Source organism: Glaciecola sp. XM2 (assembly GCF_018595715.1).
GTDB lineage: Bacteria > Pseudomonadota > Gammaproteobacteria > Enterobacterales > Alteromonadaceae > Glaciecola.
The window spans coordinates 57,672-288,357 of the sequence record NZ_JAHEOJ010000025.1; the positions used below are offsets into that span (position 1 = coordinate 57,672).

Annotated in this window: 217 protein-coding genes and 2 pseudogenes (2 of these 219 only partly in view); 76 read left to right on the forward strand and 143 right to left on the reverse strand. The window is 44.9% G+C overall.

Annotated elements, in window-relative coordinates; genetic code table 11:
* Positions 1 to 1,116: the 3' portion of a M14 family metallopeptidase gene (locus tag KJ365_RS12260; protein ID WP_214451962.1), read on the forward strand. It extends 39 nt beyond the left edge of the window; only the last 1,116 of its 1,155 coding nucleotides appear in the window; its start codon lies off the left edge, out of view; it ends in the stop codon at positions 1,114 to 1,116.
* A gap of 52 nt (positions 1,117 to 1,168) precedes the next feature.
* Here the strand turns inward: KJ365_RS12260 and rpsQ are convergent, their stop codons facing one another.
* The 11 genes from rpsQ to rpsJ are packed head-to-tail and all read right to left on the reverse strand — an operon-like array spanning position 1,169 to position 6,101.
* Positions 1,169 to 1,429, reverse strand: coding sequence for a 30S ribosomal protein S17 (gene rpsQ / locus KJ365_RS12265; RefSeq protein WP_214451963.1), 261 nt, complete (start codon positions 1,427 to 1,429; stop codon positions 1,169 to 1,171).
* Positions 1,429 to 1,620: a 50S ribosomal protein L29 gene (gene rpmC / locus KJ365_RS12270; protein WP_214451964.1), complete on the reverse strand. Its 192-nt coding sequence runs from the start codon at positions 1,618 to 1,620 to the stop codon at positions 1,429 to 1,431. The genes rpsQ and rpmC overlap by 1 nt, the downstream gene beginning before the upstream one ends.
* On the reverse strand, positions 1,620 to 2,033 hold the full coding sequence (rplP, locus tag KJ365_RS12275; protein WP_214451965.1) for a 50S ribosomal protein L16: 414 nt from the start codon (positions 2,031 to 2,033) through the stop codon (positions 1,620 to 1,622). Before rplP ends, rpmC begins: the two co-directional genes overlap by 1 nt.
* A gap of 2 nt (positions 2,034 to 2,035) precedes the next feature.
* Positions 2,036 to 2,737, reverse strand: coding sequence for a 30S ribosomal protein S3 (gene rpsC / locus KJ365_RS12280; protein ID WP_214451966.1), 702 nt, complete (start codon positions 2,735 to 2,737; stop codon positions 2,036 to 2,038).
* 9 nt (positions 2,738 to 2,746) lie between these two features.
* Positions 2,747 to 3,079, reverse strand: a complete 333-nt coding sequence (gene rplV / locus KJ365_RS12285; protein ID WP_214451967.1) for a 50S ribosomal protein L22 — start codon at positions 3,077 to 3,079, stop codon at positions 2,747 to 2,749.
* Positions 3,080 to 3,089: 10 nt separating this feature from the next.
* Positions 3,090 to 3,365, reverse strand: a complete 276-nt coding sequence (rpsS, locus tag KJ365_RS12290) for a 30S ribosomal protein S19 (RefSeq protein ID WP_014107406.1) — start codon at positions 3,363 to 3,365, stop codon at positions 3,090 to 3,092.
* 15 nt (positions 3,366 to 3,380) lie between these two features.
* Positions 3,381 to 4,205, reverse strand: a complete 825-nt coding sequence (gene rplB / locus KJ365_RS12295; RefSeq protein ID WP_214451968.1) for a 50S ribosomal protein L2 — start codon at positions 4,203 to 4,205, stop codon at positions 3,381 to 3,383.
* Positions 4,206 to 4,216: 11 nt separating this feature from the next.
* Positions 4,217 to 4,516, reverse strand: a complete 300-nt coding sequence (gene rplW / locus KJ365_RS12300; protein WP_214451969.1) for a 50S ribosomal protein L23 — start codon at positions 4,514 to 4,516, stop codon at positions 4,217 to 4,219.
* Positions 4,513 to 5,118 (reverse strand): 50S ribosomal protein L4, encoded by a 606-nt coding sequence (gene rplD, locus KJ365_RS12305; protein ID WP_214451970.1) that lies wholly within the window; start codon positions 5,116 to 5,118, stop codon positions 4,513 to 4,515. The genes rplW and rplD overlap by 4 nt, the downstream gene beginning before the upstream one ends.
* Positions 5,119 to 5,132: 14 nt before the next feature.
* Positions 5,133 to 5,771: a 50S ribosomal protein L3 gene (gene rplC, locus KJ365_RS12310; protein ID WP_214451971.1), complete on the reverse strand. Its 639-nt coding sequence runs from the start codon at positions 5,769 to 5,771 to the stop codon at positions 5,133 to 5,135.
* 18 nt (positions 5,772 to 5,789) lie between these two features.
* Positions 5,790 to 6,101, reverse strand: coding sequence for a 30S ribosomal protein S10 (gene rpsJ, locus KJ365_RS12315; protein WP_010179497.1), 312 nt, complete (start codon positions 6,099 to 6,101; stop codon positions 5,790 to 5,792).
* 499 nt (positions 6,102 to 6,600) lie between these two features.
* On the opposite strand from rpsJ, the gene KJ365_RS12320 reads away from it, so the two are divergent.
* Positions 6,601 to 7,830, forward strand: coding sequence for a DEAD/DEAH box helicase (locus KJ365_RS12320; RefSeq protein ID WP_214451972.1), 1,230 nt, complete (start codon positions 6,601 to 6,603; stop codon positions 7,828 to 7,830).
* 251 nt (positions 7,831 to 8,081) lie between these two features.
* Positions 8,082 to 10,301: a GspE/PulE family protein gene (locus KJ365_RS12325; protein WP_214451973.1), complete on the forward strand. Its 2,220-nt coding sequence runs from the start codon at positions 8,082 to 8,084 to the stop codon at positions 10,299 to 10,301.
* A 9-nt stretch (positions 10,302 to 10,310) separates the two neighbouring features.
* Here the strand turns inward: KJ365_RS12325 and KJ365_RS12330 are convergent, their stop codons facing one another.
* Together KJ365_RS12330 and KJ365_RS12335 are read right to left on the reverse strand one after the other, a co-directional pair.
* Positions 10,311 to 12,041: a helix-turn-helix domain-containing protein gene (locus tag KJ365_RS12330; protein ID WP_214451974.1), complete on the reverse strand. Its 1,731-nt coding sequence runs from the start codon at positions 12,039 to 12,041 to the stop codon at positions 10,311 to 10,313.
* Between the two features lie 132 nt (positions 12,042 to 12,173).
* Complete coding sequence (locus tag KJ365_RS12335) at positions 12,174 to 12,773, reverse strand: HAD family hydrolase (protein WP_214451975.1); 600 nt, start codon at positions 12,771 to 12,773, stop codon at positions 12,174 to 12,176.
* A gap of 198 nt (positions 12,774 to 12,971) precedes the next feature.
* On the opposite strand from KJ365_RS12335, the gene KJ365_RS12340 reads away from it, so the two are divergent.
* Together KJ365_RS12340 and KJ365_RS12345 are read left to right on the forward strand one after the other, a co-directional pair.
* Entirely contained in the window at positions 12,972 to 13,256 is a 285-nt protein-coding gene (locus tag KJ365_RS12340) for a YebG family protein (protein ID WP_214451976.1), read from the forward strand.
* A 71-nt stretch (positions 13,257 to 13,327) separates the two neighbouring features.
* Positions 13,328 to 14,095 carry an MBL fold metallo-hydrolase gene (locus KJ365_RS12345; RefSeq protein WP_214451977.1) on the forward strand — a complete coding sequence of 256 codons (768 nt, stop codon included), beginning with the start codon at positions 13,328 to 13,330 and terminating at the stop codon, positions 14,093 to 14,095.
* Between the two features lie 13 nt (positions 14,096 to 14,108).
* Here the strand turns inward: KJ365_RS12345 and tldD are convergent, their stop codons facing one another.
* The 24 genes from tldD to KJ365_RS12465 all read right to left on the reverse strand — a co-directional run bounded on the left by tldD (position 14,109) and on the right by KJ365_RS12465 (position 38,490).
* Positions 14,109 to 15,554, reverse strand: coding sequence for a metalloprotease TldD (tldD, locus tag KJ365_RS12350; RefSeq protein WP_214451978.1), 1,446 nt, complete (start codon positions 15,552 to 15,554; stop codon positions 14,109 to 14,111).
* On the reverse strand, positions 15,547 to 16,371 hold the full coding sequence (locus KJ365_RS12355; RefSeq protein ID WP_214451979.1) for a carbon-nitrogen hydrolase family protein: 825 nt from the start codon (positions 16,369 to 16,371) through the stop codon (positions 15,547 to 15,549). Before KJ365_RS12355 ends, tldD begins: the two co-directional genes overlap by 8 nt.
* Positions 16,364 to 20,215, reverse strand: coding sequence for a YhdP family protein (locus tag KJ365_RS12360; RefSeq protein ID WP_214451980.1), 3,852 nt, complete (start codon positions 20,213 to 20,215; stop codon positions 16,364 to 16,366). The genes KJ365_RS12355 and KJ365_RS12360 overlap by 8 nt, the downstream gene beginning before the upstream one ends.
* Positions 20,212 to 21,678 (reverse strand): ribonuclease G, encoded by a 1,467-nt coding sequence (gene rng / locus KJ365_RS12365; RefSeq protein WP_214452205.1) that lies wholly within the window; start codon positions 21,676 to 21,678, stop codon positions 20,212 to 20,214. Before rng ends, KJ365_RS12360 begins: the two co-directional genes overlap by 4 nt.
* 5 nt (positions 21,679 to 21,683) lie before the next feature.
* A complete protein-coding gene (locus KJ365_RS12370; protein WP_214451981.1) occupies positions 21,684 to 22,241 on the reverse strand; it encodes a Maf family protein in 558 nt (185 codons plus the stop codon).
* Between the two features lie 5 nt (positions 22,242 to 22,246).
* Complete coding sequence (gene mreD / locus KJ365_RS12375) at positions 22,247 to 22,723, reverse strand: rod shape-determining protein MreD (RefSeq protein ID WP_214451982.1); 477 nt, start codon at positions 22,721 to 22,723, stop codon at positions 22,247 to 22,249.
* Entirely contained in the window at positions 22,713 to 23,600 is an 888-nt protein-coding gene (gene mreC / locus KJ365_RS12380; RefSeq protein WP_214451983.1) for a rod shape-determining protein MreC, read from the reverse strand. The genes mreD and mreC overlap by 11 nt, the downstream gene beginning before the upstream one ends.
* Before the next feature lie 27 nt (positions 23,601 to 23,627).
* Positions 23,628 to 24,671, reverse strand: coding sequence for a rod shape-determining protein (locus KJ365_RS12385; RefSeq protein ID WP_214451984.1), 1,044 nt, complete (start codon positions 24,669 to 24,671; stop codon positions 23,628 to 23,630).
* A 245-nt stretch (positions 24,672 to 24,916) separates the two neighbouring features.
* Positions 24,917 to 25,372: a PilX N-terminal domain-containing pilus assembly protein gene (locus KJ365_RS12390; protein ID WP_214451985.1), complete on the reverse strand. Its 456-nt coding sequence runs from the start codon at positions 25,370 to 25,372 to the stop codon at positions 24,917 to 24,919.
* On the reverse strand, positions 25,362 to 26,246 hold the full coding sequence (locus KJ365_RS12395) for a PulJ/GspJ family protein (protein WP_214451986.1): 885 nt from the start codon (positions 26,244 to 26,246) through the stop codon (positions 25,362 to 25,364). The genes KJ365_RS12390 and KJ365_RS12395 overlap by 11 nt, the downstream gene beginning before the upstream one ends.
* Complete coding sequence (locus KJ365_RS12400; protein ID WP_250884208.1) at positions 26,246 to 26,839, reverse strand: type II secretion system protein; 594 nt, start codon at positions 26,837 to 26,839, stop codon at positions 26,246 to 26,248. The genes KJ365_RS12395 and KJ365_RS12400 overlap by 1 nt, the downstream gene beginning before the upstream one ends.
* The gene (locus KJ365_RS12405) at positions 26,829 to 27,386 is read right to left on the reverse strand and encodes a prepilin-type N-terminal cleavage/methylation domain-containing protein (RefSeq protein ID WP_214451988.1); all 558 of its coding nucleotides are present in this window, start codon (positions 27,384 to 27,386) and stop codon (positions 26,829 to 26,831) included. Before KJ365_RS12405 ends, KJ365_RS12400 begins: the two co-directional genes overlap by 11 nt.
* A 49-nt stretch (positions 27,387 to 27,435) precedes the next feature.
* Complete coding sequence (locus KJ365_RS16950) at positions 27,436 to 27,957, reverse strand: prepilin-type N-terminal cleavage/methylation domain-containing protein (RefSeq protein WP_284731284.1); 522 nt, start codon at positions 27,955 to 27,957, stop codon at positions 27,436 to 27,438.
* Positions 27,958 to 27,992: 35 nt separating this feature from the next.
* Entirely contained in the window at positions 27,993 to 28,601 is a 609-nt protein-coding gene (locus KJ365_RS12415; protein ID WP_214451990.1) for a prepilin-type N-terminal cleavage/methylation domain-containing protein, read from the reverse strand.
* A 10-nt stretch (positions 28,602 to 28,611) separates the two neighbouring features.
* The gene (locus KJ365_RS12420) at positions 28,612 to 29,064 is read right to left on the reverse strand and encodes a hypothetical protein (protein WP_214451991.1); all 453 of its coding nucleotides are present in this window, start codon (positions 29,062 to 29,064) and stop codon (positions 28,612 to 28,614) included.
* A complete protein-coding gene (locus tag KJ365_RS12425; protein WP_214451992.1) occupies positions 29,065 to 30,297 on the reverse strand; it encodes a type II secretion system F family protein in 1,233 nt (410 codons plus the stop codon). It lies immediately after the preceding gene.
* Positions 30,297 to 32,132, reverse strand: a complete 1,836-nt coding sequence (locus tag KJ365_RS12430; protein WP_214451993.1) for a GspE/PulE family protein — start codon at positions 32,130 to 32,132, stop codon at positions 30,297 to 30,299. Before KJ365_RS12430 ends, KJ365_RS12425 begins: the two co-directional genes overlap by 1 nt.
* Positions 32,132 to 33,292, reverse strand: coding sequence for a tetratricopeptide repeat protein (locus KJ365_RS12435; protein WP_214451994.1), 1,161 nt, complete (start codon positions 33,290 to 33,292; stop codon positions 32,132 to 32,134). The genes KJ365_RS12430 and KJ365_RS12435 overlap by 1 nt, the downstream gene beginning before the upstream one ends.
* Positions 33,289 to 34,248 carry an ExeA family protein gene (locus KJ365_RS12440; protein WP_214451995.1) on the reverse strand — a complete coding sequence of 320 codons (960 nt, stop codon included), beginning with the start codon at positions 34,246 to 34,248 and terminating at the stop codon, positions 33,289 to 33,291. Before KJ365_RS12440 ends, KJ365_RS12435 begins: the two co-directional genes overlap by 4 nt.
* A gap of 4 nt (positions 34,249 to 34,252) precedes the next feature.
* A complete protein-coding gene (mshL, locus tag KJ365_RS12445; protein ID WP_214451996.1) occupies positions 34,253 to 35,929 on the reverse strand; it encodes a pilus (MSHA type) biogenesis protein MshL in 1,677 nt (558 codons plus the stop codon).
* Positions 35,926 to 36,255: a hypothetical protein gene (locus KJ365_RS12450; protein ID WP_214451997.1), complete on the reverse strand. Its 330-nt coding sequence runs from the start codon at positions 36,253 to 36,255 to the stop codon at positions 35,926 to 35,928. Before KJ365_RS12450 ends, mshL begins: the two co-directional genes overlap by 4 nt.
* Before the next feature lies 1 nt (position 36,256).
* Positions 36,257 to 36,934: a type II secretion system protein M gene (locus tag KJ365_RS12455; RefSeq protein ID WP_214451998.1), complete on the reverse strand. Its 678-nt coding sequence runs from the start codon at positions 36,932 to 36,934 to the stop codon at positions 36,257 to 36,259.
* Positions 36,921 to 37,547, reverse strand: coding sequence for a PilN domain-containing protein (locus KJ365_RS12460; RefSeq protein ID WP_214451999.1), 627 nt, complete (start codon positions 37,545 to 37,547; stop codon positions 36,921 to 36,923). The genes KJ365_RS12455 and KJ365_RS12460 overlap by 14 nt, the downstream gene beginning before the upstream one ends.
* Positions 37,531 to 38,490 carry a type IV pilus biogenesis protein PilM gene (locus tag KJ365_RS12465; protein ID WP_214452000.1) on the reverse strand — a complete coding sequence of 320 codons (960 nt, stop codon included), beginning with the start codon at positions 38,488 to 38,490 and terminating at the stop codon, positions 37,531 to 37,533. Before KJ365_RS12465 ends, KJ365_RS12460 begins: the two co-directional genes overlap by 17 nt.
* A 243-nt stretch (positions 38,491 to 38,733) precedes the next feature.
* On the opposite strand from KJ365_RS12465, the gene KJ365_RS12470 reads away from it, so the two are divergent.
* Positions 38,734 to 39,270: a nicotinate-nicotinamide nucleotide adenylyltransferase gene (locus KJ365_RS12470; protein ID WP_214452001.1), complete on the forward strand. Its 537-nt coding sequence runs from the start codon at positions 38,734 to 38,736 to the stop codon at positions 39,268 to 39,270.
* An 80-nt stretch (positions 39,271 to 39,350) separates the two neighbouring features.
* Here KJ365_RS12470 and KJ365_RS12475 read toward each other — a convergent pair.
* Positions 39,351 to 39,689 (reverse strand): annotated as a pseudogene (locus KJ365_RS12475) (integrase core domain-containing protein); the annotation flags it as partial.
* Between the two features lie 21 nt (positions 39,690 to 39,710).
* Between KJ365_RS12475 and KJ365_RS12480 the strand changes: the two are divergent.
* Positions 39,711 to 39,968 (forward strand): hypothetical protein, encoded by a 258-nt coding sequence (locus KJ365_RS12480; RefSeq protein ID WP_214452002.1) that lies wholly within the window; start codon positions 39,711 to 39,713, stop codon positions 39,966 to 39,968.
* A gap of 285 nt (positions 39,969 to 40,253) precedes the next feature.
* Here the strand turns inward: KJ365_RS12480 and KJ365_RS16955 are convergent, their stop codons facing one another.
* The 10 genes and pseudogenes from KJ365_RS16955 to KJ365_RS12515 all read right to left on the reverse strand — a co-directional run bounded on the left by KJ365_RS16955 (position 40,254) and on the right by KJ365_RS12515 (position 50,095).
* Positions 40,254 to 40,385, reverse strand: a complete 132-nt coding sequence (locus KJ365_RS16955) for a hypothetical protein (protein ID WP_284731285.1) — start codon at positions 40,383 to 40,385, stop codon at positions 40,254 to 40,256.
* Positions 40,386 to 40,433: 48 nt separating this feature from the next.
* Complete coding sequence (locus KJ365_RS12485) at positions 40,434 to 40,979, reverse strand: hypothetical protein (protein ID WP_214452003.1); 546 nt, start codon at positions 40,977 to 40,979, stop codon at positions 40,434 to 40,436.
* Positions 40,980 to 41,014: 35 nt separating this feature from the next.
* Positions 41,015 to 41,908: an RHS repeat domain-containing protein gene (locus KJ365_RS12490; RefSeq protein ID WP_250884209.1), complete on the reverse strand. Its 894-nt coding sequence runs from the start codon at positions 41,906 to 41,908 to the stop codon at positions 41,015 to 41,017.
* A 27-nt stretch (positions 41,909 to 41,935) separates the two neighbouring features.
* Positions 41,936 to 46,201 carry an RHS repeat domain-containing protein gene (locus tag KJ365_RS12495; RefSeq protein WP_214452004.1) on the reverse strand — a complete coding sequence of 1,422 codons (4,266 nt, stop codon included), beginning with the start codon at positions 46,199 to 46,201 and terminating at the stop codon, positions 41,936 to 41,938.
* A 746-nt stretch (positions 46,202 to 46,947) separates the two neighbouring features.
* Positions 46,948 to 47,043 (reverse strand): hypothetical protein, encoded by a 96-nt coding sequence (locus tag KJ365_RS12500; protein WP_214452005.1) that lies wholly within the window; start codon positions 47,041 to 47,043, stop codon positions 46,948 to 46,950.
* Positions 47,043 to 47,363 (reverse strand): IS66 family transposase, encoded by a 321-nt coding sequence (locus tag KJ365_RS12505; RefSeq protein WP_214452006.1) that lies wholly within the window; start codon positions 47,361 to 47,363, stop codon positions 47,043 to 47,045. The genes KJ365_RS12500 and KJ365_RS12505 overlap by 1 nt, the downstream gene beginning before the upstream one ends.
* 47 nt (positions 47,364 to 47,410) lie before the next feature.
* Positions 47,411 to 47,545: a hypothetical protein gene (locus KJ365_RS16960; RefSeq protein ID WP_284731286.1), complete on the reverse strand. Its 135-nt coding sequence runs from the start codon at positions 47,543 to 47,545 to the stop codon at positions 47,411 to 47,413.
* A pseudogene (locus KJ365_RS17100) lies at positions 47,546 to 47,695 on the reverse strand (hypothetical protein); the annotation flags it as partial.
* Between the two features lie 272 nt (positions 47,696 to 47,967).
* Positions 47,968 to 48,489 carry a single-stranded DNA-binding protein gene (gene ssb, locus KJ365_RS12510; protein ID WP_214452007.1) on the reverse strand — a complete coding sequence of 174 codons (522 nt, stop codon included), beginning with the start codon at positions 48,487 to 48,489 and terminating at the stop codon, positions 47,968 to 47,970.
* A gap of 214 nt (positions 48,490 to 48,703) precedes the next feature.
* Positions 48,704 to 50,095: an MFS transporter gene (locus tag KJ365_RS12515; protein ID WP_214452008.1), complete on the reverse strand. Its 1,392-nt coding sequence runs from the start codon at positions 50,093 to 50,095 to the stop codon at positions 48,704 to 48,706.
* A gap of 220 nt (positions 50,096 to 50,315) precedes the next feature.
* On the opposite strand from KJ365_RS12515, the gene uvrA reads away from it, so the two are divergent.
* Entirely contained in the window at positions 50,316 to 53,156 is a 2,841-nt protein-coding gene (gene uvrA, locus KJ365_RS12520) for an excinuclease ABC subunit UvrA (protein WP_214452009.1), read from the forward strand.
* Positions 53,157 to 53,164: 8 nt separating this feature from the next.
* Complete coding sequence (locus KJ365_RS12525) at positions 53,165 to 53,560, forward strand: acyl-CoA thioesterase (protein ID WP_214452010.1); 396 nt, start codon at positions 53,165 to 53,167, stop codon at positions 53,558 to 53,560.
* A gap of 70 nt (positions 53,561 to 53,630) precedes the next feature.
* Here the strand turns inward: KJ365_RS12525 and KJ365_RS12530 are convergent, their stop codons facing one another.
* From KJ365_RS12530 to KJ365_RS12545, 4 genes are all read right to left on the reverse strand, one after another.
* Positions 53,631 to 55,262, reverse strand: a complete 1,632-nt coding sequence (locus KJ365_RS12530) for a methyl-accepting chemotaxis protein (protein ID WP_214452011.1) — start codon at positions 55,260 to 55,262, stop codon at positions 53,631 to 53,633.
* Positions 55,263 to 55,313: 51 nt separating this feature from the next.
* Entirely contained in the window at positions 55,314 to 55,766 is a 453-nt protein-coding gene (locus KJ365_RS12535; RefSeq protein WP_250884228.1) for a DUF3299 domain-containing protein, read from the reverse strand.
* A 146-nt stretch (positions 55,767 to 55,912) separates the two neighbouring features.
* A complete protein-coding gene (gene ppa / locus KJ365_RS12540) occupies positions 55,913 to 56,449 on the reverse strand; it encodes an inorganic diphosphatase (RefSeq protein ID WP_214452013.1) in 537 nt (178 codons plus the stop codon).
* A 277-nt stretch (positions 56,450 to 56,726) separates the two neighbouring features.
* Positions 56,727 to 57,707 (reverse strand): class 1 fructose-bisphosphatase, encoded by a 981-nt coding sequence (locus KJ365_RS12545; protein ID WP_214452014.1) that lies wholly within the window; start codon positions 57,705 to 57,707, stop codon positions 56,727 to 56,729.
* Between the two features lie 273 nt (positions 57,708 to 57,980).
* On the opposite strand from KJ365_RS12545, the gene mpl reads away from it, so the two are divergent.
* Positions 57,981 to 59,348 (forward strand): UDP-N-acetylmuramate:L-alanyl-gamma-D-glutamyl-meso-diaminopimelate ligase, encoded by a 1,368-nt coding sequence (mpl, locus tag KJ365_RS12550; RefSeq protein WP_214452015.1) that lies wholly within the window; start codon positions 57,981 to 57,983, stop codon positions 59,346 to 59,348.
* On the forward strand, positions 59,341 to 59,964 hold the full coding sequence (locus tag KJ365_RS12555) for a flavin prenyltransferase UbiX (protein WP_214452016.1): 624 nt from the start codon (positions 59,341 to 59,343) through the stop codon (positions 59,962 to 59,964). The genes mpl and KJ365_RS12555 overlap by 8 nt, the downstream gene beginning before the upstream one ends.
* A gap of 204 nt (positions 59,965 to 60,168) precedes the next feature.
* Here KJ365_RS12555 and KJ365_RS12560 read toward each other — a convergent pair whose 3' ends face one another.
* From KJ365_RS12560 to KJ365_RS12570, 3 genes are all read right to left on the reverse strand, one after another.
* Positions 60,169 to 62,202 carry a S9 family peptidase gene (locus KJ365_RS12560; RefSeq protein ID WP_250884210.1) on the reverse strand — a complete coding sequence of 678 codons (2,034 nt, stop codon included), beginning with the start codon at positions 62,200 to 62,202 and terminating at the stop codon, positions 60,169 to 60,171.
* A 380-nt stretch (positions 62,203 to 62,582) separates the two neighbouring features.
* A complete protein-coding gene (locus KJ365_RS12565; RefSeq protein WP_214452017.1) occupies positions 62,583 to 64,070 on the reverse strand; it encodes a hypothetical protein in 1,488 nt (495 codons plus the stop codon).
* Between the two features lie 568 nt (positions 64,071 to 64,638).
* Positions 64,639 to 65,193, reverse strand: a complete 555-nt coding sequence (locus tag KJ365_RS12570; protein WP_214452018.1) for a metal-independent carbonic anhydrase family protein — start codon at positions 65,191 to 65,193, stop codon at positions 64,639 to 64,641.
* Positions 65,194 to 65,468: 275 nt separating this feature from the next.
* Between KJ365_RS12570 and KJ365_RS12575 the strand changes: the two genes are divergently transcribed.
* The 3 genes from KJ365_RS12575 (at position 65,469) to KJ365_RS12585 (ending at position 67,627) form a co-directional block, all read left to right on the forward strand.
* Positions 65,469 to 65,951 (forward strand): methyltransferase family protein, encoded by a 483-nt coding sequence (locus KJ365_RS12575; RefSeq protein WP_214452019.1) that lies wholly within the window; start codon positions 65,469 to 65,471, stop codon positions 65,949 to 65,951.
* 230 nt (positions 65,952 to 66,181) lie between these two features.
* Positions 66,182 to 66,961 (forward strand): S1/P1 nuclease, encoded by a 780-nt coding sequence (locus KJ365_RS12580; RefSeq protein WP_214452020.1) that lies wholly within the window; start codon positions 66,182 to 66,184, stop codon positions 66,959 to 66,961.
* A gap of 129 nt (positions 66,962 to 67,090) precedes the next feature.
* The gene (locus KJ365_RS12585; protein ID WP_214452021.1) at positions 67,091 to 67,627 is read left to right on the forward strand and encodes a serine incorporator domain-containing protein; all 537 of its coding nucleotides are present in this window, start codon (positions 67,091 to 67,093) and stop codon (positions 67,625 to 67,627) included.
* Positions 67,628 to 68,042: 415 nt separating this feature from the next.
* On the opposite strand, the gene KJ365_RS12590 is transcribed toward KJ365_RS12585, so the two are convergent.
* A complete protein-coding gene (locus KJ365_RS12590; RefSeq protein WP_214452208.1) occupies positions 68,043 to 68,543 on the reverse strand; it encodes a lactoylglutathione lyase family protein in 501 nt (166 codons plus the stop codon).
* Between the two features lie 102 nt (positions 68,544 to 68,645).
* Here KJ365_RS12590 and KJ365_RS12595 point away from each other — a divergent pair, with 102 nt between their 5' ends.
* Positions 68,646 to 69,521, forward strand: a complete 876-nt coding sequence (locus KJ365_RS12595) for a LysR family transcriptional regulator (RefSeq protein ID WP_214452022.1) — start codon at positions 68,646 to 68,648, stop codon at positions 69,519 to 69,521.
* A gap of 300 nt (positions 69,522 to 69,821) precedes the next feature.
* Here KJ365_RS12595 and KJ365_RS12600 read toward each other — a convergent pair whose 3' ends face one another.
* The 5 genes from KJ365_RS12600 to rraA all read right to left on the reverse strand — a co-directional run bounded on the left by KJ365_RS12600 (position 69,822) and on the right by rraA (position 73,412).
* Positions 69,822 to 71,171 carry an ATP-binding protein gene (locus KJ365_RS12600; protein ID WP_214452023.1) on the reverse strand — a complete coding sequence of 450 codons (1,350 nt, stop codon included), beginning with the start codon at positions 71,169 to 71,171 and terminating at the stop codon, positions 69,822 to 69,824.
* A complete protein-coding gene (locus tag KJ365_RS12605; RefSeq protein ID WP_214452024.1) occupies positions 71,168 to 71,833 on the reverse strand; it encodes a response regulator transcription factor in 666 nt (221 codons plus the stop codon). Before KJ365_RS12605 ends, KJ365_RS12600 begins: the two co-directional genes overlap by 4 nt.
* Positions 71,834 to 71,837: 4 nt before the next feature.
* On the reverse strand, positions 71,838 to 72,110 hold the full coding sequence (locus tag KJ365_RS17050) for a PepSY domain-containing protein (protein ID WP_214452025.1): 273 nt from the start codon (positions 72,108 to 72,110) through the stop codon (positions 71,838 to 71,840).
* Between the two features lie 106 nt (positions 72,111 to 72,216).
* Positions 72,217 to 72,780: a glycine zipper 2TM domain-containing protein gene (locus KJ365_RS12615; RefSeq protein ID WP_250884211.1), complete on the reverse strand. Its 564-nt coding sequence runs from the start codon at positions 72,778 to 72,780 to the stop codon at positions 72,217 to 72,219.
* Between the two features lie 143 nt (positions 72,781 to 72,923).
* Entirely contained in the window at positions 72,924 to 73,412 is a 489-nt protein-coding gene (gene rraA / locus KJ365_RS12620; RefSeq protein ID WP_214452026.1) for a ribonuclease E activity regulator RraA, read from the reverse strand.
* Between the two features lie 216 nt (positions 73,413 to 73,628).
* On the opposite strand from rraA, the gene KJ365_RS12625 reads away from it, so the two are divergent.
* The 9 genes from KJ365_RS12625 (at position 73,629) to yghU (ending at position 81,010) form a co-directional block, all read left to right on the forward strand.
* Complete coding sequence (locus KJ365_RS12625; protein WP_502793490.1) at positions 73,629 to 74,153, forward strand: phosphatase PAP2 family protein; 525 nt, start codon at positions 73,629 to 73,631, stop codon at positions 74,151 to 74,153.
* 8 nt (positions 74,154 to 74,161) lie between these two features.
* Positions 74,162 to 75,256 carry an MJ1255/VC2487 family glycosyltransferase gene (locus KJ365_RS12630; protein ID WP_214452027.1) on the forward strand — a complete coding sequence of 365 codons (1,095 nt, stop codon included), beginning with the start codon at positions 74,162 to 74,164 and terminating at the stop codon, positions 75,254 to 75,256.
* Between the two features lie 124 nt (positions 75,257 to 75,380).
* A complete protein-coding gene (gene lptM / locus KJ365_RS12635; protein ID WP_214452028.1) occupies positions 75,381 to 75,536 on the forward strand; it encodes an LPS translocon maturation chaperone LptM in 156 nt (51 codons plus the stop codon).
* A gap of 2 nt (positions 75,537 to 75,538) precedes the next feature.
* Positions 75,539 to 76,786: a diaminopimelate decarboxylase gene (lysA, locus tag KJ365_RS12640; protein WP_214452029.1), complete on the forward strand. Its 1,248-nt coding sequence runs from the start codon at positions 75,539 to 75,541 to the stop codon at positions 76,784 to 76,786.
* Positions 76,787 to 76,789: 3 nt separating this feature from the next.
* Positions 76,790 to 77,656: a diaminopimelate epimerase gene (gene dapF / locus KJ365_RS12645; protein WP_214452030.1), complete on the forward strand. Its 867-nt coding sequence runs from the start codon at positions 76,790 to 76,792 to the stop codon at positions 77,654 to 77,656.
* Positions 77,653 to 78,378: a DUF484 family protein gene (locus KJ365_RS12650; RefSeq protein WP_214452031.1), complete on the forward strand. Its 726-nt coding sequence runs from the start codon at positions 77,653 to 77,655 to the stop codon at positions 78,376 to 78,378. The genes dapF and KJ365_RS12650 overlap by 4 nt, the downstream gene beginning before the upstream one ends.
* 8 nt (positions 78,379 to 78,386) lie before the next feature.
* Entirely contained in the window at positions 78,387 to 79,334 is a 948-nt protein-coding gene (locus tag KJ365_RS12655) for a tyrosine recombinase XerC (protein WP_214452032.1), read from the forward strand.
* Entirely contained in the window at positions 79,331 to 80,056 is a 726-nt protein-coding gene (locus KJ365_RS12660; RefSeq protein WP_214452033.1) for an HAD-IA family hydrolase, read from the forward strand. The genes KJ365_RS12655 and KJ365_RS12660 overlap by 4 nt, the downstream gene beginning before the upstream one ends.
* A gap of 105 nt (positions 80,057 to 80,161) precedes the next feature.
* Complete coding sequence (gene yghU, locus KJ365_RS12665; protein ID WP_214452034.1) at positions 80,162 to 81,010, forward strand: glutathione-dependent disulfide-bond oxidoreductase; 849 nt, start codon at positions 80,162 to 80,164, stop codon at positions 81,008 to 81,010.
* An 86-nt stretch (positions 81,011 to 81,096) separates the two neighbouring features.
* Here yghU and cysE read toward each other — a convergent pair whose 3' ends face one another.
* Together cysE and KJ365_RS12675 are read right to left on the reverse strand one after the other, a co-directional pair.
* Positions 81,097 to 81,906, reverse strand: a complete 810-nt coding sequence (cysE, locus tag KJ365_RS12670) for a serine O-acetyltransferase (protein ID WP_214452035.1) — start codon at positions 81,904 to 81,906, stop codon at positions 81,097 to 81,099.
* 80 nt (positions 81,907 to 81,986) lie between these two features.
* Positions 81,987 to 82,316 carry a hypothetical protein gene (locus KJ365_RS12675; RefSeq protein ID WP_214452036.1) on the reverse strand — a complete coding sequence of 110 codons (330 nt, stop codon included), beginning with the start codon at positions 82,314 to 82,316 and terminating at the stop codon, positions 81,987 to 81,989.
* A gap of 175 nt (positions 82,317 to 82,491) precedes the next feature.
* On the opposite strand from KJ365_RS12675, the gene uvrD reads away from it, so the two are divergent.
* The 3 genes from uvrD (at position 82,492) to KJ365_RS12690 (ending at position 89,097) form a co-directional block, all read left to right on the forward strand.
* Positions 82,492 to 84,663, forward strand: coding sequence for a DNA helicase II (uvrD, locus tag KJ365_RS12680; protein ID WP_214452037.1), 2,172 nt, complete (start codon positions 82,492 to 82,494; stop codon positions 84,661 to 84,663).
* A 176-nt stretch (positions 84,664 to 84,839) separates the two neighbouring features.
* Positions 84,840 to 85,922: an efflux RND transporter periplasmic adaptor subunit gene (locus tag KJ365_RS12685; protein WP_214452038.1), complete on the forward strand. Its 1,083-nt coding sequence runs from the start codon at positions 84,840 to 84,842 to the stop codon at positions 85,920 to 85,922.
* Between the two features lie 97 nt (positions 85,923 to 86,019).
* Positions 86,020 to 89,097 (forward strand): efflux RND transporter permease subunit, encoded by a 3,078-nt coding sequence (locus tag KJ365_RS12690; protein ID WP_502793491.1) that lies wholly within the window; start codon positions 86,020 to 86,022, stop codon positions 89,095 to 89,097.
* A 1-nt stretch (position 89,098) separates the two neighbouring features.
* Here the strand turns inward: KJ365_RS12690 and rarD are convergent, their stop codons facing one another.
* Positions 89,099 to 90,013 carry an EamA family transporter RarD gene (gene rarD / locus KJ365_RS12695; protein WP_214452039.1) on the reverse strand — a complete coding sequence of 305 codons (915 nt, stop codon included), beginning with the start codon at positions 90,011 to 90,013 and terminating at the stop codon, positions 89,099 to 89,101.
* Between the two features lie 279 nt (positions 90,014 to 90,292).
* On the opposite strand from rarD, the gene KJ365_RS12700 reads away from it, so the two are divergent.
* Positions 90,293 to 91,054, forward strand: a complete 762-nt coding sequence (locus tag KJ365_RS12700; protein WP_214452040.1) for an exodeoxyribonuclease III — start codon at positions 90,293 to 90,295, stop codon at positions 91,052 to 91,054.
* A 346-nt stretch (positions 91,055 to 91,400) separates the two neighbouring features.
* On the opposite strand, the gene bktB is transcribed toward KJ365_RS12700, so the two are convergent.
* Positions 91,401 to 92,585, reverse strand: coding sequence for a beta-ketothiolase BktB (bktB, locus tag KJ365_RS12705; protein ID WP_214452041.1), 1,185 nt, complete (start codon positions 92,583 to 92,585; stop codon positions 91,401 to 91,403).
* Positions 92,586 to 92,912: 327 nt separating this feature from the next.
* Between bktB and KJ365_RS12710 the strand changes: the two genes are divergently transcribed.
* A complete protein-coding gene (locus KJ365_RS12710) occupies positions 92,913 to 93,782 on the forward strand; it encodes a substrate-binding periplasmic protein (RefSeq protein ID WP_214452042.1) in 870 nt (289 codons plus the stop codon).
* A gap of 86 nt (positions 93,783 to 93,868) precedes the next feature.
* Entirely contained in the window at positions 93,869 to 95,695 is a 1,827-nt protein-coding gene (gene recQ / locus KJ365_RS12715) for a DNA helicase RecQ (protein WP_214452043.1), read from the forward strand.
* Between the two features lie 32 nt (positions 95,696 to 95,727).
* Here the strand turns inward: recQ and KJ365_RS12720 are convergent, their stop codons facing one another.
* Both KJ365_RS12720 and KJ365_RS12725 read right to left on the reverse strand, forming a co-directional pair.
* Positions 95,728 to 96,396, reverse strand: coding sequence for a glutathione S-transferase family protein (locus KJ365_RS12720; RefSeq protein WP_214452044.1), 669 nt, complete (start codon positions 96,394 to 96,396; stop codon positions 95,728 to 95,730).
* A gap of 107 nt (positions 96,397 to 96,503) precedes the next feature.
* On the reverse strand, positions 96,504 to 96,881 hold the full coding sequence (locus KJ365_RS12725) for a c-type cytochrome (protein ID WP_214452045.1): 378 nt from the start codon (positions 96,879 to 96,881) through the stop codon (positions 96,504 to 96,506).
* Between the two features lie 143 nt (positions 96,882 to 97,024).
* Between KJ365_RS12725 and KJ365_RS12730 the strand changes: the two genes are divergently transcribed.
* From KJ365_RS12730 to ribA, 3 genes are all read left to right on the forward strand, one after another.
* A complete protein-coding gene (locus KJ365_RS12730) occupies positions 97,025 to 98,494 on the forward strand; it encodes a protein adenylyltransferase SelO (RefSeq protein WP_214452046.1) in 1,470 nt (489 codons plus the stop codon).
* A 107-nt stretch (positions 98,495 to 98,601) separates the two neighbouring features.
* On the forward strand, positions 98,602 to 101,466 hold the full coding sequence (locus KJ365_RS12735) for an EAL domain-containing protein (protein WP_214452047.1): 2,865 nt from the start codon (positions 98,602 to 98,604) through the stop codon (positions 101,464 to 101,466).
* Between the two features lie 81 nt (positions 101,467 to 101,547).
* Positions 101,548 to 102,165 carry a GTP cyclohydrolase II gene (ribA, locus tag KJ365_RS12740; RefSeq protein ID WP_214452048.1) on the forward strand — a complete coding sequence of 206 codons (618 nt, stop codon included), beginning with the start codon at positions 101,548 to 101,550 and terminating at the stop codon, positions 102,163 to 102,165.
* Positions 102,166 to 102,172: 7 nt separating this feature from the next.
* On the opposite strand, the gene tmpT is transcribed toward ribA, so the two are convergent.
* Entirely contained in the window at positions 102,173 to 102,823 is a 651-nt protein-coding gene (gene tmpT, locus KJ365_RS12745; protein ID WP_214452049.1) for a thiopurine S-methyltransferase, read from the reverse strand.
* Between the two features lie 438 nt (positions 102,824 to 103,261).
* Between tmpT and KJ365_RS12750 the strand changes: the two genes are divergently transcribed.
* Both KJ365_RS12750 and KJ365_RS12755 read left to right on the forward strand, forming a co-directional pair.
* The gene (locus KJ365_RS12750) at positions 103,262 to 104,947 is read left to right on the forward strand and encodes a BamA/TamA family outer membrane protein (protein ID WP_214452050.1); all 1,686 of its coding nucleotides are present in this window, start codon (positions 103,262 to 103,264) and stop codon (positions 104,945 to 104,947) included.
* A gap of 176 nt (positions 104,948 to 105,123) precedes the next feature.
* The gene (locus tag KJ365_RS12755) at positions 105,124 to 106,227 is read left to right on the forward strand and encodes a glutathione S-transferase family protein (RefSeq protein ID WP_214452051.1); all 1,104 of its coding nucleotides are present in this window, start codon (positions 105,124 to 105,126) and stop codon (positions 106,225 to 106,227) included.
* Positions 106,228 to 106,265: 38 nt separating this feature from the next.
* On the opposite strand, the gene KJ365_RS12760 is transcribed toward KJ365_RS12755, so the two are convergent.
* The 13 genes from KJ365_RS12760 to KJ365_RS12820 form a co-directional block, all read right to left on the reverse strand.
* On the reverse strand, positions 106,266 to 107,234 hold the full coding sequence (locus tag KJ365_RS12760; protein ID WP_214452052.1) for a carbon-nitrogen hydrolase family protein: 969 nt from the start codon (positions 107,232 to 107,234) through the stop codon (positions 106,266 to 106,268).
* 29 nt (positions 107,235 to 107,263) lie between these two features.
* Positions 107,264 to 108,127, reverse strand: a complete 864-nt coding sequence (locus tag KJ365_RS12765) for an ATP-grasp domain-containing protein (RefSeq protein WP_214452053.1) — start codon at positions 108,125 to 108,127, stop codon at positions 107,264 to 107,266.
* A 127-nt stretch (positions 108,128 to 108,254) separates the two neighbouring features.
* Positions 108,255 to 110,069: a ferrous iron transporter B gene (gene feoB / locus KJ365_RS12770; protein ID WP_214452054.1), complete on the reverse strand. Its 1,815-nt coding sequence runs from the start codon at positions 110,067 to 110,069 to the stop codon at positions 108,255 to 108,257.
* 58 nt (positions 110,070 to 110,127) lie between these two features.
* Positions 110,128 to 110,361 carry a FeoA family protein gene (locus tag KJ365_RS12775; RefSeq protein WP_214452055.1) on the reverse strand — a complete coding sequence of 78 codons (234 nt, stop codon included), beginning with the start codon at positions 110,359 to 110,361 and terminating at the stop codon, positions 110,128 to 110,130.
* A gap of 223 nt (positions 110,362 to 110,584) precedes the next feature.
* Positions 110,585 to 111,541 (reverse strand): vWA domain-containing protein, encoded by a 957-nt coding sequence (locus KJ365_RS12780; RefSeq protein ID WP_214452056.1) that lies wholly within the window; start codon positions 111,539 to 111,541, stop codon positions 110,585 to 110,587.
* Complete coding sequence (locus tag KJ365_RS12785; RefSeq protein WP_250884212.1) at positions 111,538 to 112,611, reverse strand: VWA domain-containing protein; 1,074 nt, start codon at positions 112,609 to 112,611, stop codon at positions 111,538 to 111,540. Before KJ365_RS12785 ends, KJ365_RS12780 begins: the two co-directional genes overlap by 4 nt.
* A gap of 30 nt (positions 112,612 to 112,641) precedes the next feature.
* Complete coding sequence (locus KJ365_RS12790; protein ID WP_214452057.1) at positions 112,642 to 113,523, reverse strand: MotA/TolQ/ExbB proton channel family protein; 882 nt, start codon at positions 113,521 to 113,523, stop codon at positions 112,642 to 112,644.
* 1 nt (position 113,524) lies between these two features.
* Positions 113,525 to 113,686, reverse strand: a complete 162-nt coding sequence (locus KJ365_RS12795; protein WP_214452058.1) for a hypothetical protein — start codon at positions 113,684 to 113,686, stop codon at positions 113,525 to 113,527.
* Positions 113,679 to 115,655: an SUMF1/EgtB/PvdO family nonheme iron enzyme gene (locus KJ365_RS12800; RefSeq protein WP_214452059.1), complete on the reverse strand. Its 1,977-nt coding sequence runs from the start codon at positions 115,653 to 115,655 to the stop codon at positions 113,679 to 113,681. Before KJ365_RS12800 ends, KJ365_RS12795 begins: the two co-directional genes overlap by 8 nt.
* A 59-nt stretch (positions 115,656 to 115,714) precedes the next feature.
* Entirely contained in the window at positions 115,715 to 117,157 is a 1,443-nt protein-coding gene (locus tag KJ365_RS12805) for a hypothetical protein (protein WP_214452060.1), read from the reverse strand.
* Positions 117,158 to 117,214: 57 nt separating this feature from the next.
* On the reverse strand, positions 117,215 to 118,513 hold the full coding sequence (locus tag KJ365_RS12810) for a hypothetical protein (RefSeq protein ID WP_250884213.1): 1,299 nt from the start codon (positions 118,511 to 118,513) through the stop codon (positions 117,215 to 117,217).
* 66 nt (positions 118,514 to 118,579) lie between these two features.
* Positions 118,580 to 119,182, reverse strand: coding sequence for a hypothetical protein (locus KJ365_RS12815; protein ID WP_214452061.1), 603 nt, complete (start codon positions 119,180 to 119,182; stop codon positions 118,580 to 118,582).
* A 117-nt stretch (positions 119,183 to 119,299) separates the two neighbouring features.
* Entirely contained in the window at positions 119,300 to 120,064 is a 765-nt protein-coding gene (locus KJ365_RS12820; RefSeq protein WP_214452062.1) for a PRC-barrel domain-containing protein, read from the reverse strand.
* A 195-nt stretch (positions 120,065 to 120,259) separates the two neighbouring features.
* Between KJ365_RS12820 and KJ365_RS12825 the strand changes: the two genes are divergently transcribed.
* Entirely contained in the window at positions 120,260 to 120,637 is a 378-nt protein-coding gene (locus KJ365_RS12825; RefSeq protein WP_214452063.1) for a hypothetical protein, read from the forward strand.
* 1 nt (position 120,638) lies between these two features.
* Positions 120,639 to 121,244: a 1-acyl-sn-glycerol-3-phosphate acyltransferase gene (locus KJ365_RS12830; protein ID WP_214452064.1), complete on the forward strand. Its 606-nt coding sequence runs from the start codon at positions 120,639 to 120,641 to the stop codon at positions 121,242 to 121,244.
* On the opposite strand, the gene KJ365_RS12835 is transcribed toward KJ365_RS12830, so the two are convergent.
* Positions 121,241 to 121,687 carry a tellurite resistance TerB family protein gene (locus KJ365_RS12835; protein WP_214452065.1) on the reverse strand — a complete coding sequence of 149 codons (447 nt, stop codon included), beginning with the start codon at positions 121,685 to 121,687 and terminating at the stop codon, positions 121,241 to 121,243. The two genes, KJ365_RS12830 and KJ365_RS12835, sit on opposite strands and share 4 nt — an antisense overlap.
* A gap of 142 nt (positions 121,688 to 121,829) precedes the next feature.
* On the opposite strand from KJ365_RS12835, the gene KJ365_RS12840 reads away from it, so the two are divergent.
* Positions 121,830 to 122,264: a hypothetical protein gene (locus tag KJ365_RS12840; RefSeq protein WP_214452066.1), complete on the forward strand. Its 435-nt coding sequence runs from the start codon at positions 121,830 to 121,832 to the stop codon at positions 122,262 to 122,264.
* 27 nt (positions 122,265 to 122,291) lie between these two features.
* On the opposite strand, the gene KJ365_RS12845 is transcribed toward KJ365_RS12840, so the two are convergent.
* The 4 genes from KJ365_RS12845 to KJ365_RS12860 are packed head-to-tail and all read right to left on the reverse strand — an operon-like array spanning position 122,292 to position 126,156.
* Positions 122,292 to 122,582 (reverse strand): PAAR domain-containing protein, encoded by a 291-nt coding sequence (locus tag KJ365_RS12845; protein WP_214452067.1) that lies wholly within the window; start codon positions 122,580 to 122,582, stop codon positions 122,292 to 122,294.
* 14 nt (positions 122,583 to 122,596) lie between these two features.
* Positions 122,597 to 124,171 (reverse strand): phage baseplate assembly protein V, encoded by a 1,575-nt coding sequence (locus KJ365_RS12850; protein WP_214452068.1) that lies wholly within the window; start codon positions 124,169 to 124,171, stop codon positions 122,597 to 122,599.
* A gap of 48 nt (positions 124,172 to 124,219) precedes the next feature.
* On the reverse strand, positions 124,220 to 124,663 hold the full coding sequence (locus KJ365_RS12855; RefSeq protein WP_214452069.1) for a phage tail protein: 444 nt from the start codon (positions 124,661 to 124,663) through the stop codon (positions 124,220 to 124,222).
* A gap of 32 nt (positions 124,664 to 124,695) precedes the next feature.
* Positions 124,696 to 126,156: a phage tail sheath family protein gene (locus KJ365_RS12860; RefSeq protein ID WP_214452070.1), complete on the reverse strand. Its 1,461-nt coding sequence runs from the start codon at positions 126,154 to 126,156 to the stop codon at positions 124,696 to 124,698.
* A gap of 340 nt (positions 126,157 to 126,496) precedes the next feature.
* Here KJ365_RS12860 and KJ365_RS12865 point away from each other — a divergent pair, with 340 nt between their 5' ends.
* On the forward strand, positions 126,497 to 128,209 hold the full coding sequence (locus KJ365_RS12865) for an esterase/lipase family protein (protein ID WP_214452071.1): 1,713 nt from the start codon (positions 126,497 to 126,499) through the stop codon (positions 128,207 to 128,209).
* Here KJ365_RS12865 and olsF read toward each other — a convergent pair.
* Entirely contained in the window at positions 128,203 to 129,903 is a 1,701-nt protein-coding gene (gene olsF / locus KJ365_RS12870; protein ID WP_214452072.1) for a bifunctional ornithine lipid synthase OlsF, read from the reverse strand. The genes KJ365_RS12865 and olsF overlap by 7 nt on opposite strands.
* Positions 129,904 to 130,054: 151 nt before the next feature.
* Here olsF and KJ365_RS12875 point away from each other — a divergent pair, with 151 nt between their 5' ends.
* The gene (locus tag KJ365_RS12875; protein ID WP_214452073.1) at positions 130,055 to 130,798 is read left to right on the forward strand and encodes a class I SAM-dependent methyltransferase; all 744 of its coding nucleotides are present in this window, start codon (positions 130,055 to 130,057) and stop codon (positions 130,796 to 130,798) included.
* A 12-nt stretch (positions 130,799 to 130,810) separates the two neighbouring features.
* On the opposite strand, the gene KJ365_RS12880 is transcribed toward KJ365_RS12875, so the two are convergent.
* The 8 genes from KJ365_RS12880 to KJ365_RS12915 all read right to left on the reverse strand — a co-directional run bounded on the left by KJ365_RS12880 (position 130,811) and on the right by KJ365_RS12915 (position 142,627).
* Complete coding sequence (locus KJ365_RS12880; RefSeq protein ID WP_214452074.1) at positions 130,811 to 131,428, reverse strand: isochorismatase family protein; 618 nt, start codon at positions 131,426 to 131,428, stop codon at positions 130,811 to 130,813.
* Positions 131,429 to 133,279, reverse strand: a complete 1,851-nt coding sequence (locus tag KJ365_RS12885) for a hydantoinase B/oxoprolinase family protein (RefSeq protein ID WP_214452075.1) — start codon at positions 133,277 to 133,279, stop codon at positions 131,429 to 131,431.
* Positions 133,280 to 133,297: 18 nt separating this feature from the next.
* Entirely contained in the window at positions 133,298 to 135,364 is a 2,067-nt protein-coding gene (locus KJ365_RS12890) for a hydantoinase/oxoprolinase family protein (RefSeq protein WP_214452076.1), read from the reverse strand.
* Between the two features lie 81 nt (positions 135,365 to 135,445).
* A complete protein-coding gene (locus KJ365_RS12895) occupies positions 135,446 to 136,339 on the reverse strand; it encodes a hydroxymethylglutaryl-CoA lyase (protein WP_214452077.1) in 894 nt (297 codons plus the stop codon).
* Entirely contained in the window at positions 136,332 to 137,546 is a 1,215-nt protein-coding gene (locus tag KJ365_RS12900; RefSeq protein ID WP_214452078.1) for a CaiB/BaiF CoA transferase family protein, read from the reverse strand. The genes KJ365_RS12895 and KJ365_RS12900 overlap by 8 nt, the downstream gene beginning before the upstream one ends.
* Before the next feature lie 75 nt (positions 137,547 to 137,621).
* Complete coding sequence (locus KJ365_RS12905) at positions 137,622 to 140,207, reverse strand: TonB-dependent receptor (protein ID WP_214452079.1); 2,586 nt, start codon at positions 140,205 to 140,207, stop codon at positions 137,622 to 137,624.
* A complete protein-coding gene (locus tag KJ365_RS12910) occupies positions 140,200 to 142,068 on the reverse strand; it encodes a sigma 54-interacting transcriptional regulator (protein ID WP_214452080.1) in 1,869 nt (622 codons plus the stop codon). The genes KJ365_RS12905 and KJ365_RS12910 overlap by 8 nt, the downstream gene beginning before the upstream one ends.
* A 172-nt stretch (positions 142,069 to 142,240) precedes the next feature.
* Positions 142,241 to 142,627 carry a VOC family protein gene (locus KJ365_RS12915; protein WP_214452081.1) on the reverse strand — a complete coding sequence of 129 codons (387 nt, stop codon included), beginning with the start codon at positions 142,625 to 142,627 and terminating at the stop codon, positions 142,241 to 142,243.
* Between the two features lie 869 nt (positions 142,628 to 143,496).
* On the opposite strand from KJ365_RS12915, the gene KJ365_RS12920 reads away from it, so the two are divergent.
* The 3 genes from KJ365_RS12920 to KJ365_RS12930 are packed head-to-tail and all read left to right on the forward strand — an operon-like array spanning position 143,497 to position 146,468.
* Positions 143,497 to 144,783: an amidohydrolase family protein gene (locus KJ365_RS12920; RefSeq protein WP_214452082.1), complete on the forward strand. Its 1,287-nt coding sequence runs from the start codon at positions 143,497 to 143,499 to the stop codon at positions 144,781 to 144,783.
* Between the two features lie 2 nt (positions 144,784 to 144,785).
* On the forward strand, positions 144,786 to 145,991 hold the full coding sequence (locus tag KJ365_RS12925) for an amidohydrolase family protein (protein ID WP_214452083.1): 1,206 nt from the start codon (positions 144,786 to 144,788) through the stop codon (positions 145,989 to 145,991).
* A gap of 9 nt (positions 145,992 to 146,000) precedes the next feature.
* Positions 146,001 to 146,468, forward strand: coding sequence for a nuclear transport factor 2 family protein (locus tag KJ365_RS12930; RefSeq protein ID WP_214452084.1), 468 nt, complete (start codon positions 146,001 to 146,003; stop codon positions 146,466 to 146,468).
* 609 nt (positions 146,469 to 147,077) lie between these two features.
* On the opposite strand, the gene KJ365_RS17055 is transcribed toward KJ365_RS12930, so the two are convergent.
* Complete coding sequence (locus tag KJ365_RS17055) at positions 147,078 to 147,548, reverse strand: DUF4124 domain-containing protein (RefSeq protein WP_214452214.1); 471 nt, start codon at positions 147,546 to 147,548, stop codon at positions 147,078 to 147,080.
* Positions 147,549 to 147,689: 141 nt separating this feature from the next.
* On the opposite strand from KJ365_RS17055, the gene KJ365_RS12940 reads away from it, so the two are divergent.
* The 3 genes from KJ365_RS12940 to KJ365_RS12950 are packed head-to-tail and all read left to right on the forward strand — an operon-like array spanning position 147,690 to position 150,875.
* Positions 147,690 to 148,433 (forward strand): glycosyltransferase family 2 protein, encoded by a 744-nt coding sequence (locus tag KJ365_RS12940; protein WP_214452085.1) that lies wholly within the window; start codon positions 147,690 to 147,692, stop codon positions 148,431 to 148,433.
* Positions 148,426 to 149,142 (forward strand): TVP38/TMEM64 family protein, encoded by a 717-nt coding sequence (locus tag KJ365_RS12945; protein WP_250884214.1) that lies wholly within the window; start codon positions 148,426 to 148,428, stop codon positions 149,140 to 149,142. The genes KJ365_RS12940 and KJ365_RS12945 overlap by 8 nt, the downstream gene beginning before the upstream one ends.
* Positions 149,142 to 150,875, forward strand: a complete 1,734-nt coding sequence (locus tag KJ365_RS12950) for an ArnT family glycosyltransferase (protein ID WP_214452086.1) — start codon at positions 149,142 to 149,144, stop codon at positions 150,873 to 150,875. Before KJ365_RS12945 ends, KJ365_RS12950 begins: the two co-directional genes overlap by 1 nt.
* A 99-nt stretch (positions 150,876 to 150,974) precedes the next feature.
* Here the strand turns inward: KJ365_RS12950 and KJ365_RS12955 are convergent, their stop codons facing one another.
* The 4 genes from KJ365_RS12955 to KJ365_RS12970 all read right to left on the reverse strand — a co-directional run bounded on the left by KJ365_RS12955 (position 150,975) and on the right by KJ365_RS12970 (position 154,088).
* Positions 150,975 to 151,532, reverse strand: coding sequence for a CBS domain-containing protein (locus KJ365_RS12955; RefSeq protein ID WP_214452087.1), 558 nt, complete (start codon positions 151,530 to 151,532; stop codon positions 150,975 to 150,977).
* Between the two features lie 43 nt (positions 151,533 to 151,575).
* Positions 151,576 to 151,851, reverse strand: a complete 276-nt coding sequence (locus tag KJ365_RS12960; RefSeq protein ID WP_214452088.1) for a hypothetical protein — start codon at positions 151,849 to 151,851, stop codon at positions 151,576 to 151,578.
* A 550-nt stretch (positions 151,852 to 152,401) separates the two neighbouring features.
* The gene (locus tag KJ365_RS12965) at positions 152,402 to 153,592 is read right to left on the reverse strand and encodes a BaiN/RdsA family NAD(P)/FAD-dependent oxidoreductase (RefSeq protein WP_214452089.1); all 1,191 of its coding nucleotides are present in this window, start codon (positions 153,590 to 153,592) and stop codon (positions 152,402 to 152,404) included.
* 19 nt (positions 153,593 to 153,611) lie between these two features.
* Positions 153,612 to 154,088, reverse strand: a complete 477-nt coding sequence (locus KJ365_RS12970; protein WP_214452090.1) for a methyltransferase family protein — start codon at positions 154,086 to 154,088, stop codon at positions 153,612 to 153,614.
* A gap of 51 nt (positions 154,089 to 154,139) precedes the next feature.
* On the opposite strand from KJ365_RS12970, the gene KJ365_RS12975 reads away from it, so the two are divergent.
* Positions 154,140 to 155,270: a M14 family metallopeptidase gene (locus KJ365_RS12975; protein ID WP_214452091.1), complete on the forward strand. Its 1,131-nt coding sequence runs from the start codon at positions 154,140 to 154,142 to the stop codon at positions 155,268 to 155,270.
* A 56-nt stretch (positions 155,271 to 155,326) separates the two neighbouring features.
* On the opposite strand, the gene nei is transcribed toward KJ365_RS12975, so the two are convergent.
* The 5 genes from nei to KJ365_RS13000 form a co-directional block, all read right to left on the reverse strand.
* Positions 155,327 to 156,157 (reverse strand): endonuclease VIII, encoded by an 831-nt coding sequence (nei, locus tag KJ365_RS12980; RefSeq protein WP_214452092.1) that lies wholly within the window; start codon positions 156,155 to 156,157, stop codon positions 155,327 to 155,329.
* Between the two features lie 81 nt (positions 156,158 to 156,238).
* Positions 156,239 to 156,712 carry a peroxiredoxin gene (locus KJ365_RS12985; protein WP_214452093.1) on the reverse strand — a complete coding sequence of 158 codons (474 nt, stop codon included), beginning with the start codon at positions 156,710 to 156,712 and terminating at the stop codon, positions 156,239 to 156,241.
* A 95-nt stretch (positions 156,713 to 156,807) separates the two neighbouring features.
* A complete protein-coding gene (locus KJ365_RS12990; protein ID WP_214452094.1) occupies positions 156,808 to 157,629 on the reverse strand; it encodes a class I SAM-dependent methyltransferase in 822 nt (273 codons plus the stop codon).
* Complete coding sequence (locus KJ365_RS12995) at positions 157,626 to 158,612, reverse strand: 2-hydroxyacid dehydrogenase (RefSeq protein WP_214452216.1); 987 nt, start codon at positions 158,610 to 158,612, stop codon at positions 157,626 to 157,628. The genes KJ365_RS12990 and KJ365_RS12995 overlap by 4 nt, the downstream gene beginning before the upstream one ends.
* Positions 158,613 to 158,643: 31 nt before the next feature.
* Positions 158,644 to 159,015 carry a VOC family protein gene (locus KJ365_RS13000; protein WP_214452095.1) on the reverse strand — a complete coding sequence of 124 codons (372 nt, stop codon included), beginning with the start codon at positions 159,013 to 159,015 and terminating at the stop codon, positions 158,644 to 158,646.
* A 394-nt stretch (positions 159,016 to 159,409) separates the two neighbouring features.
* On the opposite strand from KJ365_RS13000, the gene KJ365_RS13005 reads away from it, so the two are divergent.
* The 3 genes from KJ365_RS13005 to KJ365_RS13015 are packed head-to-tail and all read left to right on the forward strand — an operon-like array spanning position 159,410 to position 163,283.
* Complete coding sequence (locus tag KJ365_RS13005; protein WP_214452096.1) at positions 159,410 to 161,095, forward strand: methyl-accepting chemotaxis protein; 1,686 nt, start codon at positions 159,410 to 159,412, stop codon at positions 161,093 to 161,095.
* 20 nt (positions 161,096 to 161,115) lie between these two features.
* Positions 161,116 to 162,021, forward strand: a complete 906-nt coding sequence (locus KJ365_RS13010) for a type IV pili methyl-accepting chemotaxis transducer N-terminal domain-containing protein (protein WP_214452097.1) — start codon at positions 161,116 to 161,118, stop codon at positions 162,019 to 162,021.
* Positions 162,022 to 162,041: 20 nt separating this feature from the next.
* Positions 162,042 to 163,283, forward strand: a complete 1,242-nt coding sequence (locus KJ365_RS13015; RefSeq protein ID WP_214452098.1) for an alginate export family protein — start codon at positions 162,042 to 162,044, stop codon at positions 163,281 to 163,283.
* A 54-nt stretch (positions 163,284 to 163,337) separates the two neighbouring features.
* On the opposite strand, the gene recG is transcribed toward KJ365_RS13015, so the two are convergent.
* The gene (gene recG / locus KJ365_RS13020; protein ID WP_214452099.1) at positions 163,338 to 165,413 is read right to left on the reverse strand and encodes an ATP-dependent DNA helicase RecG; all 2,076 of its coding nucleotides are present in this window, start codon (positions 165,411 to 165,413) and stop codon (positions 163,338 to 163,340) included.
* A 264-nt stretch (positions 165,414 to 165,677) separates the two neighbouring features.
* Between recG and KJ365_RS13025 the strand changes: the two genes are divergently transcribed.
* On the forward strand, positions 165,678 to 165,977 hold the full coding sequence (locus KJ365_RS13025) for a hypothetical protein (protein WP_214452100.1): 300 nt from the start codon (positions 165,678 to 165,680) through the stop codon (positions 165,975 to 165,977).
* A 118-nt stretch (positions 165,978 to 166,095) separates the two neighbouring features.
* Here the strand turns inward: KJ365_RS13025 and KJ365_RS13030 are convergent, their stop codons facing one another.
* The 6 genes from KJ365_RS13030 to gmk all read right to left on the reverse strand — a co-directional run bounded on the left by KJ365_RS13030 (position 166,096) and on the right by gmk (position 171,275).
* Complete coding sequence (locus KJ365_RS13030) at positions 166,096 to 166,734, reverse strand: peroxiredoxin-like family protein (RefSeq protein ID WP_214452101.1); 639 nt, start codon at positions 166,732 to 166,734, stop codon at positions 166,096 to 166,098.
* A 77-nt stretch (positions 166,735 to 166,811) separates the two neighbouring features.
* Complete coding sequence (trmH, locus tag KJ365_RS13035; protein ID WP_214452102.1) at positions 166,812 to 167,498, reverse strand: tRNA (guanosine(18)-2'-O)-methyltransferase TrmH; 687 nt, start codon at positions 167,496 to 167,498, stop codon at positions 166,812 to 166,814.
* A 36-nt stretch (positions 167,499 to 167,534) separates the two neighbouring features.
* Positions 167,535 to 167,921: a deaminase RidA gene (gene ridA / locus KJ365_RS13040; RefSeq protein ID WP_214452103.1), complete on the reverse strand. Its 387-nt coding sequence runs from the start codon at positions 167,919 to 167,921 to the stop codon at positions 167,535 to 167,537.
* Positions 167,922 to 167,943: 22 nt separating this feature from the next.
* Positions 167,944 to 170,055 carry a bifunctional GTP diphosphokinase/guanosine-3',5'-bis pyrophosphate 3'-pyrophosphohydrolase gene (gene spoT, locus KJ365_RS13045; RefSeq protein WP_214452104.1) on the reverse strand — a complete coding sequence of 704 codons (2,112 nt, stop codon included), beginning with the start codon at positions 170,053 to 170,055 and terminating at the stop codon, positions 167,944 to 167,946.
* 164 nt (positions 170,056 to 170,219) lie between these two features.
* On the reverse strand, positions 170,220 to 170,492 hold the full coding sequence (rpoZ, locus tag KJ365_RS13050; protein WP_214452105.1) for a DNA-directed RNA polymerase subunit omega: 273 nt from the start codon (positions 170,490 to 170,492) through the stop codon (positions 170,220 to 170,222).
* A gap of 144 nt (positions 170,493 to 170,636) precedes the next feature.
* Complete coding sequence (gmk, locus tag KJ365_RS13055) at positions 170,637 to 171,275, reverse strand: guanylate kinase (protein WP_214452106.1); 639 nt, start codon at positions 171,273 to 171,275, stop codon at positions 170,637 to 170,639.
* 236 nt (positions 171,276 to 171,511) lie between these two features.
* Between gmk and KJ365_RS13060 the strand changes: the two genes are divergently transcribed.
* The 5 genes from KJ365_RS13060 (at position 171,512) to KJ365_RS13080 (ending at position 176,236) form a co-directional block, all read left to right on the forward strand.
* Positions 171,512 to 172,183, forward strand: a complete 672-nt coding sequence (locus KJ365_RS13060) for an alpha/beta hydrolase (RefSeq protein WP_214452107.1) — start codon at positions 171,512 to 171,514, stop codon at positions 172,181 to 172,183.
* A 92-nt stretch (positions 172,184 to 172,275) separates the two neighbouring features.
* On the forward strand, positions 172,276 to 173,208 hold the full coding sequence (gene hemC / locus KJ365_RS13065) for a hydroxymethylbilane synthase (RefSeq protein WP_214452108.1): 933 nt from the start codon (positions 172,276 to 172,278) through the stop codon (positions 173,206 to 173,208).
* A 10-nt stretch (positions 173,209 to 173,218) separates the two neighbouring features.
* Positions 173,219 to 173,926: a uroporphyrinogen-III synthase gene (locus KJ365_RS13070; RefSeq protein WP_214452109.1), complete on the forward strand. Its 708-nt coding sequence runs from the start codon at positions 173,219 to 173,221 to the stop codon at positions 173,924 to 173,926.
* A gap of 13 nt (positions 173,927 to 173,939) precedes the next feature.
* A complete protein-coding gene (locus KJ365_RS13075; protein WP_214452110.1) occupies positions 173,940 to 175,079 on the forward strand; it encodes a uroporphyrinogen-III C-methyltransferase in 1,140 nt (379 codons plus the stop codon).
* Positions 175,076 to 176,236, forward strand: coding sequence for a heme biosynthesis HemY N-terminal domain-containing protein (locus KJ365_RS13080; RefSeq protein ID WP_214452111.1), 1,161 nt, complete (start codon positions 175,076 to 175,078; stop codon positions 176,234 to 176,236). Before KJ365_RS13075 ends, KJ365_RS13080 begins: the two co-directional genes overlap by 4 nt.
* Here KJ365_RS13080 and KJ365_RS13085 read toward each other — a convergent pair.
* Entirely contained in the window at positions 176,233 to 176,787 is a 555-nt protein-coding gene (locus KJ365_RS13085) for a helix-turn-helix domain-containing protein (RefSeq protein WP_214452112.1), read from the reverse strand. The genes KJ365_RS13080 and KJ365_RS13085 overlap by 4 nt on opposite strands.
* Before the next feature lie 168 nt (positions 176,788 to 176,955).
* Between KJ365_RS13085 and KJ365_RS13090 the strand changes: the two genes are divergently transcribed.
* The 3 genes from KJ365_RS13090 to KJ365_RS13100 are packed head-to-tail and all read left to right on the forward strand — an operon-like array spanning position 176,956 to position 180,017.
* Positions 176,956 to 178,158: an anhydro-N-acetylmuramic acid kinase gene (locus tag KJ365_RS13090; protein WP_214452113.1), complete on the forward strand. Its 1,203-nt coding sequence runs from the start codon at positions 176,956 to 176,958 to the stop codon at positions 178,156 to 178,158.
* Positions 178,159 to 178,168: 10 nt separating this feature from the next.
* Positions 178,169 to 179,191 (forward strand): beta-N-acetylhexosaminidase, encoded by a 1,023-nt coding sequence (gene nagZ, locus KJ365_RS13095; RefSeq protein ID WP_214452114.1) that lies wholly within the window; start codon positions 178,169 to 178,171, stop codon positions 179,189 to 179,191.
* 10 nt (positions 179,192 to 179,201) lie between these two features.
* Positions 179,202 to 180,017, forward strand: coding sequence for a cache domain-containing protein (locus KJ365_RS13100; RefSeq protein WP_214452115.1), 816 nt, complete (start codon positions 179,202 to 179,204; stop codon positions 180,015 to 180,017).
* A gap of 71 nt (positions 180,018 to 180,088) precedes the next feature.
* Here the strand turns inward: KJ365_RS13100 and KJ365_RS13105 are convergent, their stop codons facing one another.
* From KJ365_RS13105 to arfB, 11 genes are all read right to left on the reverse strand, one after another.
* On the reverse strand, positions 180,089 to 180,490 hold the full coding sequence (locus KJ365_RS13105; RefSeq protein WP_214452116.1) for a hypothetical protein: 402 nt from the start codon (positions 180,488 to 180,490) through the stop codon (positions 180,089 to 180,091).
* Positions 180,490 to 182,103 carry a S41 family peptidase gene (locus KJ365_RS13110; RefSeq protein WP_250884217.1) on the reverse strand — a complete coding sequence of 538 codons (1,614 nt, stop codon included), beginning with the start codon at positions 182,101 to 182,103 and terminating at the stop codon, positions 180,490 to 180,492. Before KJ365_RS13110 ends, KJ365_RS13105 begins: the two co-directional genes overlap by 1 nt.
* 644 nt (positions 182,104 to 182,747) lie before the next feature.
* Positions 182,748 to 183,920, reverse strand: coding sequence for a 2-methylaconitate cis-trans isomerase PrpF (gene prpF / locus KJ365_RS13115; protein ID WP_214452117.1), 1,173 nt, complete (start codon positions 183,918 to 183,920; stop codon positions 182,748 to 182,750).
* Positions 183,921 to 184,002: 82 nt separating this feature from the next.
* The gene (acnD, locus tag KJ365_RS13120) at positions 184,003 to 186,588 is read right to left on the reverse strand and encodes a Fe/S-dependent 2-methylisocitrate dehydratase AcnD (protein ID WP_214452118.1); all 2,586 of its coding nucleotides are present in this window, start codon (positions 186,586 to 186,588) and stop codon (positions 184,003 to 184,005) included.
* 107 nt (positions 186,589 to 186,695) lie between these two features.
* Positions 186,696 to 187,820 carry a bifunctional 2-methylcitrate synthase/citrate synthase gene (prpC, locus tag KJ365_RS13125; protein WP_214452119.1) on the reverse strand — a complete coding sequence of 375 codons (1,125 nt, stop codon included), beginning with the start codon at positions 187,818 to 187,820 and terminating at the stop codon, positions 186,696 to 186,698.
* Between the two features lie 54 nt (positions 187,821 to 187,874).
* Positions 187,875 to 188,747, reverse strand: a complete 873-nt coding sequence (gene prpB, locus KJ365_RS13130; RefSeq protein ID WP_214452120.1) for a methylisocitrate lyase — start codon at positions 188,745 to 188,747, stop codon at positions 187,875 to 187,877.
* A complete protein-coding gene (locus KJ365_RS13135; protein WP_214452121.1) occupies positions 188,744 to 189,409 on the reverse strand; it encodes a GntR family transcriptional regulator in 666 nt (221 codons plus the stop codon). Before KJ365_RS13135 ends, prpB begins: the two co-directional genes overlap by 4 nt.
* A gap of 776 nt (positions 189,410 to 190,185) precedes the next feature.
* Positions 190,186 to 190,515, reverse strand: coding sequence for a hypothetical protein (locus KJ365_RS13140; RefSeq protein WP_214452122.1), 330 nt, complete (start codon positions 190,513 to 190,515; stop codon positions 190,186 to 190,188).
* 168 nt (positions 190,516 to 190,683) lie between these two features.
* Positions 190,684 to 191,235 (reverse strand): peptide deformylase, encoded by a 552-nt coding sequence (locus KJ365_RS13145; RefSeq protein WP_214452123.1) that lies wholly within the window; start codon positions 191,233 to 191,235, stop codon positions 190,684 to 190,686.
* Positions 191,225 to 191,575 (reverse strand): Fis family transcriptional regulator, encoded by a 351-nt coding sequence (locus tag KJ365_RS13150; RefSeq protein ID WP_214452124.1) that lies wholly within the window; start codon positions 191,573 to 191,575, stop codon positions 191,225 to 191,227. The genes KJ365_RS13145 and KJ365_RS13150 overlap by 11 nt, the downstream gene beginning before the upstream one ends.
* 66 nt (positions 191,576 to 191,641) lie before the next feature.
* Complete coding sequence (arfB, locus tag KJ365_RS13155) at positions 191,642 to 192,055, reverse strand: alternative ribosome rescue aminoacyl-tRNA hydrolase ArfB (RefSeq protein WP_214452125.1); 414 nt, start codon at positions 192,053 to 192,055, stop codon at positions 191,642 to 191,644.
* Between the two features lie 220 nt (positions 192,056 to 192,275).
* Between arfB and KJ365_RS13160 the strand changes: the two genes are divergently transcribed.
* The 3 genes from KJ365_RS13160 to fghA all read left to right on the forward strand — a co-directional run bounded on the left by KJ365_RS13160 (position 192,276) and on the right by fghA (position 195,098).
* Positions 192,276 to 192,959 carry a DUF4097 family beta strand repeat-containing protein gene (locus KJ365_RS13160; protein ID WP_214452126.1) on the forward strand — a complete coding sequence of 228 codons (684 nt, stop codon included), beginning with the start codon at positions 192,276 to 192,278 and terminating at the stop codon, positions 192,957 to 192,959.
* A 154-nt stretch (positions 192,960 to 193,113) separates the two neighbouring features.
* Entirely contained in the window at positions 193,114 to 194,244 is a 1,131-nt protein-coding gene (locus tag KJ365_RS13165) for an S-(hydroxymethyl)glutathione dehydrogenase/class III alcohol dehydrogenase (RefSeq protein ID WP_214452127.1), read from the forward strand.
* A 17-nt stretch (positions 194,245 to 194,261) separates the two neighbouring features.
* On the forward strand, positions 194,262 to 195,098 hold the full coding sequence (gene fghA / locus KJ365_RS13170) for an S-formylglutathione hydrolase (protein WP_502793492.1): 837 nt from the start codon (positions 194,262 to 194,264) through the stop codon (positions 195,096 to 195,098).
* A 160-nt stretch (positions 195,099 to 195,258) separates the two neighbouring features.
* Here the strand turns inward: fghA and KJ365_RS13175 are convergent, their stop codons facing one another.
* The 3 genes from KJ365_RS13175 to KJ365_RS13185 form a co-directional block, all read right to left on the reverse strand.
* The gene (locus KJ365_RS13175; protein ID WP_214452129.1) at positions 195,259 to 195,732 is read right to left on the reverse strand and encodes a DUF2721 domain-containing protein; all 474 of its coding nucleotides are present in this window, start codon (positions 195,730 to 195,732) and stop codon (positions 195,259 to 195,261) included.
* 176 nt (positions 195,733 to 195,908) lie between these two features.
* On the reverse strand, positions 195,909 to 196,115 hold the full coding sequence (cspE, locus tag KJ365_RS13180) for a transcription antiterminator/RNA stability regulator CspE (protein WP_214452130.1): 207 nt from the start codon (positions 196,113 to 196,115) through the stop codon (positions 195,909 to 195,911).
* Positions 196,116 to 196,484: 369 nt separating this feature from the next.
* The gene (locus tag KJ365_RS13185; protein WP_214452131.1) at positions 196,485 to 196,694 is read right to left on the reverse strand and encodes a penicillin-binding protein; all 210 of its coding nucleotides are present in this window, start codon (positions 196,692 to 196,694) and stop codon (positions 196,485 to 196,487) included.
* A 110-nt stretch (positions 196,695 to 196,804) separates the two neighbouring features.
* Here KJ365_RS13185 and KJ365_RS13190 point away from each other — a divergent pair, with 110 nt between their 5' ends.
* The 3 genes from KJ365_RS13190 (at position 196,805) to KJ365_RS13200 (ending at position 198,847) form a co-directional block, all read left to right on the forward strand.
* Positions 196,805 to 197,965 carry an iron-containing alcohol dehydrogenase gene (locus tag KJ365_RS13190; RefSeq protein WP_214452132.1) on the forward strand — a complete coding sequence of 387 codons (1,161 nt, stop codon included), beginning with the start codon at positions 196,805 to 196,807 and terminating at the stop codon, positions 197,963 to 197,965.
* A 35-nt stretch (positions 197,966 to 198,000) separates the two neighbouring features.
* On the forward strand, positions 198,001 to 198,438 hold the full coding sequence (locus tag KJ365_RS13195; RefSeq protein ID WP_214452133.1) for an acyl-CoA thioesterase: 438 nt from the start codon (positions 198,001 to 198,003) through the stop codon (positions 198,436 to 198,438).
* A gap of 109 nt (positions 198,439 to 198,547) precedes the next feature.
* The gene (locus KJ365_RS13200) at positions 198,548 to 198,847 is read left to right on the forward strand and encodes a hypothetical protein (RefSeq protein ID WP_214452134.1); all 300 of its coding nucleotides are present in this window, start codon (positions 198,548 to 198,550) and stop codon (positions 198,845 to 198,847) included.
* Positions 198,848 to 199,133: 286 nt separating this feature from the next.
* On the opposite strand, the gene KJ365_RS13205 is transcribed toward KJ365_RS13200, so the two are convergent.
* Both KJ365_RS13205 and KJ365_RS13210 read right to left on the reverse strand, forming a co-directional pair.
* Positions 199,134 to 199,568: a CBS domain-containing protein gene (locus tag KJ365_RS13205; RefSeq protein ID WP_214452135.1), complete on the reverse strand. Its 435-nt coding sequence runs from the start codon at positions 199,566 to 199,568 to the stop codon at positions 199,134 to 199,136.
* Between the two features lie 76 nt (positions 199,569 to 199,644).
* Positions 199,645 to 200,415: an AsmA family protein gene (locus KJ365_RS13210; protein ID WP_214452136.1), complete on the reverse strand. Its 771-nt coding sequence runs from the start codon at positions 200,413 to 200,415 to the stop codon at positions 199,645 to 199,647.
* A 220-nt stretch (positions 200,416 to 200,635) separates the two neighbouring features.
* Between KJ365_RS13210 and KJ365_RS13215 the strand changes: the two genes are divergently transcribed.
* Positions 200,636 to 201,916, forward strand: a complete 1,281-nt coding sequence (locus KJ365_RS13215; protein WP_214452137.1) for an O-acetylhomoserine aminocarboxypropyltransferase/cysteine synthase family protein — start codon at positions 200,636 to 200,638, stop codon at positions 201,914 to 201,916.
* 65 nt (positions 201,917 to 201,981) lie between these two features.
* Here the strand turns inward: KJ365_RS13215 and KJ365_RS13220 are convergent, their stop codons facing one another.
* Together KJ365_RS13220 and KJ365_RS13225 are read right to left on the reverse strand one after the other, a co-directional pair.
* A complete protein-coding gene (locus KJ365_RS13220) occupies positions 201,982 to 202,671 on the reverse strand; it encodes a crotonase/enoyl-CoA hydratase family protein (RefSeq protein ID WP_214452138.1) in 690 nt (229 codons plus the stop codon).
* 99 nt (positions 202,672 to 202,770) lie between these two features.
* On the reverse strand, positions 202,771 to 203,712 hold the full coding sequence (locus KJ365_RS13225) for an alpha/beta fold hydrolase (protein WP_250884218.1): 942 nt from the start codon (positions 203,710 to 203,712) through the stop codon (positions 202,771 to 202,773).
* 170 nt (positions 203,713 to 203,882) lie between these two features.
* Here KJ365_RS13225 and htpX point away from each other — a divergent pair, with 170 nt between their 5' ends.
* Entirely contained in the window at positions 203,883 to 204,755 is an 873-nt protein-coding gene (htpX, locus tag KJ365_RS13230; RefSeq protein ID WP_214452140.1) for a protease HtpX, read from the forward strand.
* A 52-nt stretch (positions 204,756 to 204,807) separates the two neighbouring features.
* Here the strand turns inward: htpX and KJ365_RS13235 are convergent, their stop codons facing one another.
* Positions 204,808 to 208,032 (reverse strand): S41 family peptidase, encoded by a 3,225-nt coding sequence (locus KJ365_RS13235; RefSeq protein WP_214452141.1) that lies wholly within the window; start codon positions 208,030 to 208,032, stop codon positions 204,808 to 204,810.
* 90 nt (positions 208,033 to 208,122) lie between these two features.
* Entirely contained in the window at positions 208,123 to 208,962 is an 840-nt protein-coding gene (locus KJ365_RS13240; protein WP_214452142.1) for an AraC family transcriptional regulator, read from the reverse strand.
* 156 nt (positions 208,963 to 209,118) lie between these two features.
* Here KJ365_RS13240 and KJ365_RS13245 point away from each other — a divergent pair, with 156 nt between their 5' ends.
* Together KJ365_RS13245 and KJ365_RS13250 are read left to right on the forward strand one after the other, a co-directional pair.
* Entirely contained in the window at positions 209,119 to 209,598 is a 480-nt protein-coding gene (locus KJ365_RS13245) for a YHS domain-containing (seleno)protein (RefSeq protein ID WP_214452143.1), read from the forward strand.
* Between the two features lie 198 nt (positions 209,599 to 209,796).
* Positions 209,797 to 210,915, forward strand: coding sequence for a hypothetical protein (locus KJ365_RS13250; protein WP_214452144.1), 1,119 nt, complete (start codon positions 209,797 to 209,799; stop codon positions 210,913 to 210,915).
* 31 nt (positions 210,916 to 210,946) lie between these two features.
* On the opposite strand, the gene KJ365_RS13255 is transcribed toward KJ365_RS13250, so the two are convergent.
* Positions 210,947 to 212,095, reverse strand: a complete 1,149-nt coding sequence (locus KJ365_RS13255; protein ID WP_250884219.1) for a cupin domain-containing protein — start codon at positions 212,093 to 212,095, stop codon at positions 210,947 to 210,949.
* A gap of 190 nt (positions 212,096 to 212,285) precedes the next feature.
* Between KJ365_RS13255 and KJ365_RS13260 the strand changes: the two genes are divergently transcribed.
* The gene (locus tag KJ365_RS13260; RefSeq protein WP_214452145.1) at positions 212,286 to 212,849 is read left to right on the forward strand and encodes a lipid-binding SYLF domain-containing protein; all 564 of its coding nucleotides are present in this window, start codon (positions 212,286 to 212,288) and stop codon (positions 212,847 to 212,849) included.
* Positions 212,850 to 212,974: 125 nt separating this feature from the next.
* Here the strand turns inward: KJ365_RS13260 and KJ365_RS13265 are convergent, their stop codons facing one another.
* The 4 genes from KJ365_RS13265 to KJ365_RS13280 form a co-directional block, all read right to left on the reverse strand.
* Entirely contained in the window at positions 212,975 to 215,023 is a 2,049-nt protein-coding gene (locus KJ365_RS13265; protein ID WP_214452146.1) for a S9 family peptidase, read from the reverse strand.
* Positions 215,024 to 215,149: 126 nt separating this feature from the next.
* Positions 215,150 to 217,321 carry a prolyl oligopeptidase family serine peptidase gene (locus KJ365_RS13270; protein WP_214452147.1) on the reverse strand — a complete coding sequence of 724 codons (2,172 nt, stop codon included), beginning with the start codon at positions 217,319 to 217,321 and terminating at the stop codon, positions 215,150 to 215,152.
* A gap of 318 nt (positions 217,322 to 217,639) precedes the next feature.
* Complete coding sequence (locus KJ365_RS13275) at positions 217,640 to 218,053, reverse strand: hypothetical protein (RefSeq protein WP_214452148.1); 414 nt, start codon at positions 218,051 to 218,053, stop codon at positions 217,640 to 217,642.
* Positions 218,054 to 218,191: 138 nt separating this feature from the next.
* Positions 218,192 to 218,866, reverse strand: coding sequence for a hypothetical protein (locus KJ365_RS13280; RefSeq protein ID WP_214452149.1), 675 nt, complete (start codon positions 218,864 to 218,866; stop codon positions 218,192 to 218,194).
* An 88-nt stretch (positions 218,867 to 218,954) separates the two neighbouring features.
* On the opposite strand from KJ365_RS13280, the gene KJ365_RS13285 reads away from it, so the two are divergent.
* The gene (locus KJ365_RS13285) at positions 218,955 to 219,341 is read left to right on the forward strand and encodes a YkgJ family cysteine cluster protein (protein ID WP_214452150.1); all 387 of its coding nucleotides are present in this window, start codon (positions 218,955 to 218,957) and stop codon (positions 219,339 to 219,341) included.
* A 103-nt stretch (positions 219,342 to 219,444) separates the two neighbouring features.
* Positions 219,445 to 220,188, forward strand: a complete 744-nt coding sequence (locus KJ365_RS13290; RefSeq protein WP_214452151.1) for a proteasome-type protease — start codon at positions 219,445 to 219,447, stop codon at positions 220,186 to 220,188.
* 9 nt (positions 220,189 to 220,197) lie between these two features.
* Here KJ365_RS13290 and KJ365_RS13295 read toward each other — a convergent pair whose 3' ends face one another.
* The 4 genes from KJ365_RS13295 to KJ365_RS13310 form a co-directional block, all read right to left on the reverse strand.
* Complete coding sequence (locus KJ365_RS13295; protein ID WP_214452152.1) at positions 220,198 to 221,289, reverse strand: zinc-binding metallopeptidase family protein; 1,092 nt, start codon at positions 221,287 to 221,289, stop codon at positions 220,198 to 220,200.
* 58 nt (positions 221,290 to 221,347) lie between these two features.
* Positions 221,348 to 222,274 carry an alpha-E domain-containing protein gene (locus tag KJ365_RS13300; protein ID WP_250884220.1) on the reverse strand — a complete coding sequence of 309 codons (927 nt, stop codon included), beginning with the start codon at positions 222,272 to 222,274 and terminating at the stop codon, positions 221,348 to 221,350.
* Entirely contained in the window at positions 222,271 to 223,728 is a 1,458-nt protein-coding gene (locus KJ365_RS13305; protein ID WP_214452153.1) for a circularly permuted type 2 ATP-grasp protein, read from the reverse strand. Before KJ365_RS13305 ends, KJ365_RS13300 begins: the two co-directional genes overlap by 4 nt.
* Positions 223,729 to 223,967: 239 nt before the next feature.
* Positions 223,968 to 226,439 carry a DUF305 domain-containing protein gene (locus tag KJ365_RS13310; RefSeq protein ID WP_214452154.1) on the reverse strand — a complete coding sequence of 824 codons (2,472 nt, stop codon included), beginning with the start codon at positions 226,437 to 226,439 and terminating at the stop codon, positions 223,968 to 223,970.
* 309 nt (positions 226,440 to 226,748) lie between these two features.
* Here KJ365_RS13310 and KJ365_RS13315 point away from each other — a divergent pair, with 309 nt between their 5' ends.
* A complete protein-coding gene (locus KJ365_RS13315; RefSeq protein WP_214452155.1) occupies positions 226,749 to 226,901 on the forward strand; it encodes a hypothetical protein in 153 nt (50 codons plus the stop codon).
* Positions 226,902 to 227,011: 110 nt separating this feature from the next.
* Positions 227,012 to 227,848, forward strand: coding sequence for a LysR family transcriptional regulator (locus tag KJ365_RS13320; protein ID WP_214452156.1), 837 nt, complete (start codon positions 227,012 to 227,014; stop codon positions 227,846 to 227,848).
* A 33-nt stretch (positions 227,849 to 227,881) separates the two neighbouring features.
* Here the strand turns inward: KJ365_RS13320 and KJ365_RS13325 are convergent, their stop codons facing one another.
* Complete coding sequence (locus tag KJ365_RS13325; protein WP_214452157.1) at positions 227,882 to 228,109, reverse strand: hypothetical protein; 228 nt, start codon at positions 228,107 to 228,109, stop codon at positions 227,882 to 227,884.
* A gap of 270 nt (positions 228,110 to 228,379) precedes the next feature.
* Here KJ365_RS13325 and KJ365_RS13330 point away from each other — a divergent pair, with 270 nt between their 5' ends.
* Together KJ365_RS13330 and KJ365_RS13335 are read left to right on the forward strand one after the other, a co-directional pair.
* Complete coding sequence (locus KJ365_RS13330) at positions 228,380 to 229,354, forward strand: LysR family transcriptional regulator (RefSeq protein ID WP_214452158.1); 975 nt, start codon at positions 228,380 to 228,382, stop codon at positions 229,352 to 229,354.
* A 608-nt stretch (positions 229,355 to 229,962) separates the two neighbouring features.
* Positions 229,963 to 230,686 carry the 5' portion of a hypothetical protein gene (locus tag KJ365_RS13335; protein WP_214452159.1) on the forward strand. It continues 455 nt past the right edge of the window, so only the first 724 of its 1,179 coding nucleotides appear in the window; the start codon lies at positions 229,963 to 229,965; its stop codon lies off the right edge, out of view.

Consider the following 230,686-nt stretch of genomic DNA (forward strand, 5'->3'; position numbering starts at 1 on the left):
AGCCTGAACACTGCCATTGCATGTGATTTCAAAGATATATCCTTTGACGCAAACTACGATCAAGGAGGGTTAGCACGTTGCGAACAGCTCTCGGAAACTGAGTTTATATTACATATCGAGCCTGAAGATACCCCGATTAATCCAAGCCCTTGGTATAACTTCACGATATCTAGCAAAGTGGCAACCACAGTCTCTATCGCCATTTCTGCTGGCGATGCTCGCCCACGCTACTTGCCAAAACGTAGCCTCGACGGCTCAACGTTTGAAGCTATTCCATTTACCCTTAAAGATGGCGATATGCATATCGCAGTAGAAGTAAATCAACAGCCGGTGATGATATCGGCTCAGCAAGTGATAGATAATGAGGACTATGTTCAATGGCAGCAGACACTCACTGAAAAGACATCTTTGTTGCAAAGGGAGATAGGCAAGTCTACCGAAGGGCGCAGCATCTATGCACTTGTTCATAGTAAGCCAGAAAATAAAGAGTGGTTATTATTGATTGGCCGTCAACATCCACCTGAAATAAGCGGGGCACAGGCCTATCTAGCGTTTGCACAAGCAATGTTCATCGAACATGCCAACGAGTCGTTTTTGAACCGATTTAACGTGCTGCTAGTGCCAAATATGAATCCTGATGGCGTTGCTCATGGACATTGGCGACACAATGTAAAAGGCACAGATCTAAACCGTGACTGGGGGAAATTTACCCAAGCAGAAACCCAAGCGGTTTACGGGTTTATTAATGAAATCATTCAAGCTGAGCAGCGAATTGTATTTGCTTTAGATTTTCACTCCACACAGCAGGATATATTTTACACCATGCCAAGTGACTACGGGCTTGCGCCAGCGTTATTCTCAGAAGAATATTTGGCAGATTTAAAGCCGCATTTGGTGTCTTCATTTACCTTGCGAGAGCGTCCTGGCAGCAGCCCAGGCCGAGGCGTATTAAAGCAATATTTAGCGGACGAATTCAAAATTCATTCGATTACCTATGAAATGGGTGATAACACACCTCTAGAAATGGTTAATCATGTCGCTACACAAGCAGCAAAAGTGCTACAAAATAAAATGTTGGCAACGCCGCCTGAAGCCTTCATCTTTAAACCAGAATAAATAAAAAAGGCGCTGATCTTTCGACCAGCGCCTTTCAATTTTATCCGCTCGATTAAACGACTCGAGCTTTCTCCACTACGTCAACTAACTTCCAAGTTTTGTTCTTGGAAAGAGGACGACATTCAGTGATGGTCACGATATCGCCTTCATTACACACGTTAGCTTCGTCGTGAGCGTGCATCTTAGTTGAACGCTTAATAAACTTCCCGTAAATAGGGTGCTTAACAAAACGCTCTACTACAACAGTAATGGTTTTATCCATTTTGTTGCTGCTTACACGGCCTTGTACTGTACGGATTTTCTGTTCAGTCATTACGAATCAGCCTTTTGAGTTAAAATGGTTTTAACACGTGCGATGCTGCGACGTACCGTTTTAAGTTGGTCAGTTTTTTCAAGCTGGCCTGTAGAATGTTGCATGCGAAGGTTAAACTGTTCACGAAGAAGGTTTAACAACTCAGCATTTAGCTCTTCTACACTCTTTTCTTTAAGTTCAGTCGCGTTCATTACATCACCGTCCGAGTTACAAATGTTGTCTTAAACGGCAATTTAGCTGCAGCCAATTCAAAGGCTTCGCGTGCAATTGACTCAGGAACACCTTCCATTTCGTACAACACACGACCTGGCTGAATTTGGCAAACCCAATATTCAACGTTACCTTTACCTTTACCTTGACGAACCTCTAGAGGCTTCTGGGTAATCGGCTTGTCTGGGAAAACTCGAATCCAAATTTTACCCTGACGCTTAACATGACGAGTCATGGCTCGACGTGCCGCTTCGATTTGGCGAGCAGTCATACGACCACGGCCAATTGCTTTTAGGCCGAAGGTGCCGAAGCTTACTTTGCTACCCGCAACAGCAAGACCACGGTTACGACCTTTATGCATTTTACGAAATTTCGTACGCTTTGGTTGTAACATGATTAGCCCTCTCGCTTAGCGTTGCGCCCTTTCTTCTTAGGTGCAGGAGCTGGTTGCTCTTGAGTAAGTGGTAAACCACCTAATACTTCACCTTTGAAGATCCAGACTTTAACGCCAATGATCCCGTAAGTGGTTAGTGCTTCAGAGGTCGCGTAATCGATGTCGGCGCGGAATGTATGCAAAGGTACACGACCCTCACGATACCATTCGCTACGTGCGATTTCAGCGCCACCAAGACGGCCACTTACTTCAACTTTGATTCCTAATGCACCAAGACGCATAGCGTTTTGTACCGCACGCTTCATGGCGCGACGGAACATAACACGACGCTCTAACTGGCTAGAGATTGAATCTCCAACAAGCTGTGCATCAAGTTCAGGCTTACGTACTTCCGCAATGTTCACTTGAGCTGGCACACCGGCAAGCTTAGTGACATGGTTGCGAAGTTTCTCTACGTCTTCACCTTTCTTACCAATAACCACACCAGGGCGAGCAGTGTGAATAGTCACACGTATACTCTTAGCTGGGCGCTCGATCACAATCTTAGAAAGTGATGCGTTCTTAAGTTCTTTAGTCAAATATTGACGAACTTTGTGGTCGCTATATAAAAAGTCGGCATACTCTGCAGTATTTGCGTACCAGGTCGATGTCCATGGTTTGCTGATACCCAGGCGTATACCGGTAGGATGAACTTTCTGTCCCATTATCTACTCCTAGTTATCCGCTACAATCACGGTAATGTGACTGCTACGCTTAAAAATACGATCAGCACGGCCTTTGGCACGCGGCTTAATACGCTTCATAGTTGGGCCTTCATCAACGAAGATTTTTGCCACTGATAATTCATCAATGTCTGCACCTTCATTATTTTCGGCATTCGCAATGGCTGACTCAAGCACTTTCTTGATCAAGCCTGCGCTTTTCTTAGGGCTGTATGACAAGAGCTCTAAAGCTTTCTCTACATGCATCCCACGAATTTGATCTGCAACTAAGCGTGCTTTTTGAGCCGACGTACGAGCAAAACGGTGTTTAGCTAATGCTTCCATTTCTATCTCCTTAACGTTTGGCTTTCTTATCCGCGACATGGCCACGGTAAGTACGCGTAGGCGCAAATTCGCCCAACTTATGGCCTACCATCTCGTCACTGACAAATACAGGAACGTGTTGGCGACCGTTATGGACCGCAATGGTCAACCCAATCATATCTGGGATGATCATGGAGCGACGAGACCAAGTCTTAATTGGTTTCTTTTCGCCCTTTTCCACTGCAGCCTCAACCTTCTTCAGCAAGTGCAGGTCAATAAAAGGACCTTTCTTGAGAGAACGTGGCATGGTGAATCCTCGCTTTTACTTGTTTCGACGACGTACGATAAGTTTATCAGTACGCTTGTTGCTTCGGGTTTTCTTACCTTTAGTAGGAACACCCCAAGGTGATACTGGGTGGCGACCACCAGAAGTACGACCTTCACCACCACCGTGCGGGTGATCAACCGGGTTCATGGCAACACCACGAACTGTTGGTCTAACACCACGCCAGCGTGTAGCGCCAGCCTTACCTAGTGAACGAAGCATATGTTCAGCATTACCTACTTCACCGATAGTTGCACGGCAGTCAGATAATACTCTACGTACTTCACCCGAGCGCAAACGTAAAGTCACATAAGTTCCTTCACGCGCAAGAATTTGTGCGTAGTTACCAGCAGAGCGTGCAATTTGTGCACCCTTGCCAGGCTTCATTTCAATCGCGTGTACTGTTGAACCAACAGGCATGTTACGCATAGGCATAGCATTACCTGGTTTAATTGGTGCATCAGAACCAGATTGGATTGCATCGCCCGCTTGTGCACCCTTAGGAGCCAAGATGTAGCGACGCTCACCGTCTGCATAAAGCACAAGTGCAATGTTTGCAGAACGGTTTGGATCATATTCTAAACGCTCAATTTTGGCTGGAATGCCGTCTTTGTTGCGTTTAAAGTCAATAACACGGTAGTGTTGCTTGTGACCACCACCGATATGACGAACTGTGATACGACCGTTGTTGTTACGACCACCGCTTTTGCTATTTTTCTCTAGCAATGGAGCGTGTGGTGCACCTTTATGTAGGTCAGGGTTGATTACCTGAACAACATGACGACGACCAGCAGAAGTAGGTTTAGCTTTCAATAATGGCATGTCTAATCCTCTTACTCACCGGCACCGACGAAGTCGATGTCTTGGCCTTCTTTAAGTGAAACGTAAGCTTTTTTCCAATCGCTACGCTTGCCAAAATTCTGGCCATAACGCTTAGTTTTACCTTTGCAGTTCACGGTACGAACACTGTCAACTTCCACTTCAAACAACAATTCAACTGCTGCTTTCACTTCGGCTTTGTTCGCATCTTTGACGACTTTAAATACAAATGTATTTGCGCCTTCTGCTGCTAAGGTTGCTTTCTCAGATACGTGAGGTGCGACTAGCACTTTTAATAAACGTTCTTGGTTCATGCTAATGCCTCCTCAAGTGCTTTGACTGCGTCAGCGGTCATTAATACTTTTTCAAAAGCAATCAAGCTAACCGGGTCAATTCCTTGAACATCGCGAACGTCTACTTTGTAAAGATTGCGAGAAGCTAAGAACAAGTTCTCATCCACTTCAGCCGTTACAATTAACACGTCTTTAAGTTCTAATTCATTTAACTTAACGAGTAGATCTTTTGTTTTTGGCGCATCAACACCAAACTTCTCTACCACGATTAAACGGTCTTGACGTACCAATTCAGAAAGGATGCTTTTGATCGCACCACGGTACATCTTTTTATTTACTTTTTGATCGAAGTCTCTAGGCTTTGCAGCGAATGCGCGACCACCACCAACCCAAATTGGGCTTCGGATAGTGCCGGCGCGAGCGCGGCCTGTGCCTTTTTGACGCCATGGCTTCTTACCACCACCGCGAACTTCTGAACGAGTTTTCTGCGCTTTAGTACCTTGACGAGCACCTGCACCAAAAGCCACTACGACTTGGTGTACAAGAGCTTCGTTAAACTCACGTCCAAAAGTGGCGTCTGATACTTCAAGAGCGCCTTTGGCGTCTTTCAATGTTAATTCCATCAGTTCACTCCCAGTTACGCTTTAACAGCTGGTCTGACGATAACGTCACTACCAGGTGCGCCAGGTACGGCACCTTTGATTAATAAAAGGTTGTTTTCAGCATCTACGCGTACAACTTCTAAAGAAAGAGTGGTCGCGCGCTTGTTACCAAGTTGGCCCGCCATTTTCTTACCTTTAAATACTTTACCAGGTGATTGGTTTTGACCAATTGAACCCGGTGCACGGTGAGATAATGAGTTACCGTGAGTCATACGTTGGTGGCTGAAGTTCCAGCGCTTAATACCGCCCTGGAAACCTTTACCTTTAGATGTGCCTGCTACGTCCACTTTTTTGGTATCGTTGAAGATTTCAACAGTGATTTCACTGCCCACTTCCATTTCGCTACCTTCACCGTCTTCTAAACGGAACTCCCACAAACCACGTCCAGCTTCTACGCCAGCTTTAGCAAAGTGACCAGCGGCCGCTTTGTTAACGCGATTTGCTTTTTTGGTGCCAGCGGTAACTTGAAGTGCGCGGTAACCGTCCACTTCTTGAGTACGTAACTGAGTCACACGGTTAGGGGTCGCTTCAATAACAGTCACAGGGATAGATACGCCATCTTCAGTGAAGATGCGAGTCATGCCCACTTTACGACCGATAAGACCAATCGACATTGTTATTACCCTCTCTTGTTAGCCTAGGCTGATTTGAACATCAACGCCGGCGGCCAAGTCCAATCTCATCAAAGCATCAACTGTTTTATCAGTTGGTTCAATGATGTCTACTAAACGCTTATGTGTGCGGATTTCGTATTGATCACGCGCGTCTTTGTTTACGTGCGGAGAAATCAACACAGTGTAACGCTCTTTGCGGGTAGGAAGTGGAATTGGACCACTTACCTGTGCACCAGTGCGCTTAGCTGTTTCAACGATTTCCGCTGTAGACTGATCGATCAACTTGTGATCAAACGCTTTTAAACGAATACGAATTCTTTGATTTGGCATCGATTAAGCTCCAATCGAAAGAACAAAAAAATTCATCTTTTCACGCCTATTTCTTTCTTTATGAAAGAGGGCTGAAAAGATGTGCGTAAACCGGTGATCCCCAATCGGGATCCTGTTCATATGTGATGTGCACCTGCTTTGTAAGTAGCTGCGTAGTGTTTTCTAAAGGAGTGACAAAGCACTGATTGACCTAGATAAACACCCACCACGTCATGTCATTTTGCATAAGTTGCTCTAGACAGTGGGCGCGAATTATACAGTTATGCCAAGCTTGTGCAAGTGTTTTTGTGACTTCAAACCAATAAAATCGCTATATGGCGCACTTCAATTGCAGTAAATGAGGTTACAACTAACAATGGGCTTATCTCAAAGTGATAAAATGGTGTATATTCGTCTTCCCAAATTTTCGGCAATGCAATCTTAGCGCATTGCTTACTTTTTGCTTTGTACTAGCAGATTATACACTAGTAGATATCACCTTTGACTCACAGGAACGCACATGAAATTTTCAGCCCTCGACCTCGCAAAACCACTTGAGCAGGCAATTTTCGCTTGTGGATATGAGGATATGACGCCAGTGCAGAGCCAGAGTATCGTCCATGCACGAAGAGGGAAAGACTTACTCGTGAATGCACAAACGGGCACAGGTAAGACGGCCGCGTTTGCTATTCCGGTGCTCCAGCAGATGCTCGATACACCAAAGGGTACACAGGCGAAAGCGCCTCGCGCACTTATATTAACGCCTACGCGAGAACTTGCCGAACAGCTTGCGCAAACCATCAGTAAGTATGCCCAATTTACGACTTTGACTGTTACCGCTTTCTATGGCGGCGTAAAACTTACCGGGCAAGCGAGCAAACTAAACCAAGGTGTAGATATTCTTATATCAACCCCTGGTCGCCTATTAGAACACATCGCGTTGAACCATTTGACGTTAGCGCAAGTTGAGTTTGTGGTACTAGACGAAGCCGACCGTATGCTAGACATGGGTTTTATAAGCGATGTTTTAAATATCGTAGAACGCACCAGCGAGAAGCGCCAAACGCTGCTGTACTCCGCAACTAGCTCCCCTGCTGTCAACGAGCTGTGTCATAAAATACTCAATAATCATAAAGAGATACGCGTATCAAAAGTTAACGCGGCGGCAGATACCGTTAAGCATGTGATTTATCCGGTAGAAGAAAGTCGAAAGATTGCGCTATTCAATGCGCTTTTTAAAGAGCATAACTGGTTTCAAGTACTTGTCTTTACGAGTACAAAAGAACAGGCCGACCGATTAATGCAGGGGCTGAAAGCCAGTAAAGTGCCCGCGGCCGTATGTCATGGTGATAAGCGCCAAGGCGCAAGACGCAGAGCCATCGCCGATTTTAAATCGGCCAAGCTTCAGGTATTGATTGCAACCGAGGTTGCTGCCAGAGGTCTTGATGTGCAGGGACTTGATTATGTCATCAACTACAATATGCCATATTTAGCAGAAGACTATGTGCACCGTATCGGCCGCGCCGGACGAGCGGGTAATGCAGGACACGCCATTTCATTTGTTAGCAGAGAAGAAGAACGCAGCGTTGAGAGAATAGAATCGCTTATTGGTGAAAAAATCGAGCGCATTGTCAAACCTGGGTTTGAAGTAAGTGATAGAAAGAGTTTACTAAGAAGTGTTAGCAAACATCGTAAACCACACAAATCCAATAAGGCTAGTAAGACGGTTATTAGTAAGAAGAAACGTTAATCGCGCTCCTGTGGAATATATGTGAAGGTTGTCGAGCTCAAACATGCGTTTATTCACAACCGGATTTTGCATACTGAAAATACGTTACAACATTGTCGCTCAAGTCATTAAAGCATCTAAATTTTTAGCGATTTTCGCTCATGCTAAATATTCTTAATCTTTAGTAGTCATGAAACTTTAAATTAAACCGATAACCCATATTAGAGATCGTCCCTTTTGTTGATAAAAGATAGCAGGAAACCGTAGCCGTTATGTTCGATAGCTTACCAAGTTCACCCTTGTTGCAGTCATTACAAGCGCAATTAAAAGAATATCCGAATTTAATGGCGGCCTATGAAAAATTAGAGCCGCTGATATTGCAGGCCTTCGATGCGGCCAGGATGTCTTTGTTTCAAAAACGCGCGCAACAACAAGACTTGGTAGCCCGATTTAAGACCGGTCAAGAAACCAAAGAAATCAAGGTGCCGATTAGCCCTGCATCCATCGCTGGCTATGTAGCGATGTCTCAACAACCTTTAATTATCAATGACCCATACGACGATGAGCAGCTTTCGAGTATTCATCAACGCCTTAGATTTGATAAAAAGTTTGACCGCGCAAGCCAATTTAAAACTGAATGCATTCTGTGTATACCTGTAATGAATGCAGGCGTAATGATGGGCGTCATGCAGATCATCAACAAAAACGGCGCTGGCTTTGATCAAAAAGATTTAGAAACCGGCATGCAAATCGCCGAAATGCTTGGCGATAAGTTCAGATATGAATTAGGTGGCACCAAAAATCCTTTCGACTATCTAGTGCTGCGCGGTTTGACCACCGAAAATGTGATAGAAGACGTCGCTAAGCTAAATAACACTCGCGCGATTGTTAGCAAACTCACTACCGAATTCAGAATACCCGAAAATGAAATTGGGAATGCCTTGTCTGTGCATTACCAAGTGCCATTTATCGACTATTTGCCAGATACGTATCATATGTACCAGAGCAATAGCCGATTGAACTTGTCTTATCTAAAACGCAACTTCGTGGCGGTCATTGCCGATGCGCATGAAAATGCGACCGTGTTGATGGCCGAACCGAACAATGCCGCATTATTAATGGAGATTGAGAGTGCGCTTGGTATAGACAGTTATGAAATTGCAGTTGGATTACCCACACACATCTTAAAATATCTAGGTGAGACATCTGCCGGCTCTGGCCCTGGCGATATGGATGAAATCCTCGACGAAATCGGCACTTCTGGTGAAGAATTAGAGGACCAAAGCGACGAAATGGCCGAAGATGCACCGGCCGTTGTAAGGCTGGTAAGTCGTATTTTGCACGACGCAAAGCGCCTCAACGCCTCTGATATCCACATTGACCCTGAGAAAGGCGCTCCCACTCGCGTAAGAATGCGTGTCGACGGTGTGGTTAGAGACATCAACCAAGTACCAGCGTCTCACCATAACGCAGTAATCGCGCGTATTAAGATCATGTCAAGCCTTAACATCGCCGAAAAGCGCATTCCACAAGATGGCAAATTAGCATTTAAAATGTCAGGCCAACCCGTAGAGGTTCGTGTTGCAACCATCCCAACGGTTGCTGGTGAGGGCGTAGTTATGCGTATCTTGGCCACTGGCGGGGCAATGCCGATTGAAAAAATGAATTTATCGCCACGCAATATGAACATGATTGAAGCGATGATCAAAAAGCCCCATGGGATCATGCTAGTAGTAGGACCGACAGGTTCGGGTAAAACTACTACGCTACATGCTATCCTTGGCTACTTAAACACCCCTGATAAAAAGATTTGGACCGCGGAAGACCCGGTGGAAATTACCCAGCCTGGTCTACAACAGGTGCAAGTTAGCCCAAAAATTGGTTTTACATTTGCCAACGCTCTTCGCGCCTTTTTACGTGCTGACCCCGACATCATTCTTATCGGTGAGATGCGTGATAAAGAAACTGCCCACGCGGGTATTGAGGCATCTCTTACAGGTCACTTGGTGCTATCTACACTTCACACCAACTCGGCGCCTGAGACCATTACGCGCTTACTCGATTTAGGGCTTGACCCTGTCAACTTCTCAGACGCGTGTGTTGGTATCCTCGCGCAACGCTTGATTAGGACGCTTTGCGGAAGCTGTAGAGAACCTTACCAAGCTAACGAAGACGATATTGCTTTTCTTAAACGCCAATACGGCGCAGAGTATTTTGATGAACTTGAGTTAGGCGAGAACATTACCCTGCACCGTGCTAAAGGTTGCGATAATTGCGGTGATACAGGCTACAAAGGCCGTACCGGCGTGCACGAGTTATTAAGTATGACCAATGAACTGCGAGCGCTCGTGTACAAGGAAGCAGCGGTGAGTAAAATGAAAGCGCAGGCGATGAACGACGGCATGCGCACACTGACTCAAGACGCAATTCTTAAAGTAGTCAAAGGTGATACTGACATCCCTCAAGTACAAATTCTTGGTGGCTCTGACTAGATAATGACACTATGCACTCGCTTTTGTGAGCATAGATGGTGAGTAACCAAACTCATGCTTAAAACATTGTCCAAAATATGAAGTAGAACCAAACCCCACGTCAAAACACACGTGGGTGATGGTTTGACCGTTTAGTAAAGCCGTTTTGGCCTTATCTAAACGAAAGCGCCTTAGGTATTCTCTAAATCCACTGTCATAAATGTCTCTTAATCTGCGTTGCAAGGTCTTTTCACTCATATTCAGCAGTGAGGCAGCCTTAGTACGATTAAAACTTTCATCTTGGTAATGCTGTGTAATGACCGATTCAAACTTGTCTTTAAACGCACCCGTGCCAGCCCCATCAGTTTGTAGCGCATTTAACCAATACGATTTGTGGCTTTCACCTACTAGAGATGTAGAGCCTGTATGTAAATGTTCGCAAGCATCTGCCTGACGAAGACTTAGTACATTTTCAATGACAACTTTTACTTCATGCACATCTAGGGGTTTATCGATAATGGCACTGACGCCACTAGCATAAGCTTTGATGCGGGTGCGGGTATCGGCAGCGGTTGCAAGCATTAACACAGGTATACTCTGAAATGCTTTGGTCACGCGCAGGAACTTGCATAGCTGGATGGTCAATGCAACTTGCCAACTAAAATCAGCAATGATTACATCTGGTCGATAGCTCGATATGGCAAGCAGGGCGCTATCTAATGACGAGTGCACATCTAACACATATTGGTGAGCAAAATGCTGGCTCAGTTGTGCAATGATATGCGGTTGATCAGCAATGATCATGACTTTTTGGCGACGCGTCTTGTCCCGCATGTCGACCACTGAATGCCTTGGACGTGCGCGTATTGAAAAGTGCGGCTGTATTTTGGAGCACGGCAACGTTAAGCGGATATGTGTGCCCCAACCAATCGCAGTTTTAATCTCAAGATCGCCACCGTGAAGTCTTGCTAACATGTTTACCGATGCCAGGCTTAAGTGTGTCTCTGCATCCGACAATCGCCTTTGCCGATGAACCCGCTGAGCCTCTTCTGCAGCGATGGCTTGTTGCGTTACATCGGCACTGATACCCATCCCGTTGTCGCACACTTCAAATATGGCTTGGTTTGTTTGTACGTAGCAATTGATACTAATTTGCGTGGTTGCTGGGTTATGCATGATGGCATTGATTAAAAGCTCTCTTAGCATTTTATCAGCCATCCCACTTGGAATATTTAGCTGAGCGTTATCTAAAGTGCCTGCAGTCAAATCCATGTCCCTCTGCAGGGCGGCATTTTTTAGTGCTGGCAGAATGTCGTTGACGACATAATGACTGGTAGCCTTTATACTAGCGTAGGTCACTTCCGATTCACCTGAATGAAAAGGGTTGTTGCTGTACTGCGCCCCGCTTAATTCTGATGCTAGCGAGCGTAACTGGTGCAAGTTATCTCGTAACGGGGTTTGCAAGACCGACGCATATTCTTTTCGATCAGCCAGTACGTGCTGTTTGCTAATAAGTTCTTTAACAACTCGTTGAAGGGTGCGCTGGCTTCTTTCAAGCACTCGCTTGTGATAGAGGCTCTCTTGACGTGTGACAAAGGTTTTATTTTGACCTCTTGGTTTGGCAACATCGCGCCCTTTTGCTATTTTTTTATACACGATATTCCCCATCGCAAAAGACATTACGAATAGGAATAAATCGAGCAAGGATATTATATCTGCCGAGAACCAAGCGCTCGACATAACCACATAAACTGCATCCACTGCTAACTTCCTTTTACTACTTATCTATATATTTATTTCCGTATGTTTCGACCTTTAAAAGATAAATATTGAGCATGTAAGTCACAAATCGGTTAAAAAAGAAGCTTCTTAAAAACAACTTAAACAATAATCTTACAACTCTAAATTAAGGGGTGATTCAGACTTGCTAATATAGCGCAAACCATCTTCATAACGGATATTTGTTGCGCAATAAGTATACAACCACGCCTGCATGCCAGCGTTGTGCGCAGCCTCAATGTCATACTTATAGTCACCAATATAGGCAATTTCTGAAAGCTCAAATTGCCGCTCGTTGCGCCACATCGATGCGATATGCAAAAGCGCCTCTGGATCGGGTTTTGGGGCAGCATCTTCGCGAGTCAAGACGGTATCAATTGGAATATCGTTTTGATGCAATTTAATCTGCGTGGCTTGCTGGCAGTTACGGGTGACTATCGCTAAAGGCAACTGCGCTGCCAAGGCACGTTCAACAAAATGCCCCGCTCCGCGAATAAGCCTAGAAGTTTGTGCATCCTCTAACTCATAGCGCAAAACCGTCGCTGCCGCCTCATTGCGTTTTTCTGCGCAAGAAATATTTTGAATATGAGTGAGAATATCATCCTCAGGCGCACAACCTACTGCCGCTTTTATTTCTGCAAAATTAAGGTTTGCATGTACGAGCGTGTCATCTAAATCAAAGATGATCCCCTTAACTTTTGTAAAACAAAACATATGGTTACTTCCTCGTTGTGTGCACAGCCCGTCTTAAAAAAACGGGAGTTTGGTTAATTTAGACCAAAAATACGTTAACAATGGTCGAGCACATGTTAGCTGTATTTTATATAAAACTGTTTATTTATACAGTTGATATACGTATAGTATGGGCATCATCATAGTAAAATCCCTTAGCCAACATAAGAGGAGATTCGTATGGCTGTTATCACTCAGTACGTGGTGCAACATAAAGGAGTCGACAAATTGGTAACAAAAGACAAAAAAGAAGCCGACCAATACGACAAGATGCTAGGCATCGCAGACAATTTATCCGTGTATATTCAAGGAAAAGGCATTGAATTAGACGAAGAACTAGCTGAAGAATTGTCGATACTCATAGCAAAAAACAAAGATGCCGTGAGCAAACTATTAAAAGGCGCTGAAGCTGATACCTTACTTGACGCTGAGAAAGCTGACGTCGTTGCAATGAAAAAAGCATAGCATCTTAAGAAGATGCTTTTTTGATTGACAAGTGGTACGATGAGTTATTATTTTGATTCACAAAATCACTTATGCAACTGCACCGGCTGAAAGGCTATATTCAAAATATATACTTAATCGAGTATGAGCACGGTTGTATGCTGCTAGATGGTGGTTGCCGCGCCGATTTTGATATTGTATCTGATTACTTTCGCACAACCCTTAAACGTCCCCTAACAGATTTAAAAGTGGTCATGGTTACACATATGCACCCTGACCACGCCGGATGTGCCCATTATTTAAGAGAAAAGACTGGCTGTCTTGTGGTATCAGGTGTGTTTGAACACCATTGGTATGAGGGGCTTTCTGGGCGCTTCTCACATCTTACTGACATTTTGCTCACACACTGGGTTGCAGGGCGGCTAGGGCGAAAACGTCGTTTAATCTGGTATCCAAGAAAGCTTCGTGCCGATGTCCAGCTACAAGATGGTCAGCCGGTTCCAGGCTTTGAGCAATGGAGCATTGTCGCTACGCCTGGTCACACCCACATGGACATATCGATTTATAGCGAAAAGCATGAATTGATATATGTGGCAGATCTCATTGTAAGCAACAAAAAGCAGCTCACACCACCATATCCTGTGCACTTTCCTAACATATATCGTGAGTCAGTTGCTAAATTAAAAGCGTTTGAAGGGTTTAAAATACTCATGGCACATGTCGAGCCACAAACGATTTCCACTCAAGTGTTAGACGATATAATGGTACAAACCCCCAAAGTTGGTCAAAGCAACAAACAAGCGATTTTTAACATTGCGAAAAAGCACTTAGGTTTTGGCTTCGACTCTCAGAAGTCGTGACATTATTACCGTCCTATGCGGTACCGCCGACGGTAATTTCATCAATTTTTAAACTAGGCTGCCCTACTCCAACTGGAACTGACTGACCGTCTTTACCGCATACTCCAACGCCATCATCTAGCGCTAGGTCATTTCCAATCATCGATATCTTTTGCATCGATTCAGGTCCATTTCCTATTAAAGTGGCCCCTTTTATCGGATGGGTAATTTTTCCATTTTCTATCAAGTATGCTTCTGATGTAGAAAACACAAACTTACCAGAGGTAATATCCACTTGCCCACCACCGAAGTTAGGTGCGTAAATACCCTTAGTAACGCTGCTGATGATTTCTTCTTGACTGTATTGGCCTGCGAGCATGTAAGTATTGGTCATTCTTGGCATAGGCAGGTGCGCATAGGATTCACGTCTGCCGTTGCCCGTTGCCGGTACGCCCATCAAAGACGCATTCATTTTATCTTGCATGTATCCGGTTAAAACACCATCTTCAATAAGCGTATTGTATTGAGTTGGCGTGCCTTCATCGTCGATGGAAAGTGAGCCACGGCGGTCAGCTAACGTCCCGTCATCAACCACGGTGACACCTTTTGAAGCAACTTGCTCTCCAATTCTTCCGCTGAAAGTTGACGCGCCTTTTCGATTGAAATCGCCCTCTAGGCCATGACCTACTGCCTCATGTAACAACACACCAGGCCAACCGCTACCAAGCACCACAGGCATTGCGCCAGCCGGAGCTGGTATAGCCTCTAGATTAACTCGTGCCATATGCAATGCATCTTCAGCTAATTGCTCAAAACGTAACAGGCCGCTGGCAACGGTTTGTTGAAAGAAATCGTAGGTTCTGCGGCCACCGCAACCAGAGGCGCCGCGCTCACGTTTACCGTCTTTTTCAAGCAACACACTGCAGTTTAAGCGAATAAGTGGGCGGATATCCGTTGCAAATGTACCATCGGTTGCTGCTACTAATATTTCTTCATACACACCGGTTAAACTCACAACCACTTGGCTGACGTTTGGTTCTTGTTTGCGCACATAGGCATCGACTTGGCGTAAGATGGCGATTTTATCATCATCAGACATTGACAACAGTGGGTTGCTGTCTGTGTAAAGCGACTTGTGCGAGTGCATATCAAGTGCAGGTATTTTTTGACTACCGCCAGCAGGCGCAATATTCCTTGCCGCCATGCATGCGCTAGTCAATGCATCTAAGGTGATTTCATCTGAATACGCAAAACTGGTCTTTTCTTGGGCAATTGCCCTTACACCAACACCGCGCTCAATGTTGTAACTACCGTCTTTTATAATCCCATCTTCCAATACCCAGCTCTCATGCTGACTAGACTGAAAATACATATCTGCGAAGGTATTTTGACGCTGCATCATCTGCTCTAAAAGCAGGTTTACCTTGTTTTGATCAAGGCCTGAAGTATGCAATAAACGTTCAACCACTGGGTTATTCAAATTCGTATCTCTCTTGTGTGTGTGTAAATACAGGCATATTTTGGCGTATCTTGGTGAGTCGCTCTAGATCGAAGGTGGCGCTGGCAAAGCCCTCTTCTTTTTCGACCACAGACAGTAGCTCTCCCCATGGAGAATAAATACATGAATGGCCAAATGTTTCGCGACCATCAGCGTGCACTCCCACCTGATTCGCCGCAATCACATAGCACTGTAACTCAATACTGCGTGAACGCAACAGCGCGTGCCAATGCGCCTTTCCGGTCACTTTCGTAAAGGCGCTTGGTACGACTAATATATTCATCGGCATCATCGCGGTAAACATGCTGGGGAATCGAAGATCGTAACAGACTGACTGCCCTACGTCACCCCAAGGGCTCGCAAAGCGGCTAATATAACTGCCTGGATAAGTGTACTTAGACTCTTGATACGCTTTAGTTTTGTCGTTTACCTCTACATCGAAAAGGTGAATTTTGTGATAGCGGCTAACGCACTTTCCATCGGGTGCATACACTAGGCTTGCTGCATAGTATCGATGAGACTCAGGACTGACTAAAGGCATCGTCCCAGCGACCAGGTACAGGTTAAAACGCTGGGCTAGTTCACTAAAGGTTCGCTGAATGGGACCATCGCCATAAGGCTCTGCACTAGCAAGTTGCAACGCGCCATTACATCCGAATAAAGGTGCGCATTCTGGAAGTACCGCCAATGCTGGTGCGTCTGTGCGTTGTCGAAAGCGTTTCAATTGGCTTTCGATGTGCCTCATATTGCTTGCCAAATCAGCACTCGTATTCATTTGAAGCGCAATTAAATCAGCCATCTTCACGCTCTATTGGCAATAAATCTTCTTCTGTAGGAGGTAAGAAAAGCGGTCTTTGTTCATCTTGCATTGCATCTCGACGAGTCGGCAGAGCCACATCGGTGCTTTGTCGCCCTGTTTCAATTAGAACAGGATCATCAAGGGTTCCAGAAACCGAATAATTCACATTGGAGATCACTTTGGCTGACGTCAATACCTGATCAATGGCAAGCGCAGCGAGGGCTGAAGGCGGACTTACCGTGAAGAAGTACACCAACACCGGTAGGTTCCCAGTCACATTAGGCGTAAAGCTAATATTGTAGTTAAGCTCTTGAGAGACTAAGTCTGTGTAGCCATAAATCTCGATTTCGCCAGCAGCACCGTCAATACTGGTATCTCGAGTATCGGCTTTGCCATCGGTGATTTGTACACTGCCGCCCATCTCGTCATAGAAGAAGCCTTTGGCGAAGACGTCCCTAAAATCTAATGACAATTTGCGCACTAATGAGTTAAGGCTCAATAACGTAAAAATCCTTGAGCCTTTGTCGCTGACTTCAGCCAGATAACCGTCACTTAACTCCCAGTTTATTTGACCATCGAGCTGCTCTAACGAAAACTCCATCGGCGATTGCTGCCATGTTAAGGCAAAATCGAGCTCTGCTTGTGAATCTTTGATGCCTGATTCGAAACCAAGGTTACTTAAGAGTCGACCAAAGTCATTACTTTCAACATCACCCGCAATGAAAGTAAAGTGGTCTTGATGTCGCTTGTACCATTGACCTGAAGCATTAATATCACCATTTTCGGCTTCGATCTGTAGACGCTTTATTTCTAGGCCATCATCATTAGGCTCAGCTTCTAGAACGACTCGGCCTAATTTTACATCAGAGACCTCACAGACTTCGCACACTAAATTGATAAGAGGCAGGGTTGTTGGGTCAAAGTCTTCGGATTGCGCGTTAACCGATGCGGTAAGATCGACGTCATTCAATTTAAGATAATCAGCATTGATGCGAACTCCTTTTGAGAGCCAAGACTCACTGATGTCCGCATTACCTCTCAGTTGATCTGCGTCTACCTCAAGCTGCCAATCCCTATCTAATCGTTTTGCCGTGACATTTACATCTGTGATACGCGTACCTAATACTAGCAACTGATCAGTTTGGGCAAAAATTCGTTCTGGCGCAGGTAAAATCGGCTTGGTATTCGAACTTATCCCTCCGACAATGCCTTTAACGCTATTGATCCAAGGTTCAAGTTCTACGGAAGGCAAGTTTGCGCTAACACTAAAGCCAACACCCATGCCAACAAAATCAGTTTGACCCAAAGCCAGATGCGCACGGCTAAACTGCCTCTCTTTGTGGGGCAGCACTCCCTCAAAGGTGACATCCTTTCCTAAAGTAATTTCAATGTTCGAGGCCATATTATTGCCACTTGCAAATAGCTCAAAGGGCAACGCTTGCTGGGCGGGTTTATAAAATGGCGCCGGCAGAGAAGCGTCCAATTCGTATAAGTTACTTGAGAGGTTTGCGGTATAGGAATACTCTTGTGCATTTAAACTCACGCCCACGTTAAGCAGCCATTGTGCGCTGCCTGACAAGGTATCGGTAAAATTAACGGCATATCGCTCAACAAGAGGATCAATATCCCACTCACCTTGAATATCAATGTCTAAATCGTAGGAGTTTGGAAGTTGTTGCCCGATAAGATTAATAGTTACCGGTTGGTCAACTAAAGCAGCATCAAGACCGGTAATGCTCAAATTTTCATTGTCAAATGCGACGATGCCATTCGCACTTGTAAAGTCTAGACCTAGTGCGGTGATCCTAACATCACTGTCGCGCAATTTTGCCTCGCCTATCGCTCGAATACCGGCAACGTTAGACAGCGGAATATAAAGCCCTAATTCTGTGCTAACCGGCCCAGAGACAATGACGTCGTTGCTCAACACGCGACCGAGGCTGTTTTGCAGTGTGCTTTGTGTAAACAAGCGAGCGACTGCTTCGCCCTCGCTTTGACCATCAGCCAAGATAGTGAGCATGGCATTATTGGTCAGCTCGGGAATTTGTGCGCGTAAATTACTTAACGAAACATCTTGCAACTGTCCGCTATTAGCGGTCATTTTTAACCCTTTGTTTTCGAATAACAATTGAATGTCTAGCTCGCTAAGGCTTGGCCAGCGGTCGGAAAACATAAAGTCGGCATCACGAATATCTACAGACGCCTGAAATACACCCGAATTATCATCAAATGGAAAATCTTGGGCACGGCCATGCCACAACACGTGCGCGCCGTTTACTCGGCCTGCACCGGTAAAAGCGCGGCTTAGATACTGCTTAGCATTTTGCCCCATATATGCATTTGGTAATAATGACGGGACCTTGCTCAGTGCAAGTTGCTCAATGCCCACAATAATCGATAAATTGTCATCGTATGTGTTATAGCTGACCCGTGGGAATAAGGTGACATCGTCAATTTCTAAGATGCCATCTTTACTGATAAAGGATGCACCGTTGGCTTGCGATGTAATAAACACGGGAATGTCGAGCCGATCTAGAGTCAAGTTACGGTCAAACAGTGCTGCGGTCTCGACAGCCGCATCTTCACTGTAAAGTCTTATCTTGCCCGCGTTGTGTGACCAAAACACATCAACCCATAATTTATCTAACCCGGGAGACGTTTGATACGCATCCCACGACAATTCATTTTTTTGTGTCAATATATGCAACCCTGATGCATCTGCTTTGACATGCAATTGCTCAATCGTCGCGTTAAAGTTAGCGTCATCAAAAAGAGTAGCGAGCTGGTGATTGAAAATACTGACAAAGGGTGTTGCTTCTCCAAGCATCACAGTATTGGTGTTGGTGAAATACAGCCCGGCTTGCGCGGAGTATGTGCCGCTCCATTGACTGATAGACTCGCTTGTACCGCTGTCTAGGGTCACATCAGCAATTGAGAATAACCATTCTTCATTGTTTGGTAGCGCCTTAAATTGTGCTGATACTCGTGTATTCAAAACGCTGTCGTCTGCTGTTTCCCAATCAAACTCACTGTTTTCAATAACGCCCCTGACACTGCTAAATCGACCTTCCTGAATGTCTGCCCAAACGGTGAAATTACCTTTGCTTCGTAACAGCGTGCTTTCTATGGATGCAAATTCATTTACCCATGGGGAAACATCAAGATCAGCACCTTTTGCATAGAGCACACCATCATAACTATCCACATCACCGGTAAGATCTAGCACAAAGATAGCCGTATTCGATGCAAAGCCCTGCAATGCTAGCTCACCTAAGCCTTGGTGGCGGTTATCGCGGTTTAGCCAAGACAATTGTCTCACGCGAATCATCTTTTGATTGGCTTCAGTGATCAGGGTAATGTCACTATTACGTATCGAGAAATTAGTTAGCTGTTCAAGAAAGACTGACTCTAGCGCGGTTAAAATAGGAAAATTGGAGCCTGGAGATGCTTCGATTTGCGTGAGATCTAAGGTCACATTTAAATCAGACAAAGTAACGTTTTTTGATTGAAGCTTGGCGCTGAACAAGCTCGACCAAAACTCTATCGATAAATACACATCTTCGACTTCGAATGAAACAGGAGACTGCTCAGTTTGGCGCACTTTCACATCGCTGAAACGCAGGCTTGGACCGCTTGCAGACCATGTCGCCGCAACACTACCAATGCTAATATCGATGTTATATTCGTTTTGTACAAACCCTTCTATTAAGTGCTTGCGCTCATCTAGCATGGGCAAGGAATAACGTAACAGACTGATTAATAGAGCAAACACTACTAACACTACGGCCACTAAGGTCCATAGTTTTCTGAGAACTATCGTAGTAATTGCAGTGGCTGTGCTCACATCATTACCACATCAAACTTGTCTTGATGATATAAATGCTCCGTATGTACTTTAATCTGCTTACCAACAAACGCTTCTAACTCCGCAAGTACATGAGACTCTTCGCCAAGTAATGCTTCTGTCACTGGCACTGATGCATACACGACAAACTTGTCGGCGTTATACGCACGATTTACTCTGACGACCTCACGGGTAATTTCAAAGCAAATGGTCTCAATCGTCTTAATTGACCCGCGGCCTTGGCAGGCTGGGCATTCACCGCAAAGTTGATGCTCTAAGGACTCGCGAGTGCGCTTTCGCGTCATCTCAACTAAACCTAATTGCGTAAATCCGTAAATGCTCGATTTGGCGCGGTCTTTACTCATCGCCTGCTCTAATGAATGTAAGACCCTGCGTTGATGGTCCGGTTCCATCATATCGATAAAATCGATTAAAATCATGCCACCTAAATTACGAAGTCTGAGCTGGCGCGCAATGGCTAACGTCGCTTCATTATTGGTATTAAAGATGGTTTCTTCGAGATTTCGGTGGCCAACAAACGCACCGGTATTGATATCAATGGTGGTCATTGCTTCTGTTTGATCAATAATAATGTAACCACCCGATTTTAAATCTACTCGTCTTCCTAATGCCCGCTGCAGTTCATTTTCAACGTCGTATAAATCAAAAATAGGTAAATCGCCCTGATAGTATTCAAGCTTGCTGCTAAGTTCTGGCACATACTCTTTAGTAAAGGCTTTAAGTTCTTTAAAAGTCAATTTTGAATCAATGCGAATGCGCTCAATTTCGGTACCTACGAAGTCTCTTAAGACTCGTCGTGCAACAGGTAAATCTTCGTACAACATATTGATTTTATTGGCAGCCTCTCGCGATTTAATTTTGCGCCAAAGGCGTCTTAAAAATTCCGCGTCTTGGCGCAATTCATTGCCATTGACGCCCTCTGCAGCGGTACGCAAAATAAAACCACCGTGTTCATCACATAAGTCTGCTACGAGTTCTTTTAGGCGCTCTCGTTCACTCTCATCTTCAATTTTTTGTGAGACTCCCACGTGAGTTACGCTCGGCATAAACACCAAATAACGGGAAGGTAAAGTAATATCAGTGGTCAACCGAGCCCCTTTAGTACCGATAGGGTCTTTTACTACCTGCACCACAATGTGTTGGCCTTCGCGCACCAGTTCGCGAATATCTTTGCGCTCAAGCTGACTTGGCGAGACTTCATCTTTGAGTTCATCATTGACCGCAATATCTGAGGCATGTAAGAAGGCCGCTTTTTCAAGACCAATATCCACAAAAGCCGCCTGCATTCCTGGCAATACTCTGATCACTTTGGCTTTATAGATGTTCCCCACAATTCCCTTCTTGGTATGGCGCTCAATATGAATCTCTTGGAGTATACCGTTTTCAATCAGGGCTACGCGTGACTCCGAGGGCGTCACGTTGATTAACAACTCAGCTCTAATTTCCATTAAATTACCTTCTCCAACATCATTTTGGTTTCATACAATGGCAAACCTACTACAGACGAATAGCTGCCGTGTATGGATTTGATAAATTGACCACCAATCCCTTGAATTGCATAACCCCCCGCTTTATCAGCTGGTTCATTCGTATGCCAGTACTCAATCGCTTGCTCTGCGGTAAGGTGTGCAAAATGCACTTGCGTCGACACCACGATACTTTGCGTTTGCTTGGCAGTGAGCACTGCGACCCCAGTTAATACCTCATGACTGCTATCAGACAACAATGCCATCATGCGCAAAAAGTCCTCTTTGTCGCGCGGCTTGCCTAGCACCTCATTGTTTTTATTAATGACTGTATCAGAGCCTATAACACAAGCATCAGGCCTGTCAGCGAGCACCGCTTTGGCTTTGCCCATGGCCAAACGCAACACCATGTCGTGTGATGACTCATTAGGTTGAGCCGTTTCGTCGATATCTGCGGGCTGAATATCAAAGTGGGTGACTATTTTATTGAGTAAATCAGCACGGCGAGCAGAAGCTGATGCCAAAACAATCTCTTGCATGGGATTTATGATACTCCCAATTTACGCCTAAATTTGCGCAATAACCAAAATAACCAAGGCCACAAAAATATGGAGGTGACGCTTGGCCATAAAAAGGTAAGACGAAAATCAATACTGGTCAGCCAAAACTGCAGCCAATAAATCAATAGATGATAAATCATCGACAGCACGCCTATGGTGACCGCCAGCTGAAGAATACTCTGATTGCGCATACGCTGATAGTTTGCCGCGACCAAGAAGATAGGCACCGCCAATGCGAAACTATGCACACCTAGCGCTGTACCGTAGAGTAAATCAAGCACCACCCCAGTCAAGCCAGCAATACCAATACTCACTCGGTTTGGCAGGGCCATAGCCCAATAGCATAAAATCATTAGTAGCCAATCGGGGCGATATACATCCGCTTCAGCAGGCATGGGGATAATCTGTAAGATAAGACCAATCAAAATGGTGATGAAAATGAAGGTGCGATTACTCCGCATCTTGTTCACCTGAGGCTGTCTCGTCTTGCGTCATACTCAAGGTTTGCTCTGATGATTCTTCCACCGGCCAAAGCAATAATAGGTATTTTAAACGGTCAAGCTTTGCTGCGGGGCGCACTTTAACTTGGGCGAAAGGCTGACTCTCATCACGTAAAATACTGCTGATAACACCAATCGGATAACCTTCAACAAACACGTTCCCAAGTCCAGAAGATATTAATAAATCACCCTCTTCCATATCGGTGCTATGGGGTACATGTTCTAGCGAAAGCTCATTTACGTCGCCAATGCCATTCACAATGAGCGTGACGTTGTTACGATTGATGCGTGCCGGTATAGCATGAGTCACATCCGACAACAGTAACACGCGACTATTGGTCGTACCGACCTCTATCACCTGCCCGACTATCCCGCTTTCATCAAGCACCGACTGACCAGGAAAAACATTATCAATAGCGCCTTTGTTGATTACAATTTGATGGCTGTAGGGGTTGTTATCTACGGCCATCAGTTCAGCAATCATTTTCTGCATTTGTGGCCGCACGGGGGCATCAAGAAGACTGCGTAAATTTTGATTTTCTTGCTGAATGACTTGAAAACGCTGCAACTGCTCGTTCATCATCGTCATTTGAGAAATCAGCAGTTCATTTTCTTCTAACAAATGTTTGCGTGAGGTAAATCTTGAGGCGCTCCAACTTAATGCAGCGCCTGGCATATCCGCAATATATTGTAATGGACTAACTAAAGACGTTAGATAGGCTCGAAAAGTACTGACGCTTTCTACCTTGGTATCAATAAACATTGCCACAACAGAAAGACTCAGCACAAAGGCTAAGCGAGTAAGTAAGGATGGGCCTCTTGCAAATACTTCATTCATGAAAAAGGACGCGTGCCTTAGTATTCTCTACTCATAACTAAACAGATCGCCGCCATGAATGTCAATCATATCAAATGCCTTACCGCCTCCGCGCGCAACGCATGTGAGCGGGTCATCGGCAATCACAACCGGAATACCTGTTTCTTCCATTAGCAGCCTGTCTAAGTCTTTAAGCAATGCGCCACCGCCGGTTAACACCATGCCACGCTCTGAAATATCAGATGCTAGCTCGGGTGGAGATTGCTCTAATGCCACCATAACAGCACTCACAATACCTGATAATGGCTCTTGTAAAGCCTCTAAAATTTCATTGCTGTTTAGATTGAATCCGCGAGGTACACCTTCTGCTAAATTACGTCCGCGCACTTCTATTTCTTTGACTTCTTCACCCGGGTACGCGGCGCCAATCTCGTGCTTAATGCGCTCTGCTGTTGCTTCTCCGATTAACGAGCCAAAGTTACGGCGAATATAGTTAATAATGGCTTCATCAAACTTATCTCCGCCAATGCGAACCGATGAAGAATACACAACGCCATTTAGCGAGATGATGGCGACTTCGGTGGTACCACCACCAATATCAACCACCATTGAGCCGGTCGCCTCTGATACCGGTAACCCAGAACCTATTGCCGCAGCCATTGGCTCATCGATGAGATATACCTCTCGCGCGCCAGCACCTAGTGCTGATTCTCTAATGGCACGTCGCTCAACTTGGGTCGAACCACAAGGTACGCAAACGAGTACTCGTGGGCTCGGTCTTAGGAAATTATTATCATGTACTTGCTTGATAAAGTGCTGAAGCATTTTTTCAGTAACGTAGAAATCTGCAATCACGCCGTCTTTCATCGGTCGGATTGCTTTAATATTACCCGGCGTACGACCAAGCATTTGCTTAGCCTCATGGCCTACCGCCGCAACACTTTTAGGGCCGCCAGCGCGCTCTTGTCGAATCGCAACAACAGATGGTTCGTTGAGTACAATACCTTGATCTTTCACATAAATCAGCGTGTTTGCTGTGCCGAGGTCAATAGAAAGGTCGTTAGAAAACATACCTCGAAGCTTTTTGAACATGGAATGCCTTTGTAATTGTTGAATCTTAGGTTGGTCAAAATTTTGCGAAAATTCTTGCAAAATCAAGTGCTGACATAATTGTGTAACTTTAGCAACGCACCGCCTTTTGAGCAAGCTACAACAGGGGTTTTATTCGCTAAAGCACGGTCTTTTTAGGTAATCATGGCGACTATGACTATCAGATCATGCAAATTGTTCATATCCAAATATTTTTGATGCTATACAAGGTTTGACAAATACACCTTTTAAGGCACGTTTTCCTGCATCGCATCAACAAACAAAGTGCGACTTACCACGCCATCTCCTGTGTCACAAAACCCGGTGCTCGCATAACGATAAAAACGGTGATTACTGCCGTTAAAGTTTATCTCTTGTGACGTGCACTGCGCATCAAAACGACAATTTCTAAAGCCATCAATCCCAGAGAAACTTGGCGTACTGCTGGTATTTGTATTGCACACTTGCGCTGTAGATCCGGCTGGGAAGCTTTGTGCAATCAAGTTTTCTAGCCCTGCTTGCGCAGCATACTGCGCGCGTAACCCATATACTTCGTGCACCACACTTTTGGAGCTACCCGATACAATCGTAATCATCGTACCCGCAAGTAGCGTGAGAACCACTAATACAAACAGCGCCATGACCAGCATACTGCCGCGTTGGGCGCGTCTATAAATCGTGTTGTTGATAAGACTACGGTACATTTGGCGTGTGCACCTCTTTTAAAAAGCTGATTTGTTCATCATCACGCGTGAATAAAAAACGAGCTTGTGTGTAAGCGTTTCGTCTCAGTGAGGCATCAAATAAACGAAATGGGTCTTGTGCACCAGGACTTGTTGTCGGGTTCGCCGACAGCACGTTATTTACATTTTCGGCCATCAAAACGCCGCCGCTAGTGTAGAGCGTTTGAGTTTGGTTAATGCTTGCTTCATGGCGAAAAACTGCATTGTTTCGCACGCAATAACTGACTGCGGTATCGGCAATATAAAGACGTTTAGCGGGTGAGTTGGTAAAAAACCCATCGGCTAAATTAAGCTGGATTACTTGGTCACTATCATTGTTCGTTGAGCAGTTTCCATCATCATCGCTACAGCTCAGTATGGCGCGTTGGCGAATGTCATCGGGATTCGCGGCATCTACCACACCATAAACATGATCCGCTTTAAGCGGGTATACAATGCCTACGTCATTTGCATCGGGCACATATTGCTGACCATCAATACTGACTAACTCAATCACATTCGCCTCGACTGGCGTGTCATTAAGTAGCGGAATATCTAAGTAATAAGTGCTCCATGCAAGAGGCACAAACTCCAAACAATGTGTACTCGCATTGCCGGTGATGCGCACGGAGTTAGGCACAGAATCGTTGAGCTCACGGGTAAAACGTTCAACAAAAAAACTGCCATCACGTAATAAGGCTTCTCGCTGCGTCATGTCTAAATAAGATGACGTTGCGCTTCTGACGAAGCCAGAAATGCCAATGCTGACGATGCCTAAAATAATGATCACCAAGACCAACTCAACTAAAGTGAAGCCGCGCTGATTTTTGTGACCTGTGATACACCGCTGGTTCATTAGTAGTTATTCCTAAACATCGAAAACACAATGTTTTCGTCACCAGGAGTTTGCACGGTAATTTTTACTAGCTTTCGATTGCCCACCAAAGTGCCAGTATCGAGATTACTGTCTTGGTCGAGGTCGTCGTCGTTTACCCCATCTTGATTATCGTCATACATCACCTCAACAGAAGCGCTAAATCCCTCATAGACATCAACGCCCGCGAAGGTCGTATTAATGCCAAGAGAGTTAGCGATGTCTGAGCCAGACAAAGTAAGACCGTGAAAATCGTCCACATCATCAAAAAAGCTGCGGGTTTCTCCTGCATCTGGACCAAAATTAGCACTCGCAGTGCACGCCAAAGGGCCACCGCATATGCCACCTGCATTGACGACAGGTGTATTTTCGTCAAAGGCTTTTGCGCGTATTTCGTTGGTTAATGATTGAGCAAGGGTCACCGCCCTGACTTGCCATATCGGGTCAATACCTTTGCGTACTTGTGGTAAAAACACATTGGCTAATGACACTAGGGCAACGGCGAACACTAAAATACCCACAATCAGCTCGACTAATGTAAACCCTTGTTGCATGGGCCATCGCTTAGCAGTCATGCACATATCCTTGCGCGCTGATGCACAGGCGCGCGGTAGACTCACCTACAAAAGCAATTTCACAACCACTGGCGCAAGAACCAACGCTTGTTTGCGCTCGTCCCATATTGTCAAAAGCAACAAAAGTAGTAGCCACACCAGAATCTAAAGCGGTTAAGCTGATCCCATCAGACGATAATTCATCTGCATCAGTGCGAAGGTATCTGGGTAAGGTAAAATCAATACTGCTAGAACAACTAAGCGCAGCGTTTGCAGCCTGATAGTTGTTGGTACTTGGCCCAAATGCAGGAGCACTTGAACTATCAATATTCAGCCGGTAACAAAAACCCGAACGAGTGTCGTACATGGATTGAATCTGGAGGGTACGCAAAGCGGTTTGCAGTCTCTGTTGGAGCGCAAATTCGGCATACGTGCCTGTTGAGGCGAAGCGAGGAGCGGCAACTAAAGCCACAATACCTAAAACCAGCACAACAACAATCAGCTCCACGAGGGTAAACCCGCGAAGCTGCTTAAATGTTGTTACGTACCGATTACGAGCAAAGTGCATAACTCACTCATTCAACAAAGGGTAGATAAATGCCCCGTGGGGCATTTAATTAACAACCTGTGCTTACGATAGTAATCGTTGGCAAAGTATCTTCAGCTGCAGGGCTTACGTACTGCACGTAGCAGTTGTCAGCAGCCGTTTCACCTTCAAATGCGATCTGGAAAGTGTCGTCTGAGCCAGTGCCTGGAATTAACGTTAAATCGTTATCATCTAAATCCACAAATGTATCGAGGCCAACAACTGCAGGTGCTCCGCCAGCAGCCGCGCTTGATTCAAGCGTGGTAAAACTGTCTGCATCTGGATAACCAAATTTAGTATTGATGTCGGTACCGTTAATCGAAACACTTGCACCCGTCGCACCAGCATCTAAATCTTGTACGCCAGAGATGGCAGATTTCGCAAAAACTAGTTGTGAAGCGCCTTGCAAAGCTCCTTTCACACCATTTAATGCACCCACGCGAGCATCAGACTGAATGTCGATGAAGCGAGGCGCTGCGGTTACCGCTAATATGCCTAAAATAACGATAACGATGATTAACTCAATCAAAGTAAAGCCGCGTTGTGTTTTCATAATCATATCCTCATATGCACGCTGTATGTGGTGCGTTAGTTATTGCTAAATATTTGAAGTTGCCCAAGACGTGGATCGTAAACAAAACCATTGCCCGTAGTCGTATTTGTCGGCTGTGCGACATTATTCTTAACCGTTTGTAGTAAATAATATTGACAAACGTCGTTTCCAGCTCCACCTGCACCGCTGTTTACGTTAGTAAAATAGGTGAACTCATCAGCCACTGTTGGATCCCAAACGGTAGTAATAGAAGGTGCGCTTTGCATGATGCGAGTAAAAACGGCTTGGCAGTCTGCGTTGTTCATCACATCGTCCTCTGAGCTTGCATCGTTGCTTAGCTGTCCGGTTGGGTACCCTGTGTCGCTATCGACGCCTATGTCCACACCGTCAAGCGTGACAAATGTTTGATTGGCAGCCAGATTATCTTGTGGGCGCCCGTCTAACTCCCACTGGGCTCTTACTAAGCCCACACCAGTTGCAAATCCACCTGCAACACCCTCAACGGTCGCATCTTCAGCATCTTCGGTCACGTTTAAAAAACGCGGAATAGCTGTCGCTGCTAGTAGGCCCAAAATGACCACAACGATAACCAGTTCAATCAGCGTGAAACCGTGCTGCTTTGATGTAACATTAGAATTAATCATAGTATTTGCCTTAGTATAAAATTGTGGCGTTGTCTGATTGGTAAAAAATGGTGCGTTCTGCCAACGTAAACTCACAGCCATTGCCTTTTCCGTCTCTTTCATTGCCTATCACTTTTTTGGCTTGTACAAATGTATTTACCGCCGCTTTTTGTACAAACCAGCTTAAAACGATTTCACATGCCTTATCGTCGTTTCCAACAACAGGAATGCCTGTTTTATTCATTTGTATCACCATCGCCTGCTCTGCATGCTCTGGTTGATACACTATCGACGATGGACGCCCTTCCTGCTGCCACTGCCAATACATTTGTTGTATGCCATGCTCCATTTGAGCTGCTAGGCTCGCCAAACTTACTTGCTGCCATTTCGCGTCGTCTTTAAACAAATATTTCACCGCCACTGAATACACGACCGCGACGACTAATAAACACAATAAAATGTGCATCAGCTTGGGGGAGTACATTTAACTCACTGCGCCCATCATGTCCCACATTGGCGTAAAGATACCCAATGCCAGTATCAGCACCATCACCGCAACAATTGAAATCAATATAGGCTCAATCTTTGAGGTTAAACTTTTAATGTCGTACTCTACTTCGCGCTCATAAAAATCGGCTACTTCAGAGAGTAATTCGTCTACCCGACCGGTCTCTTCACCCACGTGAATCATTTGCATCACCAACGGCGTGAAAAGCCCGCTTGCTGCTGCCACTCGGCTTAAACTCTCGCCCTTTTCGATGCGTCTGCGCATATTGATAATTGCTTCATGCATGTATGCGTTACTAACTGCATCTGCCACCAGCGTAAGGGCATTAGTCAAAGGGATCCCCGAATTTAGCATTAGAGCGAAACTGCGGGAGAATCGTCCTAGCAAAGAGCGCTCAACAATGTCTCCAATAATTGGGAGTTTTAGTTTCCAATGATCCCATTTAATCCGACCAGTTTGGGTATTTTTGTAATGTTTAATTATGAAAACACATACCAATATAGTGCCCAGCAATACGTACCACTGATGAATGAAGAAACCCGACATTCCAAGCAAAATGCGCGTCATTAATGGCAACTCGGTATCAAATTTTTCAAACATGCCAGCAAAAACCGGAATCACGAATATATTCATCACCACTAAAGCCGCGACTAAGGCAAATACCACAAACGTGGGATAGCGCGTTGCGGTCTTGATTTGTTTTTTCGTTTCTTGCTCGCGCTCTAAGTATTGTGAGAGTTGTAAAAACGCACTGTCTAGCTGGCCGGTGTTTTCACCAACATGCACAATACTCACGAACAATTGTGAAAATATCTTTGGATGTTGTGACATTGCCGATGATAAGTTGCGGCCTTTCTCAAGGTTATCCATCACGTCTAGCAGTGCCGCCCGCAGGCGCAAAGACCGCGTATTTGCTAAACCGCTAATCGCCCGAATAATTGGAATGCCCGCTTTGGTTAACGAGTACATTTGACGACAAAAAATCACCAAGTCATCAAGCGCCACTTTTGGCGTTAAAAAGTGTATCTGCACCTCTTTTGAGGTGCTTGCACTTGCTTTAGCTGTCGTTGCTGATTTTGCCTGAATGTCTATTGGCGTGATGCTTTTAGCGAGCAAAAGCTTAGCAACGCTTTGCTCATCGCTTGATTCAAGACTGCCAGACGTCACTTCACCTTGAGCTGTGCGCCCTGTATAGGTAAAGCTTGCCATTAGTCGACATCCTCGAGACTAAACCCATCAGTTTTCGGGCCTTGCTTTGCTTGCGCCTTAGCAATGTCTATCTGCTCAAGAGGCTGCTCATTCCCGCCCGACCCATCATTGTTGACGATTTCAACCAATTTCATGACTTCATCTAAACTAGTGATACCTTGTTTGGCATAATCTAAAGCCGCCAAAGCCAGTGCGCGATACCCCTCACTTAAATTGGCTTGATAACTGAACTCAGCCGTATCGGCATTTTTCAGCGCCTTCATCATCGGTTCATTCATTTCTAGTAGCTCAAATACACCCACTCGACCTTTATAACCAACGTAATTACAAGACTGGCATCCACCTGCGTGTTTAAAGGTATGTGTAGTCAAAGCTTCATCTATTTGCGACAGCCAAACTTTTGCTTCGTCATCAGGCTGGGCATCGACTGCACAGCGTTCACAGAGCTTTCTCACCAAGCGCTGCGCGACAATGCCTTTTAATGAACTTGCCACGAGGTAGCCTGGTGCACCCATATCAATTAATCGGATGGCGCTGCTAATGGCGTCGTTGGTATGTAAGGTAGATAGCACCAAGTGTCCAGTTAATGCTCCGCGCAAACCAATTTCGACGGTCTCTTGATCGCGCATTTCCCCCACCATCAGGATATCCGGGTCTTGACGAAGGGTGGTACGCAGAACATTTGCGAACGTAAGGTCTATTTTGGGGTTGACCTGTACTTGATTGATTCTCGGTAGTCGGTATTCCACTGGGTCTTCAACCGTAATGATTTTGCTCTCAGGTTGATTTAACTCGTTCAACGAACCATACAAGGTAGTGGTTTTACCCGACCCCGTGGGACCTGTTACCAAAATCATGCCATGGGGACGACTCAACAAGCGTCTAAAACGCGTGATCATCCCTGCAGGCATGCCCGTTTGCTCGAGTGATAGCACACCTTCTGATTGATCTAGCAAACGCATAACCACCGACTCGCCATACTGAATAGGCATGGTAGAAACACGCACATCAATTTCACGATTCTTTACTTTAAATTGCGTTCGGCCGTCTTGAGGTAGACGCTTTTCGGAAATATCTAGGCCAGACATCAGTTTTAGACGCAAAATCAGCGCCGCGGCAATATTGCTCTGCGGGATGATGTTTTCTTGCAAAACCCCATCAACACGTTGGCGAATGCGAAGTTGGTTTTCGCCAGGCTCAATGTGAATATCTGACGCCTTAGCCATTACTGCATCTTCAAAAATCGACTGAAGCAGCTTGGCGACCAAGTTGTCTTGCTCATCGTCCATGGTGCCGCCGAGGTTAAACTCGACTTCATCGTCATATTCATCTGCTAATTCAGTGGCGAAGGATGCAATTTCTTCGGTTTTTCGATAAAAATTTTCATACGCAGCAAAGAGCTGAGATTCACTTACCACACCTACTTCAATGGGTTTAGGGAGCTTAGCACTTAATTCATCTACTGCATTCAGGTCGGCAGGGTCGGTCATCGCCACCAGCAGTGTGTCGCCCTTATCGTCTATTACTAATGCACGATATCGACGGGCTTGAATTTCAGGAAGCAATCGCACCGCATTTTGGTTGACCCGATAGTCTGATAAGTCTATCAAGACTACTTTCAAATGCTCAGAGAGCAACTGCAACAGCTGCATTTCTGTTACCAGCTTCATTGCAATCAAGGTCGCACCGAGTTTTCGACCGGTTTTGCGTTGCTCCTGCAAGGCCTCTTGCAGTTGCCCATCATCAATGAGTTTGTTCTGAACCAATAAGTCACCGAGTCGTAACTTAGCGCGCGGTGCATTGGTCTTCGATGCTGCTGGCGTTTCTGTGTTCATTAACTTTGCCTCGCCAATATAGTAATGCGCTCTTTTAAAAAGCCACTGACTTGCGCCGGCAACTGATTAAGTTCCTGAGCTTGTTGATATGATTCAATTGCCTCAGAGACTCGCGATAATTTGTCTTGGCTAACGCCAAGCCCGAGCCACCACTTTGCATTTTGAGGCTCTTTAGCTAACAGTAGACGATAATCATCACTTGCCAATTCATACTGCTTTAAGCGCTCCGCTAGTGAAGCTCTAAAGCTCAGTAGCTCTACTTCGGCGAGCTTCGGAAACGGGTGTGCGGCAAGGGTGTCGTATGCCCCTTGTATATTGCCGGTTTTGTAGGCAATACGTGATAGCATGATGCGCATTGCATTATCTGCAGGCAAACGACTAAGCGCGTTTTCTAAGATGGCTTGAGCTTCTCTGAAACGTTGCTGTGAAAACAATAACGAAGCGAGTTGTTTTGGCGCTCGGGTATCCTCAGGATAATCCGTCACAATGGCCTGCAATGCCTCAACTGCGGCGACTTTATCGTCATCAGCTAATGCAATACGAGCCCGCTCTCTGAGTAACGATAATTGCGCCTTACCACCATTGCTCGGTGCCATAGAAAAAACACCCGTAGGTTCATCTTTTTCAATAGGCGTTGCTACCGACGCGACTTGTTGTTGCGATGGCGCGACATGCTCTGTGCTCTCAGGTGCGGTTTCAACTAATGTTGTATTGGGCTCATTTACTGCTTCTGGCGCTGGTGTTACCGCAGGTGTTGCTTGAGCAAAGAGCGCAGATGTAGCGCTCTCATCATTAGTTAAAGCGTTCTCAATTGCTGGTTCTGAATCGTGAGTATCGGGTAGTGTAGGACCTAAATCGACTGTAGCTGTCGAAGATTCGCTAGCCATGCTTGCTAGCACTTCATCTTTTTTGTCGACAGCCTGCTTGGGCGCACTTTCACTTACGTCTTCAATTTGTACGAGTACTGAATTTTCTGAGTTGCCGAGCCATTGATATGCTAATGCTGATGAAGCGGCTACACAAAATACACCCGCTATTGCATATGCACGAAAGCCAAATGCTCGCTTTTTACTAGTTTGGCGCGGCACATAGTCTGCCGATAATGCTTGATGCTGTTTGCGAGACTCTAAGTCTTGCAGCATTTTGTTGACTACACTCATGGTGCCACCTGCAACACTGAATCAGATGCATTTGTTACGCTGTGCGCCTCATCAGTAGGCATATACGCTGCCCCTAACATCAGCACAACGAGTGCAGCCGCCGCACTCGGTAGTAACCAACTAAACCAGCGCGATTTTGGTATCGCAAAGGCCGCTTCGGTGTCTTTTGCTGCTAATTGAATATGGGTTTGAGTAACCGTCTTGCTACCTTCACCAAACGCCAACATTAGCGCTTTATGACACAGAACATTGACGATTCTCGGTGTCCCGCGACTCGCAATTTGTAAGTATTCACACACGCCAGGCTCAAAGATACTGCCAGTGGCATGTCCAGCCACACGCATTCTATGGCTAATGTACTGCTCAATTTGATGCGCATCCATTTGCTGCAAATGATAAGAGAAGGTAATGCGTTGACGTAATTGACGTAGCTCTTTGCGTGCTATTTTTTCATTGAGCTCAGGCTGGCCGAACAATACCACCTGCATGAGCTTGTGAGATTCTGTTTCCAGATTCGTCATCAAACGCAACGCTTCAATGCTTTCATCGGGTAGGGCTTGTGCTTCGTCAATAATCAAGACCGCAGAGCGCTTGCTCTTTCTTATCTCAATCAAGCGCTTTTGAATGCGCTGAGTAAACTCTTGTTGGTCGCCCCCATCGCTAAGCTCAACATTGAGCTCTGAAGCGACTGCTTTTCGCAACTCAATAGGCGATAAATAGGGATTGGGGATGTAGGCTGAGACAAAGTTTTTGTCTAATTCATTGAGTAGCTTTCGGCAAATCAATGTTTTACCTGTGCCCACTTCGCCGGTCACTTTGATAAAACCTTCCCCAGCATCGAGCGCCGTCGTCAACACCTCAATTGCTTCTTTATGACTAGGCAGCCCAAAAAAGTATTGTGTATTAGGGGTTAAGGTAAATGGTAACTCTCGTATACCAAAGTGATACAGATACATGCATTTACTCCACGTATAACCAATCGGCCATGGTCGAGCGGCTCTGCTCTAACTGCTGCTTCCACGTCTCTTTGTCAACAACCGTAGGCTTAAGAAGGATGATGAGCTCTTTTTTCACTTCCTTCTCGCGCTTGCTCTTAAACAGATTGCCAAGCCCTGGAATATCACCTAAAAACGGGGTTTTACTTTCAATAGTGCTCTTCACGGTTTGCATCAAACCACCGATGACCACCACCTCACCTGACTGGGCTCGGATAATGGTGTCTGATTCGCGGATAGTGCTTTGCGCAAGAGGCAAGACAATCTGCTCTTCATTTAGCGTAATCACCTTTTCTTGTTCTTGTGTTTCAATAACAGAGGGGTGAATATGCAGTAAAATTGAGCCGTTTTTGTCAATTTGCGGCGTAACGTCTAAGGCTATGCCTGAGAAAAAGGGCGTTAGTTCAATATCTGGCACTATTGATGTTGCATTTGCAGTGATGGTGTTTTGGCTAGAGATATCGGTCACGAAGTACTCATCGTCACCCACTTTTATGACCGCTTTTTGGTTGTTCACTGCGGTAACACGGGGGCTAGACAAGACCTGTACATTTCCTTGCGTCTCCAGCAAGTCAACAACGCCGCTAAAATCTTCATTAAGGAACGCTAAGCTCGTTACACCTCCCACGGTCGCACTAATAGAATTACCTAAGGCTGCTGCCGCGGTCGAGAAAGTAACGTCCGTACTACCTACACTTGATGCGATTTGCGTCCAGTTGATACCTTGTTGATATTCATCTGACAACTCCACCTCTAGGATGCGAGCTTCGATGATAACTTGGCGCGTTAAATTCGTTTCTGTGTCTGCCAAGAAACTACGAATCGTTCTTAGCTCGTCAGGATAAGCTCTAACAGTCACCAAGCCCGCTTGCGGTGAAATCAAGATATTACGGCCGTCAATAGCCGTATTGCCAATCATAGAACGCAAGGTTTCTTCGAGGTTTTTCCACAAATTCGTTTCGCTTCGAGTGTTAATGCTCGTGCCATTACTCGGGCCGTTTACACCACCAGCACCTAATTGATTGCCACCGCCTACATTACCACCTAAGTTATTTTGAAATGCGTTATTACCACCCCCCTGGCCATTTCCAGCAGCTTGCGAAACGCCTCCGGAGATGATGCTGGTTTGGGTGTTACCATCACGCTGCATCAATAAGTAGTTTACGGTAAAGGTTTCGGTGCGCATGCCAGCTGGTAACACGCGGTAAATGGTGCCTTTCTTTTCTATATGAAAGCCGTATAGGTCAGACACCAGTGAAAATATTTTGTCTAGTGGTACCTGTTTTAGATCGAGCGATATCGTGCCCATCACTTCAGGGTGCACCGCTACCGAGTAGGGCGTATCTTTCACAAGACCTGAAAAGAAGCTCGCAGCATCAACGTTTCGTGCATTGATATCGTACTTCTCAACCGCAATAAGCTCTGCGCTGCCGCTATCTGGCATGGAGTTCATGAGGGTTTGTGTGACAGCCTCTGGCACGCTTGTGAGGGGCTGATTATTCGCTTCGCTCGTTGCGTCTGCACGTTTAATCTCATTGGCTAGATGCTGCTCAATATCACTTGTAGAGGTTGAGTCACAACCTGCTAGCAAACTTGCAGCAACTGCTATGCTGATACATGACCGTAAGGTGCGCTTATTCATTTTACCACCCTTTTACTTAAACCTGATTCACTTTTCACAGTCAACACAATGTCATTTGCCGATGAGACTGTGTCTGTTAAGGTCACATTGACTGCATCAATATCTGATACCTGCATACCCAAAATTTTGTCACCTTTTTGCACGACTTCACCGTTTACCACAGCGTAGTGTTGCTGCGAACGTTTAAAAATAGCGGTCAACAAAAAGCCCGTATCCTTCTGTTGCAAAGGCGCCAATTGTTGAGCCATTACATTTGGTGGGCGCGTTGGGTCCTGCTGCGCTACTGCGCTTGACTGCATGCATACTAAAAAACAAATGAATATCATGTTATTGAACACCTATGAATGCCTCGCTAGTGCTGAGGGTAAAGACTTCTAATTCGATGGTTGCCATAGGATGCGAATCCACATCGTAGCTAAGGTACTTCCAGTAAAGCTTCCATTTCAGCGTTTCTGCGTCTTCAAAAAACGTCTGAGTAGCAAAGAAATCACCTTGAAAGCGAATACGAATACCTTGACGGAACAATTGTGCTTCTTGCTGACTATTATCAGAGGTAAAAACCGGTACCGGCGCAAGTGACTGCATCTCAAGAAGTGTTAAGCCTTGGGCCTTTTCAAATAGGTTTTCAAGTAATACCGGCATGGCTTTTGGCGAAACCAATTCACCGAGTTCTGCATCGAACGATTGCGCGATAATACCGAGCTGACGCTGCAAGGCATCAATCTGCACCTTTACCTGAGCGTCTGGATCACGTTTGAGCTCCATCATTAATTCGTCGCTTGTCTGTTGCAGAGCACTTAGCTGAGTCTGTTGAGTACTCATTCTGGCTTGGGCTGACTGAATATCTTTATATAAAGGCTCTAAAACCGTTAACGTAAGTACAAAAAGCACTAGCACAGGCACGGCAATAAATATCATGCGTTTTTCACGCATTGCCAAAGCATCAAACCTGATAAAAAGCTCGGTCAGACCAGGCTTGACTGATGCGTCATTAGTTTGCGCCATTCTCGCCTCCCTGAGATACCAACAGCGTTTGTTCGGTGACAACACTGCTTAATTCAAAAGTAAGCTGACCATCTTCTCTCAACACTTTTGCATCATCGAACTCTTGGCCTTTGAAAAACGTCGTCTTACTCAAGTCGTTAATCCACTGAGTAAGCGCTGAAGGTTTAGAGAGACTACCTTTAATGGTTAAGTCAGCTTCATTTACGGTAAACTCTGTGAGCCATAATGAGTTTGAATTAGATGACGCCAGAGCATCAAATAAGGTAGAGAATGATTTTTGCTTTAACTTGGCCATGTCTTTCACTTTGACCAAGAGTTTGTCTTGAGATGAGCGTTCACGTTGCAGATCGTTGAGCCTACCGGCTAACACAGGATCGCCTTGACGCGTCTGCAACGCGCGGGTGAATTCATCAATGTTTCGTTGCTGCATGCGAATAGAAGAATTGAGATTATCGGCCATCAATTGGGTTTGTTGCTGCCAGTAATACAGGCCACTGTAGACGCCACCACAAAGCATAAAGGCCAGCGCCGTTAACACAATTAGATGCGGTGCCGTTATCCATTCAAACTGGGGTCTAAACTCATTATGGTATAGATTAATTCGGGCTTTCATCACTACCCTCCGCAATCAAATTTGTTTCAGACACTTTTGTATATGCAGCGCCTAAACAGCTGAAACTGGCCATTTTAAAGTTAAGATGTTCGCCGCACTCAATCTCTGGCTCAAGCAAATCACAAGGAAGCCCCATGGCCTCTGCAATGCTGTTGCATATATATGCCATATCTGGGGTATCGAGCTTGATAAGAATACGTTTTACTGGGGGTTGCCTCAGCTGGCTTTCAAAAAAGTCCATTGAGCGCTGTATTTGCACGGTAAGTGAATCGGTTATCCCCATATCGAGCTCGGCTTGCGAGAAGCTCGCGATATTCTCAAACCCTTTCATTCTTCTGCTGAAAAAAAGCTGTCCGTCGCGCACTATGTTGAGCACGACGTCTTCACCTTGCTCTTGAACTAAGGTGATCACCGCGTCTTTACTGTTTGGCGTAAGCTCCATCGTGGCAAACTCTTCTACCGAGATGCTTTCTAGTACCAAATCGGCATCGTAGATAGCGCGGGTCAGGGTTTCAATTTCCTTTCTTGCAATGGCAACTACCATGAGTTTATTTTGACCTGAGACTTGTACAGGCATGTTTGCGTAGTCGTATACCATCTCAGTGGCACTGCCAATTGCCTCCTGCATCGGCCATTTTAGGGCAGTTAACAACTCCCCATCGGCAACTTCTGGCCGCTCAACTTGATGCACCTTGTACCAATGCGCTGTGAGCGTAAAGTAGCAAGAAGTACCCTGCAAATTATGTTCTTTTACGTAATCAACAAGTGCACTTGCCCATGACTGATGGGTAAAGCTAGCATCAAGCACCCACTCTAGGCCGGAATCAGTCTTTTTAAGGGCGCAGAGCAACACTTGCTCCGCCGTAAAGGCGATACCAACAGAGAAGTACTCGGGCGACTTCCTGAATTTTTGTTTAAAATACTGCTTCCAACTAATGCGCATAGTTCTCAAATCTAGTAGGGCTTTTTGACGAGAACTTCATCCGTGACCTGTCAAAAAAGCGTCAAACACAAATGTATCTAAAGCCTATTAAGCAAAAACGTTGCCAAGATCTTTAAGGGGCTTTCTATAGGGAGTTATCGGCATCTATAGAGAATCATTGAGCATTGATTTAAACTGCACAATGGAAAGTAAACGCAACAGATCATATTGAGGTTTGTTAATGAAAAGGGAAAGTAAAAATAGATGAATATAGCTGTGTTTGGTTCAGCATTTAACCCGCCAACGAAAGGTCATCAAGACGCTATAAACTTCGTTTTAGAGGACGAGAAAGCATTCGATAAGGTATTGCTAATACCGTCGTTACGGCACGCGTTTTCGAAGCAAATGATAGATTATGCTACCCGAAAAAAGTTAGTGTCGCTGTTCGTAAGTGACATCAATGACCCACGGGTGATAGACCTATTGATTGAGCACAAGGTAAAGCCTAATAGCGAGCAGCCGGTATACACGTATGACCTTCTAGACTTTCTCGAACGAGAAATGTATCCCAATGCAAAGCTTACCTTTGTAATTGGTCCTGATAATAAAGCAAATTGGGATAAATTTTATAAAGCCGATGAAATCACTGAAAGATGGTCTGTTTTATCGGTGCCGGAGCGCCTTCCATTGCGATCTACGATGGCCAGAGAGAATATTAAAAAAAACTTGAGTGTCGATAAGCTTCTCACCAAGCAAGTCGCAGAGCATATAAACGCTCATGACTTGTATAAAGGTACTTAGCCCGCTTTTGCTAAAACGAGTATGGCGTGCACTGACCTATCCCCGAGATTAGTACCAATCCACGGATGAGATTTTTCATACTATGCTGCTTGTTTTGCAAACTCAACAGGCGACATAAAATTCAAAGAAATATGTGGTCGAACATTATTGTAATGCTCTCGCCATAGTTCAATTTCGTAACGTGCTTCGTCTAAAGTTCTAAACCAATGTTGATTCAGACATTAATTCCTAAACTTACCATTTAGGCTCTCAACAAAGGCATTTTGAGTCGGTTTTCTTGGTTGAATAAAACTTAGCTTTACGCCACTTTCTTTACTCCAGAAAAACATTGCCTTGCTGGTATATTCGGTGCCATTGTCACAAACAACCGAATCAGGCTTACCTCTTTGTTCCATAATCTGGTTTAGGCATCTTGCTACCATCGCACTGAAGATTTAGGATTGATTGACGACTTAACTAGCCATGAAGAATTCTACTTTTGGAAACACCGCGCTAACAAACACTTAGTCATTCATGAAATGGCGAGCATATATGAGGAGCCTAATTTTAGAAGGCTATCACCAACCTCAAGTAAAGGCTTGCGTTGGATGGTAAAAAAACTAAACAAACAACGACCTTCAGAAAATCAAATTTCTATTGCCGACTTGATGTACCCATATGATGAGCAAGGAACCCTTTATGAAATGACCGTTGATTAAATATGCAATTTCCAAAATTTCGATAATTAATTACTGAGCCCTAAGCTATGCCGATTTTATTTGGATCAAAGCCAAATATCATCGGAGCGCATGCCGACTTCTATGGACTCTACAATTGCAAAATCCACTCAAAACCAGCTCTCATTCCAAACCAATTCAGCATCGGATCCAAAATGAATTGGCAGGACATTCCAATAGAAATCAGCAAAAAAAGCGCAAGCTGATAGCATCAACGCCCGCTATTTCTTTATCACAAAAATGTTCGATATTAGAGTGATGGTTTTATCACTGCACTAGAAACGCGAGTAGACCGCCTGCCGCTATCACCACAAGCGAAATAACAACCAGTTGCAGCCATTCTTGACGGTCTTCTCCTCGCATTTCAGTGCGATGTCCTCGGCATGCTTTTGGATTCAACTTATATTTCCGTCGTAAAAGATACAACACCACCGGTTGTGCCTGATCTTATATTCTAAAATTGAAAGACCAACTTCCTGCGATAACTGCAATTAATGAGGTACAAGCAACACCTATTATTATGGTCATAAGCGCAATTATCACGAAATTTTTATAGCCAATTATTTTTGAAAATCGCGGTGTGAACTTCAGTGCAAGTGTTTTAACGAAAACAAAAGTAATTAGTACCACGCACATTAATCCTAAAAAACCACTGGTATTACCAACCATATTTTCAATGGCAATCATTGAACTAAACGTTGCATAAAAAATACACTCAGTAATTGACTCAGTGTTTATCTTCAAAGGTTTATTCAAAGGTGTTCCTATACCCATTCCAAACCCCAAGCCTTTTGTATTTAAATATCCGTCGTAAGTTTTCTTTGTCAATAAACCGCAAACGATACTACCAATGACAAAGATGGCCAACTTAGCACCATCTGTTTCAAAAATTATGAAGCAGGCTGCTGAAGCAATGATGAACAAGATAGACGGTAAGAAGAGTCCCACTTGTATTTTGTATTTAGGTGAAATCATATCTAAAAAAGCGACCATAAACTCAATCTCGATACTTTATGAATATGAAAACATTATTCAATATAAACAGTGTCATTCTTTACTTTTTTCACTCTCATTTTTTGAGATCGAAGGCTTTTTTGAATGAACTCTACTGAACCGTTTCCTAAATTCATTGGATTGGGTAGCCCCTCCGTGTTTGTAGTTAAAGAAAATGAAATTCCAATAGCTGTTACAACTGGCTTGATGCCTAATTCCGCCACCAATACTTCTGTTGCTAGTGCTCCTCCAGCTATAGCATTTCCAGCTACTACGGGTGCTGCCATCAAACCTGCTGTAATCGTAAGTGTATCTCTTTGCAGTTGATTAATATCGGACTGTAATTCACTAAAACCCTCTATATCTATTAAAATATCAGATCTCTTGTACGAAACTTCAAATATGGGTACGCCGTCCTCATTCTCTCCTTTATAGCTAGCTCCATCTTGGGTTCCCGTATCTCTTACTGTTTCACAAGCCTCTCTGCCAGAATCAGTTGTATTTGATGAGCATAGGCCTGTAGGGTCAGTAAATTTATACGGGTTGTTATTGGCATAAGCATATCTGTTGAATCCATGTATGCCATTCGCGGTACTTAGATGAGATATTGCATCCACTGGATCATTTGAGTAGAAACGACCTATGACCGGATCATGGTATCGTGCCTGCATATAAACCAAGTCTGATTCATCATCATAAACATGGCCCGTGTAACTATTTTTATTGGACAGTGCTTGAGTATTATCAACTAATCCAAAAGGCGCATAACTATATCGGTATGTTACTTGCCCACTTTCATTTGACTTAGCGACTACCGACCCTAAATGGTCGGTATGCAAGTATGTAACTTCGGCGTTTAGGAAGTTTGAAAAAAGCAGAAGCGAAACTAGTAAGTTTATATGCAGCATGGCCTTTCCTGTTGATTTCATAATTTTACTATCCTTTTCCACCATTCCTTAGCTCTTATTAAATACCCAAATTGGCCGCAGATACCGCCACTCACTGTTGCCTGCACTATTGCTCGCTCTCACCCTTATAAAGAGTTTTGCAAAGTCAGTTCCCGTTGGTTGAGATGTTTTTGGGACATTACTGGTGGTTATAGGGCCTATGTCGTAGTTTAATGTGCCTGAATGTGCACCTGCGTTATAAGTGCTGTAGTGGGTCCACGGTGTGTCTGGATTTCCCGCTGAGCGACCGGTTGTGCCAAAGTCGATTCGATATTCGATGCGTACAGCTGCATTAGGCGCACTCCAACTCATCACATCGCTGGTTTCACTATCTAGGTTTTGAGTCAATCCGATCGTACCTGATTGGCTACTAAAAGTTGAGTATGACGTGCCAGCAATAACAAGCGCAGACACAGGATTTGGTGGCAATATAAAGTTAGATTTATGTTCGGCAATGAGTTTGCTACCAAGATATATTTTGTTGGTCGCTTCATTAGTGACATCGTCCAGTGAAAACAACAATTTTCCATCAAACGAGTACATAAAGTACATTTCTTCACCGGACTTTGTTTTCTTCGCTCGTTTATCATCGCCGGTGTAACGATAAAACGTTGTCTGTCCTGTGCGTGTTGTCGACTCCATTTGTTGCGCTAAATTATAAACAAAGGTCTGTGTGCCGTTGTTTATCACGTTGCCGCGCATATCATGCGAAAACGAGCGAAGTATCGTTCCGGTTGTGTTTTTAATCATTCCATCTTGGTCATAGTTGTGATTGACAGTATGATTTCCCATTTTTATGTATTCGATATTGCTCATATTGTCATAAAGTACATAGCCGGCACCCAAATGGCTATCACTAATAATGGCCAGTCTATCAAGTCCATCATAAGTGAGCGCCAGGTTATTCTGTGCATTCAGATCATTACGCTGGAATGTCATATTACCATTGGCATCGTATTGAAAGTAATGGTCAAAGGCTTTTACACCGCTTCTTATATCATTCATATCTTTAGGAAGCCCGCTAGGATACTGCGTTAAGGTGTGAACCATGCCATTGCCGTAGGTGAAACTCTTAACTTGTCCGTTAGGGTGATATTGTGCGTTCGTTGAATAATTTGCTGTCCGGGTAGGTTGCCCCAATGCATTGGGAGAAAAACCAACCGTCTCTCCTGTTGGATATTCTATCGCGGAGATATCACCTCTTGAGTTGTATTGGTAATCAACTTCAAACAGATGTTGGTCAATGCTTAAGTCTTCCCAATCGACAAGATTTAATGAGTTGTATCCATATCGAGTTACAACACCATCAAACTCTCGTCTTTTCTCTTGGCCATTTCGATTGTATTGGAACGTTTTATTCGGTGTGCTGTCACCGTAATCTATGAGTCGCGTTAATCCGAAATTGTTGTAAAAATAATTAGTACGCTGGCTGCTGCTGATACTGTTGTCGCAGCTCGTTAATGAGCCGCTTACGGATGAGCCTTCTCCCTTCCAGATTAGTTCACCGGCGTTATTAAAGGCAAATGCTTTGTTACCAATATCTGGACGAACGACTTTGCATAGTTCTTGCTCTACATTGTATATGCGATGCTCAGTGATACCACCTTGCGAAATGGACGTTATTTTGTCGAACACATTGTAATAAAGGGTGGTTGACATGCTTTCTGGACTGTTTATGACACGCGGCATTTCTAACGCTGGCGTGCCATAGGCTAAAAATGTCGTTTCAGTCACGTTCCCTTTGTTGTCTGTCATACTTACCCTGTCGCCACTGAGATAAGCATATGTTGTGTTACCTGAAAACGTATTATCGTTTAATAAGGAGAGTCTACTTAATTCATCGTAACTAAAGAACACACCGTGAGGTGTCGATGCGCTATTGTGAAACCGACTCTCATACGCGACGCGATTTTCCGAGTCATAACTGAAGCGTTTAAATCGAATTGTGTTACTGCTTGCGGTATCGCGCTCTCTTATTAACCTCGGGTTTAGTAAGCCATCATAAAACGTTGTTTTTTGGTAGCCGCTTTTGTTTATTGTTTGCTTGAGCATTCCTACATCCGCATACTGTAACGTAGCATCGGACGTATTTGCATATGAATAGGACATTGTTGTTCTTGCAAACTGACTATCACAAGGTGTAATGGATTCTAACCAATCTAGTCCATTGTATGCGTAATTCGTGCAGTTCCCCTCATAATCAGTCTCCCTGAAAATGCGACCCAGACTATCGACACTGTAGTACATGTATTGCGCAGAAGTCGATTCGCTTCTTGGTATCTTGATTGTTCTGGGAACATTTCGATAATAATTAAGGTATTCGATATAGCGCTTAGTGCTACTATTCATCAGGTTTTGATTAAGCTCTACTTTTCGCTTTTCGCCAGTCGAGTGATAGGTCACATATTGTTTTCGCCATGTGCCAAATTCAGATATTCGATAGGGAAGTGCGCGGTTTGCATAGGATGTATTACCTAATGAACTAGAATGATAGTCCACCTGCGACACAATGGTGTAGTTATTGTTGGTCGTGCTGAGTGATTTTCTGGATGGTAATCCTACAAACCAATTTGATTCGTCATTATAATAATCACGTTTTGTAAATCGTTGAGTCGCTGCTGCTATATTTATCTCTTTTGTGATAGTTGGCATGCCAAATTTATCAAATGCGATTGCTTCGGTCTCGTAATTATTGTCAATTGTCACTTTTTTGAGTTCAAGCCTATCTGGGCCATTTGAGTCATGCCATATAAAGTCATTATTTTGATAGTTACGGGAAATAAGCTGATATTCATAATCCATTGTTCTGATCACGTTATTAGACAAGTCCATTATTTCAACTTTGTATAATTTATGGTCTTTAGGATCTGATAAAAAACGGCTTTGAAAAAGACCGCAATGATATTCATAGCGCTCTTTTCTATCTGGATAAGAAACTTCAGTGTAGGCGAAACCATTCGCAGGTATCGGTGAGGATGGGTTAGTGTAGTCACGGGTCACGTTGTAATCTACTGAATATGTCCTTGTTGAATCTGTGTAAGTTCTTTTTGACAATGAATAATCATAGAAGGGCCAGGCTGCCGGATTTCTGCTACATCCGAAAATACGCGCTTCGTATTCATAATCTATTCTACCGCCCCAAGGGTTAATTATACCGGTTAATCCCTTGTTTATATAAAGTCCGCTTGGCGCGGGTGTTCCCCATTCACTGTGAACATATTTCCATACATATGTCTCTTGGTCGTCAGCGATGGACACTCTCCCCAGTATTTCTGTTGATGGGGCCGGCCCAGACCAGTTCATAATCTGCGGATGGTAGGTTACTGTTTTGCCTCCGTAAGTGAAGCCAGTAATATGACTTCCGTTATTTCTCAAAGTAACGGTTGCGCCTGCCTTACTCCGGACGTGTGTCAGCAATAATTGAGTCTTCATCGGATTTCCGAGCAAGTCAGGTCTCGAGTCTTCAATTACTTCTTTGTAATCATATGTAACCCAGTTGCCATGCCGATCCTCAATATCGGTAACACTGAGAACAAGCGTTTGCCAGACATTTTCAAGTACCATGACGTCGACTTCATTATTGTAGCTTCGTCGCGCCATAAACCTAAAATGATATGTTGTTCCCGTAGGTGACTGCAGGACAAATTGTGTATTTACCGGTTGCAGTGCTTGTCCAGATGCATTTTGACTGTTGCTGCGCGACGAAAAAGCTTGGCAGCGCAGTATCCAGTTATTTGCAAAATATATCGCTGTATTAGATGGATAACTAATACCGGCATTGTTTTTGCCAACTGGGTCAAATCCATCAACACCATGGATACTGACTTGCATATTTTTTACTGAAGACATACCGCATGATGTCAGACTAGATTCTCTATATCGCCATACATTCAAATAAATTTTTGGTAATTCTAGATTCCAATCAAATATCTCACTAGGCAAATGATTAGGGCTTAATGGATAAAAGGCAGAGGTTGTAAGTGAGCGACGAATTTGAATATCCGGACCTGCTAGTGGGATATTTAAATCCAACTTTGACCAGCCGATACTGCCAAGTACCGGTGAAATAGATTCTCCAAATTCTCGAACGAAGCTCAAAGATTGCGCATTTTTTATATGTTCCTCATACCCATTTTCCTCCCCAAACTCCTGAGCAGAAAGCCTTAAAGAAAACATCAGAGTGATAATGAAAGTGAAAAAAATTAAGATATTTATGTTTGGTTGATATTTACAAACAGAACTTTTAACGAAAGTGAATTTTTTATGTAGTTTCAAAATGATATTCCGTTAGGACTTAAAAGCTATACTGTTCTAGGTAAAAGAGTATTCAACTAAAGTTGCAATAATATTACAGAAAGAACAAATTTGTTGATGCTGATGCACTACAAATACGTATTTAACATTGCTCTTAAACTAAAAAATTCTTTTGACTATAAGACGGATTAACGCTACTTGGTCCGCCTTGGTTTACTAAGTGTGGGAGCTGCCGGAGCAGGCGATAGCAATCAGGTGCAGAGTTCTGGCAGACTCTCGGGGAATTTCCAAATTACATATGGGATTGGCGTTTTTGACTCTGAAAATGTAGTAGCACCTAAATATCAAACATTTCCAAAGCTATTCAGTAAATAAAAAAGTGGCATGATCAACTCGGTAGACTTGTTTTATCAGATGAGCTGACCATACAATTTTTAATATCTCCATTTTTAATTCATCGCGTTCTAGAAGCTTCTTTATGTCACGGACTTCAACCTAAGCTTACGCATAGGTGATGGTTTCACCCGTTTAGTAATAGTCGATGGCGCAACACTATGGATTTTGCAATTTCTTCTTAACCATTATTTTGACCGACCACCAATTGTGCCTTTTCGAAATACCTATCCCATAAATTAGTACCAATGTCTTAAAGAGGCTTTTCAGTTACATACGCTTTTTGGAATTCTTGTCTAGCATGATCTTGTAAAACCCCTCAAAATTACAATCGCTTCTACAGAGTTTTTAATGTGAGCGTATTGTAATCCCACCTAGTCTTTGGCAAACCGCCATGGTAGCAGTTGCTCGATATGGGTCTTTTTCGCAGCTACTTGCTCTAGCAAGTGCATCATATAATCAAAGGGCATCAGCCCGTTCGAGTTTGCGGTTTCGATAATACTATAAAGTACGGCACTGACGTCAACACCATTGGCGGTATGGCTAAATAACCAATTATTCCTATCACGAAGGGCTTTATTGCTCGCTCAGCGCGGTTATTACCGATATCTAGATCGCCGCCTTTTGTGTAGGTGTTGAGTTCCTCCCATTGAATTAAGCAGTAGGTAATGGCTACGCGTAGCTTTGTTTTTGGCAGCACCCGTTGCCCTGATTTAACGAGCCACGTTTCGAACTGCTTGAGTAAGGGGATGCTTTGCGCTTGTCCTACCTTGTGTATTTCATCCGGCATAGCCTCTTAAAGCTGCCTTTCAATGCGGCAGAGCTTTTGGATATGGTTTAGCGCCCATTCGGCTTTGCCGCTGCTCTTTTTACCTTGACCATAGCAGCAAACCACTGCGAGTTGACCGAGTCATCACAGGCAAGCTCTACACCAGTGAACCAACAGCTTATTGCCGCTACGAGTTTTGGCATTGGTGTTTCAATCTTAACTAACTCTCGGCCTTGCTTTTTATCTCTTTGCTTCCAATCACTTTTTCGAGCGCGGAATGTTTGTAGGTTGATACTTTTGCGCTCACTAAACGCTTTAATGGTTAAGCCGCTATTTTGTTGCTCATCGAAAATGCGTAGCCACTGTTATTTGGTTCGTCGTTTGTTTTGCATAGAGACCTCTATTTGATAGTTGAGGTCTTATGCTGCAGAATTGGACTTAACTTGGAAATATGTGGTTTGCCGGGCGCTTACCCAAAAATTAACAACATTCTTAGTGAAAATAAAATGGGTATATGACAAAAAAGTTAACAAACCTGACGAACTTAAATGTAAACTTTTTAGAAATATTTGTTTTTACTGGGCTAGATTAAAAAAACTTAACAAAAACCAGTCTTTAGTGAAAGTCAGAACGGAATATCATCATCAAAATCAAAGTCAGGCTCTGCCATTTTAGGCGGCTGCTGTGGTTGTTGACCACCTTGTGCAGGCGCGCCACCTTGGTTAGGCGGCATTTTTTGATAGCCTTGGTTGGCGTTATTTTGTTGTGGACGTTGCTGATATCCACCGCCATTGTTTTGGCCGCCTTCCATTCTGCCACCTAGCATTTGTAGTTGGTCAGCAATGACTTCGGTTGTGTACTTGTCGTTACCTTGCTGATCCTGCCATTTACGGGTTTGGAGTTTACCTTCAATGTAGATTTGTGAACCTTTTTTCAGGTATTCACCGGCAATTTCGGCTAATCGACGATACATTGTCACACGGTGCCACTCGGTTTTCTCTTGTTGCTGTCCCTGCTGGTCTTTCCAACTTTCACTCGTGGCTAGGCTCAAATTCGCCACTGCATTGCCATTTGGCATGTAGCGCACTTCAGGATCGTTTCCTAAATTACCCACCAAAATAACTTTATTTACACCTCTAGAGGCCATGTCTATTCCTTATCTTGTACGTATTATCAACAGCTGAAAAATCGCGACTGCAGACGTCATGTTTATGCCGATAGTGTAACGCGTTTTAACCCAATTATGCCAGTCAAACGTGACGGACATTGCGCGCTATCATTCAGGAGATTTTATTTATAAAGACTCACAAAGAAAACTGTACGAAACGTCAGAAAGCCGGGACAAACCTATTGCAAGTTCGCTATGCATCGGCGCCAATGATCCCTTTAGCGTCTTTTAAATTAAAGGTTTTAGCGTCAACTTTTAAATAAAAGGCCATATCAATTGGGTCTGCAATCACATCTTTTACACCAGGTAGCATTCTTAAAGCCTCAAGATGTTGCTCTAAGACACTATCTTGCTCACCAAGCGCGCCAGCTTCACGATTGGGGATACTAAGAGTGACTCGTCTTACTTTCTCTGCCGCGCTTAAGCCTCGCGTAACGAGTGTGCACATAAATATCATAACCAAACACAAGATAAAGGTAGTTTCGACATCAAAGAAGCTATTCATCAGACCCGAACTAATACCGCCTAAAAAGGCGCCAAAAAACTGATGGCTCGCATATATGCCCATGGCACTGCCTTTTTGCCCAGCAGGCGCTAATGAAGATACCAAGGCTGGCATTTTCGCCTCAAGAAAATTAAAACCGCCAAAGAACAAAATACCTGCGACGCATATCAGCCAATAGCTTGGCGTTTGCACGATCAGCAAAAAGAAACCAAGCGCCATCAGCAACAGCGCCAATCGAAAGCTATTTCCTAGAGGTAAGTGCTTACTTAGGTAAATAAAGCCTGCCAATACCCCTACCGATAGCAGCAACACAATTGAGTAAACCTTGTAGTGCTCTGAAAGCGGCATATCTAGTTGAACAAGATACAATGGGATTTGCACAAAAAAACAGGTGATGAGCATGTGCACCACCAGCACCGATACATTTAAACGCCACAGCATACTGTGTTTGAACAAGCCACCAATCTGACTGAGCTTTGGTAAAGCATCTCCGGCAGGCGCGGCTTGCGCATCACGTGTATCAACACCCCACTTAATCAGCGGGAAACATGCCAAGCTAAGCACCGCGGTAAGTAAAAATATGCCCTGCAAACCAATATATGCCGCTAATACCGGCCCTAATAGCAAGGCAATGTAAAAGGAAAAGCCAATAGATACGCCAATGACCGCCATCACTTTTGTGCGCTGAGATTCACGGGTCACATCACTGGCTAACGCCATGATGGCTCCGGCAATGGCACCTGCGCCTTGCAGAATACGCCCCAATGTCAGCATTAGCATCGAATCGGCAAAACCCGCGATAAGGCTCCCCATGCAAAACAAGCTCAGCCCCAGATAAATAACCGACTTGCGACCCCATTTATCCGACAGCACACCAAACGGTATTTGTAATATCGCTTGTGTTAAACCATAGCCACCCACAGCTAAACCAACCAACAAAGGTGAGTAATCTTCAAACTCTAAAGCCGCAACCGCAATCACGGGGATCACCATAAACAGCCCAAGCATACGCAACACGTATACCGACGCTAGACTCGCCGCTGCGCTTAATTCAACTTTATTTAGGGTATTTTGTGACATTCAACCTACGATTCAAATGATGCGTATTGACCTACTTTCAGGACGCGAAGTGTACTTGTTTTAAAGGCGTTTTAGTAGTCTGTCGGACTAAAGGATTGCCCCAGTTGTTGTATGGGTGTGCTGATCTCCTTACATCCTTTTGCGTAACTAAGCCATCACAAAAGCGCAATCTATGCCATAATGGTGAATTCGCTCCAATTTGAGTTAACACAAAGGTCACATGGATAAGATAGAAGTCAGAGGTGCGCGCACGCACAACCTCAAAAATATCAATATTACACTGCCCCGCGACAAACTTGTTGTCATTACGGGTCTATCCGGTTCAGGAAAATCATCATTAGCATTTGATACTTTGTATGCAGAGGGTCAACGCCGCTACGTAGAAAGCTTGTCTGCCTACGCACGGCAGTTTTTGTCGATGATGGAAAAGCCCGATGTTGACCATATCGAAGGTCTATCGCCAGCGATATCTATCGAACAAAAATCCACATCGCACAACCCGCGCTCCACGGTAGGTACGATCACCGAGATTTACGATTATCTGCGTTTGTTGTTTGCCCGCGTTGGCACACCCAAATGTCCCGATCATGACGTAGCGCTTGATGCGCAAACCATCAGTCAAATGGTCGACAAAGTGCTAGAAATGCCTGAAGGCACAAAGTTGATGCTACTCGCACCAGTTGTACAAGAGCGTAAAGGTGAACATGTCAAAACCTTAGAAAGCTTAGCCGCTCAAGGATTTATTAGAGCGCGTATCGATGGCGAGGTGTGCGACCTGTCAGATCCGCCAGAATTAGATTTACGCAAAAAACACACCATCGAAGTGGTCGTTGACCGATTTAAGGTGCGTGAGGATTTGCAACTTCGCTTATCGGAATCGTTTGAGACCGCGCTTAATTTGTCTAGCGGAAACGCCAAAATCGCCTATATGGACGAGCCTGAAAAAGACGAAATTGTTTTTTCAGCTAACTTCGCCTGTCCTCACTGCGGATACAGTATTGCCGAACTAGAGCCACGTATCTTTTCGTTCAACAACCCCGCCGGCGCCTGTCAAACTTGTGATGGTTTAGGGACTAGACAGTTTTTCGACCCGCATCGCGTTGTGGGTAACGACGAATTAAGTTTATCTGGCGGGGCGATACGCGGCTGGGATAAACGCAGCTACTATTATTTTCAAATGTTAATGTCGGTAGCCCAGCATTATGGCTTTGATTTAAGCCAACCGTTTGCCAGCCTTGATGACAAAGCGAAAGATATCGTACTCAATGGCTCAAAGGGGGAATCAGTCAAGTTCAGATACATCAACGAACGCGGCGATGTGATGGAACGCAAGCACCCCTTTGAGGGAATCATTCCGAATATGGAGCGCCGATACAAAGAAACCGAATCAAATACCGTGCGCGAAGAACTCGCCAAGTACATGTCACATCAAAACTGTAGCGCATGTTCAGGCACTCGCTTACGCCTAGAAGCCCGCAATGTTTTTATTGAAGGGACTAACTTACCTAACATCGCAAACCGCTCAATTGCAGAAGCATTGGACTTTTTCGCCAACCTCGACTTAAGCGGTCAAAAAGCAAAAATCGCCGATAAAATTTTAAAAGAAATTAACGACCGACTGCAGTTTTTGGTCAATGTCGGTCTCAATTACCTGTCACTAGAGCGCAGTGCCGACACCCTATCAGGTGGTGAAGCGCAGCGTATTCGCTTGGCAAGTCAAATTGGTGCGGGACTGGTTGGCGTCATGTATGTGCTAGATGAACCTAGTATTGGTCTGCATCAAAGAGATAATGAGCGCTTACTTAACACCCTTCGGCATCTGCGTGATTTGGGTAATACCGTTATTGTTGTAGAGCACGATGAAGACGCCATTCGTGAAGCGGATTACATCGTAGATATTGGCCCGGGAGCTGGTGTTCACGGCGGCGAAATTATCGCGCAGGGTTCATTAGAGGATATTAAAAGCTGTGAAGCGTCTCTTACCGGGCGTTATCTCGCGGGCACAGAATTCATCGAAGTCCCGCAAACCAGAAACCCTACAAAAGGGCGCGAGTGGATTTCGCTAAAAGGCGCAACGGGCAATAATTTACAATCCGTCGACCTGTCTATTCCTATTGGATTAATGACTTGCATAACTGGGGTATCGGGTTCAGGCAAATCGACGCTAATTAACGATACGTTTTATCGCATTGCCCAGCGCGAACTAAATCGCGCGACGGTAAACGAACCAGCCCCACACAAAAGCTGTAGCGGTTTAGAGCATCTAGATAAAGTGGTGGATATTGACCAAAGCCCTATCGGCAGAACGCCTCGTTCAAACCCTGCGACTTACGCAGGCATCTTCACCCCTATTCGCGAAATCTTCGCTGGTACTCAAGAGGCGCGCTCGCGCGGCTACAAACCAGGACGATTTAGCTTCAATGTGAAGGGTGGCCGATGTGAAGCATGCCAAGGCGATGGTTTAATCAAAGTCGAAATGCACTTTTTGCCCGATGTCTATGTGCCTTGCGATGTTTGTCATAGTAAGCGTTACAACCGAGAAACATTGGAAATACGCTTCAAAAACAAAAACATTCATGAAGTGTTAGAAATGACCGTCGAAGACGCTAGGGACTTTTTTGACGCCATCCCAGCGATATCTCGCAAACTGCAAACCCTTATGGATGTGGGCCTTTCTTACATTCGTTTGGGACAATCGGCAACGACCCTCTCAGGCGGTGAAGCACAGCGTGTTAAGCTCGCCAAAGAGCTGTCAAAACGAGACACAGGACAAACCCTATATATTCTCGACGAACCCACCACAGGGCTACACTTTCACGATATTAAACAACTATTGGCAGTCCTTCATCGACTCAGAGATCATGGTAATACCGTAGTGGTGATCGAACACAATTTGGACGTTGTGAAAACCGCTGATTGGGTCGTAGATTTAGGTCCGGAGGGTGGCTCAGGCGGCGGAATGATCGTTGCCGAGGGCACGCCAGAAGACATTTGTGCAGTGAAGGCTTCGCATACGGGGCATTTTTTAGCCCCCATGTTACCCAAACTCAATCAATCATAGGAAATCATATGTTATCTGATACGTTTCCCGTAAGGTTTTATGAAACCGATGCACTGAAACACGTAAGTAATACGGTATTGGTGGGGTGGTTTGAGGCTGCTCGCTTTCCCATCTTTAAGATGTTTACGCCAACGCTAGACCTTGACAATTGGCCACTTATATTAGCCAACTATAACGTAGATTTTTTAGAACAGATCTTCATGTCTAGTGACGTGACCGTTAAGACGGGCATACAACGCATCGGAAAAAGTTCGTTTGTAGTATATCAAGAGTTATGGCAAGACGAACTGCTTAAAGCGAAAGGCACAACCACACTGGTGCACTTTGACTATCAAACAAAGCGCTCAGCGCCTATTCCAGCAGACGTGCGAGCACAGTTAGAAGGGTTAGTCGTCAGTATCTAAAACGCATAAAAAACGCCTGCATAGCAGGCGTTTCAACATGGTAGGCGTGTATCACGCTCTTTTTAAAGCACTAGTATTTAAACTGGCGCATAATCCTACTGAAGTCTTCCGATAACTGCTCAAGCTCATGACTAACATGAGTAAGCTGCTCTGAACTTGATGCGGTATCCTCGGTTCTAGCATTAATGTCATCTACACTTGTACTGATAGATTGAGACACCTTCTTTTGATCGCCGGTAGACTGCGCAATTTGATCGTTCATCAAGGTTATACGACTGATAGTGGCGGTAATCGCGTCGAGGCTTGTGCCGGCTTTGTTCGCTTCATCAACACTCAATGAGGCTTGCTCGGTTCCCTTGCTCATAGCAACTGCAGCAGTTTTTGCAGCACTTTGTAATTGCTCGATGGTCGTTTGAATCTCTTCTGTTGATTTTTGCGTGCGTGATGCCAACGTTCTTACTTCATCAGCTACCACCGCAAAGCCTCTTCCTTGCTCACCTGCACGCGCTGCTTCTATCGCCGCGTTCAATGCCAGTAAGTTTGTTTGCTCTGCAATTCCTTTGATAACGTCTAATACCACACCTACTTGAATAGAGTCTTCTTCTAGCTTCTTGATAAGCACAGCAGTTTCATCAACACGCGAGGCTAAGTTTTGAATGCTGCCTACCGTTTGATTGACCACCTGTTGGCCATCATCTGCCGCGTTTGAGGCTTCTGTAGCCGCCTGCGCAGCTTCGTTAGCACTCACCGCTATGGAATCAACGCTTCCCGTCATTTCATCAACTGCAGCTTTGGCATCTGCCGCTGACATTTGTTGTGCCGCAATAGTTTGGCGAGTATGGTCAGATACATTGTTTAGATTACCAGCTAGTGTGGCCAGCGGCTGGCTTGCATTACCAATGTCTCTTACGACGTTTTGTAATTTCTCAATAAACTGGTTGAACCAATGCACAAGGTCGCCAATTTCGTCTTTATTCGTTGTATGCAGGCGCAATGTCAGGTCGCCATCTTCTTGTGCGATGTCTTTTAGCGAGTTAACCACATTTAGAATACTGCCGCGTAAATTTCTTACGATAGGAAGGGCTACTGCGAGCATAAAGACGCTGGTCACAATACCCATAATAATACCTACGCGACTTAAATTATTAGCCGCAACATTCGAGACCTCAATAGCATCTTCAAATTGGCTCAGTTGTTGTTCGCTAAACTCTGTGAGAGACGCAGTAGCTTCATCAAAAGCACTGTTCATTTGTTGCGTGAGCTGCGCTAAACGAGAAAAATCTGCGGTGTTATTGACCATTGACTCGCTCACGTCGTAAGCCACATCAAAATAAGTGTTAAACCCTTTCAAGATAGACTCAACTTGAGTGGATAACTCATCATTGAGTGCTTGTATGGCACGAAGGTTTTCAACAGTGATATCTGCCTGAGCTTGAGCATTTGCAAGAGATTCTTCATCACCGGTTGTAACCGCGGCGCTTAATGAAGATTTGACGTTTTGCATGTTGACCAGAGCATTGCGAGACGCCAGCAATGCGGGAAACTGTATCTCGCGGGCATTCTCTAACAACTTAACATTGCTGCTCGCGGTCATGGCGGTAAAGCTGACAAAGACCACAAAGCTAACGATTCCCATCGCCGGGATGAGAAAGAGCTTTTGTGCAATTGAAAGTCTTGCTAAAAAACTCGTAATAAAATTCATAAATCACTCACTAATATTGAAGATGCATTGAGCTAATTCTGTGAGCGATATTTACCCTTCAAATGCGCTCACAGTTATGCCCGATAAACGGTAGCCTACCGACGCAATATCTCCAGACCAACCATCAGTTGATAGCTCACCGGTGACCCAAACAGCGTCATATAAGTTATCTATCGGCACGCCTTCAGAAAATATTACATAAACTATTTGATTTGATGGCGGAGGAGGCACGTGGACACACGCTCCAAAATAAGGAACGAGCAAAAACTCGGTAATTAGATCACCGTTTCCTTCTAAAGGAACAACAAAACCAGGGATTTTGACCTTTTCGCCATTGAGCGATTCAACTAACGGTGCATTAGGCTGTGCCTGCGTCATATTTCCGTTATGGTCAATGGGTGGAGGCGGCACAACAAAGCCCTTCGGTACTAAGTCTTCCCAATATAATTCTTTAAACTCAGCAGATATGCCTGGGAAACTAAGTAATGTTGCGCTTAGGGTCAAAAATGCTGCAATAATAGTGGTTTTCAATCTGCCTTCCTTTCCTTTCTGTGTCATGTGCATACGCTAACAGATTCGAATCTGACGTCAAAGCAATAAAAAAGCCCGCTGTGTAAAGCGGGCTCTCGTGCTGAAATAAAAACTGTTTATTATTCTGCGTCTTTTTGATAACGCTGTGCGCTCGATACAATTTCAGCTTTTGCTGCATCGATACCCGCCCAACCGTCAATCTTCACCCATTTGCCTTTTTCTAAATCTTTATAGTGTGAGAAAAAGTGCTCTACCTGATCTTTTATCAGCTGGGGAACATCGTCAACATCTTGAATGTCGTTGTAAGACTGCGACAACTTCGCGACTGGCACAGCGATGACTTTTGCATCTTCGCCCGACTCATCGGTCATGTTGAGCACACCCACTGGACGGCACTTGATGACCGAACCTGCTAGCAATGGATGTGGCGTCATGACCAACACATCTACCGCATCACCGTCGTCAGATAATGTATTGTTCACATAACCATAGTTGAGTGGATACTGCATGCAGGTACCCATGAAACGGTCAACAAATAGGGTGCCAGAATCCTTGTCTACTTCATACTTAACAGGTGACGAAAATGCTGGTATTTCAATAATTACGTTGACTTCATCTGGCAAGTTACTGCCCGCTGGCACGTCGTTTAAGCTCATGTTGCTTCCTATACATTAATTAAAAAAAGAGAGAGAAACTGGTGCGCAAGTATAGTGAATATTCAAATCGCCTTAAAGAGATTTCAATTGTATCCGCAAGTTTTTGCAAGATACGACACCCATTGACCAAGGTTCACACAATATGGCGACAACAGTATCCTTTGAAAAGACCCAAGTAAACGCTTTACGACAAATGTCGTAAAGCGAAATTAGCGATGTGTATTTAATGCAATGGTGCGAAACAAGCGCTTTACGCACATTTTACCAGCAGTGTTGATTACGCTTTATCAGTCGAATAGTAGCTTAAACAATGCTCCACTTCTTCTTTAGAGCCAATCAAGGTGGGAACACGCTGATGAATTTCTGAAGGCATGACTTCCATAATGCGCCCATTACCCGTAGACGCCAAACCACCCGCTTGCTCAATTAAAAATGCCATAGGATTAGCTTCATACAACAAACGAAGTTTACCAGGAATTTTGGGATTACGCTTGTCGAAGGGATACATAAAGATACCGCCGCGACAAAGCACGCGATGAATATCTCCAACCATCGCAGCTACCCAACGCATGTTGTAGTCTTTTTCTCTTGGACCATCAGTCCCTGCGATTAAATCAGCCACATAACGTTGAATAGGCTCTTCCCAATGACGCTGATTAGAAGCATTGATAGCAAATTCACTGGTTTGCTCTGGCACTTTTATGTTCGGTTGCGTTAATAAGAAACCACCGTGAGTCTTATCTAGGGTGTATAAGTGTGTCCCCCTACCTGTCGTCATTGCTAACATCGTTGAAGGGCCATAAAGCACATACCCCGCCGCAACCATTTGCGTACCTGGTTGCAAAAATGCAGAAGGGTCATCTGGCTTCATCCATTGTGGTGCATGGGTGATTGAGAAGATAGTGCCAATTAGGCTGTTGATTTCGGTATTAGAAGAGCCGTCTAGGGGATCAAAACTGACCAAGTAGTTACCCTCTGGATTGCACGGTACAACATCTTCCTCTTCTTCGGATGAAATAGCTTTCACGTAGCCAGATTCACCCAAGGTATCTTTTAAAATTTGATTGGATATAACATCGAGCTTCTTTTGCGTTTCACCCTGAACGTTTTCACTCAACGTAGAGCCTAATACACCCGCTAAATCACCTTGGCTGACACGAAAGGAGATTTCTTTGCACCCGGCCAACAGCGTTCTGATTAGTAGGATGAGTTCTAGCGGCGCGCCGTCCTGTTGCAATTGTGAATTGAGTCGTTTCATGAAAAACCGATTTCCTTGTGTGGTGATGAGGTAAATTGCTGCGATGCAATGGCAAATATACGTGACGCGCAATGCTCGAATACCTTCTATTGTAACCTGCTTCTAAAAATGCTCAACCGTTGTGATTTTTATTTAAGCAATCAGTCTTGAGCAATATCATTTTTAGGCGCGCTCATGCCCTTCCATTATGCGATATAAAAAATCAACTATTCGGCTAGCGAGTCGGTTCTGATACACTACGCGTATTATTTTACGGCAACGCACAATTCATTCATGCATGTACATATTTTAGGGATCTGCGGTACCTTTATGGGCGGGATTGCCGCCATCGCAAAAAGCTTAGGACATACCGTCACCGGTTCGGATCGCAATGTATATCCACCCATGAGCACCCAGCTAGAGCAGCTCGGAATTACGCTTTATGAAGGGTATAGCGCTGAACAATTCACGCCAACGCCCGACATTGTGATCATCGGAAACGCCATGGCACGCGGCAACCCCGCAGTAGAATATGTACTCGATAGGAACTTGCCATACACCAGCGGCCCGCAGTGGTTGCTCGATCACTTATTAAAAGATCGCTGGGTATTAGCCGTTGCCGGCACACATGGCAAAACCACGACTTCGAGCATGTTGACATGGATACTAGAAGACTGCGGCCTGGCACCCGGCTTTTTAATTGGGGGTGTACCTGAAAATTTTGGTATTTCGGCGCGCATTGGCGAATCGCCGTTTTTTGTCATTGAAGCAGATGAGTACGACAGCGCATTTTTCGACAAGCGCTCGAAGTTTGTGCATTACCGCCCACGCACGCTGATTTTAAATAACTTAGAATTTGATCATGCCGATATTTTTGAAAATCTCGATGCTATCAAACGACAGTTTCATCATTTAATCAGAACAGTACCTTCAAACGGCATGATTTTATCACGTGCGGCTGAGGCAAATATGGAAGCGGTGCTCGAGATGGGATGTTGGAGTGAGCAAGAGTTTATCGGCCCGGCAAATAAGTCAACATGGCAGGCACAAGCACTAAAATCAGATTGCAGCCAATTCAATGTTATCCATAAAAAACAGCCTGTTGGCACCGTTAACTGGTCGTTAATTGGTGAGCATAATATGGAAAATGCACTGATGGCCATCGGGGCCGCTCACCATGCAGGCGTGCCGCTAAAAGATGCCATTGATGCCCTCGCGCGCTTTAAAAATGTGAAGCGACGCATGGAGATTAAAGGGCTTGTGAATGGCATAACCCTTTACGATGACTTTGCCCACCACCCCACTGCGATTAAAACAACAATAGATGGCTTGAGACAAAAAGTGGGCAACCAACGCATCATTGCCGTACTTGAGCCGAGATCCAATACCATGCGAATGGGCGTACATAAGAACCAGCTAGCACAGTCTTGGCAAGTTGCGGACGAAGTACACTTGCTTGAGCCAAGTAACCTAGGCTGGTCACTGCAAGAGACCGTGAACAACAGTAAGGTACCCGTGAAAGTGTACCAACAGACTGACGATATCGTTACGTCTCTTGCGGGCAGCTTACAAAGCGGTGATCATGTGCTGATCATGAGCAACGGCGGCTTTGATGCCATCCATACGAAATTATTTGATACGCTAGGAGCGATAAGTGCCTAAATCCATAACGCTGGCCATTACAGGTGCATCCGGCGCCCCATATGCGCTTAAGTTGCTTAAACAGTTAGTAGCCGCCGATTACCATATTTTTTTGCTGATATCCTCAGCAGCAAGAGTTGTATTTGCAACCGAAGAAGGCCTAAAAGTCCCTAGCGGCAGTGACAATGGCGCGACCTTTTTCACGGAGTATGCCAACGCAAAGCCTGAGCAAATTACGGTATGCGGCAAAGAAGAATGGTTTTCACCAGTCGCCTCAGGCTCAGCCGCACCCAAACAAATGATCATATGTCCATGTTCAACCGGCACCTTATCTTCTATCGCTGTGGGCGCATGCGACAACTTAATTGAGCGCGCCGCTGATGTGGTGATAAAAGAACGCGGCCAGCTCATTGTTGTGCCAAGAGAGATGCCGTTCTCAAGCCTACACCTGCAGAACATGCTGACCCTGTCAAATCTAGGGGTGACCATCATGCCCGCCTCCCCTGGCTTTTACCACAACCCAAAAAGTATCGACGATTTGATAGATTTTGTGGTGGCGCGCATATTAGATCATATTGGCGCTGAACAGACTTTAGTGAGCCGTTGGGGTTATGATCAAAAGCCGAACGGTTCGTAAGCTAATAATAGCAATCAGGGGTTTAGCGAGTTTTACTTCAAACGCGCTTCAATTTTCCAACATAAAAGATAGCTCGGTTTCATGACCTGTTGAGACAACTCGTTCACCATCTTGAACTTTCGGAATGTAGCGCCAAAGACTGCATGCAAGCCCAACTTGCAGCAGTCTTCTCATAGGGTTTGATGTTCTTAAAATCAATTTATATCATTCACTTTTTGCAGGGTCAAAGCGGTCAAACCACGCTTTTGTATAAAGCTGGGTGCGAAGCCAATTAGACGGAATAGATCCGGTGCCATGATACTCGCCACGCATCGGGATAAGTGCAGTGGGTACGCCACGCATTTTCAAAGCTGAAAAATACTGCTCCGCTTCAGCATATGGTGTACGAATATCTTTATCGCCCGTGATCAACAATACGGGAGTATTGACTTCACCCACCATATGCAGAGGACTATTGGCTATCCAGTCTGTAGGGTCTTCCCAAAACGGTTTTTCGTGAAAACGATATACCCACGCAGGCACATCTGAGGTCCCAGCCATGCCAATCCAATTTGACACGGTGCACCGCGCAACAGCAGCCTTAAAGCGCTGGCTAACTGCAACCATATAGGTGGTTAACACGCCGCCACCTGAGCAACCCGTGACAAATAAGCGCTCACTATCAATATTGGCCTGTGCAATGGCGGCATCAACCCCGTTGAGAAGATCTGCACCGTCTCTTACGCCTGGGTAAATCCCTTGTATAGCATTGGCAAATTCGGCGCCATAACCGGTGCTGCCGCGTGGGTTAGTAAACAGCACCACATACCCAGACGCCGCTAACTCTTGAAAGGCAAAGTTAAAGCCAATGTTATACATCGCATGTGGTCCGCCATGAATATATAACACCATAGGATATTGCTTGGAGGCATCATAGTTTGGCGGCATCACCATCCAGCCTTGAACTTGGGTGTTTTCGCTACTTTCGTACCAAATTTCTTTGACTTCTCCAAGCGTAAGCCCTGCAAATATATCTGCATTCAAATTGGTTAAACGCTTTGCTTGGCGAGTTCCTTTTTGTATATAAACATCCTCAGCTTGCTGATGACTTGAAAAGGTCATGGCCATTGTACCGTCTTGCGCAAGCGAGCCCATGGTGACAACTTTATCACCACTGGTAAGTGCTTTCGTTTTACCTTTTAAGGTAGTCTCGTGTACATGTCGTACCCCATGATGATCATAGCTGAATAAAAGTTCCTTACTGTCGTTTGACCATGCTAGATTTGAGGGTGAATCAGGTAAATCTTTGACAAGCTCGCGCAGGTTATTGCCGTCTAAATCCATAAGATATAGATGGTTTATTCTATAGGTATCAGATGCCCATTCTGGCGCACCAATCAGTGCTACATTTTTGCCATCGGGCGATACCTCTGGACTATGAAAAAAACCATCTGACGGCGTTAATGGTGTAATTTCTTGCGTACTCAGGCTAACTTTATAAACCAGTGACTTAAATACCTCTAAATCCCCGTTCTCGCGAGGCTGACCGTCAAAATAAATATGTTGTCCATCTGCTGACCAACTCACGCTACCGCCAGTGGCAATCCCGCCAATACGACGCATCGAGACATTCCACTTACCGGAGGTAATCTGCTTCGCGGTGCCGCCGTCACTGGGTACCACAAACAAATGATCATAGCCTGTATTAGTAATACCCACTCTATCTTGCTTGTGATGCAGCGTATCAATATAGATAGGATCTGTGGTCCAAGTCGCGCCTTTAGGTTTACCAGGTAAGCTCATGGCCCATGTATTTGTTTCATTAGTACGCGCAACAAATGCGATGTGCTTGCCGTCGGGAGACCAAGCATAATTGCGGGGATTGATATCAAGCGAGCTAATTTGCGACACTAATCCTTCAGCATTCATGTAACGAACATACAACTGAGCTTTGCCATTGTTATCAGGCGCCACAAAGGCAATACGATCGCCTTGAGGTGACCATTTTATATTACCACCTTTGACCACAAACGCATGCTCAGAACCATCGGCTTTTACCTGCCAAATCTCAGAGCTCGCTCGGTCATTCATCTTATCTATCCCTCTTCGAACATAAAGGATACGCTCACCGTTAGGGGATATTTGCGGTGAAGCCGCTCGTTCAAAGTCCAGCCAATGCTCAGTCTTGAGCGTTTGCGCATAACTCAGATTAGCGAGTAACAAAATACAAATAAACAAACTACTTTTTAGGTAACGCATATTCGGATCCTTGATTTAAACGATGGCAATTGTTGATGCAATTTAGCAAGTCACGTGCGTGTTATTTATCCTGCAAACACAAAGCATGCTTGCATTTATTGAGTGCCAGTGCAAGTGGCTTCAACGTCTAGGCTCATACTCATCAACGCAGACTATAAGCAGAATAAAAGCTACACACTTTTCACTGAAACAGCTGTCATTGTGAATAGGTTGGTTTGAGCTGGTTTGTGTAAATTCAGCTTTAGACGGTGCTTTAAATGGCCCATTAGGTTGTAAATTAACGCGTTTATACAAAGCGCATCAAGTCGTTTGCTGATAAACGAATTCTGCGGATAGATAGCCATCGATAAACGTAAGAAAGTCGCTCGTGAAAAAAAGTATTAACCACCATCGTTCAAGCCGCTCAGCCTATTCTCCAAAGACGTGTATAAACCATTTTCTGTTGATGTATGAGAGATCCTATCTAGGGCCCGTCTCAGATAAACCGCTTCACTTGTAGGTTCGCCTAGATAGGAATAAGCGTCAGCAATTAATATATTTGCCATAATGTGATATCCATAAAACTTCTCGAGCTCTTGAATAGTGGCTGTTATTGCTTCTTTGTCGTTAGCTGCAATGCTGATTTGCATATGTCTAATAAGGCTTGGTAAATATGGCCCTTTGTTTAGGCTTTTTTCAAGGGTTTCTTTACTCATATCAAGCGCGCTTAATGTTTTTGCAAGGTTTTCTTGCTCTGCGTAGGCAAGCATTAACACATTAGCTGCACTGGATATCTGATACAAAACCTCGGTGCTCAAATTTTCTGACAACGTTATTTGGGATAGTGCCTGCGAGGCTTCATCTAACTTGCCCTGCTTAGCATAATGCATAGCTAAAAGGGATAATCCTAGCGGGTCCTGTTGATCTGCAGCTTGTTGCATAAATGCAATGCCAATTTCACTATTGTTTGTCACGCCATAGTATAGCGAAAGCCTCGCTTGAACTTGCGCTGGCGACAGCGCCTCGCGGTCGATTGAAAGGTTAAGCTTAGGTCGCTCAATGGCAAAGCCTTTTTTACTAGTGGAACGCGCATAACGGCGCAGCTCTTTTGTAAGTTCAGACATGCTAATGTCAAAAGATGCGTCAAACGCCTCCTCTAGACTCATACCACTTCGCTGTTTTTCTATAAAGTTCATGCTGCTTTGATAATGGCTAGGAAAGCCATTACGGGCGCCAAGCGTGATGTAATGTGTGAGTAGCCAGGTGGATGGGTAAAAGCGATTTTTGACTCTACTTGGCTCATCCCAAAGGCGCTCAACCTCAAAGATATCTTCAACTTTCATCAACCCAAAACGTTCAAGGCCAGCTACTCTAAAGCTAGGTATGCTGCCTATATATACATAATCATCTTCAATGGCTAAGGTCGCAAAAAACTCCGCCACTCCTTCGTTATACCATTCGGGAAAGCGAAACGGCACATAGGCCGTGACCAAGTGATGTATATACTCATGAAATACCGTTGATAAGCTCTTTGAGATATCATCCGTAGGCGCAATGGCTGCTTTTGGGCCGGCAGTAGGATGCACAAAGTAGCCACCTATGTTTGCATCTTTACCAGTGTGCTCCCACAACTGTCTGTTGGTAAAAAGCACCATTTCTAGTGGTTGCGCTTTTTTGCGCTCGGTACCTTTCATAAACTGCAAAATAACAAACCGGAAAGTTTCTACTTCTTGGACGATTTCGGCAGCCTGTTTCAGCTCTAAATCGGTATATAAGACAAAGTTCTCAGAGGTATAGCGGTGCCAACCTAATAAATTCTCATCTGTAGCATAAGCCTGATAAGAACAAACGATGAGTAAAAAATACACACACAAACGCATCCTGCGCATGGTTAATCCTCTTTGAATACAGCAATGATAGAAGCCCTATAAGTTAAAATAAGTCTCTATGATAAGCAACGGGCTAGGAGGGTAAATTAGATAATCCCAACCATTTTTGACTCGATTTTATGTAAGCAAGTGTATAAACTCGTAAAGCTTACCGCGAAACGAATACATAAGGAATTGAGGTGGTATAAATGGTGAAGTTAAAAAAGAAGAATTCTGTAATGTTTAGAATTTTGGGATTGGTAGTAGGCATACTATTTGTGGGGATCAATGGGTACACCTTAATGTTTGGGCATGAGCCTGCATTCAATAGTATTTTGGGGTTATTTATTGGGTCATTGTTCATTACTTATGGTACTTGCGGCAAAGATTCCCTCCATATTTTCTTTAGCAAATTACAAAGCAACGCATAACAAGACCACGAAAGCGGTGGATATGCGTGTGGTATGTGGTCTATATTGCAGAAGTTATTGCTTACGGCATAAATTCGTGACTATAAAAAACGCCCTCAAAATGAGGGCGTTCAGCGTTAGAGTTTAACTAAGTTACTAAAGGATCGAGGAATAGCAATCTAGCCAGTATACTCTAAAGAAGAGTGGTGAAGTACGATGCGTACTGCGCCTGCGTCATCTTTTACAAAACCCCATGTTTTATCCACGGAAGTTACACTGCCATCTGCTGCAGTAAAGTGTACTTTACCGATAGTAGAAGCACTGTCACCAGCAATAAATACCGCGTTGTTGTCTACTTCACAGTTAGTCCAACCCATCAGGGCGAAACCTTTGTCATTAGGGAAGTTATCGTTTCCACCTACGAAATATGACAATGCACCTTCGCTAGTTGGTCTAAACGTTTGTGGTACAACAGTGAGTGTAGGTTTAAATAAAACGCCACCCATTTGATAGCCGTATGCAGCATCGATGATATTCTTTGCTAGCTTTGCAGCTTCAGCCTGACCTTTATCTTCATTTGTCTTGCTGATATCAAGTAGTGCAGCACACCAACCGTTTTGAGCGTCTAACACTTCCTGCTCTGATAAGCCTTGGTTAACAACCGTTACATTAGCACTCGCCTGAGCGGCAAAAAAAGTGATAGCTGCAGCACCGATAAACTTCTTTAGTTTCATTTCAATTTCCTTTTACAAAGAACATAGTGGTTAAAAACAGAAAGTTCATATGCATATTGTGTTGCGTTATAACATAACACTTATGAACTGTTATATTATTACATCATAGTTTTGTAAAGAGATTATTTTTTTATGCTCGATTAAAGCGAGCAAAATCCTCGTAAAAGCTATTGATATCATCCTAGGCACTTAAATCACGATTATGTGCTATTTTTATAGGCGCATATCCCATGCTAAGCATCTGCTCAAACAAACACCTATAAGGTACTATGATTATGATTAAGCATGACATGCAGCATAAAGCACACGCCATATATTGGTGGAACGTAAAAGTGCTGTGTGGCATTTTTCTTATTGTGCACTTTATTGTTGGCATGCAGTTGTCGGTGCCCACTTTAATTATGGATGTGCCTGTTTGCTTAGGGCAGATGATGGCGGTCGTGGGCGGCGGATTGTTTGTATATCATTTCGTAATCTTGAAAAATATAAATAACGCAATTGGTAAGCCTCATACCTTACTCACCAACAAAGGATTATTTAGATGGATACGTCATCCAATGTATTTTGCAGATTTTATAATTTATGCTGGGTTTATGCTCTTACACTTAAGTCTTATTAGCGCGTTTTTGTATATAGTCGTATGTGTTGCCTTAGCAAAGCAGGCAAAGGTAGAAGATAAGTATTTAGCCAAGGTGTTTGGCCAAACCCATCATCAGTGGTCAAAAAAATCATGGTTGCTGGTGCCTTATATATATTGAACGCGCTGGATGCAAAATCGATGCAACTACTTTTACAGTAACGCTCTTAATTACATCGTTTTCAATACCATCTGTGCACTTAATTGTCTTCAAGTCATAAGCGGCCTTTCTCATATTAACAAACAACGGCCCTTACTCTTTTGTTTACCCTTTAGGTATTCAAATTTACCTACGTAAGCTATGCTTAAATTCAGGACGTTAATCTACCTTGCTTTTTAATCAGGATCCTTATGAAAAAAATATTGCTTATAGCCGCTATCGCCGGTGTTACGGTCAGCCAATACGCGCACGCTTGGGGGCAAACAGGCCACCGCGTGACGGGCCAAATTGCAGAGCAGTATCTCAGTGATGAAGCGCGCGCCGCAATCGCCGCTATATTGCCTAACGAGACGCTTGCAGAAGCTTCAACTCATGCTGATGAAATGCGCTCTAACCCTGCGCCTTTTTGGCAAGATGTTGCAGGGCCTTTTCACTACGTTACCGTGCCAGCAGGTAAAACGTATCCTGAGGTAGGTGCACCAGAGCAAGGTGACTCTGTGAGCGCACTTGCAGGGTTTACCAAAACCTTAAAAGATCCAAAAGCCACCCTTGAAGAGAAGCAACTTGCCCTGCGTTTTGCGATTCATATCATCGGCGATTTGCACCAACCGCTGCATGCCGGAAATGGATTAGATAGAGGTGGAAACGATGTAAGAGTCAGCTTCTTTAATGACGATTCAAATCTTCATCGCGTTTGGGACTCTGGCCTAATTGACCGCCGAGGACTTTCTTTTACAGAGTGGAGCGATTGGTTAGGAAGCAAAATTAGCGACGAACAAGCCAAGCAATGGATGACTACCGACCCGATTATTTACATCACAGAAAGCACGCAACTTCGTGACGAGCTTTACCCTGAAGGAGAAAGGTTATCGTGGCAATACCTGTATGATCATATACCTACTGTAAAATTGAGACTTCAGCAAGGTGGCGTAAGGATTGCTGCATATTTAAACGAAGTGTTCGGCGAATAAAAACCAGAGCATTTGAGCGGCAAAGTGGATAACTATCTTAAATAGCACTAACTGCATTTTGAGGCTGATAGCGTTTTATGAAATGGCGTTATATGCTGTAGTCTTTCATATATAAAAAAGAAGTTCACAATGAAACTAGAGAGACTCTCTGCTTGGAGTGAGATTATAAGCTCGGTCGCTATTTTAATTACCTTGGTTTATTTAGCAATTCAAACTAGTCAAAATGCTGATCAGATACGGCAGAACGCAGAGGCAACTAAAGCAAGCACTCGTCAACAGATGCTAAGTACCGACATGGCGTTTTTACGTGATATTCTTGAAAATCCCGATATTACCAGTGTTCAATATAAAGAAAATTTGACGAATGCTGAAAAAACAATGTTGGCGTCGCAATACACGATGTTTTTGCGTCAGCGAGAAAACAACTGGATACAATATAAAAATGGGGCGCTTGACGAAGAATCATGGCTGTCGATGCAATCAACCATTAAGGTTCTTGCTCATCAACCAAATTTTCATATTTATTGGAACAACTTGATGAAAACAAACAATGCAATGGGCTTTGCCCCTGAGTTGATTAAACTTGTTGCAGACATTGTTGACAATTCAACACCTGGTGAAAGAGCTATCTTCATTGAGCTAATGGAACCCCCTATAGATTCATAGCTTCATTAAGCCTTGGTGTCTCTACATGCCATATCTATCACTTCACGGTCCCCCTCGGTATGGATGTGACTAAACAAGACAAAATGTTGATTCTGGTATAACTAAAAAACATTTCTCCTAAATCAGACGAACAAGCTCAGCAATGGATGACCGCCGTTCCGGTTATTTAGCACTCAACTTCGTGACGAGCGTTATCCTGAAGGAGAAAGGGTATCGTGGCAATACCTTCAGTAAAATACAGACATTGAGTATGGTTTTAACGATTTTCCTGACTGGCAAAAAACATCCAAAAGCAGACAGTCGAGCATTACGTAACGCATATTTATTCCTTCTATCAAAGCACTATAAAAAACGATAGTAACGAAAACGCAAAAGCCGGAGGGTATACTCCGGCCTGAAACTGCATTGTAAGAAGTTAGTATGCACCTGCGCTATAAATAAGCTCATAGCTGTGGCTGTAAATTTCAAGAATGTTACCAAACGGGTCTTCCATGTAAATCATTCGATATGGTTTTTCACCGGGGTAATAATAGCGAGGCGCTTTCATTCGTTTTTTACCGCCCGCCTCAACAATGCGGTCAGCTAATCCCTCTACATCAGGGTCTTGAACGCAAAAGTGAAAGATGCCAGTTTTCCAGTACTCAAAGTTATCTTTTGGATTTTCTTGATTTTTAAATTCAAAAATTTCAACACCAATTCTGTCTCCAGTAGACAGGTGTGCGATTTTGAATTTTTCCCAGTTTTCACCGAATACTTCTGTACACATTTCGCCAATTGGGCTGTCGTCTTCAGTAATTACTGTGGGCGCCATTATGGTGTACCAACCCATTACTTTGGTATAAAACTCTACGGCTTTCTCAACATCTGGCACTGAAATACCGATATGGGAAAAACTTCGTGGATAAGCCTTATTCATCATATTGTCTCCTATTGACTGATTGATTCTAGTCGCAGAGTTTACTTAGTCCTGCGTATTAAGTAAAATTATCAATAATTATTGTTTTGAGTACGTTCCGTGATGATGAATCCAGTATGGTTACATACGTTTTGCACGCTCGTTGAGGTAAATCATTTTACTCAAACCGCTGAGCGCTTGTATATGACACAATCAGGTGTAAGTCAGCATATTAAAAAACTTGAGCAGCAAGTTGACTGCGCTTTACTTGAAAGACACGGTAAAACATTTTCGCTCACCATACATGGTCAAAACCTATATCAAAAAGGAAGTTTATTGCTAAAAGAATGGCAATATTTGGAGCAACAATTAAAAGACGACTCGCCGACAAGTGGCGTGATCAAAGTACAGTCGCCCGGAAGTTGTGGTTTGCAATTTTATCAGCAAATGCTGACGCTACAAAGCGAGCATAAAGGCTTAACTATAGACTATCGTTTTGCACCAAATATAAGTGTTGAACAAGCGATTGCTAATCATAAGGCTGATATCGGTTTTGTGACTCAAGAGCCGACTCTTGGTGAGGTGTCTAACTACAAAATAGGTACCGAATGTTTGCTGTTAGTATCCCCGCGCAATATAAAAAAGCCGACATGGCAAACATTATGTGATTTAGGTTTTATTGCTCATCCAGATGGTCAACATCATGCACAGCTGTTACTTAGCGCAAATTACCCCGAATTCGAGCATATTAACCAAATAAAGCAGACTGGGTTCTCCAATCAAATTAGCTTAATACTCGAACCTGTATGTTTGGGCTTAGGATTTACCGTTTTGCCTGCAAATGCCGTAAGCACTTTTAATAAACCTGATCTCATAAACGTGCACAAATTAGCGAATTCTGTAAATGAAAATATATATGTGTGCTACCACCGCAATAGGCCTTTTCTCAAAAGAATGAACACCGTGATTGAGTTAATCAAAACTAGCTTAGACCCTTAAGTCTGAAGGAACTTGGTGTCTAGGTTTATCCCGGATTGTATGACCAGATAAGAAGGCATGTAAAATAGGTTTAGCAGAGCGAAGAACTTTTTTATAAAGGACTATTTGAAGTCTGAAGTTGGAATTATTAGCTGTGGATGTTTCAAATGAAGTGTGAGGTATTTCTTTTACCTATTTTTGATAAGTGTAATCCGTCCGCTATCTGCCCCTTAGGAGTCGTTTATCAACCTCATTCCAAACAGATCTAGGTTTATCGATGCAAATTAAAAAGGAGCTTTCCAACTTAGAATATCAATAGCCTTAAATAGTCACAGTGAAAATCGCTCCACCTAATTCGCTTTGCCCACAAACCTCAAGCTTGCCCTCATAAGTTTTCACAATATCTTGCACCACAGCCAGCCCAAGCCCGTGGCCTTGCTCGTAACTATCAGCCCGGTAACCTCGTTTGAGAATATTCCCAATCTGCTGTTCTTCGATCCCATCGCCATCGTCAGATACCTGTATGGATAATTTCGCACGTCCGTATGTGTTGTCATCGACATTTGCACCCAAGCTATTGATGTCAATATTGACCTGGCGCGCGCATGCCTTACATGCATTATCTATCAGCGCCCCTAATATCTCAAAGGCGTCTGCCTGGGCGCCATAGAAAATCACTTGTTGCTCACATTGCACGTTAAATACAATATGCTTGTCTGCGTAGAGCTTTTGCAAACCTTGCACGGTGTTTTCCACTATCGGTTTTAGGTTGCACCCTGTCTGCCAACTTGTTTGGCCGCTGCTCGCTCGTGTTAACTGCCGAGTAATAATTGCATCTATCTTATCGAGCTCTTCTGCCGTCGTAGCCGATAGCGTGGCATCGTTTTTTGCCACTGCCAGAGGGGTTTTTAGACTGTGTGCTAAATCCGATAAGGTGTTTTTATATCGCTCTCTTTGCTGGCTTTCAGTTAATATGAGGCGATTGAGGCTGTCATTGAGCGCGTTGAGTTCTTTTGGATAACGCTGAGATACTTTGTCTAACTTGCCTTTCTCTACCGCCTCTATTTCACCGCGCAAGCGCGTCAAAGGACGCTCAAACCACCTGATCCAAAAAACCTGCGAGATAAACAAAATCGTCGCTATAACGAGCAACCAAAGCCAAAGTTTTTGTTTAAATACTGCCACTCTCTGCTGATAATCATCCTTCGATTTCACAATATGAAATGTCAGAGGAATGTTCAGCTGTTCCTTCTCATAAGCCACTTTTAATTGCCAATTGAAGTGGGAGTCACCATTCAAAACAAGAGCAGTAAAGACGGGCACTCCTAGCGCACTTGACACAAATTCGAGGCTCTCCTGCATTGGCAAAAATGAATTAGACGACCACAAAATATCGCCATCAGCGCTACGAATAAACGCGTACCAACCTGACTCAGGAATATCAAATGATGGGCCATCCAATTCAATTGGCATCAGCAGACCTTGCTCATCAATATCTGTACCGGCCATCAAGTTATAGCTATAAGCCTCTAAGGCCTGCTGCTCACTCAACAAGGCTTGCTGATTAAAGGCGCTCATTAAGCCAAAATGAAATGCCGGCAATAGCAAAAACGCCAACGCAACATTGACGATGATCAGTCGACGTCTAAAGCTAAGGGTAACCATACTCATGAGCTAAATTTGTATCCCTGTCCACGTACTGTTTTAATGTAGCGCTCACTTTGCTCAGGGCTAATTTTTTTACGTAAGCGCTTTACAAAGACCTCTATGACATTGGAGTCGCGATCAAAGTCTTGCTCATACAAATGCTCTGTCAGCTTTGCTTTGCTAATGATTTTGTTTGGATGTCGAGCAAGATACTCCAAAACTCTGTATTCATACGCCGTTAAGCTCACCTGTTCTTGGTTAATGAACACTTCAGCGGCATTGGTATCAATACATAGCTCATCAAAACTAAGGCGCGGATTAGTTTGTCCAACATTGCGCCTAATCAGGGCCTTTACTCTGGCTAGCAATTCTTCTTTTTGAAATGGTTTGGTTAAATAGTCATCCGCTCCCTGATTCAGACCATTCACTTTGTCTTGCCATTTGTCTCTGGCTGTGAGAATTAGAATCGGAATAGTGATGCTTTCACGCATTTTTTCAATGAGCGATAAACCATCTAGTTTAGGAAGGCCTAAATCGATAATCGCCGCATCGTAAGTGAATTCTTGAGCTTGATACAGCCCCTCTTCTCCATCAAACGTTGTGTCGACAGCATAACCGGCAGCATTTAAAAACGCGTACAATTGCGCGTTTAATTTAGCGTCGTCTTCTACAAGTAGCAATCGCATGCATTTACTCTTTCGTCATTCGTCCGTTTGCTGCATTCACGCGCACAAATATCACCCTACCGTCACGCGTGACAACTTTAATGCGGTAAATCGTTTGCTCGTTTCGATTAAGGGTAGCGGTACTGAGTATCTTGCCTGGATATTGCTTTTTTACCATGGTCACGGCTTGACGCATGGTAACGTCACTGGCACTTGCGTGTGCAGGCACCCATAGCACGCTCGCGAAGGCCAGAGTCATCATCAGCAATAAGATGCGTAGAGCAGAATTGATATGCACACCAATCTCCATGGAGAATAATTTTAGTCAGTGTAAGGCAAAGCATCATCAAGATCACTCATCGTTTTGCGCATTGCCGCTACCTTAATCATCAAAAGAGGGCGACTTAACGCCACCCTTTGTTGATGCGAATAAACTTTCCAGGATGATAGTCGGTCCGGGTTTTATAAACCTGTCCTCTATAACGATACTTCACTTTGTATCCGACAACCGCCTGTTCGTAATGCGACACGTGGCACTGACGTTTTTGGCGCTTGTTGTAGTGATTTTGCCCTTGCTTGTGTCGACGATTATGATTTGATTCTGCAGCGGCAACACCACCAATTACGGCCCCAGCAATGGTTGCTACTTTTCTTCCGTCGCCTGAACCAAACTGATTACCGATGGCTGCGCCTACCGCTGCACCGGCAACCGGAGGAATATGGTAGTTATTTGTCGAGTAGTGCTGCCTACCATGTCCGCAGTGGCGATTGTGTCTATAAATCGGAATGCTTTCGTAAATGGGTTTAACGTGTATGACGCGCGCTTTGTTTTTATAGCCATGACCATGATTATGATTATGATTATGATTATGATTATGATTATGATGAGCCATAGCCGCAGACGCGCCAAACAGACTTGAAACAACCAGTCCTACAAATAGGTATTTTACGTTTTGTTTGATGTTCATTTTGCTTCTCCAGTGATGCGGTATTGGTTACCGACAAAACCAGTGTATAAAAGCGAAACTGAACCTAAGCTGAATGAAATGCAAAAATAAAATAATAAAAATTTGACGTGAGCGTGGCCCCGAAACCTAACGGGGCTGTCTTGCTATACCTCTACATCTAGCGGTTCGGGCGAAAGAATGATCCCGGTGCCGTCTGCATACACAAAATCTTCAGGCAAAAACGTCACGCTGCCAAAATTGACCGGAATATCCAAGTCGCCCACTTCACGACTTTCTGCTGCAACGGGAATAGCATTTATGGCGTGTATACCAATATCAAATTCTTCTAACAGGTCGACATCTCTGACCGCACCATAACAAATGATACCTTCCCATCCATTATCAATGGCGAGTTGCACATTTTCAGCATCAATTAATGCACGCCTAACGGACCCGCCACCGTCAATCAGCAGAACCTTTCCAATGCCATTAGTGGCTAAAACTTTATCAACGAGTCCTCGGTCTTCAAAACATTTGATGGTGGTAACTTCACCGGCATAGGAAAACGCGCCACCATAATTGGTGAAAATTGGTTCGACAACATCGATGGCGTCGGCATACAAATCACATAGTACTGAAGTGTTTATTTCCATGGCTTGGAACACTCTCGATAAGAAAAGACATGTTCACACTAGTGTAAATACTGAGCTTAGTAAACCTTCTACACGCGATTTATAGCGAAAATCACACCTAATTCCTTAAAAACTCCGATTCTAGCGGCGAGTGTCATATTCTCTTCTCATTTCTGTCACGATTGCTTAATAAAAAGACAGTAGCCTTGCGACATTGCTAAACGCATCGAGATTTCCATGAAACGCCTCGCTCACATCGATGGACTCATATTTCAATGGATTGCAAATAACCGAATGACTCTCCCCGGTCGCCCGGCCTCTCAACTATTTCGATATGTTTCGAAAACCGGAGACGGCCACCTATATTTATTTTTAGGGGCGACTTTGTTTTATTTTGATAAGCAGCACGGCGCATTGTTTTTTTACACCGCCTTGCTTGCATACGCGTTTGAAATTCCGATGTATTTGACGTTAAAGCACCTATTTAAGCGCCAGCGCCCTTGTGATGTGCTGCTGCATTACAAAGCGCATATCGTCCCATCGGACAAATTCAGCCTCCCGTCAGGGCACACAGCAGCGGCGTTTTTGATGGCCACGATCATCATGCATTTTTATCCTGGGCTCGGGGTAGTTGCTTACGTATGGGCGAGCTTGGTTGGCTTATCGAGAGTGGTATTGCGAGTACACTACCCATTGGATGTGATCATTGGTGCGCTGTTGGGTGTGTCGGTCGCATGCGGCAGCATTTACGCGTTGGGATAGGGCTGAACATGAAAATTTTGTATGGCATTCAAGGCACTGGTAACGGACATATCACGCGCGCACGACACTTGGCGCGGGGATTCGCCAAGCGAGACGATATTCAGGTAGACTATATGTTTTCAGGACGCCCAGCAAATCAGTATTTTGATATGCAAACGTTTGGGGCATTTGATGTAGCGCGCGGCTTGACCTTTATCACCGAAAATGGACGCATACGGCACCGCAAAACCTTATTGAGTAACAATTTATTCACCCTTGCCAAAGACATTAGTCAACAGCACATTAAGTCCTATGATTTAGTCCTTAACGATTTTGAACCGGTCACTGCATGGGCGGCAAAATTAGCGGGCGTGCCGTCGCTTTCCGTAAGCCATCAGGCCGCGTTTTTGCATCACGTGCCAAAACATAAAGAAAATCCGCTCGATAGAGCCATTACTCAATGGTTTGCTCCCACAAAATATAGTTTGGGCACCCATTGGTATCATTTTGGATGTCAAATTATTCCCCCTTTTGTATCTCCAGAATTAAGTCTACAGCGCACCAATTCGTCGCTTACATCATCGGGCAAAGTACTCGTATATTTGCCCTTTGAAAACCCTGAGCGCATACGTGAACAGCTGCATGTATTGAGCGACCAAAACTTCATCTGCTACCACCCTACAGTGAAGCATATAGAGGTGGACAAAAATATTACTTGGCATCCCCCCTCCACCACGCAATTCAAAGACGCACTGACTAAGTCTGTGGGTGTCATTAGTAACTGTGGTTTTGAGCTTTCTACCGAGTGCCTGAGTTTGGGTAAGCCTTTGTTGGTCAAGCCCCTGCATCGTCAGTATGAACAACAGTCCAATGCATTTACGCTGCATAAGTTAGGTTTGTGCGAGGTGATGTATGAGGTCAATGCAGAAGAAATTGATGATTGGCTACAAAACAAAAAGAGCGTGTCGATTCAATATCCGAGTGACTGCAGTGACTTTATTGACTGGCTCGCGACAGGCAATTGGACGTCGCCGGAGTCCATTTGCAAACGTTTATGGCAGCAAGTGAAATTTCCAGACCATGTCAAAGTGAAGCTGAACGACCTGAGCGTTTTTGCTAACTAAATAACGCCTCTATTGTAAATCAAAATTGCCCTCGCTTAACCACCGTGAACCTGTATTAGAGGTTGCATTTTTAGTGATTGCAGTTCACTCTTAGCGCTATTACGTTTTAGTGTTAGAAAGTACAATGAAAAGCCATAAAAACTTAGGCCTAGCGGTAATTGCGTTGATACTGCTAAGTGCTTGTGGACAACGAGGTCCACTATATTTACCAAGCGAAGCGCCTCAAAATCAGCCGCCTCAAACACCTGATTCACAACCTAACTCACAGCCGGAGGGTTAGTCGTGGATTTTTTCGAATATAAAGGCAACGATTTATACGCAGAAGACGTGCCATTAAGGAAAATTGCGGCCGAATTTGGCACGCCAACCTATGTTTATTCTAGAGCAACGTTAGAGCGCCACTGGCATGCATTTAACGACGCAGTAAGCGCTCACAAACACTTAATCTGTTACGCAGTGAAAGCGAATTCGAACATTGGTGTGCTGTCAGTTTTAGCTAAACTAGGCTCAGGATTTGATATCGTTTCGGGTGGAGAGTTATCTAGGGTCATTGCCGCGGGCGGCGATCCCAAAAAAGTGGTATTTTCTGGCGTTGGCAAAACCGCTGATGAAATTCGCTTTGCACTAGAGCAAGGGATCAAATGCTTCAACGTCGAATCCATTCCTGAATTAGAACGCATTGAAAGGGTTGCCCAAGCGATGAATGTGAAAGCGCCAATTTCGCTGCGTATTAACCCTGATGTAGATGCAAAAACACACCCTTACATCTCAACCGGACTCAAAGCGAACAAGTTTGGTATTGCCCATGAGGATGCGATTGCCACCTATCAAAAAGCCAACTCAATGTCGCATTTGGATATTAAAGGGATGGACTGTCATATCGGCTCACAATTGACCGATATCGCACCGTTTGTAGATGCTCTGCAAAAACTCTTAGACCTTATCGATCAACTTGCGAAACTTGATATTCATATCGAACATTTAGACGTAGGCGGTGGTCTGGGCGTACGATATGACAATGAAAACCCGCCTCACCCACGTGAATATGCCGCGGCCATGGCGCAAAAAATGGAAGGACGAGAGCACCTGACCTTAATTTTAGAGCCCGGTCGCGCCATTGCAGCAAATGCCGGCGTATTGTTAACTGAGGTTGAATTTTTAAAGCAAGGGCAAGAAAAAAGTTTTGCGATTGTTGACGCCGCAATGAATGATTTACTCAGACCTGCACTTTATAGCGCATGGCAAAAAATCGAAGAAGTTAGTAAGCGTAATGGCTCCAAACACACCTATGATGTAGTGGGCCCGGTGTGCGAAACAGGCGACTTTTTAGGCAAAGACAGAGCCTTGAACATTCAGGCTGGAGACCTATTGGCAGTAAGAAGCGCTGGCGCCTATGGCTTTGTTATGGCGAGTAACTACAACAGCCGATGCCGACCTGCCGAAATTATGGTCGATGGCGATAAAATCCATGTGGTGCGAGCAAGAGAAACGCTCGCAGATCTGTGGAAAGACGAATACAAGGTAGATTAGCGCATGAACCCAGCACATGCTAAAAAGCCCCAACATCGTCAAACTGTTCAGTTCTCAAAAATGCATGGTTTGGGCAACGATTTTGTCGTTATCGATAATGTCACGCAGAATGTGTTTTTTTCGAAAGAGAAAATACAGCGTTTAGCTGACCGCAACTTTGGTATAGGATTTGACCAGCTGTTGCTTGTAGAACCGCCCTATGATCCTGAGCAAGACTTTCATTACCGCATTTTTAATGCCGACGGTAGCGAAGTCTCACAATGCGGTAACGGTGCGCGCTGTTTTGCGCGATTTGTGAAGCTCAAAGGACTGATTAATCGCAACAAGATTGTTGTGAGCACTAAATCGGGCAGAATGGTCTTATATTTAGAAAAGGAAGGCCAAGTGACTGTCAATATGGGCCGTCCGATTTTTGAGCCAAGCCAAATTCCTTTCAAAGCAAATAAACAAGAAAATACCTATATCATCCGTCATGAAGATGCCACCTACTTTTGCGGTGTCGTGTCGATGGGCAACCCACACTGCGTGATTGAAGTAGATGATGTGGATACCGCTGACGTAAGCGGCATTGGTTCGGTATTAGGACAACATGAGCGTTTTGTAGAAGGCGTAAACGTAGGTTTTATGCAAATTATCAATGAAGGGCATATTCGTTTGCGGGTATACGAGAGAGGCTCCGGTGAAACCCTAGCATGCGGCAGCGGCGCATGCGCAGCAGTTGCACTTGGGCAAATGCAAGGTAAACTTAAAGAAGAAGTGCGTGTGGATCTGCCCGGTGGCAGTCTCACTATAAAATGGCCCGGCGGCGATACCGTCTTAAAAATGACCGGACCAGCAGAACATATATACGACGGACAAATACCTTTATGAGTAATCAACAAGCATCATCGAAATCCACTGACAACCTCGATGCAGTTCACGAAAATATAGGTGCTGAGAACACAAACATTACTCCCGAACAAATTGTTACGTACTTAAGTGAACGCCCAGACTTCTTTTTGAATTATCCAGAGGTACTCGCACAGCTTCACGTACATCATCAAAATAAAGGGGTTGTGTCGCTCACGCAATTACAAATCCAGCAATACCGCGACACAATCAAAACTCAAAAACGCCAGTTAGACTCGATTGTCAGCAACGCTAAGCGCAACGAAACAATTTACACGACCTACGCCGAACTCAATCTCGCTGTAGTCAAAACACAAAGTTTTACAGAGCTTGAAAGCGTGTTAAATCAAACGCTAAAAGACGCCTTAGGCTTGAGCAAGGTATTTATCTACCTGTTTGATGCGCCAGATACCCTGGCTGATAAAATTATGCCCGAACTGCAGCAACGCGCGTTTTTAGACAAAAAGCTGAATGCCGATGGCTTTTATTTTGGTCGCTTAGGGCAAAATGAAAAGCAGCTGCTGTTCCCTAATGAGCAAGCAGCTTCGGTTGCACTTGTGAGCATAGGCGAATCGAAACCCATGGCTCTGATGGCGATCGCAAGTGATGATGCACTGCACTTTACCCCAGATATGGATACCATGTTGTTGCAATACCTACGCGACTTTTTATCCTTTCATTTACCTAAGTTATTGGCCCAGTAACCTTCCTTATGCCAGCCAATTCAGTAGACGGCCGCGCTAACAAGACACATCCTGCACACAGAGCCGCTGATGTTTGGATTGATAGGTTCATTGACGAATGCGCAATTGAGCGACAACTATCACCTCATACCGTATCAAATTACCGGCGCCAGCTATATTACATGCGTGACTTGTTAGATGTAAATGATTGGTCGAACCTTGAAATTGCGCACTGCAAACAAGTTCTTCATGCCGGTAATCGCCGTGGGCTGTCGGCTCGTAGCATTAACCTCCAACTTACCGTGTTGCGCAATTTCGCCCAATTTTTGGTAAAGCACCAACGTCTGAGCCACAACCCTGCTAAAAGCGTACAAGCCATTAAACAAAACAAGCCTCTGCCCAAACAGCTCAACGTGGATGAAATGAGCGCATTATTGGATTTTGACGCTGACGATTTTCTAGGCCGACGAGACAAAGCCATGTTTGAGCTTCTTTACGGCTGCGGCGTACGTCTGTCGGAGCTGACGGGGCTTAATCTAGACAGTATCTTTGAAGACAGCACCCATGGCCCAATGTTAAAAGTGTTCGGCAAAGGCAGTAAACAAAGGTTTGTTCCCATCGGGCGTAAAGCAAATGAAGCGCTCAGACTGTATTTAGACAAGCGCGAAGAGTTTGCCGCAAACCTCAACACCCCAGCGCTGTTTCTATCCAAGCACAAACGCAGATTATCAAATCGTCAAGTTGCTAACAGACTGTCGCATTGGACCAAACAACAAACCCTTTATCAGCAAGTTAGCCCGCATACTTTGCGTCATTCTTTTGCGACTCATGTGTTGGAGTCGAGCAAGGATTTACGCGCCGTTCAAGAGCTTTTAGGGCATGCTAACCTGTCTACAACTCAAATTTACACCCACCTTGATTTTCAGCATTTGAGCCAGGTGTATGACAACGCACATCCGAGGGCAAAGAAGAAGTGATTGTTTACAAACCTATAGGCGACATACGTTCGCTTAGCTTTGATTTAGATGATACTTTTTATACCAACTGGCCTTATATTGTCGAGGCCGAACAGCATCTAAGAGCACATATCAAAGCGCAATATGCAGTCGCTGCGAATTTTTCAGGTGATGACTGGCATGAATTTAAACGCCAAGCCTTGCAGGTAGACCCAGGTTTATACAGCGATATGGGAGAGCTGCGCAGGCAAACCTTACATATCGCATTTAAAGCCGCTAACATGGCAAGAAATAAGATAGATCACGCCGTCAATGATTGCTTTGACGTGTTCTACCATAAACGCAGTGATTTTAACGTAGACAAGCAGGTACACACCGTATTGTCGACACTGGCTAACAAAGTGCCTTTGGTAGCGATCACAAACGGCAACGTTAATTGCCAACAAATTGGTATCGCCCACTATTTTTCGCACATTTTGCAAGCCAATAAACACCAGCGAATGAAGCCGCACCGCGATATGTTTGCAGCCGCATCTGCTTTACTTGATCTGCCCCCTAGGCAGATTTTGCACGTGGGCGACAATTTAGAAAAAGACGTATGGGGTGCAACTCGAGCCGGAATGCAAAGTGCCTGGTTTGCCTATGATCGCAACATGGTTCTGGGAACAGAAAAAGCGCTCACGCTCCCGCATATTCAGCTCAACTCTCTTGATGAGTTACCTTTATTACTTAAGCAGATGTAATCATTTTGAACCTGAGCCGGTCTGCTTGCATACAAGTCAAAGATTGCATAGATTTTTGAGGATATAAATGCTCATCTATGCTCAACCTTAAAACAGGATCAAAGAATGTCAGACAAAAGCTATACACCACCTAATGTGTGGACGTGGGATCAAGCAAGCGGCGGCAAATTTGCCAATATCAACCGCCCCATTTCAGGCAGTACCCATGAAAAAGATCTGCCCGTAGGTAAGCATCCATTTCAACTATACTCGTTAGCGACCCCCAATGGTGTCAAAGTCACCGTGATGCTCGAAGAGTTGCTAGAGGCAGGTTTTAGCGACGCGGAATACGACGCTTGGTTGATTAACATTCAAGAAGGCGAACAATTCTCTAGCGGATTTGTGGGCGCCAACCCTAATTCCAAGATCCCCGCGTTAGTGGACCACTCAGGCAGAACGCCGCTTCGCGTATTCGAATCAGGCTCAATACTCGTGCACCTAGCTGAGCGCTTTAACGCCTTTCTCCCGCAATCTGGAAAAGGACGCACCGAGACATTTAACTGGCTTATGTGGCAAATGGGCAGTGCACCGTTTTTAGGCGGAGGCTTTGGTCACTTCTATGCCTATGCTCCTGAGAAATATGAATACCCAATTAATCGCTATGCCATGGAAGTAAAGCGTCAGCTTGATGTGCTCGACAAACAGCTTGCTGAAAATGAGTTTATCGCTGGCAGCGAATACTCCATAGCCGATATGGCGATTTGGCCATGGTACGGGCTTTTAGCCCATGGCAGTTTGTATGAGGCTGGAGAGTTTTTACAAGTACAAGAATATACTCACCTGCAACGCTGGACAGCCCAACTGCTAGAGCGCCCTGCTGTGCAGCGCGGTCGTATTGTAAACAAAGTATGGGGTGAGGACAGCAAGCAGCTTAAAGAGCGTCATAGTGCGGCAGATTTTGACAATCTAGGTTAAAACAATCACCGGTAGCAAATGTGCTACCGGTGATCATCAATATTAATGTGTCATATCTTGTTTAACTGCCACCAAAAGAAGGTGGATTAGTTTTTTTGCTCATCTTGCAACACGTTTTGTTGCATCGAATCGCAAGGCATACTGCAATCGGGTTTACCGACGATTTTGGCCGGTACGCCCACCACCGTTACACACGGCGGTACATCGTCTAATACCACGCTACCTGCGCCGACTTTCGTGCCCTTGCCAATCTTAATATTACCCAGAATTTTAGCGCCCGAGCCAATCATCACCCCTTCACCTATCTTCGGATGACGGTCTCCTGACTCGTTGCCGGTCCCGCCTAAGGTAACCTCTTGCAAAATCGATACGTTATCTTCTACTACGGCGGTTTCGCCTATGACAATACCGGTGGCATGGTCAAACATCACGCCTTTTCCGATTTTTGCGGCAGGATGAATATCCACAGAAAACACCTGAGAATTGCGGCTTTGCAAAAACAAAGCAAGATGTTTACGGCCCTTTTGCCATAAGTAATGGGCCAAGCGATGCACTTGCAACGCCTGAAAGCCTTTAAAGTGAATTAATACCGGTAAGTAACTCGATACAGCAGGGTCTCGCTGAACAATGGCTTGAGCATCTAGGAGCGCCGCCTCTACCATGGCGGGATTGAGTAAATAGGCCTCATCAAACATCTCATTGACGGTGAGGGCCGGCATCACTTCGTCGCTCACTTTGTTGGCCAAAATGAAACTTAACGAGTCCTCGAAATTGTGATGACTCGATACACAAGCGTGCAAATAGCTCGCTAGCAAAGGCTCTTTTTGCGCAACCGCTTTCGCTTCTTCTTTTAGCGAAAACCAAAATGCTTCGCTTGTGACGGGAGTATGGGTCATAGGGTGCCTTTTTATTCGAGTCTTAGCAGAACTTTAGATCGTGAGCTATCTGCTGCTTTAATGCAATGATACCGCTAAAATTACGCCTCTTCATTTGAGGCTTTTTTATCAATAACAAACGTCAGTGGGTTCGTAAAACTCAACTTTGTTCCGGTGATGGTCACCTTGTTTTCACGAATAGCGCTTTGTACTTCGCTATTTACCTTATGCATAAACACAATTCTTACAAAAACGACGATTGCGGCAGCAAACGTTAGCGGACCGCTAAAGTGCGCATAATCGCTGAATTGCTCAACGAAGGTTACGGCCATAAGCAGTAACAAGATAATCAATAGGGCAACCATCGAATAGGGAGGATAAACCAAGGTGATTTTATCATCGGTCTCGGTGCGCTCATAAAGTAATTTCATTGGTGTTAGTTTCCATTGTATTAAATGAAGTTTGCATAAAAAGCTGTATAAATAACCAGCCTTAGCGCAAAAAACTTGCTACACTCGCACTAATTTAGCAAATAGCATCACAAGTACTTATAATTTTCTCTAATTCTATTATATGTACTCAAAACATATTTCAAAGGTTTACTGAATGGATGTTTCTCGACTACTCGACCAGCTTAACGATAAACAGCGCGAAGCGGTAGCCGCTCCCAATGGCAATATGCTTGTACTCGCTGGCGCAGGCAGTGGTAAAACCCGCGTGCTTGTCCATCGCATTGTATGGTTAATGGAAGTTGAAGCAATTACCCCTTTTAGTATTTTGGCGGTGACCTTTACCAATAAGGCTGCTCGGGAGATGCGCGGCCGCGTAGAGCATCTTGTCAAGATGCCCATGAACGCCATGTGGATTGGTACATTTCATGGTCTAGCTCATCGTTTGCTGCGCTTGCATTATGAAGAAGCGGGCTTACCGCAAAACTTCAGCATTTTAGACTCAGATGATCAATATCGCCTTATAAAACGCCTGCTCAAAGCCATGAACCTAGATGAAAAGCATTACCCACCTAAGCAGGTACAATGGTTCATTAACGGCAATAAAGACGAGGGACTGCGCGCTGCACATGTAGAGACGCATAACGACCCCACACAAATCAAAATGAAAGAGATTTACAGCGCATATGAGCAAACTTGTAAGCGCTCTGGATTAGTGGATTTTGCCGAGCTGTTGCTGCTCGCATTTGAAATCTTGCGCGATAACGCATCACTCAGGCAGCATTATCAAAAACGCTTTAGAGCCGTGCTGGTAGACGAATTTCAAGACACCAATAACATTCAATATGCTTGGCTTAAGCTCCTAAAAGGCCAAGAAAACAGCATGATGATAGTAGGCGATGACGACCAGTCGATTTATGGATGGCGCGGCGCCAATGTAGAAAACATCTCGCACTTTCTTAAAGACTTCCCAAGCGCACAAACGATTCGTTTGGAACAAAACTATCGCTCCACTAGCAACATCCTAAACGCTGCCAATGCGGTCATTGCCAACAATCATGGCCGATTGGGCAAAGACCTATGGACCCAAGGCCAAGAAGGCAACAAGATAGCGCTGTATTCTGGCTTTAATGAAATGGACGAAGCGCGCTTTATTGTGAGCCGAATCAAACAATTTTTTGATGATGGCGCGGCATTAAAAGACTGTGCTATTTTGTATCGCAACAACGCCCAGTCTCGCGTACTTGAGGAAGCCTTACTGCATGAGCGCTTAGCCTATCGAATTTACGGTGGCTTGCGCTTTTTCGAACGCCAAGAAATCAAAGACTCCTTGGCCTACTTACGCCTAATCAACAATGTGATTGATGACGCAGCTTTCGAGCGCGTGGTAAATACGCCCACCCGCGGCATGGGTGAAAAAACCCTTGGCAATATTCGCAGTCATGCACGAGAAAACAATCTTTCGATGTGGGATGCAAGCAAGGCCATGCTTGGCGGAAAATTGCTCAGTGGTAGAGCCGGTAACGCACTCGCTGGATTTATTGACATGATCAATGACCTAACCATGAAGGTGCGTGACCTTCCCCTAGAACAACAAGCCGATACTGTGATTAAAGGCTCTGGCCTATATGCCATGTATCAAGCGGAAAAAGGCGAAAAAGCACAAGCAAGAGTAGAAAACTTACAAGAATTAGTCAGCGCCTGTAAGCAATTTGAAACCCCTGAAGATGCTGAAGAGATGACGCCATTAGCAGCCTTTTTAGCCCACGCATCGTTAGAAGCAGGGGAAGCGCAGGCAGACGCCGACCAAGATGCCGTGCAAATGATGACCATTCACTCGGCAAAAGGCCTAGAGTTCCCACTAGTGGTGCTTGCCGGTGTTGAAGAGGGGATGTTCCCTAGCAACATGAGCAACGATGAACCGGGACGGTTAGAAGAAGAGCGCCGCCTCGCGTACGTAGGCATGACGCGGGCTATGCAGCAGCTGGTGATCACCTACGCAGAAACCCGTCGCCTGTATGGCCAAGACAAGTACCACACAATGTCGCGCTTCATTCGTGAAATTCCCGATGAATTTGTTGAGGAAATTCGTCTGCGCTCGCAAATTAGTCAGCCCGTGCACAACCGCTTTAGCCCATCTACCTCTCATGAAGCCTTTGTAGATAGTGGCTTTACGCTGGGCCAACGGGTTTTGCACAAAAAGTTTGGCGAAGGTACCGTATTGAATTACGAAGGCTCCGGTGATCATGGCCGGGTGCAGGTGAACTTTGACGATTTTGGCAGTAAGTGGTTGGTGCTTGCCTATGCAAAACTGCAAAAGGTCAGTTAAACCCCGCTGTCGCGGATTACGCAGGTGAAAGTTTTTTAATTTTTTAAGTTGCAGTAATCACACTTTTCAATAAGGCAGTATAAGCACTATAGACTACACTAAGTTGCTAATACGCAGCGCTTATTATACGCAGCTGTGCTAGTTCACAGTTTGTGCTCATACTCATAGGAACCTACATGATCCAGTTAAAACGATGGTTTATCACGCTTGTTTTATTGTTTAGCGTGGTCGCCGTTTTAGGCTTTGTAAAATTTACGCAAATAAAAGCAGCTATCGCTTTTGGTGAATCGATACCTGGCCCAAGTGCAACGGTAGAAGTCATTAACGCTTCAACCGAGCTGTGGCAGCCAAAGCTTGAAGTCGTTGGCGAAGTGAGGGCAACACGCGCTGTTGAACTGCGAAATGAGTTCGAAGGCATTATTACCAAGGTCGCTTATGCCTCGGGCGGTTCAGTCAAACAAGGCGATTTACTGGTACAGCTTGATGTTGCACCAGAGCTTGCACAGCTTGACGCTATCAACGCAGAAATTGAACTTGCAAAACTTGATGTAAAACGCTTTGCAGACTTACTTGAAGTACGTGCCTCATCACGGGATCAATACGACCGAGCCATATCCCAACTTGCGGTGAACGAAGCACTGGCAAGAGCATTGCAAGCTAATATCGACAGAAAGACCATCCGCGCGCCATTTTCTGGCACCGTTAGCATTCATGACTGGGAAGTTGGCACTTACATACCAGCAAACAGCGTGATAACCAATCTAGTGGGCGACCTATCAAGCGTTTGGGTCGACTTTTCAGTACCACAATGGTACGACAATATTGCGCTCAATAGCGCTGTAGAAGTCACCGAAGCAAAGGTAAATGGTCGTTCAACCACCGCGACAATAAAAGCGATTAATCAGCAGGTCAATCAAGCGTCACGCAGTTTATTAATGCGCGCAAGTTTTGATAATACCGGTCTGGGGCTGAAGCCAGGCGCAATGGTAAAAGTGTTTATTCCCGTCGACGACGCACAACCGGTGTTTCCTATCCCTAATGAAGGTTTACGATTTGATGCTTTTGGCGCCTATGTTTATACCTTAGAACTCGATGAACAGGGCGATTACAGAGCGAAGCGACGTCCGGTTACCGTTAGCACTCGCGAACAAGACCGTGCGATGGTGGCCACCGGACTATCAACAGGTGATGTGGTCGCAACGGTGGGCTCAGCTAAACTGATGGAAGACATGCTCACTTACATCGCTCAGGAGAAGTAAGGTGGCTGACAATCAATCTAAAGATATGGAGCAACCTCAATTACAAGCATTAGACGCAAGCGAGAGTAACTCCAAACTGATTAACACACCTAGCGTGATGGACATTTTTTCAAAGCGTCCGATCCTAGCGGTAGTCGTATCCCTCGCCATCGTTTTAATTGGAATGCGTGCATTTTTTGCTATCCCTGTATTGCAGTTCCCGCAAATCAGTAGTGCATCGATTCAAATCACCACGCCTTATGTAGGCGCGTCGGCTGAAACCATCAAAGGCTTTATTACCGAACCTATTGAACGTGCCGCATCGTCGGTGCCCGGCGTAGATTATGTTGATTCCAATACCACACCTGGTCTGAGCACCGTCACTGTATGGCTTAGATTAAACGAAGACAGTTCTGCTGCTCTCGCTGAGCTATCTGCCCGTATCGACCAAATCCGCTTTGAACTGCCCGAGGGCGCCGAAGACCCCGCCATCCAGGTGGTACGTGCCGACCGACCTTTCGCAGTGTTTTACCTCACCGTCAATTACGATGAAGACGTCGCCGATATGTCTCGACTAGAAGTAACCGACTATCTTTCACGAAATGTATCGCCCACCCTCGCCTCCATTCCGGGCGTCCAGCGCATCGGCTTAGAGGGCGGACGTAATCCGGCAATGCGTATTTGGCTCGACCCTACTCGAATGGCTGCCTTTGACGTAGCCGCAGATGATGTAGCCAATGCGCTAAGGGCAAATAATCTCATCGCCACCTTTGGCAATAGCGAAAACGACCAACAGCGCATTGCGCTGCTTACCGATACCAACCTCACCTCGGTCGAGGAATTTGAAAACTTGGTAGTTACAGAGCGCAACGGCGTGCAAATACGCATCAGTGATATCGCCGATGTTGTCATTGGTGAAGAAGAGGGTGTCGTTACCGCACGTTTAGATGAAGATATAGTGCTGTATATCTCAGTTTGGCCTCTACCGGGTGCAAATGAGATAGAGATTGGTGATCGCGTATACGTGATGATTGACGAAATCAACAAAACACTGCCTAAAGGTTTGAGTATTACCGATGGCTATGACGGCACCATCTACATGCGAGATGCGCTTCGTGAAATATTCATCACCTTGATTGAAACCGTCATATTGGTTGGCATTGTAGTGCTAGCCATGATGGGTTCGTTTAGAACAGCCTTGGTGCCATTAGTCACTATCCCAATCTCGATACTCGGTGCGATTGCGGCGATTTCACTCGCAGGCTTTTCACTGAACCTATTGACTATTTTAGCCATAGTGTTGTCGGTTGGTTTGGTCGTAGACGACGCCATTGTGGTAGTAGAAAACGTCGCTCGTTATATGCGCTCGGGCATGGGACGAGTACAAGCTGCGCTGGCGAGTTCAAGGCAATTGCTCTCGCCCATTATCAGCATGACGGTTACGCTTGCTGCGGTGTATGCTCCTATCGGTTTGTTATCAGGTTTAACTGGCGCATTATTTAAAGAGTTTGCTTTTACGCTTGCCATTGCGGTCATTATTTCAGGGATTGTAGCACTCACACTCTCCCCTATTATGAGTGCCTATGCATGCCCTGAGGGCGGCAAAGAAGGTAAGGTCACACGTAAGGTAAATCGTGTTTTTGAAATCTTACAAGAAAAGTATGGCCGTATTTTATTGCGCACGATTGAATACAAACAGCAGGTGTTGTTTGCCGCTATCTTTTTGTCTTTGCTCACCATCCCCTTTTATTTATTGTCGCTTAAAGAGCTAGCGCCTACCGAAGACCAATCGGGGATCTCGGTGATTATTGAGTCGGCGCCAGACGCCTCTATCGATTACACCTTAAAGCATATGGATCAGGTAGTAGAAACCATGAAGGAGCTCGAGGGGGCGACTTTTATGTGGCAAATTATGAATCCCGCTGGTGGTTTTTCAGGTGTGGATTTCGTACCGGTCAACGAGCGAGAGCAAAGCGTTCAGGATATGAGTTTTCAGGCCTTTTTGGCGCTAAACGCTATTCCAGGGGTCAAAGCTTTACCCGTACTAGATTCAGCATTACCCACCTCTGGTAACTTTTCAGTAGAGTTTGTCGTACAAAGCACCGATGCATACACCGAGATGAAACCCTATGCGGACCAAATGCTTGCTAAGGCAAATGCAACCGGCAAGTTCATTTTCGTTGATACCGACCTTAAAATAGACCTTCCGCAAGCACGTTTTGTATTAAAACGCGATCGCATTGCAGATTTAGGTATGGATCTTTCGTCAGTCAGCCGTCAGCTCTCAACACTATTATCAGGCAATTTTGTTAACCGTTATAACCAAGACGGACGGGCTTACCGGGTTATTCCCATGTTAGCGGAGAGTGAGCGGCTTAATCCCAATGCCATTTTAGACTTACAAGTCAGAGCGCCATCTGGAGATATGATCCCCATACGTTCAATCGCCAGTCTTGAAACTGAAACAGCACCACGGGTGTTAGCGAAATTTCAGCAAAAAAATGCTTTTAAAATATTTGGCGAAGTTCGCCCCGATGTCACAAAAGAGCAAGGCTTAAGCATATTAGAGGACATTGCAACAGAGGTTCTTCCATCGACCTACACTACCGACTATGCAGGCGAATCACGGCAAATACGCTTAGAAGGCAATACCCTAGAAGGCGTGCTGTTGGTCGCGTTGGTATTTGTTTATTTGGTGCTGGCCGTGCAATTTAACAGCTTGCGTGACCCATTGGTGGTCTTGCTAGGCTCAGTGCCACTAGCCTTGTCTGGCGCCATCATGTTTGCATTTTTAGACTTCACTACCATCAATATTTATTCCCAAGTGGGCTTTATTACGCTAGTAGGGTTGATTGCGAAAAACGGTATTCTAATTGTTGAATTTGCCAATCATATGCAGCGCCAAGGGCTTGAAAAACTCGCCGCTATTCAAGCTGCCGCAAAGATACGTTTGAGGCCGGTATTGATGACCACCGCCGCAACCGTACTCGGTCACTTTCCGCTGGTGCTAGTCACCGGACCTGGAGCTGAAGCAAGAAATAGCATTGGTATCATCTTGGTGGCTGGGATGCTCGTTGGAACCTTGTTTACCCTGCTTGTACTGCCAAGCGTATACATGGCCTTAGCCTCAGATCATCGCAACGATGACGAGAAAGAGGCTCTCGCTAACAGGCCATTAATACAAGGCGCTAACTAAGTTAAACCGGTCGAGTAGTGGACTTACGAGGCCGGTTTTTATGAAAGTGACGAACGCTATCATAGGTAAAGATGGCAAGCGCCGTCCATACCATCACAAAGGTTGTTAAGCGCGCTTGGCTAAGCGACTCCTTGTAAATAACAATAGCTAAAACAAACATAATGCTAGGGCCTATGTACTGAATCATGCCTAACGTGGAGTACTGAATTCGTCTAGCCGCTGCGGTGAAACACAGCAAAGGCGCTGTGGTGACAATACCAGCGAATAACAATAAGGTGTTCAACTGAGCACTGTTTGCAGTCAAATCAGCAGTTTGCGTCGCAAAAAACGCATAATAGACTAACGCAACGGGCAACATCATGCTGGTTTCGACAAATAGGCCCGGCATCGAATCCACGGCAACTTGTTTACGCAATAATCCATACACACTGAAGCTACAAGCGAGCGTTAGGGCAATCCATGGTGGCTGACCATAAGACACTACCAATAAGCCGACGCCTACCATCGCAATACCCACGGCAAGTTTTTGAATAGGTCGCAATTGCTCGCCTAAGAAGATACGACCAAGGAACACATTAATTAACGGGTTAATAAAATACCCTAAACTTGCTTCAAGCAAATAGTTGTTATTGACCGACCATATAAATAACAACCAATTCCCCGCCAGTAAAAACCCTGCGAGTAGTAGCGTTCCTATCACGCGTCGTGATTTTAATGCAGCCCTGACTTTGCCTAAATGCTTTAAACCCACAATCAGAATAACCAGCACCACAACTGACCAAATCACGCGATGCATTAATATCTCAGCAGCTGGCACATAAGTGAGTGCCTTAAAATAAATAGGCGCAATGCCCCACATTGTGTAGGCAGCAACAGCAAATAAGATGCCTGCTTTGGTTTGACTGGCTTGATTCACTAACCTGTGGTTCCTTGATTGAAAAGTAGAGACGCTTTAGTGGCGCGGATTGTGGAATAAACCGCATTCATAAGCAACCGCTTATTTTGTATAAAATATAGCCTAAAAACCTAGTGCCAGAGTCGGTGCGGATAAATTTACAAAATTATGCGGTGACGACAAGATGAAAAGTCATTTGGACAGTGGTAGAGTGTCGCGCATTCGAGCAGAAGGCCATTAGTAATGGCCGAGACACTGACAATACGCTGTCATTTATTATTTTCACTAAGGGAGCATCTAATGAAGCTTGTATCTTGGAACGTCAACGGCATTCGAGCCGCAGTCAAAAAAGACTTTTTTACCTCTTTTGCAAATATGGACTGCGACGTGCTGTGTTTACAAGAAACAAAAGCTCAAGACGACCAGGTGCTTGAAGCATTAGACGCCCTTGACGGATACCACATATTTACCAATTCGGCGGTCAAAAAAGGTTACTCTGGCACAAGTATCATTACCCGCAACGCCCCTTTAAGTGTCACACAAGATATTGGTATTGAAGAGCATGACCAAGAAGGCAGAGTATTATGCGCTGAATATGAGGCCTTCTACCTTGTTACCGTTTATACTCCAAACTCTGGAAATGACTTAAGAAGACTGTCTTATCGACAACAGTGGGATGCTGATTTTCTGGCATATGTGAAAATACTCGAACAACAAAAACCGGTGATAGTCTGCGGGGACTTAAACGTCGCGCACAAAGATATTGACCTTGCTCGCCCAAAGCCAAACTATAATAAAAGTGCAGGTTATATGCAGGAAGAAATAGACGGTATTGATAACCTCACGGCGGCAGGTTTCATAGATTCCTTCCGCCATATCCATCCAGATGCTGAAAAGTACAGCTGGTTCAGCTATCGCGCTGGGGCCAGAGAGCGTAATGTTGGCTGGAGGATTGACTACTTCTTAGTGTCTGAGCAGTTAAAGGCACAAATCAAGAGCGCAGATATCCACAATGATATATTTGGCTCAGATCATTGCCCGGTGAGCCTTTTGTTATCTTAATTGCGCGTTATTAGGTGCCTCACTTTCATCGTGCTGTGGGAATTCAAAGTTAAATAAGACAATATCCAGCTGGTATCAAGCACGCAACTTGTCGAGGATGTCACGTGTGAACACTGCTGTCGATGTTAAATCGGTGGCGTTGCTTGTAGATAAGGTATGAGCGGGTAAGTGTAAGCTAGCGGCTATCTCTACCAATTCGGTTTCTAGCGCCTCATAAGGAATAATCGCGTCATACTTGCCTGGGCACGTGTCGATATCAAATAGAATATGCTCTCAGGACCATGCTTCATTTAAAACGAAAAAGGACGCAGTGAGCGTCCTTTTGAAGCTTGAAAGTAAAACGGGGTTATATGCGCTCAAAAATCATGGCAATCCCTTGACCACCACCAATACACATGGTTGCTAGGGCATATTTACCACCCACGCGTTGTAACTCATGAATAGCTTTGGTCGCGATTACCGCACCAGACGCGCCAATTGGGTGTCCTAAGGCAATTGCGCCGCCATTTGGGTTGGTTTTTGCTGGGTCTAAATCTAAACCTTTTGCTACGGTCAGTGCTTGTGCCGCAAACGCCTCGTTTGACTCGACAACATCCATATCAGCAATAGTTAATCCGGCTTTTGCAAGCGCAGCTTTTGATGCTGGGATCGGGCCTTCGCCCATTACATCGTTTGGCACACCGGCAACGGCATACGATACAATGCGAGCAATTGGCGCTAAGTTATTACTACTGGCATATTTTTCACTCGCTAGCGTTAAGAACGACGCGCCATCATTAATGCCTGATGCATTCCCTGCGGTGACACTGCCGTCTTTTTTAAATGCAGGACGCATACCGCTCAAGCCTTCTGCTGTTGTACCGGCTTTTACGTGTTCATCGACAGAGAAAAACGTGCTGCCTTTGCGACTGACTAATTCAACAGGTACGATTTGCCCTGTGAAGTATCCCGCATCAATAGCTGCTTGTGCCCGTGCATGAGATTGCGCTGCGAATATATCTTGTTGCTCACGCGTGATGTCCCATTTCGTAGCCAAATTCTCTGCAGTAATACCCATATGACCTACACCAAATGGGTCGGTAAGCGCAGCTACCATCATATCCGTCATGGATGTATCACCCATTCTTGCGCCAGCACGCATCGCGGTTGATAGATAACCACCGCGAGACATATTTTCTACACCACCACCAATGGCCAGCTCATGGTCCCCTAACATGATCCCTTGAGCAGAATTTACTACCGCTTGCAAACCTGAACTACATAGGCGATTTAGCGCCATAGCCGTTGAATTTAGTGACATCCCAGCTTGAATTGACGCAACGCGAGCAACATAAGGAAAGCGCGATTCAGTAGGAATAGTATTACCCACTACCACTGACTCATATTTTTCCGCCTCAACACCTGATGCAGCTATGCCTTGCTTAAGGACTTGACCTGCTAATTCGCAAGGCTCTATACCTTTAAGACTGCCGCTAAAGGTACCAATTGCCGAACGTACGGCACTTAAAACTACAACGCTATTTACACTCATGGTTACATTCCATCTAAATTAAACTGGGATTAATAATTACTACTTTTCCTACCATCATAAGGTATATGGAATTGATAAATTTTTAAAGGCGCTGATCACAGACATTAGTGGTAGAGATACCAATTACCTATATAAGCTCGCGCTTTAACTATTGGCACAACTTTTCCCTCATAAAGCGAAGCAAGCTGCCGTTAAGAGTTATTGGGAGTGCACATCGCATCAATACGTCGAAGCTGTGATATAGCAGCTAAACGATAACTAGCGATACGAACCTGATCAGATCTTTCAACGAAACAAGACTGAAGGTTGCTCTATAAAATGCTAAGCGTGAATATAATTTCTGCGTCAAAAAGCGTGGCACTTATGGTGTTAATGCTCACACTATCCCTGCCAAAATCTCATGCTGTGGCACAAAACCCAGATAGCGAGCTAACGGGTCAAAAACACCTAAAAATTTATACCGAAACCTTTCCTCCCTATAACTACATTAACGACGGCAAGTTACAAGGCATAAACGTTGAGTTTGTGCAGGCAATGTGTGAGCTGGCTAACATTCAGTGCGAGTTTACACTATACCCTTGGAATCGCTCCTTTAGAGCAGCGCAAAACAACAAGAATAGCGGCCTTATATCTGCCGCTCGCACCAAAGAACGTCGCGAGTTATTTTCTTGGATTGGACCAGTATCTTCCGGCCAAAGCTGCATTTTTAAATTATCCTCGAGGGACGATATTCAGATAAAAGACCAGGCTTCATTATCCCAATATACTATGGGCACGGCACGCGACAATGCGTACGAAAAAATATTAGAGGCACTGGGTTTTACTAGAACTAAAAACCTGATTTTGTTCCCCACAAAGAATGGGGATGTGAGACCATTTGCGGCGCAACGGGTAGACTTTATTATTGGCTCTGCATTGACCATAGAGCATCAACTTACCCAAGCTGAACTGGCTTTGCATGAAGTAACACCGGTTCATGTCATCGACAAACAACTCCTAAACGGCAACTTTCTAGCGCTAAATTTAGAAACTGACTCATCCATCGTTACAGCATTGCAACGCAGTTATGAAACCTTAACTGAACAAAATATGCTTTCGACCATAGAAGCGAAATACATTCGCCCTATTCAACCGGAGCAAAAAGGCATCCTCAATAACCTAGATATCTGGGAAGAATGCGCAAAGTCGATCCGATAAAGTTACTGGTACTTATCGCAAGTACAGCATGATTTTATTCACGAAATTCAGTAAACTGAGTGTATTGAAAATTATCTGAAAAAACATTGAACGCAATTACCTCAGTCGCTATTGATGAAGCACATCATCGTTGTTTAAAAGTGCTCAAACAAACCTTTGGTTTCGATAGCTTTCGCGACGGTCAATGGCAGGTTATTGAGCAAATTCTCGCTGGAAAAGACAGCTTGATTTTGTTGCCCACTGGGGGCGGAAAGTCGCTATGCTACCAAGTCCCCGCGCTGGTGCTAAACGGCACAGCGTTGGTTATTTCTCCCCTTATTTCACTCATGCATGACCAAGTTCAACAACTTAAGGAACAGGGCGTAAGCGCGGCTTATCTCAATTCCAGCCTAACATCTGAAGAAGCATGGCGCGTGATTGACGATTTGCAAAAGGGCAACCTAGACTTGCTCTATGTAGCACCAGAGAGAGCCCTACAGTACTCTTTTTTAAATGTTTTAAAACAGTGTCATATCAGCTTGCTTGCTGTTGACGAAGCACACTGCGTCAGCCATTGGGGTCATGATTTTAGAAAAGACTATCGTGAGCTAGGCCGATTGAAACAATCTCTGCCTAATATCCCCATGATTGCCCTTACTGCCACGGCTGATATAGCAACCCAGCATGACATCCAATATCAGCTTTGCATGCAAGATGCGTATGTGCATAAAGGTGGCTTTGATCGTCCCAATATCCGATACAACCTATTGCGCAAATACAAAGGATTTGACCAAGTGGTCAAATTTGTTCGTCAACAACAAGGTAACAGTGGCATTGTATATTGCAATAGCCGCGCTAAAGTAGACGACTTAACCGCTAAGCTAACGCAAGCAGGCATTCGATGTGACGCCTATCATGCAGGGCGTGACGCTGATATGCGTGAACTTGTGCAAAATCAATTTCTAAAAGATAACTTGCAAGTAGTGGTAGCAACCGTTGCCTTTGGTATGGGCATTAATAAATCGAACGTCCGTTTTGTTGTTCACCACGATGTGCCCCGCAGTGTTGAAGCATTCTACCAAGAAACCGGGCGTGCTGGCCGAGACGGTATGCCCAGTGAAGCCTTGCTGCTATATGATGAGCGAGACGGCGCACGCATCAAAAAATGGATAGCGGACGGCAGCACCCAAGAGCGATTTGCCATTGAGATGCATAAGTTTAATGCTATGCAATCCTTTGCTGAATCTCAAACCTGTCGGCGCCAAGTGCTGCTAAATTACTTCGCAGACTACCGCGACCGACCTTGCGGTAATTGCGACATTTGCCTTGACCCGCCCAAGATGTTTGATGGCACTACAGATGCCCAAAAGGTGCTTTCGTGTATTTACCGATTGCAGCTCGATACGAGCACCCAGCTTGTTATCGACGTGCTAAGAGGTATGCAGCACAAACGCATTATCGAGGCGAATTATCACGAGCTATCTACTTATGCTATTGGCAAAGGCCAAAGCGACAGCTATTGGCATAATATTATTCAGCAGCTCATCCACGTAGGGCTAGTCAGAATTGATATGACGCGGTCAGGTATTTTATGTTTGACGCCTAGCGCCAGACAGGTATTGAAGGGCGAAAAACGTGTTGAATTGGCCGTCCCGAAACTGTCCGTCAAACCAAACACACAAACCCAGTACGCACCTACGAACATCGACGGCAAGTTGTTCGATAAACTCAAAGCTTTGCGTAAGCTGCTTGCCGATGAGTTAGACAAGCCCGCTTTTATCATTTTCAGTGACGCAAGCTTAGCCGACATGGCGCAAACTCAGCCCACTACAGTAAGCGCATTTTTGAATATCACGGGTGTTGGAGAAAAGAAATTAGAGCAATACGGTGATGCCTTCATTGGATTGATAAAAGACTATCAGGCGACTTTGTAAGTACAGCCGCCTTTATAGATGAATTACTGCGCCTAGGCTTGAGCTTCAGCCTCTGCCATTTTGCTCATGGCACTTTGATACGACTCCAAGGCGTGCAGCCTTGCGACGTATGCTGTCATATTCGGAAATGACGTCAGTTTTCCTGATTTTTGTAACGCCTCAAGTCCAAAGCTCATCTGCACATCCGCTACCGTAGGGGTATCTCCTACAAAATACGCCGACTTAGCTAAGTGCGCTTCTACGTAAGCGAGGTTTCGCGCAATAACTTTGCCAAAGTAAGCGTCCATGATGGCGTCAATGATTTTATTAGCAATGAATTTAACAAAAAATGGTTTTGCCTTTTCGCGCGCTTTGTTCAGCACCATAGAGGTTACTAACGGTGGAAGAAAACTGCCTTCACTGAAATGTGACCAAAATTGCACATCAATGTGGGCTTTTGGATCGGCTTTGCAGAGCAATTCATCGGTGCCCGTTTGCTGGACGATGTACTCGCAAATGGCGCCTGATTCTGCAAGCATCAAATCACCATGTTCAAGCAGGGGAGCAGCGCCTAAGCTATGTAGCTTTTTGTAAGCCTCTGGTGCCAAGTTAGTCACTGGATCTCGTCGATAGGCCTTTATTTCGTATTCTGCGCCGACCATTTCGAGCAGCCACACAATGCGCTGTGACCGTGATTCCATAAGATGATGTAAGGTAAACATACTTTTTATCCTATTAATAAAAGACTTAGCGTTTACATCCTTACTCCAAATAGGCGTTAATGGTTCGTTTCAGGTGACATAGTATCGACTATGATGCGTTAGCATTGTTAAGGCTTATCGTGATCAGACGCCTGCCCGCCTCGCGGATCCATATTGGCGTAATACGCGGCTAAATCGGCAATGTCCTCATCGCTGAGCTTTCGAGCATGAGGTGTCATAGCCATATTCACGCGCTCACCAGAACGGTATGCTTTTAATGAAAGCACCAGGTACTGCTCTTTTTGGCCGGCCAAATTTGGATAAATAGGTACGATGGAGATACCGTTTCTTCCATGACACTGCGCACACATCGTCGATTTGTCTTCGCCGAGTTGCGGGTCCCCTGACATGGCCGGTTTGCCACAGCCGACTAGCACCGAAAATAAGCAAGCCACACATCCAAGTTGAACAAGCCTCGTTATTCGCTTGGCGAATTGATATTGCATCGTCGTTTATCTCCTTAAAGTGACCTGTAGACATACGAGATCAGTAGTTAATATACTACCTGATATTGCAACACGCTATACTTTCTATCGGTGTAGTTCTACTTTAAGCGCGGTTTTAAAAACGCCAAATTTGCGGACGATACATGCAATTACACCATTTTTATGCCAGCGAATTAGCTGATTTATGCAGCCCAGTGCACCCTTTAGCAGTTGCTCGCCCACGAGTGGCGATGCGCAACCTTGACCTAGCTAAATCATTAGGAATAGATGGCGATGCCCTTGGCGATGAACATCTACTGGCCATGTTATTCTCTGTGTCAAAACAAGGCGCGTTACGCAGCGTAGCGCAAAAATACGGCGGGCATCAGTTTGGTCACTGGAACCCTCAACTAGGAGATGGTCGCGGATTGCTTTTAGGTGAAATTGTGACCCCACAAAATACACTTTGCGATTTGCATTTGAAAGGCGCAGGCCCCACCCCATATAGTCGCCATGCAGATGGACGCGCTGTATTGCGTTCGACAGTTCGTGAATACATTGGTTCTGAAGCATTGCATGCATTGGGCATACCTTCTTCACGATCATTGTGCTTAATTGCAAGCGAAGAGCCGGTAATGCGTGAAAAGCTTGAACCCGGCGCAATGATGATTCGCACTTGCCCTAGCCATATCCGCTTTGGGCATTTTGAATATTTTCATTACAGCAATGAAAAAACAAAACTAGACAGTTTGTTTGAGTTTTGTTTTGAACATCACTTTTCGCACCTAAAAGATAGCCACAACCCCCACTTAGGCATGCTCACCGAAATTGTGCAAAACACCGCAACATTAATTGCCCATTGGCAAGCATATGGCTTTAACCACGGAGTAATGAATACCGACAATATGTCGATTCACGGCATTACCTTTGACTATGGTCCGTATGCATTTTTAGATGACTTTATTCCCAACTATATTTGTAATCACTCAGATCACAGCGGACGCTATGCATTTGACCAACAACCTAGCATCGCTTTGTGGAACTTAAATGCATTAGCGCATGGCTTTAGCCAGTATGTTGAAATAGAGGATTTAAAGGCAGCGTTGAGTGAATTTGAGCCTTTATTTATCGAAACCTACCAACGTTTGATGCACAAACGCTTGGGGCTAGGAACGACAATAAACGACAACACGCAGCACTGCATACACGAGTTTACGCAAATGCTAAGGGATGAGTTTGCCGATTATCATATTCCTTTTCGCGCATTGTCTGAACACTTACCCGATGTTATTGCTGGCAAAGAAGGTGCATTCACGCGAGTGTTTGAGCAGCATGAGCGGGCGAGCAATTGGGCACGACAATACGGTGCGCTACTTCATCATAAGCCAGCGAACGGACCTAGAATTGATATACACAACATGCAACAGGATATGTTAGGGTGCAATCCAAAATATGTGCTGCGTAATCATCATTTACAAAAAGCGATTGTTGCCGCTGAACAAAACGATTTTTCAGTGTGTGAACGCTTACTTGACGCTGTTAGTCATCCATTTGAAACAAACGCCACGTTTGCAGAATTTGCGCAGCCTCCTCACGCAAATGAAAAAGGAATTGCGTTGTCGTGTAGCAGTTAAATCGTTGGTTTCTTAGCAAATATTTTACAAATTAAGAGGAATTAGGGATTTTTCTGGTATTATCAAAAGCCATTGTCTTTTTTATAGCTTGGCTTATACATATTCGGATGACAGCTCACTTCAAATCCATTGTTCTTTTTTGTGTCTTTGCACTGCATGCATTGCTTTCTCAAGCCTCTGCAAATACGGTTGAAGCTGATTTTGAGACATCGGTGAACGTGAGTGAACAGGCCGAATTCTTAATCACCGAACAAAGCCTGCTCTTATCTGACCTTATGCAAATGGACGAGTGGCAATCTCACGAAGAATTGGTCAATATTCCACCAGACGCGTCATTGTGGATCCGTTTCAGTATTAACAACAGCTCCAACAGCAATAAGTTGTTAACCCTAGTCGCAGGCAATACCTTTATTGATAGAGCAGAAGCATATTTGATTGATGAGCAATCTCGCATTATTCAATCGGCACGCCTAAGAAACGATACGCCAAATGCAGCTAACTTAAGCCGCAGTGGTTTTAAAATGGCATTTACCTCTCGCAGCGCGTCTACACTCACGGTCTATTTACAAATACAAGACGATGGCTTTAGCGTGATACCTGTGCAACTGTGGCAAACAGATGTTTACACCACACAATCCAACATTCGTCTGATTTTGATTGGTGCGATGAGTGGTGGCCTGTCATTGCTAGCGACCTATTTTTTATTGACCTATATCTTGCGCCACACTCCGGCTCGCTTTTGGTTTTGCGTATTTGCGGTGGCAGCAATGACTACGATGCTCTCATCTGAGGGTATATTACCAATGTTATTTATGTTCCCCTCTTATGCCGCTGAACTCACCGCGGTAAGCCTGACTATTACGCTTTTTGCGGCAATCAAAATCACCCGCATTGTCTTTGAGCCTGTGTCTAACTTATGGCTAAGAGCGCATTATGCGTTGCTATGCTTCCCATTAGTTGGGATATTCATCTTCAATGATTTTTATCAGATCATGGCCTTGCTAGTCTTTTCGTGTTTGTTTTTTATCAGCAAATTAGTCGCCACGGTGATTTACCATAAGGGTGTGGACCTAAGAAGTGCGATTATATATTTCTTGGGTTGGATCGCCTTAGGCATTGTAGGTCTGATAGAAATGTTGGCTCTACTCAATAACACCAGTCACTTATCGTTTGCCGCTCCTTACCCGTTTGTTTTTACCTGTATTGGCGTCATGTTAATTGGGGTGGCTATTATCAGCCGAGAGCAATCAATACAGGTCGTTAACAGCAAGGTTCAGCTCAAGCAAATTTCAAAACTTCAGCAGTATAACGACTTATTCCAACATGCTGCTGAAGGCCTTTATACCGCAAAACCCAACGGTGAATTAATTCACGTTAACCCAGCGATATGCTCATTGTTTGGTTACCAAAACAGTGAAGCTTTTTTGCAGCGCCACAGTCATCTTGCAAGCTTTTTCGCCGACACCAAAGATGCTGATTTGCTGCTAGGCGAACTCAGTATTCAGCAAACGGTGCTGGGCAAAGAGGTGAAAGGAAAACGCAGCGACGGAGTTGAGTTTTGGTTCAGCATTTCATGTCAGCTTAAAAAAGTCGAAGACAATACCCTACATTTTGGCTCGCTCTTTGATATTACTGAGCGGCGCCTTCACCAAATAAACCTGCAGTATTTGAACACTCATGACCAACTCACTGGCTTATATAATCGCCGCTGTTTTTTACAAATCATGAATGATCGCATCAAAGGGCTTGATGCGTTTGTGGGTAAATTCGCTTTAGTATTTTTGGATGTGGACCAGTTTAAAGTGATCAACGACACCTGTGGTCATTCGGCAGGCGATATCTTTATCAAAGAACTATCCCATGAACTGTATGAAGTTGTAGGCGACAAATACCCCTTTGCACGTTTAAGTGCTGACCAATTTGGTTTGCTCGTTGGCTTTGAAAACAGCAACGAATTGCGCAGCCTTGCTCAAGCACTATTAGCACAAGTCAGAAAGTTTGAGTTTAAATGGGACAGACATGTCTTTAGTCAGAGCGTCAGCATTGGTATTGCTGCGTATGAAGCGTCTATTCCCAGTGGTGAAGAGCTATTGTCTTTTGCGGATACCGCATGTTTGATTGCCAAAGAAAGCGGACGAGATAAGATTCATATTTACTCAGCCGACATGGAAATGCATTCAAGTTATCAGCGGGACTTGTACTGGGTAAATGAAATTAAATGCGCTTTAAAAGAAGAAAGCTTTGAGTTGTTTTATCAGCATTATCGCCCACTCGGCAAGGCTGACGAGCTTGACTACTATGAGATTCTTGTTCGATTGAGAACCAAAGAGAATGACTTGGTGGCCCCAGAGTTTTTTATGTCTAGTGCTGAGAAGGCTAACATTAGTCATCATATAGATAAGTGCGTGATCGAAGGGTATTTTTCATGGCTAAATGCCAATAATGAATATATAAAATCACTAGGGAAGGTCAACATTAACCTGTCTGGCTTTTCATTATCAGACGATGATTTTCGTTTCTTTTTGCTCAACGCATTTGAGAAATACCATATCCCTCATGAAAAAGTATGCTTTGAGATCACCGAGACCATGGCGATTATCCGCATGAACGATGCTATTGCATTTATGCAGGAGTTTAAAAAGCTTGGATGTACCTTTGCGTTAGATGACTTTGGCACAGGGTTCTCAAGCTATAGCTACTTGAAAAATCTGCCGGTGGACTATTTAAAAATCGATGGAAACTTTATCCGTGATATTTTGAATGACAAAATAGACCTAGCGATGGTCACTTCTATCCGCGACGTGGCCGAAGCAATGAAAATCAAAACAGTGGCTGAATTTGTAGAAACCAAAGACATCATGGTGCAAATCGCCAAGCTCGGTGTGGACTATGCACAGGGGTTTTGCATTGCAAAGCCTGAACCATTACTGCATTATGCTGCGTATAAAGACACCCAAACTGACTCCAAGTAGTGTGGGAAATCACAACAAGACACTTGGATTTAGAAATTTTAGCCCCATAAACGCCTCTCATCGGGACAACAGCACTACGTTATGACATCAGTTTCACCTGCTTATAAATTTATCAGCCAAGCTAAACTACCTACACGTTTTGGCGAGTTTACTATTCACGGCTTTGTTGAGACAAACTCAGACCAAGAACATGTGGCTTTATCATATGGACAATGGGATGAAGATAGCGTGGTGCCTATTCGCATACACAGTGAGTGCTTAACGGGCGATGCATTATTCAGTACAAGATGTGACTGCGGCTTTCAGCTTGAGCGGGCTCTAGAAAATATCGTTAAACATGGTTGTGGCGTATTACTATATCTTCGTCAAGAAGGACGAGGCATTGGTTTGCTTAACAAAATCAAGGCATATAATCTGCAAGATCAAGGCTTTGATACGGTAGAGGCAAATCAGCATTTAGGCTTTGACGCAGATTTACGTGACTATGGCATATGCAAGCTGATGCTTGAAAAATTAAACGTCAAGCAAGTCCAACTAATGACTAACAACCCCAAGAAACTGGCAGCGCTAGAATCAATGGGTATCAATGTGGCTTCCCGTCTGCCGATTGACCATGGCGTAACGAATGATAATAAACATTATTTGATGACCAAAACATCAAAGTTAGGTCACACCTTCGATCCAGATAAACTCAAATAATCATAGATTACGAAGGACGTCGGATAGGCTTTAGCAGATAGACGCTCTCAAACACTTCTGAATGGCCTCTAAATCCACCTTGCACTTTATCCCTAAACAGCATCGAGATATTGTATAAATCGTGATAGTAAGCGTTCACTGCATCTTTCTCTACGCTAAATGGCGGCCCAGAAAAGAGTAAGGGATCGTAGTCATAAGTCACTAAGAATTGTTGGGTAGCGTGTGTAATATCGATAAGATGCTGAACATATCGTATCCGCATCTCATCAGGCAGTGCAACGAGCGCCGCTCTGTCATATATCCCTTGTATATCACCTATATGGGAGGCCTGCAGCGCAAAAAAGTCTCCTACGAACACTTGCAAATCAGGTGCTGAGAAAAGTTTAAAACCATCTTGCTCGGTGACCGAAGGCGAAATCCCGAGCTCATCGAACAAGGCGTTCACTGCTGTCTCGTTGAGCTCAATGGCGACCACCTGAAACCCCTTAAAGAGCAGCCAGCCGATATCTTTTGTCTTTCCGCATAAAGGTACAAAAATGCGTGCACCTTCTGCAAGCTCAAATTGGTTAAAGTAGGTTTTTAACAAATGGCTTCCGTCGGGCTCATGAAAACCTATTTCGTTCTTTTGCCAGCGACGATGCCAAAAATCATGATGCATAAGATATGTAACGCTAAAGTGTCAGATGAATGAAGAATAATCTAATTTTTAAGGAACGTTAACCATTTGGCCAACATCTAATGGGTTTAATTGTTATAGCGCTTCAGTAATCGCATGATTTGGAAGCTTGAACCTAGCGATGTAAGCCCGAGTATAGCGATGACAAGCACCAGGCGTTCTTTTTCTACGTCAAGGTAGTATGAGGCGAAAACAATGGCAACAAGCATGGCTGCTGAGACTAGCAAGAATGTAAAATAATTACTTAGATTTATATTGCCTTTTATTGCTAAATACATTTTAAAGTGCGCCGTTACCATAATAACTCATCTATGGTTAATATCGGTTGTCTTTACGCCACGCTTTAGCATAATGGATGTATTATTTGTTGCGAGCGTTTGCTTTCAACATTTCATCGTTATCACGATAAGGAGGGCATAAGTGTTCACATGTTTTCAGCGCTTGCTGATAGCTTCTATGTGCATATATGCCATCTGCCCCAATCTGGCGCTGGCGCAAGCGCCTGATACCCCACCACCTGTTGATGAAATATCTACATGTGATGAGCAAGCATCCCCATCGACGAGCGCACAAGCAGATAAAGTAGTAGAACGTATTATCATTAAAAGCGCACCCATCTTTGATGAAAATGCGCCTGATACCATTGCATTGCATCGCTTCGCCAATCGATTTCATGTGACGACCAAACCCTGGGTCATAGAAGAAAGGCTGACCTTTGTGCCCGGTAGCACAGTGAATGAGCAAGACCTGCGTGAAGCAGAAGCCATCTTAAGAAAAGAGCGTTATTTACGAGACGCTAGAATTCGCTTTATCCCTGGCTGTGAAGACGGCCAGGGAGCAATAGTGAGCGTTGAAACGTGGGATAACTGGTCGCTAATCCCTACGGTGTCATTTAGTCGAAGAGGCGGTGAAAATAAAAGCACCATTGGCGTTCAGCAAGACAATCTCTTGGGCATGGGTATACGCACTCGTTTACGCTATAACCAAGACGAACAAAGAAGCGGCTACCAGCTAACATTTAACTCAGCCGCCCCTTGGACCAAGCATGCGAATATCGGTCTTAACCTCATAGATAACGACGATGGCAAACGCATCCAGTTTGTTTTTGACCAACCGTTTTATCATTTAGGCACACAGCGCATGCGTTTCGCGCAATTTTTACAAGAAGAGCGCGTTGAGGATATTTTTCAAAACGGACAAACCCGCAACAGCTTTAATACCGAGCAGCATCGTTATGATGTAGCCTATGGTTGGCAACTGTTTAATGATCATACCGCCTCGGGTCGACTTTCTATTGGATTTTCTGACCACAAATCTCTCTTTCTAATAGATGAAACGAGCCCATCTACAAACACACTTTTTTTACCCTTCGACAGGGAGTTTCAATACCCTTGGATTGCTTATGAGCATATCCAGCGTGACATTGTTGTGATGCAGGATATATATCTCATCCAACAACCGGAAGACATCAATCTTGGCTGGTATTTTAGGGCGCAATTTGGACTAGAGCTCAATGATGTATCATCTGAGCACGACTTTGGCTATCAGGTGTTTTTTGACGCACGTAAAGGCACCAAGGTTGGCGACGGACTGTTTATGTTTAACCTCAGTAGCAGAGCGGTCATCAATGCCAGTCAACACGATCATCTGCGGGTTGATATGAACGGTGAATATTTTTATAAGATATCGGATCGCTTTAGCGCATATGGTCGGCTGTCGAGCACCTTTTCATCTAACCCCTTTCTAGATGACCCAGTCGTGCTTGACGACGACACAGGCGTTCGAGGTTATCCTCAACAGTATCAACATGGTGATCATCGTATATCGGGCAGCATCGAAGCGCGCATGTATACCGGTTACAACTTCTATCAATTGTTTGATCTTGGTTTTGCAGCTTTCGTTGACGCTGGTAAGGCCTTTGACGGCGATGTAGAACAATTCAATGAGTCTGACGATGTACTCTCAAGCGTTGGCATTGGCGCCCGTTTGTTCTCTAACCGCTCTAGTAACAAAGGCGTTATTCATATAGATTTTGCGACGCCTTTAGCCGGTGGTGACAATGTCGACTCGTGGGAATGGCGCTTTCAAATGCGCAACTCGTTTTAAATATTGAGTACCCTTACGCACCGCTTCATATAAAGGCGTGGCGTCTCACAGCCATCAATAGTTGTTTATCATCCAAAAAAACTCCTATTGCCCCTTAAAATAAGCCATTATTGTGACCGCGAGGATGTCAAAACTCACTATTTGAATTTGCATCTAGTGACTCAAGAGGATGGCACATGACAGAAAAATACACTTTATACGGCGCTCCGCTCTCGCTATACACGGGTAAAGCCCGTGCTTATCTACGCTTTAAAAACATTCCTTTTGAAGAAGTGCTTTCTACCGTTCGGGTGTATAAAAAAATCATCATCCCAAAGACCGGCGTACGCTTCATTCCCGTGCTTAAAACGCCGGACAATACCTTTATTCAAGATACCTCTGTGATCATAGACACGATGGAACAAGCCCATCCGGAGCGTAGCGTCTCGCCTTCAGGGCCGAAACAACGTCTGGTTTCACAAATCTTTGAAATGTGGGGAGACGAATGGTTGCTGATTCCCGCCATGCACTATCGCTGGAATCACGACAATTTCCCGTTTATTTATGAAGAGTTTGGCCAGGTTGTTACTCCTGGTTTTCCGCGCTTCATTCGTCGTTTTTTTGGTAAAAAAGTAGGCGCTCAGTTTAAAGGCTTTGTGCCCATGCTTGGGGTCACGCCTAAAAGTATCCCCGCCATTGAAGCATGGTATGAAAACACCGTACTACCGCTACTTGACGCGCATTTTGCCAAACACGATTACTTGCTTGGCTCACGCCCTTGCACAGGAGACTTTGGCCTCTTTGGTCCGCTCTATGCTCATCTTTATCGCGACCCTGCACCAGGTAAGCTAATGAGAGCGCAAGCGCCTAATCTTGCGCGTTGGGTAGAAAGAATGAACCAAGAACATGTAGAACTTGGTCAGTGGTGCGTTCAAGATCGTATTCCCGACACACTTATGCCGCTTTTATCTCAACAATTTAGGGAGTTTTGGCCAGTGCAAATAGACAGTCTCAAGATCACCCAAGCTTGGATTGAAGCCAATCTAGATAATAAATCACTCCCTAGAGCACTCGGTGAGCACGAATTTACTATCGGCAATGTCACTGAGAAAAGAGTTGTGCGCAGCTTCAGCCAATGGAAGCTGCAGCGTGTATTAGACGCCTATACGAACTTGAGCGACAAACAAAAGCAAGAAGTTGAGCCGATGCTACGCGAGCTCAACACACTGGAATTGATGCAAACTGAAATTGCTCATCGCCTTACGCTGAAAAACAACAAGCTGGTGGTTGATAGAAAGTAGACCTCAATATTTAAAATAGATAAACTGAGAGTGAGCACCTACTCACCATCAAATTTAACCGTGCTCTGACGCTCTCGATTTACCCGTAATTGGGTGACATCAGGACGTGAATAGTGCCCTGAACGATCGAAGTTTTGGCGCTCCTGCAATACCTGCTGGTGATCAAGCTTGACCACATAAACGCCTTCTGAGCCGATTTGTGGCTCCAGCACCCAAGAGCCATCGGGCGCGGCAACGCAAGATGCTCCGCTCGCTAGCATGTCGTTACAGCTACTCACAATCTCATCAAAATGAGGGGTGTCGCTAGGGAAGTCTTGTTTGCGCATTAGCCCCGATACTGAAATCACGAAGCTTCTGCCTTCTTTGGCGACAAAGCGCGTAATGTCATGGGTATTATGCTCACCACCGGGCCAACTTGCCACATGCAAGTCTTCACCTTGTGCATATAGCGCTGCGCGCGCCAGAGGCATCCAATTTTCCCAACAGTTTAGTGCGCCAAGCGTGAAGTTTTTAAGCGGGAAGGTGCGCAATCCATGCCCGTCGCCGGGAGACCACGTTAACCGTTCTTCGTAAGTGGGCATTAGTTTTCGATGCACGTTTTGAATTTCACCGTTAGCATCAATATACACCAACGAGGCATATATGCAGTGCCCTCCTCGGTCGTCAGCGCGCTCTGCGATACCCAAGACTACCGCTATATTGCGAGATTTGGCTACTTCACAAATGCCATCTAAGTGACCGAGTTCTATATTAACAGCTTGGGTTAGATAGTGTGCATGAATGGCTTTGTGTTTGGCTGAGTTAAACTCTGCTCCACCGGTAAAATCGAGCCAAAACGGGTAGCCCGGCAACAAACATTCACCAAACGTGACTAGCTCAGCGTGTTTGTCTGCCGCGTCATTGATTGCGCCGATGACTTTATCTGTGGTCGCCTGACGGTTTAACCATACTGGCGCGATTTGCGCGAGCGCTACTGTTAACGAACTATCGTTGGCAAATTCTGGCATCTTCATTCCCTGTGTGATGTAAGCAAAAACTACGCATGCTTATTGTGGATTGTATTGGCAAAACGCTGAGCAGACTCAACATCCATATTAAAATACAAAGACGGCTCAATCAGCTCAACTTCTATGATTGCCAGTCCATGCGAGGTATTTAACATATCCACTCGAGCATATAGTGCTGGCGCTGGTAAAGCGTTGATCGTTTGCTTCGCAAGAAGCAGCATATCGTCAGTAGGCTTAATCGCTTCTAGCTGACCACCATGCTCCTCTTGCACTCTAAAATCACCTTGTGCTGGTCGTTTACAAATTGCATGACTAAACACGCCATCGAAATAGAAAAGTGAGTACTCACCATCTTTAATAATGCTACTTTCAAAAGCTTGTACCATAAAAGGGCGTTCGGCAAAGGTAGTCATTAAGATCTCGGTTAATGGCGTGATATCATTTTTTCTAAATCGATAGGTATGATCGGCATTTGCGCTGACCAAGGGTTTGATAATAAGCTCGTCACTTTTAAAATGTTCAAAAGCTTCGTTTAGCATAGTTGAGTCGTACTGCTCGTACCAAAGGGTGGGTAAAATTGGTACTGATTTCTCAGCTAGTGCTTTGAGGTAATCTTTAGATAGGTTCCACCTCATTAGCGACAGAGGATTTTCTAATCGGGCACTGGAGGCGTCAATACGCTCCAGGCACTTAACAAACGCGTCAGGGTCGTCTTGGTAATCCCAAGTGCTGCGAACAATTACCAAATCAAACTCATTGTAATTGGCGTATTTATTGCGCCACGACACATCCTCTACCGCCCAACCCAAGCGTCTGAGGAAGGGTTTAACCAGATCGTCATAAACAAAGAACTCTTCAAGATTATCGGTGCTTAAAAAGGCACAGCGAGGCATTAGACATACTCAAAATAGACAAGGCTTAGGTAGATTAATGAATTTTGCGCATAAGTAAATATCAAAAAACGAATTGACTATGCCAAGCTGTTTCGTAGTTGCACCACTATTGAATCAGCGCTTAGGATTAGCTCAGTACCGCATATAAAATACTGCTGACTGCATACGCAAGTAGGCCATACAAAACAAATACACCCCATGAATATCGATTTTTGCCTGTCTCGCCCTTTAAGGTGGCTACCGTTGCAACGCATTGCAAAGCAATCACATAAAACGCTAATAGCGCTACCCCAGACGCTAAGGTAAAACCATCTGCTTGAATTTGAGAAGCCAAGCCAATTAAGTTCTCGTCGGCGTTCTCAATGTTATATAACGTCCCCAGCACGCCAACAAATACTTCGCGGGCCAAGAACGATACTAAGATGGCCACCCCGTAACGCCAATCTACGCCTAGGGGAGCAAAAATCGGTTCGATAAGTTGACCAATCATGGCTAAATATGAGCCTTGTAAATCGCCGTTGGCAGGGAAATATCCAAGTACCCAGACCACCACAGAGACGACAAAAATTATTGGGGCTGCGCGTTTGATGAAGTAAACACCGCTATTTAAAGTTTTATATAGCAATGGACGCCAATGAGGCAGGCGATAATTAGGTAGCTCCAAAATAAAAGGTAAATCGTTTTTGTCGCTATCGCCCACATACACATCTAGCATTTTACTAACAATCAACGCGGTCAAAATCCCACCAAAATATAGAATAAAAAAGATAGCACCTTGTAAGTTAACCCACCCGCCTAGATAGGCGACATCGGGTACAAACACCGCAATAAGCAAAGCATAAACAGGCAAGCGCGCTGAACATGACATAAGCGGCACGGTCATCATCGTGATCAAACGCTTACGAGGAGACTCAATGGTGCGCGCCGCCATGATTGCAGGAATCGCGCAAGCATGCCCAGACAAATACGGAATGAAACTTCTGCCTGATAAACCAAACAAGCTCAGTGGTTTGTGGCATATAAGCGCGGCGCGGGCTAAGTAACCGCTGTCTTCAAGCAACCCTATGATCAGCGTTAGCACCATGATTTGAGGTACAAAGACTAAGAATGCACCTACTCCACCAAATAGGGCGTCGTTTACGAAATCTTCATACACCCCGGCAGGTATAGTGCTAGTAACCCCTTGTGCTAACGCGCCTATCAAAAACTCTACACCATCCATCAGAGGGGAGGCCCAAGTAAAGATGCTTTGAAAAAGAAAAAACATAATAGCCGCGAAGGCTAGTGCACCAAACACACTATTGAGCAAAACATGGTCCACGCGGTTTTGCTTGCGCAATACAAGGTCTTGCTGCATGCCAAACTGCTTTGCTAGCCTTGCAGCCACTTTAACTGCGCTGTCGTGGTCACGATTAGGCGAATTAACTCTCGCTAATGAAGGAGTGCCAGCATACGATTTTAAAGCTTGGCTAAACTCTGACATCCCTATAAGGGTCTTAGCTGAAATTGCAAAAACAGGAGAGCCTAACGCTTTTGATAAACCTGCGGTGTCGTATTCGAATCCAAATCTGGCAACCTCATCCATCATGTTAAGCGCAAACACACAACCCTTATTATGCGTCTGAGCGAGCGATTGCACCTGCAAAGCAAAGACTAAGCTGCGTTCTAATTTGGTCGCGTCTAAGTTACATATAATGAGACAAGTATCAGGTGATTCTAAGGCCTTTTTCAGCTGATTTATGGCAATCAATTCGTCTTCAGAAATAGACTGCAGAGAATAGGTACCAGGAAAGTCGATAAGCTCATATTCATCAAACCTGCCACTCTTGAGTTCAACGGTGACGCCAGGAAAGTTCGCAACTTTTTGACGAAGGCCGGTCAATTGATTAAACAGTAAACTTTTACCCGAATTCGGTTTGCCTACCAGTACGATCTTTTGCATAAGGCGATTACTGCGGTCCTAGGTGATGAATAGATTGAAAGCTTTTATAGATAATGACTTATTGAATAGGACTAACATGAACCTGTTGGGCCAAATCTTTTTCTATCGAATAAACGCAATCTTGCAGTTGGATCACGAGCGGACCACTGAAGGGGGTGCGCTTCATACAGTGAACAATTTGTCCTTCAATAAAGCCCATCTCAGCCAAACGCATACTCAAATTAGTCGGTAGTGTCGACGTCAGGTTGGTAATTTCGGCTTTAGTACGCTTTTTTAGATCCCAAATAGTCATGTTGGCTTTTACTTCAAATATGATTTAAACAACGTCTATTAGGATAGGCAATATCATTCGTAAATGCGAATTATTATCAATAATTCTTTGATCCACATCACATACTTTGGTCCGCAGAGCACAGTACCGATGCAATAAGCCCATTGATATCGCTTTGAATTGACCACCGAGAGTACCTGACAGGAGTGTGAGTGCATCGCGCGCTAGTGCAGGCTTGCACACACTAACGTTGGGCGATAAACGTTCCGTTATTTTGACGCGTCACCTCGCGCATGAGCGTTGAGAATTTTACCACCTCACTGGTAGGCGTGCCGCCAGAGCGATTAAAACCAATAGCATGTATTCTTGCGATTTTACCGCCCGTGCTAGCATTGGTATTTAATGCATTTATCCTTGCAAGCGTCGCATCGTATGATCCGCCGCTATAATCGTCCCCAAATACATAGAGCGCCATTGAATCGGTTCTGGGCCCATAAATTTTTAAGGCAGTTTCAATACCCTCAACCGGTGAACTGTTTGAAGAGCCTCCCCATGTGCGCATCGCAGCCAACATAGCATTGCGCTGAGAGGGAGTATCGTTTCGCCAACGTCCGCGGGTGGTGCTCAATAAAAACTCACCATTATCAGACATAATTTGAAAACCTTTTACCTGGGGATGATTATTCAAGACCTCATTCATGGTAGTAAGTACTCGCCCCCACATCGCCTTCATACTGCCTGAGGTATCCACAATAAAGATGACGTAATCAGCATCTACCGGTATGCCGCCGACCTCTTCGTCGCGCTCTTCGGTGGTGTTTTGACTCATGGCTGCTCTTTGACGCTGTACAAGCACATTTTCAAGCCCGCTGGCTTTATCTGTAAGGGAAAGTACATCGCGTTGCGCTTGAGCAATCGTTGCTTCAAGCTTATCGGCTTGCGTTTGATTACTGGCACTTTGAGCCTGAGCCTGAAGTGTTAATTGCTGCTGCTCATCAATAGCGCTTTGTAGACTCGAAACGCTCGCCTCTGAGCGACTTAGGGACTGCAGCACACTAGAGATTTGGCTGACATCGTTAAACTCTCCGTCATCACCATTTCTCGCCAGCAAAATCAGCATCACTACGGCGCCAAATGCACAAGAAATCACATCAAGGAAAGATAGACTAAACACCTCAATTGGCGCGCGACGCGTTTTCATGGCCATGTACCCGCAGGTGCTATGAAAGTCCCAAGCGTGCCATCTGACCAACTCCAATATAGAGAAGCAGCAGTAGGGTCGCCTTCTAAAGGTAATAAAATCACATGAGTGCGCACGCCTGAAAGTGGATTCGCTCTAAGTGTATGGGCGAAAGCATTCACTCTGCACTCTCCGGTAATGGTCGCCTGTTTACCTTTTATAGGACGGCAAGCACGCGTCTCATTGAAGCCAGACCCTGCGTTGACGTAGGTAGGTAGGCCGTCGGTAATCAGATATAAATCGCTGATATTGGGCATGGTTTGGGCAATGGTTTGCAAACCTTGTTGTAAGTTTGTGCCTTCAGTGGGCACTAGTCCAGAGGCCTCAATCGCAATCTGATTAATATCATCGGTATTTTGCTGGTTGTTCACGCGCTTGCCTAACACCGCACTGGTATCGTTAAAAGCGACGACCGACACCTGAGCATTATTGGGTAGGCGGGCTAACAACCAATTTAAAATACGCAGCGTTCGTTGCCATTTGCTACCGGCACGCTTATCTTGGTCTGTCCCGACTTTGCGCTTGATCACTTCAATTAGCTGTTCTTCGGTCATAGAGGCACTCATATCGAGCAAGATGCCGATGCGCTGTCCTTCAACTTTCAAACCAATGAGATACTGCTCCTCTCCAGCGCCTTCGATAGTCACCGAGTCATCCGCAATTAGAGGCCCAGCTGCAGCAATTGCATCCTCTAAATCGGCAACGACCGCTATCTCTTCTTTAAGCGCCTGTGTTACCGCATCTTGCTCAATTTGCAGTTGGCGCAAGCGTTGTTGAATGTCTTCAAGGGTTGCACTTTGTTGGGCAAAAGCCTCCTGCTCAGAGCTTAAACTTTGCTGCAACTCGCTTTGCTTATCTTCCATGGCGGCAAGCTCTTGCTGTAGGCGCTCTAACTCTTCTATGGGGATGTCGGTATTAGCGCTGAATTTCACCAAAATGAGGATTAGAATAACGGCCCCTAAACCACAGGCCATGACATCTAAAAACGCTAGGTTAAATCCCTCTTCTCTGCGTTTTTTAAAAATACTCATAGCAAACCCATCATCAGTATTGATCTGTGCTTAGTTATGCAGTCGGGTGAGCAGGTGTTTTTCACAATTTTTACGGGTATTGATCACCATCTCGTCTTGTCGATTGTTCAACACATGCAATAAGTACATCAGCACGATAGAAATTAACAACGACACGAGCGTAGAGTTAAATGCAACACCGAGTTTGTCCACCATGCCAGAAATATCGCCAGCAACAGCCTCTTCGGCTTTCGCTAGTGCGGAGCCTATCCCGCGCACTGTACCGATAAACCCAATGCTTGGGATTGCCCAAATAAAGTACCTGATCATCGAGTTACCCGATTCGAGTTGTGCGGCGAGGATATCCACACTGTCAGAAATCGCTTGGCTGGCGTGTTGTACGTTTTGCGTGTTTTTAAAGCGTCGTAAACAATTTATCCAAGTGGCCATCGACGAGTTTTCGGCATAGCGGCTAGCCTCAAGCTCATCAAGGGCTTGGGAAACATCGATTGTGTCACCTAACGGCACCATTGAAGCCGATTCTGCCCGAGCCTGCTCGCCGCTTTCTTGTGCATCACCTTCATGAGAAATGGCTTCAACGACTGGCGTATTGCGTTTTTGCGCATGGCCACTTAAGTAGTCCATGGTAAATAAGGGCTCTTCTTTTAGCACAATCCGCTGATATTTATAGATGATCAAAAACGCACAGAAAAGCCCAATGCTAACGCTTGCTTGTTGCTCAAAGTCTTTAAAAATTACCCACAAATTCGTGGTCGCCCCACTCCCTTGAGCCGCTATTGCTGCTTCTGCAAAAGGCCTGACTAAGCCCTGATAAAATAAATGCACCACAACCACAATACTCAAAAACACTACCATGGTAATGATGCCAGACGGATTCATGTTAGATGATGCTTGGGAAGAAGAGGCTGTCATATTAAATATCACTCGGTAAGGTGGCGGGAGAATCTAGGCTAATCTGCAAGGCAAGGGCGACTGAACCACCAACCACTGCTGTTGCCAATAATATTGTCAGCACAATATATTTTAGGCGGACATTGTTATTCCCGCGTTCGGGAGACGATGTAGGTTTAATCATAACGTGCAATCCTAAATCCGATAGTAGGTTTGGGGGTTTCACCGACTTCTCTAAATGCGGCGCGCAGCTCACGCAGCCTGCCAGAAGTGTAGTTACCTCCCTTAACCACATTTTGTGTGCCTCTTGGCGCACCTAAATAATCTATATGCACTTTGCTGGTATCGGGTAATGCAGTAACGTAAAAATCATGTACCCACTCACTTACATTCCCCGCTAAATCGTACATGCCAGAGCGGTCTGCAGTAAAACTGCCCACCTCAGCAACACCCGCTTTTTGGTCATTATAGTCATCAAGAAAGATGAGCTGAGTGCCTTTAATGCTTTGATCACCATAGTTACCATTGTTTCTTGGAATGCGAGTTTGATTACCCCATACATAAACGGTGCTGCGCGGGCGCTTTGACTTTTTCGCTAACCATTCCCACTCAGCTTCTGTGGGTAAACGATAGCCTCTTGAGTCGGGGTTAATGCCAACCACTTGTTCCCCGCGCACACGATAAAACGCGGGCAATCCTTCCTGTTGGCTTAACCAGTTTGTAAATAAGGCCGCATCATTCCAAGAAATATCGGTTTGGGGCAATTTGCTGTTGCTACTTTGCCCCTTAAAAGCGGCATATTGCGCTTGGGTTATTTCATGCCGAGACACCCAAAACTCGCGAGAGAAATCGACGTCAATCTCATGCTCATTGCGGCGCCTCTCAGACTCATTAGGAGGAGAACCCATTGTAAATGCATCACCCCTGAACTTCTGTAAGTCGATTCCGATTTGGTTAGCAAATAGCGGTCGCCCTTCTTGGCGACGCGCATCAAACTCCGTCAGCATCGGAATATTTAAACTGGTAAGCTGACTACTGCTAGGGGTAAAGCGCCTGGTCACGCTGCGATATCCATCAAGGGCTAATGTGATTTGTGTCTCTTTAGCGGGCAGTTCAAGTGACAGTGGAACGTTACCTTTAGTTTGATTATTAATACTGACCTGAGCGGTCACGTTACTTGCCACGTTTACCTTGCCGAGTTCAGGCTCTAGCACAATGCTAATACTTTGCGATGCACCGGGCGCAAAGGTCAGAGCCCTTTGGTAAGGATAATAGCCTGCAAGCTGGTAGGAAAATCGATGCTGGGTATTGGCGTCAAGCGAATGCTCTCCAAGGGGTTTTTCAATGTTATCAATTAACAGTACACCGTTTGCAGGTGTGGCATTTAGGGTCACTATGGCTTGTTCAGGAATGAGTTGGTAATTTCTTGTTACCTGCGCCGCAGCAAGTGTAACTTCGAGCGTATCTTGTAGTGCTTGATAGCCAGCTCGCGTCAGTTGCACATCATACTGCCCACCCAAACGTTCACTTGTATAAGGCGTCTGGCCCACTTGTTGACCATCGATAGATACTTGCGCACCGCTTGGCGTACTATTGAGGGTAATACTGCCGCTGATAGCAACTAACTCCGGAGCTAGCGTTATCGTCTGCGCACGATTTGCTTCGATTTGTGTTTCCCACATTTCATAATAGGGATTCTGCACTGCTACCGCATAATTATCTGCGGGGAGACTATATTCAAGCTGATTGCCAACAAATACTAACTGACCATCAATATACCAACTGGTGTCACCTGCAACATCTAAGCTCGCCTTTAGCAATGCAGGAGATGGCTGTAGTACCACCTCTATATTACTCGGGCTATCGGCATCTATATTGACCGTGGCCGACTCAAAGGTATCAGCCGAAACCTTCACTTCAACCGCGCCACCTAGCGTGTAAACCTTATTATCAGTAATCCACTGCATGCCACTGACGCTACTGATACTGGCAATGCCACTTGCCTCACTAGGCCCGACAATAATGACATAAGCTCTCACCAAAAATAACCACGAAAACACGCTGGCAATAACCAATACCGACGCAAGCGCACCTAATACATACAGGCCTGCGCCCTTGCGCTGCGCTTGCTTTATCCGATCGTCTATTTGCATGCTAGTGCCACTTATATGTTTTACAAAGATAACCTACCACTGCCTTTATCAAGCAGTGGCTACTCTATGGTTTCGTCCACTATTAATCTTAGCGTCAAAGGACTGTTGGCTTTCACTTCAAAAGGCAATCGCTTACTTCGATATCCTTCGCGCTTACCTTCTAATACGTACTGACCAGGACCTAACTCAATCGTGTGTTGTTCAACCTCGCCCACAATACCTACGCCCACGACAATAAGATGGGTATTCCCATCAGATTCAATGGTGACGGGTATTTGCGCGCTGTACTTATCAATTAAGGCCGCTAATGTTTGCGCTTGAGCCGCCAAGGTCGGCGACTTACTCAAATATAAAATAGATTGTTGCAATGCATTTTTCGCGGCATTTCGAATGTTTTCATCGGCGACACGCTCAGGGCGAGAGGTAAATCGTCTTAAAGACTGCTGCTGGGCTAGCACCGCTTGCGCTTCTGATTGCACTTGTTTTAACGCAGCATTCCCCGTAAAGCGCGTTAATGCAGCCGTTGCATTTTGCGACGCTTGCGCCCAATTATCAGTGCGCGTCAACTGCTCAAGATTGGCCAAAACTGCGGATAGGTCTTGCTCGGATAAACGCTGCTGTATCTGAGCATTGAAGCTTTCTATACCCTTGGCCGTTGGGTCTATTGTTCGGGCAATTTGCAAACCATCTTGTGCGCCAGCCAAATCATTTTGAGCCAATGCATCCTCAACCTTGATCAAGGCAGCGGATAGGCGCTGCTCTTTTAGTTTCTCCTGGGCTTCACGCAACGAACCCTGCAACTGCGTCCTGGTAGGATCTGCCTGCAAAATTTGCTGCATTAAAGACACTTGCTTTGCTAAATTATTCTCCACTTTGGCAACATCAAGAGCGGCTAGGAGCACTGCTACTGAATCATAAGCGCGTAGTTGCGCCTCTAATTGTTGGGTTTGCGTTTGATTAGGCATAATCGCTTTTGCCTGCTGCAAAGCTAAGCGAGCCTGTTGAATTTGTTCTTGTGCGTAAAATTGCTTCGCCTGGCCGAGTGCATCGGCAAATGCAGCCTGCCAGCTATCGACAAACGCTTGTCCTTGGGTTTTGACCAGGTTAATACTGCCTAAGGCCTGTATAAACGCGGAATTCGCAAACAGTCTAAGCGCTTTGTCACTTTCAGCATCAAGACTTGCTGCTGTTGCAGGATCCCATTCACGCAGACTTGGAGTGGCCAATATGGGCGCCAACTGGCTTTCATGTTCACTTAACGCCTGACGAAATGCCTCTCTGGCAGCCTCTTGCTCAGCAACATTGAAGCTAGATTCAACAGTTGCAGGGGATGCATCGGTAATGGCCTGTTCGCTTGGGGTGATAGACAACACAACCACAATTAAGGCAATTAACAACAACAGACACAAGCCAATTAAAATGCGCTTTATCTGCTGCGCTTTTTGCTTTTGCTGCTGTTGAATAACCGCATCGGGTGATGTGGGCTCATGCTGCTCTATCAAAACCTGAATTCCTTTGAGGACTCACACTAAACTGAGATATTACCACAACGCCAAGGCTTAAAGCTGCACGTCTGGCGTACTCTCTAACTGATAAATCTCACGTAAGTGTGTCTTCCACTGCAAATACTGCTCACTTGCGGTGCCTTGAAGTTCAATGGTTTGATCTTCAAACTCCATTTCAATTGGCCCAACGCTTAAATCTACGGCCTGTCCTTTTTCTTCGATGACAGCACTGTGTACTTTTAACGCTGAATTTGATTTAAACGCTTCATTTACCGCTACTGCCGCTCCCACAGCGCCCACTACTGTGCCAATTTCACCGGCGGTTGAACCACTGTTTTTAGCCAAGATTGCCGCTAACACACCCAAACCAACCCCCATAGCTACACTTGCATTACGTTTGCGAGTGGCCGCTCGCGCTGCCTCAATTTCAGGAAGGGTTTCTTGTTGCCAAGTTGCATAAGATGGGCCCACCTCAGCATCAAAGACATCATACTGGTCTTGCAAACGGTCGATAAACAGGAGCTCTTGCGCCTTTAATTCTTGAATGCGTTTGAGCATGGGGTCGTCTGCATCGGGCAAACTGGTTAACTCAAACTTGTAGTAACGTTGACCATTTTTACGTTTGATATCAGTGCTAAGATAGCGGTCAAATGCTTCAGGGCTGTAATATCGTGCATAGCGCATTAACGACATGTTTTTGATATTGCGCTTGTCGTTTTCACTTAGTTTGCTGAGCAGTGATACAACATAGGCGCTGGCTTGGTCATAAATAGGTTGATAGGGGTTTTTACCTTTATTACGCTGATCTCTGAAATAGTTTTGTGACACCTCATGAGCAAAGTCCTTACTGCCCCAAATTTCACCGCTACTATCTACTACCGTAATGCTCATGCCAACGATTTCACTGTCAGAATGATTGATTTTACCCAGTACAAACAAATCAGAAGGTGTGCTTGCGTCTGGCACAACCGTCACCGAGCCAAATACATTTTTGCTGACAAGTGCGTTTTTTGTTTCCACGGCAAATAACTTAGCTTCTGTACGGCGAAGCTGTGGCCAAATCCCCTCTTCGTCTAGCTCTTCGTAATCAATTTCACTGGTGCGGCCAACGGTCGGAAACCCTGGATCAAATACCGGCACTGCCACATCTAAAAAAACCTCGGCATTTTGCAATGCTGCATTCGCAGATGAGTTATTCGCTGTTGGGTTTTCAATCGGCTGAGGGCCCACTAATAAAGGCACGTTTTGTGTGCTGGTCGACTGACAAGCAGACAAAAATAAAGTAACGCCTACAATAGATATAAGTTTACCAACAAATGGGCGTTTAAAGGCCCTGCGTAAAAAAGTGATCATGACTTCCTCAATGTTTGTCTTGTATTCTGCTTCATTTGCATAACATTTATATGAAAAGTAATGCGTTTAACTGCCGCACATGTAGTCTTTGTACTGTTTCTCGAGGCCTGTTCTTGCAGTACCCGAAGACTTTTGAATCTCATCAAATAGAAGTTTACAAATTATACTGTCGTTGTCTTTAGGTGCAACCACTTCACGGTTGACTGGTGTTTGAGAATTCGACTGCTGATTGACTACTTCTGAGCCCATATTAACCGATTGCGCAGGCTCACTTTGTGCGTTTTCAGAGTCAGGCGTCTGAGCGCTTCCACTCTGAGAGGGGCCTTCGCCAGATGAGCCTTGACCAGCTGCACCACCTCCACCCCCGCCACCACCGGTCATTGCGGTTTGAACGGTATTAACGCATGAAGAATAGCTGTCGATGGATTGCGATAGTGAAGCATCCATCAGCGCAAGTCTTTCTTGTTTGGTCAACAACTCGGTATCGATGTCATCAAGTGAGACTTGCGTGCATTCATAGGAGGATGACACTTTTGTGCTCGTGTTCGTTTGTTGCGCAAAGGAGAGCCATGAAGCACTTGTGATAAAAAGGCCTAACGCCATTAGGCACAGATACTGACGCAGTGGAAAACTATCGTCGCTTTGCATCTTGCTACTTACTTTGTTCATAGGTCCTCTCATCTTTATCTAGGTACCATTTCAATGTGCACGTTTAGTTTTAGAGTGTAACTATGTGCTGAGGTTCATGGAAATCTTATTTTTCATGAAATTGACTACTCACACCGCTTACACCTTTCCTTCAAATACGCTATGTACCGACGCGAGGTAGGCTTCGTTGTTCAGCATATCTTCATCATACTCAGGCAATTGTTTAACTTGTGCGACGTTAAGCTCGCAGAAAACGGCCTGATCCTTCCAACTCACCGAGGCCAAATATTCAGGTGGCAACAAAGCTATATGCCCTCCTGGCAGCCAATTTCTGATTCCAATCACAAAGTATTTAATTGTCCAAGTATCTGTATCGAGAATAAAGTCATGCACTCGCCCCTTCATTCCATCGGTTTCAACGACGCTGTAATGTCTTAGTTCATTTATTGAGCGCAAGTGCCGATCGATTATAGGGTCTGATGGTTGCTGTGAATTGTCGCTATCAGATATTGTGTCATCGACACTTCGCTCGATTAATGAGGTTGGAGTGTCAAAGTCGCCCCAGGCGCCTAACCCATTCCAATAATAACCATACCCAAAAAAGTCAAAATAGGCCTTCTCGAATTGCTCGGACACGGGTTTATGTGCCTCTATTGGGGGGCTATCTAGGATGTGCTGCTTGGTAAGTGAGAGACTCAAAGTTTCATCTTGTATATCAAATCCGCGCACCGCGATTGGGCTAATTAACACTTTTTGAGAGAGCGGCATCCAGCGTTTGGTATCAATGATGATATAACGCACAATCCATTGCTGATCATCAAACAATACATCTTTTAGGTACCCGATATCTCCGTCGGTAGCGTCGATGTCGTATTTTAAAAGTTTATTGAGGCTTAGATTCATCCGTTATGCCTTAATTTTGGTACAGATTGTATTAGTATAGTCGCAAACGACGATAAGAGCATCCATCTGACCATTAGCCAATACAACCGTGATTATTTATGCGTTTTACAAACCTAATAATAATTTAACAAGCAAAGACAGGTATATTCGGATAGGCTATAACAGAACATAAACTTCACTTGCAGGAGTAGTGCAATGAACTCAATAAAGCGAAAAAGCATCGGTATGGTCTGCACTGTCTTAGCTGTATTGAGTCTTAATGCATGTATTAGTAAAGACGTTGAGATGACAGAGCAACAAAAGCGTATGCAGCGTTGCGATCAGTACGTCGATATGGCTAGAGAGCAGTGTTTGCAGGGTATGAATGTGACTATTCAAGATTATCAGGAAGAATTCCGTAACTTTGAAAAGAGTCAACAGGCAGAACTCGAAGCACAAACAAAAGCAATTGAAGCGGCCGTTGCTCGCCAAGAAGCGATAAAAGCCGAAAAGCTTAAAGAAGCGCTCAAAAAAGCGGAAGAAAAAGCGGAAGAAAAAGCCAAGCAAGCAGAGCAAAACAAAGATAAGAGCTGATGTGATAGAGAGCAGTCAAAACGCTGAAAATAATAACCCTCCGCGCGGCGGTAATCGATTCACCGGTTGGTTAGGCGATGCCTTGCTTAGGCTATCGGGTTGGTCATTTAAAGGGGAATTACCTCAGCATCCTAAAATGGTCATTGCTGTCGCGCCCCATACCTCTAATTGGGATTTTGTGCTCGGCGTTGCGGTACTGTTTGCTTTGCGCATTCGTATTCGATTTTTGGGAAAGCACAGCCTTTTTGTGCCGGTGGCCAAACAACTGCTAGAAGCGATTGGCGGGATCCCCGTTGACCGCAGATCGAGTCATGGCGTGGTCGAACAAGCCGTTGATCACTTTAAACAAGAAGCAAAAATGATTTTAGCCATCGCACCTGAGGGTACTCGCTCACTCATTTACCCTTGGAAAACAGGCTTTGTTGCCATAGCTCACAAGGCCAAAGTCCCCATCGTGCTTATCGGGTTTGATTTTAAGCATAAGCAAGTTGTATTTGGACCCGATTTTCTGAGTAGCGGCGACTTTGCGCAAGACATGCAAAAAGTCTATGGGTTTTATGCAACGATACCTGCAAAATATCCTGATAAAGTGGCTATAGAACCCTAAGCCTCTACAACCGACAGTTTTGCTTTAATAAAGTCACTATGCGCAACATATAACAAGTCAGACACTTTACGGATAATGTTGTCTTCGTATTTATCTAAATTCCCATCTGCATAGGCTACCTTCCACATTAACTTCACAAGATTCACTCGCTGCGGGTAGTCATAATGCTCATTGATTAAAGAGGTGAATGGGTGGACTGATGTAGTTTCAGCGCCTTTTGAATGGCTAAACTCCACTAATTCATCAAGTTCCGCAGAATTCAAATCAAACGTCTTTTGCAGTAAATGTTTTACCTTTTCTTGCTCACTTTCTGAATGTTCAAAATCAGCAAGTGCCACTTCAATTAATAACACAGCACACGCCTGCTGAATCTTTTTGTCTTTATCTTCTGCATTGTCTGCTTCCAGCGGCATTGAAAACAGGTCTTTCAGTTTCTTTAGCATAGTGTCACTACTTTATGGATAGTGGGCCTATTTAGACGAGAAAAACTGGCGTTTGGTTCACAAAATGCGCTAAATTACAGTAAATTCAATTTTTTGGCGTTCAGGCCGACATAGTGTTTATGGAAAAAACACATGTAATCATATGTCAAAAATAACCACGCGTCAGGTCACACATTTAAACGATATCTTAAATGATAACGTTATCCGTTGTGCTGCCCTGATAAAAGGCCTCAGCCCGCCGATGCATATTAACGCGGTTGGTCACCCTCATAAAACCCATGAGTTCTCTCACGAGTTTTATATTTCTGTCGAGCTCGAAACGTTGAATGTTGGCGGAGTTGCAACACAGCAGTGCAGCGTTGAAGCCATCATCGATACCGACTCAGAACTGGAGATTAGAGGCTTATTCAATAGCTTAAACAAGGCTATGCGCGACGAGGTGTATGTTATTTTTGAAGCAGTCTATTTAGCTGTGGACGGCAACCAAGTATTATTGCAAGGCGCTCGTGCAGAAATTACCAACCTCAAACAAGATGCATATTTCAAATTGATCTCAGCAGGTACACCTGGTATCTAGCTGACAGTGCAATGGGAATTGCACAGCCTATCCCCCAATCATTACCGTAGGCGAACCCATCAAAAGACTGCCGCCATGAGAAGTTGAATCACCCATCCTTGCCGCAGGTTGTGCGGATATCATTACCGTAGCTGAGCCCTCAATAATGGTGGCTGGAGGGCCAACGCACGTCACCGTATCACCCAAAACAGCGGCGGGTAAACCGCCAATGAGCACAGTAGGTGCACCAGGACCAATAATAGGCCCACCAACATGTGGAACGATCCCCGTTACCGCTGGACAAGTATGAGAGTCGGTAATTCTCGCTGCAGGAGGCATAGCGTTATCCTTATTTAGTTAATCATAACCATAGCGCCTTTTACGCTTGTTTGCCCCGAAGCAGACAACTCAGCACTTGCGCTACCGGAGGCTTTGAGCTGTGCATCGGCAGAAAGGTTGACGTTCATACCGTGAATATTCACATCACTTGTTGCCCCTAGTTCGAGGCTTTGTCCCTGTATAGAAACTTCGCCATCAGCTTTAATCGTAATATCGTTTGCACCAAACAAACTGATGCCTTTTTCATCTAAAGTCACTACGTTATTGTTCACATCTTTGAGCTGCAGGTATGCTTCGCTGTCATTGAGCTCCACCGAGTTACCGTGCTTAGTTGTTACACTAAGCACATGATTATCATCATCAAATGTTATCTTCTGTCCGCCTTTGGTCATGATCATTTTGAACATGTTTTCCTCAGTCGCTTGTGAGGCTGCATCAGGCAACCCGCTCACTAAACTGCCCAAGATCACCGGTTCGCTTGGATTGTTATCTACATATCCAAGCACCACCTGCGCACCTATCTCCGGCATAAAAGCAAAACCAAAGCCCTCTCCTGAGTAGGGCTGAACCACTTTTACCCATATCTTTGCGTCTTCGTCTTCCAGTTCTGATAAGGCCACCAGAATGCGCTGCTGACCAGTTTCATCGTAATCGAGCTCAACAACCTTGGCGAGTGATAGCCCGGTTATAGGCGGTGCACAGTCATCTGCTGAAAGTCCGTTTGATAAGCACTTAGTCGAATTCAAACCAAAATCTACCTGTGTTTGCCAATCTCCCTCTGTGATTTTATGTACAACGCCAACGACAAGTTGACGACCACCAAATTGCTCACTCACGCCGTTGATTTCAATCATATCCCCGATATGCACCTGCCCGCTGCCTTGAAACTCGACTCTGCCGTTTGCTTCTAGCGCTTTGTCATCGTCATCTTTAGTATATGACGCATGTGCATCAAAATAGTTGATATCTTCACCATAAGTGAGCGTTAGCACTTCTTTTGTAGCGCTGGCAGGGTCAATAAGGCGAACCGTGTTGTTATAATTTGCAATGAGCAAATCGTTAGCTGCAGCTCGTTGTAAGACAAAGTCCCAATCACTTGTGTTGAACTGTCTAAGCTGCGTGTTACGTCGGGTGCGATGCGCACGCTTGTCCATCTTAATACCCTGGCGAGTCACTAACCGGCCTATTAATTTGCCATCGGAGATATTGGCAAAGCTTCTATTGTAAGACGCTTGTTTCATTACATAAGCCTTATCCTCACATTCTAGGGTACATAATGATTCGCCATTGGTTATACGCAAGCCACTGCGCACAATCACGCCTTCAAAAAGAATGGTAAATTCATTTTGACCATATGCGGCAACGATCTCAATGGCACTATCTCGCTCAAAGTTGGTTATTTCATCTTGAAGATTGAGTAGCCCATGATCATCTAAAGCGGAAAAAGTGATCACCGCTTGGCTAATCGTATTCATGTTCTGCACAATTTCAACGGAAATGAGCGGGTGCTCGTCTCTGATAAAAGCCCCGTTGATTTTAATTTTGACCTGAAGTATCCCATCAGCATTTAGTAGAGGTGAATCTGCCATGATATTTCCTTATTTACATTTTTGCCTTGCTTGAGTTTTTTAAGCCAATTAGCCTGCACGCACCGACAAGCCCTCATGAGCAAACTCAATTGTATCAACTGCCACATCATCAGAGTCGGCATCATACTCCTGTGCCGTAACTTTGGTGACAAATGCGTTATGTAGTGCCCATGTGATGGTTGGCGAACCCCGCTCATCTAATAACGTTATAGTGATATTATTGCGCGCGAGAGCACCCTGATTGAGTGTATCTAGCATATGAGCAGGCATGATGCCTTTTTTCAGCGTCACGTTAGAGGCGCGATGTAACCCTGGCATACCAACGCTAGAGAAAGCCGCACTGTTCACCGCTCGGTACTCGATAGGTTGTGCTTCCACATCAAGCCCCGAAACCTCTTCAAAAGACAATACGTGATCATCCCAATGCACTTGAAAGTAAAATTTTGGCAAAGGCCAAAAAGCTTGGCTTTGCGCGCTACCGTCATCTGCCATTTGCATTTCTCCTATTACAATTAATATAAGTATTAAGCGCTTTGCATCGCTTGCTCGACAGTAATCTCAATGAACTCTGCTGGCCGTGTCACGGCAACCAAAACTCTGAGACGCAAACGACCATCGATAATATCCTCGGCCGTCATCGTATTACCTAACCCGCAATGTACGCTAAAGGCATCCTCTGGCGTTGCTCCTGCAAGGCCTCCTTGCTTCCATATCCCGGTTAAAAAATGTTGCACCATGCTTTTAATCGTAAGCCAAGTAGCTGCCTCATTTCGCTCAAATACAAACGCTTTGGCTGCATAGCTTATTGACTGCTCTAACATCATCATGGTTCGTCGAACATTGATGTAACGCCAATCTAAGCTATTGCCGTCAAGGGTTCTAGCACCCCACACTAGCACTCCTTCTCCCGGGAAGGCGCGAATAGCGTTAACGGATTTACCGTCCACGGCGATGTTTAAATGCTGTTGATCATCGTGAGTAATGTTTAAGGAGGGCGCGGTAACTGCGCTTAAACCCACGTTTGCGGGCGCTTGCCAAACACCAGAATGGGCATCTACCAAGGCATATACTCCCGCAATTGCAGATGACGGTGGAAGGTTGTTTAGATGCCACTTGATTGCGTCTATCACCGCTACATAATGTGGGCTAGATATGCGCAGTGCGTTATCAATTGACACGTCAAACTCTTCGTTTATGGCGTTTATCAACGCGAGCAATTCAGCATGCGTATGTTTATCAGGTAATGCGCCGCGCAATATCGTTTGCATCATCTGCTTGCCCGATACGCTCAAATTTACATAACTTACGTCGTGTTGACTAACCACGGTTGTGTTGACCCATGGATAATAGGCTGCCGCAAAGTCTCCTCCCTCTTGGGTCGAGAGGTTTTGCCGAAACGCTGCAATCGCATCATTGTCGGATTGAAAGCCGTTATACACGTCTAGTATTGCAAAGCAGCTGCGCGACACTACACCACATTGCAACAGCATCTGCTGTTGAACCTCATAACACTCTGCTTGAGACAATGAGACCGCTTCGGGGATGACCAGTAAGGTGGGTTCCTGCTCTTTTAATAGCGCCTGCATGCATATTAAAAAATCATCTTTATGTATCGCGTCTGCGTAACTGCCCGCACAAACAACATAGCAATCACCACCGCCATTTTGGTAAAACATGTGCATCGCTTGGTGCAACAAATAATGCTGCCCCACCCGGCGTAAATCGTAATATTGATCAGCCACAACAATATCTGCATGCTCTTGTGATGGCGTTTCAATGACATCAAATTTCGTCAGATGGCGTAATCCAAATATCGTTTCAAACTCCAGCATAGACGAGATTCTAAATGGTTCATGCTTGATTGATTTATCCCCTCGCATTGTTAGCTGTGTATAGCCAATAAATGCAGGGACGGCGGTAGGGACGGTGACAACCGCGTTTGGGAAGGCGTCTTTTTCTACAATATATACGCCAGGGGTTTTCATTCGATACGTCCATGGCCAAGAACAGATATGGTGCTATATAAAGCGGGGGTAGCTTGACGGGTCATCTCTTCGCTTTTCATAAGCTTGGCCTTAATAGGGTTTGTTGTAGTTTGACTAACCGCTTATTAATACATAACAAACTCATTAGTCATCTATTGTGACAAACTCGCGACTCGCGACACAGAAGATACAATTAAGCTAACACAACGATATATGTGCCACAACATTTTCGCGACGGACTAGTCATCGCCACATATCATTGCAGTTTGCGCGCTAAACACTATACTTTTGCCACCGCTTGTAATATCCATGAAGCTTTTTTATAAGAACTGGTCACCACATGAAACACCAACCGTCATTTCAGCGCGCACTAAAACGCATCACTATTTTAGCCATGACGTATTTATTGTTTAGCTGCGCAAGTGCTGAGTTTATTGACCTGGGGGATGCGCCACAAGTGAACGTTGCGCCCGATACACAAACGGTGATCATTCAAACCTCTGGCCTGTTTGACGGCCTAGGCGACCTAGAGTTGTTAGCATTGTGCCAAGGTATGCCTGAGCGAGTTTATTCACAATTTGCTGCCAAACTTATGTGCTTTCAGAGCGTTCTTGCGCGCGCCAATTACGTCACAGAGCAACGGCAACAAGCCATTGGGTCGTTCAATCGCTTGCTCGCAGTAGCCATGACCGCCTATCAAGTACTCAGCCCTGAAGAGCAAGCGTTTGGCGATTTACGCATCAGATTGAATAACAACATTAATGGGTACGATACCTTTTATCAGGTTGAAAACATGCGTTCACGAGACCCGCGTTTGCCTATTCAAATCGACGGTGAGCTGGGGTTGCCATTGGTGGCCTATCGCACAAATTTAGGCAGCATTGCTGATAAACATTATCCTGCAGAGGGCTTGTTTCATGCTGTTAGCCTGACACTTGAGACGGTGGAGTTTGGGGATGAAGCGATAGAAATAAATTTGCGCTTAATCAGCAACAATAAAGAGAACATTATCGTTGAGACGCAGCCGTATGCCCTTCGCTTTAGCCCTAATGCGGCTTATCTCCTATTGATTGAAAACGCCACATTGGACGATTTGAAGTTTACCGGCCTTATCAACCCTGCTGCGGTAGAGGCCAGAATGGGCGTGTTTGCCATCACCCCCATCGAAGCCCACAAAACACCTGTTTTAATGATTCACGGGCTCAACTCAGACCCGCTTGTATGGCGGTATATCACCAACGATATTTTAAACACGCCTGAACTTAATGATAGGTTTATGGTGCTACATGCATTTTACGGTAGCGGCAGCCCGCCATTTTACAATGCCATGCGCATTCGTCGAGAAATGGACCATTTCATCTCGTATCATAATATTGAAACCGATAACAAAAGCCTTGTTGTGCTTGGGCATAGCATGGGCGGCATTATTGGCAATACGATTGTCTCCGATTCTAGCTATGCTCTGTGGGATGCGACATTTAAGTTAAGACCTGAAGACATCAACAGTGAGCTAACGAGAGAAGTGCAAGACGTGTTTATGTTTAGGCCCAAATTTGATTACAATCAAATTTATTTTATTGATACGCCTCACCGCGGCTCTCAAACGGCTAAGTCCTTTGTCGGGCGGGTGGGCTCGGCGCTCGTTACCCTCCCGCAAAATGTCGTGGATTTGTTTGCAATGTTCATCGATGAGGTGGGTATTGAAAACTTGTCTGAGCGCATGCTTCCGTTTTTAGGCAATCGCACAGCAAATAGCGTTGAAGTGCTTCGTCCGCAGCACCCGCTCATGGAAGTCCTCGCCGACTTACCCATTAAAGGAGATGCTTTTTCAATTATTGGCTCAAATGGCGATTTGAGCTGCGAATCAGAATTCCAATGTATGCAAATTACCGATGGTGTGGTCGATTATGTGAGTGCCTTGCATCCGCAAAGCAAGTACCGATTGATAGTGCCATCTCGCCATGATTCCTATCAAAATCAAGACGCCATTACCTTTATTTTAGAATCCCTGAAAAGTAAGCCTTCACTTACACCTCAGGCATCGTTTCAATGAGATCGGCCTAAATACCTGGCGCGTTTCTTTTCTTTGATTTTTGTGATGTCGACAACCACCAACCCATCAATGCAGTCTTGAAAGTCTGGGTCAATGTTAAAGGCACTAAAACTCACTCCGCCTTGCACACATAATTCTGCATATTGTTTGTATAAGGTGGGAAGCGTGACGTTTAAGTTCGCTAGTTGCGCTTTGAGCACTTGCATGCCTTCATCATACGTTACATCGTTAAATAAATGATGTTGCTGTGCACTGCCACAATAGGGTGTTTTTGCTAACGCGAGGGTTTGCTCAGCAGGAAAATAATGCAAAAAGAAACTCGTAATCAACTCTGTCGCAGCTGCCGGCAGCGCACCGCTTAGGGTAACTGGACCAAACAAATAGCGATACTGTGGATGTTTTCTTAAAAAAGCGCCTATCCCCATCCATAGGTAATCTAAGCTTCGCTTACCCCAATATTTTTGCTGCACAAAACTGCGACCTAACTCCAAGCCCGCATTCAAATAGGGCTGCATCGCATCGGTATAATTGAACAAGGTTGACGAATACAACGTCGTACTAGGGTCATTTGCATGCTTAGCGTCACCAAAACGATATGCACCTGCGATTTCCAAATCTTTTTCATCCCACAAAATAAGGTGAATATAGTGTTTATCAAACTTATCAACGTCACGGCGCTTGTTACTGCCCTCGCCAACTGCGCGAAACGTTAATTCACGCAAGCGACCTAACTCACGCATGATGGGGGAGCTGTGGGTATAGCGGTACAAATAAATACACTTGCCATCTTGGGTGCGACCAAGCAACTCACATTCTGCGTTAAGCGCTTTTAATAAGGCTCGACGCTCTTCAGGTAAGGCTATGGCGCATTGGGTTTGAAAGAGAGGCGTTTTGTTTTTTGCTACTCTATAAAGGTGCTTTTTAAACAAATTCACCTGCACTTTTATGGGCAATGACATGCCTGAAAATGCTGAATATGGAATAAGGTCGCCAATTTTTACACGAATGCTTTTGTCTTTTTGATGGAACATTTCCTTAACTAAAAGCGCGGTCGCGGCTGGCTTAAACAACATCGATACCCCATAAAATAGCGGAGAATTTTTTGCGTCAATGTAAATTGGCAAAATAGGGCATTGATTGTTCCTTGCCATGTTAAGAAACCCCTTATGCCATTTAGTATCGCGCACTCCTTGTGGGCGCAAGCGTGATACTTCTCCCGATGGAAAGATGAGTAACGCTCCGTCGTTTTGTAAATGGGTGTTGATGTGCTTAAGGTTTTGCTTAGGCGTATTGCCACTCATGTTGTTAACCGGCAGAAGCACTTCGTGAAGAGGTTGAATGGACATCAGCATGCTATTGGCTACCACTTTTACGTCACTGCGAATCTCTCTAATGCATTTAAGTAGGGCTAAACCATCTAATGAGCCAATAGGATGGTTCGCGATAATCACCACTTTACCCGCCTCTGGAATGCGCTCTCTGTGGTGATCGGCAACAGAATAGCTAAATGAAAAATACTCTAACACTTGCTCAACAAAATCAAAGCCGCTTAAATGAGGATACTCACTCTCAAAGGCGTTGATTTGTTGCTCGCATAATAAACGTTTAAGTAAAGCAGAAGCGGGCTTTTTCAATAGCTTATGATTTGCAACGGACGGAAAATGGTCGTGCAGTACTTGTTGTGTATCTAACATAAAGGCCACTCTTTAAAGTGCTACTTCAAACCTAGTGAGAATAAAATCAAGGGATGACAAGCACATGACTATTGAGTGACAATGTCGTGACAGATATCAAGGCAATCGACCTACTCATCCTTACCAATTTATATAGGAGCTTTTTACCTCGATGAGCAAAACTCAGTGGGAGCCTAAGCAATATAACCATGTCGCGGATTTTGTGGCCAGACTTGGTGAGCCATTGCTTGAGTTGTTAGCGCCGAAGACAAGCGACCATGTGCTAGATGTTGGTTGCGGAGATGGCAAACTTACTGAAAAGTTAGTGCCACTTTGTGCTCATGTTGTTGGTATTGACGCGAGTGCACAAATGGTCGGTGCAGCTCGGCAAATCAATATCGATGCACATGTAAAAGACGCCGAACAACTTGATTTCAATGAACAGTTTGACCGCATTATATCTAATGCTGCCCTTCACTGGATGCTCTGCCCTGAAAGCGTCATCGACTCAATTCACCGAGCATTGAAACCACGAGGGGTGTTTGTTGCAGAGTTTGGTGGAATGGGTAATGCTCAGTCTATAGTGGACGCGCTGACAAGTTCCTTACGCAAACGTAACATCCCGTTTGACAACCCATGGTATTTTCCAAGCGACGCTGAATACAAAGCGCTGTTAGAAAAGCACGGATTTGAAGTTAACTACATAGAATTGTTCGACCGACTCACGCCGCTGCCTCAGCACCTGCACGATTGGGTCCTAACGTTCGGACAGTCGTTTTTAGAATGCGCTAGCGAAGCACAAAAACAGGCTATCTTGGAAGAAGTTGCGGCACAAGTCGCACCGGGTCTACTTATCAACGGTCAGTGGCATGTCGACTATGTAAGGCTAAGATTAAAAGCAGTTAAGCGTAAGTAAGCGTTTATTTAGTCATAGTGTTTCAAAATAGCTTAGCACTTCACTTAAGTTGATCACTTGCGCATATTTTGCATGCATGTCGTGCAGGCTCATATCATGGGCATGTTGATTACGATCACCGCATGCTTGAGGTACCACTGCACACAAAAAGTTATGCTGTAAACCATCCACGCAGGTGGCTCGCACGCAGCCGGAGGTAGTTAGGCCGGTGATAATCAGCGAATCGACGCGTAATGCCTTTAACTTGTTGTACAAATTAGTACCAAAAAAGCCGCTAGGATGATGTTTTTCGATGATATTTTCAGCTGTTACAAAGGGTGACAGCTTGTCGTTGATATCAACCCAATGCGAGCCTCTTTGCAAGATGTTAAGCGCGGGGAGTCTCTGGCGAAACACACTGGCCTGAGTCTCATCATCGTATATAACCGTCGTGAAAAACATAGGAACATTATGGGCTTTAGCAGCTGCAAGCAAATCGTAGTTGGCCTGCACTTGCTCTTCAAAGTCACCACCCAAAGGGCTGTCGGGGCGGGTAAAGCCATAGCTAAAGTCAACCGAAATCACAGCTGGGCGTTTGCCCAACTGCAACTGTCCTATCACTAAGTCTTTTTCGCTTAACTCAACGCCCATTTAAAACTCAGGCGTTTGCGGTGCTGGTAGATTAGTTTCTGCCATGCTGCGGGCTTTGATATCGGCGATGTCGCCACCAAAATCGAATAAGCTCACATCGCCCCGTTTTTCTGCCATTTCAGCGCGTAGTGCTTGTGTAGCATCAGTATCCACTGCCATAGAGTCATTGATTACCACACCGTATGCTTTCGCACCTTCAACCGTTACCAAAGAACGATTAATATCGTCTAAGACCAATTGCGGGTCACGGGCTAGTGGGTCTCCCCAACCTCCGCCGCCCCATGTATTGAAGTATAAGATGTCGCCTTTTTTCACTTCTATACCCTCACACTTAGCAGGTAAGGTGGTTTGGGTACCATCTGCACGTTCTAGTAGTTTCGTTGAGCGTAAGCCCGGTGCACCGCCATTTACGCCCCACGGATAGGTAAGCCATCTATCATCATGGATAGCAATTTGCCCATCGTTTAAGAAACGATAACCCACCGTTAATCCATTTCCGCCTCTGTGCAGGCCCGCGCCGCCAGAATCTGGAATGGTGGCATAGGTTTCAACCCGCAGTGGGAAGTAAGCCTCAATAAATTCATTTGGAACATTAGTAAAGCCCGGCCATAGCGAGTGGCCGTCAGGACCATCCCCTGCAGGACGCCCAGGAATGCCACCAAAGCCGATTTGAAACAGCTGGAACCATTCACCGTTATCGTCATAACCTGAATAAAACAAATGAGGCGAATCTGAGAAACCTGCAGCGTTCATAGCCTCTGGCGCCCCTTGCCCAAGCAACCCGCCCATCACATCAAAGATACGACCAAGCGCATGCGTTCTGCCTGAAAGTGCAGCCGGATAGTTAGGTTTTAATAAACTGCCTTGTGGAATACGCACGTCAACAAGATCATAGAAACCGTCATTAAATAGGATCTGCGGATCCACCAAGTTGATAGTAAAAGAGCCAAAAAACATCTTAAACATTTCTTCGTTAAGATAGAAGTTAATGGAGCTTTTTGCTTGAGGATCAGTGCCTTCAAAATCAAAAATAGCCTTTGGCCCTTCTCGCCACATTTTACAGCGAATTTTGTAAGGTCCTTTACCCACACCGTCATCACACAAGTAGTCTTCAAACACGCGCGGCTCTTCTGGCACCAGCATATTGATAATCGCAGACATCGCCGTATGATTTCTCTCCAACATGATTTCCATGGTTGAATAAAAAATATCATCACCAAAACGATCAGCAATTTCAATAACCCGCTTGGAGGCAGTGTTACACGCAGCCACCAAAGCATTTAAATCGAAACGATTCCACTGAGGTGTGCGTACGTTATGCAAAATAAGCTCAAGTAGGTCTTTTTGTAACACGCCCTTTTTATACAGCTTAGTAGGCGGAATACGAATACCCTCTTGGAAAATTGTTTCGGCTTTGATGGGGATTGAGCCTGGCACCATGCCACCATTATCTGACATGTGACCGAACATTGCTGACCATGCGATATGGCGCCCTTCTCTGAAAATTGGAACGATAACAATCCAATCCGGTAAATGAGAAACAGCCGCATTACACATGTATGGGTCGTTTGTTAACAGTACGTCGCCTTCTTCCACCTGACCGGAAAATGCGTCCATAAATCCGTGAATGAACGAGCCAAACTGCCCTACGACCATTTTGCCGTCTTTGTTGGCAATCATCGGGAAGCAATCGCCTTGCTCGCGAATACCTGGGCTCATTGCGGTTCTAAATAACACCGCGTCCATCTCTTCACGAGCATTTTTTAGGGCATTTTCAATAATATCAACGGTTACGGTATCTACGTCTACACGATTTAGCGCAGCATTGTTTGTTTCAATAATTTTATTCATTGTCTTCTCCTGCAACATTTAAGCGGCGCTAACCGGGTTAATTAAAAGATTACCCACTTTATCTACAGTGGCAGCATAGCCAGGTAAAATAACCGTGGTTGAATCCATTTCACCGACAATACATGGACCTGGAACAAGCAGCCCTACCCCTAACTTCTCGCGTTCGTATATCGCCGCATTGTGATATTGGCCATCGTGATATATTTTAGTATCTGCAATTTTACACGCACCTAAGTCAGTATTACCGCTGATTTGCTTACCTTCAGGAAGCGCTTGTGACGCTGCCGATACAATCGCACGCACCATGACAATTTCATGACCTTCCTCTAAAGCGAAAGTGAACAATTGCGTATGCTCTTCATCAAATCGTTTGACCAATAAATCAAGGCCATTTGCCTCAAAGTCAGCTTGTGAACACTCAATAGAAAGTTGGAAGGCTTGGCCGGTATAGCGCACATCCGCCTGCAATGTTACTTCTAGTTGGTCTTTACTGATGCCATCTGCAATTAAAGTCGCCGCAGCTTTATCCGTCAGCTCGCCAAATAGCTCAGCAAGCGATGCTTGGTCGGTGTCTTTAATTAACGTTACATAGGTTTTAGATGCCTCATCTTTGACCACGGTTGTGGCATCACCATAGGCACACAATACGCCCGGGCCCGGTGGAATAATCGTCGGCCACGAATCGGTCAAAATACCCAGCGCGTTGGCATGTAAAGGCCCTGCACCACCAAAGCCCACTAAAGCAAAGTCTCGTGGGTCAAAGCCTTGCTCCACCGACACCAAGCGAAGGGCACCAAACATGGCCTCGTTGGCAATGCGGACAATCCCTTCGGCGGCTTCTTCGACAGAAATTTCCATCGCATCTGCGACTTTTTTCACCGCTGCGACAGCGGCTTCTTTATTGATGGCCATTTTGCCGCCGAGCTGCACGTCTGATGGTAAATATCCAAGCACGACGTTTGCGTCGCATACCGTAGGCTCTTCGCCGCCTTTCATGTAAGCTGCAGGCCCAGGTTTTGCACCAGCGGACTCTGGACCCACGCGTAAAGCCTTGGTTAACTCAGGTACAAATGCTAGTGAACCTCCACCGGCGCCTACTGTGCGCACATCTACCGAAGGCGCTCTGACCACAACATCGCCTACGCGAGTCTCACGGCGAATTCTTGCTTTTGCATTTTGAATCAACGCCACGTCGGTCGAGGTTCCCCCCATATCGAAGGTGAGAATATTGTCGTACCCAGCGGCTGATGCAAAATGAATCGCGCCTGATACACCACCAGCAGGACCACTCATTAATAAGTTGACCGGATTATCAGCAGCCGCATTAGCAGACGCTAAACCACCATCTGAGCGTAAAATAGAAAGATGTAAGTCCTTACCCATAGTTTCGTGAAGCGACGCCTGCAGATTATCTACATAACGCGCGACCTCTGGACGCACATATGAATTCACAACCGTGGTTTCAGTGCGCTCATACTCTTGCATTTCAGGTACGATATCGCTCGATATACTAATAGGGATGTCGGTGAATACCTCGCCAGCTACCGCCTTTGCGCGCTGTTCATGTTCGCCGTTTACATATGCATTAATGAAACAAATGGTCAGCGCTTCGACTTCACCGGTAGCCTTTAATGTTGCTAGGTCCTTTCTCAAGGCATCTTCATCTAGCTCGCCAACGCTCACACCATCAGCCCCCATGCGCTCATCGGCTTCAATAGTAAGCTCTAACGGAGCAAGCAACGGCTTTTTCACAAAACTCACCCAACCGCCTAAGCCACCTGGGCAAAAAGAGCGGGCCACTTGCAGCACATGCTTATATCCTTTTGTGGTTATCAAGCCTACTTTCGCGCCCTTGCCGGTAAGTACAGCGTTAGTCGCTACTGTGGTGCCATGCATCACGCGATTGATTTGCTTAGGATCAATACCCGACTCTTCACAAATACGCGCCACACCATTTAATACACCAATAGAAGAATCTTCAGGCGTAGAAGGGACTTTTGCAGTGTGAGTTTCACCGCTGCTCTCGTTGATTAACAGAAGGTCGGTAAACGTACCTCCAACGTCAACACCTAATCGATAACTCATAACGTTTTCCTTTTATTTTAATTCTTTATACGCTAAACCAATGCTCTAGCGGCTAATGTGTAGGCTTTTATCAGCCTTATCTCAATACGTTTTTCGTAACCATGTTTTTGCATTGCCGCCGCGAGCCGTTTCGGTTAGCTCCACGGCCAAATCAGAGGCGGCTAATAATCCAAACATATCAATGCCGGTTTCATACCCCATTTGCTCGCACATCATTACCACATCTTCGGTAGCAACATTGCCACTTGCGCCTGGTGCAAATGGACATCCACCAAGACCCGCAATAGAGGCGTCGAACCTTCGCACGCCAGCCTCAAGGGCCGCGTAGACATTCGCCAACCCCATGGCGCGTGTATCGTGAAAATGGCACGCAAACATGTCTGCATCAAAGTCGCTAATTAAAGCGCTCATAACATTGTTAACCGCTTGTGGGTCACCTGCACCGATGGTGTCTGCAATCACCAAGCGAGAGGCGCCCATCTCGATGAGCTGCGCTGCGAGTTCGTGGACCTGATTAACCGAGATAATGCCTTCAAACGGGCATTCCCACGCCGTTGCTAGATAAACCTGCAGTTCAACCTCAGTGCCACTGGCTGCGTCAATCACATCTTTGATCATGGCTAGGGTTTGTGCGTTGTCCATACGAATATTCTTTTCGTTCATCGTATTAGACGCAGCCATTACCAGCGACGCCAGCTTCACATTGTTATCACGGGCCAATTCAAACCCTTTCATATTTGGAATAAGCGCCGAAAAATGACAGTCGCTGCTCGGTAAGGACTGACATATTTGGTCGGTACCCGCCATTGCTGGTACCGCTTTTGGCGATACAAATGCGCCCACTTCCACACCGTCAAGCCCAGCTTTAACAAGGCTTTTAATCAAGTCCAATCGCTGCTCAGGCAGCAGTATTTTGGCCTGGTTTTGTAGCCCGTCTCGCGGGCCAACATCGTTTATATAAACACGCTTAGACATGCACCGTGCCTCGAATAGTGCCATCGTTAATCAACTGGGCAATACGCTCTTCAGACATCTCCAACAATTCTGACAGCACGGTATGGGTGTCTTGACCTAAAACAGGAGCGGCTGAAAATGATTCCTCGTTGGTACGTGAAAATTTAATGGGATTGCCCGGCCCCTTGGTAGACTTGCCGTTTGGATGCTTAAGCTCCACCACCATTTTACGATGCAAAACTTGCTCATCGTTTAACGCGTCAGATAAGTTGTTGACTGGTGCACAAGGAATGCGTTTTTCTTCTAGCTGCGCTATCCAGTGAGCCGAGGTGTTCTTGCTTAATATGTCATTTAGCTTCGCATCGATGTAGTCTTTATCTGCCCAGCGTCCTGGCTGACCGTCATACTTAGGGTCGTCAAATTCAGGGCACTTCACCACCTCATTGAGGTTTTTCCAGAAATTGTCTGTGATCACCGCAATAACGATAAAGCCATCTGAGGTTTGGTAGGTGTTATAGGGCACATGCACAAAATGAGAGTTACCAATTGGATAGGGGTTATCACCCGATAAAAAGTGCATGGTGGCCATGTAATTAAGCATCGACACTTGGCAATCTAGCATAGAGATATCAACGTCTTGCCCTTTGCCGCTGGTGGCTCGTTCAATGAGCGCTGACTGAATACCCATCACTGCAAACATACCGCCACCTAGGTCGCCAATGGGGATACCCGCTCGTACAGGATTATTTTTATCTGTGCCGGTAATCGACATCCCGCCGCCAGTTGCTTGTGCAACTTGGTCAAAAGCAGGGCGTTTAAACTTGGGGCCATCATTGCCAAAGCCCGTCACACTGCAGGTAATAATTTTTGGGTTGATGTCTTTTAAAGTCTCATAGTCTATACCTAAGCGTTTAGGCACACCGGCGCCAAAGTTATTGACCACCACATCAGACTTTTTCACTAATTCGTAAAATACTTGCTTACCCGCATCGCTTTTCAAATCAATACACACGCTTTGTTTATTGCGATTCAGCGTAATGTAGTAAGCACCCATTCCTTCAAGAGAATTCTTTGGGTCTGTTGCCAATAACTTTCTTGTGCCCTCACCTTGGATCGGCTCAACTTTAATTGTTTCTGCGCCCAAGTCGGCTAAAATCATCGCGCAATAGGGGCCAGATAACATATGTGTTAAGTCAATAACACGTATACCAGCTAGTGGCTTGTTCATTATTTTCTCCCAATAAAGTAACAACAGGAAGCAGACGCAGCGCTAAATATGCACTGCGTCTATACCTATAAACGCCTAGAAGTTGTACGTAAATTCAATACCATATTCTGCTAATGCAGATGGGTGGATGAATGAACCGCCAAATTCTGGAGCAGGGATGACTTCTTGTAAGTACTGCTCATCGGTGATGTTTTTCCCATACACTGCCAAGGTCCATGTATCGGCTTCAAGTGCAATACGAGCGTTAACAGTAGAGAATGAATCACGAGCGGCGTTGGTAAAGTCTTGTGGATGGGGGCCCGGTGGAACGCCGCCTCCTAAGGTACCAAAGAAGTCCCAAATCGTAGGCGTTTGCTCACCCTGTAGCGTATGGAAGAAGGTTTCACCGGTGTATTGATAATCAACACGTGTGGTGAGCCAATAATCATCCCCAACAGGTTGTTCATAACTAAAGCCAAGAGTGTAGGTGGTATCTGGAGATTGTGGAGCCTTATTGCCAACCGTTACCGGCCGGTTACGGTTTTCTTTAATCTCAGAATCAAGTAAGCCCAAGCCTGCAAATACCTTCAACGAGTCGCTCAAATCTGCCTCAACGTCTAATTCAAAGCCTTGGATTTCAAGTTCATCAATAGTGGTCACTGCGCGCAATAAGCCAAATGGGCCAGCGAAGAATTCAAAGAATTGATTGTCTTCGACGTTGGTTCTAAAGACTGCGCCGTTTAGCCTAACTTTGTTGTCCATTAATCTTGATTTAATACCAATCTCAAAGTTCGTAGTGACTTCCTTGTCGTACTCATCACTCACCAATAGCTGAGCATTGACCGCATCACCTGGGGTACCTGCACCCGATGCGTTAAACCAAAAATCTAGGGTAGCTTGCGTGCCTACTGAGTTGAACCCGCCGCTTCTAAAACCAACGCCGTAGCTTGCGTAAGAGTTAACGTTATCTGACAACTCATAGCTTAACGTGACTTTTGGTTGGAATTGCGAAAATGAGCGACTTCTATCTGGTACGCCGTTAGGGTTGCCCGCAAGCGCTGGATTAATAGGCCCAACAACACCATTGACAATGGTATTTACATTCAAGCCAGACGCGGTCACATTCGGTACATTGTTTGATACCGTTCTGTCTTCGTAGTCGTAACGTAAGGCAAAAGCAAATTCCATTTTGTCTGAAACATCGTATTCAATTTGGCCAAATGCTGAGAGCACAGATGTATCAAACGTATCGTCAAACAGTAAGTCTGTAGGATTTGGTCCAGTTGGTGGCACATATGCTTGGCGTAAAAAGCCTTGACCTTGGTCAGCGCCGTAGGCAACCACTACATCACGTTCTATTTCGGCAAAGTACAATCCGCCAATCCAGCGAAAGTCTGCGTCGTTATCGTCAGAGGTCACACGGATTTCACCGCTGAAGTCGGTTTGGCTGCGCTCTTGATATTGAAAGCCATCACAGGCAGTTGGCGTGTAAGGACCATAAACGCCGGTAAACTCAACGCCAGGTGGAAATACACCAAATGGCGCAAAGAACTCACCAAACAAATCCGTTCTATCCGCCCCACCTAAAACGCCCGGTGCATTGTTTAGGGTTGCACGATCTGTTTGGCATTGCGGTGTCAACTCGTAACCATAAAACGAAGCACTCGTGCCATCTGATAGCAAATACTCTTCAAGATCGTTGTATGCTAGAACACCAGTGACATCGTAACCGTCTAAATCCCAGTCTGCTTTAAGTGAAAACTCAACGTTATCTTGCTCGTTTTCGCCTGGCACGTTAAAAGCGAACACAAAATCATGATCGTTAACGTCCGCATTGTAAGCCGGTTGGTTAAATGCACCTACAAACGAAGGAAGCGCAAACACCGCATTAAAGTTAATCGCACCACCTTCGACTTTTGACATCCCGGCGCGAATATCAAGGGTCAATTCATCAGAGACATCCCACATGATTCGGCCGCGAACGGTGGTATCTTCCAAAAAGTCTACAACATCATCTTGATTGGTGAATATATTCTCGTAATGGCCATCAATACTATTGTAACTAGCCGTGAGTCGCCCGCGAACGTTGTCGCTAAGTGCTCCACTCACAATACCGTTAATACGCTGAATACCCGCGTTACCTACACCGGCTCTTACGCTGCCTTCAAAGTCTTCGCTAGGCTCAGTAGTGGTCACAAGAATGGCACCGGCAACCGCATTTCTGCCGTAAAGTGCACCCTGTGGTCCCTTCAATACTTCGATTTGCGCAATATCAAGCAACTCTTCGTTAAATCCATTTGGGTTGGTGATCAAAACACCGTCGACCACATAAGCGAAAGTCGATTCTGCATCGCGCGTAGATACTATCCCGCGTATGTTAACTTGCGTATCACCCACATTGGCGGCATCGACAATACTTACGTTTGGCACCAGAGAAATAAAGTCTGCAGGACGTTCAACACCGGCAGTCTCAATATCCCGAGCTGAAAGTGCACTTACCGCAATAGGTACCTCTTGCAAGCTTTCTGGACGCTTACGCGAAATACTAATGATTTCTACACTTTCTTCAGATGTCTCTGCCGCAGCATCTTGTGCTAATGCAATGCCAGAGGTGCTAAATGAGCCAGCTAATAGCGATACCGCTATTGCTTGCCCAAGTTTACTTTGGGTAAATCTACGCATGTTGTTTTCCCCTTTGGTTATTATCTTGGATGCGTTTTAGTCTTCGCCATAATGTGGTTTGGCTTATCCCTAAAAACTGAGCTACCAGTTCTTTGTTTCCGTTGAATTGCGTCATTGCTTGCCTGAGCAAGTCTTGTTCACTTTTGGCTAGTGCGCCAGTTTCTGTTGAATTATTCGCCAATATTTCTGGCGCCAAGTCATTAATCAAACGATTTATCTCCTGCTCACTCAACTGTGAACGATTAGCGCAATACACCAGCAAGCGCTCAACAATGTTTTCTAGCTCACGAATGTTGCCCGGCCAGTCATACTGAATAAATATGGGGGAAAGAAAGCCGGAGAGCTGTTCAAGAACCTGCTCGCTCAAATGATTAAAGTTAAGCTCATCAAGCTTGTGGGCAGTAATAGTGGCAATATCTTCCTTTCGCTGACGAAGGGATGGGATTTGTAAACTCAATACGTTGAGTCGATAGTACAAATCATCTCTGAACAAACCTTTGCTGACTTGCTCAGCGAGAGGTTTATTGGTTGCGGCGATTATTTTTAGGTTTACCTTGAATTCTTTGTGCGAACCGATAGGGCGGTAGGATTTTTCTTGGATGACCCGCAACAGTTTTGCCTGCTGAGGCAGACTTAACTCGCCGACTTCATCAAGAAATAGCACTCCATTTTCTGCCTCATACAGCAAACCATTTTTGCCCCCGCGTTTTGATCCTGTAAAAGCCCCTTCTACATAGCCAAATAACTCGCCCTCAAACAACTCGCTTGGCATAGCCGCGCAGTTTATGGCAACGAACTGTCCATGGGCAAAGGTACTTTTTTGATGGATGCGCTTCGCAATCATTTCCTTGCCCGTGCCTGATTCGCCAATGATGAGCACGTGACTTGGGGACTGTGCATATAAATCCGTACGCTCTAACAAATCGGTCATGACTTTGGAGCGATACACTAATGCGGGTGGGTTGGTGTGGGTTGAGCCTCTAGAAACGATTTTGGGGGTTTGTGCATAAAACTGATATACATCAAACTGATGATTAGACATGCTTACAGTATCTTTATGAAACCACCAGTCAGTTTGGTTTAAGCGGCATTGGCCATCAGATACGTCGCTGTATTGATTGCTACTCAACAAATCTACTATCTCTTGTTTGTTCAACTCGTCAATCGCAAATTCAGCCTTAGCAGCGTTGTTTGAGGTTAGAATGTTGGTGTAATTATCTACCACCAAAATGGGGGTTTTTGAATCCTCAACTAGCCAACGATGAATGGCTTTTTGATGTACGGTATCTTTGCTTTTTCGCCCCATCACGATGGCATCTTGGAGCACCTTACGGCACGATACTTTTGAGTAGATAAGAAAAGAACGAATGTTATTTTGAAACGCAAGCCCACAAACCAGGCTTGCGCCTACCACAACCTGTGAGCTGTCTAGATTAGCGAGTTGGTATATTTGTTTTGCTTCTTCAGCCGTCTCGTATTGACTGTGCGTAATCTTAACTGTCGTGCTTTGATTGAGAAGTTTGACTAAGCTACTGTAGTCATCAAAGGTGATAAGGTGGATGTCATCGCCGACCTGGCTGGCCTTTAAGAGTGAAGAAACAATATCAGACTCGGTCACAGGGATGGATAAAACCGGTACCTCAAGGGCAGTTTTGAGATAAGCGGAATTACTGCCTGCGCTTATAACTAGGTCTGGATTAAAGACATTAACGTGGGCGTTCGCTTCATCAATCGTCCCGACAATAGCATCAACAATTCTGCATTCAGCCTGCTCTTGAAACTCGCCCACAACACTACTGAGAAGTTGACTAAACTCCTTGTGGCCAAATATCAAAATGCGGACTTTATTGTCTTTTTGCATGAACTATCGACGACCTTGTTATAATTTATTTACAACTTAAACATAGCAGGCTTCATGCCAAATTCCATTTAATAGGGTTAAGCTATATAAATCAGCTATTTACAGAAATTAACGCGTTGATGCGCACACCCCATAAATATCAAATTGAAATAATATTTTTCACATTGAAATATTAAGTCTTGGTTTGCGTTAATTGTAAGATCGCTCCAAATTGCTCTATTTGCGCGATATCACATATTTCCCAACCGTCTAGGCCTTGGCGCTTTTCAACATGTTTTAAGGCGAGCTGATCTAAGGTTTGCTCAATAGATTGCGTGGCAAAGGATAGCAAAAAAATACCTTCCCCTTTTGTTGCCAAAATTTCAGCTACAACGCCTTCTTTGCTAGTGGGCTGCACTAATACCAATTGCGTTTCACCAATACTAAATCGCGCTGTTTTCACCATGCGTTTAGGCAAACTTTCCTCAATGGCACTTTGCTGAAATAAGTTCTTAAAATACGCAATAGAGTGCTCTAGGTCGGCAACAACAAAGTTGATATGATGTATATGTGTTAACACGCAACACCTCTGGCAGGTATGGTTACAATAGAGATGAGTAAAGCGTAGATGCTTTTGTCGTGTGTCGCCAGCTTGAACAGAGCAGCATATGCTGAAAGTGAGAACGAAGGGCGGGAACCCATCAATCCAATAGCACGTTAATACTGCTGCAAACCAAATCCAAATGGAAAAAGCGCCTTTCCATCAAACTGCCCTAAACATAAAACCATAAGACGTCTGATATTGAATCTCAGAATTAATATCAGCTTGTTTAGTTGATTGATCAACCAAGCCAGTCCACTAAAAAGACTACGCATCAGAATCTAGAAGCTTAGCTCGACGTAGCCATATTCCTCGTATTTGGCGACCAGTAAGCCACTTAGATAACACTTTCAAGTCTTCTTCTGTTAATTTCTCTAAAACGGCCCTAAATTCCGGTGTAAGGCTTAGGTCTGCCTCTTTTAACATGTCAGGGCGAGAGCTCGATGTCCTAAAAGCTCTGGTATGATCATACAGCCATATCTGCCAATCATCTTGAGTAAAGCCAATTCGGCTTGATAAAGCGCTAGAAGATGAAAATATTGAATATACCGTTCTGTTGAGAAAAAAAGGGGAACCAAAACTCTATTTATGTGATCCTCGGGTAGTGAACAAATGGACGAGAAAGGAAGATGAATAAACACAAACCCTCATTTTCCGTTACCACTTTTTCATGAAAAAAGTCACACCATATAACGGACTGGCCCAACCTTGTGCCGACTAAGGTTGGGTTACCCATTTCTTGAAGACTGCCCACACATAGTCTACTTTTATAGACAAACACAATGATTTATGTCAACAATGCTTTGCATGTTTGCATTTAGAGCATATCTACACATTTAGGGAAATTCATGACAAAACACATAAGAATACTGCTCAGTGCCTTAGCATTGGTAAGTGTGTCAGGCCTGGCTAATGCCAATCAGGATGAGATTATCGCCATTACCGGCGCGCGCTTGCTACCGATTACCAGTGAACCTATTGACGGCGGCACCATTGTGCTAAAAGACGGTAAAATACACGCCATTGGCAAAGACATTAATATACCAAGCGGCGCTACCGTTATTGATGCCACTGGCAAAGTTATTATGCCGGGGATTGTCGATACCCATAGCCACGTGGGGGCATCGGGAGACACCAACGAGCGTTCTAAAAAACTCAACCCAGAAATGCGTCTGCTCGACAGTTTTAACCCAGCAGATCCTAAAATCAAAGTCGCCTTGGCCGGCGGTATTACCACCGCCAATGTAATGCCCGGCAGTGGTAATGTAGTGGGTGGACAAACCATATACATCAAAATGACCGGCGATACGGTAGATGAAATGATTGTGGATGGCAGTATCGGCGGGATGAAGTTTGCTAACGGCACCAACCCTAAAGGCGACAAAGCCCCTACCACTCGTATGGCAACCGCGTCGATGGCGCGCGAGGCATTGTATGAAGCCAAAGCTTACTTAGAAAAGAAACAAGCGGCTGCGAAAAGCCGCAAAATAGACCCGCCAGAGTTTAACCTCGGTCATGAAGCCATGGCCGAAATCTTGGAAGGCAAGCGCATTTTGCACTTTCACTCGCATCGGGCAGACGACATAGTCACCGTGCTCAGGCTGAAAAAAGAATTTGGCTTTCGCTTAGTCATTCAACACGGCACCGAAAGCTACAAAATTGCGAAGATGATTGCGGGGATGGACGATGTCTATGTATCGCATATTTTGCTCGACAGTCACGGCGGTAAGCACGAAACCATGGAGTTAGTGATTGATGGCGCCGCTAAGCTTGAGCAAGCAGGCGTTAAACTTGCGCTGCATAGTGATGATGGCGTTATCGACAGCCGCTTTTTAATTCGTACCGCAGGACTTGCCATGCGCGGCGGCCTCTCAAGAGATGCAGCATTAAAGTCATTGACCATTTACGGCGCTGAAATGCTTGATTTGACCGATCGTGTTGGCTCTCTTGAAGTGGGTAAAGACGCCGACCTCGCCATTTTCGACGGTGATCCTCTTTCGCTTTATTCCAATGTGCTAGAGACTTGGATTGAAGGTGAAAAAGTATATGACCGCAGCATTCCTAAACATCGACTTTTTGCCACAGGTGGATATTTAATTGCAGACCGCTATTTAGCATTAGAAGAGGATAAGTAATCATGAGCATTCGTCATATATTTTTAGTACTTATCACTGTATTTGCCTGCCAAACCGCTATCGCACAAGACGTGTTCTACATTAAGGCTAATACTATCTATACCAGCACTGATGATGGCATCATTAGTAATGGCGTTATAAAAGTTGAGGATGGCAAAATTGCGCAAGTTGGCACCAATGTAACCATACCATCTGGCGCGAACGTGATTGAAACTGACATCGTGACACCTGGGCTTATCGATAGCCATACGGTTGTTGGTGTTAATGGGGCGTTTAACGAAGATGCTGATCAAGACGCTTTTGAGCGTGTAGATAGTATGGGCGCAGAGTATCGCATTTTAGACAGTTTCAACCCCTACGAATCGCTAATTGCTCACGCCTTGAAGTTTGGCGTCACCACCATTCATGTGACACCTCAACCGGCCGCTCCTGTTGGTGGTGTTAGCGCCATATTTAAAACAACTGGTCATACAGCCGATGAGATGGCCCTTCGCTCTGAAGCCGCCATGATGTTTAATTTGGGCGATGCGCCTAAAGCATACTTTAGAGATAGAAATGGACCATCGACGCGCATGGCGACCGCATCACTCATTCGCGAATCATTATACAAAGCCAAAGCTTGGCAAACAGAAGATGAAGACAAGCGCAAAATGGACTTGTCGATGCAGGCGCTTGCTAAAGTGCTAAGCGGCGAGCTAGACGCGATTTTTACCGCCCATAGAGAACACGACATCGCGACGGTTTTGCGTATTGCAAAAGAGTTTAACATCAAGCCTATCATCAACTATGGCACTGAAGGCTATCTTATGCGCGATACCTTATTAGCTGCAGATGCCACTGTAATCGCCGCGCCTACGATGCAGCGCAGCTCAGGTGAGAAACAAAACGCCTCGCTTGAAGCGGCAAAACTCCTGCATGATGCGCAAGTACCTTTCGTATTTTCTAGCGGCTATGAGGGCTACGTGCCCAAGACCCGTGTACTGCTATGGGAAATTGCCATTGCAGTCGCCAATGGTCTTGATAAACAAGCAGCTATTGATGCGGCAACAATCGTACCTGCAGAGCTATGGGGCATTAGCGATAAAGTAGGCAGTATTGAAGCCGGTAAGCACGCAGACTTAGTGCTGTATCAAGGCGACCCGTTTGAATACACGAGTAAAGTAACCGGTGTATACATTGAAGGTGTTCGAGTAAGTGAAGGGGGTTAAGCAAGGCTAATGAGACCTCTTATTTTAATATGTGCGCTGCTTATAGCAGCGCCTCTTGTTTTTGCGAGCGATGCACGTGAGGATGTATCACAACAAGTGCTAATTCCGATACACACGCTATTTGACGGTATGAGAGAGTCAGACGGTGCTAAAGTGCGTGATGCCTTTGCGCCAAACGCTGTGATACATCGCGCGCATGCCTCACTGCGCAATGATCTTACTCCCGAAAGTTTTGCCACCGCGGTAGAAAACAATCAAGACCAGCTTTGGGATGAAAAGATTTGGGATATCAAAGTAAACACCGATGAAAAGCTCGCTTCAGTATGGACACAATTTGCCTTCATCCGCAACGGTGAATTAAGCCACTGTGGCGTGAATTCGTTTCAGTTGTACAAGTTTGAAGATGGCTGGAAGATTATTCATCTTGTAGATACCTTTCGACAAGATGGGTGTGTGTTGCCCGAGCAGTTTAAATAGCTTGCTGTTGCCGTCATAAAGATAGGGATATTGTGTTATGGCAATAAAGTGTGAACAGGCACTGTAGTATTTACCTTCAAGTTTGCACGGATTTGGTTCTGTGCAATTTGGGTTGGCTATAACTTCATCTGAAAGTTTGCAATTAAGGGCTAATAAAGTCTAAATGAAAGTTCGTCTCCAAATGGGGAAGAGAACGGAACGAACAGTATTATGCCTTCGCAAGGATGACGCCTGGGACGTTTCAAACAGCGTAGTTAATGCATCGGCCATGACCGCAATCGGATGGCACTTGTCACTCGAAGAGGATTAGCTTGAGGCCAATCACTTCCTATGAAAATTTAAGGAAGCGTACAAACTATATTGTCATTACACAACACTTGTGCAGTAACAATAAAGTCTGCACGCAAGAAGGATTATTTCCCTTAAAGTTTGAACGCACTAATTGTCCGACGATAAATAGGTAGAAACTTATCAAGGTTTTGGCAATGTTTGATAGTTTTCTCGGTCAACGCTATCTTATTTCGATAACATAGTTTGATATTATTTAGGGTCTTGAATGGCCCTTGAATGGCCCTTGAATGGCCCTTGAGAGGCTGTGAGTTCAATTGGTCAATGCAACGCTATTGTTTCAAAAAGCCTAAAATCAACTCGTACAGGTTTTACAAGGTGTTTAAGAACAACGCGTGCAAACATTTCTCGCGCCTTCATGACGCGGGCGTTAATAGTGTTACGCAAGTTCATGGGGGTTGATGAATTGTGGTAGTTGATGGATATCATTTCAGGTTGAATAGTACCAACTAGCTTAACGGGTGTATCACCGAATACTTGCCGTGGTTTGTCACTAATAGTAGTTGTGCCATTTTGGTCTTGCCATTGATAAATGGCTTTTTGCTTGCTTGTGTTAAGTGGTAAAGCACACGATTCACCAACCGTTTGCAGTTCAGAAAATCGATGATGTAAAAGAGGCTCAGGTGATTGATCTAATTGATGGGGTACATTGCTTGGATTTAAAGTAGCTTTTATTTCATGCTTTTCGGTTGCAGCTATTGTTTCTGATTCAGTAGTCTCATGTGGGTTAATTAATTCCTGAAGCGAGTTGCACGTTAGCTTATAGTGTTGTGTCTGACAAGCTTGGTTTCAATAAAGCTTAAGTTAGTCTTAAGGTTTACCGCTTAGACTAAGCGGTACTTTTTCAAAAGCGTTGTTAAAACCATCAGCAACATGCCAAAAATAAAATCTATAAGCGTTGTAATACCCGCTAAAAATGAGGCGGACAATATTAAGCCTTTGGTTAAGGAAGTTATGGTATCCCTTGATCAAGTGTGCGACTTTGAAATTATTTATATAGATGATGGCAGCTCAGACCATACTGCACAAAAGGTCATTCAACTAAGCCGCGAGTATCCAACTAAAGTCCGCTTGTTGCAACATTCAGAATCAGTGGGGCAGAGCACTGCAATACACACCGGTGTGTCCCATGCAAAAGGCAAGGTAATTGTAACCTTAGACGCCGATGGTCAAAACAATCCCAAAGATATTCCTAAGCTCTTAAACGCTGCTGCTAATTTTGATGCTGACAAAGACTATTGTATTGCTGGATATCGAAAATCACGAAAAGACACCGCTTGGAAACGCTTTCAATCAAAGGTAGCAAACAAAGTGCGTTCTAAGTTATTAAAAGACGCGACACCCGATACTGGGTGTGGACTGAAAGTATTTCCTCGGGCCACGTTTATGCAGTTGCCATACTTTGACCATATGCATCGCTACTTGCCTGCCTTAATTAAACGCCTAGGCGGCAGCATTGAAGTGGTAGAAGTAAGTCATAGAGACCGCGAACATGGTATATCAAAATATGGCATGTGGGGACGACTTTTTGCCGGTCTTGTTGATATGCTAGGGGTGATGTGGCTGCAACACCGAGCGAAAAAACCTTACGTTAGGGAATCTAGCCTTCATGAATAATAACAGCGACTTCGTATGGTATAAACATGGTTTAGGGACCGTGGCTGTATGCATGCTCGTTGCCTTCATGATGTCTTACTTGGATATGTTTAGTTTATTTAATCAGGCGTGGATAGATCGAGATATTCGTGATAACGGCTTGCTTGGAGGTGTCTATTTTATCTTAGTCGCGGGGATGCTAACCGCCTGTGGCGCGCCTCGTCAGTTGATGGCGTTTTTAGGGGGGTATGCCTTTGGCTTTGTCGCCGGCGCTTTGTTGTCTACCATCGCTACAGTTATGGGTTGCATGCTTGCGTTTTTTGCCTCTCGATTACTAATACGTCCCATCATACGCAGAAAGTTTAGTCGTCAAGTGGTGCGAATAGATAATTTTTTGTATCGGAATCCTTTTCGAAAAACGATGATTATTCGCCTGCTACCGGTAGGCAGTAATATAATGACCAACTTACTAGCAGGTAGTACAGCGGTAAAACCCAGTGCGTTTTTTGCGGGATCAGCACTTGGATATGTGCCGCAAATGGTGATTTTTGCACTCTTAGGTAAAGGCTTATTTATTGGGTCTGAATGGAAAATAGCCGTCAGTATCGCGTTATTGTTAATCTCGAGTTTTCTGAGCGTATCTTTATACAAAAAGAATCGTCAACAAGGCTTAGAAGTACTTGGCCCAGCGCTTAATGAGGGCGAGACTATTAATCATAAGAATCGATGATGAATTCACACTCTACAAATACCTCGGTTTACACGAATACTAATCGCTTTGTTGAAACATTAGCCACTTCATTCTGGCCTCTGTTTATCGCTGCCTTTATTTTAATCTTTACCGGCATAGGCTTGCGTGACCCTTGGCCTGCTGACGAACCACGCTTTGCGCTGGTCGCCAAAGAAATGGTTGAAACTGGGCAATGGTTTTTTCCGGCTCGAGCCCAAGAGCTTTACCCTGATAAACCGCCTGTTTTTATGTGGGCAATTGCCATTTTTTATTGGCTTACGGGCTCCGTCAGAATAGCATTTTTAATGCCCTCGGCGCTTTGTGGTCTTTTGACTCTATTTTTAACCTATGATATCGCGAAGCGTTTATGGTCAAAAAAAGTAGCTTTGATGGCTGGCTGGCTTCTACTGTTCAGTTTTCAGTTTGTATTACAGGCCAAAACTGCACAAATTGACGCTACTGTGACTGCATGGATAACGCTCGGGTGCTATGGAATATTGCGTTATTCTCTAGTAGACGGAAAGTATCGATGGTATGCCTTAGCATGGGTTTTCATGGGCGTGGGCGTGATCACAAAAGGGGTAGGATTTTTGCCCATGTTGATGCTCATTCCATTGTTGTTTTACCGTTACAAGGCTAAAACCGCAAACAACGTTGTCGCTTATCCAATGTGGACTTGGTTTGCGGGGCCCTTCATTATGTTGGGAACGATTGCGCTTTGGGTGGTTCCCATGATGGTAATTGTAGCGCAGTCAGACAGCGCTGCATTTGAGCTTTATCGCGATAACATTCTTCTCAAACAAACCGTGACGCGATATGCCGATTCATGGCATCACGTAAAACCTGCTTGGTACTATGTTACCTCGGTCATTCCTGTATTCTGGTTACCTCTTAGTCTGATGATCCCTTGGTTAGTAAAGCCTTGGATAGCCTCTTTTAAAGCGCTAGACCCACGAATTATTTTACCGCTTACGTGGGTTGTACTAGTGATTGTGTTCTTTAGCATCAGCCCGGGTAAGCGAGGCGTATATATTTTTCCTGCATTGCCTATGTTGGTCTTAGCCGTTGCGCCTTACTTTGAGTTATTGCTTAAAAAAGCAGGCCTGCGCAGATTGCTGTTTGGCTTAGTATCATTGTTGAGTTTCGGCCTAATCGCTTTTGCGGTATTGGGTTTAATGGATGTTAATGCTGTCAGCAAACTCGCTGACAAAATTGAGATCAGCCCTTGGTATTTTTTCTTATGTGTAGGCCTCATTAGTACGCTCGGTTTGATATATGCACTGGTGAAAAATACTTGGTTTGCATGGCCAGTATTTTTTACCGCTCTGTGGATGACATATAGCACTTACGGGTATGTATTAAGAAACGAGGTGAGTACACCTATTTCTATATATGAGAACGCTCAACAGTATGTTTCTGACGACGCAGAAATTGCGTTGCTTCGATTTTCTGAGCAGTTTATTTTGTTTTCACCTTATCCTGTCTATCACTTTGGGTACCATACGCCATTAGAGGAGCAACTTAAGGCAGCATATCAGTGGCAGTCAAACGAAAGACGCTATTTGCTTATTGAGGATGAACTCATCGACCCGTCATGCTTTGATATGGCCAGTGTTATAGACTTAGGGTTTGCACACAGACGGCATTGGATCTTGTTGCCACAGGACGCGAAAAAGCCGACATGTGAATATCCACCGTCAGAGCTCCCGGTTTATTTTTATGAGCATAAATAGCAACCAGTTTGGACTCAAAATTGGCTTGAGACTGAAACGTTTATAGCCGACAGACGAAGGCACTGGCTGTAACTAAGCCAGTGCCACATGCTTTATATCCTAATCGAAATGATCAGCCAGTGTAGAAAAACTAGGTTGATTTTGTATGTCGATATTTAATTTTAGCTTGCGTGAAATATCACTTACCGAAAACAGGCCTCGAATAAGATTTTCATTCGTATCGACGACTAAACAGTGGTGGCGTCCCGAGTTTTTTAATGTTTCGATGACTTTTTTAATACTACTGAGCTTTACCGCTTCATAATCTAGCACTTGTAAGCCGCTTCTTGGCGTCATAAATTCAGTTACTGAGAGTTCGTCTCTAGTATCGCCCTTCTGTAGTTTTTGCACAATTTTGCGCTCGATCAAATCATCGGCACTCACAATGCCCACTAAATCGCCCTGCTCATTTACCACGAGTTTTAGTCTTACATGCGTTTTCTTCATAAGTTTAACCGTATCCACTGCAGACACACTAGACTCTATAATCAAGGGTTGTGTTTGTGTGAAGTCGGTGAAAAACGAAATCGCGGGTGACGTTAACGATAATTCAGTCTGATCAATAGGTACGGCTAAGTGATTGATATTACCAATGTTCTTAAGATCTAATTTAGTCATTTTGTTTTCCTTAGATAATTAAAATAAAAAGTGTATTAATTTACTAAGAAAACGGTGGCGCTCTGCTTCTGAAGGAAAGTATTGAGTTTGCAATAACTGCAAAGGACTTTGTGCTAATTTCAGTAAAGTTACTCGATTGCAATGTTGCAGAGTAGGATATTGGAAGGACTTTGTCATCATCAACTTCCGCATCCAAACCGCCCGCATCCATAGCAATGGATAGCTGAATGTTAGGCGCCTGCATTTCACTTGCGCCATCATCTGGATAAGCACCAGCACCCGATATCAGCAATAAGGAAAAAAGAAAGAAATAATTCACGTCAACAGTCTTGTACTTTATATAAAATTAAGGTGTGGGCGCTCAGCAAAATTTACAAGGTGAGTGATGCGTTTTTCTAAACAGTCTACAACTTAGCAAGTATTGACATGTGCAATCGATCACTTATTAATCTAAATTATTCCTAAACCCAAAAGACGTCACAGTAAAGACCGAACTTAACCTTTGTTCTAAAGCTACAACTGGCGATAAATTAAGTTTTATGATGTAAAAGCTTAACTCGGCTTTGCTGCGATTGATTTGGCCAATATTACGTGCGCCACCTGAAGAGCAATACGCAAACGATTTTACTATTCAACGTGACTTCAACTTTGGGGCATAGACTACCTTTACTGCAAGAGTGAAAGAAACACACTATTACATGGTGGGAACAATGGCATCCTGATCACCCAATTCCTGTACCAATAGCCTATCTTCGCATGACATTTCAAACTAACACGTTGTGCTCACGAGGGTAATAATTCTCTGTTTAATTCCATTTTTCCCTGTTTAATTCCAAAATTCACTCTTTACGTTCGTCAAAACTACACAACTAAACCACCTGCCCCGCGACCCAAGCACTCGACCAGGCCCATTGGAAGTTATATCCCCCGAGCCAGCCGGTTACATCGACTACTTCGCCAATAAAATAAAGGCCCTTTTGATTTTTTACTTCCATGGTCTTAGACGACAAATAATCGGTATCTACACCGCCAAGGGTCACTTCGGCGGTGCGGTAGCCTTCTGTGCCATTAGGCTTTATCTGCCATTGTGAAAAGCTCGATACCGCCTGCTCTAGCTGCTTGCCTTGGTATTGTTTGAGGGGTTTGTTGGTGATGTTAAGGTAATCGATAGCGGTTTGAACAAGTCGCTTGGGATAGATTTTGCAAAGCGCAGTTGATAATAATGCGTCGGGCGAATTGTTTTGCTCATCATTAAGCATATTGAGTAAATCGCCATTTGGGTACAAGTCAAAATCTACTGCTTGTCCAGGCTCCCAAAAGCTTGAGATTTGCAATACCGCCGGTCCACTCAAGCCTCTGTGGGTAAACAAAATGTTCTCATTAAACTGCGTATTGTTGCAGCTTGCGGAGGCATCTACTGAAATTCCGCTTAGCTCCCCTAACACCTCTTTATCGTGATCGTGCAGGGTAAAGGGCACCAACGCGGCGCGGGTAGGTATAATCGGTAAGCCAAATTGTTCAGCCACTCGATAACCAAAGGGAGTCGCGCCGAGCTTAGGCATACTCAAACCACCTGTGGCAATCACCAAGGCCGGTGCTTGATACTCACCCTTTGCAGTATGCACGCTGTACACGCCGTCTTGATAGGCAACTTCTCCCACTTCGCATCGGTTAGTTACAATCGCACCGGCTTTTGTGCACTCTTGCATGAGCATATCCACAATGTCTTTGGCGGTGTTGTCACAAAAAAGTTGGCCCAGCGTTTTTTCATGATAGGCAATTTTGTATTGCTCGACCAAGGCGATAAAGTCCCACTGGGTATAGCGACTTAGAGCAGACTTACAAAAATGCGGGTTTTGCGATAAGAAATTCTCGGGAGACGCGTACATATTGGTAAAATTGCAGCGGCCACCGCCCGACATCAGGATTTTACCGCCTAAGCGCTTAGCATGGTCAATGACCTCGACTTTACGTCCTCGTTTGGCCGCCTCTGCCGCACAAAACAAACCCGCCGCCCCCGCGCCAATGATCAGTACATCTCTTTGAATAACCTGATTCAATCCATTTTACCTTTTTTGTTCATATCCAACGCCTAACACGTGAAGTGTAATCGCTGTAGGCCTGGCCAAACACCTTGCCTAGCATTCGCTCCTCAGCTCCAATTTGAAAGCGTGTCATGTATAATTGAAAGCCTAGCACCCAACATGCAGCGATAGGGTTTTGCAGCCGTATCGCAAATGCGATGGTTAACAATAGCATTGCCAAGTACATTGGGTTACGGCTGACTCGAAAAATACCGCTGGTCACAAGGTGTTTTGCTTTATCAATATTGACAGGGTCTAAACTGGTTTTTGCTAAACTGAACGACACCACCGCCGCTACCCCAACACATACAGCAAGCATCATTAAGATTCGCGAAATAACGATGTGCCATGGTGTAAACAGCGGTTCGAATGATATCACGTAGTTTGTCAGGTACATGCCTGCAACGGTGATGATAAGCACCACAACAGGTGGCACTTTAAGTTCAAGCGCAGAGAATTTAGATACTTGCATCAATTGCTTTATAAAGTAGAGTAGCGAGATAGCCCATATAGTGACAGATTCATGACTGATATTCCAAAAAATCGCCTAAGCAAATCCCATATTTCAGTCGCGCAAAACGCGTCTGGGCGCAGTTTAAATGTGCCGATTTATCGCATTAGTGATAATGCTCCGGGGCCTAGAGTGTATATCCAAAGCTCCATTCACGGTGCCGAAGTTCAAGGGAATGTTGTTATTTATCATTTATTACAAGCGCTTAGCTCACAAAAAATTAATGGCGAAATCATTCTTGTGCCTAACTGTAACCCTGTAGGGACGAACATAAAAGCAGGTGAATATACCTTAGGACGCTTTGATCCGGTCAATGGCACAAACTGGAATCGAGGTTATCATTATGATGAAGAACAAGTGTTCTCTTTTGCCGATTCTGTGCAAGAGAATGATACTCAAGAGCAGATTAAGCAGGCGTTTCGTCAAAGCATAGCGAAGGCGATTGACAACAAGCTATCGCAACCTTGGGGCCTGGGATTAGCACAGCAGTTGAATTTACGGTTACAGCAAATAGCCACTACCGCTGATATTGTGCTGGATTTACACAACGGCCCGGTTTCTACCCGCCACATTTATATCCCGGAGTATGCCAAATCGGCAGCCTATGAATTTTCTATTCCCCACTGCATTTTTATCCCCAATAAGTTTGCCGGCGCGCTAGACGAGGCAACGTTTTGCCCTTGGTGGACATTGCAAGAGACCCTACAGGCGCGTTTTTCTCGAGAGTTTGATTTTGGTGTGCAGGCTTTTACCTTAGAAATGGGTAGCCAAGAAGTCATACAATTTGACGAAGGTGAAAAAGATGCCGTCAGCATTTTGGGGTATTTGAGTCAAAAAGGCATGCTGCAAAGTGGTGATTATAAACCGGCGAGCATGCGCCGTATTGGCGTCATGTTAAAAGATTATCGCACCATGTTTACCGACTTTGGCGGCATGGTAGAGTATTGTGTTGCTCCCGGTCAGCATGTGAAAGCAGGGGATACTATGGCACGCATTCTTAATATCGACGATTTAGATAACCATAAAGCCGTGCAAAATGTGGTGGCGCCATGCGATCTTATCCCGATATTGCACTTTCCATCAGCGTCGGTGCTCAGTGGTACGCAGTTGTATAAGTGTTTTACTGAGTATTTTGAGCTGTAAAAAGTCTGAGCTAATTAAGCTAGCGTACGGTTTAGCGACTCTGCCGATAAGCGAGATCAGCTCTTCGTATCGCCCAAACACCCTTCACACCAGTAAATGCGACGGCCATTACGCTGCGCCTTAACGATTGGTGTGACGCATTTCCTGCACGGTAAGCCCTCGCGATTAAACGCCATAAACCGAACGCTTTCATAACTGCCTTTCGTTTTGGCTAAGGTTTTTGCCAAACGACCTGGCACCGTGTGACCTTTAGTTTGATATGCTCTGTGACTTATCTCAAGCGTTTGTTTAGCAAGCGCTTTTATTTGCTCAGAAGATAATTGCTTGGGTTTAAGGTCAGGGTGAATATTGGCGGCATATAGTATTTCAGTGCGAAGATAGTTGCCAATCCCGGCAATGAAGTGCTGGTCAAGATAGAGTGTGGATATGCGGCGATTGCAGAACCGCTTATCGAGCAAGCGCGCCGATACCTTTTGCCATGTAAGCGATGCATCAAGAATATCAGGGCCTATCTTTGACAAAAAAGGATGGCTAGGCAATTCCTCATAGCGATAAATACCAATGTCAGAGGCGCTATATAACAACGCGCTTTTATCTTCAGCATGCAGTGCCAAGCGCAATGAACGCTTGGTATTGGGTAGGGATCCGCGTTTGGCTGTTTTCCAAACGCCATAGAGCTGATTATGAGAATACACCGACAGGCCATTGTCAAAATGAATGAGCATTGCCTTACCCCGCGTTTCAACCTGCCTTACGCGCTGCCCTTTCAATTGCTTGGCGGGAGATTCTAGGCGAGCTAAACCCACCTGAACCTCCTCAATGACCTTGCCCTCAATGACTTTGGCGATGGTATCTGCGGCGCGCCTTATTTCTGGACCTTCAGGCATGTACACCCTCTGCAATCCGATAACAAGCACCGCCGCATAAACTAAGCATCAACACATGAAGGTCCTAGCAAATAGATGTGTTTATAGCGCGCCAAGCAAAGTCTCAGCGTCGCTAACTTTAAAGCCGCCCCCTTCTTCTAAATTAAATACGCGCACTACGCCATCATCCACAATCATCGAATAACGCATAGAGCGCAGGCCGCCAAAACCTTCGGTGTTCATGTCTAGACCACAGGCTTTAGTAAATGTACCGTCACCGTCTGCTAGCATAACAATATGCTCTGCGTTTGACGCTTTGCCCCAAGAATCCATTACAAACGCATCGTTGACAGATAAACAAATAATATCGTCAATGCCTTTTGCTTTGAGCTTATCTGCGAGAGCAACATAGCCTGGTAAATGGGCTTGAGAGCACGTTGGCGTAAAAGCGCCAGGTACCGCAAACAGCGCCACTTTTTTACCTGCAAACAAACTGGTGGTGGTAGGGTTTTTCATTTCGCCGTCGGTCATTAGGCTAAATGTTGCTTCTGGGAGGTTTTGGCCTACTTCAATCATGATCATTCCTTTTGTAAACGTTAAGGTTATTGTGATTATCTAGCGTTTTGCACTGCAATAGCGGATTCGCATGCCCCACTATCCAACAATACTACTTATTGAATGATGTATACGTCGAACCTATGCTTTTTCGATCGAATCGCCATTGTGGGTTTGCGGTCTTGTGAATTTGCCAGTTCAGGCGCCGACACTGGGCGTTTTACCACTACTCTGGAAGTCGCATAGTTAAGCGCATTTGATAGCAGTGCTTCGCTGTCTTGATCGGGCCCAAGTAAACGTTGAAATGCCTGCATCTCTTTTTTCACTAGCGCTGATTTTTTCTTGTGGGGAAACATCGGGTCAAGATATACAACCTCTGCAGGCTTGCTCGATGCACTGTCGAATGATTCAAGATAACCAATTGCATCTTGACTCACTAACGACAAACTTTGCAACAGCGGCTCTTGGGCGTCTTCTAAACGCAGCAGAGCATCTTCAAGCAATGCTGCAATCACCGGATGGCGCTCTAACATGGTCACATTTGCGCCCACACTCGCCATCACAAAGCTATCAGTCCCCATACCGGCAGTACAATCGAGTACGTTCAGCGTAGATTTGCCTTTTATGCCGATTGCTTTGGCTATCGCTTCATTACGACCCCCTCCATGGAGCTTGCGATATTGCAAAGCAGAAGACACAAAATCAACACGGATATCAGTCCACGAGGGCTCGCTGCTTAAGCGTAAACTCAGGCCATGTTCGGTATAGACCAACTGCCACTGCGAACCGCTAAACGTATGCTGTTTTTTTTGTGGGTTAATCTCATAAACGGGCAATGTTAACTTTTTACTTAAACGCTGCGCCCGCTCGTGAGCTAACAAACTGCCGGCATCTTCAATCAAGATCACCGTATTGACTAACAATGGATCAGCGCTCATAAAAAGGTATCATGTTCAACATCTGAAGCGGCAGCCAAATGCACATTGCTTATGGTTGTCTGAGCAATTTGCGATAAAGCTTGATCGGTAAAAAAGCCTTGGTGGCCTGTAATCATTACATTGGGGAAGGTCAACAAACGCTGAAACACGTCATCGGCGATGATCTCAGTGGAACGGTTTTTAAAAAATAGGTCTTCTTCCATTTCGTAAACATCTAAACCCAAATAGCCAATTTTTTGAGACTTGATACCATTAATTACCGCTTTTGTATCGATGAGTTTTCCACGTGATGTATTTATGAGCATAACCCCATCGCGCATTGCTTCAATGCGAGGCGCATCAATCATATGAAAGGTCTCGTCGTTGAGTGGACAATGCAGCGAAATCACGTCTGCTTCTGTAATTAGTTCATCTAGACTTACATACTGCAAGTTTGCTTGCTGTAAGTCGTGAGCCGGAAAAGGGTCATAGCACAGCACCTTGCAACCAAAACCACCTAAGATGCGACATACTGCTTGCCCAATTTTACCGGTACCAATAATGCCGACTGTTTTTTTCTCAAGATTGAAACCAAGCAGGCCATTTAAATCGAAATTTCCCTCTTTGACGCGATTGTAAGCCTTGTGCAGCTTTCGATTTAAAGACAGTATTAAGGCAATGGTATGCTCTGCCACCGCCTGAGGCGAATAGGCTGGCACACGAGATACCATCAGTCCTTGTTGCTTTGCATAGTCAATGTCTACGTTGTTATAGCCTGCGCATCGCAGTGCAACGTGCTTCACCCCCATACCAAGAAGCTTGTCAATCACCGCCTTATCAACACGATCATTGACAAACACGCAAACCGCATCAGCATCTTTTGCCAATATTGCGGTTTGCTCACTAAGCTTTGCATCCAAAAAATCAAAGCAAATGTCGTCGGGGCAGGCATCTAACAAAAAGGTCTTGTCGTAGTCCTGACTGCTAAATACCTTTACACTTATCATGTTTTTCATGCACGACGCAGTAAATGTCTCAACCAAAATGGTTGAACGCGATTTTGTTGCCGTCAAAATCTCGAAAGTAAGCGCCATAAAACACATCAGGTATGCGCTGACCGGGTTCTCCATCGCATGTTGCGCCAAGTTCTAGTGCCTTAGCATGCATTTGGGCAACCTTCTCTTTTGAACCCGGAGCAATCGCAAGCATGTTGCCATTACCGCAATTTGAGGGCGCTTCATTATACGGAATACAAATAGACAGCATGGGCGATTTCATGTCTTTACCAATAAAAATAATACGGTCCATTTTCACCAGGGTTTTTGCGCCAAGGGGTGCAAGTAGCTCGGTATAAAATTTCTCTGATTTTTCCAAATCACTCACGCCGATGGTTGCATAACTAATCATATTTTTTCCTTATTTTGTTGTGTTGTTTAGGTGTAACATATTCTTGCAAACAATGTTTATCAGAATTCTTGTCTTATTGCGATGAGCATGTATGAAAATGTCCAAAATTGACTATCACGCACTCTTCCGTGTGTGAGTCACAGCAACAAATATCGCACAAAATACAACCGCCTTTAGATTAAAAAAACATCGCTTTTAAAGCGCAAATATCTCTTTAATTCCCTGGGGCTTAAGTATGGAAATTGGACGCCTTTCGCCCAATCATCACGTCATCATTGGGCTGCAAAGATGACGCCGCGTCGAAAACATCCTAAAGGTATAGTCTGAAGAGTCGATAATCTTGTGACAGAGGAGACATTTGTGTCTCGATTGTTTTTTAGCTTAGGATCACATCATGAAGGTCAAGCAAAAACTTATTAGCATTGCTGTGCTAGTGAGCGGGTCACTCGCTGCCCTGAGCATTGTGTTCTTCGCATTAAACGCAGCGGTATCTAATAATCTTTCCGAAGCGACAAATCTATCCAATAGAGCGGTAGCCTCTTCAGGCAACACTGAGGCTTCACTCAGGCAAAGTCAACAAGAGCTCGATACGTTAGCAAACAGGCTATCTGATGCAACCGCGCCGTTAGAACAAAATAAACAACGCTTAGCCATTCTAGAACGTAAATCCGCTTCATTTGTTGTACGAATGGATGAATTAAAAGCATTGTTAGAAGAGTCTTTAGAAGAGCTAGAGCCCAACGGCGAAGGTACGTTCATTATTGAAGACGCTATTTTTGAATTGGAAGATATTCAATCACAAATGCAGCGCGACCTTACAGCCAATATACAAACCACCGGCAGCGCGAATAGCGATGTTGCCAACACTGTCATTGAAAAATCACGGCTGTTTTTGGCACTTAATGCTCGTTTTACTTCAGCATTTGATGAGCTGGTTGCGGTAAACGCAGATAATGTTCAGAACAATGCGCGAGCCATTGAGACAATCGGCTTAGCCGCAGCAAAGCAAACTCGAAATAGCTTTATTCTTTCTGCGGCAATCATGGTCATTACTGCAGTAATAATAGGTGCCATCGTTTATATCATCCTATTAGTTACGCGCCCCCTCCAAAGCATAGTCAGCGACATTGAGAAAGTATCAAGTGGCGATTTTACTACGCGCTTCAAGGTTAACAAAAAAGACGAATTTGGCACGGTTGCCTATGCCATGAACAAGATGGTCGCTACCACAAAAGCACTTATTGAAGACATTGCTAATGAATCACAGTCGCTAACCAAAACGGCCAGTGATATGGAACAAAATAGCATTGCAACCACAAATGCCATATTGAGTGAACAAAACGACATTCAAGAAGTGGTGGCTGCCACAGGGCAAATGCTCTCTACCGTGCAGTCAGTGGCAAAAGCGTCTAGCGAAACGCTTGCATCGTCAAAAGAGTCTGGCGAAGCTGCTCAAGCAGGTATCACTATCGTTCAAAGCAATATTGAAAAAGTAAATGAACTCGCCGCTGAGTTTAATCGTGCGACGGATGTAGTTATGCGCGTCGAACAACATGCTGTTGAAATTGATAGCATTTTAGGTGTTATTAAAGACATCACCGAACAAACCAATCTTTTGGCGTTAAACGCCGCTATCGAGGCAGCTCGAGCTGGTGAGCAAGGTCGTGGATTTGCAGTAGTGGCTGATGAAGTACGTCAATTAGCGCTGCGCACGCAATCAAGCACCACGGAGATCACCGAGATCATCGCGAGGCTTCATGAGTCATCTCAAAATGCCGTATCGCTCATGAAAAGCAGTGAGCACGGCGTTAGCGACACCACTGTAGAGGCACAAAAAGTGAAAGATGTATTCAACGCGATTATGCAAAAAATTGATGACATTCAAAGCAGAATTGAAATGGTGGCATCTGCAAGCAACCAGCAAAGTGCTGTCTCAAGTATTGTACAAAACAAAATGCAGAAAATTGAACAAGAAACCGAAAAAGTGAAAGAGATGGCTGAACAAGTTGTAACGCAAAGCTCCTCTTTGAGAAGCGTGAGCAAAAATATTGCCTCACATTTAGATCAATTTATCATTTAATACAATTAAGAGACGCTATCATGAAACTCACCGTTACAAAGTCTATAACCAGAACGTTTACCATCTGCTGCTTATTTTTAACCCTTATTTTTGTGCCTAATAGCACAGTGTTTGCGCAAACTGCTGAAGAGCTAGGCACTGTCATCAACCTGTCAGGCAAACAACGCATGCTTACGCAGAAGATGAGCAAAGAAATTATGCTCATCGCTCTAGATGTCGACAAGGCACAAAACCTTAAAAACTTAGAGGCCACATCAACGCTTTTTGACAAAACATTAAAAGGCCTTCGTAACGGTGATGCTGATTTAAATCTGCCTGCCACTGAATCAAGCCGCATATCACGTCAGTTGGATCGCGTGGATGATTTATGGGCAACCTTTTATCCAACTGTGCAGGCTATCATTGCCAATGGAACTGTTATGCCCGAGCAAATTTCACTTATGGCTGAACAAAATGGTCCTCTGCTAGCACAAATGAATAAAGTGGTCGGTGCATACGAAAAAGAGGCCGAAAGAGGTGGCTTGCAAGCCGCACCTGGCTTGGCAGCAACCATAAACTTATCAGGCAAACAGCGCATGTTGACCCAAAAAATGAGTAAAGAGTTTTTACTCGTCGCAAACGGTCATGACGTCGCAAACAACCGCTTAAACCTTCTTGAAACGTTTTCGTTGTTTGAAAGAACACTTACTGGCTTGAAGCTAGGCGACGATACGTTAGGTCTCCCTCCCACTACCGACGCTGATATTCTGGCACAGCTAAACACCGTCAGCGATTTATGGGCACAAGCAAAACCTATATTTGAAGCATCGTCAGCAGCCGATAGCTCAATTGATGCAGATCAGATTGCCTCGGTGGCGCAAATTAACATACCGCTTCTCAAAGAGATGAATAAAGCGGTTGGCATGTACGAAAAGCTTGCTAAATAAACCGCATTAGGAAATTGAATATGAATCACTCAACTCAACACAATTACGCTGGTAAAACATCTAAGCTAGCATCATTAACAGTTGCAGTCGCATTGGCATTTACCGTTACACCTTTTGCTAATGCAAAGAGCGACACGGTTTATGAGGCTATAAGTTCTGGCAAAGCTTTTGCCGATCTTAGACTACGGTACGAGGGCGTTTCTCAAGATAATCCTCTTCAAGATGCTGACGCACTTACCTTTCGCACACGTTTAGGATATACCTCTGGCTCATTAGATGGTTTTTCTTTTACCGTAGAGCTAGAAGATAATCGTATTGCACTTGGCCAGGGTGATTACACCGTAGGCCCCACAGGATATAATCTAGGCATCTATTCGGTAGTAGCCGATCCAGAGTTTACCGAACTCGACCAAGGTTTTATTCAATACAAAAAAGACGGGTTCACCGCAAAAGTCGGTAGACAGGTCATCGCATTAGACAATCATCGCTTTATCGGGCATGTTGGATGGCGACAAGACCGCCAAACCTTTGATGCAGCTACCATAATGTATGCGCCATCTGAAGATTGGAAGGTGCATTACAGCTACATTAATCAGCGTAACCGTATTTTCGGTGAAGCTGCTGATCTAGATTCTAAAGACCATCTTCTAAACGCTTCGCTTAACACAGAGTACGGCACACTGGTCGCCTATAGCTATTTGCTTGAGGTGGATAATGAATCCAACAATGCACTAGATACCTATGGCTTTAGCTTTAAAGGCAAAAAGAGTGTAAGTGGTACACCGCTAATTTATGCATTTGAATATGCCACTCAATCTGCACAAGCAGGCAGCGCAGACTTTGACGCTGACTACTTGTTCGCGCAGATTGGCACTACTGTTTCGGGCGTCACCGCCCAAATTGGTTATGAAGTTTTGGGCTCCGATGAAGGTAACTATGGTTTCGCAACGCCACTTTCAACATTGCATGCCTTTAATGGTTGGAGCGATCAGTTTTTAGGCACGCCAGCCCAAGGCTTGGTCGATACGACTTTTCGCCTATCAGGCAGCGTTGGCAAAGCTAAATGGTTGGTTGTCTACCACAACTTTGAGGCCGATGAATCAAGCGCGACTGTTGATGATCTCGGTAACGAAATCAATCTTCAATACGTCAGGCCCATCGCCGAAAAATATACCTTGGGTGTTAAATATGCAGATTATTCTGGCGAGGACGCGCGAGTAGATGCTGATAAACTCTGGATTTGGCTAAGTACCAAGTTCTAATGTGTGTGGTGATGAGCGGCTTGTATTTTCATCGCTAGCCGCTCTTTTTTACCCTTAGGCGTTACTATAATCATCCCGATAGGGCAACCATCGGTTAATCAAGTGCAGGGCATTTGTATTGTGAGATTGCCAAACATGTTCTGCCATGGTCTTTATCTCTTCTACTAAATACGCATCGCGCACTAAATTTGCAATTTTTAAATCTGCCACCCCAGTTTGCTTAGTCCCTAATAGCTCTCCTGGACCCCGTATTTCAAGGTCTTTTTCAGCAATTAAAAAGCCGTCGTTGGATTCTCGAAGCACGCTTAAGCGCTGACTCGCCGTTTTAGACAGCGGATTTTGATACATCAATACACAATGACTGACCACCGACCCACGCCCTACTCGCCCTCTCAATTGATGCAGTTGAGCAAGGCCTAAGCGCTCTGGGTTTTCAATAATCATTAAACTCGCATTAGGCACGTCTACGCCTACTTCAATCACCGTTGTCGCAACTAATACATCCAGCTTATTGGCTTTAAACTCATCCATTATTGATTGTTTTTCGACAGGCTTTAAGCGCCCATGCACCAAGCCTACTTTCAGCTCCGGCAGCGCGGTTCGAAGCCCTACCGCGGTATCCTCTGCGGCTTGGCATTGCAATACGTCAGACTCTTCAATTAATGTACAAACCCAATATATTTGCCGCTTATCAACTAGAGCAGACTGGCGCACGCGGTCAATGACTTCACTACGACGTGTGTCGGGTAACACAACGGTTTTAACGGGCGTTCGTCCCGGTGGTAATTCATCGATAATGCTGGTGTCTAAATCCGCATAGGCGGTCATTGCAAGGGTGCGCGGAATGGGGGTTGCAGTCATTATTAGCTGATGCGGATATTTACCCTGTTGTTCGCCCTTTTTACGAAGCGCTAAGCGTTGATGTACGCCAAAGCGATGCTGCTCATCTACAATCACTAGCGCCAAATTGCGATATTCTACGGCGTCTTGAAAAATTGCGTGGGTGCCCACGAGCATTTGAATCTCACCGCTGGCCAATTGCGCAAAGGTTTCATTCCTGACTTTGCCTTTGAGCTTGCCTGCTAGCCACCCCACTTTGATATTCAGCGGCGTTAACCAATCTGCAAAGTTTTTGGCATGTTGTTCTGCAAGTAGCTCTGTAGGTGCCATTAAGGCGACTTGATAACCAGAGCCTATTACCGATAACGCACCGAGCGCCGCTACGAGCGTTTTCCCTGAGCCTACGTCGCCCTGAACTAGACGCATCATGGGCATACCCGATGCTAAGTTGCCTTCAATCTCATTGACCACGCGATTTTGTGCGCCGGTGGGCGAAAACGGCAATGTGCTTAAAAATCGCTGTTTAAGGGATGCGTCTGGATGCACCGCGTAGCCTGGGTCGGCTTTGGCCTGTGCGCGAACCTTTAACATGCTTAGATGATGCGCCAGCAATTCCTCAATCACCAAGCGTTTTTGCGCAGGATGCTGACCTTCAGCTAGCTGCTCCATGTCTACCTCAGCCGGAGGTCGATGCACCAAGTGCAATGCTTCGGTCAAACTCACTTGTTCGGGATAGAGGTTGTTTGGCAAATAATCAACCAAAGCCCCCTTGTCTAACTGGGCTAAGGCTTGAGTAGTAAGATTGCGCAAGGTAAGTTGATGCACACCTTCCGTTGTAGGGTAAATAGGAGTCAGCGTAGTTTCTAAACCTTCAGCCCCTACATCTTGAATTACCTTGTATTCAGGATGCGCCATCTCCATGCCGGTTTGCCCCGCTCTCACCTCTCCAAAGGCGCGAATAGTGGCACCGGTAGTAAAGCCTTTAAGTTGAGCGGCTGAGAAATGAAAGAAACGCAGCTGTATGGTACCGGTCTCATCATGAATTTTAACAATTAACATGCGCTTGCGACCGTACTTAATGTCGGCACTAACTACTTCACCCTGCACTGTTACATGCAGGTGATTGTGCAATTGTGCAATGCTGTAGATGCGCGTGCGATCTTCATATCGTAACGGTAGATGAAATATTACGTCTTGTAGGGTGCGCAACCCCAATCGCTCGAGCTTTTCAGCAATTTTAGCACCTACGCCTTTAAGCGTAGTGACAGGTGTATCGGTTAATGATTGCATTGACTAGGCAAGTGATTTTCATGAATATCACTAGGTTAACAAACATTTACCGACCATACACCTGTTCTGTAGTGGTGCATGTAAAAGAAAATCTTTCGAAACGGCAAGTGGGCGTTCGGTGGTTTTAAGGTGATTTTGCTGCTGTTTTGCCATTTACACAAAAGCTTGCATAATACCGACCGATAACTATAACAATACACAGCAATTCAAAGCATCAGAGGAAGTGTTGTTCGTGTTACAACATTCATGACAAAAGGAGAGACCATGAGTAAGCTTATTTTAACCACCCAACAGCCCCCTGAATCGATGGCCGTGGTAGAGGTCTTTGACATGGTGCAATTTACCGGTACCGTTGAGATTTCAGAGCGAGCGGTAGTGGTAGGTTTGTATGAGCGCAAGCGCACCGAGTATCAAGATATTGTAGATGCCTTCAGCGCAAGTGCCCCCGCCGAGGCCAATGCTATTTTGGGAGTGCAAGTATCTACCTCGACCCAAGCATTTAAAGACGTAACCTATCTCTACATAACCTATATAGGTACGCCCGTGGTGCTTATGGCGCATTAGATAAATGCGAACACCTCAAAAAGAAAGCGCGCTAAAACATATCTCAATGTATTAGTGCGCTTTTTGCTTTTCTAAGATGATATTTTAACGCCCCCTAAGTGAGCGTTAACTTAGCGTTTTACTCGGCAGGCTTGACCAACTTTGCAGCACTTAATACCAATGCCGCCGACGGACGAGTACGAAAATCTGGATTAACGTAGTTAAACAACACCTTGCCTGACGTATCGGTAATAAAAATCGCTGGCGCTGGCATGACGCTGCGCTCAGTTTCATCGGAGGCTAGCTCTATTTCAAAGGTTTTGTAGCGATTCCGGGTTTCGTTTTCGACATAAAAACCGATGCCAAAGCTTTTAATAGCATTAAGGTCGGCGTCGGAAATCAATTGTGCGGCAAATTCTGTTTCGAGTTTCTGCGACTGCAATTTTTCAGGCGTTTCAGGGGAAATAGCCAAGATTTGATACCCCTCAGCTACAAGCTCCTGCTCAATATCTTTAAGCTCAGCCAACTGACGTGAACAATATGGGCACCAACCACCACGATAAAACACAATGACCGCCGGTTTTTGCATTAACAATGCAGGTAAGCTAACTGGCGAACCTTCCGCGGTTTGTACCATCACATTAGGCACATTCGCACCATTTAGAATAGGTGTGACGTTCTCTGCCTTGTCGGCAATCACGCTGCGATCAAGCGCTACACTTTGAAATGAAAGTAAGGTGACAAAAACCGCGACGATAGTTAAAAAGCTGTATTTCATATAAATTCCTGGAGGTAAGTAGTATGTCTCGACATACTAGACCCGCAGCACCGTAAAGTTCTTTCAAATAACTAAATTTATTTTTTGTCTGAATATTGCAACGCTTGCCACCATTGCTCTGGTGCATCGATACAGCCGTTTTCATCAATACGCGGGAAGGGTAAATTGCGCCTGACACATTCTTTAAACAACACGGGGAAACCGCCCTCAAATAATACACCTTGAGCTTCAGCGTCATCGATGGTGCGGTTGTTGTACATGCCTGCCAATTCTCGCTGTCTTTGCGCTTCATACAAAATAATGCCTGCAGCTACCGAAACATTTAACGACTGCACCATGCCCACCATGGGGATTAAAATACTCTGGTCGGCAATGTCTACTGCTTCATCCGTTGCGCCCGTCTTTTCCTGACCCAAAATAATTGCGGTAGGTTTTGTGTAGTCAATCTCTCTAAAGTCCACAGCACTGTCATCAAGGTGGGTGACCAACACTTGCATGTCTTGCTGCTTTAAATGACTCACCGCGTCATGCACTGTTTCGTGGTGTTGGGTTTTCACCCAGATTTGACTGCCTAACGATGTGCCTTTGCGTAAGGATGTATGCTCTTCCCATACCGCGTGAATGTCGTGTACACCCACTGCATCCGCACTGCGTATCACAGCGCTCACATTATGAGGCTTGTGGACCTCTTCTAGGAGCAAGGTAAGGTCGGTTTGGCGCTTTGCTAATACTGATTGTATTTTTTGGTAGCGCTCTGAGGTCATGCATTGTTGCATAGGATTTAAGTCCAGAGTAAGTGCTTACTCCGGTAATACCATTACTGCATCAATCTCAATCTGCGAACCTTTCGGCAAGGCACTCACTTGCACTGCCGCGCGAGCAGGATAGGGCTGCGTAAAATAACGCGCCATCACTTCGTTTACTTTAGCGAATTCGCCTAAATCAGTAAGAAATATATTCACTTTCACTAAATTCGACATGCTACCACCAGCGGCCGCAACTACCGCCGACAAATTTTCAAACACCTGCACCGCTTGCGCCTCAAACTCTTGAGACACCATTTCCATGGTTTGTGGAACCAAAGGGATCTGACCAGATAAATAGACGGTATTGCCAGCTTTAACAGCTTGACTATAAGTGCCAATGGCCTCTGGGGCATTAGCTGTTTGAATCACTGATTTAGACATAATTTTCCTTAAATTCTCAACGTCACTTTGGTTTGTACTGACTGTGCCGAGAGATATTTTGTAGCTCGGGTAAAGCGCGTATCTTACGCATGATATTCGCTAAGTGCACTCTGTTTTGCGTGGTAAGCTCTACATCAATCACATAATGATTATCTTCACGGTCTTCGGTTTGCAGATGAATAATACTAGAGTTGCAGCTAGCAATAGCAGCAGTCAGCGCAGCCAAAGTACCTTGGCGGTTTAATAACTCAATGCGGATGGCCGCTTTAAAGTCACCTTGCGGGTCATCATCCCAGAGCATAGGGAGAACTCGGTTAGGCTCCTCACGGCTGAGTTTACGAATGTTGGTGCAACCTGTTTGATGGATAACCACCCCGCGACCTGGACTCAAGATGGCAACAATTTCATCGTCAGGGATGGGATGACAACAGCGCGAGAAGTGGACCATTAAGCCTTCTGTTCCGCGAATAGCGACTTTGCTTTTCTTTTCGGGGATCTCGGTATTTTCGCCCACTAATCTGCGCGCAATCATCGCACTGATTTCGTTCCCCATGCCAATATTCGACAACAGCTCTTCAAAGCTTTGATATTTTGTCTCAGCCACCACTCGGGCAATATCTTCCTCAGGTATTTCATCTAGCTTTATAGTGCCTAGCGCGTGGCGCAAGAGTCGGTTACCCATATTGGTTGCATCGTTGGCGTGCTGGCGCTTTAAGAAATGACGGATGTTAGAGCGCGCCCTTGCGCTGACAACAAAATTAAGCCAGTTAGCATTAGGTTTGGCTCTCGGTGAGGTAATCACCTCCACGCTATGACCATTTTCTAAGGGCTTATTCAAAGGATAGTTACGATGTTCTACTCTTGCTCCAACGCAAGTATTCCCAACGTCTGAGTGCACTGCATAGGCAAAGTCTACCGCTGTCGCGCCCATGGGTAACTCGATGATTTTGCCCTTGGGCGTGAACACATAAATCTCGTCAGGGAAAAGATCGGATTTTACCGTTTCGATAAATTCTACCGACGTAGAAGCGCTTTGTTGTAGCTCCATCAAAGACTGCATCCACTGATTGGCTCGCAGCTGCGCCGTTGTGCTTTTGTCATCGGCCTTTTTATAAAGCCAATGTGCGGCGACACCTTTGTCGGCCATATGATCCATCTCTTCAGTGCGAATTTGCACTTCTACGGGTATTCCATGCGGCCCTTTGAGCGAGGTGTGTAGTGATTGATAGCCGTTAGTACGAGGGATCGCAATGTAATCTTTAAAGCGATTTTCAATCGGCTTGTAAAGACCATGAATCGCGCCAAGTACGCGATAGCAATTATCCACAGTATCAACAATGATGCGAAAACCGTAGATATCCATCACTTCGGTAAACGACAATTCTTTGTTTTTCATTTTACGATAGATGGAGTACAGATGTTTTTCGCGGCCCACTACACGCCCTTTTATGGCATATTGTGTCAGCGTGTACTCAAGCTCTTCTCGTGTTTTTTCGATCACTTCTTTGCGATTACCTCTGGCTTGGGTAACCGCTGAGCGCAACGCTCGGTGACGCATTGGGTACATAGCCTGAAAGCCTAGGTTTTCAAGCTCGTTTTTTATGTCGTGTATACCCAGTCGATGGGCCATAGGCGAATAGATTTCGAGGGTTTCAAGAGCAATACGGCGGCGCTTTTCAGGTCTTAACGAGCCTAAAGTACGCATGTTATGTGTTCGATCTGCAAGCTTAATGAGTATGACACGGATATCTTGTACCATCGCCATCAGCATTTTTCTAAAGTTCTCTGCTTGCGCTTCTTGTTTGCTGCCGAATTTGAGTTTATCTAACTTACTCACCCCTTCAACTAACTCGGCAACGGTATCGCCAAAAGCAAGGGATAAGTCTTCTTTAGAATATTCCGTATCTTCAATCACATCGTGAAGCAAGGCAGCCATGAGTGTTTCATGGTCAAGGCGCATATCGGCTAAAATGCCGGTAACCGCCACAGGATGTGTAATGTACGGGTCACCACTTGAGCGCGTTTGTCCTTCGTGTGCATCGCGGGCAAGCACATATGCCGCTTGAATCAGGTCAACCTGTTCTGCGGGCAAATATGCACTAACCTTTGTTTTTAAACCTTCAAATAAATACACAACGTCTTTAGACTAAATACTCTATGTGCCTAAGAATACGATTATTTTTACAACATGCAAACGCAAAAACGCCGATTTTCATCGGCGTTTGTACAAATATGTGTGCTTAAGGCTATTTTTGATACTTTTGGTCGCTCATTTGACCGAAAAGTCAGCTTAATAAACTAGCTGTTAGACAAAATGCTCGCAACAGATGCAAATTCAGCAGCTTCTTGCTCGCGCTGATCTTGAAGTTCAGTAGCGTCAACAGTTTCAGCGGTTACTAAGCCTTCTTCGATTTCGCGTAATGCTACAACGGTAGGCTTGTCATTGCCCATCTCTACTAATGGATCTTTACCTTCAGTGGCGATTTGACGCGCACGACGCGCCGCAACTAACACTAAATCAAATCGGTTGCCGATCTTGTCTACTGCGTCTTCAACTGTTACACGTGCCATGAGTGCTCCGTAATAAATAGGGTTCTTCGAAAATTGGTCGCGAAGTATACTGTAAATTTATGGTATAGCCTAGTACAAATATGCCGATTTGCACGCATTTACCCTAGCAAAGATGAATTAAACATCACAATTTAGCTAGCTAACTTACTTTATTAAGCTGTTTAACAAACTTTGATGGCAAATTTTCTGTTTTGTCATGCTCAAGGCATGGCTATTCACAATGCTGACCAAATCGGTGAGCGCCTGTTCGAAATCGTCATTCACAATCAGATAATCAAATTCATCGTAGTGAGACATTTCAGATACCGCTTGCTCCATGCGCAGATTTATCACTTCGTCGCTATCTTTGCCTCTGCCAACTAAACGCTCCCGCAAAGCCTCAATTGAAGGAGGCAATACAAAAATACTGACTACCTCTGGATTGACTGCTTTGATTTGGCGAGCGCCTTGCCAATCGATATCGAGAAACACATCAATACCTTGCTGCAACTTATCGCTGATGGCTGCTTTTGACGTGCCATAATAGTTTTCAAATACTTTCGCATGCTCATAAAATGCATCGGCTTTAATCAACTGCTCAAAGGCTTCAATGTCGATAAAATGATAATGCGTACCGTCTTGTTCACCTTCACGAGGAGCACGCGTGGTATGTGATACCGATAGCTGTGCAGGATGATTAAGTCTTTTTGAATCAGTTAACCCCAATAATGCTGAGATTAAGCTAGACTTACCGGCACCTGAGGGAGCGGCAATAATATAAAGATTTCCTAAAGGTTGAACCATAAGCTGAAATTCACGCTATCTGTTAGTCTACAAATCGAAGCGTATGGTAGCATAATTGTAAGCGCTGTTGAGTAATGTATTGCTTCATGTTTATGAGGAGATGTTATGAAAAACACCACTTTTTCAAGTAACCATAAACATGCCGACGCTAGGTTTTACTTGTTTTTATATCATGCGGTGTCTCGCAACCGGGCACCCCAATCAAGCTTAATTTATTAAAAGGTTAAACACATATTATGAGCCAAGCGCAGTTAGAAGGTGTGATCCAAGAAGCACCGGCAGAACACAAAGCGACAATCATTTGGTTACATGGGTTAGGAGATTCAGGAAATGGGTTTGCGCCTATCGCCCCAGAGCTCAAGCTTCCCGACTCGTTAGGCGTGAAATTTATTTTCCCGCATGCGCCTATTCGCCCTGTGACCATTAACAATGGTATGGAAATGCGCGCATGGTATGACATAAAATCGATGGATATGGAAAGTCGTGCAGACGTAGATGGCGTCAAAGAGTCCGCCGCAGCGGTATCGCAACTGATTGAAGCGGAGATTGCAGCGGGTATACCGGCCAATAAAATCATGCTGATAGGCTTTTCGCAAGGCGGAGTGATAGCCCTGCACCTAGGCACACGCTTTAATAAGCCGCTGGGCGGAATTGTTGCTTTGTCGACCTACATGAGCGCCGCACATACATTGGCAGATGAAAAAAGCAGCGCCAACCAAGACACGCCAATACTTTGTTGTCATGGTCAACAAGACGAAGTTGTGCCCTTATTTTTAGGTAGAAGTGCGTATCAAACCTTGATTGAAAACGACTATCAAGTGCAGTGGAAAGAGTACATCATGCAGCACAATGTATGTTTGCCAGAAATTAAAGACATTTCAAAATTTATACAAGCGCACCTTGCGTAAAATATTAATCGTCACAGCGGTTTAAATAAGGGTTAACCTCTGTGACGCTTTTCGTTATCATCCCGTCATAATTTCTTAAGCATGGACGACTCATGTCAAATTCTTCACGTGTGATCAGAATCGCCACACGTAAAAGTGCCCTTGCAATGTGGCAAGCAAACTACGTAAAAGACAAGTTAGAGCACTATCACCCGCATATCACTGTGCAACTACTGCCTATGTCAACGCAAGGGGATAGGATTCTTGACACACCTTTGGCAAAAATTGGCGGTAAAGGGCTGTTTATCAAAGAGTTAGAAATCGCTATGCAAAAAGGCGAGGCTGACCTTGCAGTGCATTCGATGAAAGATGTACCCGTGCATTTTCCTGAAGAATTTGGCCTACATGCCATTTGCCCGCGAGAAAATCCTTATGATGCGTTTGTATCAAATACTTACGCGTCTCTGTCAGACCTCCCTCAGGGCGCAGTCGTCGGCACTTCTAGCTTACGCAGACAGTCACAAATACGCGCAATGCGCCCTGATTTAGTGATAAAAGACCTTAGGGGCAACGTAAATACGCGTTTAGGCAAGCTAGATGCCGGTGAGTATGACGCAATTATACTGGCCGCTGCCGGATTGATTCGCCTGAACATGCATGCCCGTATAGTGGAGCAGATTGCACCTGAAATTTCACTTCCTGCAGTTGGGCAAGGCGCCGTAGGGATTGAGTGTCGTAACGACGACCATATGCTTATTGAACTGCTTGAAGCACTAAACGACCAAGAAACTGCTATCCGTGTGCGCGCTGAGCGTGCCATGAACGCCCGACTTGAAGGCGGATGTCAGGTCCCTATCGGTAGCTTTGCAGAACTCGATGGCGAGCAACTTACCCTGCGCGGCTTAGTTGCCACACCCGATGGGAAAACGATTTTACGAAGCCAGCAAAGCGGTGATTTCGATCAACCCGAAGCAATTGGTATCGCTGTGGCACAAGAACTTATCGCCCAAGGCGCGGCAGATATTCTGCGCGCATTGCACGAGTAAGCGACTACTTATGTTTTTGGTGACTCGTCCACAGCCAAAAGCGCAACAAACCGTTGATGCATTAGCCCTTGAAGGCTTTGCCGCGATTGCTATGCCGATGATACAAGTGGTGTCAATTCCCTGCCACGCGCCTAGGCAGCACTACGACATAGTGCTGTTGACGAGCACTTATACCCAAGAATGGATCACGCAGCATGCAGCAACACTGATAACTGCAAAAACCCAGGTCATTTGCGTAGGTAAAAGCTCTGCGGATATGTTGTTGAGGGTTGTCGAAGGTATCCATGATGACCATTTACACATCGCTCATCCAGAAAATTCTGAGGGTATGTTAGCCATTGCGCTTAGCATCTGTAAGGCAAATCAGCGTGTAGCTCTCGTAAAAGGCCTACATGGTCGAAATATAATTGCACCGACGTTAAAAGAAAATGGGCTTGATGTAGATATTTATAATGTGTATCAACGTGTTGGGCAAAGTAACCCTAATTTTATTAAGGATATTGAGCATCAATTAATTAAGTGTATTATTGTTACAAGTATTGATATTGTGAACGAAGTGCTTAGCACCTTTGACCACGAATGGCTAAAGCAGCGCAGTTGGATGGCAGCAAGCCAGAGAATATATGACTACTTAGTTGAACGAGGGATGCAAGATGTTCAGCTAGCAAAGGGCGCATCAAGCGAGGCCATCGTGTTATGTGCACAAAAATTTTATTAAGCAGGAGTCTGGGATGACAGACGAAAATACGTCAAAATCGATGTCAGAAAAACCTAAAAGCGACCAAGTGGAAGACGCCGTGATCATAGATACACAAGCACAAACTCCAGCAAAGCCTGCTAAGACTGGCATTTTATGGTTTTTTACTGGGATTAACTTGCTACTAGTGCTTACCCTAGGCGCAGGTGCATATTGGTATTGGATGCAAACCCAGCAAATACAAAGTGAGCGAGAAAATGACCTCGTGCAACTTGAGTCAGTAGTTAATTCTCTGCAACGCTCACAAACTCAAACCCAAAACGATTTACAAGACAGCATTAACAATAACGCACAGTCACTTGAAAGCCTGCTTGCTCAGGTCGTGAACAACAGCGCCATAGACGAAGCCTTACAAAAGCAAATCGCCGAGTTATCTGGTCGCCGCCCTTCAGATTGGTTACTTGCTGAAGCAAATTACCTTGTCACCATGGCGGGGCGTAAATTGTATTTGGAGCAAGATGTACGCACCAGCGTAACGCTATTACAAGAAGCTGATGCTCGCTTACAAGATTTGGACGACCCTTCCTTGCTGCCTATTCGCGCACTGATTGCCACCGATATTCAAACCCTACAACAGATCAATCCGGTTTCTACTACGTCGCTCGCTTTAGCCATTACCGGCCTATTGCCACAGGTATCACAATTGCCCTTAGACAACTTGAAGCTACCCGAGCCGCAAGTTGAAGAGTCTCTGGAGTTAACAGATGATGTGGCAGACTGGCGCGATAATTTACGTAACGTTTGGCGCTCAATTGCAAAAGACTTCATTACCGTCACACCGGTCAATAAACCACTTGAGCCATATTTAGCAGAACGTCAACAGTGGCTAATTGAGCAACAATTAAAGCATGCGCTTACCCAAGCAAAAAGCGCGGCATTAGACGAGCAGTTCACCCTGTATCAGGGCTCATTGCAAGAGGCACTAGCCTTAGTGATAGAACATTACAAACTCGATGAAACCGCAGTAGAACAATTTATCAACGCTCTACAGCAATTACAAAACACCAGTTTTGAGCGCAAATACCCAGAGCAACTACAGGCGCAGCCGGCTCTACGAGATGCTATCGAGCGACGCCTAGAGCGCCAATTTAACAACCGGGATGATGTTTTATGATTAAGCTCATGATACTGCTGACCGTTGTCTTTTTAGCCTTATTTTTTGGGTATTACCTGATTGACCTGCCCGGCATGGTCATCGTCGCATTCCCCGAAACGGTTTATCAAATGAAAAGCAGCAGTGCGATTGTCATCGCTGTAGTCTTAACCTTCGTTATTTGGTTGAGTATCTACTTAATAAAGCGCGTGATAAACATGCTCTCGGGTTCTCGTAATTGGTTTGGCTCATTTTCACAACGCCAACAAAGACGGGCATTTCATAAGGCACTTAATGCCTATTTCACCGGTGAATATACACAAGCACTCACCTACGTTCAAAAAAGCTTTGGCGGTGAGTTTGCCGGCACAAACTATATGCTAGCTGCAGACATTGAAGAACGTCTGAATCATGGCAAAGATGTAGATACTTTACTGGGATATGCACAGTTAGAGTCCGATACTCGTGTTAGCGCGCTTATCAAACAGGCTCAGGTTGCACTTGAGCATGGCCAAGCCAACAAATGTTTATCGACCCTAGACGAGCTGTCTGCCAAAGAACAAAAACAAAAAGAAGTGGTGCAATTGCGCTTGCAAGCTTTGGGTAACCTGGGTAAATGGACTGAGGTTAAAGACCTTATTGCGGATAACAAACGTCTCATTGGTGAACAGTATTTGAGTTGGGCGCAGCAGGCTACTCACGGGGAGTTTGCAGCTATTGCATCAAAGCAAGGTGCAAACGCTTTGCGAGAAAAATGGGCCAACCTCTCGCGCTCGGCAAAAAGGGACATTTCTAACCAAATTTGTTATGTACAACTATTGCTCGAGCAAGGCCTTTCAAGTGAAGCCGAGCAAGTCTTGATTGAATTTGCCAAAAAACAACAACACCCAGCGTTCTGGGGGCTGTTTAAACAACTCAATCACACCTCACCGGCCAAAGCGATTCACTTTATTGAGCAAAAAATTAAGCAAACGCCTGATCAGGCCAATCTCTATTCTGTGCTGGCTCATTTAGCCTACAACAGTGGTGATTTTAGTTTAGCCGAACGCGCTATCAATAAGGCCATTGAGCTTGAAAAAACGAATGAAGATGTATTGCTACTCGCTGCGATTATGGAACAACAGCAATCTTATGAAAAAGCGAATCGCCTGTATCGTTCACTTGTGCACAAACACTAGACGACGTTGTTGCTCATTTCGTCAATGATCTGCGAAAATTCATGAAGCTCAAGAGGCTTATGAAGGACCTGCATTGAGTCTTGCAGACTCGCCAAGTTGCTTCCCTTTTCACAAAACACAATAATATTCGGCTCGTATTCACTGACTTTCTTTAATTGTGAAAATACCGCTTGTGGTCGTGCCGACGTAGATTCTGTATCTAAAATAATCAATGAGGGTCGCTTTGACGCAATTTCAAAACCCGCTTCAATACCACTGCTAAAACACGAAGTTTGATAATCAGCATCTCTTAAAATGCGGCGCGCGTGCTTACATAAATACACATCATTACTGACGACAACACAGTGTTCGTCTTCATCGTGCATCAATTCTTCTGGCACAGGCATACGATTTTGGGTGAGAAAGCTAACAAGTTGGGCCTCGCTCACACGATTGTTTCCGCGCCCTGGGAGTTTAAATGCTTTGAGTTTACCAGCCTCAATCCAGCGAATGACAGTACGGGAAGTGACATCACAAATTTGCGCAACTTCACCACTGGAAAATGACTTCATTAGCTACCTCTAACCTTTTAAATATCCACAGAACAACACTATCGATAAAGTTTAAAGCACAGGTATTTTTTGTGACACAATCAAAATCATACTCAGGTATGAAAGTAGAGCGGGTTGCTGTTATCATCTGCATCATAACAATAACGTCATGCCATTGGATTACTGTGAATGAATCGGCAGCTTAAGGCCTTGTTTGACATCGCAAACAAAGACGAGAAATGGATTATAGGCACTATGAGCGGTACTTCTCTAGATGGCCTAGACATTGCCCTTTGCAAAGTTAAAGGGCACGGTAAACAAACCACGCTAGAGCTGGTTCATTTCACTACCCAGCCTTACCAACAAGACTATAAAGACTTGATAACGCCTTTATTTGCCAACTCTGATGCAAGGCTTGAAGATGTGTGCCTAGCGAATACATGGGTTGCACATAAGCACGCGGCCATGATCAACGAAACGCTCGCAGGCTGGCATCTACAAGCAGATGACATCGATTTACTTGCCAGTCATGGTCAGACGGTGTTTCATGCTCCGCGCCATTCACATAGTCAGCCCAACATGCCTAACGCGACCTTGCAAATTGGCGATGGAGACCATATCGCCCAGCTCACCGGTATTATTACGATCAGTGACTTTAGACAAAAGCATGTCGCTGCAGGTGGAGAAGGTGCGCCAATGGTGAAGTACGGAGATTACTTACTGTTTGTGGACGATAACGAATATCGGGTACTGCTGAACTTAGGTGGGATAGCAAATCTTAGCGTTATTCCGCCAAAGGCCTATTTTTCAGACATTATCAGCACCGATACAGGGCCTGCCAATACGTTCATGGATGCACTTGTACAACAACATTTAGCGCCTAAACGTTATGATCATAACGGTGAGCTTGCCGCTAAAGGGGTGATTGACGACGCATTACTCACTAAATTGCTGACACATCCTTTTTTAACCCTGCCTTGCCCAAAAAGCACCGGTCAAGAGGCCTTCAGCATCACGTGGCTGAACGAGCAACTGACACAATGCAACTTGACCGACATCGCGCTTGAGGACATGTTAGCAACCTTATGTGCTTTTAGCGCTAAGTGCGTTGCCAACGCTATCAACCAGTTGATTCCTGCACAGCAAGCGTTAACCATATATGTGAGTGGTGGTGGTGCCCACAATGCGCAGTTATTGGCATACATAAACGCTTACCTGCCGAACGCCACGCTCAAAAGCATGAGCGCCTTGGGTATTAATGTGGATGCTAAAGAAGCCGCTTTGTTTGCCTTACTGGCAAATGAATGCATTTGCTCAGACGCCTCTGTTACCTTTGCTAACAGTAGTCATGCGCCTGCCGTGAGCATGGGCAAAATTTGTTTACCGAACTAATGGTCATCTTGTGAATACGCCTAATAACCTGATTATTTCACCAAGCACATTGCGACTTACACAGCAAGAGAAGCAGCTGTTTGCGCAACTTAACCCATGGGGCATTATTCTTTTTGCACGTAATATTGAAAGCCCCGAGCAAGTGCATGCCTTATTAAACGATATTAAAAATACCTTACAGCGAGAATCGCTAGTGGTGCTGATTGATCAAGAGGGAGGACGCGTATCTCGCTTACCCAAAACGCACTGGCGTATTCCCCCGAGCCCACAAGTGTTTGCGTCGCTGTTTATGCAATCGCCACAGCGAGCAAAGCGTGCTTGTTATATTAATAATGCACTGATTGGCCACGAGCTCAAATCATTGGGGATAAACGTCAATTGTGCTCCCATGCTAGATATTCCGCAAAAAGACGCTGCAGACATTATTCATGAGCGAGCATATGGTGCAACGGTGCAGCAGGTCATAGCCTTAGGTGAGCAGGTCATTGAGGGTCTGCACGCTGCCTCGGTAGAGCCCGTCATAAAACATATGCCAGGACATGGCCGCGGACGCTGCGACTCACATTTTGAGCTACCTACGGTAGAGGCCGACATCGATACACTATCGCAAATAGATTTTGCGCCATTTCGTGCCTTTAACAAATGTTCGATGGCCATGTCTGCGCATATCGTATATGAGCAAATTGACGCTCAATTGCCCGCCAGTATCAGCAGTACCGTGATAAACGATATCATACGTGAAAACATTGGCTTTGATGGTCTGATCATGACCGATGACATCAATATGCAAGCCTTGAGTGGCACTGTTGCGCAGCGTGCTACAGCGGCCATTCATGCTGGAGCGGATGTTGTTTTGCATTGCTCGGGTAAGTTAGACGAAATGCAAATGCTACAAGACGTGGCAACACCACTTAAAGGGAAGAGTTTGCAACGAGCAAGCTCTGCGCAGCAACGCGCGTGTGCAGCAATGCCCGATATTGACGTCAACGCGTTGTATCACGAATTAAACCAGCTACTGAGCACTCATGCATAGAGGAGCAATCATGCGTCATTCTCATCAAAAGCGTCCACAGGTATTACTGATTATTGATTTTTTAAGTGTCGTATTGATTTGTGCGCTGTTTATGTTTACTTCCTTTAACATTAGCGCGAACGAAGATGACTTGCAGCAGGCGAACCATACATTAGCACTAGAAAACCTCAGCCAGAGCATTGATGCTCGCATTGCTCAAATGAAGTTAATCGCCAAAACAATCGCTAACGATAGCCACATTCACAACTGGGTAGATGAGGGCTTTAACGCTAAACAAGAGCCTCTTTTAGTGGAAAAGTTAGGCTTTTTAGTCGAAGAATATGGCTTAACAAGTGCCTCTTTTGCCGACAAAACCACCCATAAATATTGGAATCACGAAGGCTTTTTACGTGTACTGCAACCTGATATAGACACATGGTATTTCGCCTATTTGCGCGGTGGACAAGAGAATTTGATCAGCGTATATCACGACCAAAATAAGCACCGCGTGGATGTTTATGTCAATTATCAACAAACTGATGGGAATGGCTTATCGGGTGTAGCAACATCATTTGATGGCGTTGTGACGATGCTAGAAACATCCTCGTTTGCCCAACAGGGCGAAGTATACCTGGTGGATGCTCAAGGAAAGGTGCAAGTACATGCAAATGAGAGCGTCGCCGGCAATGCGACCTTACAAACTCTCTATTCAAGCAGCATTTCATCTAGTTTGCTCACACCAAACACCCCTAGTTGGATTAGCGTGAGTGACAAGCAGCGAACGCGCTTAGGCGCCAGTTACATTCCAAGTATGGGGTGGTATCTGGTGGTCGCAATTGACGAGTAAAAATAAAAAGGCGGCTGTGTAATTAGCCGCGCTTTACCTATATATTGGTTTGGTTAAGGTCGCTAGCGGCCTTAATTTGCTTCACATGTAACATTGGGGACGAGCACGAGCTGACCCGTTCTTTCATGCATGATGCTACACGTACCTTCGATTGTTTTTAAGAAAAACCGCTCTGCAGTGCCAACGCCGTCTACGCCACTGGAAATATCCCGCCCATTGATCACTTGCCCCGTAACATTGGATACGCGCTGGCGGTCTATCACCAATTCTGAACTATCAACGAATACATCGTTACTGACAGGGATATTCTGGCCATTGAAAAAAGAGGATAGTGCTTGTTGCACTGCTGCTGCATTTTCAGCGCTCGCTTGGCTAAATCGAGCGTTTTGCATATCTTGCTCTGTACTATTACACCCTCCAAGTAAGAGGCCGCAAGATAATACGGTTATCCACATTAATGCACGTTTTTGCATTAGTTCACTCCCTTACCCATCATTGATCGATCTTCGTTGATAATTGCGTCTAGATAAGGATTGGGGGTGCGGATGGCGCGACCATCTGGGTCGTTGCGATCACGCTTGTTCAGCGATGCAGGTTGAGGTGCGATGCTCGGGCACTCATTATTTTCAGCAAAATAAATCGCCGTGCTAAGTAATGCCTCATCCACAGAGCCCAGTGGGTTGCTAAAATCATCGGCAACCGTACATCCTAATACTTGGTCTTGGAATACTGGGCTAGCCACGGGAGAAAAACCATCAGAAAACTCGCCAAACCCCTTGGCATTTACACCTTGAAACTGAATGGTAAAGTAGGTAGTGCCACAATTATCTTCTGGTACAAACCCAAACGGCTTGCCACAGGTTGTATCACCAATTAAGACCACTTCTACATCAATACCTAACAAGCTATTGATAAGTGACTCACTGGCTGAGCAGGTGTTTTCACTAGACAATATGAAAACTCTGGCGAGCTCTGGGCTAGGAAGATCATTGCTGGTAAACACGCCGTTTACGTAGTCAATTTCGCGGTCATAAAACGGCGTGCCCGGTGGATTAGCCGTCTTGCTGTTATATACTAACTGCTCAAATATGCGGTTATTGGTTTGGTTAGGGCCAGCAATCATGTATGCAATTTGCGAAGATAATGCGAGCAAGCCACCGCCGTTATAGCGAAGATCAATAATGACATCGGTTACCGTATCATCAACAAAGCGCTGAAAAGCCGAAATCAAACCAGGCTGCGCAGGGGATATGAAGGAGTTAAATTGCATATATCCAATACGGCCAGCAGCAGTATCAAAAACATTTACATTTTGTACAGGGCTTAACGCAACCACTGTAGAGGTTAACTCAACGCTAAGTGGTTCATTTGACGCGGTCACAAGTTCAAACGTATGCACTGCCCCTGGGTCACCTGAAAACAAAGCTGCATTGATAGCGTCGATTTCATCGCCATCATTGGTATTCACAAAGTCAATGCCATCAATCCGTTTTAAGCTTGCGCCTCTAGGAAGCCCAGCACGGGCGGCAGGAGAGTTTGGCTCTGTGTAACGCACAATAAGCTCTCTTGGCGCAGTATTGGCGACAAACTCCCATGAAATACCATACCCTGAGCTAGTGCCCGATTGCGTCCGTTGGTTATATTCAGCTGTCGATTGGCTAAAGTGAAAGTTATCTTTTAATTCGCCTGACGCTGTCACCGCATCGGTTTTTAACTGATCGAAGTAGTCAGGAATCGAAAAGTTATTAGGATTATTATCAGGTACTTCATCAAACCAGAGGTAGGTTTCATTGGTCCAAGAGCGCAACCACAACTTTTCAGTCAACGCAGAGCCTGCTCTATCTGGAAACACTTCTCCGGTAAACGGGTCAGTTCCTGAGCGAGGCGCTTCGCAGCGTGCGACAAATTGGTTACTAGGTGCATAGACACCGGCGGTCCATGTAGGCTGACTAGGCGGCGGAGGTGATGTAGATGGTCTTTGAGGTGCTGGGCTGCTGTTGCCACCGCCTCCACCACAACCTACCAATAACGAGGTAAAGAACAAGCCCATAAGGGGCAGAAAAGTTTTCTTAAATTTATGACTCATATACATGGACCACTACTTCATCTTATTAAGGGCCAGACCGCTAGCCATAGACACTGGCGACCATATATTAATAATGCTTTACCCAAACTAATCATTCCAACGTGAGAATGAAAGTTTTTACAAGCGCCTAGCGTATAGTCTTTAGATGAATGTGGTCAAGAGAATCGGGAGTTTTAGCATAAAAAGGTGTAAAGTCACTAATGTTGATTGCGCAATGTCTCTTTGTTGTAGCATGCCAGCAGGCCTCTAGAACCCCAATTGATTGAGTCGTACCAGCGTCACCATAACCACTAAAAAGTATCTACCAAAAGTCACTATTTGACTGTCGTTTTCTTCAAGTATTTTCATGATTATTAGCCTCCGTGCATCGCATCGTATAAACCGTTACCGATCTCGCTGCCAATCTTATCGAAGGCATTGCAACCATATCCCGAAATGAAAATCGCCCAGACGCCAAGCGCAATCGCTCCACCACTAACATGCTCAAGGTGAGCTTGATTTAATTCAGTCATTATTTTTTAAATTATGTTTTGTATTAAACACGCCTTTAAATAAGGCGTGTGACTGAATCATCGGTGATCTTGGGCTTTTTGAAAACTGTACGTGAGGCTAGAGTTTGTGCTCCTTTAGTATCAGAGGCGATACTAAACTGGAATGCGCACAAACCCTTCCATCAAGACTCTAGCACTTCGGCTCATTGCCACCTTTTCAACCTGCCACTCACCGTCACTGCTAGTGGCGCTTGCGCCCACTGTTAAGGTGCCCGACGGATGACCAAAGGTTACTTGCGTGCGATCACCGCCGCCTGCAGCCAAATTCACCAATGTACCTGGAATCGCGGCAGCAGTGCCTATGGCTACAGCAGCCGTGCCCATCATGGCATGGTGCAGTTTACCCATCGATAATGCTCGAACAAGGACGTCGATATCAGATGAATTTACCGCCTTATCGCTTGAACTAACATAATCTTGTGGAGGCGCAACAAAGGCGATTTTAGGCGTGTGCTGGCGCTGAGCGGCTTCGGCTAAGTCGCTAATCAAGCCCATTTGCAAAGCGCCATAGCTGCGCATCGTTTCAAATCGAGCAAGTGCTTGTGAGTCGCCATTGATGGCACCTTGCAGTTCAGTACCGGTATAGCCGATATCTTTAGCGTTAAGAAAAATGGTGGGAATGCCTGCATTGATGAAGGTTGCATCAAACTCTCCAATACCGGGTACGACGAGCTTATCAACTAAGTTGCCGGTAGGAAAAAGTGCACCCTCACCATCTGCGGGGTCAACAAACTCTACCTTTACCTCAGCGGCTGGGAATGTCACACCATCAAGCTCAAAGTCCCCTGTTTCTTGCACCTTACCATTAGTGATTGGCACATGGGCAATAATGGTTTTTTCAATGTTTTGCTGCCAAATCATCACCTCACAAATACCGTTTTGAGGGATCTTAGCTGCATCCACCAGCCCATTTTCAATAGCAAAAGAGCCTACCGCAGCGGTTAGGTTGCCGCAGTTTCCGCTCCAGTCAATGTGGGGTTTATCAATCGCTACCTGACCAAACAGGTAGTTAACGTCATGCCCTTCTTTATCTGCACGGCTCAATATCACGGTTTTGCTTGTACTTGATGTTGCACCGCCCATACCGTCTGTATGTTTACCATAGGGATCGGGACTGCCAATCACCCGAAGCAAAACATCATCACGCGCCTGACCGGGGACTTGGGCCGGAGCAGGCAAATCATCTAGCTTAAAGAACACGCCTTTACTTGTGCCACCGCGCATGTAAGTGGCAGGGATTTTTTGTTGGGGGGCAAAAATCGTCATGAGAATTCCTATAAAAAGAGAATAGGCAGAACAAGCGCTTGACCTGTTCTGCCTAAATTGCACGCGTATTGTTTTTGATAAACTAGCTTGCGCTTGCCAAAAAGTCTTGAGCAAAACGCTGCAGTACGCCACCGGCCGCATATATAGAGACTTCTTCAGCGGTATCGAGGCGACACGTAACAGGCACCGTAAGCTGCTCGCCGGTGGACTTAGTGATAATCAAAGACAGATTAGTACCTGGCTTGCACTCGCCTTTAACATCAAAGGTTTCTGTGCCATCTATACCAAGCGTTTTGCGAGTTACTCCTTCTTTAAACTCCAGCGGCAATACACCCATACCTATCAAGTTTTGACGGTGAATGCGCTCAAAACCTTCAGCAACAATGGCCTCTACACCGGCGAGTCTTACGCCTTTTGCAGCCCAGTCTCTTGAGCTACCTTGCCCATAGTCCGCACCTGCAATGATGATTAGTGGTTGTTTACGATTCATGTAGGTTTCAATTGCTTCCCACATACGCATGGTTTTGCCTTCTGGCTCCACACGCGCATATGAGCCCTGCTTAATCTCACCGTTCTCTGATACCATTTCATTTAATAACTTAGGATTAGCAAAAGTAGCGCGCTGAGCGGTTAAATGATCACCGCGGTGAGTCGCATATGAGTTAAAATCTTCCTCAGGCAGCCCCATTTTATGCAGGTATTCACCAGCTGCGCTGTTCATCTGAATCGCATTAGAAGGCGATAAATGATCCGTGGTGATATTATCGCCTAGCACCGCTAGCGGGCGCATACCGGTAAGTGTGGGCTCACTCGCTAATGCACCCTCCCAATAGGGTGGGCGACGAATATAGGTCGACATCTCGCGCCAATCATAAAGCGGATTAAGGTTTGCCTCTTCTACTTTTAAATCGAACATCGGCTCGTAAACTTTTCGGAACTGCTCTGGTTTGACCGACGCTTTTACTACCGCATTGATTTCCTCGTCAGTGGGCCAAATGTCTTTTAGCAGTATTGGCTTACCTGCAGCGTCAAACCCAAGGGGATCTTTTTCTATATCAAAACGGATGCTACCGGCAATGGCATAGGCAACAACTAAAGGCGGAGAAGCTAAGAAGGCTTGGTCAGCATGGGGGTGAATACGCCCGTCGAAGTTTCGGTTACCTGAAAGTACCGCCGTTGAGTAGAGGTCGCGACGCTTGATCTCTTCTTCGATTTTTGGATCTAAGCGGCCACTCATGCCATTACACGAGGTGCAGGCGAATGCAACCACGTCAAACCCAAGGGTCTGTAACTCTGGCAATAACTCTGCCTCTTCTAAATACAATTTAACCGTTTTAGAGCCAGGCGCAAGTGACGTTTTTACCCATGGCTTACGCTGCAGTCCAAGCTTATTGGCGTTGCGCGCGATAAGACCTGCGGCAATCATATTGCGTGGGTTGCTCGTATTGGTACAGCTCGTAATCGCGGCGATAATCACCGCGCCGTCGGGCATTTCATCCCCATTCACTTCATATTTAGCTGCAATGCCTTTACTGGCCAAATCGGCGGTAGCCAAGCGTGCATGCGGGTTTGACGGGCCAGCCATATTTCGGCCAACCGATGATAAATCAAACTTAAGGATGCGCTCGTATTCCGCTTCAACCATCGAATCAGCCCATAGACCAGTGTGCTTGGCATACTGCTCAACCAATTTCACTTGCTCGTCATCTCGGCCGGTGAGGGTGAGGTAATCAATCGTTTGCTCGTCGATATAAAACATGGCGGCAGTTGCGCCATATTCTGGGGTCATATTTGAGATGGTGGCGCGATCGCCTAGGGTTAAGTGGCGAGTACCTTCGCCGTAAAACTCTAAATAGGAAGATACCACGCGCTCTTTACGTAAAAACTCCGTAAGTGCTAATACGATATCAGTTGCCGTTATGCCTGCCTGCGGCTTACCGGTTAATTCAACACCAATAATGTCGGGTAAACGCAAGTAAGAAGCACGACCGAGCATGACACTTTCGGCTTCAAGGCCGCCCACACCAATCGAGATCACGCCGAGCGCATCTACCATTGGGGTGTGGCTATCAGTACCCACTAATGTATCTGGAAAAGCGACGCCATCGCGTATTTGCACTACCGGCGACATGCGCTCCAAGTTTATTTGATGCAAGATACCGTTGCCCTGCGGAATAACATCGACATTTTTAAAGGCAGTTTTGGTCCAGTTGATAAAGTGGAAGCGATCTTCGTTTCGTCTGTCTTCAATGACGCGGTTTTTTTCAAAGGCATTTTCTTCGTAACCGGCGTGCTCGACCGCTAACGAGTGATCAACGACGAGTTGCGTGGGAACTACTGGGTTAACTTTTGCTGGATCGCCGCCTTTGAGTGCAATGGCATCGCGCAAACCAGCGAGGTCTACTAGCGCCGTTTGACCAAGAATATCGTGACAAACTACGCGTGCTGGAAACCATGGAAAGTCTGAATCACGACGACGATAAATGATTTGCTCAAGTGCTTGCTGCAAATCTTCAGGGGGACATCGTCTTACCAAGTTCTCAGCATACACTTTTGATGTGTATGGTAGGCCTTTATAAGCATCTGGTTTAATCGCGTTTACAGCGGCTTCAGTGTCAAAATAATCTAACTTGCTGTTAGGTAAGGGTTTGCGATATTCGTAATTCATGTTTCCTCCAATGCGTTGAAGTCAATACTGTGTTGTGGTGCAAGCTTCCTCCCTACGAATTCGTTGTCAATTCGCAAGGGAGCAAATTTGCTATATGTCCGCTGCGCTTAACCGCGCTCAGCAATAGGCGGCACGTCACGGATGTCTTCACCCGTATAGTCAGCAGATGGTCTAATGATGCGATTGTCTGCACGTTGCTCCATCACGTGAGCAGCCCAACCGGTCAGACGTGACATAACAAAAATAGGCGTGAATAATTTCGTTGGGATCCCCATGAAGTTATACGCTGATGCATGGAAGAAATCTGCATTACAGAAAAGCTTCTTCTCGCGCCACATCACTTCTTCACATTTCACCGACACCGGATATAAGACGGTATCACCCACTTCTGCCGCTAACTTTTCTGACCAACCTTTAATGATTTCGTTGCGAGGGTCTGACTCAGAGTAAATCGCGTGACCAAAGCCCATAATTTTATCTTTACGCGCTAACTTAGCCATCATTTCTTCTTCGGCATGCTCTGGTGATGTAAAGCCTTCAATTAACTCCATAGCCGCTTCGTTAGCGCCGCCATGTAATGGACCGCGCAGTGATCCAATCGCACCGGTAATACATGAATGCATATCCGATAAGGTCGATGCGCAAACACGAGCGGTAAACGTTGATGCATTAAACTCATGCTCCGCATACAAAATTAACGATACGTGCATGACCTGCTCGAACAGCGCTTTTGGTTTTTCACCATGCAAGAGGTGTAAAAAATGTCCGCCGATTGAATCGTCATCGGTCTCTACGTCAATGCGCACGCCATCGTGGCTAAAGCGATACCAGTAACAAATAATCGATGGGAAACACGCTAACATGCGGTCTGTCACTTCGTGCTGCTGCTCAAAGCTATCTTCCATTTCTAAATTGCCTAGCATTGAACAACCGGTACGTAATACATCCATAGGGTGAGCATTCGCCGGGATGCGCTCAAGCACGTCTTTTAGGGCTTGCGGCAAACCGCGCAAACCTTTAAGCGTCGTTTTATATTCGTCTAACTGAGCTTGCGTAGGCAAGTCGCCCTTGAGAATTAAATATGCCACTTCTTCAAATTGACATGTTTCGGCTAGATCTTTTACATCATAGCCACGGTAGGTAAGACCCGAGCCGGATACGCCTACGGTAGAAAGTGCGGTTTTGCCTGCAACTTGACCGCGAAGGCCTGCGCCACTGAGTACTTTTGCCATTTTTTACTCCAATTCTTACTAATTAAATTAAGTGAATGTGTGTGCTAATTTGAATTATTTTTGTTGTGCAAACAGCTCATCAAGCTTTTGCTCATAGTCGTGATAGCCAAGATAATCATAAAGGTCCATGCGCGTTTGCATGGTATCGATAACGGCTTTTTGATCGCCATTGGCCAAGATTGACTGATATACATTTTCAGCCGCTTTGTTCATCGCTCTAAAGGCACTTAATGGATAAAGCACCATGGCTGCGCCCCACTCTCCGAGCTCTTTTTTGTTCCATAACTCAGTTTGTCCAAACTCTGTTATGTTTGCCAAGATAGGAACATCTAGCGCATCAGCGAACGCGCGATAATGTTCTTCGGTTTTAATTGCTTCTGCAAAAATACCGTCTGCACCGGCTGCTACATAGGCTTTTGCCCGCTCAATCGCCGCTTCTAGCCCTTCTTGAGCGAATGCGTCGGTACGTGCCATGATGAAAAAGTCTGGGTCGGTGCGTGCATCTACGGCCGATTTGATTCTGTCGACCATTTCTTGTGTGCTTACGATTTCTTTATTTGGGCGATGTCCACAACGTTTTTGGGCTACTTGGTCTTCCATATGCACCGCAGCTGCGCCCGCCTTTTCCATATCGCGAATGGTTTTAGCGATGTTAAACGCGCCACCCCAGCCAGTATCGATATCGACCAATAAAGGCAGGCTGCTTGCCGCAGTAATGCGCTGCACATCGGCCAGTACATCATTTAAAGACGTCATGCCAAGGTCGGGCAAACCATATGATGCGTTAGCAACACCGCCACCAGACAGGTAGATAGCCTTGTGACCAATCTTTTGTGCCATTATGGCGCTGTAGGCGTTGATGGTACCAACAATCTGTAAGGGTGTATTTTCAGCTAACGCTGCGCGGAATTTTTTACCTGCACTCATGGAATAGTCCTCAGTTTGGCTTCAATGTTATTTTTTGAATAAAGAATGTGGCGACGCATGAGCAGCTCAGCTAACTCCGCATCGCGATGGGATATTGCTTGTACGATATTGGTATGCTCGGCAAACGCCGTAGTCACGCGCGGTCCAGCCATGCCAAGCTGAACCCGATACATACGCACTAAATGATAAATATTATTGGTGAGCATGGAGATTAACTGCTGATTATGACTGCCAAGAACAATACGATAATGAAAGTCCACATCACCCGCTTCTTGGTAGTATGACTCACCGTTTTTCACTTGTTTTGCGTGATTATTTAAAAGGCTCTGTAGCTCTTCGATTTCATCATCGCTCATGTTTTGCGCCGCTAATCTTGCAGCCATGCCTTCGAGTGCTTCACGCACTTGATACAGTTGAATGAGGCCGTCTAACGTAAGCGTGACCACTTTCGCGCCTACATTTGCCTTGCGCTCAACCAAGCTAGCGTTTTCTAAGCGGTTGATTGCCTCTCGCACCACTGCTCGACTGACACCATAATTTGTCGACAATTCAGCTTCACTTAATTTTGCACCCGCCTTGATAACACCCTCCACCACATCTGCACGCAAGGCAATAAATGTCTTGTCTGATGAGGTTACAGGGGCTTCTTGAAAAGGCGACATGAAAAGCTCGTTGAAGTTGGATTGTCGACAATATAGAGAGTTTTGAGGCTTATTTCAAGGGATACTACGACAAATGTCTAAGCTACCAGTGAATTTTCAAGGATACGGGTTTAGGCCAAGCTCACGTATCGCTCAATGTTATTTTGCATAGTGCGGTTACTTTAGCCGTGGATTAAAAGCTGTTGGCCTAATTTTTATTGTGATGGCATATCGCCAGTCTCTGTGTCCGCAGTGTAAAAAAACTTGCAGACAACGGCTGGTCAATCAAACAATATAGAAGCTGCGGTGTTAAGCGCACCTAGTAAGCACTTAAACCGCTCACAAGCTCGCTAGATAAACAACTACGTAGGCTTAGCTTTGCGTCAATGTTAGTGGGTAAGATCAACGAAATAGGTTGTTAATGAAATCGAATAAAACAACAGTTGCCGGTTTAGCTTTTATTTTAGTCTTTGTGTCTTTGGTGCTTACATACAGTTATGTAGTAAACCTCTCATCTACAGTATCCGCGATTACCGGATATTTATTTGCAATCTTTTTGTTGCCATTACTTGCGTGTCTGGCTTTTTCTTTCACGATAAATCAAACTATTGCAAAAACGCTGAATAAAAAACAGAAACTGATAATTTTACTGCTCCCTTCTTTAGCAGTATTGTGTATCAACTTAGGTTTTTTCTTTCTCTTTCACTATATTGGAACGCATTGATAAGTTCGCATAACAACACAATCAGCCGCCTCGGAACTCTGTTTCGACGCTTCCCGCTTACATAGCAAATGACCTACGCTTTTGCATGCAATTCGTGAGGTTCAGTTGTTTTACATGCTAAGTAAAACAATACCAGCGCCGCAATTTTGGTTAGGTGAATAAAGGCTGAAACAATAAACAAAGCTCCACCAATCTCTACGCTGCTTTGCATAAAACTCACCCCAATATGACTAAGCGAAGCAACCAGAGCGATCATGATGAACATACCTAACTCACGCGGGGAAATGGGTTTTTTGTTTGCTCTTACGTCTTTAAAATAAACTGCGTAGTAAATGAGTGCAGGGAGCACAGACATGAAAACAGTCGCAATTGCCATACTTTTTAACAGGGGGTTTCTATTCATTACTGCTCCTTAAATTTGAGCGCGCAGAATACCGCCTTTATAATAAATATCCATTCGAAATAGCATTGCTTATATATCAGGTTTCGCTTGATATCTCTTTTAAGACCTCGCGTAACATGGGAGTCATAGCTATTTAGTGCTCATAATTTCTGTAAAACTTTACAAAAACTACCCGGCCATGTACGCCATCATTTCCTTGACGACTTTAAGTCGCTCTGGATTGTCATTGAGCATGTAGTCTATGCTCTGTAGCCGCTGGTGATCTTCAATTCGGTCGAGGAAAAACACACCATTTAGATGGTCGACTTCATGTTGCACCAAGCCTGATTCTTCACCTGTCATGGTGCGCGTTTGCGCATTTCCGTATTGATCTAAATAGCTGACCTCAACTTGCTGATGCCTTAAGACCACACCACGCACGTTATACAAACTAAAGCACTCTTCTTCAAACTCAAACATCTCACTAGAAAGTGAAGTGAAGCTCGGGTTTATCATCGGTACAAATTCACCATCTAAACGCAGCATAATCGCGCGAATGGGTTGCCCCACCTGGGGCGCAGAAACTGCATTACCATTTTCGTCAGAGATTGCTTTTATGCCATTGAGCACATCTTGCATAAGTTTTAGAGTAGATTGTACTACTTCTGAGGATACATCTTGCGGCGCAACCTCTTTTGATACTTTCCGTAGTATGGGATGCCCTAGCTGTTTAATGCGCATAATCTAATCTCCTGTTCCAATCACCCTGATGCTCGCGGGTGCATGCTTCTTCTGTGTCAAAAATCACGTGCTTTTTGGGATGTTTGAGTAAAAAACCCGATTTTAATAACGCGCCATGAATACGTTTGATCAACAATACCGTTTGCTCTGTTTCTTTTGCAAGATGTAAGGATTGGTCAGTATCAAATACACAACGCACCACTAAACTACCCGGAAAGTTTGAATAGTCGGCGGTATGTGTCAGCCAGTCAAACCCGAGTACGTCTTGCTTACACTGCTCACATGCTATTGTGAGTGCCTGAACAACCTGCTTGTCTAACTTCTTGATGGTTTTTTTCATGTGTTAATAAATAATCCCAGTTAAACATTGACCATAACGTCCGTGTAGACTCTATAACCTCAACGATTAAAAATCGACCTTCTTTCGCAATGCCTTGTTCATACCGTTGCGCTTTTTGGCATCTACCCGCTTCTTTTTAGCATTTAAGCTCGGACGAGTCGCTCGCCTAGGTTTTTTCTCGACTAAAACAGAGGCAATCAGCGCTTTTAAGCGAGCAATCGCATCGTCTTTGTTTTTTTCTTGGGTGCGGTGCGACTGCGCCTTGATCACAACAATGCCCTCTTTATTGATACGCGAGTCAGAAAGCACGAGCAAGCGCGCCTTATATTTTTCAGGCAAGGTGGATTGTGCAATATCAAATCGCAAATGAATCGCTGTTGCGACCTTATTGACGTTTTGCCCGCCGTTGCCCGCTGAGCGAATAGCGCTCAGTTGATACTGGTCTTCGTCAATATGGATATTGTGCGGCAAAGAAATCACGTAACGGAGTAAACCTTTTCATTTATGACTGCGACACATCAATATGCCGCATATGTCTATTAGACCAATTATTGAGAGTTTTGACTAATGAATAATAAAATCGGAAATTTCATTAGCCTGTAACTTATTGTTTTTCATGAATTTTAATGCTGGCATACATTGTGCTAATTACCCACATGCAGCACTTACCCATATTGCTTATAATAAAAAGGAATCATACATGACTAAGCGAATGAAATTACCTGTTTATGGTTTTATTGGCATTATCGCCGCAACATTAATACTCACCGGATGCATTATTCACGTTGGCGCAAGCGATGGAAAAGGCGCATATACTTACACTGATGGTGATGATTACACCAGCACCAACAAATCCGTGAAAGTCGCTAAAGGACTGACGGTTGGCGAAGTATCGTCGGTAAATGGTTCATTATCTCTAGATGACAATGTCACGGCCGAAGAGGTCAGTAATGTGAACGGGCGCATTCGTATTGGTGATAACGTGACTGTAGAAAGCGTCAGTATCGTCAATGGGTCTATCAATATTGGCGAGGGTTTTAGCGCTTCAGAAGATGTAAGCACGGTAAATGGAAACATTAATATCGAGCAAAACAGCAACGTGGGTGCCAGTATTACCACAGTTAATGGTGACGTCGATTTAGACAACGTCACGGTGGCTGAAAATATTGTTACTGTCAATGGCGATATCGCCCTGCTCAACGGCACTATTGTAGAAGGCGATGTGCGATTTGAACGCAAACCACAGCGCAATAACCGCTCTAACCGACCACCCACCCTGAAAGTAGACGCTTCATCACAAATACGCGGTGCAATCATTATTTATGATGAGGTCAATTTCGAATTTGCCGACCCTACATTGATGGATAAAGTGCAGCGCAGATAACCCTTTCAAATACTTCATCTCTCCCGATGGCAGCGCGGCACTCACAATTTGGTGAGGCCGCAATAGCTGCAGCGCAACAAAAACAGCGATCCACATTGCAACTATTGCGTATTTCATCAACACTTAGAGCATCTAAACAAAATGATGGAACACCATGACCGCTAAAACTATTCAATGTAAAGCCGCAGTAGCCTGGGGCCCCGGACAAGCGCTTAAAATAGAAACTGTCGATGTAGCCCCTCCTAAAGCGGGCGAAGTAAGAGTGAAGCTGACGGCAACAGGCGTATGCCATACCGATGCATACACGCTTTCAGGTGATGACCCCGAAGGCGTATTCCCTAGCATATTAGGCCATGAAGGCGGCGGAATTGTTGAATCTATTGGCGAAGGCGTAACAAGCGTAGAAGTTGGTGATCACGTCATTCCACTTTACACGCCCGAATGCGGAGAGTGTAAGTTTTGCACCTCTGGCAAAACTAATTTGTGTCAGAAAATTCGAGGCACTCAAGGTCAAGGCTTAATGCCCGACGGCACATCACGCTTTTCGATAAATGGCGAAGTGATTTATCATTATATGGGTACTTCTACCTTCTCAGAGTATACCGTATTGCCTGAGATTTCGTTGGCAAAAGTTAACCCTAAAGCGCCACTTGAAGAAGTATGCTTATTAGGATGCGGCGTAACCACTGGCATGGGCGCAGTCATGAACACGGCAAAAGTCCAAGCCGGCGATACAGTCGCGGTGTTTGGTTTAGGCGGCATTGGCCTTTCTGCAATCATCGGTGCCACCATGGCAAAGTCTGGTCGCATTATTGCTATCGATATTAATGAGCGTAAGTTCGATTTAGCGCGTCAACTCGGCGCAACAGACTGCATTAACCCAAATGATTACGACAAACCCATTCAAGAAGTAATTGTCGAGATGACCGACGGCGGGGTCGACTTTTCGTTCGAGTGTATCGGCAATGTGAAGATTATGCGCAGCGCCCTTGAATGCTGTCACAAAGGTTGGGGAGAGTCGATCATCATTGGCGTAGCCGGCGCAGGACAAGAAATTTCGACTAGACCATTTCAGCTAGTCACCGGCAGGGTATGGCGTGGCACAGCGTTTGGCGGTGTTAAAGGGCGTTCTGAATTACCTGATTATGTGGAGCGTTACATGGCCGGAGAATTCAAATTGGATGACTTCATTACGCATACCATGGGTCTTGAAGACGTGAATGAAGCATTTGAATTAATGCATAAAGGTGAATCTATTCGCTCTGTCATTCACTTTAATAAGTGAGGGATAATATGACTGATATAGCCATTAGCAAACTTAGCAGTACGCTTAGCTTTCAAGGTGTTCACGAGCAGTACTCGCATGTTTCAAGTAGTAATCATTGCACAATGAAATTTGCGATTTATCTGCCACCTCAAGTTAAGCAAGGTCAAAAAGTTCCGGTGCTGTATTGGCTATCGGGCCTCACCTGTACAGATGAAAACTTTATGCAAAAAGCCGGCGCGCATCAGTTCGCCGCTAAGCACGGTATCGCCATTGTTGCCCCCGATACCAGCCCTCGAGGCGATGATGTAGCAGACATCGATAGCTATGACTGTGGCAAAGGCGCTGGTTTTTACCTCAATGCGACACGCATGCCATGGGCAAAGCATTATCACATGTACGACTATGTGTTAAATGAACTTCCGGCTCTTATCGAGGCGCATTTTCCAGTATCAAACAAGCGCGCTATCAGCGGCCACTCTATGGGCGGGCACGGTGCATTAACCATTGCGCTGAAACATCCAGAAAAATATGTTTCAGTGTCAGCGTTTGCGCCCATCGCTAATCCCACAGGTTGTCCTTGGGGGCAAAAAGCATTTTCAACGTACTTGGGAGATGATGAGTCTACTTGGAAACATTACGATGCAACATTGCTAGTAGATAAAGCAAGCGCTTACTTACCTACGCTTATCGATCAGGGCAGCGCTGACAATTTTTTACAAGATCAATTAAAACCAGAGGCGTTGATTGAGGCTGCTAAACGTGCTGACTATACCATTGGGTTTCGCATGCAAGAAGGTTATGACCATAGTTACTATTTTATTGCGAGTTTTATCGAAGATCATATCGCTTTTCATGCGCAGCACTTAACCTAGGAGTTAAAATAGTGGCATGCATCCACTATTTTACGGTCAAATTATTCTATTTTTCGCTTGTTAAGCGCTCACCCAGTGAGTGCTTACATACATCAAAATCCTTTAAAATCAACATATTTCTTTAAAACCCCTAAATCGAAGAATCATCCGGCCTTGCGCCCTATTCATCGTTAACTTTTTCCTTTCTCGTCAAAATTTCAGGCCCAATCTTCAAGGTTGCGGTTGCTACACTGACTTCAAAAAAGAACGATAGTAGCCCCCCGGTCATCAATATTAAAGCAAGTATAAATGTACTTAAAATAGCCACATCTAAACTAGGCGCGACTAAACCGTTTACTAATAACAATATAACATCTATACAAATGGTCACGGCAGCGGCGATTAAAAACGTAATCGCCCAGTTGGCAAAGCGCATACGGCGTCGAAGCGAGCGGATCTCAATTTTAGCTTGCGCACTGTCTTTAAAAGTCTGTGCGCATTCGCCACCCTCTTCAAAAGATCGCGCGCGGTCAATCACCCTGGCTAACCGCCCGGTTACAACATTTACCATGGTGCCAATGCCTACTAGTAAAAATACAGGAGCAAGTGCAAGCTGAATGAGCTTCACCGCGGATTCGGCGATCGTTAAGTCCATGATGCACTCCTAGGAACTTGGCTGTTGTTAATGATTTGGCACAATCTCATGACAGTGCTCTTAAAAGCATATTACGTAAGCTTTTAATATCAATCAATAAATCACCAGACCTTAATTTATAGGCATAAAAAAAGCCCCGACACCAAAATGTCAGGGCTTTTGAAATCAATAATAGCTTAAAGAGCTACGATGTTCTCTGCTTGAGGGCCTTTTTGACCGTCAGTTACAGTGAACTCAACTTTTTGGCCTTCAGCTAAAGTTTTGAAACCGTCGCCAGAGATTGCGCTGAAGTGTGCAAACACGTCAGGACCAGATTCTTGAGCGATAAAGCCGAAGCCTTTAGATTCGTTAAACCATTTAACCGTACCGGTAGTTTTAGACATAATAATAACCTGTAATAAAAAATTGTTAATAGTGCTCACTTGCAAAATGCAAATAAACGGGTGTAGCTGAAATTAGAGACTGATACTTAAAACTGCAGGACGATGTAATATGAATAAAACAATGTAATGTAGGGTAAAGAATAGACTTCTCTCTAGCTAAGGCGGATATTACGCCCTTTTTTTTAGAATGTAAAATCTTTTTATTTATCGATAACACTTTGTTTCTTTTTACAATAAATCAGCGCGGACATACATCATGCGTCTAACGCATTCATCTAAATCAACAAACAGCGAAAAAGTGAGCAGTAATGTAGTTACGGGATGACCGGTATCTTCATCCCTATTTTCTTGTATGCTAGGTTTGCGCGGCTAGTAGCATGAGTTTGGTGTGCTGTCAGGGTTAATATCGCCGCTCACTTCGTCGGGGTCAACGTCGTGATCTAATAGCACTCCACGCACAAACTCAATGTGTTCAAGAACATTTTTGTAATTTTCACCGTATTCATATTTATTTACTTCAATTGCTTGTGGCATGTAAGTAAAAGCAATTTTTAGTGCAAGTAACTCATCATCTTTCATCGTATTGGCGCCAAAATATAGATAAAATGTAAACGAAGCTAATGGAAGTTCGGATCGTTGTTGCAACCACCGCGTAACAATAAAAGAAACTATTGAAAGGAATCACATTTATGCATGCTTTTGAATTTCATGCGCCAAAGAGCATCATCTGCGAAGCGAACGGGATTTTAAAATTACCCAGCTTATGCGCCAAATTGGGCATTCACAGGCCGCTTGTGGTTACCGATGCCGGCTTGGTCAAGCATGGATTATTAGATGAGCTTACCAAAAGCTTCAGGCAAGCCAACTCAACAATTGCATTATCCATATTCGACGAAGTAGAAAGCGACCCTAGTGAAGCAACCGTGCTTAAGGGGATTGACCTTTGTAAAAGCCAGGCGTGCGACGGAGTCATCGGCTTTGGTGGTGGCAGTCCTATGGATGTGGCAAAAGTGATTGCATCAGCATCTAGTCAGACAGTGTTGCCCAGTATGTACGGTATAGATAACGTGACTGAGCGTTCGTTGCCCTTAGTCCTAATCCCGACAACATCAGGTACCGGGTCGGAAGTGACCCCCATTGCGATTTTAACAACGGGGAAAACCACCAAAGCAGGTATTGTTTCTGCGCAGTTAATTCCTGATGTGGCAATACTAGATGCACACCTTACCCTTAATTTACCCTCTCATGTGACAGCCGCGACCGGCATTGATGCGATGGTACACGCCATCGAAGCATATACTGGCAAGCACAAGAAGAATATTTACTCCGACATGTTGGCTACCAAAGCCTTAAGCTTGCTATCGAGTAATATCAAAACAGCGACATTTGACGGTCATAATCTAGCAGCACGACAAAACATGTTGCTTGGTGCTTGCTTTGCTGGCCAAGCATTTGCCAATTCACCCGTGGCGGCAGTGCATGCTCTAGCATATCCACTTGGCGGACATTTTCATATTCCCCATGGCTTGAGCAATGCTTTAGTGCTGCCTTATGTCATGCGCCACAATCTGAGTGCATGTCATCAGCTTTATGCAGAGCTAGCAGTGCATATCATGCCGCACAATATCGATAAGCAAGACTCGATGGACCTTGCACGCAGCTTAATTGAGTATATTGAAATGCTCATAATCGACTTGAAGTTGCCCACTCAATTACGTGCACTGAACATCACCCTAGAAGATTTACCGAAGCTAGCAAGCGAAGCGATGCTGCAAACACGCTTGCTTATTAACAACCCTAGGGAAGTCACCCAAGATGATGCCCTGCGCATCTATCAGCAGGCGTTTTAAATTTTTCATGTGTCCTTCAGGAGCATCTATACCCCATGAGTAAACCTACTGCAGAAACCTTAAACGACTATGTAGCGTTTTTTGATATCACCACACGATGGATGGATAACGATGTATATGGGCACGTGAATAATGTTGTCTACTACAGCTATTTTGACTCGATAATCAATCAATACATGATTGAGAAAGACGTACTGGACATTCATCACGGTGATCAAATAGGCTTAATGGTGCAATCTCAATGTCATTATTTCGCTTCAATTGCCTTCCCCGACAAAATATCCGGGGGAATAAGAGTGAATCGGCTTGGCAATAGCTCTGTGGAATATGGCGTTGCGATATTTAAAGAAGGTCAGGAAAGTGCATGTGCGCAAGGCAGTTTAACGCATGTGTTCGTGCAGCGAGATACGCAAGTACCCAGTGCTATCACCGGCGAATTACGTCTGGCCCTAGAAAGTCTATTGGTATCTTAAATAGTGGCAATAATGCAATAAGTGGAAGTTGTTTTACAACCACTACGAGTATGCAACATAACATCCTGTATATGATATACAAACTCCAGATAAGAAGAGTGTTTTGAACATGAGCATAACACCAAAATCAAAAGCCTCTTGGGCGATTTTTATGATTGGTCTAGGTTCTCTATTGTTCTCGATGTGGGTGCAAGGACGTATGTGGCAAGTGGAGATGGGGTTAAGACCCGTATCAAGCGGCGGCGGGGAATATATGATGGCTTTGTTTGTTGGAGTCCCTTCATTGCTTGTTTCCATTTTGTTGCTCAGTTTTGCGGCATTTCGTAAGCAGTGGCAATCCGCTATCGGTGTAGGCGCGTTTGGTCTGTCTCTCATCCTACTCGTGGGCTTCGTTATTGTGGGTACCTAAATTCTACGGTTGGAAATCAATATTTAAGCCATGCTTGATTGGCGTTTGTTTTTATTAGGCATGTTTGCCAACCAAATCATCAGCGAAAATTATTGCTTAATCTATAAATAACGATGTAGCTCGACAGGCCCTTATGGGGCAATTAGCCGACGGATTAAAAGGACTAAATTAGACATACAAAACGTAATTTCAAACATCCACATAGCCGTTATTGTTTCGTTATGATTTTAAAAGCTTGGATAACCACTTGGTAAAAAGCATTTTATTGATGTTTTCACTTTCCCATCTAAGTGTGAGTTTTGTTCACTTTTTTCTCATGATTTTGCCCAATGACACGCAAAATATCACGCCAGCTCACAATCCCTACTGGTTCAAAATGTTCATTTACAATAGGAATGCACGAAATGCTGTGTTCATTGAAGATAGCAATGGCATCGTACACATTCGCATCGGCCGTGAGGGTGATGGGTTTACGCGTCATGATTTGGTGCGCTTTACGGTTTAGCGTTAATTTGTCGCGCACCTTTTCATTAGCTGTACCAACAAACGGACTTGTCGCTTTCAGTAAGTCTCTATCGGAGATGACGCCATAGAGTTTTTTATCTTCAACCACTAACAAATGATGGAACTTAACATTTTCAAAAATTTCTTTTAATACCTTCAACGTATCATCAAACTCCACCGTTACAATCGGTTGAGTCATAAGTTTTTTAATCAGCATTTGCACCCCGCCATAAAAGACTACATTGAAAATAATGAGTCGGCACAGGCATCATGAGGGCCTGCGCCTTGTAAAGCTACCTATTGAGTAAGTCTTTAAGTTTATCTTTACCTTTTTCTATCAGCTTGTCTTTTTCTTCTTCAAGTTTCTCTTTGGCTTTTTCTTCTAGGCGTCTTTTTGCTTCTGCTTTTGCTTGTTCAATCACGTTGTCTAGCATCGCTTCGACAATCGCGGCGCCAACTTGATCTGCAGGCAGTCCGTTTGGCATGCCAATTGACCCTGCATTAAATGTTGGAAGCGTGATTTCATAAGACTTCGTATCAAACTGCAAATCGCCAGTATTGAGCTTTTCAAAATCTAATTTAAGACGCACGTTACTGACCGTTACATTTTCAACTATCACTAACGGATTCGGTCCTGCGCCAGTATCTGCTGGCGGCGCATCTGACTTAGGAAGATTAGCGCTTAAGTTATCTTTTAATACAATCAGGTTGCCCTTTCCAGATGCATCAACTTCATAAAGCACTTCTGGCGCGTTAACGCTCACGGTTTGCACTACATAAGGCTCGCTAGTCATAGCGCCTAAGTCTAATACTACAGACTCAAGGCTAAACGCGTCAGCAACGCTGAAACCTTCAGGGTTTTCAACGTCCAAATCGTTAATGGTCAAACGCCCCTCGGTTACCGATAAATCCACATTGAATACGGTTACCGGTGTGCCTAAAAACTTACTTCCCTGCTGCTCAATTTGGGTGCGGATAAAATCGCCTGCACCGCTGAACGCATACCAAATACCGCCAGCAAGCACCGCTAGCAACAAAGCTGTGACTAAAAGACCCTTTTTCATCTGTATTTCCTTTTATTAACCATCTATTTTGAGCCAAACCAACGTCTATAAATGATCATACCCTACAATCATTACGACGGTCTCTTACTATTGACGTTACTATAACAAATTAGTGCATTTTTTTATGGTTATTGCATCTGAAATTATTGCGTCTCTCCTCAGCTTCTGTAATGGTAACCTTTGGCCAAAATTTGATCTCACAACACCACATGGAGCACTTATGAAACCCGAGACGATTGCCCTGCATGCAGGTTATAGCAGTGAAGCCACCACTAAGGCTGCCACCACGCCCATTTATCAAACCACCTCATTTACCTTCGACAACACGCAGCATGGTGCTGACCTTTTTAATTTGGCGGTCCCTGGCTTTATTTACAGCCGTATTATGAATCCTACTAATGATGTGCTTGAGCAAAGAGTCGCTGCGCTCGAGGGTGGTATTGGTGCGCTAGCGGTTGCCTCGGGTATGGCGGCTATTCGTTATGCGATTGAAGCGATTGCTGAAGTGGGCAGTAACATTGTTAGCACCAGTCAGCTATATGGCGGCACATATAACCTATTTGCGCACACTTTTCCTCGTCAGGGTATAGAAGCGCGCTTTGCAAAATCTGATGATTACGACAAGGTAGCGGCACTCATTGATGAAAACACCCGCGCCCTATTTTGTGAATCCATTGGCAACCCTGCCGGTAATGTTGTGGATATTGAGCGATGGGCGCAAATTGCTCACGATGCTGGCGTACCCTTAATCGTCGATAATACCGTCGCTACCCCAGTATTGTGCCGTGCATTTGATCACGGTGCAGATATTGTTATTCACTCCCTAACTAAATACATAGGCGGGCATGGCACCACTGTTGGCGGCATTATTGTTGACTCAGGCAAATTTGACTGGGCTGCAAACAGCGAGCGTTTTGCCATGATGACCACTCCCGACCCTTCTTATCATGGGGTGGTTTACACAGAAGCGTTGGGGCCTGCAGCGTATATTGGCCGCTGCCGCGTAGTACCTTTGCGTAATACCGGCGCTGCACTTTCAGCAAGCAGCGCCTTTCAAATCATGCAGGGCTTAGAGACGCTTGCGCTGCGCATGGAAAGGCATTGTGAAAATGCCGAAAAAGTTGCAGCCTACCTACAAGCCCATGATGCGGTTGAATGGGTTAACTATGCAGCATTGCCCAACAGCCCGTATTACGAAACCTGTCAAAAAATCTGCAAGGGTAAGGCGGCTGGGATCATAAGCTTTGGTATCAAAGGCGGTATTGAGGCAGGCGCGAAGTTTATTGATGCGCTCTCGTTAATCCTGCGTCTTGTGAACATTGGCGATGCAAAATCATTAGCGTGTCACCCTGCTAGCACTACTCATCGTCAGTTAAGTCCAGAGGAGCTTGCGAGTGCAGGAGTGTCAGAAGAAATGGTGAGGATTTCAGTGGGCATTGAGCACATTGACGACATACTAGCCGATATTGAACAGGCGCTTAAGAGCAGTCAAACGGCATAAAATGCATAACGCGGTTAGGTGCTAGTAGGATCAATAGCATCTAACCTGTGTAAGCGCTTTAAATGTTATAAACTTCCGTCTCTATCGAGCAATATGCACTTGTCTAATGAAGCTAATAGCTCACTGCGCGCCTTTAGTTTGGTTTGATGGTGAGCGCGCATATCAAGTTTGCTCATCGCCTTGGCGATAGCCGCTACGGTGGGTAAAAACGCCTCCTCACTGACCACTTTATCTAAAAAGCCTGCAGTCACCGCTTCTTGCGGCGATACCATTTCAGCTAGAATCACCGAGCGATTGAAAAACACAGGTGCTAGCCTGCCTCTTGCAAGCTCAACGCCGGCATGATGCATGCTCATACCAATAGCAACCTCGTTTAAGCCAATTTTGAAATCACCCTCGACGCCTATGCGATAGTCTGCACTGAGCAGTAAAAAAGCGCCTTTCGCTACCGCATGACCAGGACAAGCGGCAAGCACTGGGTATGGAAACGCTAGCAAGCGGCGTGACAAGGTAGAACCCTTTTCGACCAGTGCCATGGCAGAAGCCATACTTTCACGCATCACCTTTAAGTCGTAACCGCCTGATAGCATGCCAGGTTGGCCGGTCAAAACTACAACAGCTTTGGCTTTTTCAGCTTCGTCTAATGCTAGGTTCAGCTCTTCTATCACTTGATGAGAGATAGCATTTACCTTGCCGTTATTAATACTTATGGTCGCAATGTTATCTGCAATAGTTGTAGTAACTAATGTGCTCAAAATTATCTCCTAAGTCGCAACTTAACTGACCTGCGTTTAGTGCAATATGACTATGGCGGGCAAAAAATGCCAATCATCATTTTTTATAATCACATATTGCTACTGCGATCCGCTCAAAAAGGCCTTTACCGCTGTTACGGTAGCAATGGGATCTTCTTCATGAGGCACATGCCCTAGCTGCTCAAACACCACCAGCTCACTATTGATAATTGCCTGATTGAGTCGTTGTCCTACTCCCAAAGGTATCAAGCGGTCTAAGCCGCCCCAAATGATTAAGGTAGGGACATTGATGCTAGCGACTTTTGCGGCCAAATCCCCGGGTTGAGTTTGCGCAAAACGCGCCCGAAGTGCATCTCGATTGCCCTCTCTTAAACTGAGTTCATAGTAGCGATGAACAAGCTCGTCGGTCACTATGTCGGGGTTGCCATAAACATTTTTCACGCTGCTGGCAACTACCGATATGGGCAAAAAGTCATCGAGCAAATACTCCAAGATTGGGTACTGTGAGAGTATGAAAGCAATAGGTACCGACTCGGCTTCAAATGGCAACCCACTTGCATCAACCAATACCAACTGTGTTACGCGCTGGGGATGCAACACGGCCGTAGCCCAAGCAATATAGCCTCCTAAGGAGTTTCCGCCAAGTATGGCAGTATCAACATTTAAGGTATCAAGCACACTTACCACCACATCGGCATACGCTTCAATAGTGTAGTTGTTTTGTGGATGCGGACCCGTTAAACCAAAGCCCGGTAAGTCAAAGCGAATAACGCGTTTTTGTGAAACCAGCTCACTGACCCAGCCATCCCAAGTGTGAAGCGATGCGCTCGTACCATGAATAAGGACAATTGGGTTTGGGTCATCTCTTGGACCTTCATCTCGCAAGTGCACGTTCATACCGGCAATTTTAATAAACTGCGAAGGCGGCTGAGCCCAGCGCTCGGTTAACTCTTCAACAGGTATATCTGGGGATTGATTCATCCAAACATAGATAGCCAACCCAGACACTAAGGTGACTAATATGATCAGCGTATATTTCATGACTTTTAGCATGCCTACTTCACTATTATGAATGTTGTTTTTAACAACAGGTATTTGAGCAACCCGAAGCTTAACGTGTTATGACATTATTTTCATATCCCGCGAATTGTATTTTTATCGCATGACTCCATAATGTGACTAGGAAACAACCTTTTTACATTTGGGCATATATGAGAATTTTACTTTTTTTGGGTACCAACATCGCGATTATGGCGCTGCTAAGCCTGACCTTTAGTTTGTTTGGCGTCCAAGGGCTATTGGCAGATAATGGCGTCGACCTGAACCTTCAAGCCTTGCTACTGTACTCAGCGGTCATCGGTTTTGCGGGCTCATTTATTTCACTGCTTATGAGTAAATGGCTTGCCAAGCGCAGCATGAACGTACAGGTCATCGCCGAGCCAAGCAACCCTACCGAATCTTGGCTAGTGCAAACCGTGAGACTGCAGGCTGAACGTGCCAATATCGGCATGCCAGAGGTAGGCGTATTTGACCATCCATCCCCCAATGCTTTTGCCACAGGATGGAATAAGAACAATGCGTTAGTTGCCGTCAGCACTGGGCTGTTGCGCTCTATGAATAAGAATGAAGTTGAAGCGGTACTCGCGCACGAAGTTAGTCACGTCGCTAACGGCGATATGGTCACGTTGACGCTCGTGCAAGGCGTAGTCAACACCTTCGTCGTATTCTTATCACGTATTATCGGTCACGTGGTCGATAGAGTCGTCTTTAAGGTAGAACGTGGTCATGGACCGGCGTTTTACATTGTGTCTTTTTTGGCACAAATCGTATTAGGTATTTTGGCGATGACCATCGTCATGTGGTTTTCGCGCTACCGCGAGTTCAGAGCCGATGAAGGTGGTGCAAAACTAGCAGGCAAACAAAACATGATTGCTGCCCTAGAGAGCTTACAGCGAGGCAAGGAAACTGAGCCTATGCCAGATGAAATGCGCGCTCTGGCTATCAACGCGGGTAAAGTACAAAAACTGTTTTCAAGCCACCCGCCATTAGAAGACAGAATTCAAGCATTGAAAAACATGCAATAACGAACATAAAAAAGAGCGCTAGTTAGCGCTCTTTTTTCATTTGATAGTGCCCTTATAAATCCTTCAGTAACTCTTGCACTGCTCGCTCTAGCTGAGGATCTACCCCTTTGGCTTTATATGCCGGCGGGTTAAATACTTCAATGTCGGGCTTGGCAGGCACGAACTCCATGTTTTCACCGGTTTCTTTTACCCACCATCCTCTAAACGGCATGCGCACCGCGGTGCCATCTACCATAAATGCTGCACCAGTGCTGATTACCGCACCAAAAGTAGGACGGCCCACTACCTTACCGATGTCATTGGCTTGATAGGCGTGAGAGAAAATCTCTGCGTTTGAGTAGCTGTTTTCATTGGTCATCGCAATAGATGGCTTAGTCCAAGCAGACAGCGGTAAACGCTCTGAGAAAGGATAAGTATTTTTAAAGGCCTCATGATTTTTATTGATGTCGTCTGTCGCGCCACGGGGAATAGTATACGCGTGCTGCTTAACACTTAAGACGGCCATGAGATAGTCGGTTGTCCAACCGCCACCGTTATAGCGCACATCTATGACGATGCCTTCTTTACCATAACCTGCGGCCATCAATTCTCTTTCAAAACGCTCAAAACTACTCCAATTCATACCGCGAATGTGTAAGTAACCTAGTCTGCCACCAGAGAATTCTTTAGTTAGCGCTCGACGCGTATTCACCCAATCGTCGTAAAGTTGCGTGCTTAGGCTATTGGTCGGCCAAATAACTAACTCTTGCGATTCACCTGAGCGCTCAATGTTAAGCAACACAGGCTCATTGATTTGATTCATCAACAGCGAATACATGTTTTTTCCATCAAGCGACTGTTGATTAATCGCCGTAATCACATCACCCACTTGTAATTGGCTATCTTCTCTGTCGGCAGGGCTATCGGCCAGTACGCTAGATATTTCAAACCCCTGCTCTGTATGAGTACCTTCCAAACCCAATAGGCCAGTAAGCTGTCGTTGGGTTTCCTTAGGATTATCGCCTCTAGACATCCCCATGTGACTCGCATTCAACTGGCCTAACATTAAGTTAAAGATATATTGGAAGTCTTCTTTGGTGGAGGCCTTTAAGGCGATAGGCTTATATTTATCGCGTAGTGATGTCCAATCCTGACCATGGAACTGCGGGTCATAAAATCCGGCGCCAAGTTCACGCCATGCTTCATCAAAAATTTGCTCTTGCTCGGCTATGTAATCAATAGTGCTCGTCGAAGTTACGTCTAAATTGGTAGATTTATCAGACTTAGTATCGACACTCACCATGCGCCCACCGTTGGTAAGGGCAAATAGCTGCTTGCCATCTTTACTTAGATACAAATCTTCTACACCACGATCTCCATCAATAACGGCTTTTTTATCTTCGCCGTCCCATTTGATTTTGTATAGGTTCTCATCGGCTTCTACGCCCATGCGACCGCCACCGCTTGTGGCATAATAGATGTGGTTGCCGTCTTTTGTAAACGCCAACTCGGTTTCACCGCCTGTAAAGCGCGTGACTTGCTGTAAACGCAAATAGATGTTGTCGAAATCAATTTTAATCGCCATTGCTTCAGCTGGCTCTGCATCTTCGCTTGCATCCTCGCCCTCAACGGTCTCTTCGTCTTCAGGCTTTTTAGCTTTTTTAGGCTTTTCCTTGTCGCTTTTCTCATCGCGCTTCCACTCTTCATTAGAGCGCTGCCAGTCAGACTTTGTTAACCAAGCAAACCAAATATCTGGATCGCCGTTGTTGCGCATAGACACGAACCCAAGCTTACTGCCATCTGGGCTCCAAACCGGGCCATAATCATATTTTGGATGCATGCTGACATTCACAGGCTCAGAAGAATTATCTGCCGCATGAATGTATACTTCTTCATTAAAATATAAATCGGCTAAAGAATAGGCAAGCCATACACTATCGGGCGACCAAGCCACGCCAGATGGTGAATCCCATCCATCTAGCAAGACAATTTGATTGCTTAAGGTACCATCATCACTAATGTCCGCAGTGAGCAAGCGACCACGACCTTGATTGAAAGCGAGCTTTTTGCCATCAGGAGAAACAACCGGTGAAGATTCTTCTTCATCGCTACTCGTAAGCCTGGTGACTTTGTGTTTTAACGAAACAAACAGGTTTTTCTCATTGGCATCATCCGACGTCAACATGAATAAGTCATTTTGATCGTAGCGGTCAGATACAAATAATAACGTATTATCATTTAGCCACGTCACATCGCGATCTCTATCACCACCGGTGGTCAAACGCACGCTGCGCTTATCTTCTTTATCATTTCGGGTAATATAAATATCGCCACGGTGTACATACGCGCTTAACTTACCATTTGGAGAGACAGCGTACTCATTAATGCGGTTATTCACCGAGTTAGTCACTACTAGATCAAATCTAAAATCACTGGTCACATCGATATTAATAGCACGCTTGCCAGAGGTTTTTGTATTAAACTGCCAAACGCTATCGCCAGTTTGGTAAGCAAGTTTAGAACCGTCTGCAGTGGTGCTGAAATGGTTAATACCAAAATTACTTTCGTCGGTGATTTGCGTTATTTCACCATCTAGCGTCGCTTTATGAACATTGTATTTACCGCTTCGGGCAGACACAAAATACAAGCTATCATTGCCCACCCACTTTGGCATGAAATCGTTACCATCAAAATCTGTTAGCTGGGTGTAGGTATTTTTGTCTCTATCGTAAATCCAGATATCGCGATTAGCTGGGCCGCGATAGTCTTCGCGTGCTACGCGGCATGTGCCTCTGACAAATGCCACCTTACTGCCATCTGGAGACACAATTGGGTCAAACCCTAGTGCATCCATAAAACGGCCTTCGGTGCGATTACCTTGAGCGTCTACCTGCATAATTTCCCACTCACGCTCAACCTGCGCATACACTCGGCGGCTATTAAACAATATTTGATTGTCGGGCGTGAAACTAACGACTCTGTCATTGCCAGAGTGGTAAGTAAGTCGTTGCGGTTGGCCGCCATTTTTAGGCATTACATAAACGTCATCGTTTCCAAAGCGGTCGCTGCTAAACGCTAGGGTAGAAGAATCAGCAGACCACACTGGGTTGCTTTCGTAGCCTTCATGTATAGTGAGACGAGTGGCCCGTCCGCCATCGGCATCAACGGTCCAAATATCACCTTGATACGAAAACGCAACGTGTTCGCCATCGGGGCTAATTTCAGTTTGTAAGATAAGCGCTTGTGATAGCGCAAGAGGTGCCGTAACTAATAAGGCAAGGCTAGTGAGTAGTTTCATTAATATCCCTGTCGTTTTTTTGTTGTTATATACGTAATGCTGATAAAAAAGCATCATTTTTGTTTTATAAGCAGCGTCGTTGCGTGTTGATCAGCGGCTATCTTTTTGCAAATTTTGTTGCTGCCACTTTTTAGGCGACGTGCCTGAATGCTTTCGAAACGCGCGAGCCAGTGCTGAGCCGTTTTCATATCCGACCTTTTTGGCCACTATGTTGACTGTATGCCCCTTCAGTAATTCATTTTGGGCGACGGTCATGCGCCAATTAGTTAAATATTCCCCAGGTGTTTCATCCACCACTTCTCGAAATAAATCTGCAAATTTTGAGCGCGACATAAACGCATATTCGGCCATCGAATCAAGACTCCATGGATATTCAGGTTGCGCATGAAGCTTTACAATGACTTGCGATAGTTGAGGGTGTGATAAGCCAGCGAGTAAACCTTGCGTCATTTGCTCGCTGTCTAATACATAGCGTAATACTTGGATGATAAAGATATCGCACAGCCTATCAATCATCGGTTCGCGCCCGCATTTGTCGCCAAACGCCTCTTTAAAGAGCCATTTTGCTGCTTTTTTTAAATCCGGGTAGCGACTTAACTGAAATTTCAAAAACGGTGGTAGTGATTGCGCAATGGGATTGGCTTTTGGATCTTGATATTCAATCGTCGCGCAGACTAAATCGGCGCCAATTACTGGGTCTGGCACTAGGCGATGTTTGCGACCACTTGGAAAAAACAGCACGGATGGCTGTGCGATATTGCGCTTTTTACCCAGGTCATCAATCAGCTGCAGCGCCCCGCTTTTAAGAATGTGTATGTGCCCTCGGGCACCGTCAGGCTCTTCAAACTCGCTTATGCTGCAAAGGTTTCCACTAAAAAACACATCTGCGTGTAAATTAAAGCGCTTAATAATTTCCGATAATCGGTCCATTGGCCCTCCTTTGGACGATTGGTATTATTTTAAAGACTACTTGATTCATTTTGTATAAGCAAACCCCTGTCTTATGTAGTGTCACTTAAACAGAGCGCCACACAATTTGCTCTATTACACATACCACATTGAAAATATTACATAGGAAACAACAACATGAACTTCAAAACCATTTTAAAAGCTAGCGCCATTGCCTCAACTCTTTTACTAAGCACCTTCACCTTTGCTTCAGACATTGATGTAAACGCAAACGCCAACGACCTTGCCATTCAAGGTTACGATACTGTTGCTTACTTTACTGAAGGCCAACCGGTGCAAGGCAGCTCTGAATTTACTGCCACTTACAAGAATGCTATTTATCAATTCTCAAGCGAAGAACATCGAGATTTGTTTCGTGAAAACCCTGAAAAATACGCACCACAATACGGCGGCTTTTGTGCCTTTGGTGTGACGATGGAAAGAAAGTTTGATACCGATCCGACCGCTTTTAAAATCGTTGATAACAAACTTTACCTAAATCTCAATTCACAAGTACAAGCGCGTTGGTTAACTGACATACCTGGATTTGTAGAGAGTGCTAACGGTAATTGGGGTGACATCAAACTTAAAACAGATGCTGAGCTAGAAGCAGAGTAAGTTCATCGGCTAATAGGGTCGTCTGTTACTCAAGATGGCCCTAATCTCATCTCCATTACCGTTAACCGCAACACCACACTTCCCATATCCAAAGGACATAACTTCCGCTCATTATTGATCTGAGCTAGTCAATCATACATACTTTGAGTCACGCTAAGACTTCACTTAGCTGTAAAACGAAGCGCTTAAAGGATCTCAATGCACGACACTTACGAACCCGCCGCAGGAAAAAAATCGCGATTAAAAACCTTTATTGTAATAGGTGTTTGGGTCGCAATTTTAGCGATACTCATCACGGCATATATGCGTGCTCAAAGTGCTAGAGAAGCGCAAGCACAAGTCGATACCGGTATTAAATGGGATCCACAGTTACTTGCTTGTAATGAGGTGTTCGATGCCTCGCCAACCGATAGCTTTACAACATGTTTAGCCATGGCTGATGAGGGCTGGATTGATGCCGCTCAGCGCATTGCATGGGCCTATACCCGAGATGGTGAACATCAAAACTGGCAGTCTGTATATGACTGGTTAGTGTGGCTGAGTGATTACGACGTGTATGCTGAACTACTCAGTTATATCGTACTGTATGAGATTGGCGAAAGTAACGATGTAAAAGAAGATGGCGAACGCGGCATTCGGAAAATGGCCATCATCAATAACCCCGCCGCAGCGGCTTATTTAGCCTCTGTGTACTACTTAGGGGCACATCAACTGCCACGGCAGTCCAATATCACATGGTTACTTGAACGAGCTTACCAACAAAGTAAGTTTTGGGTCATGCCGGAAGAGATTGCTCGCATTTACGCTCGCGGTTTTTTAGGCAAAGCCCAACCAGAAAAAGCAAAAGCCTTATTAATCGACGCGACAAAAGATGACTTTCCTTTGCACGCCAACAATGTCGCATGGCTGTTTGCCACCACCGATTCACCGCAGCTTGCGGATACTAAAATGGCTGTCACCTTGGCCGAGAAAGTCGTAGCTGAACAAGAATATGCCGAAAACTACGTATATGTAGATACCTTAGCCGCCGCCTATGCCGCTGACGGAAAATTTGACCAAGCGGTTGAAGCACAGTTAAAAGCGGTAGATTTAATTAAGTCGGCCCATAAGCAAAATGAGAATCCGTCACCCCAACTTGCGTCTTTTGAAGAACGCTTGGCCTTGTTTAAAGCACAGCAACCTTATGTAATTGAGGAAACCCTTGAAGCAGGAAATGAGTTCTTTGAATCATTTAAAAATCAGATAGAACAAGCCCTTATCGATAACTTATATGTTGAGGTGCAAGCGCCTGAAGTGGACACTTTAGCGCAGCCCTGAGTACGTCAACGATATATTAGATGCTGACGGTTTACGCGTTTTCTAGATACCAATAACCCGCGTTTAAAAGCTCGGTACATAAATCAGCCATTAAGCTCATTTGTATCTTAGTTAAGTTTAATGGCAAGTGCGTGGCCTCTTCGCTGATAAATGCTTGAGTTAATACCGCTATCTCTTGGGGCGCGACAAACGCGCCTCCATCTATATAAAAGGTGAATGTGTCGCTGGCTTTCTCTTTAAAAATTGGTCTTACACCGGGTGCGCGTATCAGTACAGCAGACTGAGTCAATATAGATAAGGTATCGCGTTTCGTATATTCCTCGTCACAAGCGAGTTCCGGTAGCGCCTGACGCGACAAATACTGCACAATGGTTTGTTGCCCAGCTTCACTTTCCAATAATCTTTGTAACATCTGCGTTAAGGCTTGTAACTCTCCGTTGCTTACCAGCGAAGCTGGCGCTTGGGCGCATCGCAATGCCAACTGATCTGGGTCGGTATAGCGAGTTTGCTTTGCAGCTAAAGCTTCTGATTCATCTACAATACCGGCGAGAAGCTCTAAGTCTGTGGGTGCACGAAAGCCAATCGAATAATTGAGGCAGTCAGTCAATGCCACCCCATTGTGAGGGTGTTTAGGCGGAATATAAATCGCATCTCCTGGTGCAAGCTCTTGGTCAATCACCGCGTCAAACCCATCTATTTGTTTGAGCAAAGGATGAGTAACGAGCTGATTAAAATGACTGGGAAGGCCCACCTGCCAACGTCGCCTACCTTTACCTTGCACGATGATCACATCATATTCATCTATGTGAGCACCCACGCCAGCTCCTTCATTTGAAAAGCTCACCATCACATCTTCTAAGCGCCAATGCGGAATATCACTGACTTGGTCGGTTAACATATTTACTTCATCGATGTATTTATCGACGCCTTGCACCAACAGTATCCAAGCACCTTTGCACAGAGGTTCGAAATCGTCAATGGGGCCTTGCGTTACTTGCCAGTTTGCGCCTTGTTGAGAAATCAATCGACTATCAACCTCACTCTCTTGAGCAAGACCCGCTAAATCATGTTCATCTAAAGGATCGACAAAATTTGGGATGAAACCTTTGATCACGCAGGGCTTTTTTTGCCAATACTCTTGCATGAATTGGCGATAGTTGAAGCCTTGCATGGTACTCATATAGCGTGCGTCCTTATCGGTCAGTGAATTAAAACCTTCTTATGTTACCGTTAATTGCAACTAAGGCGTTAATTTATCGGTCATAAACTCGCTATATGCTTGGCTCCCTGTCAGCCATTTATCCATACTGGTCCAGGGGATGCTTTGCTGATACATTGAGTTTTCACGTTAACATCAAAGGAATTTTGGTATGAATTTAATGAAATTGAGTGCGGCATGGATTGGCATTGTGCTGCTTAGCGGGTGCGCATCCATGGGCGATGGAACGGTCGCTGAAAAGCGCACAGCTATCTTAGAAATGCAGCAAGACACCCTAACTAAATTATACGAAAAGAAACCGGCGGCAAGAGCCGAGCTTGCCGCATCACCAGGCTATGCCGTGTTCTCCAATGCCAACGTGAACCTGTTTATTGTGGCCGCTGGAACCGGATATGGCGTGGTTAACGACAGCATCAGCGGCAAGAAAACCTATATGAATATGGCTGAGGGCGGCGTTGGGTTTGGCGTGGGAGCTAAAGACTATCGCATCGTGATGGTATTTCACTCTGAAAAGGCCATGCGTGATTTTGTTGAAAAAGGCTGGACCTTTGGTGGCAACGCAGATGCCGCGGCTAAAGCAGGTAGTAAAGGCAAATCGATTGAAGGTGAAGCATATTACGGCGATGTAACGGTGTATACGATGACCGAAAGTGGCTTAGCCTTGCAAGCAACGGTCAAAGGTACGCGGTTTTGGGTGGATGATAAGTTAAATTAGATGCTTTTCAGTACTAGTGCATCGGCTAAACAATCACGTGATAAGGTGCTAAATGTATAGGCTGATTACGTTAAAACGGTATCCCGCAATCATCGCGGGATACCTATACTTTTGGTCAGATAGCGTTATTCGTCACTATCTTTTGCTTTTAATCGCTCACCCATATCCAAATCAAATACAGGCATTGGATCATTACGCGAGGCATCTGGAGCTAAGTAAGTATCCATCCAACGCATAAAGCGTAAAGAATAGTCATACTGGGCTGCCGCGTTGCGGTTACCGTGACCTTCTCCTGGATAGAACACTAGGCGAACTGGCGTTTCGGTGCGCACTTTCATAGAGCGATATAGCTCCATCGATTGTGAAGGATGGACTCGTGTATCTTCCTCACCGTGCATGATCAAGGTAGGTGTTGTGCTCTTGCCAGCATGATAAATGGGAGAGCGCTCAATGAGGTTCATCCAGTTATCTTCCCACGGCCATTTAAGTGAGTGAACAAGATGCATTTCGTTGGGAATATCGCTGGTACCAAACTTTGATACCTGATTAGAAATCCCCACAAATGCGACAGCCGCTGCAAAATGCTCCGTTAAGGCGGTAGCGCCCCACATCGATGCATAGCCACCATATGAACCACCTGTAATACCTACGCGGTCACGGTTTACAATGCCTGCTTCAACTAATGCTTCCACACCATCAACCAGATCATTAAACTCTTTACCAGCGTAATCGTCCTGATGCTCTTTAGCAAAGGCAACGCCGCGGCCAGTAGAACCTCGATAGTTTGGATAGAACACTGCATAACCATCTGCTGCACCAAACTGACCGGCATCTGAGTAACGAGTGATCCAGCCATCGCTATAATGTGCTTCAGGGCCGCCGTGAACTGTCAAAATAAGCGGCCAACCACCTTCTGGCGCGTCGCCATTTGGCGTGATTAATAGCCCTTCTATAGTCTCACCGTCTCTTGCAGTATAAGTAAAGGTAGTTTGCTCAGATAGTGTGAGCTCTTCTAACCATGCATTGTGAGAGGAGAGTTTTTCAGTACGATTACGCTTAGCGCTAAATACTTCACGGGGATGTTTGGGACTATCTGCGATAAAACGAATTTCGCCATCGCCAACGTCGGCACTGCGTACAGCAATATCATCCGGTGTTTGGTAAGTGCGTTTTTCGTCTCCATCTGTGTCATAGAGTACCAATGCGGTCTCCACGCCGCGATGTGCAACGGCTAAAATGTCATCGCCAAGCCAGTCAATGTCCACAATATGTTGCAACGCATCTTTGGTAAGTTGCTCAAAACTGTCGCTATTGGTCTTGCTCACCATTAACACGCCAGTAGAGGTATCGTGTACATCGGTGCCGGCAAGAAAGGCAAGGTGGTCACCATCAGGTGAGATTTCAAAGGTGCCTAATTTACCAGGGATATCCAAAGTAGAGATGACCTCACCTGACGTGACATTTAGAAAATGAAGGTCGCGGAGCATGTAGTAGTCATCAATTAAGTTGGTAGGGGCAACCGCTGCCACTAAGGTTTCGCCCGAGGCCGACAGCTCAATATCAGAGACATGGCCGCCTGAAAAAAGCTTACTAGCTTGTGCATCTGCGTCTTGCAAATTCACTGTCCATAAAGATGCTAGGCGCTGGTCTTCTTCATAAGCGTAGGCTTTAAAACCTTTGTCTTTTAGATCCTCGGCATCGTCTTTTTCGTTTGCGACAAAATACAGCGTACTGTTGTCGGGGCTCACGGCATAATCGCCAATGCTTGTTTCAAACTCAAACTGCTTGACCGCTTCGCCGCCGTTTAGCGATATGGAATAAAGCGAGGTGTTTTTGTCATCATCACGCTTTGATTTAAAATACAAGGTTTTGCCGTCTTGACTGAATTGCAACGCCGATACACCACCAGCGGCCGTAATAAACTTGCTGGCAGCCCCGTCACCGCGGATTAAGTAAAGATGGGTGTCGGGCGTACCGTCTTTATCACCCGCTAGGATATCTCTTGGCTGGGAAACGGTATATACGGTGAAGTTACCATCATTAGATACCGTCACATTACCGGCATTTATCAATTTAGGAAGATGTTCAATTTCGAAAGTATTAGCTGAGGCTGCAACGCTACTCAGTGCAATTGTTGCCGCTAACAGCGAATGTTTAAAAGGAATATTTACCATCTAGGAAGCTCCGTCATTATCATTATTATGTGTTTGGTTAAAAACTCAGGCCTATATAAACATAAAACCGAACGCCTCTCAAAACAAGGCGTTCGGTTATTTAGTATCACTTAATTGATGAGCTGTTTATTGTGCAGGGGTATCGAGGCTTCTAATACCCATGTTCCACAATGTGAACCCATATAAGTCGGCAAATTGTTCTATGGTTTTACTCACTGGCGTACCGGCACCATGACCAGCATCTTTTTCGATACGGATCAGAGTTGGGTTGCTACCTTGTTGAAACTCTTGCAAGGTCGCTGCATATTTGAATGAATGCGCAGGTACTACGCGATCATCTCTATCAGCGGTAGTCACCATAATGGCCGGATATTCAGTCGCACGAATATTATGAAGTGGCGAATACCCTTTTAAATACTCAAACATCTCTTCGCTTTGTTCTGCAGTTCCATAATCATAGGCCCAACCCGCTCCTGCCGTAAAGGTATGATAACGCAACATATCCATAACGCCTACGGCCGGCAACGCAACCTGCGCCAAGTCAGGGCGTTGGTTAGCCACCGCGCCTACTAATAAACCGCCATTTGAACCACCGCGTATTGCTAGATACTGACTGCTGGTGTAGTTCTGTGCAATGAGGTACTCGCCGGCTGCAATAAAGTCATCAAAGGCGTTTTGACGCTTCATTTGAATCGCCGCTTGGTGCCACTCTTTGCCGTATTCACCGCCGCCACGAATATTAGCGACCGCATATACGCCGCCTAACTCTAACCAAGCTGCGACCGTTGAACTAAAGCTAGGCATTAGGCTAACGTTAAAACCGCCGTAGCCATACAACAATGTAGGGTTTTTACCGTTTAACTCAGTATCTTTATGATGCGTAATGATCATTGGCACGCGTGTGCCGTCTTTTGAAGTATAAAACACCTGCTCAGAGACATACTGACTACCATCAAAGTTGATTGCTGGCGCATTGAATACCGATGATTCACCGCTTTTAATATCAAGGCTGAAGATGGTAGTTGGTGTGGTGTAGTTTGCAAACGTAAAGTAAGTTTGTGTGGCATCGGCTTTTGCAGCAAAGCTACCTGCATTGCCAATACCTGGCAGTTCGATTGCACGCACTTGCTCGCCATCTAAGGTATATTGATACACTTTTGAGATAGCATCTTGTATGTATTCGGCAAAAATAAAGCCGCCAGCGGTGCTTGGCACCAGTACATTTTCGGTCTCGGGGATCACGTCTTGCCAATTTGCCACATCAGGCGCGCTAGCATTCACCGATACTATGCGAGTATTTGGCGCGTCATGATTGGTCACAAGATACAAAGTATCGTCTTTTGTGGTGAGCAAGCGTACGTCAGTTGATACGTCTTCTTTGACAAGCTTAAAGGTACTTTGTGGGTCGCTCAAATCTTTGACAAAGGCGCGATTACCAGAAGTCGTGACCGCTGCAGACACCATTAAAAACCGATTGTCTTCACTGACTTGTGCACCAACGTAACGGTGCTTTTCTTCTTCGGTATGACCAAACACCTTAACGTCCTCGGCTTGAGCAGTGTCCACCACATGATAGTAAAGCTTATGCTGGTCAGTTTTTTCACTTAACTCAGAGCCTTCTGGCTTGTCGTAGCTTGAGTAGTAAAAGCCTTCATTCTTGTACCAAGACAACCCACTGAACTTAACGTCTTGAAGTGGCTCGCCCACTTGCTCCATGGTCTCGGTGTTGATTACGTATACCTGACGCCAATCACTGCCACCGGTAGATGTTTGGTAAGCTGCCAATGAGCCGTCATCGGAGAATGCTAGAGCCGCGAGCGATATGGTACCATCGTCACTAAACTTGTTCGGGTCGAGGAATACTTCTGGCTCGCCATCACCTTTTTGACGATACACAACACTTTGGTTTTGTAAGCCATCGTTTTTATAAAAATAGGTATATTCGCCTTCTGTGAAAGGCGCAGAAACACGCTCGTAGTTGATTAAGTTTCTGACCACTTCGGCAATTTCGCCTCGGTAGGTGATCTGTGACAGGTAGTTTTGGGTGACCACATTTTGCGCATCAACCCATGCGCCAGTCTCTTCACTTCGATCATCTTCGAGCCAACGATAAGGATCTGCCACTTCTTGGCCAAAATACGTATCGACTACATCGCCTTTGCGGGTGCTCGGATAAGTTAGTGTTTGCATAGTTTGCTCTTGCTCTGCAGCTTGCTGCTCTTCAACCGCTGGCTGACACGCCATAATGGAGCCTGCCACCAAAGTGCATAAAGCACCACGTGTAAGGACTGTTTTCATACCGATTTACCTTTTTATTGTTTTTAGAAATGAGTATTTGTATAACGCTCATGACAAGTGAACATGAAAGTTATACCCGTTAGATATTGTATATACGAAGGCGTGCCCCGTAGAGATTAACTAAAGGTTAACAGCATCACCGACGCGCGCAAACCTGAAAATTGTAAGGCCTTACAACAAGATAAACTTGTTTGTTGATGACGGTTACCTCTTATTGTTTAGGGCGCAAAAAAAAGCCTTCTATCACAATAGAAGGCAATAAAGTCAGCTTGAAAGGGAGCAACTTTAATGGTCACACTAGGGAGAGTGTTTGCACGTTTAAAACTGGGTTTGCGAAAGGGCCTGAGTTGCGTATTTAGCATCAACGTCACTCATGTTTGTGAGGTTTTTCGCCACTTGTGTGCGGGTATCGTTTAAGGTGTTTTCAATATCGAAATAAATCACCGCAGCGATAAATACCTCTTCGCTAGAAAAATCGCCTTTCTGATAACCTTCGTCGATAATCGCTAGTTGTGCTTTCGCGTCTGCAAGGTCTTGCTCTAAGTGCATCAATAACGATACTGCTCTATTAATGTGTTGCACCTGAATAGTTGCTTGACGAATATCTTTTGTCTCGATGACCGCGGATGTCGCGTGAGCAGACTGCCCTGCTAGCAACGCAAACATCATTAACGCAGTGAAAGAGCCGCTGATAATTTTAAGAGCTGTTTTGGTAAAGTTATGTAATTGCATGGCGACGTTTCCGCTTTGTCTTTAAGTTGTGTTCATCTTAAAATACAAGACCGGATAAAAATAATTATGCTTTCATATGAAATACATTTTTATTTGTGATGTTTTGAGCGCTCAGTTATCAATAGCCAACCGATGCGGTTAGTCACGCGCGAGATGAAACGTTATTTGAAAGCCAGTGGTGTTCCACATTCTAGCGACCAAATAAAAGAGCGAAATCATGAATAATGAAAACCACCACTCATAAGCGTTCTCCCAGTTGTCCCAGCCTTCCCAATAAAACCCTGCGATAGCGCTTAAAATACCCGATATAACAAGGGCCGCGCATATATAAACGAGAGCTTTTTGTTCGCCCTCAATGCAAAGCGCTTTGCAATCGACTAACTGCAATTTACGCAACAAAAGTAAATGGCCAAATGATGAAAACGCAAAGTAAAAGATAACCCCAATGCGCCGGGCCAGTGCGTAAGGCTCACCTACCGCGCCAAGGGTTACCGTATAAATAATGAGTGCACATGACGCTATCACGCCCAAACCCGTGATAAGCCTAGTGCCAATGCGGCCATTACTGATTTGTTTGAGCCACACCCGTAAGATGAGCCAATAAGCGAGCATAAAAATGGCGGTGGGGATCATCAGTGCTTTAAACACAAAAAACTCAGGATATTGACGTCCCGTAGCGCTAATGGAGTGACACTGCGACCAGTAAGGTAAGCAATACTCCAAATTACCAAACAAAATTGAAATCGTTAACGTCGTGTGCACCGTTAAAAGCGGCAACAATACCGCAACTATGGCGATTTTATAGGGCGTCATTTTGATTGTTTCCACCTTGTTCAATATTGTTCTATCATACGACAAACTTCCCAAGTGAGATTAGCTCGCTTACAAGATTTGGTCATCTGTGAAAGAATGTAATCAATGTGGAAAATGCTGTATTAAATACGGTGATGGTGGGCTTAATGCCACCCACGAGGAACTGCGTTTGTGGGAGCTTTTTAACCCAGACATTTATGCCTATGTTAAAGACGAAAAAATTTGGTTCGATCCACAATCAGGCGAAAAGCTCAGTCGTTGCCCGTTTCTAGAAATAGAAAAACCTCGATATCCCACGTCGCCTACCCGCTATACCTGTGGTATCTATCTTGATAGACCCGATGACTGTCGACAATATCCAAGTTTAATATCAGAAATGATCGCAGATGAATGCGAGATGATTGAAACCGTTGATTTGAATCATCCTAAACGTGCGCAAGATGCTTTGAACACGTTGATGCGTGACAGTCGTTAATCACTATTAATATTGTTATGACGCGCTTATCTACTAGGAAATTTGCAACAACTTGCTACACTTCGCACATACCGGTTTACTCACATCCCATGAGGATTAAAAATTGACATATTGTTTAGCTATTAATGTGAATAAAGGGATGGTTTTCGCCTCAGATTCACGCACCAATGCGGGCGTAGATTACGTTGCAAGCCACAGTAAAATGTTTAACTTCATATATCCAAACAATCGCAGCATTTATATTCTAACCTCTGGTAGTTTGGCAACATCGCAATCTGTGATAAACCGCATTACCACCGATTTAGAAGACACAGAGGCCAGCTTTAATCTGCTTAAAGCCAAACATTTACATGAAGTTGCAGATTATGTGGGTGAACTGAGTCAAGCTCAACAAACCAAATACGAAGGGGCAATGAAAAAAAGCAACATGAGTGCTGAATCAAGCTTTATCGTCGGTGGTCAAATTAAAGGGCAAGATTGTGAAATTTTTCATGTCTATCCACAAGGGAATTACATTAAAGCCTCTATCGAAACGCCTTACTTGCAAATTGGCGAAAACAAGTACGGCAAACCTATTCTCGATCGCATTATTGCACCGAACACCACTTTAGAGGATGCCGCTCGATGCGCACTCGTTTCATTAGATTCGACCATTCGAAGTAATATTTCTGTAGGCCCTCCTATAGAAATGGCAATTCATACCTACAATGACTTTGATGGCCCTTACTACAATACATATAGCGTTAATTCAACGTTCTATAAATCTTTACAAAAACAATGGAACGAAGGGCTAAAACGGGCGTTCAAACGCCTTCCTCGCTTTGAATGGGAAAAAGAAAAGTCTTAGCAGTATCATCTATTTACTGCTAAGCGCTTCACTCTCAATCACTTTATGAACAAAGCGAAGTTTATTCAGCGCCGACAATGAAATAACAAACGGATACGCATCATCTAGGCCCATGCTTCGATTAAGTGCATTTAGCGCGCGGGTAAGGCGACACCAATCGTCAAACAGGCGCGTAAAGTTGGTTTCTGTAAGCAAGGCGTTGTCGTGTTCATGGGCCACCAAAGGATTACTCAATGGACTACCAGCAATGCTAAATTCAAATTGATTGGCAGTCTCAAGGGTATCGACCATGTGTAGGTAGTGCGCCCATGTTTCTGCCCAATCTTCCCAAGGATGCATGCTGGCGTAGGCGCTTATCCAAACATTTTGCCAATCAGCGGCCGGTCCATTGCTATAGTAACTTTGCATAGCATGCTGATAATCAATACGTTCATCGCCAAATAGTCGCCTGAACTCCTCAAGGTATGCACTATTTTTAATTAAACAGTCCCAAAAATAATGCCCCGATTCATGCCTGAAATGCCCTAATAGGGTACGATATTGCTCCTGCATTTTTTCGCGCATTTCAATACGCGTTGACGGGTCAGCCTCATTTAAGTTTATGGTGATCAAGCCGCTCTGATGGCCAGTTGTCACATAACTTTTTATGGTTAACTCATTACCAAAGGCGTCTTGCGTGACATCTTCAAGGAACGCAAAGCCCAAACCGCTAACTTGGTTTTCTTGCTTGCTGACCACCGGCAAATCGAGCTTAAAAATCGAATACAACAGTCGGCGCTTAGCCTCTTCCATCAAAAACCACAAACGTAAGTTTTTTGGATCGTTTAAATTCGGGATGGTCTCTGTCAAACGGCAAGATTGGCAAAGAGAATGGCTATCATCATCACGCACCATCCAATTGCAGACGTCGAGCTCGGCGTAATTTCGACACTTTCGATAAAGGTGGTTACTTGTATCAGTACGATACATGCCCGGCGCCACTTCTTTTATTGGAGCTAACGACAATTCGTCTGGCAAAAACCCTAACATCGAATGGCACTTGACACACTCAGTATTAGGGAAGTGCAGGGTATTTTTGCATGTGCATGCAAAGGTTTTCAAAGCATAACGCTCCTGATCGGCATACCTAGGTAATTGAAAATACGCTTACATAGGTACATTAGAAATAGCTGTCATACAGTTTAGTATCTATTTCAATTAAACCTAGCTGAATATCATCAATAAACTCATGTAACTTTTCTTGCACCAGCTTTGCCGGTCTTGCGTTCATCAAGTAATTACGTAGCTGACGCGTTTTATCGATGGCCGATTTATTATTCGGCAGTTGCGATAACGAGTATTCCACTTGCTCTAGTGCATGCAACAAGGAGCGCGGAAAACGTGACTCAAGCAGCAAAAACTCAAGTACATCCTCGCGAGTGATGCGCATTCTAACTTGACGCCTGTACATCTGATAGGCCGACATCGATTTGAGCACGCTCATCCATTGTATATTGCTAAATGCAGAAGAATCATCGTCTATATTAGTTAGCAGCGACGCTGAGCGCACATCGATAATGCGTGTAGACATATCCGCGCGCTCTAAATTTCGGCCAATACGCAAAAAGTCATAGCCATCATCATGGGTCATAGTGCCGCTGAACAATCCAGTAATCGATTGGTTTGCCTGAATGATTTTTCTCAAAAAATCATACCGGCTGCGACGCGTAAAAACGTCTGCCTTATTGTCCGTCACAAACCAGTACAGCTCATTGAGCTGCTCCCATGCTTCTTGTGGCAAAATTTCTTTGACCGTTCGCGCATTTTCACGCGCGGCATCTAATGCGCTCATGATAGAGCCAGGATTATTTTCATCCACTACCATGAAACGAATAACGCTTTTTTCATCTGCGTTATCGTACCTTTCGTAAAACATAGTGCGAAAAGACAAGATATCGACGATGGGCTCCCAACCTAATTTTACTCGGGTGGGCAAGTCCAGCAATAGATGCGAATTCACATTGATTAAACGAGCCGTGTTCTCTGCTCGCTCTAAATACCTCGCCAGCCAATACAAGTTGTTTGCGACTCTGGATAACATGCTCATTGATCGTCCTCCATATCCACAATCCATGTATCTTTACTGCCACCGCCTTGAGAGGAATTTACGACCATTGAACCTTTGGTCATGGCAACACGTGTCAAACCACCCATGGTCACATTGATTTCTTTACTGCTTAAGATAAAGGGCCTTAAATCTAGATGTCTTGGCTCTACTTTCGTCCCCACCATGGTCGGCGCGGTCGATAGCATCAGCATAGGCTGGGCTACGTAGTTACGAGGATCGCTTTTGATTAATTTACGAAATTTTTCATGCTCGCTTTTTGTCGCATGTGGGCCAATTAACATGCCGTATCCACCCGACTCATTGGCGGGTTTAACTACCATATCTGCAATGTTTTCGAGCACATATTCGCGCTCTTTTTTGTTGTTGCATTTATAGGTGGGCACATTAGGCAGAATGGCTTCTTCTTGTAAGTAATATTCAATGATTTTAGGTACATAGGCATACACGACTTTATCATCAGCCACGCCCGATCCAGGCGCATTAGCAAGGCCAACGTTCCCGGCCTTCCACGCGCGAATAAGACCCGGTACACCTAACATCGAATCGGGGTGAAATGCCTCAGGATCAACAAACCAATCATCCACCCGACGATAAATCACATCAACTCTGGTTAAGCCATTAATAGTACGCATATATACGCAATCATCATCTTGCACCACCAAATCGCTGCCCACGACTAACTCAGCGCCCATTTGCTGCGCCAAGTACGCATGCTCAAAATAGGCTGAGTTATAAATGCCCGGGGTAAGCACCACAATTTCTGGCTCTTCAATTTTGCGAGGGGAAATATCGGCAAGCATGTTATAAAGCTGCGATGGGTAATCATCTACCGGCATGATGCTGTATTTGGCAAACATTTCAGGGAAGACGCGTTTCATTACATGTCGGTTTTCAAGCATGTAAGATACACCAGAAGGCACACGTAAGTTATCTTCTAATACATATACCGTGCCCTGGTTATCACGAACGAGATCAGAACCGCAAATATGCGCCCAAACCCCGTACGGCGGGCTAAAACCCTGGCATTCTGGTAAAAAATTCTTTGATTTTTTAAGTAAGCTGGCCGGTACAATGCCATCTTTAATGATACGTTGGTCGTTGTATAAATCGTCAATAAACATATTCAGCGCTTTAACACGCTGCTTCAGTCCATTATCAATCACGTCCCACTCTTTTTTATCAATCAATCGCGGAATAATGTCAAAGGGCCAAGCACGGTCAACAGAGCCTTCTTCATCATTGTATACACGAAAAGTAATGCCCATGACGTGAATAGCAGAATCTGCTGCGGCCTTTAATTCATTGACCTCTTTGTCGGTGAGTCCTTTTAGGTATTCACATAACTGATGAGCATAGTCTCGTGGCTTTCCGGCTGCACGGATAAGTTCATCGTGCAGATTTTTGACTTTGTAATTACCCCATCTAATTGCCATATACGCCCTTAGTATTCGCGATTGAAATCTATATATACCATATCAGGCATGAATGAAAATATCATTGGGTTAAGAAAAACGCTATATGTGCGCGCATTTATCTATCGGTATGTCACAAACTCTCAATGGTGAGCCTGTGAGCAAATCGCTGAACCTTGCTAACTAATGTATCGCGCAAAAAAATGGCATTAGAAAAGCGCCCAAGGTTTACCATGGGCGCTTGATTTTCAATGGAGCAACTAACGAATACGCTTTGCAATATCCTCTAGGGTGTCACGTAAACCTTTAACACGTTTGAGTGCATTATGGTCGGTGTTATTTGCTTTTAGGGACTTGGCTAACTTCGCTAAGTCTCTAGAGAAACCACGATCAGTTTCACCACTGTTGAGCATGGTTTGTGCAGCGTCCATCATTTGTTTAACCTGCTCGTGCACCGACGTGTCTAAACCACCATCACGTGCAAACTGGTCAAGATAAGCTAAGGCAACCACCGGTTCAGCAGGCCAAGTCACTTGGAACTGCTGCTGCGGGTTAAAGGTGTCGCCCATATCAGCAATTAATGCAGCTGCCAGTTCATTTTCAGTCAAAAACTCACTGGTTTGAAGCTCCATCACATCGAGACCACGGATAATTTCAGTGCCGTAAATCTTGCCGTTATACCAATACGTTGACCAATATCCGCCAATCACCATACGCTCGTCATGGATAGGGCCGCGATCAAAGAAGGCAATTTCTTGAGGATTACTGGTATCGGTAAAATCAATCACCGACACACCACCTTGATACCATGCTTGAACAAAAATATCGCGCCCAGGTACCGGCACCGCAGAGCCATTATGTGCAACACAGTTTTCTTGCTCAGATTGTGGCGCGCCTATTTTGTAGTAGCTTTCAAAGCTCAGCTCACCATCTTCGATGGAGTAAAAAGCGTTAGCGCCCCAGTTCATTGGATCAGATGCACGGCAGCGTGGTTGAGTACCGCCGCCCCACTCATCTGTAAACACCACTTTCGTGCCGTCGTTATTAAACGTAGCCGAATGCCAATACGCAAAGCCTGGATCTGATACATCATCAATACGTTTGGGTTTTAACGGGTTGGAAATATCTAACAGAATACCATTACCTGAGCAGGCTCCCGCAGCAAGTTCTAAATCTGGGAATACGGTAATATCATGGCATTGATCAGTGCGGCGCGTACTTTGCGTGCCATCACCATGATCGCCACCTTGCCATAACCCGGCAACACGTCCTTCTTCGTCAGCAAATACCGCTGGGCTGGATGTTATTCTTGCCTTAGCGGGATCTTTTACAGGAATTTCAATGACGTCAATACGAAACAGCGCGGTACGCTCATCCCCTGGCACATTGCCAATACAGCCGGCTAACTCTTCTTCATCTCTTACGCCCGCGGTACCTGAATTGTAAACAACGATAGTTTTATCGTCGGCAGATACAATAGAGTGTGTGTGCGAGCCACGACAAGTTTGCACAAGTCCAACTTGCTTTGGTAAGCTCAAATCTGAGATATCAAAAATTCTTAAGCCACGAAAACGCTCATCACTCACATCGTCACTGACGCCTTGCAGGCCACAATCGATGCGACCGCGGGTCTGCTCAACAGACATAATCAGTAAATCGCCTACTATCGACACGTCACCCTGTCCACCTGGGCAAACAATCGAGCTGTTGAGCTGTGGTACACCTTCTGAATCTAATTTGTAAACGTTGAAACCGTGATAGTTACCAGCCACTAATACATCGCCCGAAAATGCGATATCAGTATTCCAGAAGCTCAATAAAGGCCAGCGCTCGCCCCACTCAGTTTTTACATCACCGTCATCATCACCGCGCTGGGCAACTTCCTCGCCTGTCTCTTCGGCTTCTGCTGTCGTCTCTTCATCGATTGCTTCTGGCTCTTGTGCTGGTTTAATAGGAGGCAGATTAGATGGGTTTTCAGGGTCAAAGAATCCATTTGGACGGCCTTGCGTGTTGACCAAACGCATGTTCATCGACGCTTCTCCCGCATCTCTTAGCCCTGCGCTCAAACCTACTCTCGGATCCGTCGAAAGGCCGGTAAGCAAACCATTCATGCGGGTAATTTCAGTCTGCTGGTCGTTAACAATATCGTTAACAAAATCATACAGAATCGGGTCATAAGCAGAGCCCGACTGATCTAGTAAATTCTCCGCCATACGCACCGCGCCCTCATGATGGGGGATCATAAGCGTTAAGAATTGACGGTCAAATTCAGTGCCTTCAGCGAGCGCTAGCTCAGCCATTTGCGCAGTAGTGGCCATGCCCATATGGTTATGGTCCATGTGCATACCCTGAGGAATATCAGCATTTTCACCACGTGATTCTAGCCAGTCTTGCATAAACGCAATTTCGTCTGCTTGTGACTTGCGGATACGCCCCGCAATTTCAATAATATCTTTATTGTTGGTGCGGTCTTCTACCAAAACCGCCATGTCCACTGCTTGACCATGATGCGGAATCATATTTTGCATGAACATCACATCGTCGCGGGTGTAGCTAGTATCTGCGATTTTCACCGCATCTTGGGCGGTTAGGGTTTTAGACGCCTGCCCGGGTGCTCCGGGCTGCACGATAGGTACTTCTTGAGCATTTGCAAGGCCCGTCGCAGCCGCGCTGACACTGAGCAAGGTAACCAAACTAAGGGTTTGGCATCTGTCTAATACAGATGTTTTCATAGGGGGAACTCCGTTTGTCGTTATTATTGTTTGTTTTGTTAGCAGACTATGCGTATTTACTTTGCATGTAAAGTCACAGTGCTTTTAGCACTCACCATAAATCTTTTACAAAGAATACCCTTTACTACGCATCTTTTTAAGTTCTCGATTTTTGTTGTGCGCAAGCACGATGCTCCCACGTCAAATAGTTTTTGTTTTCATATAAAAAATAATTTGATTGTTTTATTGCCAAAATCCTCGATATTAGAAGATGCCGGAGATATACCTTCGAGCAATCACAATATCCTCAGTATGTTTGAGAACAGGACCATGAGTAAAGATTTTCGCTTTAATAAAAAAGACTACGGCTTTGACGATGAACCAGCTTACGCCACTTCAAGCAATAAGCAGCAAAAAGGCAAAAAGGCCAGCAACCTGCCGAAACCAAAGTCAAGCTTCGAACGTTTCGATAAACGCGCGTAATACCAAAAAGCAGCGCGTCATCAAGCGCGCTGCTTTTCATGTTTATTTTGCTTGCACTTAACGTCACAAGCATGAATGATGCGGTCATATAACCGCATTAGGGGTGAATTGTGGACATTAGGTTTCTAAGCACGTTTTTAGAAGTTTCAAAAACGCGACATTTTGGCAAAGCTGCTGAGAATCTGTATTTAACGCCAGCTGCCGTCAGCGCTCGCATCAAACACCTCGAAGAATCCTTCAACACACTGTTATTCACCCGCGTTAGGAACGGGATCCAGTTAACCCCTGCAGGTGAATCATTAGTACCCTACGCCTTGAGTATTGAAAATACCTTAAAGCAAGCACGACTGGCTTTAGCACAAGAGGACGTTGCGTTTATCGCATGTGGTCTAAGCGCAAACTCATCAGAAGTGATACACGGCGAATTACGCGATGCCTTAACCACCCGACTCCCAAACGCCTCAGTGAAACTTGAAATATTAAGTGGAGAGCAGCTATCGCGGCAGTTACATGAGCGCACCATTGAAGTCGCATTTACTCACGAGCCTTTAAAGTCTTCAGATATTGAGAATATTTTACTGAGAACAGAGCCCTTGAAGCTTTTTTCTGATACACCTCATACGCAAAGTGTCACGCCAGAAAACTACTTGCATGTTGAATGGTGCACCGAAGCCTCATTAAGTTTTTTTAGTCATTACCCACAGGCCAAGACGGCACACTTTCGCACGAATTCGGTAAGCATGGCGCTTAAACAAATGAGGGCTAAAGGCGGGATAGTGATGTTACCTGAACGACTTGCGAGCACGCTCGACATTGCGCTACTTGAAGAGCAATCAGAAATGGTGTCACCACCGGTTTTAAAAACATACATGGTATGCATGAAGGAAGGTCGCCACCCCTTGCTAGATGAGTTAATTCATCAGTTAGGGCTCGCCTTTAATGAGTAAGCGTCGCAATTGCTCACGACGCTTCACTAGCCGTTATTCAGGGAGTTTGGTAATGGCTTGAAAACCTTCTAACTCTAGCTCTTCGTTCACGCATGCTAGCAAGAACTCAGGCAAAGGTTTACCATCAGTACCCTCGCTCTCAGCGATATCTTCACAGAACTGTTTAAGATCTAAAATCAATTCAAGATCGGCAACAGGCTTATCATCCGCTATAGCGGTAAATGCTAATCCTATTATCATCGCACCAATTAAACGTTTCATATTATGCATCCATAGGTTATGACAGACGCGCAACATAACGCCAACTTATTGCTTTGAACAGCAAATATATTTCATCGTCAGGTCAATAAATATCTAATGATAAATCACCTAATAAATAGCACCGCCACTTATGACTAAACGCCCTTGTGCAGCATGAGGCGTGACGTTGACCGCTATTTAAAATATAAACATGTTTATATGAACGCACACGTTACATTTTTAAATATGATGTATTAGGATAGTGTGGACGATAGATACTGAGGAATGAAGATGCGCCCGCACGAATTAAATTTACTGATAATATTTGACGCGATTATGACCGAGGGAAGCATTAGCCGAGCCGCTGACAGGCTCTCCATGACCCAACCGGCCGTATCGAACGCAGTGAGTCGCATGCGAGTGGCGTGGAAAGATGAACTGTTTGTGAAAGCGGGGCGCAACATAAAACCGACACTAAAAGCAGAAAATATGTGGGCACAAGTTAAGCAGCCTATCAGCGATTTGAGCGGCTTTATTAGACCTAGTGATTTTACGCCTGCTACCGCACAACGCACTTTTCGTATCGCGTTAGCCGATATAGTGGCGCAAATGTTAATGGTTCCTTTGCGCAAACGCATCGAAGCGCTCGCTCCGGGAATTAATATCCATCTTGTGCCCTACACCATTGTTAACACGGTGGAAGTCCTAGAATCTGCCAACGTTGACTTAGTAATTGGGGCGGCGAGCTTGACGCCTGGCTCGGTGCGATCAGAGTTTTTATTTCAACCTACTTATGCATGCGCCATGAGAAAAGGGCACACCTTGGCAAAAAAAAATATCACGTTAGAGGAATTTGCGGCAGCCGACCATTTGTTAGTGTCACTTTCAGGTGATACCTTTGGCTTTACCGATGAAGTGCTCGCACAACAAGGTTTGACTCGCCGTATTGCGGCAACCGTCAATCAATTCTCGTTGCTCGGGCCGATGCTAGAGCAGAGCAACTTAATTGCGGTAGCGCCTCTTGGAGCCATAAGTAAGGATCTGCAAGAAGGTCGCATCACAGCAACCCATTCGCCGGTCAAAATCCCCCCCACTACCGCCAATATGTATTGGCACAAGCGCCAAGACAAAGACCCCGGCCTTATGTGGTTAAAAGAGCAAACAAAAGAGATTATTGTTGCCTCTGACCAAGAAAGTATTCACAAAGCGCTACCCTTCTTTTGTCAGGCAGACCCAACTGAAGGGGTCGATGGCGCTCACATCTAATGCTTTAGTAGATGTGACTGTCCAATACCATCTCTGGCTGTTGTACAATTGATATAGCAAAGCTCATCGCATTCATATTGCCTCTTGCGCACGCTGACCAAATCCGACTTTTACAATGGAATAAAAGTGCGGCGCTGAACGAGACCCTTCTAACGATTGCGTAGTAGGAAAATACATCGAATCATAGGCCGATAGCTGCGCATAGCCTTACCCCGACAACAACAATAAAGCACCTAGCAACGACACTGAAAAAAACCTATAAACCATAAAATTTCGCCTAATGAATGACCTTGCTAACAAGACAGGCGTTAAGTAGGAAAACTTTCAGTATCGTTTTTTGTATTCATTTAGCAAAGACTAACAAATGAAGAACGATTGTTCTTTATTATCGCTTTGACGCACTGTATCTTCCCTAAAATTACCATTTAAAAGGCCTCTCAAGCAGAGTCAATGTGCTAGTAAAGGTACTTTTTTGTCATTATCGTTCATTGCAATTCATGCAATGCTTGAGTATAAGTAATCAAGGATTACGCCCCTAAGCAATTGGCACAAATATTCGGCTATAGCCTTGCAGCTGCGCATCTAACATTATCGAGGGAGCAAACACGTTGTCGGAAAATCAAGAACAAAGCCCACCGGCAGACCAAAAGCAAATTGAACATGTAGATGATGCTGAATTTACACCATCGTCGCCTTCACTTATGCAAAAGCTAAAAGCGTGGCGCGGCACTTGGCGTTCAAGCTGGTCAAAACTCCATACAAATCAAATCATCTATGTCATTGCCCTGGTTTTATATTTTATGGTCGATTACGACGAAGCGAACCCTTCCATGGATTTTTGGATTGTTGGTACTTTAGCCCTTATTGGCATGACGCGAGAGTTATGGGCGATTTTCATCAAAGTATGGGAATCCACCTTTGGGCGATTGGTGATGTTAGTCACCTATGCAGCTATTGCCAATTTTACGCTGGCCTTAGCGTCGCAAAAAGTAAACATGGTCATTCAGGCCGACCCTACCTTTCTTTATCACACCCAAGCGCTAACTACATTGTTAATGCTGCCGCTGTGGTTGATGATGTTTAGCATTATTGCCATGGTGACGATTTTTGGATTGGTCAATGTCGGTAAGCTGCTTGTAAGCTTTTTGCGCCTTATTAGATTAGTGGGAAAAAGTGTAAAGGTAAAAGAAGCCTTTCCTACTGCATTTGTAGTTATTCGACTCATACTGCTAGCGCCGGTTATCATGACGATTACTGCATCTATTGATTGGTATAGTAGTCAATTTAATATGAACGAAGTCGATGGCTTTGGCATCAATATTACCTTCCCCG

What these genes read in the sequence shown, in the direction of transcription:
- rpsQ (WP_214451963.1), bottom strand. Translation starts at nt 1,429, where the DNA reads ATGACTGAACAGAAAATCCGTACAGTACAAGGCCGTGTAAGCAGCAAC.
- rpmC (WP_214451964.1), bottom strand. Translation starts at nt 1,620, where the DNA reads ATGAACGCGACTGAACTTAAAGAAAAGAGTGTAGAAGAGCTAAATGCT.
- rplP (WP_214451965.1), bottom strand. Translation starts at nt 2,033, where the DNA reads ATGTTACAACCAAAGCGTACGAAATTTCGTAAAATGCATAAAGGTCGT.
- rpsC (WP_214451966.1), bottom strand. Translation starts at nt 2,737, where the DNA reads ATGGGACAGAAAGTTCATCCTACCGGTATACGCCTGGGTATCAGCAAA.
- rplV (WP_214451967.1), bottom strand. Translation starts at nt 3,079, where the DNA reads ATGGAAGCATTAGCTAAACACCGTTTTGCTCGTACGTCGGCTCAAAAA.
- rpsS (WP_014107406.1), bottom strand. Translation starts at nt 3,365, where the DNA reads ATGCCACGTTCTCTCAAGAAAGGTCCTTTTATTGACCTGCACTTGCTG.
- rplB (WP_214451968.1), bottom strand. Translation starts at nt 4,205, where the DNA reads ATGCCATTATTGAAAGCTAAACCTACTTCTGCTGGTCGTCGTCATGTT.
- rplW (WP_214451969.1), bottom strand. Translation starts at nt 4,516, where the DNA reads ATGAACCAAGAACGTTTATTAAAAGTGCTAGTCGCACCTCACGTATCT.
- rplD (WP_214451970.1), bottom strand. Translation starts at nt 5,118, where the DNA reads ATGGAATTAACATTGAAAGACGCCAAAGGCGCTCTTGAAGTATCAGAC.
- rplC (WP_214451971.1), bottom strand. Translation starts at nt 5,771, where the DNA reads ATGTCGATTGGTCTTATCGGTCGTAAAGTGGGCATGACTCGCATCTTC.
- rpsJ (WP_010179497.1), bottom strand. Translation starts at nt 6,101, where the DNA reads ATGCCAAATCAAAGAATTCGTATTCGTTTAAAAGCGTTTGATCACAAG.
- KJ365_RS12320 (WP_214451972.1), top strand. Translation starts at nt 6,601, where the DNA reads ATGAAATTTTCAGCCCTCGACCTCGCAAAACCACTTGAGCAGGCAATT.
- KJ365_RS12325 (WP_214451973.1), top strand. Translation starts at nt 8,082, where the DNA reads ATGTTCGATAGCTTACCAAGTTCACCCTTGTTGCAGTCATTACAAGCG.
- KJ365_RS12335 (WP_214451975.1), bottom strand. Translation starts at nt 12,773, where the DNA reads ATGTTTTGTTTTACAAAAGTTAAGGGGATCATCTTTGATTTAGATGAC.
- KJ365_RS12340 (WP_214451976.1), top strand. Translation starts at nt 12,972, where the DNA reads ATGGCTGTTATCACTCAGTACGTGGTGCAACATAAAGGAGTCGACAAA.
- KJ365_RS12345 (WP_214451977.1), top strand. Translation starts at nt 13,328, where the DNA reads ATGCAACTGCACCGGCTGAAAGGCTATATTCAAAATATATACTTAATC.
- KJ365_RS12355 (WP_214451979.1), bottom strand. Translation starts at nt 16,371, where the DNA reads ATGGCTGATTTAATTGCGCTTCAAATGAATACGAGTGCTGATTTGGCA.
- KJ365_RS12370 (WP_214451981.1), bottom strand. Translation starts at nt 22,241, where the DNA reads ATGCAAGAGATTGTTTTGGCATCAGCTTCTGCTCGCCGTGCTGATTTA.
- mreD (WP_214451982.1), bottom strand. Translation starts at nt 22,723, where the DNA reads ATGCGGAGTAATCGCACCTTCATTTTCATCACCATTTTGATTGGTCTT.
- mreC (WP_214451983.1), bottom strand. Translation starts at nt 23,600, where the DNA reads ATGAATGAAGTATTTGCAAGAGGCCCATCCTTACTTACTCGCTTAGCC.
- KJ365_RS12385 (WP_214451984.1), bottom strand. Translation starts at nt 24,671, where the DNA reads ATGTTCAAAAAGCTTCGAGGTATGTTTTCTAACGACCTTTCTATTGAC.
- KJ365_RS12390 (WP_214451985.1), bottom strand. Translation starts at nt 25,372, where the DNA reads ATGTACCGTAGTCTTATCAACAACACGATTTATAGACGCGCCCAACGC.
- KJ365_RS12395 (WP_214451986.1), bottom strand. Translation starts at nt 26,246, where the DNA reads ATGAACCAGCGGTGTATCACAGGTCACAAAAATCAGCGCGGCTTCACT.
- KJ365_RS12400 (WP_250884208.1), bottom strand. Translation starts at nt 26,839, where the DNA reads ATGACTGCTAAGCGATGGCCCATGCAACAAGGGTTTACATTAGTCGAG.
- KJ365_RS12405 (WP_214451988.1), bottom strand. Translation starts at nt 27,386, where the DNA reads ATGCACTTTGCTCGTAATCGGTACGTAACAACATTTAAGCAGCTTCGC.
- KJ365_RS16950 (WP_284731284.1), bottom strand. Translation starts at nt 27,957, where the DNA reads ATGAAAACACAACGCGGCTTTACTTTGATTGAGTTAATCATCGTTATC.
- KJ365_RS12415 (WP_214451990.1), bottom strand. Translation starts at nt 28,601, where the DNA reads ATGATTAATTCTAATGTTACATCAAAGCAGCACGGTTTCACGCTGATT.
- KJ365_RS12420 (WP_214451991.1), bottom strand. Translation starts at nt 29,064, where the DNA reads ATGTACTCCCCCAAGCTGATGCACATTTTATTGTGTTTATTAGTCGTC.
- KJ365_RS12425 (WP_214451992.1), bottom strand. Translation starts at nt 30,297, where the DNA reads ATGGCAAGCTTTACCTATACAGGGCGCACAGCTCAAGGTGAAGTGACG.
- KJ365_RS12430 (WP_214451993.1), bottom strand. Translation starts at nt 32,132, where the DNA reads ATGAACACAGAAACGCCAGCAGCATCGAAGACCAATGCACCGCGCGCT.
- KJ365_RS12435 (WP_214451994.1), bottom strand. Translation starts at nt 33,292, where the DNA reads ATGAGTGTAGTCAACAAAATGCTGCAAGACTTAGAGTCTCGCAAACAG.
- KJ365_RS12440 (WP_214451995.1), bottom strand. Translation starts at nt 34,248, where the DNA reads ATGTATCTGTATCACTTTGGTATACGAGAGTTACCATTTACCTTAACC.
- mshL (WP_214451996.1), bottom strand. Translation starts at nt 35,929, where the DNA reads ATGAATAAGCGCACCTTACGGTCATGTATCAGCATAGCAGTTGCTGCA.
- KJ365_RS12450 (WP_214451997.1), bottom strand. Translation starts at nt 36,255, where the DNA reads ATGATATTCATTTGTTTTTTAGTATGCATGCAGTCAAGCGCAGTAGCG.
- KJ365_RS12455 (WP_214451998.1), bottom strand. Translation starts at nt 36,934, where the DNA reads ATGGCGCAAACTAATGACGCATCAGTCAAGCCTGGTCTGACCGAGCTT.
- KJ365_RS12460 (WP_214451999.1), bottom strand. Translation starts at nt 37,547, where the DNA reads ATGAAAGCCCGAATTAATCTATACCATAATGAGTTTAGACCCCAGTTT.
- KJ365_RS12465 (WP_214452000.1), bottom strand. Translation starts at nt 38,490, where the DNA reads ATGCGCATTAGTTGGAAGCAGTATTTTAAACAAAAATTCAGGAAGTCG.
- KJ365_RS12470 (WP_214452001.1), top strand. Translation starts at nt 38,734, where the DNA reads ATGAATATAGCTGTGTTTGGTTCAGCATTTAACCCGCCAACGAAAGGT.
- KJ365_RS12485 (WP_214452003.1), bottom strand. Translation starts at nt 40,979, where the DNA reads ATGGTCGCTTTTTTAGATATGATTTCACCTAAATACAAAATACAAGTG.
- KJ365_RS12490 (WP_250884209.1), bottom strand. Translation starts at nt 41,908, where the DNA reads ATGAAATCAACAGGAAAGGCCATGCTGCATATAAACTTACTAGTTTCG.
- KJ365_RS12500 (WP_214452005.1), bottom strand. Translation starts at nt 47,043, where the DNA reads ATGCCCTTTGATTATATGATGCACTTGCTAGAGCAAGTAGCTGCGAAA.
- KJ365_RS12505 (WP_214452006.1), bottom strand. Translation starts at nt 47,363, where the DNA reads ATGCCGGATGAAATACACAAGGTAGGACAAGCGCAAAGCATCCCCTTA.
- KJ365_RS16960 (WP_284731286.1), bottom strand. Translation starts at nt 47,545, where the DNA reads ATGCCAAAACTCGTAGCGGCAATAAGCTGTTGGTTCACTGGTGTAGAG.
- ssb (WP_214452007.1), bottom strand. Translation starts at nt 48,489, where the DNA reads ATGGCCTCTAGAGGTGTAAATAAAGTTATTTTGGTGGGTAATTTAGGA.
- KJ365_RS12515 (WP_214452008.1), bottom strand. Translation starts at nt 50,095, where the DNA reads ATGTCACAAAATACCCTAAATAAAGTTGAATTAAGCGCAGCGGCGAGT.
- uvrA (WP_214452009.1), top strand. Translation starts at nt 50,316, where the DNA reads ATGGATAAGATAGAAGTCAGAGGTGCGCGCACGCACAACCTCAAAAAT.
- KJ365_RS12525 (WP_214452010.1), top strand. Translation starts at nt 53,165, where the DNA reads ATGTTATCTGATACGTTTCCCGTAAGGTTTTATGAAACCGATGCACTG.
- KJ365_RS12530 (WP_214452011.1), bottom strand. Translation starts at nt 55,262, where the DNA reads ATGAATTTTATTACGAGTTTTTTAGCAAGACTTTCAATTGCACAAAAG.
- ppa (WP_214452013.1), bottom strand. Translation starts at nt 56,449, where the DNA reads ATGAGCTTAAACGACGTGCCAGCGGGCAGTAACTTGCCAGATGAAGTC.
- KJ365_RS12545 (WP_214452014.1), bottom strand. Translation starts at nt 57,707, where the DNA reads ATGAAACGACTCAATTCACAATTGCAACAGGACGGCGCGCCGCTAGAA.
- mpl (WP_214452015.1), top strand. Translation starts at nt 57,981, where the DNA reads ATGCATGTACATATTTTAGGGATCTGCGGTACCTTTATGGGCGGGATT.
- KJ365_RS12560 (WP_250884210.1), bottom strand. Translation starts at nt 62,202, where the DNA reads ATGCGTTACCTAAAAAGTAGTTTGTTTATTTGTATTTTGTTACTCGCT.
- KJ365_RS12565 (WP_214452017.1), bottom strand. Translation starts at nt 64,070, where the DNA reads ATGCGCAGGATGCGTTTGTGTGTGTATTTTTTACTCATCGTTTGTTCT.
- KJ365_RS12570 (WP_214452018.1), bottom strand. Translation starts at nt 65,193, where the DNA reads ATGAAACTAAAGAAGTTTATCGGTGCTGCAGCTATCACTTTTTTTGCC.
- KJ365_RS12575 (WP_214452019.1), top strand. Translation starts at nt 65,469, where the DNA reads ATGATTAAGCATGACATGCAGCATAAAGCACACGCCATATATTGGTGG.
- KJ365_RS12580 (WP_214452020.1), top strand. Translation starts at nt 66,182, where the DNA reads ATGAAAAAAATATTGCTTATAGCCGCTATCGCCGGTGTTACGGTCAGC.
- KJ365_RS12585 (WP_214452021.1), top strand. Translation starts at nt 67,091, where the DNA reads ATGAAACTAGAGAGACTCTCTGCTTGGAGTGAGATTATAAGCTCGGTC.
- KJ365_RS12590 (WP_214452208.1), bottom strand. Translation starts at nt 68,543, where the DNA reads ATGAATAAGGCTTATCCACGAAGTTTTTCCCATATCGGTATTTCAGTG.
- KJ365_RS12595 (WP_214452022.1), top strand. Translation starts at nt 68,646, where the DNA reads ATGATGAATCCAGTATGGTTACATACGTTTTGCACGCTCGTTGAGGTA.
- KJ365_RS12600 (WP_214452023.1), bottom strand. Translation starts at nt 71,171, where the DNA reads ATGAGTATGGTTACCCTTAGCTTTAGACGTCGACTGATCATCGTCAAT.
- KJ365_RS12605 (WP_214452024.1), bottom strand. Translation starts at nt 71,833, where the DNA reads ATGCGATTGCTACTTGTAGAAGACGACGCTAAATTAAACGCGCAATTG.
- KJ365_RS12615 (WP_250884211.1), bottom strand. Translation starts at nt 72,780, where the DNA reads ATGAACATCAAACAAAACGTAAAATACCTATTTGTAGGACTGGTTGTT.
- rraA (WP_214452026.1), bottom strand. Translation starts at nt 73,412, where the DNA reads ATGGAAATAAACACTTCAGTACTATGTGATTTGTATGCCGACGCCATC.
- KJ365_RS12625 (WP_502793490.1), top strand. Translation starts at nt 73,629, where the DNA reads ATGAAACGCCTCGCTCACATCGATGGACTCATATTTCAATGGATTGCA.
- KJ365_RS12630 (WP_214452027.1), top strand. Translation starts at nt 74,162, where the DNA reads ATGAAAATTTTGTATGGCATTCAAGGCACTGGTAACGGACATATCACG.
- lptM (WP_214452028.1), top strand. Translation starts at nt 75,381, where the DNA reads ATGAAAAGCCATAAAAACTTAGGCCTAGCGGTAATTGCGTTGATACTG.
- dapF (WP_214452030.1), top strand. Translation starts at nt 76,790, where the DNA reads ATGAACCCAGCACATGCTAAAAAGCCCCAACATCGTCAAACTGTTCAG.
- KJ365_RS12650 (WP_214452031.1), top strand. Translation starts at nt 77,653, where the DNA reads ATGAGTAATCAACAAGCATCATCGAAATCCACTGACAACCTCGATGCA.
- KJ365_RS12655 (WP_214452032.1), top strand. Translation starts at nt 78,387, where the DNA reads ATGCCAGCCAATTCAGTAGACGGCCGCGCTAACAAGACACATCCTGCA.
- yghU (WP_214452034.1), top strand. Translation starts at nt 80,162, where the DNA reads ATGTCAGACAAAAGCTATACACCACCTAATGTGTGGACGTGGGATCAA.
- cysE (WP_214452035.1), bottom strand. Translation starts at nt 81,906, where the DNA reads ATGACCCATACTCCCGTCACAAGCGAAGCATTTTGGTTTTCGCTAAAA.
- KJ365_RS12675 (WP_214452036.1), bottom strand. Translation starts at nt 82,316, where the DNA reads ATGAAATTACTTTATGAGCGCACCGAGACCGATGATAAAATCACCTTG.
- uvrD (WP_214452037.1), top strand. Translation starts at nt 82,492, where the DNA reads ATGGATGTTTCTCGACTACTCGACCAGCTTAACGATAAACAGCGCGAA.
- KJ365_RS12685 (WP_214452038.1), top strand. Translation starts at nt 84,840, where the DNA reads ATGATCCAGTTAAAACGATGGTTTATCACGCTTGTTTTATTGTTTAGC.
- KJ365_RS12690 (WP_502793491.1), top strand. Translation starts at nt 86,020, where the DNA reads ATGGACATTTTTTCAAAGCGTCCGATCCTAGCGGTAGTCGTATCCCTC.
- KJ365_RS12700 (WP_214452040.1), top strand. Translation starts at nt 90,293, where the DNA reads ATGAAGCTTGTATCTTGGAACGTCAACGGCATTCGAGCCGCAGTCAAA.
- bktB (WP_214452041.1), bottom strand. Translation starts at nt 92,585, where the DNA reads ATGAGTGTAAATAGCGTTGTAGTTTTAAGTGCCGTACGTTCGGCAATT.
- KJ365_RS12720 (WP_214452044.1), bottom strand. Translation starts at nt 96,396, where the DNA reads ATGTTTACCTTACATCATCTTATGGAATCACGGTCACAGCGCATTGTG.
- KJ365_RS12725 (WP_214452045.1), bottom strand. Translation starts at nt 96,881, where the DNA reads ATGCAATATCAATTCGCCAAGCGAATAACGAGGCTTGTTCAACTTGGA.
- KJ365_RS12730 (WP_214452046.1), top strand. Translation starts at nt 97,025, where the DNA reads ATGCAATTACACCATTTTTATGCCAGCGAATTAGCTGATTTATGCAGC.
- KJ365_RS12735 (WP_214452047.1), top strand. Translation starts at nt 98,602, where the DNA reads ATGACAGCTCACTTCAAATCCATTGTTCTTTTTTGTGTCTTTGCACTG.
- ribA (WP_214452048.1), top strand. Translation starts at nt 101,548, where the DNA reads ATGACATCAGTTTCACCTGCTTATAAATTTATCAGCCAAGCTAAACTA.
- tmpT (WP_214452049.1), bottom strand. Translation starts at nt 102,823, where the DNA reads ATGCATCATGATTTTTGGCATCGTCGCTGGCAAAAGAACGAAATAGGT.
- KJ365_RS12755 (WP_214452051.1), top strand. Translation starts at nt 105,124, where the DNA reads ATGACAGAAAAATACACTTTATACGGCGCTCCGCTCTCGCTATACACG.
- KJ365_RS12760 (WP_214452052.1), bottom strand. Translation starts at nt 107,234, where the DNA reads ATGCCAGAATTTGCCAACGATAGTTCGTTAACAGTAGCGCTCGCGCAA.
- KJ365_RS12765 (WP_214452053.1), bottom strand. Translation starts at nt 108,127, where the DNA reads ATGCCTCGCTGTGCCTTTTTAAGCACCGATAATCTTGAAGAGTTCTTT.
- feoB (WP_214452054.1), bottom strand. Translation starts at nt 110,069, where the DNA reads ATGCAAAAGATCGTACTGGTAGGCAAACCGAATTCGGGTAAAAGTTTA.
- KJ365_RS12775 (WP_214452055.1), bottom strand. Translation starts at nt 110,361, where the DNA reads ATGACTATTTGGGATCTAAAAAAGCGTACTAAAGCCGAAATTACCAAC.
- KJ365_RS12780 (WP_214452056.1), bottom strand. Translation starts at nt 111,541, where the DNA reads ATGAAAACGCGTCGCGCGCCAATTGAGGTGTTTAGTCTATCTTTCCTT.
- KJ365_RS12785 (WP_250884212.1), bottom strand. Translation starts at nt 112,611, where the DNA reads ATGAGTATTTTTAAAAAACGCAGAGAAGAGGGATTTAACCTAGCGTTT.
- KJ365_RS12790 (WP_214452057.1), bottom strand. Translation starts at nt 113,523, where the DNA reads ATGACAGCCTCTTCTTCCCAAGCATCATCTAACATGAATCCGTCTGGC.
- KJ365_RS12795 (WP_214452058.1), bottom strand. Translation starts at nt 113,686, where the DNA reads ATGATTAAACCTACATCGTCTCCCGAACGCGGGAATAACAATGTCCGC.
- KJ365_RS12800 (WP_214452059.1), bottom strand. Translation starts at nt 115,655, where the DNA reads ATGCAAATAGACGATCGGATAAAGCAAGCGCAGCGCAAGGGCGCAGGC.
- KJ365_RS12810 (WP_250884213.1), bottom strand. Translation starts at nt 118,513, where the DNA reads ATGATCACTTTTTTACGCAGGGCCTTTAAACGCCCATTTGTTGGTAAA.
- KJ365_RS12815 (WP_214452061.1), bottom strand. Translation starts at nt 119,182, where the DNA reads ATGAACAAAGTAAGTAGCAAGATGCAAAGCGACGATAGTTTTCCACTG.
- KJ365_RS12820 (WP_214452062.1), bottom strand. Translation starts at nt 120,064, where the DNA reads ATGAATCTAAGCCTCAATAAACTTTTAAAATACGACATCGACGCTACC.
- KJ365_RS12825 (WP_214452063.1), top strand. Translation starts at nt 120,260, where the DNA reads ATGAACTCAATAAAGCGAAAAAGCATCGGTATGGTCTGCACTGTCTTA.
- KJ365_RS12835 (WP_214452065.1), bottom strand. Translation starts at nt 121,687, where the DNA reads ATGCTAAAGAAACTGAAAGACCTGTTTTCAATGCCGCTGGAAGCAGAC.
- KJ365_RS12840 (WP_214452066.1), top strand. Translation starts at nt 121,830, where the DNA reads ATGTCAAAAATAACCACGCGTCAGGTCACACATTTAAACGATATCTTA.
- KJ365_RS12845 (WP_214452067.1), bottom strand. Translation starts at nt 122,582, where the DNA reads ATGCCTCCTGCAGCGAGAATTACCGACTCTCATACTTGTCCAGCGGTA.
- KJ365_RS12850 (WP_214452068.1), bottom strand. Translation starts at nt 124,171, where the DNA reads ATGGCAGATTCACCTCTACTAAATGCTGATGGGATACTTCAGGTCAAA.
- KJ365_RS12855 (WP_214452069.1), bottom strand. Translation starts at nt 124,663, where the DNA reads ATGGCAGATGACGGTAGCGCGCAAAGCCAAGCTTTTTGGCCTTTGCCA.
- KJ365_RS12860 (WP_214452070.1), bottom strand. Translation starts at nt 126,156, where the DNA reads ATGAAAACCCCTGGCGTATATATTGTAGAAAAAGACGCCTTCCCAAAC.
- KJ365_RS12865 (WP_214452071.1), top strand. Translation starts at nt 126,497, where the DNA reads ATGAAACACCAACCGTCATTTCAGCGCGCACTAAAACGCATCACTATT.
- olsF (WP_214452072.1), bottom strand. Translation starts at nt 129,903, where the DNA reads ATGTTAGATACACAACAAGTACTGCACGACCATTTTCCGTCCGTTGCA.
- KJ365_RS12875 (WP_214452073.1), top strand. Translation starts at nt 130,055, where the DNA reads ATGAGCAAAACTCAGTGGGAGCCTAAGCAATATAACCATGTCGCGGAT.
- KJ365_RS12880 (WP_214452074.1), bottom strand. Translation starts at nt 131,428, where the DNA reads ATGGGCGTTGAGTTAAGCGAAAAAGACTTAGTGATAGGACAGTTGCAG.
- KJ365_RS12885 (WP_214452075.1), bottom strand. Translation starts at nt 133,279, where the DNA reads ATGAATAAAATTATTGAAACAAACAATGCTGCGCTAAATCGTGTAGAC.
- KJ365_RS12890 (WP_214452076.1), bottom strand. Translation starts at nt 135,364, where the DNA reads ATGAGTTATCGATTAGGTGTTGACGTTGGAGGTACGTTTACCGACCTT.
- KJ365_RS12895 (WP_214452077.1), bottom strand. Translation starts at nt 136,339, where the DNA reads ATGTCTAAGCGTGTTTATATAAACGATGTTGGCCCGCGAGACGGGCTA.
- KJ365_RS12900 (WP_214452078.1), bottom strand. Translation starts at nt 137,546, where the DNA reads ATGAACAAGCCACTAGCTGGTATACGTGTTATTGACTTAACACATATG.
- KJ365_RS12905 (WP_214452079.1), bottom strand. Translation starts at nt 140,207, where the DNA reads ATGCGTAGATTTACCCAAAGTAAACTTGGGCAAGCAATAGCGGTATCG.
- KJ365_RS12910 (WP_214452080.1), bottom strand. Translation starts at nt 142,068, where the DNA reads ATGCAAAAAGACAATAAAGTCCGCATTTTGATATTTGGCCACAAGGAG.
- KJ365_RS12920 (WP_214452082.1), top strand. Translation starts at nt 143,497, where the DNA reads ATGACAAAACACATAAGAATACTGCTCAGTGCCTTAGCATTGGTAAGT.
- KJ365_RS12925 (WP_214452083.1), top strand. Translation starts at nt 144,786, where the DNA reads ATGAGCATTCGTCATATATTTTTAGTACTTATCACTGTATTTGCCTGC.
- KJ365_RS12930 (WP_214452084.1), top strand. Translation starts at nt 146,001, where the DNA reads ATGAGACCTCTTATTTTAATATGTGCGCTGCTTATAGCAGCGCCTCTT.
- KJ365_RS12940 (WP_214452085.1), top strand. Translation starts at nt 147,690, where the DNA reads ATGCCAAAAATAAAATCTATAAGCGTTGTAATACCCGCTAAAAATGAG.
- KJ365_RS12945 (WP_250884214.1), top strand. Translation starts at nt 148,426, where the DNA reads ATGAATAATAACAGCGACTTCGTATGGTATAAACATGGTTTAGGGACC.
- KJ365_RS12950 (WP_214452086.1), top strand. Translation starts at nt 149,142, where the DNA reads ATGAATTCACACTCTACAAATACCTCGGTTTACACGAATACTAATCGC.
- KJ365_RS12955 (WP_214452087.1), bottom strand. Translation starts at nt 151,532, where the DNA reads ATGACTAAATTAGATCTTAAGAACATTGGTAATATCAATCACTTAGCC.
- KJ365_RS12970 (WP_214452090.1), bottom strand. Translation starts at nt 154,088, where the DNA reads ATGCAAGTATCTAAATTCTCTGCGCTTGAACTTAAAGTGCCACCTGTT.
- KJ365_RS12975 (WP_214452091.1), top strand. Translation starts at nt 154,140, where the DNA reads ATGACTGATATTCCAAAAAATCGCCTAAGCAAATCCCATATTTCAGTC.
- nei (WP_214452092.1), bottom strand. Translation starts at nt 156,157, where the DNA reads ATGCCTGAAGGTCCAGAAATAAGGCGCGCCGCAGATACCATCGCCAAA.
- KJ365_RS12985 (WP_214452093.1), bottom strand. Translation starts at nt 156,712, where the DNA reads ATGATTGAAGTAGGCCAAAACCTCCCAGAAGCAACATTTAGCCTAATG.
- KJ365_RS12990 (WP_214452094.1), bottom strand. Translation starts at nt 157,629, where the DNA reads ATGAGCGCTGATCCATTGTTAGTCAATACGGTGATCTTGATTGAAGAT.
- KJ365_RS13000 (WP_214452095.1), bottom strand. Translation starts at nt 159,015, where the DNA reads ATGATTAGTTATGCAACCATCGGCGTGAGTGATTTGGAAAAATCAGAG.
- KJ365_RS13005 (WP_214452096.1), top strand. Translation starts at nt 159,410, where the DNA reads ATGAAGGTCAAGCAAAAACTTATTAGCATTGCTGTGCTAGTGAGCGGG.
- KJ365_RS13010 (WP_214452097.1), top strand. Translation starts at nt 161,116, where the DNA reads ATGAAACTCACCGTTACAAAGTCTATAACCAGAACGTTTACCATCTGC.
- KJ365_RS13015 (WP_214452098.1), top strand. Translation starts at nt 162,042, where the DNA reads ATGAATCACTCAACTCAACACAATTACGCTGGTAAAACATCTAAGCTA.
- recG (WP_214452099.1), bottom strand. Translation starts at nt 165,413, where the DNA reads ATGCAATCATTAACCGATACACCTGTCACTACGCTTAAAGGCGTAGGT.
- KJ365_RS13025 (WP_214452100.1), top strand. Translation starts at nt 165,678, where the DNA reads ATGAGTAAGCTTATTTTAACCACCCAACAGCCCCCTGAATCGATGGCC.
- KJ365_RS13030 (WP_214452101.1), bottom strand. Translation starts at nt 166,734, where the DNA reads ATGAAATACAGCTTTTTAACTATCGTCGCGGTTTTTGTCACCTTACTT.
- trmH (WP_214452102.1), bottom strand. Translation starts at nt 167,498, where the DNA reads ATGACCTCAGAGCGCTACCAAAAAATACAATCAGTATTAGCAAAGCGC.
- ridA (WP_214452103.1), bottom strand. Translation starts at nt 167,921, where the DNA reads ATGTCTAAATCAGTGATTCAAACAGCTAATGCCCCAGAGGCCATTGGC.
- rpoZ (WP_214452105.1), bottom strand. Translation starts at nt 170,492, where the DNA reads ATGGCACGTGTAACAGTTGAAGACGCAGTAGACAAGATCGGCAACCGA.
- gmk (WP_214452106.1), bottom strand. Translation starts at nt 171,275, where the DNA reads ATGGTTCAACCTTTAGGAAATCTTTATATTATTGCCGCTCCCTCAGGT.
- KJ365_RS13060 (WP_214452107.1), top strand. Translation starts at nt 171,512, where the DNA reads ATGAGCCAAGCGCAGTTAGAAGGTGTGATCCAAGAAGCACCGGCAGAA.
- hemC (WP_214452108.1), top strand. Translation starts at nt 172,276, where the DNA reads ATGTCAAATTCTTCACGTGTGATCAGAATCGCCACACGTAAAAGTGCC.
- KJ365_RS13070 (WP_214452109.1), top strand. Translation starts at nt 173,219, where the DNA reads ATGTTTTTGGTGACTCGTCCACAGCCAAAAGCGCAACAAACCGTTGAT.
- KJ365_RS13075 (WP_214452110.1), top strand. Translation starts at nt 173,940, where the DNA reads ATGACAGACGAAAATACGTCAAAATCGATGTCAGAAAAACCTAAAAGC.
- KJ365_RS13080 (WP_214452111.1), top strand. Translation starts at nt 175,076, where the DNA reads ATGATTAAGCTCATGATACTGCTGACCGTTGTCTTTTTAGCCTTATTT.
- KJ365_RS13085 (WP_214452112.1), bottom strand. Translation starts at nt 176,787, where the DNA reads ATGAAGTCATTTTCCAGTGGTGAAGTTGCGCAAATTTGTGATGTCACT.
- KJ365_RS13090 (WP_214452113.1), top strand. Translation starts at nt 176,956, where the DNA reads ATGAATCGGCAGCTTAAGGCCTTGTTTGACATCGCAAACAAAGACGAG.
- KJ365_RS13100 (WP_214452115.1), top strand. Translation starts at nt 179,202, where the DNA reads ATGCGTCATTCTCATCAAAAGCGTCCACAGGTATTACTGATTATTGAT.
- KJ365_RS13105 (WP_214452116.1), bottom strand. Translation starts at nt 180,490, where the DNA reads ATGCAAAAACGTGCATTAATGTGGATAACCGTATTATCTTGCGGCCTC.
- KJ365_RS13110 (WP_250884217.1), bottom strand. Translation starts at nt 182,103, where the DNA reads ATGAGTCATAAATTTAAGAAAACTTTTCTGCCCCTTATGGGCTTGTTC.
- prpF (WP_214452117.1), bottom strand. Translation starts at nt 183,920, where the DNA reads ATGACGATTTTTGCCCCCCAACAAAAAATCCCTGCCACTTACATGCGC.
- acnD (WP_214452118.1), bottom strand. Translation starts at nt 186,588, where the DNA reads ATGAATTACGAATATCGCAAACCCTTACCTAACAGCAAGTTAGATTAT.
- prpC (WP_214452119.1), bottom strand. Translation starts at nt 187,820, where the DNA reads ATGGCAAAAGTACTCAGTGGCGCAGGCCTTCGCGGTCAAGTTGCAGGC.
- prpB (WP_214452120.1), bottom strand. Translation starts at nt 188,747, where the DNA reads ATGAGTGCAGGTAAAAAATTCCGCGCAGCGTTAGCTGAAAATACACCC.
- KJ365_RS13135 (WP_214452121.1), bottom strand. Translation starts at nt 189,409, where the DNA reads ATGTCGCCTTTTCAAGAAGCCCCTGTAACCTCATCAGACAAGACATTT.
- KJ365_RS13140 (WP_214452122.1), bottom strand. Translation starts at nt 190,515, where the DNA reads ATGAATAGAAACCCCCTGTTAAAAAGTATGGCAATTGCGACTGTTTTC.
- KJ365_RS13145 (WP_214452123.1), bottom strand. Translation starts at nt 191,235, where the DNA reads ATGCGCATTAAACAGCTAGGGCATCCCATACTACGGAAAGTATCAAAA.
- KJ365_RS13150 (WP_214452124.1), bottom strand. Translation starts at nt 191,575, where the DNA reads ATGAAAAAAACCATCAAGAAGTTAGACAAGCAGGTTGTTCAGGCACTC.
- KJ365_RS13160 (WP_214452126.1), top strand. Translation starts at nt 192,276, where the DNA reads ATGACTAAGCGAATGAAATTACCTGTTTATGGTTTTATTGGCATTATC.
- KJ365_RS13165 (WP_214452127.1), top strand. Translation starts at nt 193,114, where the DNA reads ATGACCGCTAAAACTATTCAATGTAAAGCCGCAGTAGCCTGGGGCCCC.
- KJ365_RS13175 (WP_214452129.1), bottom strand. Translation starts at nt 195,732, where the DNA reads ATGGACTTAACGATCGCCGAATCCGCGGTGAAGCTCATTCAGCTTGCA.
- cspE (WP_214452130.1), bottom strand. Translation starts at nt 196,115, where the DNA reads ATGTCTAAAACTACCGGTACGGTTAAATGGTTTAACGAATCTAAAGGC.
- KJ365_RS13185 (WP_214452131.1), bottom strand. Translation starts at nt 196,694, where the DNA reads ATGAAAGATGATGAGTTACTTGCACTAAAAATTGCTTTTACTTACATG.
- KJ365_RS13190 (WP_214452132.1), top strand. Translation starts at nt 196,805, where the DNA reads ATGCATGCTTTTGAATTTCATGCGCCAAAGAGCATCATCTGCGAAGCG.
- KJ365_RS13195 (WP_214452133.1), top strand. Translation starts at nt 198,001, where the DNA reads ATGAGTAAACCTACTGCAGAAACCTTAAACGACTATGTAGCGTTTTTT.
- KJ365_RS13200 (WP_214452134.1), top strand. Translation starts at nt 198,548, where the DNA reads ATGAGCATAACACCAAAATCAAAAGCCTCTTGGGCGATTTTTATGATT.
- KJ365_RS13205 (WP_214452135.1), bottom strand. Translation starts at nt 199,568, where the DNA reads ATGCTGATTAAAAAACTTATGACTCAACCGATTGTAACGGTGGAGTTT.
- KJ365_RS13210 (WP_214452136.1), bottom strand. Translation starts at nt 200,415, where the DNA reads ATGAAAAAGGGTCTTTTAGTCACAGCTTTGTTGCTAGCGGTGCTTGCT.
- KJ365_RS13215 (WP_214452137.1), top strand. Translation starts at nt 200,636, where the DNA reads ATGAAACCCGAGACGATTGCCCTGCATGCAGGTTATAGCAGTGAAGCC.
- KJ365_RS13225 (WP_250884218.1), bottom strand. Translation starts at nt 203,712, where the DNA reads ATGAAATATACGCTGATCATATTAGTCACCTTAGTGTCTGGGTTGGCT.
- htpX (WP_214452140.1), top strand. Translation starts at nt 203,883, where the DNA reads ATGAGAATTTTACTTTTTTTGGGTACCAACATCGCGATTATGGCGCTG.
- KJ365_RS13235 (WP_214452141.1), bottom strand. Translation starts at nt 208,032, where the DNA reads ATGAAACTACTCACTAGCCTTGCCTTATTAGTTACGGCACCTCTTGCG.
- KJ365_RS13240 (WP_214452142.1), bottom strand. Translation starts at nt 208,962, where the DNA reads ATGGACCGATTATCGGAAATTATTAAGCGCTTTAATTTACACGCAGAT.
- KJ365_RS13245 (WP_214452143.1), top strand. Translation starts at nt 209,119, where the DNA reads ATGAACTTCAAAACCATTTTAAAAGCTAGCGCCATTGCCTCAACTCTT.
- KJ365_RS13250 (WP_214452144.1), top strand. Translation starts at nt 209,797, where the DNA reads ATGCACGACACTTACGAACCCGCCGCAGGAAAAAAATCGCGATTAAAA.
- KJ365_RS13255 (WP_250884219.1), bottom strand. Translation starts at nt 212,095, where the DNA reads ATGAGTACCATGCAAGGCTTCAACTATCGCCAATTCATGCAAGAGTAT.
- KJ365_RS13260 (WP_214452145.1), top strand. Translation starts at nt 212,286, where the DNA reads ATGAATTTAATGAAATTGAGTGCGGCATGGATTGGCATTGTGCTGCTT.
- KJ365_RS13265 (WP_214452146.1), bottom strand. Translation starts at nt 215,023, where the DNA reads ATGGTAAATATTCCTTTTAAACATTCGCTGTTAGCGGCAACAATTGCA.
- KJ365_RS13270 (WP_214452147.1), bottom strand. Translation starts at nt 217,321, where the DNA reads ATGAAAACAGTCCTTACACGTGGTGCTTTATGCACTTTGGTGGCAGGC.
- KJ365_RS13275 (WP_214452148.1), bottom strand. Translation starts at nt 218,053, where the DNA reads ATGCAATTACATAACTTTACCAAAACAGCTCTTAAAATTATCAGCGGC.
- KJ365_RS13280 (WP_214452149.1), bottom strand. Translation starts at nt 218,866, where the DNA reads ATGACGCCCTATAAAATCGCCATAGTTGCGGTATTGTTGCCGCTTTTA.
- KJ365_RS13300 (WP_250884220.1), bottom strand. Translation starts at nt 222,274, where the DNA reads ATGAGCATGTTATCCAGAGTCGCAAACAACTTGTATTGGCTGGCGAGG.
- KJ365_RS13305 (WP_214452153.1), bottom strand. Translation starts at nt 223,728, where the DNA reads ATGGCAATTAGATGGGGTAATTACAAAGTCAAAAATCTGCACGATGAA.
- KJ365_RS13310 (WP_214452154.1), bottom strand. Translation starts at nt 226,439, where the DNA reads ATGAAAACATCTGTATTAGACAGATGCCAAACCCTTAGTTTGGTTACC.
- KJ365_RS13315 (WP_214452155.1), top strand. Translation starts at nt 226,749, where the DNA reads ATGAGTAAAGATTTTCGCTTTAATAAAAAAGACTACGGCTTTGACGAT.
- KJ365_RS13325 (WP_214452157.1), bottom strand. Translation starts at nt 228,109, where the DNA reads ATGAAACGTTTAATTGGTGCGATGATAATAGGATTAGCATTTACCGCT.
- KJ365_RS13330 (WP_214452158.1), top strand. Translation starts at nt 228,380, where the DNA reads ATGCGCCCGCACGAATTAAATTTACTGATAATATTTGACGCGATTATG.